Annotated in this window: 212 protein-coding genes and 1 pseudogene; 116 read left to right on the top strand and 97 right to left on the bottom strand. The window is 70.1% G+C overall.

Annotation, left to right across the window (positions count from 1 at the left end):
- The first annotated feature begins 317 nt into the window (after positions 1-317).
- The 6 genes from AB0I81_RS08315 (at position 318) to AB0I81_RS08290 (ending at position 8,194) form a co-directional block, all read left to right on the top strand.
- Positions 318-2,069 (top strand): ABC transporter substrate-binding protein, encoded by a 1,752-nt coding sequence (locus AB0I81_RS08315; RefSeq protein ID WP_360652005.1) that lies wholly within the window; start codon positions 318-320, stop codon positions 2,067-2,069.
- Positions 2,070-2,147: 78 nt separating this feature from the next.
- Positions 2,148-3,143 (top strand): ABC transporter permease, encoded by a 996-nt coding sequence (locus AB0I81_RS08310; protein ID WP_360652002.1) that lies wholly within the window; start codon positions 2,148-2,150, stop codon positions 3,141-3,143.
- A complete protein-coding gene (locus AB0I81_RS08305; RefSeq protein WP_360651999.1) occupies positions 3,140-4,024 on the top strand; it encodes an ABC transporter permease in 885 nt (294 codons plus the stop codon). The genes AB0I81_RS08310 and AB0I81_RS08305 overlap by 4 nt, the downstream gene beginning before the upstream one ends.
- Positions 4,021-4,962, top strand: coding sequence for an ABC transporter ATP-binding protein (locus tag AB0I81_RS08300; protein WP_360651996.1), 942 nt, complete (start codon positions 4,021-4,023; stop codon positions 4,960-4,962). The genes AB0I81_RS08305 and AB0I81_RS08300 overlap by 4 nt, the downstream gene beginning before the upstream one ends.
- Positions 4,962-5,852 (top strand): ABC transporter ATP-binding protein, encoded by an 891-nt coding sequence (locus AB0I81_RS08295; RefSeq protein ID WP_360651993.1) that lies wholly within the window; start codon positions 4,962-4,964, stop codon positions 5,850-5,852. The genes AB0I81_RS08300 and AB0I81_RS08295 overlap by 1 nt, the downstream gene beginning before the upstream one ends.
- Positions 5,849-8,194: a glycoside hydrolase family 2 protein gene (locus AB0I81_RS08290; RefSeq protein WP_360651990.1), complete on the top strand. Its 2,346-nt coding sequence runs from the start codon at positions 5,849-5,851 to the stop codon at positions 8,192-8,194. Before AB0I81_RS08295 ends, AB0I81_RS08290 begins: the two co-directional genes overlap by 4 nt.
- On the opposite strand, the gene AB0I81_RS08285 is transcribed toward AB0I81_RS08290, so the two are convergent.
- The 3 genes from AB0I81_RS08285 to AB0I81_RS08275 form a co-directional block, all read right to left on the bottom strand.
- Positions 8,184-8,864 carry a DUF6879 family protein gene (locus tag AB0I81_RS08285; RefSeq protein ID WP_360651988.1) on the bottom strand — a complete coding sequence of 227 codons (681 nt, stop codon included), beginning with the start codon at positions 8,862-8,864 and terminating at the stop codon, positions 8,184-8,186. The genes AB0I81_RS08290 and AB0I81_RS08285 overlap by 11 nt on opposite strands.
- A 91-nt stretch (positions 8,865-8,955) precedes the next feature.
- The gene (locus AB0I81_RS08280; RefSeq protein ID WP_360651985.1) at positions 8,956-9,444 is read right to left on the bottom strand and encodes a DUF1707 domain-containing protein; all 489 of its coding nucleotides are present in this window, start codon (positions 9,442-9,444) and stop codon (positions 8,956-8,958) included.
- Between the two features lie 25 nt (positions 9,445-9,469).
- The gene (locus AB0I81_RS08275) at positions 9,470-10,225 is read right to left on the bottom strand and encodes a PadR family transcriptional regulator (protein ID WP_360651981.1); all 756 of its coding nucleotides are present in this window, start codon (positions 10,223-10,225) and stop codon (positions 9,470-9,472) included.
- Between the two features lie 317 nt (positions 10,226-10,542).
- Between AB0I81_RS08275 and AB0I81_RS08270 the strand changes: the two genes are divergently transcribed.
- Together AB0I81_RS08270 and acnA are read left to right on the top strand one after the other, a co-directional pair.
- On the top strand, positions 10,543-11,271 hold the full coding sequence (locus tag AB0I81_RS08270; protein ID WP_360651978.1) for a metal-dependent hydrolase: 729 nt from the start codon (positions 10,543-10,545) through the stop codon (positions 11,269-11,271).
- A 145-nt stretch (positions 11,272-11,416) separates the two neighbouring features.
- Positions 11,417-14,149: an aconitate hydratase AcnA gene (gene acnA, locus AB0I81_RS08265; RefSeq protein ID WP_360651975.1), complete on the top strand. Its 2,733-nt coding sequence runs from the start codon at positions 11,417-11,419 to the stop codon at positions 14,147-14,149.
- Positions 14,150-14,319: 170 nt separating this feature from the next.
- On the opposite strand, the gene AB0I81_RS08260 is transcribed toward acnA, so the two are convergent.
- Positions 14,320-15,405, bottom strand: a complete 1,086-nt coding sequence (locus tag AB0I81_RS08260; RefSeq protein WP_360651972.1) for a helix-turn-helix transcriptional regulator — start codon at positions 15,403-15,405, stop codon at positions 14,320-14,322.
- A gap of 180 nt (positions 15,406-15,585) precedes the next feature.
- On the opposite strand from AB0I81_RS08260, the gene AB0I81_RS08255 reads away from it, so the two are divergent.
- Positions 15,586-17,181: an FAD/NAD(P)-binding protein gene (locus AB0I81_RS08255; RefSeq protein WP_360651970.1), complete on the top strand. Its 1,596-nt coding sequence runs from the start codon at positions 15,586-15,588 to the stop codon at positions 17,179-17,181.
- A gap of 85 nt (positions 17,182-17,266) precedes the next feature.
- On the opposite strand, the gene AB0I81_RS08250 is transcribed toward AB0I81_RS08255, so the two are convergent.
- Positions 17,267-17,596 (bottom strand): type II toxin-antitoxin system PemK/MazF family toxin, encoded by a 330-nt coding sequence (locus tag AB0I81_RS08250; protein WP_360651967.1) that lies wholly within the window; start codon positions 17,594-17,596, stop codon positions 17,267-17,269.
- Between the two features lie 402 nt (positions 17,597-17,998).
- Here AB0I81_RS08250 and AB0I81_RS08245 point away from each other — a divergent pair, with 402 nt between their 5' ends.
- Positions 17,999-18,739: a sulfite exporter TauE/SafE family protein gene (locus tag AB0I81_RS08245; RefSeq protein ID WP_360651964.1), complete on the top strand. Its 741-nt coding sequence runs from the start codon at positions 17,999-18,001 to the stop codon at positions 18,737-18,739.
- 189 nt (positions 18,740-18,928) lie between these two features.
- Here the strand turns inward: AB0I81_RS08245 and AB0I81_RS08240 are convergent, their stop codons facing one another.
- Positions 18,929-21,799 carry a LamG-like jellyroll fold domain-containing protein gene (locus AB0I81_RS08240; protein WP_360651962.1) on the bottom strand — a complete coding sequence of 957 codons (2,871 nt, stop codon included), beginning with the start codon at positions 21,797-21,799 and terminating at the stop codon, positions 18,929-18,931.
- A 340-nt stretch (positions 21,800-22,139) separates the two neighbouring features.
- Between AB0I81_RS08240 and AB0I81_RS08235 the strand changes: the two genes are divergently transcribed.
- Positions 22,140-22,877: an aminoglycoside 6-adenylyltransferase gene (locus AB0I81_RS08235; protein ID WP_360651959.1), complete on the top strand. Its 738-nt coding sequence runs from the start codon at positions 22,140-22,142 to the stop codon at positions 22,875-22,877.
- Between the two features lie 22 nt (positions 22,878-22,899).
- Here AB0I81_RS08235 and AB0I81_RS08230 read toward each other — a convergent pair whose 3' ends face one another.
- The 3 genes from AB0I81_RS08230 to AB0I81_RS08220 all read right to left on the bottom strand — a co-directional run bounded on the left by AB0I81_RS08230 (position 22,900) and on the right by AB0I81_RS08220 (position 25,319).
- On the bottom strand, positions 22,900-23,655 hold the full coding sequence (locus tag AB0I81_RS08230) for a class I SAM-dependent methyltransferase (RefSeq protein WP_360652066.1): 756 nt from the start codon (positions 23,653-23,655) through the stop codon (positions 22,900-22,902).
- A 126-nt stretch (positions 23,656-23,781) separates the two neighbouring features.
- Positions 23,782-25,080 (bottom strand): MFS transporter, encoded by a 1,299-nt coding sequence (locus AB0I81_RS08225; protein ID WP_360652063.1) that lies wholly within the window; start codon positions 25,078-25,080, stop codon positions 23,782-23,784.
- A gap of 50 nt (positions 25,081-25,130) precedes the next feature.
- On the bottom strand, positions 25,131-25,319 hold the full coding sequence (locus tag AB0I81_RS08220; protein ID WP_360651956.1) for a hypothetical protein: 189 nt from the start codon (positions 25,317-25,319) through the stop codon (positions 25,131-25,133).
- A gap of 584 nt (positions 25,320-25,903) precedes the next feature.
- Here AB0I81_RS08220 and AB0I81_RS08215 point away from each other — a divergent pair.
- Both AB0I81_RS08215 and AB0I81_RS08210 read left to right on the top strand, forming a co-directional pair.
- Entirely contained in the window at positions 25,904-26,242 is a 339-nt protein-coding gene (locus tag AB0I81_RS08215; RefSeq protein ID WP_360651953.1) for a hypothetical protein, read from the top strand.
- A gap of 248 nt (positions 26,243-26,490) precedes the next feature.
- Positions 26,491-26,712 carry a S1 RNA-binding domain-containing protein gene (locus AB0I81_RS08210; protein WP_360651950.1) on the top strand — a complete coding sequence of 74 codons (222 nt, stop codon included), beginning with the start codon at positions 26,491-26,493 and terminating at the stop codon, positions 26,710-26,712.
- A 164-nt stretch (positions 26,713-26,876) separates the two neighbouring features.
- On the opposite strand, the gene AB0I81_RS08205 is transcribed toward AB0I81_RS08210, so the two are convergent.
- The 4 genes from AB0I81_RS08205 to AB0I81_RS08190 all read right to left on the bottom strand — a co-directional run bounded on the left by AB0I81_RS08205 (position 26,877) and on the right by AB0I81_RS08190 (position 32,208).
- Positions 26,877-27,239: a hypothetical protein gene (locus AB0I81_RS08205; RefSeq protein WP_360651947.1), complete on the bottom strand. Its 363-nt coding sequence runs from the start codon at positions 27,237-27,239 to the stop codon at positions 26,877-26,879.
- A complete protein-coding gene (locus AB0I81_RS08200; protein WP_360651944.1) occupies positions 27,232-27,597 on the bottom strand; it encodes a hypothetical protein in 366 nt (121 codons plus the stop codon). The genes AB0I81_RS08205 and AB0I81_RS08200 overlap by 8 nt, the downstream gene beginning before the upstream one ends.
- A 227-nt stretch (positions 27,598-27,824) precedes the next feature.
- Positions 27,825-31,535: an FG-GAP-like repeat-containing protein gene (locus AB0I81_RS08195; protein ID WP_360651941.1), complete on the bottom strand. Its 3,711-nt coding sequence runs from the start codon at positions 31,533-31,535 to the stop codon at positions 27,825-27,827.
- 415 nt (positions 31,536-31,950) lie between these two features.
- Positions 31,951-32,208, bottom strand: coding sequence for a hypothetical protein (locus AB0I81_RS08190; RefSeq protein WP_360651938.1), 258 nt, complete (start codon positions 32,206-32,208; stop codon positions 31,951-31,953).
- A 387-nt stretch (positions 32,209-32,595) separates the two neighbouring features.
- Here AB0I81_RS08190 and AB0I81_RS08185 point away from each other — a divergent pair, with 387 nt between their 5' ends.
- Genes AB0I81_RS08185 through AB0I81_RS08170 form a run of 4 tightly spaced genes read left to right on the top strand, consistent with a single transcriptional unit; the run spans position 32,596 to position 37,030 of the window.
- Complete coding sequence (locus AB0I81_RS08185) at positions 32,596-33,708, top strand: substrate-binding domain-containing protein (protein WP_360651935.1); 1,113 nt, start codon at positions 32,596-32,598, stop codon at positions 33,706-33,708.
- 60 nt (positions 33,709-33,768) lie between these two features.
- Positions 33,769-34,533: an ATP-binding cassette domain-containing protein gene (locus AB0I81_RS08180; RefSeq protein ID WP_360651932.1), complete on the top strand. Its 765-nt coding sequence runs from the start codon at positions 33,769-33,771 to the stop codon at positions 34,531-34,533.
- Positions 34,530-35,792, top strand: a complete 1,263-nt coding sequence (locus AB0I81_RS08175) for an ABC transporter permease (protein ID WP_360651929.1) — start codon at positions 34,530-34,532, stop codon at positions 35,790-35,792. Before AB0I81_RS08180 ends, AB0I81_RS08175 begins: the two co-directional genes overlap by 4 nt.
- A 35-nt stretch (positions 35,793-35,827) precedes the next feature.
- Positions 35,828-37,030, top strand: coding sequence for an ROK family transcriptional regulator (locus AB0I81_RS08170; RefSeq protein ID WP_360651926.1), 1,203 nt, complete (start codon positions 35,828-35,830; stop codon positions 37,028-37,030).
- A 139-nt stretch (positions 37,031-37,169) separates the two neighbouring features.
- Here the strand turns inward: AB0I81_RS08170 and AB0I81_RS08165 are convergent, their stop codons facing one another.
- Genes AB0I81_RS08165 through AB0I81_RS08155 form a run of 3 tightly spaced genes read right to left on the bottom strand, consistent with a single transcriptional unit; the run spans position 37,170 to position 39,677 of the window.
- Positions 37,170-37,919 (bottom strand): neutral zinc metallopeptidase, encoded by a 750-nt coding sequence (locus tag AB0I81_RS08165; protein WP_360651920.1) that lies wholly within the window; start codon positions 37,917-37,919, stop codon positions 37,170-37,172.
- Positions 37,920-37,955: 36 nt separating this feature from the next.
- Positions 37,956-38,765 (bottom strand): neutral zinc metallopeptidase, encoded by an 810-nt coding sequence (locus AB0I81_RS08160; RefSeq protein ID WP_360651917.1) that lies wholly within the window; start codon positions 38,763-38,765, stop codon positions 37,956-37,958.
- A gap of 48 nt (positions 38,766-38,813) precedes the next feature.
- The gene (locus AB0I81_RS08155; RefSeq protein WP_360651914.1) at positions 38,814-39,677 is read right to left on the bottom strand and encodes a neutral zinc metallopeptidase; all 864 of its coding nucleotides are present in this window, start codon (positions 39,675-39,677) and stop codon (positions 38,814-38,816) included.
- A 157-nt stretch (positions 39,678-39,834) separates the two neighbouring features.
- Here AB0I81_RS08155 and dxs point away from each other — a divergent pair, with 157 nt between their 5' ends.
- Positions 39,835-41,712, top strand: coding sequence for a 1-deoxy-D-xylulose-5-phosphate synthase (gene dxs, locus AB0I81_RS08150; RefSeq protein ID WP_360652060.1), 1,878 nt, complete (start codon positions 39,835-39,837; stop codon positions 41,710-41,712).
- Here the strand turns inward: dxs and AB0I81_RS08145 are convergent.
- Positions 41,660-42,295, bottom strand: coding sequence for a VTT domain-containing protein (locus tag AB0I81_RS08145; RefSeq protein ID WP_360651911.1), 636 nt, complete (start codon positions 42,293-42,295; stop codon positions 41,660-41,662). The two genes, dxs and AB0I81_RS08145, sit on opposite strands and share 53 nt — an antisense overlap.
- A 129-nt stretch (positions 42,296-42,424) precedes the next feature.
- Here AB0I81_RS08145 and AB0I81_RS08140 point away from each other — a divergent pair, with 129 nt between their 5' ends.
- Entirely contained in the window at positions 42,425-43,900 is a 1,476-nt protein-coding gene (locus AB0I81_RS08140; RefSeq protein ID WP_360651908.1) for an amino acid permease, read from the top strand.
- 35 nt (positions 43,901-43,935) lie between these two features.
- Here the strand turns inward: AB0I81_RS08140 and AB0I81_RS08135 are convergent, their stop codons facing one another.
- The 4 genes from AB0I81_RS08135 to AB0I81_RS08120 form a co-directional block, all read right to left on the bottom strand.
- Complete coding sequence (locus AB0I81_RS08135) at positions 43,936-44,319, bottom strand: SSI family serine proteinase inhibitor (RefSeq protein WP_360651905.1); 384 nt, start codon at positions 44,317-44,319, stop codon at positions 43,936-43,938.
- Between the two features lie 89 nt (positions 44,320-44,408).
- Positions 44,409-46,496 carry a 3-hydroxyacyl-CoA dehydrogenase NAD-binding domain-containing protein gene (locus tag AB0I81_RS08130; protein ID WP_360651902.1) on the bottom strand — a complete coding sequence of 696 codons (2,088 nt, stop codon included), beginning with the start codon at positions 46,494-46,496 and terminating at the stop codon, positions 44,409-44,411.
- Positions 46,493-47,656: a thiolase family protein gene (locus tag AB0I81_RS08125; RefSeq protein WP_360652058.1), complete on the bottom strand. Its 1,164-nt coding sequence runs from the start codon at positions 47,654-47,656 to the stop codon at positions 46,493-46,495. The genes AB0I81_RS08130 and AB0I81_RS08125 overlap by 4 nt, the downstream gene beginning before the upstream one ends.
- A 61-nt stretch (positions 47,657-47,717) precedes the next feature.
- The gene (locus AB0I81_RS08120; protein WP_360651899.1) at positions 47,718-48,488 is read right to left on the bottom strand and encodes a hypothetical protein; all 771 of its coding nucleotides are present in this window, start codon (positions 48,486-48,488) and stop codon (positions 47,718-47,720) included.
- Between the two features lie 283 nt (positions 48,489-48,771).
- On the opposite strand from AB0I81_RS08120, the gene AB0I81_RS08115 reads away from it, so the two are divergent.
- Entirely contained in the window at positions 48,772-50,187 is a 1,416-nt protein-coding gene (locus AB0I81_RS08115; protein ID WP_360651896.1) for an LCP family protein, read from the top strand.
- Between the two features lie 79 nt (positions 50,188-50,266).
- Here AB0I81_RS08115 and AB0I81_RS08110 read toward each other — a convergent pair whose 3' ends face one another.
- Positions 50,267-50,998, bottom strand: coding sequence for an SDR family oxidoreductase (locus AB0I81_RS08110; RefSeq protein ID WP_360651893.1), 732 nt, complete (start codon positions 50,996-50,998; stop codon positions 50,267-50,269).
- An 84-nt stretch (positions 50,999-51,082) separates the two neighbouring features.
- Between AB0I81_RS08110 and AB0I81_RS08105 the strand changes: the two genes are divergently transcribed.
- From AB0I81_RS08105 to AB0I81_RS08080, 6 genes are all read left to right on the top strand, one after another.
- The gene (locus AB0I81_RS08105; RefSeq protein ID WP_360651890.1) at positions 51,083-51,652 is read left to right on the top strand and encodes a TetR family transcriptional regulator; all 570 of its coding nucleotides are present in this window, start codon (positions 51,083-51,085) and stop codon (positions 51,650-51,652) included.
- Between the two features lie 232 nt (positions 51,653-51,884).
- Positions 51,885-53,273 (top strand): hypothetical protein, encoded by a 1,389-nt coding sequence (locus AB0I81_RS08100; RefSeq protein WP_360651887.1) that lies wholly within the window; start codon positions 51,885-51,887, stop codon positions 53,271-53,273.
- 209 nt (positions 53,274-53,482) lie between these two features.
- On the top strand, positions 53,483-54,475 hold the full coding sequence (locus AB0I81_RS08095) for a LacI family DNA-binding transcriptional regulator (RefSeq protein WP_360651884.1): 993 nt from the start codon (positions 53,483-53,485) through the stop codon (positions 54,473-54,475).
- 101 nt (positions 54,476-54,576) lie between these two features.
- Positions 54,577-55,356: a sugar phosphate isomerase/epimerase gene (locus AB0I81_RS08090; RefSeq protein ID WP_360651881.1), complete on the top strand. Its 780-nt coding sequence runs from the start codon at positions 54,577-54,579 to the stop codon at positions 55,354-55,356.
- Between the two features lie 16 nt (positions 55,357-55,372).
- Positions 55,373-56,347: an alkaline phosphatase family protein gene (locus AB0I81_RS08085; RefSeq protein ID WP_360651878.1), complete on the top strand. Its 975-nt coding sequence runs from the start codon at positions 55,373-55,375 to the stop codon at positions 56,345-56,347.
- Between the two features lie 61 nt (positions 56,348-56,408).
- Positions 56,409-58,982 (top strand): PEP/pyruvate-binding domain-containing protein, encoded by a 2,574-nt coding sequence (locus tag AB0I81_RS08080; RefSeq protein WP_360651875.1) that lies wholly within the window; start codon positions 56,409-56,411, stop codon positions 58,980-58,982.
- On the opposite strand, the gene AB0I81_RS08075 is transcribed toward AB0I81_RS08080, so the two are convergent.
- Both AB0I81_RS08075 and AB0I81_RS08070 read right to left on the bottom strand, forming a co-directional pair.
- Positions 58,939-59,826 carry an EamA family transporter gene (locus AB0I81_RS08075; RefSeq protein WP_360651872.1) on the bottom strand — a complete coding sequence of 296 codons (888 nt, stop codon included), beginning with the start codon at positions 59,824-59,826 and terminating at the stop codon, positions 58,939-58,941. The two genes, AB0I81_RS08080 and AB0I81_RS08075, sit on opposite strands and share 44 nt — an antisense overlap.
- Positions 59,827-59,895: 69 nt before the next feature.
- Positions 59,896-60,285, bottom strand: coding sequence for a VOC family protein (locus tag AB0I81_RS08070; RefSeq protein WP_360651869.1), 390 nt, complete (start codon positions 60,283-60,285; stop codon positions 59,896-59,898).
- 76 nt (positions 60,286-60,361) lie between these two features.
- On the opposite strand from AB0I81_RS08070, the gene AB0I81_RS08065 reads away from it, so the two are divergent.
- From AB0I81_RS08065 to AB0I81_RS08055, 3 genes are read left to right on the top strand one after another with little or no spacing between them, the layout of a single operon-like run.
- Entirely contained in the window at positions 60,362-61,378 is a 1,017-nt protein-coding gene (locus tag AB0I81_RS08065) for a LysR family transcriptional regulator (protein WP_360651866.1), read from the top strand.
- Positions 61,379-61,427: 49 nt separating this feature from the next.
- Positions 61,428-62,039, top strand: a complete 612-nt coding sequence (locus tag AB0I81_RS08060; protein WP_360651864.1) for a class I SAM-dependent methyltransferase — start codon at positions 61,428-61,430, stop codon at positions 62,037-62,039.
- Between the two features lie 37 nt (positions 62,040-62,076).
- Positions 62,077-62,211, top strand: a complete 135-nt coding sequence (locus tag AB0I81_RS08055; RefSeq protein ID WP_360651861.1) for a hypothetical protein — start codon at positions 62,077-62,079, stop codon at positions 62,209-62,211.
- A 257-nt stretch (positions 62,212-62,468) separates the two neighbouring features.
- Here AB0I81_RS08055 and AB0I81_RS08050 read toward each other — a convergent pair whose 3' ends face one another.
- Positions 62,469-63,389, bottom strand: coding sequence for an NmrA/HSCARG family protein (locus AB0I81_RS08050; protein ID WP_360651858.1), 921 nt, complete (start codon positions 63,387-63,389; stop codon positions 62,469-62,471).
- A 190-nt stretch (positions 63,390-63,579) separates the two neighbouring features.
- Between AB0I81_RS08050 and AB0I81_RS08045 the strand changes: the two genes are divergently transcribed.
- Positions 63,580-64,011 carry a MerR family transcriptional regulator gene (locus AB0I81_RS08045; RefSeq protein WP_360651855.1) on the top strand — a complete coding sequence of 144 codons (432 nt, stop codon included), beginning with the start codon at positions 63,580-63,582 and terminating at the stop codon, positions 64,009-64,011.
- Between the two features lie 243 nt (positions 64,012-64,254).
- Here the strand turns inward: AB0I81_RS08045 and AB0I81_RS08040 are convergent, their stop codons facing one another.
- Both AB0I81_RS08040 and AB0I81_RS08035 read right to left on the bottom strand, forming a co-directional pair.
- A complete protein-coding gene (locus AB0I81_RS08040) occupies positions 64,255-64,755 on the bottom strand; it encodes a UTRA domain-containing protein (RefSeq protein ID WP_360651853.1) in 501 nt (166 codons plus the stop codon).
- On the bottom strand, positions 64,752-65,951 hold the full coding sequence (locus AB0I81_RS08035; RefSeq protein ID WP_360651850.1) for a transposase: 1,200 nt from the start codon (positions 65,949-65,951) through the stop codon (positions 64,752-64,754). The genes AB0I81_RS08040 and AB0I81_RS08035 overlap by 4 nt, the downstream gene beginning before the upstream one ends.
- Positions 65,952-65,973: 22 nt before the next feature.
- Between AB0I81_RS08035 and tnpA the strand changes: the two genes are divergently transcribed.
- The gene (gene tnpA / locus AB0I81_RS08030) at positions 65,974-66,390 is read left to right on the top strand and encodes an IS200/IS605 family transposase (RefSeq protein ID WP_360651847.1); all 417 of its coding nucleotides are present in this window, start codon (positions 65,974-65,976) and stop codon (positions 66,388-66,390) included.
- A 386-nt stretch (positions 66,391-66,776) separates the two neighbouring features.
- Here tnpA and AB0I81_RS08025 read toward each other — a convergent pair whose 3' ends face one another.
- The gene (locus AB0I81_RS08025; RefSeq protein WP_360651844.1) at positions 66,777-67,328 is read right to left on the bottom strand and encodes a UTRA domain-containing protein; all 552 of its coding nucleotides are present in this window, start codon (positions 67,326-67,328) and stop codon (positions 66,777-66,779) included.
- 36 nt (positions 67,329-67,364) lie between these two features.
- Positions 67,365-67,610, bottom strand: coding sequence for a GntR family transcriptional regulator (locus AB0I81_RS08020; RefSeq protein ID WP_360651841.1), 246 nt, complete (start codon positions 67,608-67,610; stop codon positions 67,365-67,367).
- Between the two features lie 127 nt (positions 67,611-67,737).
- Between AB0I81_RS08020 and AB0I81_RS08015 the strand changes: the two genes are divergently transcribed.
- The 5 genes from AB0I81_RS08015 to AB0I81_RS07995 all read left to right on the top strand — a co-directional run bounded on the left by AB0I81_RS08015 (position 67,738) and on the right by AB0I81_RS07995 (position 71,293).
- Entirely contained in the window at positions 67,738-68,016 is a 279-nt protein-coding gene (locus AB0I81_RS08015; RefSeq protein WP_360651839.1) for a hypothetical protein, read from the top strand.
- An 81-nt stretch (positions 68,017-68,097) separates the two neighbouring features.
- A complete protein-coding gene (locus AB0I81_RS08010) occupies positions 68,098-68,826 on the top strand; it encodes an ABC transporter ATP-binding protein (protein ID WP_360651836.1) in 729 nt (242 codons plus the stop codon).
- Positions 68,826-69,524: an ABC transporter permease gene (locus AB0I81_RS08005; protein ID WP_360651833.1), complete on the top strand. Its 699-nt coding sequence runs from the start codon at positions 68,826-68,828 to the stop codon at positions 69,522-69,524. The genes AB0I81_RS08010 and AB0I81_RS08005 overlap by 1 nt, the downstream gene beginning before the upstream one ends.
- An 8-nt stretch (positions 69,525-69,532) precedes the next feature.
- A complete protein-coding gene (locus AB0I81_RS08000; protein WP_360651830.1) occupies positions 69,533-70,621 on the top strand; it encodes a sensor histidine kinase in 1,089 nt (362 codons plus the stop codon).
- 42 nt (positions 70,622-70,663) lie between these two features.
- Positions 70,664-71,293 (top strand): response regulator transcription factor, encoded by a 630-nt coding sequence (locus AB0I81_RS07995; RefSeq protein WP_360651827.1) that lies wholly within the window; start codon positions 70,664-70,666, stop codon positions 71,291-71,293.
- 108 nt (positions 71,294-71,401) lie between these two features.
- Here AB0I81_RS07995 and AB0I81_RS07990 read toward each other — a convergent pair whose 3' ends face one another.
- The 5 genes from AB0I81_RS07990 to AB0I81_RS07970 form a co-directional block, all read right to left on the bottom strand.
- On the bottom strand, positions 71,402-72,250 hold the full coding sequence (locus tag AB0I81_RS07990) for a sugar phosphate isomerase/epimerase (protein ID WP_360651824.1): 849 nt from the start codon (positions 72,248-72,250) through the stop codon (positions 71,402-71,404).
- Positions 72,247-73,413, bottom strand: coding sequence for a dihydrodipicolinate synthase family protein (locus AB0I81_RS07985; protein WP_360651821.1), 1,167 nt, complete (start codon positions 73,411-73,413; stop codon positions 72,247-72,249). The genes AB0I81_RS07990 and AB0I81_RS07985 overlap by 4 nt, the downstream gene beginning before the upstream one ends.
- Positions 73,410-74,555: a Gfo/Idh/MocA family oxidoreductase gene (locus tag AB0I81_RS07980; RefSeq protein WP_360651818.1), complete on the bottom strand. Its 1,146-nt coding sequence runs from the start codon at positions 74,553-74,555 to the stop codon at positions 73,410-73,412. The genes AB0I81_RS07985 and AB0I81_RS07980 overlap by 4 nt, the downstream gene beginning before the upstream one ends.
- A gap of 128 nt (positions 74,556-74,683) precedes the next feature.
- On the bottom strand, positions 74,684-75,910 hold the full coding sequence (locus AB0I81_RS07975; RefSeq protein ID WP_360651816.1) for a ribonuclease D: 1,227 nt from the start codon (positions 75,908-75,910) through the stop codon (positions 74,684-74,686).
- A 45-nt stretch (positions 75,911-75,955) separates the two neighbouring features.
- A complete protein-coding gene (locus AB0I81_RS07970) occupies positions 75,956-76,552 on the bottom strand; it encodes a DUF3000 domain-containing protein (RefSeq protein ID WP_360651813.1) in 597 nt (198 codons plus the stop codon).
- Positions 76,553-77,162: 610 nt separating this feature from the next.
- On the opposite strand from AB0I81_RS07970, the gene hemE reads away from it, so the two are divergent.
- Positions 77,163-78,155 carry a uroporphyrinogen decarboxylase gene (gene hemE / locus AB0I81_RS07965; protein WP_360652056.1) on the top strand — a complete coding sequence of 331 codons (993 nt, stop codon included), beginning with the start codon at positions 77,163-77,165 and terminating at the stop codon, positions 78,153-78,155.
- Between the two features lie 116 nt (positions 78,156-78,271).
- On the opposite strand, the gene AB0I81_RS07960 is transcribed toward hemE, so the two are convergent.
- A complete protein-coding gene (locus AB0I81_RS07960; protein ID WP_360651810.1) occupies positions 78,272-79,204 on the bottom strand; it encodes a DUF4349 domain-containing protein in 933 nt (310 codons plus the stop codon).
- A 122-nt stretch (positions 79,205-79,326) separates the two neighbouring features.
- Here AB0I81_RS07960 and hemG point away from each other — a divergent pair, with 122 nt between their 5' ends.
- Both hemG and hemQ read left to right on the top strand, forming a co-directional pair.
- Positions 79,327-80,730 (top strand): protoporphyrinogen oxidase, encoded by a 1,404-nt coding sequence (hemG, locus tag AB0I81_RS07955; protein WP_360651807.1) that lies wholly within the window; start codon positions 79,327-79,329, stop codon positions 80,728-80,730.
- 5 nt (positions 80,731-80,735) lie between these two features.
- Positions 80,736-81,437, top strand: coding sequence for a hydrogen peroxide-dependent heme synthase (hemQ, locus tag AB0I81_RS07950; RefSeq protein WP_360651804.1), 702 nt, complete (start codon positions 80,736-80,738; stop codon positions 81,435-81,437).
- Here the strand turns inward: hemQ and AB0I81_RS07945 are convergent.
- The 3 genes from AB0I81_RS07945 to AB0I81_RS07935 are packed head-to-tail and all read right to left on the bottom strand — an operon-like array spanning position 81,434 to position 84,616.
- Complete coding sequence (locus AB0I81_RS07945) at positions 81,434-82,567, bottom strand: ABC transporter permease (RefSeq protein WP_360651801.1); 1,134 nt, start codon at positions 82,565-82,567, stop codon at positions 81,434-81,436. The two genes, hemQ and AB0I81_RS07945, sit on opposite strands and share 4 nt — an antisense overlap.
- Positions 82,564-83,700, bottom strand: a complete 1,137-nt coding sequence (locus AB0I81_RS07940) for an ABC transporter permease (RefSeq protein WP_360651800.1) — start codon at positions 83,698-83,700, stop codon at positions 82,564-82,566. The genes AB0I81_RS07945 and AB0I81_RS07940 overlap by 4 nt, the downstream gene beginning before the upstream one ends.
- 10 nt (positions 83,701-83,710) lie before the next feature.
- Entirely contained in the window at positions 83,711-84,616 is a 906-nt protein-coding gene (locus AB0I81_RS07935) for an ABC transporter ATP-binding protein (protein ID WP_360651797.1), read from the bottom strand.
- A gap of 297 nt (positions 84,617-84,913) precedes the next feature.
- On the opposite strand from AB0I81_RS07935, the gene AB0I81_RS07930 reads away from it, so the two are divergent.
- Positions 84,914-85,687 (top strand): hypothetical protein, encoded by a 774-nt coding sequence (locus AB0I81_RS07930; RefSeq protein ID WP_360651794.1) that lies wholly within the window; start codon positions 84,914-84,916, stop codon positions 85,685-85,687.
- A 185-nt stretch (positions 85,688-85,872) separates the two neighbouring features.
- Here AB0I81_RS07930 and msrB read toward each other — a convergent pair whose 3' ends face one another.
- On the bottom strand, positions 85,873-86,274 hold the full coding sequence (gene msrB / locus AB0I81_RS07925) for a peptide-methionine (R)-S-oxide reductase MsrB (protein ID WP_360651791.1): 402 nt from the start codon (positions 86,272-86,274) through the stop codon (positions 85,873-85,875).
- 349 nt (positions 86,275-86,623) lie between these two features.
- Between msrB and ligD the strand changes: the two genes are divergently transcribed.
- The gene (gene ligD / locus AB0I81_RS07920) at positions 86,624-87,625 is read left to right on the top strand and encodes a non-homologous end-joining DNA ligase (RefSeq protein ID WP_360651788.1); all 1,002 of its coding nucleotides are present in this window, start codon (positions 86,624-86,626) and stop codon (positions 87,623-87,625) included.
- A gap of 4 nt (positions 87,626-87,629) precedes the next feature.
- Here the strand turns inward: ligD and AB0I81_RS07915 are convergent, their stop codons facing one another.
- On the bottom strand, positions 87,630-88,439 hold the full coding sequence (locus AB0I81_RS07915; protein ID WP_360651785.1) for an MBL fold metallo-hydrolase: 810 nt from the start codon (positions 88,437-88,439) through the stop codon (positions 87,630-87,632).
- A gap of 221 nt (positions 88,440-88,660) precedes the next feature.
- On the opposite strand from AB0I81_RS07915, the gene AB0I81_RS07910 reads away from it, so the two are divergent.
- The 5 genes from AB0I81_RS07910 to AB0I81_RS07890 all read left to right on the top strand — a co-directional run bounded on the left by AB0I81_RS07910 (position 88,661) and on the right by AB0I81_RS07890 (position 92,278).
- The gene (locus AB0I81_RS07910; protein WP_360651782.1) at positions 88,661-89,185 is read left to right on the top strand and encodes a hypothetical protein; all 525 of its coding nucleotides are present in this window, start codon (positions 88,661-88,663) and stop codon (positions 89,183-89,185) included.
- A gap of 196 nt (positions 89,186-89,381) precedes the next feature.
- Complete coding sequence (locus AB0I81_RS07905; RefSeq protein ID WP_360651779.1) at positions 89,382-90,050, top strand: class F sortase; 669 nt, start codon at positions 89,382-89,384, stop codon at positions 90,048-90,050.
- A gap of 286 nt (positions 90,051-90,336) precedes the next feature.
- Positions 90,337-90,648 carry an RNHCP domain-containing protein gene (locus AB0I81_RS07900; RefSeq protein ID WP_360651776.1) on the top strand — a complete coding sequence of 104 codons (312 nt, stop codon included), beginning with the start codon at positions 90,337-90,339 and terminating at the stop codon, positions 90,646-90,648.
- Between the two features lies 1 nt (position 90,649).
- A complete protein-coding gene (locus AB0I81_RS07895; RefSeq protein ID WP_360651773.1) occupies positions 90,650-91,051 on the top strand; it encodes an RNHCP domain-containing protein in 402 nt (133 codons plus the stop codon).
- 84 nt (positions 91,052-91,135) lie between these two features.
- Positions 91,136-92,278 carry an alpha/beta fold hydrolase gene (locus AB0I81_RS07890; protein WP_360651770.1) on the top strand — a complete coding sequence of 381 codons (1,143 nt, stop codon included), beginning with the start codon at positions 91,136-91,138 and terminating at the stop codon, positions 92,276-92,278.
- A gap of 288 nt (positions 92,279-92,566) precedes the next feature.
- On the opposite strand, the gene AB0I81_RS07885 is transcribed toward AB0I81_RS07890, so the two are convergent.
- Together AB0I81_RS07885 and AB0I81_RS07880 are read right to left on the bottom strand one after the other, a co-directional pair.
- The gene (locus AB0I81_RS07885; protein WP_360651767.1) at positions 92,567-93,442 is read right to left on the bottom strand and encodes a tetratricopeptide repeat protein; all 876 of its coding nucleotides are present in this window, start codon (positions 93,440-93,442) and stop codon (positions 92,567-92,569) included.
- Between the two features lie 15 nt (positions 93,443-93,457).
- Positions 93,458-94,894 (bottom strand): aldehyde dehydrogenase family protein, encoded by a 1,437-nt coding sequence (locus tag AB0I81_RS07880; RefSeq protein WP_360651764.1) that lies wholly within the window; start codon positions 94,892-94,894, stop codon positions 93,458-93,460.
- A 132-nt stretch (positions 94,895-95,026) separates the two neighbouring features.
- On the opposite strand from AB0I81_RS07880, the gene AB0I81_RS07875 reads away from it, so the two are divergent.
- Positions 95,027-96,100 carry a class I SAM-dependent methyltransferase gene (locus AB0I81_RS07875; protein WP_360651761.1) on the top strand — a complete coding sequence of 358 codons (1,074 nt, stop codon included), beginning with the start codon at positions 95,027-95,029 and terminating at the stop codon, positions 96,098-96,100.
- On the opposite strand, the gene AB0I81_RS07870 is transcribed toward AB0I81_RS07875, so the two are convergent.
- The 4 genes from AB0I81_RS07870 to AB0I81_RS07855 are packed head-to-tail and all read right to left on the bottom strand — an operon-like array spanning position 96,097 to position 98,519.
- On the bottom strand, positions 96,097-97,020 hold the full coding sequence (locus AB0I81_RS07870) for a U32 family peptidase (protein ID WP_360651758.1): 924 nt from the start codon (positions 97,018-97,020) through the stop codon (positions 96,097-96,099). The two genes, AB0I81_RS07875 and AB0I81_RS07870, sit on opposite strands and share 4 nt — an antisense overlap.
- Complete coding sequence (locus tag AB0I81_RS07865; protein ID WP_360651755.1) at positions 97,020-97,418, bottom strand: MaoC/PaaZ C-terminal domain-containing protein; 399 nt, start codon at positions 97,416-97,418, stop codon at positions 97,020-97,022. The genes AB0I81_RS07870 and AB0I81_RS07865 overlap by 1 nt, the downstream gene beginning before the upstream one ends.
- 1 nt (position 97,419) lies before the next feature.
- Entirely contained in the window at positions 97,420-97,809 is a 390-nt protein-coding gene (locus AB0I81_RS07860) for a MaoC family dehydratase N-terminal domain-containing protein (protein ID WP_360651752.1), read from the bottom strand.
- Positions 97,809-98,519, bottom strand: coding sequence for a GntR family transcriptional regulator (locus AB0I81_RS07855; protein WP_360651749.1), 711 nt, complete (start codon positions 98,517-98,519; stop codon positions 97,809-97,811). The genes AB0I81_RS07860 and AB0I81_RS07855 overlap by 1 nt, the downstream gene beginning before the upstream one ends.
- Positions 98,520-98,661: 142 nt before the next feature.
- Between AB0I81_RS07855 and AB0I81_RS07850 the strand changes: the two genes are divergently transcribed.
- The 7 genes from AB0I81_RS07850 (at position 98,662) to pgeF (ending at position 104,864) form a co-directional block, all read left to right on the top strand.
- Complete coding sequence (locus tag AB0I81_RS07850; protein ID WP_360651746.1) at positions 98,662-99,861, top strand: CaiB/BaiF CoA-transferase family protein; 1,200 nt, start codon at positions 98,662-98,664, stop codon at positions 99,859-99,861.
- Positions 99,862-99,869: 8 nt separating this feature from the next.
- On the top strand, positions 99,870-100,256 hold the full coding sequence (locus tag AB0I81_RS07845) for a thioesterase family protein (protein WP_360651743.1): 387 nt from the start codon (positions 99,870-99,872) through the stop codon (positions 100,254-100,256).
- The gene (locus tag AB0I81_RS07840; RefSeq protein ID WP_360651740.1) at positions 100,253-101,215 is read left to right on the top strand and encodes a tripartite tricarboxylate transporter substrate binding protein; all 963 of its coding nucleotides are present in this window, start codon (positions 100,253-100,255) and stop codon (positions 101,213-101,215) included. Before AB0I81_RS07845 ends, AB0I81_RS07840 begins: the two co-directional genes overlap by 4 nt.
- Positions 101,212-101,685: a tripartite tricarboxylate transporter TctB family protein gene (locus AB0I81_RS07835; RefSeq protein WP_360651737.1), complete on the top strand. Its 474-nt coding sequence runs from the start codon at positions 101,212-101,214 to the stop codon at positions 101,683-101,685. The genes AB0I81_RS07840 and AB0I81_RS07835 overlap by 4 nt, the downstream gene beginning before the upstream one ends.
- Positions 101,685-103,184 carry a tripartite tricarboxylate transporter permease gene (locus AB0I81_RS07830; protein WP_360651734.1) on the top strand — a complete coding sequence of 500 codons (1,500 nt, stop codon included), beginning with the start codon at positions 101,685-101,687 and terminating at the stop codon, positions 103,182-103,184. Before AB0I81_RS07835 ends, AB0I81_RS07830 begins: the two co-directional genes overlap by 1 nt.
- On the top strand, positions 103,181-103,951 hold the full coding sequence (locus tag AB0I81_RS07825) for an enoyl-CoA hydratase/isomerase family protein (protein WP_360651731.1): 771 nt from the start codon (positions 103,181-103,183) through the stop codon (positions 103,949-103,951). The genes AB0I81_RS07830 and AB0I81_RS07825 overlap by 4 nt, the downstream gene beginning before the upstream one ends.
- 205 nt (positions 103,952-104,156) lie before the next feature.
- Positions 104,157-104,864 (top strand): peptidoglycan editing factor PgeF, encoded by a 708-nt coding sequence (gene pgeF / locus AB0I81_RS07820; RefSeq protein WP_360651728.1) that lies wholly within the window; start codon positions 104,157-104,159, stop codon positions 104,862-104,864.
- Here the strand turns inward: pgeF and AB0I81_RS07815 are convergent.
- From AB0I81_RS07815 to AB0I81_RS07805, 3 genes are all read right to left on the bottom strand, one after another.
- On the bottom strand, positions 104,861-105,169 hold the full coding sequence (locus tag AB0I81_RS07815; RefSeq protein WP_360651725.1) for a hypothetical protein: 309 nt from the start codon (positions 105,167-105,169) through the stop codon (positions 104,861-104,863). The genes pgeF and AB0I81_RS07815 overlap by 4 nt on opposite strands.
- Before the next feature lie 56 nt (positions 105,170-105,225).
- On the bottom strand, positions 105,226-106,329 hold the full coding sequence (locus tag AB0I81_RS07810) for an ATP-dependent DNA ligase (protein ID WP_360652053.1): 1,104 nt from the start codon (positions 106,327-106,329) through the stop codon (positions 105,226-105,228).
- Positions 106,330-106,444: 115 nt separating this feature from the next.
- Entirely contained in the window at positions 106,445-107,188 is a 744-nt protein-coding gene (locus tag AB0I81_RS07805; protein WP_360651722.1) for a pyrimidine reductase family protein, read from the bottom strand.
- 153 nt (positions 107,189-107,341) lie between these two features.
- On the opposite strand from AB0I81_RS07805, the gene AB0I81_RS07800 reads away from it, so the two are divergent.
- Positions 107,342-107,737 (top strand): hypothetical protein, encoded by a 396-nt coding sequence (locus AB0I81_RS07800; protein WP_360651719.1) that lies wholly within the window; start codon positions 107,342-107,344, stop codon positions 107,735-107,737.
- Positions 107,738-107,889: 152 nt separating this feature from the next.
- Here the strand turns inward: AB0I81_RS07800 and glgX are convergent, their stop codons facing one another.
- Both glgX and AB0I81_RS07790 read right to left on the bottom strand, forming a co-directional pair.
- Complete coding sequence (glgX, locus tag AB0I81_RS07795; RefSeq protein WP_360651716.1) at positions 107,890-110,019, bottom strand: glycogen debranching protein GlgX; 2,130 nt, start codon at positions 110,017-110,019, stop codon at positions 107,890-107,892.
- Between the two features lie 54 nt (positions 110,020-110,073).
- Positions 110,074-110,499 carry an OsmC family peroxiredoxin gene (locus AB0I81_RS07790; RefSeq protein ID WP_360651713.1) on the bottom strand — a complete coding sequence of 142 codons (426 nt, stop codon included), beginning with the start codon at positions 110,497-110,499 and terminating at the stop codon, positions 110,074-110,076.
- 157 nt (positions 110,500-110,656) lie between these two features.
- Here AB0I81_RS07790 and AB0I81_RS07785 point away from each other — a divergent pair, with 157 nt between their 5' ends.
- From AB0I81_RS07785 to AB0I81_RS07770, 4 genes are all read left to right on the top strand, one after another.
- A complete protein-coding gene (locus AB0I81_RS07785) occupies positions 110,657-111,208 on the top strand; it encodes a sigma-70 family RNA polymerase sigma factor (RefSeq protein WP_360651710.1) in 552 nt (183 codons plus the stop codon).
- 88 nt (positions 111,209-111,296) lie between these two features.
- On the top strand, positions 111,297-112,187 hold the full coding sequence (locus tag AB0I81_RS07780; protein WP_360651707.1) for a maleylpyruvate isomerase family mycothiol-dependent enzyme: 891 nt from the start codon (positions 111,297-111,299) through the stop codon (positions 112,185-112,187).
- A gap of 285 nt (positions 112,188-112,472) precedes the next feature.
- Positions 112,473-112,826 (top strand): hypothetical protein, encoded by a 354-nt coding sequence (locus AB0I81_RS07775; protein ID WP_360651704.1) that lies wholly within the window; start codon positions 112,473-112,475, stop codon positions 112,824-112,826.
- 129 nt (positions 112,827-112,955) lie between these two features.
- A complete protein-coding gene (locus tag AB0I81_RS07770; protein WP_360651701.1) occupies positions 112,956-113,531 on the top strand; it encodes an HD domain-containing protein in 576 nt (191 codons plus the stop codon).
- Between the two features lie 21 nt (positions 113,532-113,552).
- Here AB0I81_RS07770 and AB0I81_RS07765 read toward each other — a convergent pair whose 3' ends face one another.
- Positions 113,553-114,899, bottom strand: coding sequence for an ankyrin repeat domain-containing protein (locus tag AB0I81_RS07765; protein WP_360651698.1), 1,347 nt, complete (start codon positions 114,897-114,899; stop codon positions 113,553-113,555).
- A gap of 171 nt (positions 114,900-115,070) precedes the next feature.
- On the opposite strand from AB0I81_RS07765, the gene AB0I81_RS07760 reads away from it, so the two are divergent.
- On the top strand, positions 115,071-115,787 hold the full coding sequence (locus AB0I81_RS07760) for a DUF1707 domain-containing protein (protein ID WP_360651695.1): 717 nt from the start codon (positions 115,071-115,073) through the stop codon (positions 115,785-115,787).
- Between the two features lie 62 nt (positions 115,788-115,849).
- Here the strand turns inward: AB0I81_RS07760 and AB0I81_RS07755 are convergent, their stop codons facing one another.
- From AB0I81_RS07755 to AB0I81_RS07735, 5 genes are all read right to left on the bottom strand, one after another.
- Positions 115,850-116,584: a sirohydrochlorin chelatase gene (locus tag AB0I81_RS07755; RefSeq protein ID WP_360651692.1), complete on the bottom strand. Its 735-nt coding sequence runs from the start codon at positions 116,582-116,584 to the stop codon at positions 115,850-115,852.
- A 23-nt stretch (positions 116,585-116,607) separates the two neighbouring features.
- Positions 116,608-117,336, bottom strand: coding sequence for a phosphoadenylyl-sulfate reductase (locus AB0I81_RS07750; RefSeq protein ID WP_360651689.1), 729 nt, complete (start codon positions 117,334-117,336; stop codon positions 116,608-116,610).
- On the bottom strand, positions 117,333-117,503 hold the full coding sequence (locus AB0I81_RS07745; protein ID WP_360651687.1) for an Insertion element protein: 171 nt from the start codon (positions 117,501-117,503) through the stop codon (positions 117,333-117,335). Before AB0I81_RS07745 ends, AB0I81_RS07750 begins: the two co-directional genes overlap by 4 nt.
- Positions 117,500-119,188, bottom strand: coding sequence for a nitrite/sulfite reductase (locus AB0I81_RS07740; protein WP_360651684.1), 1,689 nt, complete (start codon positions 119,186-119,188; stop codon positions 117,500-117,502). The genes AB0I81_RS07745 and AB0I81_RS07740 overlap by 4 nt, the downstream gene beginning before the upstream one ends.
- Positions 119,189-119,297: 109 nt before the next feature.
- Positions 119,298-119,381, bottom strand: coding sequence for a putative leader peptide (locus AB0I81_RS07735; protein ID WP_311132608.1), 84 nt, complete (start codon positions 119,379-119,381; stop codon positions 119,298-119,300).
- A 303-nt stretch (positions 119,382-119,684) separates the two neighbouring features.
- Between AB0I81_RS07735 and AB0I81_RS07730 the strand changes: the two genes are divergently transcribed.
- Positions 119,685-120,059 carry a YccF domain-containing protein gene (locus AB0I81_RS07730; protein WP_360651681.1) on the top strand — a complete coding sequence of 125 codons (375 nt, stop codon included), beginning with the start codon at positions 119,685-119,687 and terminating at the stop codon, positions 120,057-120,059.
- A 57-nt stretch (positions 120,060-120,116) separates the two neighbouring features.
- Positions 120,117-121,049 (top strand): YihY/virulence factor BrkB family protein, encoded by a 933-nt coding sequence (locus AB0I81_RS07725; RefSeq protein WP_360651679.1) that lies wholly within the window; start codon positions 120,117-120,119, stop codon positions 121,047-121,049.
- A gap of 285 nt (positions 121,050-121,334) precedes the next feature.
- On the opposite strand, the gene AB0I81_RS07720 is transcribed toward AB0I81_RS07725, so the two are convergent.
- The 3 genes from AB0I81_RS07720 to AB0I81_RS07710 all read right to left on the bottom strand — a co-directional run bounded on the left by AB0I81_RS07720 (position 121,335) and on the right by AB0I81_RS07710 (position 124,043).
- Positions 121,335-122,621 (bottom strand): CHRD domain-containing protein, encoded by a 1,287-nt coding sequence (locus tag AB0I81_RS07720; protein WP_360651677.1) that lies wholly within the window; start codon positions 122,619-122,621, stop codon positions 121,335-121,337.
- Between the two features lie 202 nt (positions 122,622-122,823).
- A complete protein-coding gene (locus AB0I81_RS07715) occupies positions 122,824-123,558 on the bottom strand; it encodes a zf-HC2 domain-containing protein (protein WP_360651674.1) in 735 nt (244 codons plus the stop codon).
- Complete coding sequence (locus tag AB0I81_RS07710) at positions 123,555-124,043, bottom strand: sigma-70 family RNA polymerase sigma factor (protein ID WP_360652049.1); 489 nt, start codon at positions 124,041-124,043, stop codon at positions 123,555-123,557. Before AB0I81_RS07710 ends, AB0I81_RS07715 begins: the two co-directional genes overlap by 4 nt.
- A 355-nt stretch (positions 124,044-124,398) precedes the next feature.
- Here AB0I81_RS07710 and rsgA point away from each other — a divergent pair, with 355 nt between their 5' ends.
- Positions 124,399-125,496: a ribosome small subunit-dependent GTPase A gene (gene rsgA / locus AB0I81_RS07705; RefSeq protein ID WP_360651672.1), complete on the top strand. Its 1,098-nt coding sequence runs from the start codon at positions 124,399-124,401 to the stop codon at positions 125,494-125,496.
- 65 nt (positions 125,497-125,561) lie between these two features.
- Positions 125,562-126,188 (top strand): phosphoribosyltransferase family protein, encoded by a 627-nt coding sequence (locus AB0I81_RS07700; RefSeq protein WP_360651669.1) that lies wholly within the window; start codon positions 125,562-125,564, stop codon positions 126,186-126,188.
- Positions 126,189-126,278: 90 nt separating this feature from the next.
- Here AB0I81_RS07700 and AB0I81_RS07695 read toward each other — a convergent pair whose 3' ends face one another.
- Positions 126,279-126,752 (bottom strand): ATP-binding protein, encoded by a 474-nt coding sequence (locus tag AB0I81_RS07695; protein ID WP_360651666.1) that lies wholly within the window; start codon positions 126,750-126,752, stop codon positions 126,279-126,281.
- A gap of 129 nt (positions 126,753-126,881) precedes the next feature.
- Between AB0I81_RS07695 and AB0I81_RS07690 the strand changes: the two genes are divergently transcribed.
- Both AB0I81_RS07690 and AB0I81_RS07685 read left to right on the top strand, forming a co-directional pair.
- A complete protein-coding gene (locus AB0I81_RS07690; RefSeq protein WP_360651663.1) occupies positions 126,882-127,763 on the top strand; it encodes a helix-turn-helix transcriptional regulator in 882 nt (293 codons plus the stop codon).
- Positions 127,764-127,899: 136 nt separating this feature from the next.
- Positions 127,900-128,133 carry a DUF397 domain-containing protein gene (locus AB0I81_RS07685; RefSeq protein WP_360651660.1) on the top strand — a complete coding sequence of 78 codons (234 nt, stop codon included), beginning with the start codon at positions 127,900-127,902 and terminating at the stop codon, positions 128,131-128,133.
- A gap of 35 nt (positions 128,134-128,168) precedes the next feature.
- On the opposite strand, the gene AB0I81_RS07680 is transcribed toward AB0I81_RS07685, so the two are convergent.
- A complete protein-coding gene (locus AB0I81_RS07680; protein WP_360651657.1) occupies positions 128,169-128,825 on the bottom strand; it encodes a maleylpyruvate isomerase N-terminal domain-containing protein in 657 nt (218 codons plus the stop codon).
- Positions 128,826-128,997: 172 nt separating this feature from the next.
- Positions 128,998-130,194 (bottom strand): esterase-like activity of phytase family protein, encoded by a 1,197-nt coding sequence (locus tag AB0I81_RS07675; protein ID WP_360651654.1) that lies wholly within the window; start codon positions 130,192-130,194, stop codon positions 128,998-129,000.
- A gap of 94 nt (positions 130,195-130,288) precedes the next feature.
- Between AB0I81_RS07675 and AB0I81_RS07670 the strand changes: the two genes are divergently transcribed.
- The gene (locus tag AB0I81_RS07670; RefSeq protein ID WP_360651651.1) at positions 130,289-130,699 is read left to right on the top strand and encodes an NUDIX domain-containing protein; all 411 of its coding nucleotides are present in this window, start codon (positions 130,289-130,291) and stop codon (positions 130,697-130,699) included.
- A gap of 122 nt (positions 130,700-130,821) precedes the next feature.
- Here the strand turns inward: AB0I81_RS07670 and AB0I81_RS07665 are convergent, their stop codons facing one another.
- The 4 genes from AB0I81_RS07665 to AB0I81_RS07650 form a co-directional block, all read right to left on the bottom strand.
- Entirely contained in the window at positions 130,822-131,133 is a 312-nt protein-coding gene (locus tag AB0I81_RS07665; RefSeq protein WP_125634885.1) for a WhiB family transcriptional regulator, read from the bottom strand.
- A gap of 100 nt (positions 131,134-131,233) precedes the next feature.
- Positions 131,234-132,103: a sucrase ferredoxin gene (locus AB0I81_RS07660; protein ID WP_360651646.1), complete on the bottom strand. Its 870-nt coding sequence runs from the start codon at positions 132,101-132,103 to the stop codon at positions 131,234-131,236.
- A gap of 104 nt (positions 132,104-132,207) precedes the next feature.
- Positions 132,208-133,704 carry a glycerol-3-phosphate dehydrogenase/oxidase gene (locus AB0I81_RS07655; RefSeq protein WP_360651643.1) on the bottom strand — a complete coding sequence of 499 codons (1,497 nt, stop codon included), beginning with the start codon at positions 133,702-133,704 and terminating at the stop codon, positions 132,208-132,210.
- Positions 133,697-134,206 (bottom strand): helix-turn-helix domain-containing protein, encoded by a 510-nt coding sequence (locus AB0I81_RS07650; RefSeq protein WP_360651640.1) that lies wholly within the window; start codon positions 134,204-134,206, stop codon positions 133,697-133,699. The genes AB0I81_RS07655 and AB0I81_RS07650 overlap by 8 nt, the downstream gene beginning before the upstream one ends.
- A gap of 31 nt (positions 134,207-134,237) precedes the next feature.
- Between AB0I81_RS07650 and AB0I81_RS07645 the strand changes: the two genes are divergently transcribed.
- Positions 134,238-135,959: an FAD-binding oxidoreductase gene (locus AB0I81_RS07645; RefSeq protein ID WP_360652046.1), complete on the top strand. Its 1,722-nt coding sequence runs from the start codon at positions 134,238-134,240 to the stop codon at positions 135,957-135,959.
- 100 nt (positions 135,960-136,059) lie between these two features.
- On the opposite strand, the gene AB0I81_RS07640 is transcribed toward AB0I81_RS07645, so the two are convergent.
- A complete protein-coding gene (locus tag AB0I81_RS07640) occupies positions 136,060-136,473 on the bottom strand; it encodes a hypothetical protein (protein WP_360651637.1) in 414 nt (137 codons plus the stop codon).
- A 428-nt stretch (positions 136,474-136,901) separates the two neighbouring features.
- Between AB0I81_RS07640 and AB0I81_RS07635 the strand changes: the two genes are divergently transcribed.
- Positions 136,902-138,095, top strand: a complete 1,194-nt coding sequence (locus AB0I81_RS07635) for a metallophosphoesterase (protein WP_360651634.1) — start codon at positions 136,902-136,904, stop codon at positions 138,093-138,095.
- 57 nt (positions 138,096-138,152) lie between these two features.
- On the top strand, positions 138,153-139,712 hold the full coding sequence (locus tag AB0I81_RS07630; RefSeq protein WP_360652043.1) for a bifunctional 3'-5' exonuclease/DNA polymerase: 1,560 nt from the start codon (positions 138,153-138,155) through the stop codon (positions 139,710-139,712).
- On the opposite strand, the gene AB0I81_RS07625 is transcribed toward AB0I81_RS07630, so the two are convergent.
- From AB0I81_RS07625 to AB0I81_RS07590, 8 genes are all read right to left on the bottom strand, one after another.
- Positions 139,713-140,933: an MFS transporter gene (locus AB0I81_RS07625; RefSeq protein WP_360651631.1), complete on the bottom strand. Its 1,221-nt coding sequence runs from the start codon at positions 140,931-140,933 to the stop codon at positions 139,713-139,715.
- Between the two features lie 134 nt (positions 140,934-141,067).
- Positions 141,068-141,883 (bottom strand): MOSC N-terminal beta barrel domain-containing protein, encoded by an 816-nt coding sequence (locus AB0I81_RS07620; RefSeq protein ID WP_360651628.1) that lies wholly within the window; start codon positions 141,881-141,883, stop codon positions 141,068-141,070.
- A complete protein-coding gene (locus tag AB0I81_RS07615; protein WP_360651625.1) occupies positions 141,880-143,079 on the bottom strand; it encodes a Cmx/CmrA family chloramphenicol efflux MFS transporter in 1,200 nt (399 codons plus the stop codon). The genes AB0I81_RS07620 and AB0I81_RS07615 overlap by 4 nt, the downstream gene beginning before the upstream one ends.
- Before the next feature lie 50 nt (positions 143,080-143,129).
- Positions 143,130-143,702 carry a TetR/AcrR family transcriptional regulator gene (locus tag AB0I81_RS07610; protein ID WP_360651622.1) on the bottom strand — a complete coding sequence of 191 codons (573 nt, stop codon included), beginning with the start codon at positions 143,700-143,702 and terminating at the stop codon, positions 143,130-143,132.
- 41 nt (positions 143,703-143,743) lie between these two features.
- Positions 143,744-145,861: a protein kinase gene (locus tag AB0I81_RS07605; RefSeq protein WP_360651619.1), complete on the bottom strand. Its 2,118-nt coding sequence runs from the start codon at positions 145,859-145,861 to the stop codon at positions 143,744-143,746.
- Positions 145,862-146,111: 250 nt separating this feature from the next.
- Positions 146,112-147,491: a DUF1116 domain-containing protein gene (locus AB0I81_RS07600; RefSeq protein WP_360651617.1), complete on the bottom strand. Its 1,380-nt coding sequence runs from the start codon at positions 147,489-147,491 to the stop codon at positions 146,112-146,114.
- On the bottom strand, positions 147,488-148,837 hold the full coding sequence (locus AB0I81_RS07595; RefSeq protein ID WP_360651614.1) for an FdrA family protein: 1,350 nt from the start codon (positions 148,835-148,837) through the stop codon (positions 147,488-147,490). Before AB0I81_RS07595 ends, AB0I81_RS07600 begins: the two co-directional genes overlap by 4 nt.
- Entirely contained in the window at positions 148,834-149,808 is a 975-nt protein-coding gene (locus AB0I81_RS07590; protein ID WP_360651611.1) for a DUF2877 domain-containing protein, read from the bottom strand. Before AB0I81_RS07590 ends, AB0I81_RS07595 begins: the two co-directional genes overlap by 4 nt.
- Before the next feature lie 130 nt (positions 149,809-149,938).
- Between AB0I81_RS07590 and AB0I81_RS07585 the strand changes: the two genes are divergently transcribed.
- From AB0I81_RS07585 to AB0I81_RS07535, 11 genes are all read left to right on the top strand, one after another.
- Entirely contained in the window at positions 149,939-151,636 is a 1,698-nt protein-coding gene (locus AB0I81_RS07585; protein ID WP_360651608.1) for a PucR family transcriptional regulator ligand-binding domain-containing protein, read from the top strand.
- Positions 151,637-151,647: 11 nt separating this feature from the next.
- Entirely contained in the window at positions 151,648-151,860 is a 213-nt protein-coding gene (locus tag AB0I81_RS07580) for an RNA-binding S4 domain-containing protein (protein ID WP_360651605.1), read from the top strand.
- A gap of 145 nt (positions 151,861-152,005) precedes the next feature.
- Positions 152,006-152,656 (top strand): NYN domain-containing protein, encoded by a 651-nt coding sequence (locus tag AB0I81_RS07575; RefSeq protein WP_360651602.1) that lies wholly within the window; start codon positions 152,006-152,008, stop codon positions 152,654-152,656.
- Positions 152,657-152,734: 78 nt separating this feature from the next.
- Complete coding sequence (locus AB0I81_RS07570; protein WP_360651599.1) at positions 152,735-154,042, top strand: solute carrier family 23 protein; 1,308 nt, start codon at positions 152,735-152,737, stop codon at positions 154,040-154,042.
- 131 nt (positions 154,043-154,173) lie between these two features.
- Positions 154,174-155,586, top strand: a complete 1,413-nt coding sequence (locus AB0I81_RS07565; RefSeq protein ID WP_360651596.1) for a solute carrier family 23 protein — start codon at positions 154,174-154,176, stop codon at positions 155,584-155,586.
- The gene (locus AB0I81_RS07560; protein ID WP_360651594.1) at positions 155,583-156,407 is read left to right on the top strand and encodes an FAD binding domain-containing protein; all 825 of its coding nucleotides are present in this window, start codon (positions 155,583-155,585) and stop codon (positions 156,405-156,407) included. Before AB0I81_RS07565 ends, AB0I81_RS07560 begins: the two co-directional genes overlap by 4 nt.
- 9 nt (positions 156,408-156,416) lie before the next feature.
- Positions 156,417-156,896 carry a (2Fe-2S)-binding protein gene (locus AB0I81_RS07555; RefSeq protein WP_360651591.1) on the top strand — a complete coding sequence of 160 codons (480 nt, stop codon included), beginning with the start codon at positions 156,417-156,419 and terminating at the stop codon, positions 156,894-156,896.
- Entirely contained in the window at positions 156,893-159,244 is a 2,352-nt protein-coding gene (gene cutA, locus AB0I81_RS07550; RefSeq protein ID WP_360651588.1) for an aerobic carbon-monoxide dehydrogenase large subunit, read from the top strand. Before AB0I81_RS07555 ends, cutA begins: the two co-directional genes overlap by 4 nt.
- A 38-nt stretch (positions 159,245-159,282) precedes the next feature.
- Positions 159,283-160,284 (top strand): hypothetical protein, encoded by a 1,002-nt coding sequence (locus AB0I81_RS07545; RefSeq protein ID WP_360651585.1) that lies wholly within the window; start codon positions 159,283-159,285, stop codon positions 160,282-160,284.
- Positions 160,285-160,316: 32 nt separating this feature from the next.
- The gene (locus AB0I81_RS07540; RefSeq protein ID WP_360651582.1) at positions 160,317-160,742 is read left to right on the top strand and encodes a hypothetical protein; all 426 of its coding nucleotides are present in this window, start codon (positions 160,317-160,319) and stop codon (positions 160,740-160,742) included.
- Positions 160,743-160,785: 43 nt separating this feature from the next.
- Positions 160,786-161,205, top strand: coding sequence for a hypothetical protein (locus tag AB0I81_RS07535; RefSeq protein ID WP_360651579.1), 420 nt, complete (start codon positions 160,786-160,788; stop codon positions 161,203-161,205).
- On the opposite strand, the gene AB0I81_RS07530 is transcribed toward AB0I81_RS07535, so the two are convergent.
- Positions 161,206-163,461, bottom strand: a complete 2,256-nt coding sequence (locus AB0I81_RS07530; RefSeq protein ID WP_360651576.1) for a PQQ-dependent sugar dehydrogenase — start codon at positions 163,459-163,461, stop codon at positions 161,206-161,208.
- Between the two features lie 167 nt (positions 163,462-163,628).
- The gene (locus AB0I81_RS07525) at positions 163,629-164,669 is read right to left on the bottom strand and encodes a LacI family DNA-binding transcriptional regulator (RefSeq protein WP_360651573.1); all 1,041 of its coding nucleotides are present in this window, start codon (positions 164,667-164,669) and stop codon (positions 163,629-163,631) included.
- Positions 164,670-164,771: 102 nt separating this feature from the next.
- On the opposite strand from AB0I81_RS07525, the gene AB0I81_RS07520 reads away from it, so the two are divergent.
- The 5 genes from AB0I81_RS07520 to AB0I81_RS07500 are packed head-to-tail and all read left to right on the top strand — an operon-like array spanning position 164,772 to position 169,331.
- Complete coding sequence (locus tag AB0I81_RS07520) at positions 164,772-166,001, top strand: amino acid ABC transporter substrate-binding protein (RefSeq protein WP_360651571.1); 1,230 nt, start codon at positions 164,772-164,774, stop codon at positions 165,999-166,001.
- Positions 165,995-166,876, top strand: a complete 882-nt coding sequence (locus tag AB0I81_RS07515; protein WP_360651568.1) for a branched-chain amino acid ABC transporter permease — start codon at positions 165,995-165,997, stop codon at positions 166,874-166,876. Before AB0I81_RS07520 ends, AB0I81_RS07515 begins: the two co-directional genes overlap by 7 nt.
- Entirely contained in the window at positions 166,860-167,849 is a 990-nt protein-coding gene (locus AB0I81_RS07510) for a branched-chain amino acid ABC transporter permease (protein WP_360651566.1), read from the top strand. The genes AB0I81_RS07515 and AB0I81_RS07510 overlap by 17 nt, the downstream gene beginning before the upstream one ends.
- Positions 167,846-168,577, top strand: coding sequence for an ABC transporter ATP-binding protein (locus AB0I81_RS07505; protein WP_360651563.1), 732 nt, complete (start codon positions 167,846-167,848; stop codon positions 168,575-168,577). The genes AB0I81_RS07510 and AB0I81_RS07505 overlap by 4 nt, the downstream gene beginning before the upstream one ends.
- The gene (locus tag AB0I81_RS07500; protein ID WP_360651560.1) at positions 168,570-169,331 is read left to right on the top strand and encodes an ABC transporter ATP-binding protein; all 762 of its coding nucleotides are present in this window, start codon (positions 168,570-168,572) and stop codon (positions 169,329-169,331) included. Before AB0I81_RS07505 ends, AB0I81_RS07500 begins: the two co-directional genes overlap by 8 nt.
- A 2-nt stretch (positions 169,332-169,333) precedes the next feature.
- Here the strand turns inward: AB0I81_RS07500 and cydB are convergent, their stop codons facing one another.
- The 3 genes from cydB to AB0I81_RS07485 form a co-directional block, all read right to left on the bottom strand.
- Positions 169,334-170,212: a cytochrome d ubiquinol oxidase subunit II gene (gene cydB, locus AB0I81_RS07495; RefSeq protein WP_360651557.1), complete on the bottom strand. Its 879-nt coding sequence runs from the start codon at positions 170,210-170,212 to the stop codon at positions 169,334-169,336.
- Between the two features lie 10 nt (positions 170,213-170,222).
- Complete coding sequence (locus AB0I81_RS07490; protein WP_360651554.1) at positions 170,223-171,569, bottom strand: cytochrome ubiquinol oxidase subunit I; 1,347 nt, start codon at positions 171,567-171,569, stop codon at positions 170,223-170,225.
- 189 nt (positions 171,570-171,758) lie between these two features.
- Complete coding sequence (locus AB0I81_RS07485) at positions 171,759-172,613, bottom strand: polysaccharide deacetylase family protein (RefSeq protein WP_360651551.1); 855 nt, start codon at positions 172,611-172,613, stop codon at positions 171,759-171,761.
- A 73-nt stretch (positions 172,614-172,686) separates the two neighbouring features.
- On the opposite strand from AB0I81_RS07485, the gene AB0I81_RS07480 reads away from it, so the two are divergent.
- Positions 172,687-173,406 (top strand): carbon monoxide dehydrogenase subunit G, encoded by a 720-nt coding sequence (locus AB0I81_RS07480; protein ID WP_360651548.1) that lies wholly within the window; start codon positions 172,687-172,689, stop codon positions 173,404-173,406.
- Positions 173,407-173,463: 57 nt separating this feature from the next.
- Positions 173,464-174,360, top strand: a complete 897-nt coding sequence (locus AB0I81_RS07475) for a hypothetical protein (RefSeq protein ID WP_360651545.1) — start codon at positions 173,464-173,466, stop codon at positions 174,358-174,360.
- Between the two features lie 17 nt (positions 174,361-174,377).
- Here the strand turns inward: AB0I81_RS07475 and tnpB are convergent, their stop codons facing one another.
- Positions 174,378-175,754 (bottom strand): IS607 family element RNA-guided endonuclease TnpB, encoded by a 1,377-nt coding sequence (gene tnpB, locus AB0I81_RS07470; RefSeq protein ID WP_360651542.1) that lies wholly within the window; start codon positions 175,752-175,754, stop codon positions 174,378-174,380.
- A gap of 336 nt (positions 175,755-176,090) precedes the next feature.
- Here tnpB and AB0I81_RS07465 point away from each other — a divergent pair, with 336 nt between their 5' ends.
- Positions 176,091-176,762, top strand: a complete 672-nt coding sequence (locus tag AB0I81_RS07465) for a DsbA family oxidoreductase (protein WP_360651539.1) — start codon at positions 176,091-176,093, stop codon at positions 176,760-176,762.
- Positions 176,763-176,808: 46 nt separating this feature from the next.
- On the opposite strand, the gene AB0I81_RS07460 is transcribed toward AB0I81_RS07465, so the two are convergent.
- Positions 176,809-177,492 (bottom strand): thymidine kinase, encoded by a 684-nt coding sequence (locus tag AB0I81_RS07460; protein ID WP_360651536.1) that lies wholly within the window; start codon positions 177,490-177,492, stop codon positions 176,809-176,811.
- A gap of 140 nt (positions 177,493-177,632) precedes the next feature.
- Here AB0I81_RS07460 and AB0I81_RS07455 point away from each other — a divergent pair, with 140 nt between their 5' ends.
- The 5 genes from AB0I81_RS07455 (at position 177,633) to AB0I81_RS07435 (ending at position 183,414) form a co-directional block, all read left to right on the top strand.
- Entirely contained in the window at positions 177,633-178,001 is a 369-nt protein-coding gene (locus AB0I81_RS07455) for a hypothetical protein (RefSeq protein WP_360651534.1), read from the top strand.
- A gap of 6 nt (positions 178,002-178,007) precedes the next feature.
- Positions 178,008-180,008 carry a hydantoinase/oxoprolinase family protein gene (locus AB0I81_RS07450; protein WP_360651531.1) on the top strand — a complete coding sequence of 667 codons (2,001 nt, stop codon included), beginning with the start codon at positions 178,008-178,010 and terminating at the stop codon, positions 180,006-180,008.
- Positions 180,001-181,809: a hydantoinase B/oxoprolinase family protein gene (locus AB0I81_RS07445; RefSeq protein ID WP_360651528.1), complete on the top strand. Its 1,809-nt coding sequence runs from the start codon at positions 180,001-180,003 to the stop codon at positions 181,807-181,809. The genes AB0I81_RS07450 and AB0I81_RS07445 overlap by 8 nt, the downstream gene beginning before the upstream one ends.
- 81 nt (positions 181,810-181,890) lie before the next feature.
- Entirely contained in the window at positions 181,891-182,424 is a 534-nt protein-coding gene (locus tag AB0I81_RS07440; RefSeq protein WP_360651526.1) for a hypothetical protein, read from the top strand.
- A gap of 333 nt (positions 182,425-182,757) precedes the next feature.
- On the top strand, positions 182,758-183,414 hold the full coding sequence (locus AB0I81_RS07435) for a histidine phosphatase family protein (protein WP_360651523.1): 657 nt from the start codon (positions 182,758-182,760) through the stop codon (positions 183,412-183,414).
- Here the strand turns inward: AB0I81_RS07435 and AB0I81_RS07430 are convergent.
- Positions 183,404-183,934, bottom strand: a complete 531-nt coding sequence (locus tag AB0I81_RS07430; RefSeq protein WP_360651520.1) for a hypothetical protein — start codon at positions 183,932-183,934, stop codon at positions 183,404-183,406. The genes AB0I81_RS07435 and AB0I81_RS07430 overlap by 11 nt on opposite strands.
- 78 nt (positions 183,935-184,012) lie before the next feature.
- Between AB0I81_RS07430 and AB0I81_RS07425 the strand changes: the two genes are divergently transcribed.
- Both AB0I81_RS07425 and AB0I81_RS07420 read left to right on the top strand, forming a co-directional pair.
- Complete coding sequence (locus AB0I81_RS07425) at positions 184,013-185,170, top strand: CoA transferase (RefSeq protein ID WP_360651517.1); 1,158 nt, start codon at positions 184,013-184,015, stop codon at positions 185,168-185,170.
- Between the two features lie 101 nt (positions 185,171-185,271).
- On the top strand, positions 185,272-186,732 hold the full coding sequence (locus AB0I81_RS07420) for a carboxyl transferase domain-containing protein (protein WP_360652039.1): 1,461 nt from the start codon (positions 185,272-185,274) through the stop codon (positions 186,730-186,732).
- A 3-nt stretch (positions 186,733-186,735) separates the two neighbouring features.
- Here the strand turns inward: AB0I81_RS07420 and AB0I81_RS07415 are convergent, their stop codons facing one another.
- From AB0I81_RS07415 to AB0I81_RS07395, 5 genes are read right to left on the bottom strand one after another with little or no spacing between them, the layout of a single operon-like run.
- Complete coding sequence (locus AB0I81_RS07415) at positions 186,736-187,131, bottom strand: hypothetical protein (protein WP_360651514.1); 396 nt, start codon at positions 187,129-187,131, stop codon at positions 186,736-186,738.
- Positions 187,128-187,574 (bottom strand): hypothetical protein, encoded by a 447-nt coding sequence (locus AB0I81_RS07410; protein ID WP_360651512.1) that lies wholly within the window; start codon positions 187,572-187,574, stop codon positions 187,128-187,130. Before AB0I81_RS07410 ends, AB0I81_RS07415 begins: the two co-directional genes overlap by 4 nt.
- A 46-nt stretch (positions 187,575-187,620) precedes the next feature.
- Positions 187,621-188,397: a carbon-nitrogen hydrolase family protein gene (locus AB0I81_RS07405; protein WP_360651509.1), complete on the bottom strand. Its 777-nt coding sequence runs from the start codon at positions 188,395-188,397 to the stop codon at positions 187,621-187,623.
- Entirely contained in the window at positions 188,357-189,307 is a 951-nt protein-coding gene (locus tag AB0I81_RS07400) for a DUF418 domain-containing protein (protein WP_360651506.1), read from the bottom strand. Before AB0I81_RS07400 ends, AB0I81_RS07405 begins: the two co-directional genes overlap by 41 nt.
- Entirely contained in the window at positions 189,283-191,061 is a 1,779-nt protein-coding gene (locus AB0I81_RS07395; RefSeq protein ID WP_360651503.1) for an alpha/beta fold hydrolase, read from the bottom strand. The genes AB0I81_RS07400 and AB0I81_RS07395 overlap by 25 nt, the downstream gene beginning before the upstream one ends.
- A gap of 25 nt (positions 191,062-191,086) precedes the next feature.
- Here AB0I81_RS07395 and AB0I81_RS07390 point away from each other — a divergent pair, with 25 nt between their 5' ends.
- The gene (locus tag AB0I81_RS07390; RefSeq protein WP_360651500.1) at positions 191,087-192,253 is read left to right on the top strand and encodes a pyridoxal phosphate-dependent aminotransferase; all 1,167 of its coding nucleotides are present in this window, start codon (positions 191,087-191,089) and stop codon (positions 192,251-192,253) included.
- A 3-nt stretch (positions 192,254-192,256) separates the two neighbouring features.
- Here the strand turns inward: AB0I81_RS07390 and AB0I81_RS07385 are convergent, their stop codons facing one another.
- A complete protein-coding gene (locus AB0I81_RS07385) occupies positions 192,257-192,583 on the bottom strand; it encodes an Atu4866 domain-containing protein (protein WP_360651497.1) in 327 nt (108 codons plus the stop codon).
- 199 nt (positions 192,584-192,782) lie between these two features.
- On the opposite strand from AB0I81_RS07385, the gene AB0I81_RS07380 reads away from it, so the two are divergent.
- Complete coding sequence (locus AB0I81_RS07380; protein WP_360651494.1) at positions 192,783-192,968, top strand: CopG family transcriptional regulator; 186 nt, start codon at positions 192,783-192,785, stop codon at positions 192,966-192,968.
- On the top strand, positions 192,965-193,339 hold the full coding sequence (locus AB0I81_RS07375) for a type II toxin-antitoxin system death-on-curing family toxin (protein WP_360651491.1): 375 nt from the start codon (positions 192,965-192,967) through the stop codon (positions 193,337-193,339). Before AB0I81_RS07380 ends, AB0I81_RS07375 begins: the two co-directional genes overlap by 4 nt.
- 3 nt (positions 193,340-193,342) lie before the next feature.
- Here the strand turns inward: AB0I81_RS07375 and AB0I81_RS07370 are convergent, their stop codons facing one another.
- The 3 genes from AB0I81_RS07370 to AB0I81_RS07360 all read right to left on the bottom strand — a co-directional run bounded on the left by AB0I81_RS07370 (position 193,343) and on the right by AB0I81_RS07360 (position 196,332).
- Positions 193,343-194,434, bottom strand: coding sequence for an FUSC family protein (locus AB0I81_RS07370; RefSeq protein WP_360651488.1), 1,092 nt, complete (start codon positions 194,432-194,434; stop codon positions 193,343-193,345).
- A gap of 55 nt (positions 194,435-194,489) precedes the next feature.
- Positions 194,490-195,524 (bottom strand): FUSC family protein, encoded by a 1,035-nt coding sequence (locus AB0I81_RS07365; RefSeq protein WP_360651485.1) that lies wholly within the window; start codon positions 195,522-195,524, stop codon positions 194,490-194,492.
- Between the two features lie 139 nt (positions 195,525-195,663).
- Positions 195,664-196,332 (bottom strand): alpha/beta fold hydrolase, encoded by a 669-nt coding sequence (locus AB0I81_RS07360; RefSeq protein WP_360651482.1) that lies wholly within the window; start codon positions 196,330-196,332, stop codon positions 195,664-195,666.
- Between the two features lie 130 nt (positions 196,333-196,462).
- Here AB0I81_RS07360 and AB0I81_RS07355 point away from each other — a divergent pair, with 130 nt between their 5' ends.
- The 3 genes and pseudogenes from AB0I81_RS07355 to AB0I81_RS07345 all read left to right on the top strand — a co-directional run bounded on the left by AB0I81_RS07355 (position 196,463) and on the right by AB0I81_RS07345 (position 198,602).
- Positions 196,463-197,554 carry a ring-opening amidohydrolase gene (locus AB0I81_RS07355; protein ID WP_360651479.1) on the top strand — a complete coding sequence of 364 codons (1,092 nt, stop codon included), beginning with the start codon at positions 196,463-196,465 and terminating at the stop codon, positions 197,552-197,554.
- An 8-nt stretch (positions 197,555-197,562) separates the two neighbouring features.
- Positions 197,563-197,706 (top strand): annotated as a pseudogene (locus tag AB0I81_RS07350) (HD domain-containing protein); the annotation flags it as partial.
- Positions 197,707-198,062: 356 nt separating this feature from the next.
- The gene (locus AB0I81_RS07345; protein WP_360651476.1) at positions 198,063-198,602 is read left to right on the top strand and encodes an SseB family protein; all 540 of its coding nucleotides are present in this window, start codon (positions 198,063-198,065) and stop codon (positions 198,600-198,602) included.
- Here AB0I81_RS07345 and mltG read toward each other — a convergent pair.
- Positions 198,599-199,519 (bottom strand): endolytic transglycosylase MltG, encoded by a 921-nt coding sequence (gene mltG, locus AB0I81_RS07340; protein WP_360651473.1) that lies wholly within the window; start codon positions 199,517-199,519, stop codon positions 198,599-198,601. The two genes, AB0I81_RS07345 and mltG, sit on opposite strands and share 4 nt — an antisense overlap.
- Positions 199,516-200,028: a SigE family RNA polymerase sigma factor gene (locus AB0I81_RS07335; protein ID WP_360651470.1), complete on the bottom strand. Its 513-nt coding sequence runs from the start codon at positions 200,026-200,028 to the stop codon at positions 199,516-199,518. The genes mltG and AB0I81_RS07335 overlap by 4 nt, the downstream gene beginning before the upstream one ends.
- Positions 200,029-200,136: 108 nt before the next feature.
- Here AB0I81_RS07335 and AB0I81_RS07330 point away from each other — a divergent pair, with 108 nt between their 5' ends.
- The 6 genes from AB0I81_RS07330 to AB0I81_RS07305 are packed head-to-tail and all read left to right on the top strand — an operon-like array spanning position 200,137 to position 204,699.
- Complete coding sequence (locus tag AB0I81_RS07330) at positions 200,137-200,721, top strand: prepilin peptidase (protein WP_360651467.1); 585 nt, start codon at positions 200,137-200,139, stop codon at positions 200,719-200,721.
- Positions 200,722-200,764: 43 nt separating this feature from the next.
- The gene (gene aroC / locus AB0I81_RS07325) at positions 200,765-201,946 is read left to right on the top strand and encodes a chorismate synthase (RefSeq protein WP_360651464.1); all 1,182 of its coding nucleotides are present in this window, start codon (positions 200,765-200,767) and stop codon (positions 201,944-201,946) included.
- On the top strand, positions 201,943-202,446 hold the full coding sequence (locus AB0I81_RS07320; RefSeq protein ID WP_360651461.1) for a shikimate kinase: 504 nt from the start codon (positions 201,943-201,945) through the stop codon (positions 202,444-202,446). Before aroC ends, AB0I81_RS07320 begins: the two co-directional genes overlap by 4 nt.
- Positions 202,443-203,516 carry a 3-dehydroquinate synthase gene (gene aroB / locus AB0I81_RS07315; protein WP_360651458.1) on the top strand — a complete coding sequence of 358 codons (1,074 nt, stop codon included), beginning with the start codon at positions 202,443-202,445 and terminating at the stop codon, positions 203,514-203,516. The genes AB0I81_RS07320 and aroB overlap by 4 nt, the downstream gene beginning before the upstream one ends.
- The gene (gene aroQ, locus AB0I81_RS07310; RefSeq protein WP_360651454.1) at positions 203,513-203,947 is read left to right on the top strand and encodes a type II 3-dehydroquinate dehydratase; all 435 of its coding nucleotides are present in this window, start codon (positions 203,513-203,515) and stop codon (positions 203,945-203,947) included. Before aroB ends, aroQ begins: the two co-directional genes overlap by 4 nt.
- On the top strand, positions 203,944-204,699 hold the full coding sequence (locus tag AB0I81_RS07305; protein WP_360651451.1) for an SGNH/GDSL hydrolase family protein: 756 nt from the start codon (positions 203,944-203,946) through the stop codon (positions 204,697-204,699). Before aroQ ends, AB0I81_RS07305 begins: the two co-directional genes overlap by 4 nt.
- A gap of 176 nt (positions 204,700-204,875) precedes the next feature.
- Here AB0I81_RS07305 and AB0I81_RS07300 read toward each other — a convergent pair whose 3' ends face one another.
- Positions 204,876-206,876: an ATP-dependent DNA helicase gene (locus AB0I81_RS07300; protein ID WP_360652036.1), complete on the bottom strand. Its 2,001-nt coding sequence runs from the start codon at positions 206,874-206,876 to the stop codon at positions 204,876-204,878.
- A 231-nt stretch (positions 206,877-207,107) separates the two neighbouring features.
- Between AB0I81_RS07300 and AB0I81_RS07295 the strand changes: the two genes are divergently transcribed.
- Together AB0I81_RS07295 and AB0I81_RS07290 are read left to right on the top strand one after the other, a co-directional pair.
- Positions 207,108-208,343 carry a hypothetical protein gene (locus tag AB0I81_RS07295; RefSeq protein ID WP_360651448.1) on the top strand — a complete coding sequence of 412 codons (1,236 nt, stop codon included), beginning with the start codon at positions 207,108-207,110 and terminating at the stop codon, positions 208,341-208,343.
- A 121-nt stretch (positions 208,344-208,464) separates the two neighbouring features.
- Positions 208,465-210,081 carry a Na+/H+ antiporter gene (locus AB0I81_RS07290; protein ID WP_360651445.1) on the top strand — a complete coding sequence of 539 codons (1,617 nt, stop codon included), beginning with the start codon at positions 208,465-208,467 and terminating at the stop codon, positions 210,079-210,081.
- Positions 210,082-210,187: 106 nt separating this feature from the next.
- Here AB0I81_RS07290 and AB0I81_RS07285 read toward each other — a convergent pair whose 3' ends face one another.
- Entirely contained in the window at positions 210,188-210,445 is a 258-nt protein-coding gene (locus AB0I81_RS07285) for a UBP-type zinc finger domain-containing protein (protein WP_360651442.1), read from the bottom strand.
- A 127-nt stretch (positions 210,446-210,572) separates the two neighbouring features.
- On the opposite strand from AB0I81_RS07285, the gene AB0I81_RS07280 reads away from it, so the two are divergent.
- The 6 genes from AB0I81_RS07280 (at position 210,573) to AB0I81_RS07255 (ending at position 217,345) form a co-directional block, all read left to right on the top strand.
- A complete protein-coding gene (locus AB0I81_RS07280; RefSeq protein WP_360651439.1) occupies positions 210,573-211,334 on the top strand; it encodes an ABC transporter ATP-binding protein in 762 nt (253 codons plus the stop codon).
- Positions 211,322-212,110, top strand: a complete 789-nt coding sequence (locus AB0I81_RS07275; protein WP_360651436.1) for an ABC transporter ATP-binding protein — start codon at positions 211,322-211,324, stop codon at positions 212,108-212,110. Before AB0I81_RS07280 ends, AB0I81_RS07275 begins: the two co-directional genes overlap by 13 nt.
- Positions 212,107-213,981, top strand: a complete 1,875-nt coding sequence (locus AB0I81_RS07270) for an AMP-binding protein (RefSeq protein ID WP_360651433.1) — start codon at positions 212,107-212,109, stop codon at positions 213,979-213,981. The genes AB0I81_RS07275 and AB0I81_RS07270 overlap by 4 nt, the downstream gene beginning before the upstream one ends.
- Positions 213,978-214,865, top strand: coding sequence for a branched-chain amino acid ABC transporter permease (locus AB0I81_RS07265; RefSeq protein ID WP_360651430.1), 888 nt, complete (start codon positions 213,978-213,980; stop codon positions 214,863-214,865). The genes AB0I81_RS07270 and AB0I81_RS07265 overlap by 4 nt, the downstream gene beginning before the upstream one ends.
- A 74-nt stretch (positions 214,866-214,939) precedes the next feature.
- On the top strand, positions 214,940-216,040 hold the full coding sequence (locus AB0I81_RS07260; RefSeq protein WP_360651427.1) for a branched-chain amino acid ABC transporter permease: 1,101 nt from the start codon (positions 214,940-214,942) through the stop codon (positions 216,038-216,040).
- A gap of 21 nt (positions 216,041-216,061) precedes the next feature.
- Entirely contained in the window at positions 216,062-217,345 is a 1,284-nt protein-coding gene (locus AB0I81_RS07255; protein WP_360651424.1) for an ABC transporter substrate-binding protein, read from the top strand.
- Positions 217,346-217,536: the final 191 nt, after the last annotated feature.

The raw sequence follows: 217,536 nt of genomic DNA, 5'->3' as shown, positions 1-217,536 counted from the left end.
GGGCGGGGGGCCCGCCACGGGGCGGGGGGCGCCCCCGGCCGCCGGGGAGCGCCCACGGCCTTCCGATGCCATCATCTGCGCGATCACCTGTCAGGGCGTCTCGAAAGCGTCACGGCCCTTGACTCCACGGACTCGCGGAATTTACGTTCGCGGTACTTATCCGGTTCAGCAGGCCCTTCGGGGCCCGCGTCTACTACATGAGCTCACCGGTCCCTTTTTCGCTCCCGCTGGGAGCGCTCCCACAAGAGGTCCGGTCCATTCGGGGGGTCTGACAGCGTACGTACCTTCGCGCCGGGCGCGGAGGAAGGAGAGAAGCGATGCGTAACCGGGCTCGGATTATGATTCCGCTGGTGGCGGCGGGCCTGTTCGCCGCGGCCTGCAGCGGCGGCGGAGCCACGCCGACCCCACCGGCCGCAGGACAGCAGAGCAGCGCCGCGGCCGCCAATCCCGATCAGCTTCCGCGTAACGAGACGCTCTACACCACGGGCACCCAGTGGGGCCCGCCGCCCAACTTCAACCCGATCAGGGAATGGGACTCGGCGGTCGGCACCAAGGGCCTGGTGTACGAGACGCTGTTCCACTACGACCCCAACGCGGCCAAGCTCAACCCGTGGCTGGCGCAGAGCGGCTCCTGGACCGGCGACACCACGTACGAGGTCAAGCTGCGACCGGGGATCAAGTGGGCCGACGGCCAGCCCTTCACCGCCAAGGACGTCGCCTTCTCCTTCGAGCTCGGCAAGATGGAGACCATCCCCTACCACCACCTGTGGGACTGGCTGAAGAGCGTCGAGGCCACCGACGACCAGACGGTGACCTTCACCTTCTCCAAGGCGAACTACCAGCAGTGGGACTTCAACCTCTACAGCCGCTCCATCGTGCCCGAGCACATCTGGAAGGGCCGGGCGGAGAAGGAGGTGCTCGACGGCATCAACGAGGACCCGGTGGGCACGGGCGCGTACAAGTTCATGAGCAAGGACCAGGACCGCGTGGTGCTGCAGCGGCGCGACGACTGGTGGGGCAAGACGGCGCTCGGCATGGAGCCCAAGCCGCGCTACATCGTCGACATCGCCACCCCGAGCAACGAGGTCGCGATGGGCATGTTGCTGCAGAAGGGCCTCGACCTCAGCAACAACTTCCTGCCCGGCGTGGCGAACCTGGTCAAGGGCAACTTCGGGCTGACGACGTACTACAACGAGCCCCCGTACATGCTCTCGGCCAACACCGCGTGGCTGGTGCCGAACACGACCAAGAAGCCGATGGACGACCCGGCCTTCCGCAAGGCGCTGGCCGCCTCCGTGGACGTCAAGAAGATCGTCGAAAGCGTCTACGGCAACTTGGTCAAGGCCGCCAGCCCGACCGGCCTGCTGCCGCAGTGGGACAAGTTCGTGGACCAGAACGTGGTCTCCTCCGCCGGCTTCGCCTTCGACGCGGCCAAGGCCAAGAAGCTGCTGGCCGACGCCGGGTACAAGGACGGCGACGGCGACGGGTTCGTCGAGAACAAGGACGGCTCCAAGATCTCCCTGAGCCTCATCGTGCCGTCGGGCTGGACCGACTGGATGGAGTCGGCCAGGTCCATCGCCGCCAGCGCCAAGACCGCCGGCATCCAGATCACGCCCGATTTCCCCGACTTCAACGCGCTGGTCGAGCAGCGCGCCAAGGGCGACTTCGACCTGCTGATCAACAACGAGCGGCAACTGTCGAACTCGCCGTACACCTACTACGAGTACATGTTCCAGCTGCCGGTCCAGAAGCAGCAGAACACGGTCAACTTCGCCCGCTACGAGAACGAGAAGGCCTGGGGCCTCGTCCAGGAGCTCGACCAGGTCAAGACCGACGACACCGCGGGCATGCAGAAGGTGATCTCCCAGCTCCAGCAGATCCATCTCGACGACATGCCGGTCATCCCGCTCTGGTACAACGGCCTCTGGGCCCAGTCCAGCACGAGCGTGTGGAAGAACTGGCCGGCCGCGAACGGCAGCGCGCCCAAGACCGGCGCCGTGATGTGGCGCAACTGGCTCGAACTGGGCGGCTTCGAGACGCTCACCCAGCTCCAGCCGTCGGCCTCCTGACGATCTGACCGGACGAACCCCGATCCCTCCGCCCCGCGTATCCCCGGGGCGGAGGGACTCTCCCGGAGAAAAGAGCTCGTGCGTCGATATTTCGGCAGGAAACTGCTCATCTATGGATTGACCTTCTTCGTCGCCGTCACGGTCAACTGGATGATCCCGCGCTTCATGCCGGGCGATCCGGTCGCCAGCATGGTCGCGCGGGCCAACGTGGCCAAGCCCGAGGCCGTCGAGGCGATGCGGGCCTACTACACCGCCCTGTTCGGTTTCGACCAGCCGTTGTGGCAGCAGTACGTCAACTTCTGGGGGGCGCTGCTGCGCGGCGACTTCGGGATCAGCATCTGGTTGTTCCCGACGCCGGTCAGCGACGTGATCACGATGGCGGTGCCGTACACGCTGGCGCTGATCGTGCCGTCGGTGTTGCTGAGCTGGGTGGTGGGCAACCAGTTCGGCGCCTACGCCGCCCGCCGCAAGTTGCTGGACAACACCGTGCTGCCGGTGGGCTACGTGCTGACGGCGATGCCGTACATGTGGCTGGCGGTGCTGCTGGCCTGGGGGTTCGGCGTGCTGCTCGGCTGGTTCCCGGTGGCCGGCGGCTACAGCTTCTCGATGCGGCCCAACTGGTCGTGGACGTTCGTGCTGGACCTGCTGCACCACTGGACGTTGCCGTTCCTGTCGTTGTTCCTGGTGGCGCTGGGCGGCTGGGCCATCGGCATGCGCAACATGATCATCTATGAGCTGGAGTCGGACTACTCCAACTACCTGTCCGCGCTCGGCGCGCCCAGCAGGCTCATCCGCAGGTACGCCTTCCGCAACGCCGTCCTGCCGCAGATCACCGGCCTGGCCCTGCAACTGGGCGTGCTGGTGGCGGGGGCGCTGGTCACCGAGATCGTCTTCGCCTATCCGGGCCTGGGCAGCCTGATACTCAAGGCCATCCAGAACAAGGACTTCTTCCTCCTCCAGGGCACGTTCCTGTTCATCGTGCTCGGCGTGCTGATCGCCAACTTCATCATCGACATCGTCTACGTCGTGGTCGATCCGCGTACCAGGGCGGGAATGGCGGGTGCCCAGGCATGACGGCCCTACAAGATGTCGCGCCGCGCGAGCCGGCCGGGGTGCGGCGCGAGGCGCTCTACTTCGCGGTGCGCAACGGCAAGCTGATGGCCGGGTTCGGCATCGTGCTCGCGCTGCTCCTGCTCGGGCTGCTCGGGCCGGTGCTGCTGCCGGGCGCGCCCAACGAGTACGGCCCCAAACCCATGGCCCCGCCGTCCGGCGAGCACTGGTTCGGCACCACCACCTTCGGCCAGGACGTCTTCCTGCAGTTCGTCTACGGCCTGCGCGCCACGTTCGCGGTCGGGGTGGTCGGCGGCGGCATCGCGGCGGTGATCGGGATGCTGGTCGGGTTCGTGGCCGGCTACCGCGGCGGGATCGTGGACGAGATACTCAACATGCTCACGAACGTCATCCTGGTCATCCCCACGCTGGCCGTGCTGCTGATCATCAACGCCTACCTGGGCATCCGCAGCGTGGCCGTGCAGGGCCTGTTCATCGGCCTGACGCAGTGGCCGTGGGCGGCGCGGGCGATCAGGGCGCAGACGTTCTCCCTGCGTACCCGCGAGTTCGTGGACCTGGCCAGGATGAGCGGCGCGGGCACCGGCAGGATCATCGCCAGGGAGATCGCGCCGAACATGAGCTCCTACCTGTTCATGACGTTCATCCTGCTGTTCGGCGGCTCGGTGCTGATCGCCTCCTCACTCGACTTCATCGGCCTCGGCCCCACCGAGGGGGTCTCGCTCGGCCTGATGTTGCAGAACTCCAACCAGTGGAGCGCGTTGCAGCTGGGCCTGTGGTGGTGGTTCGTACCGCCGGGAGCGGCCATCACCGCCATCGTCGGCGCCCTGTACGTGGCCAACGTCGGGCTCGACGAGGTCTTCAACCCGAAACTGAGGGAGACATGAGCCTCCAGGTCAGCGAGCTGCAGGTGTACTACAGGACGCTCAAGGGCGACGTGCGCGCCCTGGACGGCATGTCCTTCGAGCTCGGCGACGGCGAGATACTCGGCCTGGTCGGCGAGTCCGGCTGCGGCAAGAGCACGCTGGGCAAGTCCCTCATCCGGATGGACAGCCGCATGCGCCGCGTGGGCGGCACGGTCGTGCTCGACGGACACGAGCTGCCCATCGACGACGACCGCGCGATGAACGAGTTCCGCTTCGCCGAGGTCTCCCTCATCCCGCAGTACGCCATGAGCGCGCTCAACCCCACCCGCAAGATCCGCAAAATGGTCACGGAACTGCTCAACTCGCGCGGCGCCACCCTCGACCTCGACGAACTGGAACTGCGCATGTCCCAGGTCGGCCTGCCCCGCGAGGTGCTCGACCGCTACCCGATCGAGCTGTCGGGCGGCATGAAGCAGCGCATGGTCATGGTCATCTCGACCCTGCTGAACCCGTCCCTGCTGATCGCCGACGAGGTCACCTCCGCGCTCGACGTCTCCACCCAGAAGTCCGTGGCCCGCGCCCTGCTCGGCTTCCGCGACAGCCTCTACGTCAAGAGCATGATCTTCGTCACCCACGACCTCGCGCTCACCCACCACATCGCCGACACGATCATGGTCATGTACGCGGGCAAACTGGCCGAGAAGGCCCCCGCCGACGTGATCGTCAAGGCGCCCCGGCACCCGTACACCAAACTGCTGCTGGACGCCCTGCCCGAGGTCGGCGTCCGCTACACCGACCGCAGGCTGGAAGGCATCGCCGGCAGCCCGCCGTCGTTGCTGAACCCGCCCACCGGCTGCCGCTTCCGCGACCGCTGCCCGATCGCGGGCGAGGAGTGCGCCGAAGATCCGCCGGTGACCGAGCTGGCCCCCGACCACCACGTAGCCTGCTGGAAGGCCTGATGCTGAGACTCCACGACGTCACCAAGGAATTCCGGATCGGCGCCTTCGGCGGCGGGCGCGTCGCGGCGGTCAAGGGCGTCAGCTTCGAGGTCGTGCCCGGCGAGGTCGTCTCGCTGATCGGGGAGAGCGGCAGCGGCAAGAGCACGATCGGCCGCATGATCCTCGGCCTGAACGCGGTCACCAGCGGCTCCATCACCTTCGACGGGCTGCCCGTGCGCGCGGGCAAGGAGTACTACCGCCGCGTCCAGGGCATCTTCCAGGACCCGTTCAGCTCCTTCAACCCGGTCTTCAAGGCCGACCGGGTGTTCGCCATGATCAAGGACGCGTACTACCCGGCCGTGCCCGCGCCGGAGTGGGACGAGCGGGTGAGCACGTCACTGAGCGACGTGCGGCTCAACCCCGGCCAGGTGCTCGGCAAGTACCCGCACCAGCTCAGCGGCGGCCAGTTGCAGCGCCTGCTCATCGCCCGCGCCCTGCTGCTGGACATCAAGCTGCTGGTCGCCGACGAGATCACCAGCATGCTGGACGCCTCCACCCGCATCGACGTGCTCAACCTGCTGGCCGAGCTGAAGGTCAGGGGCCTGAGCGTGCTCTACATCACGCACGACCTGTCCCTGGGCAACTACCTGGCCGAGCGCACGGTGGTGCTGCGCAGCGGGACCGTGGTGGAGATGGGCCCGACCGAGCGGGTCTTCGGCGACCCGCTGCACCCCTACACGCGCGAGCTGCTGTCGGCGGTGCCGCGCCTGCACGCGGCCTGGGACGACGCCGTGCCCGTGGACACCTGCGTCTACCACGGCAAGGGCGGCACGAACGGGCTGGCCGAGGCCGCGCCCGGGCACTTCGTGGCGTGCGCACAGCTGGAGACCTGCCAAGGAGTGAGCAGTTGAATCACCGTCCGCTGCACGGGGGCTGGACCCTGTCCTCCAAAGACCTGGACGGGATCCCGGCGACCGTGCCCGGCTGCGTGCACACCGACCTGCTCGCCGCCGGGGTGATCGGGGATCCGTACCTGGACGACAACGAGCAACGGCTGGGCTGGATCGGCCGTACGGAATGGACCTACCGCACCTCGTTCACCTGGTCGCCGGACGGGCACGAGCGTACCGACCTGGTGTGCGAGGGGCTGGACACGGTGGCCGAGGTCACCTTGAACGGGGTGCCGTTCGGCGAGACCGCCAACCAGCACCGCTCCTACCGCTTCCCCGTCCGCCACCTGCTGCGCGAGGGCGGCAACGAGCTGGCGGTGCGCTTCTCGTCGGCCTACGACTACGCCGGGGCGCGGCGGGCGGCGCTGGGGGAGCGGCCGGGGGCCTACGACGAGCCGTACCCGTTCATCCGCAAGATGGCCTGCAACTTCGGCTGGGACTGGGGCCCGAACGTGGTGACGGCCGGGATCTGGCGGCCGATCGGGCTGGAGAGCTGGTCGCGCGCCCGGCTGGCCGAGGTGCGCCCGCTGGCGCGCGCCGACGGCACGGTGGAGGTGCGCGTACGGGTCGAGCGGACGACCGAGGAGCCGCTCACCCTGTCCGCCGAGGTCGCCGGCGTCACCGCCGCACAGCGCGTCGAGGGCCGCTCGGCGGTGCTCTCGCTGCGGGTGCCCGGCGCCGAGCTCTGGTGGCCGCGCGGCCATGGGGAGCAGCCCCTGTACGACCTGACCGTGCGCCTGGAGGAGCAGGAGTGGACCGGGCGGATCGGGTTCAGGGACGTCGAGCTGGACCGGGAGGCGTTCCGGCTCAAGGTCAACGGCGTGCCGGTGTTCGTCAGGGGTGTCAACTGGATCCCCGACGACTGCTTCCCCGCGCGAGTGACCAGGCAGCGGCTGGCCGAGCGGTTCGGGCAGGCCACGGCCGCCGGGATCAACCTGCTGCGGGTGTGGGGCGGCGGCCTGTACGAGTCGGACGACTTCTACGACCTGGCCGACGAGCTGGGCCTGCTGGTGTGGCAGGACTTCCCGTTCGCCTGCGCCGCCTACCCGGAGGAGGAGCCGTTCCGCTCCGAGGTCGAGGCCGAGGCCAGGCAGAACGTCGCCAGGCTGGCCCGGCACCCGAGCCTGGCACTGTGGTGCGGCAACAACGAGAACCTGGAGGGCCACGCCGACTGGGGCTGGCGGGAGAAGCTGGCGGGCCGGAGCTGGGGCTCGGGTTTCTACCACCACCTGCTGCCGTCGATCGTCGCCGAGCTGGACCCGGGCCGGCCGTACTGGCCGGGCAGCCCCTACTCCGGCACGCCCCTCGCCCCGCCGAACGACCCCGCGAGCGGCACGGTGCACATCTGGGACGTCTGGAACCGCGAGGACTACCTCCGCTACGGCGCCTACCGGCCGCGGTTCGTGGCCGAGTTCGGCTTCCAGGGCCCGCCCGCCCATGCCACCCTGCGCCGAGCCTCCTCCGACGAGCCGCTGACGCCGGACTCCGCGCACCAGAAGGCCATCGACGGGCAGGCCAAGCTGCTGCGCGGCCTCGGCGAGCACCTGCCGCGGCCGGGCACGTTCGACGACTGGCACTACCTGACCCAGCTGAACCAGGCGCGGGCGATGGCGTTCGGGATCGAGCGGTTCCGCGCGCTGATGCCGTACTGCATGGGCACGATCGTCTGGCAGCTCAACGACTGCTGGCCGGTCACGTCCTGGTCGGCGATCGACGGCGACGGGCGGCGCAAACCCCTGTGGTACGCGCTGCGCCGCGCCTACGCCGACCGGCTGATCACCGTGCAGGACGGCGCGGCGGCCCTGGTCAACGACACGGCCGAGCCGTGGGCGGGCGAGCTGAGCCTGGCCCGCCGCGGCCTGGACGGCAGGCCGCTGGCCAAGGAGGTCGTCACCGTGTACGCGGCGCCGAGGTCGGTGCTCAGGGTGGCGCTGCCGGCGTCCGTGGCCGAGCCCGACGACCCCGCCCGCGAACTGCTCACCGCCCGCCTGGACGAGGCCCGCGCCGTGCGCTGCTACGCCGAGGATCTTGCCGTGGCCTTCCCGCCGGCCGCCTACGACGCGCACGTGGAGCGCCTGCCGGACGGCTACCGGGTGACCGTCACCGCCTCAAGCGTGCTGCGTGAGCTGGCGCTCTTCCCCGACCGGCTCGACCCCGACGCGAGCGTGGACGACCAGCTCGTGACGCTGCTGCCGGGCGAGAGCGCCGTCTTCGGGGTCGCCACCCGGCGCGAGCTGGACACCTCCGCCCTGACCAGGTATCCGGTGCTGCGCTGCGTCAACGAGGAGCCCTTCAGACCCTGAACTCCTCGGTACGGTGCGCGTAGGCGGGCAGCGCGGCCCGCATCTCGTCGGTGACGTGTGGCGGCGGCAGCGGCGCGATCTCGCGCTCGTGGAAGTCGCGCACGTCCTCGCCCTCGTCGAACAGCGCCTGCGTGGCCCGCAGGCAGGGGCCGACGACGCCGGGATCGGTGACCCGCCTGCCGCCCCGGCCGCCGCCGTGCTCGTCGTACAGGACCTCGTACATCAGAGTCGGGGAGAAGACCACCAGCTCGGGTACGGGCTCCAGGTCGCGCACGCGGGCGGCGGGCACCACCCGGCAAGGTGAGCCCGCCGCCGCGCGCAGTGCCAGGACGTGCATCTCCCACTGCAGGTAGGCGGTGATCGGGAACTCGACCACCCGCACCCGCCGTACGGGCTGCCGCCTGGCGAAGTATTCGGCCAGCGGTTGTGCGACGCGCTGGATCAGGGCCAGCGAGCGCTCCCAGTCGCCGTCCATCATGGCCCGCCAGCTCGCCACGTCGGGCTCGAAGAACTCCTGCGCCCGCTCCAGCTTCCACATCGGCTCCGTGCAGACCACGTGGTCACGCTCGAAACCGGCCTGGTAGGCCGGCACGTCCAGGACGGGGCCGTCTGCGTCGGCGACGGCGGCGAACGGATTCCTGAGGCGGACCCGAGTGCCCTGCTCGGTCATACGGCTTTCCCCTTTGCTGTGAACACCCGCCCAGATCATCAATGGGGCCCTTGACCGGGTCAAGGCCCAAAAACGATCTGGGCGGGGTCGCTCAGCGCCGGTAGTGGAAAGCGCGGTGGACCAGGGTGAACAGCATGGCCCCCAGCCACACCGCGAGCAGCACCTTGAAGATCCCCGAGCCGCCCACGAACAGCCCGATGATCATCAGCACGAACAACATCGGCAGGATCGGATGCGGCCCCCGCCGGTGCCGCATCTGACCGCGCCTGCCGGCCCAGGCGGCGTGGCGCATCTCGCGCTGTGACTGGCGCATGGACTGCATCTGCTGCCGGTGGGCGTGCATGGCCGCCCGCCAGTCGCCCATCTCGTGGGGGTGGGCGGGCTCTCGGTAGGCGGGCTCCTGCCCGGGAAGGTCGGCCATCAGCTCGGCCAGCTCGCCGCCCGTCTTGGCGGCCAGCGTGCGGTCGAGTCGCTCGTCGAGCTCCTCGTGGGTCAGGCGGCCCAGCGCGAAGTGCTCTCGCAGGGCGGCCATCGTCTGCTCGCGCTCGGCGTCGCCGATACGGAGATCCTTGCGGTCCATGCCAGGCTCCTCGCTCTCCTCAGCGCTATTCGTCGCCCGGCTCGCCGTCGGCCAGGATCTGGTAGAGCCTGCGCCGGGTCTCTATCAGAGTCTTACGCGCTTCGCGGATTTGTGCGTCGTTCCCGGTCTGCAGAACCTGCATCATCGCGAAGGCCGACTGCCGGGAGATGTGCCAGAGGTCGGCGGTGTTGTCGTCGATGTCCGGGCGCATCTCGTCCCACGGGGCGCGGACCTCGTCGGCGTGCGACTCGACGTAGTTGCGGCCCTCCTCGGTGAGGCGGAAGGTCTTGCGGCCCTCGTTCTCGGCCGAGATGACCAGCCCCTCGTCGCTGAGCTGCTGCAGCGCCGGGTAGACGGCGCCCGGGCTGGGCTTCCAGCCGCCCTCGCTGCGCTCGGCGATCTCCTGGATGATCTGGTAGCCGTTGCGCGGCTCCTCGGCGAGCAGGGCCAGGATCGCGGCGCGCACGTCGCCCCGCTTGGCCTTGCGGCCACGCCCGCCCCAGCCGCGGTGGCCGCCGAACGGCCCTCCGGGGCCGCCGAACGGGCCGCCGCGCCCGAAGTCGAACGGGAACGGGCCGGGCGGGCCGCCTCTCCTGCCGCGGTGCCGCCGGTCGTGCGGGCCGCCACGGTCGCCGGGGGCGCCAGGGTCGCCGCGGTCACCGTGGCGGTGGCCGCTCATCTGCTCGAACGCGTCGGTCAGGGCGTGGATCGCCTCTCGGGCCGCGCGCTTGTACTCACGTGCGCCGGGCCAGGGCCCGCTCGCTGCGGTGTGGGAAGTCATTTTTCCTCCTATATCGTGATCTATTCTCGATGCGTCAAAGATATATCGATAGTGTGTCGTTAGCAAGCCGGGGGAGGAGTGAGCCAGATCACGAAAAAGTTGCGGAATCCGGGAACAGGATTGGGAGGGACGCCGTTGTACAGATCAGACGAGGTCGTTCCGCGTCGGCAGGGCTGGGGGGTGCTGTCGCCGCGGAGACGACCTCGTCTGCGTTTGCGGCCCTTTCGCGTCGCGGTTGTCACTTCGCCGGCCACATTCCCGTGACCTCAGGCCGCGCCTTCCCGCGTAAAGAAGTTCTTTGCCGTACAGTCCCGATCATGATGGGGCATACGCACGCGTTGACCGGGGCCATCGCCTGGCTGGGGCTGGCGCCGCCACTGGCCGCACTGCCGTTGCTCAATGAGAGCTCCCGCTTTGTCGAGACCGGGATCATGGCCACCGCGCTCAGCCCCGCCGAACTGATCGCCGGAGCGATCATCTGCGCGGGCGCCGCGATGTTGCCCGACCTCGACCACCCGAGCGCGACCATCGCGCAGACGTTCGGGCCGGTCACGTGGGGGCTCAGCAAGGTCGTCTCGTGGATCGGCGGCGGGCACCGCGGCGCGACGCACTCGCTGGCGTTCGCGGTGGGCATGGGGTTCGGGGCGCACTGGCTGGCCACCACCTATCCGATCGGGCGCGACATCATGGTCGTGTTGCTGATCGGGCTCGCCCTGCGGGCGGTCGGCGTCGGGATCCCCGGCAACAAGATGGGGTCCGTCATGATCAACATCGGCATGACCGCCGGTCTGTACGCCGTGTTCCTCTCTCTCGACGTGGGTTATGCCTGGCTGGGGCTGGTGGTCGGGATCGGCTGCTTCGCCCATGTGGTCGGCGACTGCATGACGGAACGGGGATGTCCCGTGTTGTGGCCGCTGGCGGCCAAGTTCGTGCTGCCGTGGAAGATCGGCATCAAGACGGGCCGGAAGTTCGAGACGAAGATCCTGGCCCCGATCCTCTCGGTGGCCATCGTGGGGCTGCTGTTCTGGCGGCTGGGGCCGGTTTAACTTGATGTCGAGATATTCTAGAGATATCTTGACGTCGAGACATCCGCCCGCGTGCCTGGTGGTTAGGGTTACCTAACGTGTTGTTCGCTCGGGGAGTGCGGCAGGATTCTGTCTGAAAACCTGTCTATGGAGGAGGCGAATCATCGTGTCCGCGAACAGCTTCGGCAGCCGTGACACGCTACGCGTCGGCGACGCGTCGTACGAGATCTTCCGGCTGGATGCCGTCGAGGGCGCCGCACGCCTCCCGTACAGCCTGAAGATCCTGTTGGAAAACCTCCTCCGCACCGAGGACGGCGCCAACATCACCGCAGACCACATCCGGGCGCTGGGCGAGTGGGACCCGAAGGCGGCGCCGAGCGTGGAGATCCAGTTCACGCCCGGCCGCGTCATCATGCAGGACTTCACCGGCGTGCCCTGCGTGGTCGACCTGGCCACCATGCGCGAGGCGGTACGCGACCTCGGCGGCGACGCGGCCCGCATCAACCCGCTGGCCCCGGCCGAGATGGTCATCGACCACTCGGTCATCGTCGACTACTTCGGCCACCCCGACGCCTTCCAGCGCAACGTCGAGCGCGAGTATGAGCGCAACCGCGAGCGCTACCAGTTCCTGCGCTGGGGCCAGACGGCCTTCGACGAGTTCAAGGTCGTGCCGCCCGGCACCGGCATCGTGCACCAGGTCAACATCGAGCACCTGGCCCGCGTGGTCATGACCCGCGACGGCAAGGCCTACCCCGACACCTGCGTCGGCACCGACTCCCACACCACGATGGAGAACGGCATCGGCGTCCTGGGCTGGGGCGTCGGCGGCATCGAGGCCGAGGCCGCGATGCTCGGCCAGCCGATCTCCATGCTCATCCCGCGGGTGGTCGGCTTCAAGCTCAACGGCAAGCTGCCCGCCGGCGCCACCGCCACCGACCTCGTCCTGACGATCACCGAGATCCTGCGCAAGCACGGCGTGGTCGGCAAGTTCGTGGAGTTCTACGGCGAGGGTGTCTCGTCCGTGCCGCTGGCCGACCGGGCCACGATCGGCAACATGAGCCCCGAGTTCGGCTCCACCTGCGCGATCTTCCCGATCGACGGCCAGACCGTCGACTACCTGCGCCTGACCGGCCGCTCCGAGGAGCAGATCGCCCTCGTCGAGGCCTACGCCAAGGCCCAGGGCCTGTGGCTCGACCCGGCCGCCCCCGAGCCCGAGTTCTCCGAGTACATCGAGCTCGACCTGGCCACCGTCGTCCCGTCGATCGCCGGCCCCAAGCGCCCGCAGGACCGCATCGTCCTGTCGGCCGCCAAGGCCACCTGGCGCCACGACGTGCAGAACTACGTCGAGGACGGCGTGGACGAGGCCGGCCAGGAGACCTTCCCGGCATCCGACGCGCCCGCCTCCAACGCCACCGCCAACGGCGGCCGGCCGCACAAGCCGGTGCCCGTCACGCTGGCCGACGGCACCACGTTCGAGATCGACCACGGCATCGTCTCGATCGCCGCGATCACCTCGTGCACCAACACCTCCAACCCGTACGTCATGCTCGGCGCCGCCCTGCTGGCCCGCAACGCCGTGGAGAAGGGCCTGACCCGCAAGCCGTGGGTCAAGACCTCGCTGGCCCCCGGCTCGCAGGTGGTCACCGGCTACTTCGAGCGCTCCGGGCTGCAGCCGTACCTCGACAAGATCGGCTTCAACCTCGTCGGCTACGGATGCACCACCTGCATCGGCAACTCCGGCCCGCTGCTGCCGGAGATCTCCGACGCCATCCAGGCAGGCGACCTCGCGGTCACCGCCGTGCTGTCCGGCAACCGCAACTTCGAGGGCCGCATCAACCCCGACGTCAAGATGAACTACCTGGCCTCGCCGCCGCTCGTGGTGGCCTACGCGCTGGCCGGGACCATGGACCTCGACCTCGACACCGAGCCGCTGGGCCTGGGCAGCGACGGCGAGCCGGTCTACCTGCGCGACATCTGGCCCTCGCCGGAGGAGATCTCGGCGGTCGTCAACTCCTCGATCGGCCGCGACATGTTCGAGCGTGACTACGCCGACGTGTTCAAGGGCGATGACCACTGGCGCTCGCTGCCGATCCCGACGGGCAACACCTTCGAGTGGGACCCCGACTCGACCTACGTGCGCAAGGCCCCCTACTTCGACGGCATGCCGGAGAAGCCGGAGCCCGTCACCGACATCAAGGGCGCCCGCGTCCTGGTCAAGGTCGGCGACTCGGTCACCACCGACCACATCTCGCCGGCCGGCTCCATCAAGACCGGCACGCCCGCCGCCCAGTACCTGCGGGCCAACGGCGTCGAGGTCAAGGACTTCAACTCCTACGGCTCGCGGCGCGGCAACCACGAGGTGATGATCCGCGGCACGTTCGCCAACATCCGCCTGCGCAACCAGATCGCGCCGGGCACCGAGGGCGGCTACACCCGCGACTTCACCCAGGGCGACGGCCCGGTGTCGTTCATCTACGACGCCTCCGTCAACTACGCCGCGGCCGGGACGCCGCTGGTCGTGCTGGCGGGCAAGGAGTACGGCTCCGGCTCCTCGCGCGACTGGGCGGCCAAGGGCACGGCGCTGCTGGGCGTGCGCGCGGTCATCGCCGAGTCCTACGAGCGCATCCACCGCTCCAACCTGATCGGCATGGGCGTGCTGCCGCTGCAGTACCCCGAGGGCGGCTCGGCCGAGGCCCTGGGCCTGACGGGCGAGGAGACGTTCGACATCACGGGCGTCGAGGAGCTCAACAAGGGCACCGGAATCCCGCAGACGGTGCACGTCAAGGCCGGCGACGTCGAGTTCGACGCGGTGGTCCGCATCGACACGCCCGGCGAGGCCGACTACTACCGGCACGGCGGCATCATGCAGTACGTGCTGCGCTCGCTGCTGGCGAAGTGAGCTAGGTCTTTCCGTGCCTCCGCCCGGTCATGAGCCGGGCGGGGGAGCGGGAGTTGGGGCGAGATCCTCACGCGCCCCGTATCGGGGGAACCACCCGACACCTGAGAGCCGCCCCGCGGGACACCCCCCGCAGGGCGGCTCTTCGTCATCCGGCTTCCTGGGGAGTTTATTCAGGAGGCGGGTCGGTGGCCTCCGGCGAACAGCCGGGCGACGAGCTCACCACGGCTGGAGATCCCGGCCTTGCCGAAGACGGCCTTGAGATGGCCACGCACGGTGTGCGGGGAGATGAACAGCGCCGCCGCGATCTCCGAGGTGGACAGCCCCTGCGCCACGAGCCGGGCGATCTCGAACTCGCGCGGCGTCAGACCGTGCGCCTCGGCGACGATGACCGCCAGGTCGGCGGGCGTCGCGGGCTCGATGACGAGCACGACGGGCCCCGGCCGCCCACCGGCCCCGCTCAGGCACGAGGCCCGGCAGCTCAGCCACCGCCCGTCGCGGGTCCTGAGCCGGATGCGGGCATTGCCGCGATCACGGCCCTGCGCGATGGCCCGCGCCTGCAACACCGTGCCGATCACCCAGATGGGCAGGTTCATCCCGAGCGCCGACGGCACGACAGGCCCGTCCGGCAGCGCCGCGAGATGTTCCCGCGCCTCCTCGTTGATCGAGGTGGCCTCGCCGTGCTCATCGAAGAGCAGCAGGCCGGGCGCGGAAGAGCCCTTCCCGTCGTCGGGCTCGTACGGGCCCGCGAAGCGGCGCAGCCGGTCGGCGAGCGGTCCTGACAGCCCGGCGACCAGCGCGATGTCGCCTTCGCCGAACGCCGGAGCCCCCCGCATCCTGAACAGGCTCACCGACCCCCACGGCCGGCCGCCCACCCGCAACACCGCCCGCAGCTCATCGTCCACGCCCAGTTCCTCAAGCAGACTGCGGAAGCGGGCGCTGCGCCCCGGCAGATCGCCGGTCGCCGCGCGCAGGCCGGCCACGGGTACGGCGGCGCGGGCGAGATCCCGGAACGGCAGGACGTTCTCCTCCAGGAGCTCACTCTCCCAGTAGGCGCCGCATCCTTCGCCCGAGCCCAGGTTCTCCACCAGCATCGGCGCGGTGACCAGGCCCGTCTCCGGGTCGGTTGCCGACCACACGGCGGCGTCGAACGGCACCAGCCGCTTCAGCCCCGCCGAGGTGCGGCCGAAGCAGTCCAGGACGTCGGTCGCCCGATCGGCAGCCGACAGGATCTCGGCGTGACGGTACGGGCGGGTCATGGAACCTCCTGGTGCCGGGTCTCTCGTGAGCGTCAGTCTGGCGAGTCCGTCCTCCATCGCCAACCCCTCGTTTGAGGGGGTCATTCCCGGGCGATCGGCCGCGCGCGGGGGATGGGGCGCGGTCGCGACGCCCGCGAGGCTCGTACCGGTCGTTTCTGGACACGTACGAAGGAGAACACCGTGCACATCGCGATCATCGGGGGCGGTTCGGCCGCGGTCGGCCTGCTGGACGCGCTGGCCATCGGCGAGGCTCACCCGGAGGCGGGGGAGGTCACCGTCTTCGAGCCGGCGGCGAACCTGTGGCGGGGCCGCCCGTACGGGCCGGACCTGGACAGCGTGCTGGTCAACTCCCCGCCCGCCATCATGTCCATCCGCGGTTCCGACCCCGGCCACTACGCCTCCTGGCTGGGACCGGAACGCACCGCCGCCCACCTGGACGGTCTGCTGGGACAACCGCTGGTGCCGCGCTCGCTCTACGGCGAGTACCTGACCGACACCGCCGAGGCCGCCCTGTCGCGGCTACGGGAGCAAGGCTGGCGGACCCGAATCGTCACCTCCAAGGTCGTCGCGGTGACCCGGGACCCGCACTCGGCGGTACGTACCGAGGACGGCGCGGTGACCCGGGGTTCGCGGTCGGCGGCGCGGACCGGGGACGGGGCGGTGGCCCGGGGTGCTCAGTTGGTGCTGCGTACCGGGGACGGGCACGAATATGCGGCCGACCAGGTTGTCGTGTGCGTGGGGGTGGGGACGCCCCAGGACCACTACGGGCTGGCGGGTGCGCCTGGGTTCGTCGGTGATCCGTATCCGCTGGCGTACACGTTGGATCAGGTGCCGGCCGGGGCCGGGGTCGCGGTGATCGGAAGCGGGCTGACGGCCGTCGATGTGGTCGTGTCGCTCGCCGCCCGCGGCCACACCGGGCCGATCACCCTGGTCTCACGCAGCGGCATGCTGCCCGCCGTCTGGCAGCGCCCCCTCGGCCACCAGCGGCGGCACCTGACCGTCGAGCGGGTGGAGGCGCTGCGCCGCGCGTACGGCGTCGTCACCCTCGACGACCTCACCGGGCTGCTGCGCGCCGAGCTGGACGAGGTGGGCGAGGACCTCGCGCCCCTCACGGCGGAACTGCTGTCGGCGGGGTCCGAGCCGCCCGCCGAGCGGTTGCGGCGGCAACTGGCCGCCGTGGACGATCCCGCGATCGCGCGGCGGGTGCTGCAGGAGAGCGCGCACGCCGTCGGCGCGTACGCGTGGCGGCTGCTGCCCGAGCCCGACCGCGACCGGCTGCGCCGGTACTCCCGCCTGGCCGTCGGCGTGGCCTCGCCGATGGTGCCCGTGAACGCCGTCACCTTGCTGCGGCTGTTCGACTCCGGGCAGCTCAGCGTGGTCGCGGGCGTGAGCAAGGTAGAGGCGCTGGAGACAGGACTCCAGAAGGCGGGACTCCCACGAAGAGCGGCGGAGGCAGAACTCCAGGAGGCAGGACTCCTACGGGGAGTGGGCGGCTTCCGGGTGCGGGGTGACGGCGCCGATCTGTACGTGGACGTTGCCATCAACGCCGTGAACCCGCCTCCCCAGGCCGTGCCCCGCACCGCCGAGCCGCTGGTCACGTCGTTGCTCGCCGACGGGCTGGCCGCGCTGCACCCGGCCGGCGGGCTGGTCCCCGCCGACCCGCGCCTGCACGTGCTGGGAGACATGGCCGGCGGCGGGTCGTTCATCACCTCGGGCATCCCCGGAATCGCCGCCCAGGGCGTCCGGGTCGCCGGCGAACTGACCGGGCAGGCGTGAAGACGCCCTGCCGTGCGGGAGCTGTGGCAGGATGACAGATGCCACCCGGCGAAGCTCTATTTCGCCGGGCGGCAACATCACTTACTTAGAACGCGTCGCTGATCCACTCGGTGATCTCAGTGACGACCTCGTCCGGAGCGATTCCGATCCTTTTCGAGAATCGCTGCGGGGAGACGCTGCGCGTGTGCTCGATCATGGCGTAGCTGGGCTTGTCCAAGCCGGTGCCTTCGGTGGGCACGGGAACGTGGTTGTCCCACCCCCGGTGGACCGTGGTCAGCGGGACAATGATCTTCACCGGAGTGCCGGAGTTGAAGGCGTCGTTGCTGACGACGAGCACGGGGCGGGAGTAGCCCTGTTCACGGCCGATCGGGTCGCCTAGGTTGGCGAACCAGATCTCGCCCTGAATCACTCTCATCTCTCTCCTCGGGAAACGTGATGAGCCCCTCCCACTCGGGCGCGATGCGGGTGGAACTTGGTGGCGGGCCTTGGACCAGCTCGGATTCGGCGAGATAGTCCGCCCAGGCTTGCGGGTCCTCTCTCCTCGTCTGCTCCATCTGCTCCGCGACGTGCTGCCAGCGTTGTTTCCTCTCCATCTCGCGGATGGCCTGGTCGATGATCGCGGTCATGGGTTCACCTGCCTTCTTCGCCAGTGCTGCGATGCGGTCTCGGGTTTTGACGCTTACGCGTATGGTTGTCGCTTTCGGCTTCATGGCCATACTCCTGAGATTACGTACGCGTCTGCGGGAAACAATACAACGCCCCGGTCACTCTCGGGGCGCAAATGGAAACGGAGAGTAAAGATGGTTGACTCTCCTGCATGAGCAATGTGGCTTTGGTGCTGGTTGTTGGTAGTTTGGCCGTCTTTGTGGGGGCGATCGTCCAGGGCGGGGTGGGTTTTGGGCTGGGGCTGGTGGCGGCGCCCCTGCTGACCATGTTGGCCCCTGACCTCATGCCCGGCGCCATCCAGGTCGTCAACCTGACCTTGCCGTTGTTCACGCTGGCCACGGAGTGGCGGAAGGTGGACTGGCCGGGGCTCGGGTTCGCGGTGCTCGGCAGACTGCCCGGTAGCGCCATCGGTGCAGTCATTGTTGTCTACGTTTCCGTATACACCAGGGGGATTCTGGTGGCCGTCATGGTGCTGATCGCCGTGGTGCTGACGGCTCGGGCGCTGAGCATGCCGCGCAACGGTTACACGATCACCTCGGCGGGCTTCGTGTCGGGGATCACCGGCACGGCCACGGGCATCGGCGGGCCGCCCATCGCGCTCGTCTACCAGAACGCCAAGGGGCCGCAGATCAGGGCCACCCTGGCGATGTTCTTCTTCCTGAGCGCCGCCCAGTCGCTGATCATCCTCCAGTTCGTGGGGGAGTTGCCGCTCCAGGCGCTGACGGTCGGGGGCGTGCTCATCGTGCCGATGGTGCTCGGGTTCCTGGTGTCGGGGCCGCTGCGGCGCTACCTCGACGGCGGCAAGGTGCGGGTGGCGGTGCTGGTCGTGGCGGCGGCCTCGGCGGTGGCGCTGATCCTGCAGAACGCGCTCACCGCCTTGGGCCACCTCTGACCTCACCTCACCAGAAGGCGGTCAGTCCGCCGCTTCCGGCTCATCTCGCCAGGAGGCGGTCAGTCCGCCGCTTCTGGCTCGTTTCGCCAGGAGGCGGTCAGTCCGCCGCTTCTGGCTCGTTTCGCCAGGAGGCGGTCAGTCCGCCGCTTCTGGCTCGTTTCGCCAGGAGGCGGTCGGGCCGCCTCTGGCTCAGCTGACCGGTGTGTTCATGTCGGTTTGGATCTGGGCCGGGGTCAGGGCTCGGTCGTAGATGCGGACCTCGTCGATCTGGCCGCTGAAGACCTGGTTGAGCAGGCCGTTGCCGCCGATCCGCAACGAGGAGCCGTCGGTTCGCATGGCTCCCGTGACGGCCTGCTGCGCCACCTGCGTGCCGTTGACGTACAGCCGCAGGACCGAGCCGTTGTACGTGGCCGCCAGGTGGGACCAGGTGTTGACGGGCAGTGCGGCGGTGCCGGGCAGGTCGGAGGCCGCGGTGGTGTGGATGCGGGCGTGCGGGCGCTGGTCGGGGGCGCCGGCCGACAGGGCGTAGGCCAGGCCGCCGGAGTGCCGTTTCATGATCACGGTACGCCAGCCGCTGACGCTCGACGGCCGTACCCACGCCTCCACGGTCATGCCGGTCGTCAGCCGCAGTTCAGCGGCGTCGGGGACGTTGACCCAGCTCAGCAGGCCGTTGAAGGACAGGGCCCGGCCGTACCTGCCGCTCGACGTCCGGCTCGTGCCCGAGGAGGTGCCGTTGTTGCCGTTGCCGGAGGAGTCGGCGACCGTGCTGCCGGAGCTCTCGTTCATCCCGTACGCGGCCACCAGCCCGCCCGACGGCGGCACCAGCGTGTAGGCGGCCGTGTACGTGGCCGCCGTGGCGGGCGCGACCACCTGGTGCGAGGCCGCCCCGCCGTCTGACCACGACGCGAAGGCGTAGCTCTGGCCACCGGCGCTCTGCGGCGACGGCGCGGAGACCGAGTTGCTGGACCCGACGATCACCGTCCGGGTGAACGGCGTGGCGACCTGCTCGCCGTTGAAGCCGAGCCGCAGGGCCGACGGCGTGGAGGCGAAGGTCAGGTTCACGGTCCTGGGCTGCAGCAGCACGCTCTCGGTGTCGGTCAGGCCGTGCGCGTCGGTGACGGTCAGGCGCAGCTCCAGGTGTGAGGGGTACTCGTGGTCGGGAGCCTGGAAGGAGCCGCTCGCCCCGGTCATCGTGGTGATCTCGTGCTCATGGCAGGTGCTGGGGCAGTGATGCAGGATGAGCGACCACCGCATGCGCGAGCCGGGGATCGTACCGTCCTGGGCGTCGGTCCCGCTCCCGGAGAAGGCGATCGACTGACCGACCGCCCAGGTGGTGGAGGCCGTCGGGGCGGTGATGGCCGCCGTCGGCGCGGTGTTGGCCACGTTGATCGTCACGGTGGCGTCGTCCTGGCCGCCACGGTTGTCGGTCACCCGCAGCCGTACCACCGGCGAGCCGGGCTGGGCGTAGGTGTAGGACGGGGTGACGGAGGAGGAGTCGTCCAGTTCGCCGTCTCCGTCCAGGTCCCAGGCGTAGGAGAGCGGGTCGCCGTCGGCGTCGCTGGAGCCGGCGGCGGAGAAGTTCACGGTGAGCGGGGCGTTGCCCGAGGCCGGCGTGGCGTTGATGACGGCGTTGGGCGGGGTGTTGTTGAAGATGTAGCGGACGATCGTGCCGTTCGTGTAGTCGACCGCGAACAGGTCGCCGCCGGGGCCGGTCTCCAGCTCGACGGCCGGGATGCCGGAGTCGAAGTTCGCCACCGTGGCCGGGTCGGGCAGGCCGTTCGCGCCCCTGGTCATGACCCAGACGCACGAGCGGCTGTAGTCGGAGAAGAACAGCGCGCCGTCGTAGGCGTCCGGGTAGTCGCCGCCCTGGTAGAAGGCCACACCGCTGGAGGAGGAGCCACCCGTCGGGCAGGGGTCGTTGGGTGCCGGCCTGGAGTTGTGGTTCCAGGCGAAGTACGGGGCGGCGTGCGCGGCGGCGCCGGCGGTGTACAGGTTCTCGCACAGGGTCAGGTTGAGGTTGTCGTAGCCGCCCTGGCGGCCCGCGCCCTCGTAACAGGGCCAGCCGAAGTTGGGTACGGTCGTCGTCGGCGAGGTGACGCGGTTGATCTCCTCGAAGGTGCTCCAGCCGACCTCGCCCGACCAGATCTCGTTCGTGCCGGGACGGTTGGTGATCCGGAACGGGTTGCGCAGGCCGTGGGCGACGATCCTGGCGACGTTGGGGTCGGTGCTGGACGCGTTGGGGTTGCCGGCGGCAGCAGCACCCGAGTCCGGATTTATGCGGATTACGGTGCCCGCCAGACCTGCCGGGTCGGCGCCGGTGCGTACGTCCTGGGAGCGTAGCGCGCCACCCTCGGCGGCGGGCGGGGTGAGCGCGGTGCCCACCGGGGACGGCGGGTCGCCGCACGGGTTGTCGGGGGTGATGTCGGTGGCCGGCACGTTGTCCTGGCCGTAGTCGGCGAAGTTGAAGCTGGCGCCGTCGCCGCCGGAGGCGTACAGGGCGCCGTCGGGGCCGAACTGCAGGTCGCCGACGGAGTGACTGGGGTGCTGCTGGCACCAGTCCGTGATCAGCGGCGTCTCGGCGCCCGCCGGCGAGATGACCGACAGGCGGCCGGTGACCAGGCAGCCGTCACCGGTGGCGCCGGGAGGGGTGGGGCAGGGGTCGTCGGTGCCGCCCGGGGTGCCCCAGCGCGGGGCGGTGCCGCCGGGGACGGCGTCGTAGGCGTACAGGACGTACAGGCGCGGGTCCGTCGGGAAGTTCGGGTGCAGGGCCAGGCCGAGCAGGCCCCGGTCCCAGAAGTTGTGCACCTGGGTGCGCAGGTCGGCGTAGATGCTCGGGGTGGTGTCGGCGAGCGAGTCGAACACCTTGATCAGCCCGCTCTTCTCGGCCACGAACACCCTGCCGTCCGGCGAGAACTCAAGGTTGGAGGGGTGGTTCAGGCCGCTGAAGACGGTCTGTTTCTGGAATTGGGCGGGTAACGCCCCGGCGGGTGGAACGTTCCCGGTGATCAGCGCGACGGAAATGAGCAGGATTGAGCACAGGGCTCTGCAGAGCCGCTTCACGGAACCCCCAGTTGGGTGAGAGCAGCGTCCCCGCACGCCGAATGGCCTTGATCGATGTATGCCAGATGAACGGCCTGTTTGTCACGACTTGTGTCCACTACTGGACGCCCGGGGGTTTCGTACGAACCGATCACCCGCCCATGTACGGTCGTTCAGTAGCAGTCGTGCGGCATGAGCCGACACGGGAGCCCTCCCACGTCGTACGGCATCCGCCGACGCGCGGGCCCTCCCACGGCCGTCAGACGGCGTTCCGGGATTCGATGCCCCGCCCCCACCCAGATCAGCGTTGAGCGGCCCCGAGCCGCGCATTTCGCGAGCCCCCACCAGGAAGGAGGGGAGCGTGCTCCCCATCGAAGACCGGAACCGAGTCCACGAACGCCTGCTCACCTTCGCCGAGACCGACGACCGCATCGTCGGAGCGGCCCTCACCGGCTCGCGCACCGTCGGCGACGCCGACCGCTGGTCGGATCTCGACCTGGTGCTCGCGGTCCGCGACGAGCCCGCCGACGCGGCGGACTCCTGGACGAAGTGGTTGTACGACGAGTTCGGCGCGCTGCACCACTGGGACCTGTCATCGTCCCCCCGGATCATCCGCGTGTTCCTGCTGCCCGGCTGGCTCGAACTCGACATCACGTTCGGCCCGGAGAGCGAGTTCGGCCCGCGAGGACCGCAGTGGCGAACTCTGTTCGGTCAGGCGCGCTCGCTGGAGCCCTTCCCGGCGCCCGACCGCGACACCCTGATCGGCCTGGCCTGGCACCACGCCCTGCACACCCGCATCTGTATCGAACGGGACCGCCGCTGGCAGGCCGAGCACTGGATCGGCGCCCTCCGCACGCACATCGTCACGCTGGCCTGCCTCCGGCTGGGCCTGCCCACCGCGCACGCCAAGGGCGCCCACCTCCTGCCGGAGGAGCTGACGACGCCGCTGGAGCCGACGCTCGTACGCTCGCTCGACGGAACCGAGCTGCGACGGGCCCTCGGCGCCACGGTCACGGTGCTGCTGGACGAACTGGAGCGCACCGATCCCGGACTCGCGGCCCGGCTCGCCCCCATGTTCACCCAGCTGACCAGCCTCTGAGCAGGCCGCGCCCCTTACGAGCTCAGCCGGCCTCCAGGACGAAGAACAGGAAGCTCGGGCCGGTGGACAGGGCGCGGAACTCGTCGGGGAACAACTCGCGGGCGGCCGGCAGGGGCTGCGGCTCGCTGATGACGGCCAGGCGGAAGCCGGCCGCGGTGAAGGCGTCGGTCATCGCGTGCACCGGCCGGTGGTAGAAGCTCATTGGGACGGTCCGGCCGTCCATGGTCCACTCTTCCGTCCAGTTGTAGGTGGTGAGATAGCGGACATCGCGCCCGGCCTGGCGCTGCGTCACGTGGACGGCGAAGGGATGGTCGACGGACACGATCAACCGCCCGCCGGTCCGCAGCACGCGCCGCAGTTCCGCCAGAGTCGGCCCCCAGTCCTCCAGGTAGTGCAGCACCAGGGACGCCATCACGTCGTCGAACGCGTCATCGGGGAACGGCAGCGGCTCACGCAGGTCGGCCAGCCGCAGGTCCACGCCGTCACCGAGCCGCCGCCTGGCCAGCTCCAGCATTCCGGCGCTGCTGTCGACGCCGGACACGACGGCGCCCCGGTCACGCAACTCCGCGAACAGCGGTCCCGAGCCGCACCCGGCGTCGAGGATCCGCCGGCCGGTCACCTCCCCGGCGAGGGCCAGGATGGCGGGCCGCTCGTAATAGGCGTTCGCGATGCCGTCCTCGTTCAGGGCCGTGTACGCCTCGGCGAGGCGGTCGTAGTCGTTGACCCGGGCTCGACCTGATCTTCGGGGGCGGTAGGCATGGGGGCCATCCTGGCTTATCCGGAGGACGTATGCGTACAAGATCGGGCCTATGGATGGCGGCGGAGGTGTCGCCGCCGCCCGTCTTCACCCCCCGCCGCAATAGCGCGGCTCCGGAAACTCGGAGCCGCGCCGGAGCGGCGGTCGTCAGGCGATCGGCTGCTGGGTCAGCCCCAGATCGGTGCCCTTGGGCTCCTTGACCGCCGTGACGGCGACCAGGGAGATCACGCACAGCGCCATGATGTAGACGCCGACGGCGAAGGCCGAGCCGGTGCTCTGCACCAGGGCCTGGGCGATCGTGGGGGCGAAGGCGCCGCCCAGGATGGCGCCGAGCGCGTAGCCGATGGCCGCGCCGGAGTAGCGCACCGATACGGGGAACATCTCGGCGTACATGGCCGACATGGGCCCGTACGACAGGCCCAGGCCAATGGTCAGCACGATGATCGCAAGCGTGAAGAGCCAGATGTCGCGGGTCTCCATCAACAGGAAGAGCGGGATCATCCAGACGAACACGAGCCCGTAGCCGATCTGGAAGGTGCGGACCCGGCCGATCCGGTCCGACAGCGCCCCGCCGTACAGGGTGAAGACGAGCCAGCCGACCGATCCGGCGACGGTGGCGAGCAGGACGGACGGCCGGGACAGGCCCAGCGTGGTGGTGCCGTAGCTGATGAAGTAGGCGATGATGAGGTAGCCGGCGGCGTTGTTGGCCACGAAGATCAGCGCGGTGAGCACCACGTTCTTGCTGTTGCTCCGGAACAGGTCGCGCAGCGGCGCGGAGGAGGTCCTGGTGCGCTGCTGCAACTCCTTGAACACCGGGCTCTCATCGACGGCCCGCCGCACCAGGTAGCCGATGACGATCAGGGTCAGGGAGAGCAGGAACGGCACCCGCCAGCCCCACGCCTGGAACTGTTCCGGGGTGGTCACCGTGCTCATGATCCACAACACGCCGGTCGCCAGGATGAGGCCGATCGGCACGCCGATCTGCGGAAAGGCGCCCCACCAGCCGCGGCGCTCGCGGGGCGCGTGCTCCACCGACAGCAGGGCGGCGCCGCCCCATTCGCCGCCCGCGGAGAAGCCCTGGAGGATGCGCAGCAGGATAAGGGCGATGGGCGCGGCCACGCCGATCGTCTCGTAGGTGGGCAGCAGGCCGATGAGGGTGGTGGCCGAGCCCATGAGGAGCAGGGTCAGCACGAGCATGCGCTTGCGGCCGAGCCGGTCACCGTACCGGCCCGCGAGGATCGCGCCGAGCGGCCGGAACAGGAAGCTGATGCCGATCGTGGCCAGCGAGATGAGCGTGGCCAGGCCCGGGGCCTGCTCGTTGACCGGGGCCAGGAAGAGCGGGCCGAACACCAGGCCGGCGGCCTGGGCGTAGATGAAGAAGTCGTACCACTCGATGGTGGTGCCGGCCAGGGTGCCGGCGAGGACCTTGCGGTCGTCGCGCGTCATGGCGCGTGGCTCACTCGTCACGATGGGACTCCGTTCCTTACTTCGGGGGGTCAGGTGGCGCACTCCAGCGCCATCAGGGCGGATTCGCAGGGATGCCGGGCGTGCAGGAGGCGGCGTCCACCACGATGGGCAGCCTGCCGCCGTCGGACCATTCCCAGGCACGACGTCCTCGCCGCTGCCGTGGTCGTGCCCGCCGCGTCGGCCGCCCCGCCGCACAGCGTGCCCTCCATGACGGTCATACCCGTGTTCATGCCCGCCTGGCCGGGCGCGAAGTTGTTGCGCCATGTGGTGACCCGCAGCGGTTCGCGCCGTGGCCGGAGTGAGCCCGAACTGACGCCGGGCCACTCCGGCAGAGCAGGGGGTCATCTGGCGATCCTCCTGGTGGGGGCGTCACAGGGACAAAACCGAGTGGGACAACAGTGCGGGAAAGCCGCACGTGACTCAATGTCTGATCCGACCCGAATATCCACAATGTGGTGTCGGATCGCACACCTGAACAGAGGACGGCACGATGACGCTGGGGACCCTGCTCGACACGCTGCGTCCTGACCTGGCCGCCCACGGGGTGGCCGGGCAATAGGCGAGCCTCACCACCAAAGCCGCCTGAGAATGGGAGCGATAGATGGCCCATAGAGGCGATAGTTGGCCACGATGAGTGGGCGAGCCCTGCCCGGATGTGTGAGCCGGATCACGATAGGTGGAACCCGCTCACGTTAGTTGGAACCATGATCGCGATCGTTGCTCTTCGAGCTGCGATTCCCGGGTTGTTGGCAGCTGCGGTTGGGGCGGCTCAGGGTGTCATGCCTTGGTTATGGTTTCTCTCGTGGGAACCGAGCATCCTCTTGTGCGCGACGTCTTCCCGGAGCTTGTCACCGAACTGGTGGCGTTGCTCGAGGAGGAGGGCGAGCGCGAGCTTGCCATCTGCGCGTGGGACCTTCGCCTGGTGGCCGAGTGCGGCTGCGGCGACGACTTCTGTCAAAGCTTCTGCACCGAGGCTCATCCGCAGGGTCAACCCTATGGACCAGGCCATCGATGCGTCCCCCTCATTCCCGCGAAGGGAATGCTCAATCTCGACGTCGTCAACGGGCAGATCATGTATGTCGAGGTGATCGACCGGCCTCCGCTGCATGATCATCGAAGCGCAGAGCCGATGAATCCGTAACCCCGCAGTCTCTCAAGATCAACTAAGCTCTATTGCCAAGCGCATCGGGCACCGCTGCCGATCGCTGTGGCTCAGTTCTTCACTGTCCGTCGATCGCAAGAATCGATTCCAGAAAGCCTGAGAACTCCCGTCCGGTGCCAACTGCCGTGAGAAATCGGTTCCAACAGGCGTGAGCCGGTCCTCTTCAATCCCAAGGTCACGACCCCTCACCGGTTCCAACTATCGTGATCGGGCTCAATTTCGTCCGCGTGGCAGATGGCATCGAAGGTCTGGTCCACCTCGGTGAACTGGCCGCCACGACTGTTGAGGCATCAGGCGACGTGATCCAGATCGGCGACGAGGTCACCGTGATCATCACTGAGGTCGACTTGCGGCGACGTCGGCTCGCCCTGTCGCGCTACCAAGCCGCCGAGAAGACCTGGGACCTTCCGCCAACCGCACCTGGGAATCCGTGCGATCCCGCAGGCTGATCTGTCCCCAGCCGCCATCTATGGCTGGTGGTCACACGGATGAGTCGAGGCGGTAGTTGTCACATAGGCAGGCTTTATGTCACCTGTGACTGTGGGATCGGATCGGCCAGGCCCACGGGGTGGGTCGCGGGCTCGTACCTTCCAGTCAGCGGGTGCGGTTCTGCTCAGGTCCGCGGGTTCTTGCGGGCTCGTTCTTGGCCGGCCAGGAACTTGTCGAGCAGCTCGAAGAGGACGTCGGTGACTTGGGTCTCCTCTTCCGGAGTGAGGTCCGGTCTGATTCCTGCCTCGCCGAGGGCGATCTGCTGGATCTGAGCCTCCCAGACGAGGTTGGGGCTGACGTGATGGCGGGCCGTCAGCCATTCGCGCCAGCCGTCGAGCCCGGGTCCGCCATGTCGGCGAGCAGCTTGGTCGTAGCCGATCAAGAAGGCTGTCACGCGCTCCAGCGATGGGCGGCCGATGAACATACCGGTGCGCGTGGCGAACTGGTTGAAGTATTCGCGCTCGCTCATGTCGGTCAGGTCAGTCATCCTCGGATTCTCTCCGGCGAACTCCCGTGCAGGCTATGACCTCGGTGGCGTCCTGCGTGAGGAACAGGATGTAGGTCCAGGTTCGGTCGGCTGAGGTGATGGAGCCGAGCCGGATCGGGGATTGATCGAGGCTGTTGAGGGTGTTGACCGTCTGAAGAAGGGCCTGGGTTCGGGCACCTTGCTTCGTGGTGAGGCGGAGTCGTCGTCCGTAGGTCGTGGCCAGCTCGGATGCCGGCACGTCTCCGTCCCAGATGGTGAACTGGCCGTTGTCGGCGAGAGCGGCGCGGGCCGCTCTGCATGCTCCGTTTGTTGTGTCGAGGAGCATGAGGAGTTCGTCTCGATTCAGCGGTTGCTCCACTGGCAGGGCTTTATGGGTGGTGCGGATGTCAGCCGAGGCGTTGTTCGCGATCTATTGGGCCTGGCGTACGGCTGGGACCTGGCCCACCGGCACCGTGCACAGCACGCCGATCCCCGGCAGGCGTGGGCGGACCGGGCGATCCTTGCCGCGCGAGCGCGGCAAGGATCGCCCCGACGCCGCCGGTGCCACTTGTTCGTCATACCGCAGCCGGAACGTCTTCACCTCGGTCAGGGGGTTGCGTCGTTGCCGCCATTGTTGAGCCAGGCCCGGGTGGCACCGTTTGTGGGGTCGACGACGAGGTAGTCATCGCGGCCGTCGCCGGACAGGTCGGCGAGGTGGACCTCCACGGGGAAGCCCATCGCCACGCCGTAAGCAACCTTCCTCTTGGCGGACCACTTGTTGTCGAAGCCGCCGAGGTTCCTCCAGCCGTACAGGGCATTGTTCTCGCCGGGGTCGCGCAGGACGTAGTCGGCGCGCCCATCGCAGTCAAGGTTCGCGAAGAGCGTCCTCTGCCCGGCCTCGACGGGATCCTGCGGGCTGGCGAGCACCCCCTGCGCGGCCCAGCCACCACCTCCAGGCGCGTCGGTGCCGTTGTTCTTCCACGCGTGAACGGAGTGGCCGGAGGCCACGATCAGGTAGTCGTCGTCGCCGTCCCCGTCGATGTCGGCGAACTGCACCTCTCCCTCCTTCGCCAAGGCGGGACCCTGGGCGATGACGCCGAGGCCGGTCCAGGCGGTGATGCCCTTGGTGAGAACACCGTCGTTGCGCCAGCCCCGGACCCGGCCGTTGGTGCCGTCCACGACGAGATAGTCGTCGCGGCCGTCGCCGTTGAAGTCGGCGAACACCACACGTTCGTCCGTGCCCGGGGACACGCCCTCGGCGACCCTGCCCACCTTGATCCAGGCATTGGTCCCCCTGGTGGCGACATCGTCGTTGCGCCAGGCCTCGACCTCTCCCTCGGGTCCGACGAGGACGTAGTCGGCGTCACCGTCACCATCCAGGTCCGCGAAACGCACGCTGCGTGCGTTGCCGGCGGCGTCGCGCTTGTGGTTGCCGTAGACGCCCCGCTGCTTGAAGCCGTTCTCCTTGTCCTCCCGCGTGGCGACGTCGTCGTTCTCCCACAGGGTCACGGTGCCGGCGGAGCCGATCACGAAATAGTCGGCGTCGCCGTCCGTGTCGGCGTCGGCGAACTGCACCGTGCCCTCGATGCCGGTTCCCGTCGCGATCCTGCCGATCGACTTCCAGCCCTCGCCCAGCTTCTCCGCGACGCCGTCGTTGAGCCAGGCGTCGGTCGACCCGTCGCTGTGCACGATCAGATAGTCAGCGTGCGCATCGCCGTCCAGATCGGCCAGGCGGACCTTCGAGCCGGGGTTGCCGGTTCCCTCCGCGATCTGGCCCAGCTTCTTCCAGGCACTCCTGCCATTGGCGAACACATCGTTGTTGACCCATGCGTCAATGGACCCGTCGTCGTGCACGATCAGGTAGTCGGCGCGCGCATCGCCGTCGATGTCGGCGAACTGAACCTCTTCACCGCCGCCCTGGCCGGTGCCCTCGGCGATGACACCCATCGGCTGCCAGGCCGTACCGCCGTTGACCGCGACGCCGGCGTTGCGCCACGCCTCGGCCGCCCCGTCGTCGTGCACCACCAGGTAGTCGGCATCACGGTCACCGTCGATGTCGGCGAAGCGCACCTGCGCCCCCCGGCCCTCCACACCGTTGCCGTCGGCGGCCTTTCCCCGGTTCTCCCAGCCGTCTGCGGTCCTCGTCCACAGGTACACCGCACCGGTGCCGGTGACGATGGCGTAGTCGGTGCGGCCGTTGCCGTCGAAGTCCGCCAGTTGTACCCGGCCCTTCACGCCGGCACTGGAACTGTCCGGGTTGATCGGGCCCTGCGCGATCCGGCCCAGCTCCGTCCAGCCACCGCCGGCGCTCGTCGCACAGACGTCGGGCAGGTGTGGCACGCTCGCCGGCTGAATCACCCAGCGCTTGTCCACCATCGCCTTGATCGCTTCGAACCAGCGATCCGCCATGAAAGCGTAACCGGGATCGTTCGGGTGCAGGGTGTCGCGGAGCATCGACTCGGTCATCGGCCCGAAGTCCGCCAGAACAATCTTCTCCCCGCGAGCCTGCCGTGCCTCCACCAGGGAACGTACTTCCTCGTTGTAGGCGTTGCGGCGCTCCATCGCCGCGGCATCGTTCTTCACCGGTACGAGCGTCGCCACGACGATCGATATCCCCGGTGAGCCCGCCCGCACTCGGTCGATCAACTTGCCCAGCCGGAACGGAGCCTCCGCGACGGACCCGCCCTTCTGGTAGTAGACGTCGTTCGTGCCCGCCATCAACGTCATCACGTTCGGACGCATCGACACCGCGTCCGCCGCCGCCGGACCTGCGATCTGATCGATCACCCAGCCCCGGTTCCCGTCATGCTGCGGATCGGACATGTCTCCCGAGGAGCTCGAGCCCACGAAGTCGGGGTGGAACCCCTCCCGGTCCAAGGCGTCCCACAGCATCTTCCGGTAACCGTTGTCGTCCGACGACCCCACGCCGTACGTGATCGAGTCACCCACCGCCATCAGGCGCACATCTGGCTTCACCGGCCCGGGATTGTCAGGGTCCACCGGCCCGGGATCGTCCGGGTCCACCGGGCCGGCATCCCCCTTGACGTCCTCGAACCGCCAGGTGTACGACTCCTTCCGCATCTCCATATCCCAGAAACGTCCGGTGGCGCCCCTTCGCGGCCCGGCGGTCATGGGTTCGCCGGCGTCCGGGTTCAAGAGCTTCCCATCGGAGATCGACCACTCAGACTTCTGATTCTTGACATCGCACGAGGTGAAGACCACGCTGGCATACAGATCATTCGAGGTGCGCCCGATGCATTCTCCGCCTAATTTCAGCTGGTACGTGCCGGATCGCCAGCCGAAATGAATCCGGACCTCCTCATCTTCTTCCCAGCCGGCATATGAGGACAGGCGCGGAAAGTCACCGAACCCGGCGCCTCCATTGATGAGGATCCGATCCGCTTCACCGTCTGCCGCGAGCCAGAACCGGTAGGAGCGTCCGGGAACCGGGGCGTTGCACTCCCCGTCATCCGCGGCTCTCTGGGCCGCCGGCACAGGACGACAGCCCCCTTGCCGAATGAACAGGACCGGATTGTGATTTGACGGATAACCGCGGCGTTCGGCTCTCATCGTCTCCATGGTCTCGTTGCTGGCGAATGCCCAATCGGGCTCGTTTCCGCTCCGGAAAGTAGGTTGATTCGTCCGAATGATGTGCCCTTCCACGTTGTCGGGCATCAGGCTGGGATTGCGGTTGAAGTCGGCCAGCACCATGTACTCGGCGAGCGGCGAACGGTGCGCCATGAACTGGCGCGCGGTCTCAAGAATATCCTCGGCGTTGTTCCTTGTGGTGTCCGCACCCATCGAGGCGGCGTGGGCATTGAAGTACCACTCATCACCCACCTGGACGCCGAACATCACTCGGGAATCGATCCGGCCGCCCACTACCATCCACGCCGCGTCGCGGGCCTGCTCCCGGGTCACAATGGCCAGACCATTGCGCTGCTGCCCTGGGTTAACCCAATAAATGTAAACTTCGTCCCGCCTCGTGGCGGTTCCTAAGTTCCACCTGAACTCGGTGACCTCGCCACCGGCGAATTGCTGGCCTGTCTGTTCGGCCGCTGTGTGCGGATAGTTGCCTGCTTCCTGCAAAGACAGGACCTCTACGGCATCGCCGTCATTGCTGAGGCTCCCCAACATACGAGGGACGGTCGATGACCACCGCGACTCCGACGAACCGTCCGTACCGTCGGCTCGCCCATCCATGTTCCACGAGGCAGTGCGCCGATCGGCCGCTCCCGCCGCCGCCACCGGCGGCGCGGCGACCGGCCCGACGGCCAAAAGCGTCGCCACCAAACTCATCCCGACGATGTGCACCATGAATCGCCGCGCCTGGTTCGAAAAATGGAATAAGCGTGGTCGACCCAATGATATCTGAAAGGGGAATATGCCCCTCATCTTGTCTCCATTCGCTTGTTCTGGTTCCACGTCACAATTCGCGCATACCGACGAACCGTGACGACTCGCAGCTGAACTGAAGATGAACCCTTCCTGTTCCGAAACCTCCTGCGGGCGCCCGTGATCCGTCGCCTGCCATCTCGCGGCACCTCAGATGCCACGAGGTGCAGCCACACGAGCAACTGAGGGTTACCGACCTGTTCACTGCGGTCGGCAGCATCACATGCCTCGGGCTGCCACCGCATCGGTGAAACCTGCCTATTACGTTGTTCTGGCGGTCAGAGGAGCGCGAGGTGTCGCTTTGATCCGGAGCGCCGGGTTGGGGCGGCGCCTGTCGTCACCATGGTGGTGATGTGGCGTGCGGCGAGGTGGTGGATGCGGGGTTGGAGGGCGCGCATCGGGCATCGTTCCGCCAGCGAGGATGCCGGGGGCCAGCGCGGCGGTCATGGCGCCCTTCCCGCAGCAGGCCGGAGCCGGGAATGTCGACGCCGACCAGAACGAGGGTGACGTGCATGCTCAGGAACGCGCGGATCTGGTCGAGCACGTCCTGGTCGTCGGCGCGGTGCATGCGCAACCGGGTGATGTCGTCCAGCACGGAAGGTTGGCGTGCGTCGCGGCGCGGTGTGTGCCGACCGGCCGATGTTGATGATGGGCCGCGTCAACCGGCAGCCCGACGCCGCGCTGGGCGTTCATCCGACTGGCGCCCGGCGATCCAGCTCTACCTCCTCGTGCCCGTCTTGGCGTGCTGCTTTGCTCCGCAGTCGCATCACACGCTCAGGTTGGGGCCAACTGCGAGCCCAAGGGGCAACTGTCGTGCTCAGCCACACCGCCGAGGACTCGGAAAGGTTGAGGTGGTGTTTCTGGATTGTTACTGGAAACAACAAATAGGGCCCCTTCGCCCTCTTCCCATGGGCTCGATCCCGGAATACGTTGCCGCAAACAACATTCATCCGGGCCCCTCCGGAAGAAAGGACCCTGCATCATGCGCAAAGGGATCCTCAGCCTGACCGCCGCGGCAGCCGCGCTCGCGCTCGGTCTCACCGCCTGCGGGGGCGACAGCGGTCAGACCACGGCGACTTCGTCGGCCCCGGCCTCGGGAGCCGCCAAGGCGGGCAAGATCGGCGTCATCCTGCCGGACAGCAAGTCCTCCGCCCGGTGGGAGACGGCGGACCGCAAGTACCTGCAGGAGGCGTTCACGGCGGCCGGGGTCGAGTACGACATCCAGAACGCCCAGAACGACAAGACGGCGTTCCAGACCATTGCCGACCAGATGATCACTAATGGCGCCACCGTCCTGATGATCGTGAATCTGGACAGTGGCACCGGCAAGACGGTCATCGAGAAGGCCAAGTCGCAAGGCGTGGCCACCATCGACTACGACCGGTTGACGCTCGGCGGCGGCGCCGCCTACTACGTCAGCTTCGACAACACCAAGGTGGGCACGTTGCAGGGCGAGGGCCTGAGCAAGTGCCTGACCGACAAGAAGGCCGAAAAGCCGATCGTGGCCTACCTCAACGGCTCGCCGACCGACAACAACGCCACCCTGTTCAAGGACGGGTACGACGGCGTGCTCAAGCCCAAGTTCGACGCCGGCGAGTACGTCAAGGGCCCCGACCAGGCCGTGCCCGAATGGGACAACACCCAGGCCGGCACCATCTTCGAGCAGATGCTGACCGAGCAACCGAAGATCGCCGGCGTGCTGGCGGCCAACGACGGTCTCGGCAACGCCGCCATCACCGTGCTGAAGAAGAACAACCTCAACGGCAAGGTGCCCGTCACGGGCCAGGACGCCACGGTCCAGGGCCTGCAGAACATCCTGGCGGGCGACCAGTGCATGACCGTCTACAAGGCGGTCAAGAAAGAGGCCGACGCCGCCGCCAAGCTCGCGGTCGCGCTGGCCAAGGGCGAGAAGCCCACCGCGAGCGGCAGCGTCAAGGACCCCGAGACGGGTCAGGACGTGCCCGCCGAGCTGATGGACCCGCAGGCCATCTACGCCGACAACGTCAAGGACGTGGTGGCCGACGGTTACGTCACCAAGGAGGAACTGTGCACGGGTGACTTCGCCGCCAAGTGCACCGAGGCGGGAATCCAATAACACTGCAGGAGGTACGGCCCGCGCCACGAGCGGGGGCCGTACCTGTCCTTAGGGAGCCACATGACCCCCCTCCTCGAAGTGCGCGGGATCGACAAGAGCTTCGGTCCGGTGAAGGTCCTGCACGACGTCGAGCTGTCCGCCTACGCCGGCGAGGTCACGGCACTCGTCGGCGACAACGGCGCCGGCAAGTCCACGCTGGTCAAGTGCGTCGGTGGCATCTACCCGATCGACGCGGGCCACCTGCTGTTCGACGGCAAAGAGGTGCACGTGCACAGCCCCCGCGACGCGGGCGAGCTGGGCATCGAGATCGTCTACCAGGACCTCGCGCTGTGCGACAACCTCGACATCGTGCAGAACATGTTCCTCGGCAGGGAGCGCAAGAACGGCCTCCTGCTCGACGAGGACAGCATGGAGGAACTGGCCGAGAAGACGCTCAGCGGCCTGTCCGTGCGTACCGTCAAGTCCATCAGGCAGCAGGTCTCCAGCCTGTCCGGCGGGCAGCGGCAGACCGTGGCCATCGCCAAGGCCGTGCTGTGGAACAGCAAGGTCGTCATCCTCGACGAGCCGACCGCGGCGCTGGGCGTGGCCCAGACCGCGCAGGTGCTGGAGCTGGTGCGCAGGCTGGCCGACACCGGCCTGGCCGTGGTGCTCATCTCGCACAACATGAACGACGTGTTCGCCGTCTCCGACCGGATCGCGGCGCTCTACCTCGGCAGGATGGCCGCCCAGGTCAAGACCGCCGACGTGACGCACGCGCAGGTCGTCGAACTGATCACTTCCGGCCGCAGCGGCGAACTGGGCCTCAAGAACGGGGTCACCCCATGAACAAGGTCAAGGAACTCCCGGGCGAGGCCATCGTCGCCGCGGCGCAGGCCCCCTCGATCAAGAACAGCTTCCTCGCCTACGTCCAGCGGGTGCGCGGCGGGGACATGGGCGCGCTGCCCGCCGTGCTCGGGCTGGTCGTGCTCTGCGGGGTCTTCGCCGCCGCCCGGGACTCCTTCCTCACCGCGGGCAACTTCGCCAACCTCTTCACGCAGGGCGCCGCCGTCACGCTCATCGCCATGGGCCTGGTGTTCGTGCTGCTGCTCGGCGAGATCGACCTGTCCGCGGGCTTCGCCAGCGGCGTCTGCGCGGCGGTCCTCGCCGTGACGCTGACCAGCGCGGGCCTGCCCTGGTACGTGTGCATGGCCGCCGCCATCCTCACCGGCGTGGTCATCGGCACCGCGCTGGGCACGCTGGTCGCCAAGGTCGGCATACCGTCGTTCGTGGTCACACTGGCCGCCTTCCTCGCCTTCCAGGGCCTGGTCCTGGTGCTGGTGAACGAGGGCACGAACATCTCCATCCGCGACGACGTGGTCGTCGCCATCGCCAACAGGAACCTGCCGCCGTGGCTGGGCTGGGCCCTGTACGCGCTCTGCGTGGCGGTCTTCGCGGCCGTGCAGCTCAGGCGGGCCAGGACGCGGGCCAAGCGCGGGCTGGTGGCCGATCCGCTGTCGCTGATCGCCTTCCGCGTCGGCGCGCTGGCGGTGCTCGCCGGTGCCGCGGTCGCGGTGCTCAACCTGGAACGCAGCCGTAACGCGGCGATCGTCTCGCTCACCGGCGTGCCGATCGTGGTGCCGGTCATCCTGGCGCTGCTGATCGTCTGGACGCTGGTGCTGCGCCGCACCTCGTTCGGACGTCACCTGTACGCGGTCGGCGGCAACACCGAGGCGGCGCGCCGGGCCGGCATCCCGGTCGACCGGATCAAGATCAGCGCGTTCGTGATCTGCTCCTCGATGGCCGCCATCGGCGGGATCGTGGCCGCCTCCCGGGCCAGCTCCGTGGACCCGAACACGGGCGGCTCCTCCGTCCTGCTGTACGCGGTCGGCGCGGCGGTCATCGGCGGCACCAGCCTGTTCGGCGGGAAGGGCCGGGTGCTGGACGCCGTGCTCGGCGGCGCGGTGGTGGCCGTGATCGAGAACGGCATGGGTCTGATGGGGTACGGGTCCAGCGTGAAATACCTGGTCACCGGGTCCGTATTGCTGCTCGCCGCGGGTGTCGACGCCCTGGCGCGCAAGCGGGCGGCTGCCGCTGGTCTAAGGTGATCAGCGACTCCCAGCCCCTGAAGGAATCCCAGACCATGCGTGCCGGCCCCTCCCAAGAGGACATCAGGCGCCACAACCTCGGCGCGCTGCTTCGCCATGTCCACCTGGGCGGGCCGATCTCGCGTGCCGAGCTGACCTCGAAGATGGGGCTGAACCGCAGCACGATCATGGCCCTGACCAGCGACCTCACCGCCGCCGGCCTGGTGCGCGAGGAGTTGCCCCGCGAGACGGGCCGGGCCGGCCGGCCCTCGCTCGTGGTGCGGCCCGAGTCGGCGCGGGTCTACGTCTTCGCCTTCGACGTGGGCCCCGACCGGCTGGCGGTCGCCCGGGTCGGGCTGGGCGGCGTGATCCTCGACCGCAGGGAGAGCGTACGCGACCGCGGCGCGTTCGAGCTGGACGAGCTGGCCGGGCTGCTGGCCGGGTTCGCCCGGCAGATGAGGCGCAAGACCAGGGCCGACACGGTCTGCGTCGGGGCCGCGGCGGCCGTGTCCGGCGGTGTGCGCAAGGGTGACGGCGTGGTCGTGTTCGGGCCCAACCTGAAGGCCGACGAGGTGCCGTTCGGCGAGGAGCTGGGCCGCCGGCTCGGCCTGGGACTGCCGGTCAGCGTGGGCAACGACGCCAACCTGGCCGCGCTCGCCGAGCACAGTCGTGGCGTCGGTGCCGCCGTGAGGGACCTCATCTACCTGCACGGGGACGTCGGCATCGGCGGCGGCATCATCGCGGGCGGCCACCTGCTCGGCGGCCACGACGGCTACGGCGGCGAGGTCGGCCACATGGTCGTCAACCCGGGCGGCCGCGCGTGCGGGTGCGGCTCGCACGGGTGCCTTGAGGCGGAGGTGGGGGAGCGGGCCCTGCTGGAGTCCGCCGGCCGGGTCTCCTCCGGGCAGGGCAGGGACGCGGTGCGGGCCGTGGTGGAGGCCGCCGACCGCGGGGACATCGTGGCCCAGGAGGCGCTCAGCCGGGTGGGGGACTGGCTCGGGCTGGGCGTGGCGAACCTGGTGAACATCTTCAACCCGGAGATGGTGATCTTCGGGGGCATGTTGCGGGAGATCTACCTGGGCTCGGCGGCCCAGGTCCGCTCCCAGCTCACCCTGCACGCGATGGCGCCGCAACGGGAGCGGCTGCGCCTGCGCACCTCGGCCCTGGGCGACGCCGCCACCCTGGTGGGCGCCGCCGAACTCGCCTTCGCCCACGTCCTGGCCGACCCCCTGGAAGTCCTGGCCCGCGCCAACGCCTGACCCCACCGGCCCGCGCCCCGTCTCGTCCACGCGCCGGATCCGGCTTTCCCACACGCGCGTTTTTCCTCCCGCGTCAGCGGGAGTTCCCCCCAAAGGGACAGCACCCCGGCGGCGGGAGAGTCGCGGTCGGCGGCGAGTCTCAGGTGACCCTGTTCCTGCGGGCCGTCCACGTGTTGCAGAACCCCGTGGCCCCGCCCCGATACCCCCGGTCCTGCCAGGACGCCAGGTTGCGTGGCTTGCCGTGGATGTCGCTCTCGTCCGCCGACCGTACCGCCGAGATCCATTCCTTCCACGAGATCCCCGGCCTGATGGACTCCAGCGTGGCGCTGTAGAACACCCCGGCGAAGCATTCGGCCTGCATCTCCAGCCGATGGCTCAGCAGCCGCCGCGCCGTCTCCGAGGCCGGCTCGTACAGGGCGGCCTGGGCGTCCAGCACCCCGATGAGCTGCTGCACGTGATGCCCCCACTCATGAGCCACCGAGTGCGCGATGTTCATCCGGAACGGGTCGCGCAGATCGCTGTCCATGATGCGGATGACGATCGTCCGGTGTCCGGGACAGTACTGCGCCCCGCTGCCGATGATGGCCCCGCAGACGGAGTCGCTCCCCGTGGTGATCGTGACCTCGGGCGGACTGTACGGCAGCCCGGCCGCGGCGAACCTGGCGGCCCAGAAGCGGTCGGCGCACCCGGCCATCGCCCGGTGGAAGGACCTGAGCGAGCGCACACTCCCCGCCCGGATCGAGGGGATGGAGCAGCGCTGCGGGACCACCTCCCCGCCCATCGCGCCCATGAGACCGGACTGGGCGCGATGGTCGGCCGCACTCGCGGGCGACGACGGGAGGAGACCCCAGACCACGCACGCGACCAGCGCTAAGAGGGGAATGCGCACGATCGCGAAGTTTAGAGCCTTTTCAGGGGGTGCGCCTCAGCGCACCTTGGCGTCCGACGCGGCCCAGGTGTTGCAGGCGCTCGCGGACTGGGCCTTGAAGCCCTGCTGCAGCCACCGCGTGTTGGCGGCGTCGCTGCCGTGGGACTCGTCCGACCCGCTGCGCACGCCGAGAGTGTCGAGGGCGATGGCGTTGTGCGTGCCCTTGACCAGGATGTTCCAGTCGCTGTCGGGACGGCCGAGCGAATCCCACACCCGCCCGACGAAGGCCGCGCCCATGCACTGCGCCTGCAGCTCGGAGCGGCGGATGCCCTCCATCGTGTCCTTGGTCTGGCGCTTGACGTAGAAGCGCTTGTCGGTCTCCTTGAGAATGCCGGTGAGCTGCTGGACGTGGTGGCCGTACTCGTGGGCCAGCACATGCATCAGCGCCAGGTCCGTCGGCTCCTCGATGATCTGCGGGCTCAGCAGGAAGGAGATCGACTTGGACGTGGAGCAGTAGATCGCCTGGACGTTGCCGTCGGGGAAGGGCCCGCAGGGAGTCTTCTCGCCCGGCTTGGTGATCACGTCGAGCTTCGGGGTGCTGAAGCTGTAACCCGCCTTCTTCACCACGGGACGCCACGCCTTGTCCAGGCAGACCATCACGGCGGTGAAGTAGTCCTCGGCCTCCTCGACCGTCCCCTGCGTGACCTCCGGTTCCTCGCACGTCTGCGTGCCGAGCTTGCCGGTCTTGTAGAGCGGGTTCTTCGTCAGGACCGGCTTGTAGGCCGGGGCGGTGGCCGCGTGGGCGGTGCCGGCGAAGAGCACACTGGCCAGGGCGCCCGCAATGAGCGCCAATCGGGGGGTACGCATGAGAACGAACCTTAGTGAAAAAAGGAGCTCCAGGTAAAGAAAGATTAATCAGGTGACATTCCGTGGTTTGGCGGCCCAGGTGTTGCACGCGCCGGGAGTGCCGAACTTGAAGCCGCGCAACATCCACTTCGCCTGCGTCGGACCCCTGCCGTGGTCGTTCTGCGGCCACCCCTTGGCGCCGTTCTTCCTGAACCAGTCCACCGTGTACGCCCAGTCGGACGCCGTGACCAGCGACGTGCCCTTCATCGTGCTCATGAACACCGAGGAGAAGCACTCCGCCTGCAACTCGGAGTTGCGCGACAACTGCAGCCGCTTGGCCTTGCCCGCTGCCGAGCGGGCGATCCAGTAGTAGCGCCAGATGCCCGAGACCTGCTGGACGTGGTGCCCGTACTCGTGGGCGATCAGCCGGGTGATGCCCAGCGGAAAGGGGTTGCGCAGCTGCTCCTTGCTGATCATCAGGTACATGGTGCGGTCCGTGGAGCAGTAGACTCCGTCCGCCCCGGCGTTCCACGACCCGCACGGGGTGCGCACCTTGCGGGTGATGATGCGCAGCCGCGGCTTGTGGAAGGGCATCTTCGCCTTGCGGAACTGAGCCGCCCACGCCTTGTTCAGGCAGGCGGTCACGCGGGTCAGGAAGCGCCGGTAGGCCACCATGCTGCCCGCGGGAAGCGCGCCGGGCGAGCAGTTCACGTCGGTGAGCCTGCCGGTCTTGTACAGGGGGTTGATCAGCGCCAGGGTCCTGCCCGCCTCGGCCGCCTGCTCCCTGACGCCCGATCCCTTCGCGGGAGGCGAGGCGAGCTGCTGGGCCTCGTTGGACAGGCTGGTCGAAGTCGTCGTCGCCACGTCCGCCAGCACGAGCACCAGTGCGGCCGCCGCCAGGGCGAGTGCCAGTGTGGCGGCTACGAGTGTCACTAGTCTGCTTTTTGGGACGGAGTTCATAGGTACCGAAAGACTAGGTCAAGATCGGACATATGTGGGTGGATTTGAACTCATGGAGCCAGTGAGGCCTCCGCGAACTAGACTCTTGTAATCGGCGCAAAAGCAGAGGGGAGTCTGATCCGTGAGCGGGTTGCTGGGCTCGATCGATGGACCGCAGGACGTCAAACGGCTCACTATCGAGGAGTTGCCACGGCTCGCGGGGGAGATCCGTGACGTGCTGGTCGACTCATGCGCCAGGTTCGGCGGCCACCTGGGCCCCAACCTCGGCGTGGTGGAGCTGACCATCGCACTCCACCGGGTCTTCGACTCGCCGAACGACCCCATCGTCTGGGACACCGGCCACCAGTCGTACGTGCATAAACTCCTCACCGGCAGGGTCGCCGGCTTCGAGGCGCTCAAGCAGGAGGGCGGCCTGTCGGGCTACCCGAGCCAGGCCGAGTCCGAGCACGACTTCGTGGAGAACTCGCACGCCTCCACCGCCCTGTCCTACGCCGACGGGCTGGCCAAGGCGTTCAAGCTGCGCGGCGACAGCCGCACGGCCGTCGCGGTGATCGGCGACGGCGCGCTCACCGGCGGCATGGCCTGGGAGGCGCTCAACAACATCGCCGCGGTCAAGGACCTGCCGGTGGTGATCGTGGTCAACGACAACGGCCGCTCCTACTCGCCCACCATCGGCGGCCTGGCCTCCCACCTGTCCTCCCTGCGGGTCAACCGCCACTACGAGGACATGCTCGACTTCGTCAAGGGCAAGATCGGGAACGTTCCTGTCCTGTACGACGCCCTGCACGGCTTCAAGAAGGGCGTCAAGGACGTTATCGCGCCGCAGGTGATGTTCGAGGACCTCGGCCTCAAGTACGTCGGCCCGATCGACGGCCACGACGAGCAGGCCATGGAGGCGGCGCTGCGCCAGGCCCGCGACTTCCGCGGCCCGGTCATCGTGCACGCCCTCACCCAGAAGGGCCGCGGCTACACCCCGGCCGAGAACCACGACGAGGACCAGTTCCACTCGCCGGGCGCGTTCGACCGGGCCACCGGCGCGGAGAAGCCCAAGGGCCGCATCTGGACCAACGTCTTCAGCGAGGAGCTCGTCCGGCTCGGCAAGGAGCGCGAGGACCTGGTGGCGATCACCGCCGCCATGTTGCACCCCACCGGGCTGGCCCCCTTCGCCGAGGAGTTCCCCGACCGCATCTTCGACGTCGGCATCGCCGAGCAGCACGCGCTGACCAGCGCCGCCGGGCTCGCCCTCGGCGGCATGCACCCGGTGGTGGCCGTCTACGCCACCTTCCTCAACCGGGCCTTCGACCAGCTCCTCATGGACGTCGCCCTGCACCGGCTGCCGGTCACGGTGGTGCTCGACCGGGCGGGCGTCACGGGCGACGACGGCGCCAGCCACAACGGCATGTGGGACCTGTCGATCCTCCAGGTCGTCCCCGGGCTGAAGGTCGCGGTGCCGCGTGACGGCGAGCGCGTCATCGAGCTGCTGCGCGAGGCCGTGGCCGTCTCCGACGGCCCCACCGCGCTGCGCTTCCCCAAGGGCCCGGTCATCGAGGCGATCGACGCGGTGGGCAAGCTCGGCGAGATGGACCTGCTGCGCACGGCCGAGGGCGAGCCCGACGTGCTGCTGGTGGGCGTGGGCCCGATGGCGCAGACCTGTCTCGACGCCGCGGTCCTGCTCGACGCCCAGGGCATCTCGGCCACCGTGGTCGACCCGCGCTGGGTCAAGCCGCTGGACGAGGCGCTCGTGCCGGCCGCCGGCGCGCACAAGCTGGTGGCGGTCGTCGAGGACAACGGCCGCGTCGGGGCCGTCGGCGACGCCGTGGCCCGCCTGCTGCGCGACGCCGACGTGGACGTGCCCGTACGCACCTTCGGCATCCCGCAGCGCTTCCTCGACCACGCCAAGCGCGCCGCGATCCTCGGCCAGATCGGCCTGACCGGCCAGGACCTCGCCCGGCAGATCACCGAGGCGGTCGCGAAGCGGACCTCCCACGTGGAGCCCGCCCGCCGCTGATCATCCTGCGGACCGCGGCGGTGATCACGACCACCACGACCACCGCCGCGGCCGCCACCGGCAGCAGCAACTCCATGTTCCGCCGCACCACCGCGCCGGCCACCGCGCCGAGCGTGATGTAGGTGCTCACCCAGGCCGTGCCGCCCAGCATCGCCCACACCATGAACCTGCGGTACGGCATGCCCACCGTGCCCGCCACGGCCGGGGTCAGCGCGTGCAGCACCGGCAGGAAGTACACCAGGGCCAGCGCCCATCCGCCGCGCGCGAACAGCCGCTCCGCGCGTACCCACCGGCGTTCCCCGATGCGCCGCCCCAGCCTGCCGTGCCGCAGCCGGCGGCCGTAGCGCCGGCCGAGGAAGTGTCCGCCGGACGCGCCCGCGAAGCAGGCCACCACGCCGGTGACGATCAGCGCGAGGGCCTCGCCCGCGCTGTCGGCGGTGGCGCCCGCGACGAGCAGCAGGCCGTCGCCCGGGGTGATCAGGCCGACCCCCACCGAGGCGTCCAGCGTCAGGAAGAGCAGCAGCAGCGGCAACACCACCGCGAGGTCTTGCCCGGCCAGGCGGTCGAGCAGATCATCGAGCATGGGGCCGCCCGCCTCTGACAAACGTGCGGCTCCATGGAGCATCGGGCCGGCTCGTTCTCCCCGGCATGCGGCCGAAGCGAGACCGTGGGATCGGCATGATCACCAAGGGTGTGGGAAGGATCGCTGACCGTGGATATCTTTCGCACGAAGAGCGTCGAGCAATCCATTCGCGACACCGAGGCGCCCGAGCACCAGTTGCGCAAACGCCTGACGGCCACGGACCTCACGGTCTTCGGCATCGGCGTGATCGTCGGAACAGGGATCTTCGTGCTCACGGGCCAGGTCGCCAAGGAGATGGCGGGCCCGGCGGTGGCGGTCTCGTTCATCGTCGCGGGCATCGTGTGCGGGCTCGCGGCGCTGTGCTACGCCGAGTTCGCCTCCACGATCCCGGTCGCCGGGTCGGCCTACACCTTCGCCTTCGCCACCCTGGGCGAGTTCCCGGCCTGGATCATCGGCTGGGACCTGTTCCTGGAGCTGGCGCTGGCCGCGGCCGTGGTGGCGGTCGGCTGGTCGGGCTACTTCGCCTCCATGCTGGCCTCCATCGGCCTCGGACTGCCCGCCTCCATCGCGGGCGAGGATCCGGTGGTGAACGTGCCGGCCATCGTCATCGTGCTGCTGCTCACCTCGATCCTGGTGGCCGGGATCAAGGTGTCCTCGCGGGTCAACCTGATCCTGGTGATCACCAAGATCGCGGTGGTGCTGCTGGTCATCGTGGCGGGCCTGTTCTTCATCAAGACCGCCAACTACACGCCGTTCATCCCCGAGGCGGTGTCCACCGCGCGGGTGGAAGGGCTCAAGGCGCCGCTCATCCAGTTCCTGTTCGGGGTCACGCCGGTGGCGTTCGGCGTGATCGGCATCTTCTCCGCGGCGGCGATCGTGTTCTTCGCCTTCATCGGCTTCGACATCGTGGCCACCGCCTCCGAGGAGACCATCAAGCCGCAGCGCGACGTGCCGCGCGGCATCCTCGCCTCGCTGGCGGTCTGCACGATCCTGTACGTCGCCGTCTCGCTGGTCGTCGTCGGCATGCAGAACTACACCAGGCTCAGCACGTCCGCGCCCCTGTCGGACGCCTTCGTCGCGGTGGGCCAGTCCTGGCTGGCCGCGATCATCAGCGTGGGCGCGATCGCCGGCCTGACCACCGTGGTGCTGGTCCTGCTGCTGGGCCAGACCCGGGTGTTGTTCGCCATGTGCCGCGACGGGCTGCTGCCGCGCCCGCTGGCGAAGGTGGACCGGCACTACGGCACCCCGGCCCGGCTCACGGTGCTGATCGGGCTGATCACGATGGTGCTGGCCGGGTTCGTCTCGTTCGGTGAGCTGGCCGAGCTGGTGAACATCGGGACGCTGTTCGCCTTCGTGGTCGTCTCGCTCGGCGTGATCATCCTGCGGCGCACGCGGCCCGACCTCCCGCGCGCCTTCCGCGCGCCGCTGGTGCCGTGGCTGCCGATCGTGTCCGTGCTGGCCTGCCTCTACCTGATGCTCAACCTGCCGGTGTTGACGTGGCTGAGGTTCCTGATCTGGATGGTCATCGGCGTGCTGCTCTACCTGGCCTTCGGCTACTGGAACAGCAGGAACGCGTTCCCCTGGCAGAAGAAGTCCGTGAGCTGAGCATGGGGGGCGGGTGCGGCCCGCCCCCCTGGGCATCAGATCGCGAGCACGGAACCGCCCACGGCCCGCATCTGGCAGCCGTTGGCGAAGAACTTGGCCCAGTGCACCTTCCTGCCGTACCACTGGCCCGCGACCACGGCCGCGTGTGGCTGGATCTCCTGGGTGCAGGCGGCGTTCGGGTTGGCGTTCAGCTTCGACGGCTCGCCCTTCACCCGCCGCAACATGCGGCAGGCGGCCTGCGCGTTCGGATGGGTGCCGCCGACGGGTGCGCAGTGAAGCCAGGCCGACTTCGCGGACCCGCCCTTCACCCCGTAGACGACCTTGAGGCGCACCTTGGGGTGCGGCGCGGCCATTGTGGGCGCGGATCCGCCCAGCAGGAAGGCTCCGCAGAGGATGAGGGCGCCGGCTGCCTTCAGCATGGTTACTCTCCGTTCGTCGGACGGCACCAAACGCTACGACGGAGAGGGGGAGGCCCGCGGGCGAGCCTCCCCAAAGCCCGGCAAAGAAATCAGGCGGGTACGGAGGCCACGCCCGGGGCCAGGAAGCGGGGCCGCGCGACGCCCTCCCGGTCCAGATACGGCGTGATACCGCCCAGATGGAACGGCCAGCCGGCGCCCAGGACCATGCACAGGTCGATGTCCTGCGGGGCGGCCACGACGCCTTCGTCCAGCATGAGGCGGATCTCCGCGGCCAGCGCCGCCAGCACGCGCTCGCGTACCTGCTCGGCGGTGGAGGGTGCGGTGCCGCCCTCGAACAGGGCCACCGCCTCGGGGTCGAGGGTGAAGTCCGGCCGGTAGACGCCGGGCTTGCCCGACTCGACCAGCTTGGCCAGGTTCTCCGAGACGCCGTAGCGGTCGGGGAACGCCTCGTGCAGCGTCTCGGCCACGTGCAGGCCGACGGCTGGGCCGACGAGTTGCAGCAGCGCGAACGGCGTCATCGGCAGCCCGAGCCCGTCGAGCGCGTGCTCGGCCGTCTCCAGCGGCGTGCCCTCGTCCACGGCCGCCACGACCTCGCCCATGAAGCAGGTCAGCAGCCGGTTGACCACGAACGCCGGCGCGTCCTTGACCAGCACCGACGACTTCTTCAGCGTCTTGCCCACCGCGAACGCCGTGGCCAGCGTGGCGTCGTCGGTCGCCGCGCCCTTGATGATCTCCAGCAGCGGCATGATCGCGACCGGGTTGAAGAAGTGGAAGCCGACCAGCCGCTCCGGATGCGCCAGGTCCGCGCCCATCTCGGTCAGCGAGAGCGAGGAGGTGTTCGTGGCCAGCACGCACTGCTCCGGCACCACGGCCTCGACCTCGGCGAACACCTGCTTCTTGACCGCCATGTCCTCGAACACGGCCTCGATCACGAAGTCGGCGTCGGCGAAGGCGTCCTTGGTCAGCGAGCCGGTCACCAGCGCCTTGAGCCGGTTGGCCTGGTCACCGGACACGCGGCCCTTGGCGAGCAGCTTGTCCACCTCGGCGTGCACGTACCCGACGCCCTTGTCCAGCCTGGCCTGGTCGAGGTCGGTCAGCACGACCGGCACCTCCAGGCGGCGGGCGAACAGCAGCGCCATCTGCGAGGCCATCAGCCCCGCGCCCACCACGCCGACCTTGGTGACCTTGCGGGCCAGCGAGGAGTCCGGCGCGCCCGCGGGCCGCTTGGCCCGGCGCTGGACCAGGTCGAAGGAGTAGAGCCCGGCACGCAGCTCGTCGCTCATGATCAGGTCGGCCAGCGCCGCGTCCTCGGCGGCGAAGCCCTCGTCGCGGGTGGCGGTCTCGGCCAGCGCGATGAGGTCCAGCGCCCGGTACGGCGCGGGCGCGGCGCCGCGCAGCTTCATGTCCACCAGGAAACGCCCGTCGGCGACGGCCTTCTCCCAGCCGCCGTGCTCCTGCCGCGTCACGACCGCGTCGCCGTTGACCACGCGGGCGGCCCAGCGCAGCGACTCCTCCAGGAAGTCGGCGGGCTCGAACATCGCGTCGGCGACACCCAGCTCGTACGCCTGCTTGCCCCTGGTCATGCGGTTGTTGGCCAGCGGGTTCTCGATGATCAGCTTGACCGCGTTCGCCGGGCCGATGAGGCGGGGCAGCAGTTGCGTGCCGCCCCAGCCGGGCACCAGCCCGAGGAAACACTCCGGCAGCGCCACCGCGGGCACGCCCGCCGAGATCGTCCGGTACGTGCAGTGCAGCGCGATCTCCAGCCCGCCACCCATCGCGGCGCCGTTGACGAACGCGAACGACGGCACCTCCAGCTCGCCCAGGCGGCGGAAGACGTGGTGGCCGAGCTCCGCGATGGCCAGCGCCTCCTCGCGCGAGGCCAGGGAGGCCGCGCCCTTGAGGTCGGCGCCGACGGCGAAGATGAAGGGCTTGCCGGTCACGCCCACGGCGGCCAGGTCGGTGCGCTGGGCGATCTCCGACAGCGCCCCGTTGAGCGCGAACAGGCCGTGCGGGCCGAACGTGCTGGGCTTGGTGTGGTCGAAGCCGTTGTCCAGCGTGATCAGCGCCATCGTGCCGGCCCCGTAAGGCAGTTGCACGTCGCGCACGAGCGCCTTGGTGACCACTTCGTCGGTGTTGCGCTCGCTGAGCAGCGCCCGCCACGTGTCCATCTTCGTCATGCCAGGTTCTCCCAGATCACGGTGCCGCCCATGCCCATGCCGACGCACATCGTGGTGATGCCGTAACGCACGTCGGGACGCTCGCCGAACTGCCGCGCGAGCTGCGTCATCAGCCGCACGCCCGAGGACGCGAGCGGGTGCCCGTAGGCGATCGCGCCGCCGTAGGGATTGACGCGGGGATCGTCGTCGGCGATGCCGAAGTGCTCCAGGAAGGCCAGCACCTGTACGGCGAACGCCTCGTTGATCTCGAACAGCCCGATCTCGGAGATGTCCAGGCCGGCCAGGCGCAGCGCCCGTTCCGTGGAGGGGATCGGCCCCACGCCCATGACCTCGGGGTCCACGCCCGCGAACGCGTAGGACACCAGCCGCATCTTCGGCTCCAGGCCCAGCTCTGCCGCGACCTCGGAGGCGGCCACGACGCAGCCGGTGGCGCCGTCGTTGATGCCGGAGGAGTTGCCCGCCGTGACGTTGCCGTGCGGCCGGAACGGCGTCTTGAGCGTGCTCAGCCCGTCCATCGTGGTGCCGGGGCGCGGCGCCTCGTCCTCGACGGCCAGGCCCCAGCCCTTCTCGGCCGTCCTGATCGCGGCCGGCACCAGGTCGGGCTGGATCTTGCCGTCGGCGTACGCCTTGGCCGCCTTCTCCTGCGACAACACCGCGTACGCGTCCGCGCGCTCCTTGTCGATCGACGGGTAGCGGTCGTGCAGGTTCTCCGCCGTCATGCCCATGACCAGCGCGCTCGGGTCGACCAGCTTCTCCGACAGGAAACGCGGGTTGGGGTCGACGCCCTCGCCCATGGGGTGGCGGCCCATGTGCTCGACGCCGCCGGCGATCGCGACGTCGTACGCGCCGAACGCGATGCCGCCCGCGACCGTGGTGACCGCGGTCATCGCGCCGGCGCACATGCGGTCGATCGCGTAGCCGGGCACGGTCTTGGGCAGCCCGGCCAGCACGGCCGCCGAGCGCCCGATGGTCAGGCCCTGGTCGCCGATCTGCGTGGTCGCGGCGATGGCGACCTCGTCCACGCGTTCTGGGGGCAGGCCGGGGTTGCGCCTGATGAGCTCGCGGATGACGCGGACGACCAGGTCGTCCGCGCGGGTCTCCGCATACAGTCCCTTCGGCCCTGACCTGCCGAAAGGCGTGCGCACGCCGTCAACGAACACGACGTCACGAGAGGAAGGCACGGATTCGCTCCTCGTTGCGGGAAGGGGTTCCGTGCCCATGCTACTCGTCAGTAACTATCCCGAGCACGAGGGCGGCGGTGAGCAGCGCATAGATGACGCCGACCGCCGGCTCCCACAGGTGGGCGCGGGCTCCGAGCAGGGCCGCGACCGCCACGGCCGCGCCCGTCCAGAGCGCCGCGCCCTCTTTTGGACGCGTGCCGTGGCCGGGGTCCCATGGATCGCCAGGTGATCCGCCCGATCGCAGGGCACGCGCCAGCATTCCCACCGCCTCCCGTGCCCACGAAAGGAGGAACAACACCCCGGCGGCGGCACTGAGCATCGACAGACCTTCGGCGGCCCAGCTCAGGACGTCGGCGAAGGAGTGCTGGGCGGCCTGGCGGAACAGGCGCGGAACGGTCCAGCCGAGCAGCAGCGTCACCGCCCAGGCACAGGCGACGGCCGGGCGGGTCAGCAGGCGCGACCTGCCGGAGCGCGCGATGGCGTACAACTCGCGCTCGCGCCGCCGGACCAGCCGGGCGCGGGCGCCCCAGGCGTACTGGGTGATCGCCATCGCGGGCAGCGCGACGGCGAAGATCGCCAGGGAGAGCACGGCGAGCGGCAGCACTTGCTCCCTGGTCGCGGACCTGTCGGCGAGCAGCTGGGCGGTGGTGAGCAGCGCCATGGAGGCGATGAGCGTCACGAGGGCGGCGCGCCTGGAGGTCCTGGCCCTGGCGCGCAGCCCGGCCACCTCCCGGGCGCCCGGGGGAGGGGCCATCTCGGTCAACAACATGACCGTCATGATGGCGTCACCGTACGTGGTGATGCCCCGCATTCGCGGGCTTTGGATGGAGCCCTCGATCGGGGTGAGGAAGGCGTACCGGCCGGGTCACCATCCGATCGGTGAACAGAGACGAACCTCCAAGGATGCTGGTACTTATCCTCCTGATACGGATTTATGACTATGCTTCGCGATCATGGCGCAAGGGGTGAGCCGCATGAGGGAGCAGCAGAGCGAAGCGGTTCTAGGTCGGCAAGTCGCCCCATTACCGCCTTCGCACGGGCCGAAGGGACGGCGTTCCACGCCCGGCCGCAACCCGCTGACGCCTCTCGGCTGGGTGAGCGTGGCGTTGACGTTCGTGCTGGTGGCCGCGGTGCTCGGCGGCTACGGCTACTACCGTTTCCTCTGGTCCGACCTTGAGGTCGAGCCCATCGAGGTGGGCGCGAGCCGCCCGCCGGACACGGGCGCGCTCAACGTGCTGCTCGTCGGCTCCGACTCCCGTGAGGGCGCCAACCAGAAGTACGGCGCCACGACCGTCGGCGCGGGAGAGCGCACGGACACGATCATGCTCCTGCACATCGCCCCGAACCGGGACAACGCGACCATGATCAGCTTCCCGCGCGACTCCATGGTCCAGATTCCCGAGTGCGAGGGCAGGAACGGCGCCGTGCTCACGGGCGGCCTGCGCCAGATCAACTCCGCATTCAACGACGGCGGCATCAACTGCACGATCAAGACCCTGGAGTCCCTCACCAACATCAAGATCAACCACTTCGTGAAGGTCGACTTCGCCGGCTTCAAGGGCATCATCAACGCCATCGGCGGCATCGAGATCTGCCTGCCCAAGGCGGTCAACGACAAGCAGGCCAAGCTCGTGCTCGGCCCCGGCAAGCACGTGGTCAACGGCGAGCAGGCGCTCGGTTACGTGCGCACCAGGTACTCACTCGGCGACGGCAGCGACCTGAGCAGGATCGAGCGCCAGCAGATCTTCCTCACCCAGGTGCTCAAGAAGATCACCGACGGCGGCCTGCTCACCGATCCCGCCAAGCTGAACGACTTCCTGCAGGCCGGCATCAAGGCCGTCACCGTGGACAGCGGACTCGGGCTCGACCGGATGCTGGAGATCGCCAACAGCGTCCAGGGGCTGACGGCCAAGCAACTCAAGGGCATCACGGTGCCCACCGTGCCGTACCCGGAGGACAAGGCCCGGGTGCAGTTCGCCGAGCCGGCCGCGCGCGACTTCTTCGAGGCCGTGCGCAACGACGTCGAGGTCACCGCCAAGCCCACCCCGGGCAAGTCCGCCGCGCCCGAGGTCAAGCGCGAGCAGGTGCGGGTGCAGGTGCTCAACGCCACCGGCGAGCAGGGCAAGGCCCTGCAGGTGGCCGACGCGCTGGCCGCCCAGGGGTTCGTGGTCACGCACGTGGGCAACGCCGCCACGGCCCCGCTCACCAGCATCCGGTACGCCAAGAAGGACGCCACGGACGGGCCCGCCTACGGTGACGCGGTGGCCGGGCGGCTTTCGCAGGACAAGCGCAAGCCGGAGGAGGGCAAGGTCAAGGCGCTGACCTCGCAGCCGTACAAGTCGTCCTCGGCCTCACCCTCGGCCAAGCCGGGCCAGAAGCTCGACGGGCCGGTCATCCAGCTCGTCATCGGCAGGGACTGGCCCGGCGTGCGGGTCCTGACGGCGATTCCCGACTCCCTCAAGGACAAGGTCGTCGACAGCAATACGGACCCGTGCAAGGGAACCCGGTAGGGCGGGTCGCCCCCTCCATGGCGCGACCCGCCTTCCGCCTTCGCTCCCGATCGCTCCCGATTCGCGGGCGTGAGCGCGGTCAGGCCGTCACGCCCGCGTCCACCGGGATCGTCGCGCCCGTGACGGCACGGGCCCCCTCGCCGGCGAGGTAGGACACGGCGGCGGCGATGTCGCCGGGGGAGCAGTAGCGGCCCAGCGCGGTCAGGGCGCGCTCCTCCTCTGCGCCCTCGCTGTCGGCCGGGTTCATCTCGGTGTCCGTTGAGCCGGGGCTGACCAGGTTGGCGGTGATGCCTCGCGGGCCGAGATCCCTGGCCAGGCCCTTGGTCAGGCCGATCAGCGCGGACTTGCTCATCGCGTACGCCGTCCAGCCCGCGTACGGCACCCGGTCGGCCAGGCTGCTGCCGATCATGACAATGCTCGACCCCGCCCGCATGTGCCGGGCCGCCGCCTGTGCCAGCAGGAACGAGGCCCGCGCGTGCACGGCCAGCAGTTCGTCCACCTCGGCGAGCGTCACCTCTTCCAGCGGGCCGTAGGGCGCGATGCCCGCGTTGCCCACCAGCACGTCGAGCCGGCCCAGTTCGCGGACCGTCCGCTCGACCACCTCGGCCTGTGCCCGCGCCTCGGCCGCCTCGGCCCGGAAGGCGACCGCGCGGCCGCCGGCCGCCTCGATCTCCTTGACCAAGGCGGCGGCCCGGTCGCCCGCGCTCCGGTACGTGATCGCCACGTCGAACCCGTCGGCCGCCAGCCGCCGCGCGACGGCCGCGCCGATTCCCCTGCTGCCACCCGTCACCAAGGCCACTCGTCTGGTCATGGTTTCCTCCTCATGCGGAATTGGTTCCGCCTATGACTCTAAGCGGAACCAATTCCGGTTGCAAGCGATGCGAGGATGGTGATCGTGAGACGCGAGCGCACCGACGCGGCCCGCAACCGCGCCAAGATCCTCGCCGCGGCCGAGGCCATCGTCGCCGCCGAAGGGGTGCAGGGGTTGTCCATGGCCGAGGTGGCCGCGGCGGCGGGCGTCGGCGTCGGCACGCTCTACCGGCGGTTCGGAGATCGTTCGGGGCTGGCCTACGCGCTGATCGACGCGCGGGAGCGGGAGTTCCAGGCGGCGTTCGTCGAGGGGCCGCCGCCGCTCGGGCCGGGGCCGGAGCCGGGCGTGCGGGCCGAGGTGTTCCTGCGGGCGCTGACGGACCGGACGGTCGAGCAGCTCGATCTGCTGCTCATGGCGGAGACGGCGGGGCCGCTGGCCCGGTTCGGCGGGGCGTACGACGCCTATCACGCTCACCTGGCCATGCTGATCGGCCGGGCGCGCCCGGGGGCCGATGTGCACTGCCTGGCCGACGCGCTTCTGGCGCCGCTCGCGGCGCCGCTGCTCGTCCACCGGGTCCGGGAGGGCGGCGTGGCGGTCGAACGGGTGAAGGACGCGCTCGTCGAGTTGCTCGCCGGGATCCTTGGCGGCCGTTGAGCTGTCGGCGGAAAGATCGTCATACCCGCGCTCATGGTGCGGGAAACGCCTCTGGGGCGGATGTTACGGAGAGTAATTTTAGGGAAACAAGTGAAATATCCGGACAAGTAATGGTAGGAAGGGGCGCGGTCCGAATTCGTATCAGAGAGGTTCCACGGTGGCGCGCGACGAGAACGACAGGCCATACGAGGATGGGCAGGGTAGGTCGTTAAACCCGGAGCTGACGGGTGACGTGCTCTCGCCACGGTGGAGCACCGACGACACCGACGAGCAGCCTGCCATCCAGGTCGTCGGCAACGAGACCTACATCCTCCCGATGGACAAGCCATCCTTCGGTGAGCAGCCTCGGGACGTGCTCGACGACCCCGCCCCGCGCGACCCGCGCGACGTGCTCGGCGGGGCCGCTCACCACGACGTGCTGAGCGGCTCGCAGGCCGGTGGGCGCGGTGACGTGTTCGACGGCCCCGACGCCCCCTACGACCTGGGCGGGCCGTCCGACGGCGCCTACGACGCGGGCCGGGCGGGCGACTTCGGCCGTGCCACGCACGACGTACGGGATGAGCAGCACGACCTGTACGCGGCGCAGCGCGAGGACGCTGACCTGCACAAGAGCGACCCGTACGCGGCGCTGCGCGAGGACATCGAGCGGCAGGACCGCGACCCTTACGCCGCGCTGCGCGAGGACAGCGACCTGCACAAGAGCGACCCGTACGCGGCGCTGCGCGAAGAGGGCGATCGGCACGACGACGACCCCTACGCCGCACTGCGCGAGGACAGCGGGCCGCACCGGGTGGAGGACGACAATCCCTACCTGCCGCTGGACCGCGGCTACGACACGGCGCGCTCGGACGACCGCGAGGAGGAGCAGCCCAAGCGCGGTTTCCTCGGCTCGGGCTGGACCGACAACTCCGGCGACTCGGGCGACTCCGGCGGGCGTTCCGGCGGTGGGCGCTCCGATGAGGGACGTTACGAGGGCGGGCGCTCCGAGGGCGGCGGCGCGGGCGAGGTTCGCCGCCGTACCAGGGTGCTGCTGGTGGCGGCCGTCGCGGTCGTGCTGGTCGGCGTGGGCGCCGGCTGGATGCTCACCGGTACGTCCGACGACCCGTGCGCCGGCGCCCAGTGCGCCAGCGCGGGCACCGTCACCTCCCCCTCCGAGTCGGCCGCTCCCGAGGAGAGCGAGCCGGTCGAGGAGGAGACCGAGGAGCCGGCGGCAACCGAAGAGCCCACCGATTCGGACACCGGAAGGCCGACCGAGACCGAGGCCGCAACTCCTCCCCGGACGCAGCAGCGGGCGGACCAGCCCGGTACGCGTGAGGACGAGCCGCAGGCCCGTTCGACGCCCACGCGCGAGCGTCAGGAGGAGAACTCCGAGCCCACGAGGAAGCCTCGCGAGCAGCAGAGCCAGTCCTCCACGACGAACAATGACAACAACACCGGTTCTCCGGACGTGGACAGTGGCGGTAACTCCTCCCCCCGGTCCAACGACACGGGTGACTCGGGGGACACGGGCAACACGGGCGACACCGGCTCTGACGTGGGTTCGGACAACCCGGTCGAGGACGCGGAGCCCGCGCCGGTGGAGGACAAGGGCCTGCTCGACATCCTGTTCCCCTGGCTGTGACCCGACGGTTGTAGTGCCCTGTCCTTCTCGGTTCTCGGACAGGGTCCGGGCCATGTGTCCGGGTGGTTAAGCAGCGATGACCAGGTGATTGTCGCGGCGGGTCCCGTCCTCCTGGGCGGGGCTCGCTGTGCTCGTGGGCCGTGGGCGTGGCAGGATGCGGATCCAGGTGCCGGTCTGGCAGACTTGGAAACCGCTTTCCGGGAGGTCACGTGGTCACGCTTGAAGACGTCGCCAAGCAGGCGGGCGTCTCGCTCGCGACCGCCTCGCGGGTGCTCAACGGCAGCACCCGTCAGGTCGGCGCGACTCTGCGGGCGCGCGTCGAGCAGGCCGCGGACGAGCTCGGCTACCGGGCCAACATCGCCGCCCAGACGCTGGCCCGTGGGGCGAGCAACGTCATCGGCATCGTCGTGCACGACCTGACCGACCCCTACTTCGCGGCCCTGGCCGACGGGGCGATGCGGGCGGCGGCCACCGAGGGCCTGCTGGTCATGGTGGGCACCACGCATCGCGATCCGGAGCAGGAGATCGCGTACGTGGCGACGCTGCATGCCCAGCGCGTACGGGCGGTGCTGCTCGTCGGCTCGCGCGTCGCCGATCCGGGCGTCACCGGCCGCCTGCGCGAGGAGCTGGCCCGTTACCAGGAGGGCGGCGGCCGGGCGGCCTGCGTGGGGCAGGACCTGCTGGGCGTGGACACCGTCGCGCCCGCCAACCGGCAGGGCGCGGCGGCACTGGCCAGGGAGCTGGCCGGGCTCGGGCATACGAGGTTCGCGGTGCTGGCGGGGCCGCCGCACCTGGTCACGGCGGCCGACCGGTGCGCCGGGTTCACCGAGGCGCTCGACTCGCTCGGGTTGCCCGCGCCGCAGGTGATCCGCGGGCCCTTCGATCGTGACGGCGGATATGCGGCCGCCCAGCAGGTCGGGGACGCGACGTGTGTGTTCGCGGTCAACGATGTGATGGCGGTAGGGGCGCTGGCGGCCTATCGGGAGCGCGGGGTCAGGGTGCCCGAGGACGTCTCGGTGGCCGGCTTCGACGACATTGTCACTCTGCGTGATCATGTGCCCGCTCTGACGACCGTGCGGCTGCCGTTGAAGGACATGGGGGCGCGGGCGCTGGAGCTGGCGCTGAACGAGGACGAGCCGATCGTGGTCGAGCAGGTCGCCGGCGAGGTCGTGCTGAGAGCGAGCGTCCGGAGAATGGCGTGAGGTCGGTGCGCTGAGAACGCGTCCAAGAGCGGCGCGAGGCCGTGGTTGATCGGCGGGAGAGCGTCCGGTAGGTGGCGGGAGGCTCCAGGGATGATGCGGAGATGGGTGTGAAGCTGGCGGTCAGCACGCTGGGGATGCCTGGCGAAGGGCTGGACAGGGCGATCGAGATCGCGGCCGGGCAGGGGTGCCAGGGGCTGGAGCTGCGGCTGCATCCCGACACCGGGGTGCACGCGGGGCTGGGCCCCGAGGAGCGGGCTTCGGTCAGGGAGCGGATCGAGGGCGCAGGTCTGGAAATTTCCGCCCTCGCCGGATATGTCGGCATCTGCGAGCCGGGTCCCGACGAGCCGGTCATCGAGGCGCTCATCGCCGACCTGCGCCTGGCCGCCGACCTCGGCGCGCCCGGCGTGCGGGTGTTCCCGCGCGGCGACGACCCGGCCGTCGGCGCCCGCCGCCTCAAGGCGGTCTCCGGTACGGCCGGCGACCTCGGCCGCCGCGTACTGGTCGAGACCCACGACAGCATGGCGACCGGCGAGGCGATGGCCGTGCTGCTCGCCGAGGCGGCCTGCCCCGAGACGACCGGCGCGATCTGGGACCTGCTGCACCCGTGGCGCCATGGCGAGTCGCCGGTCCGCACCCTGGCCGCGCTGCGCCCCTACCTGGCGTATGTGCAGGTCAAGGATGCGGTCTCGGCGCAGGACACCACGCCGGTGCCGATGTGGACGGGCTCGGTGCCGCTGGATGAGGCGGGCGAGTTGTTGCGCGGGGCCGGGTTCGACGGGTGGGTGTCGCTGGAGTGGGAGCGCACCTGGTATCCGCAGGTGGCTCCGGTCGAGGAGATCCTGCCCGGCGCGGCCGAGTGGGTGCGGCGTTTCGCACCTTAACCGCTTAGATGGGGGGATGTCCGCATTTAGAAGTAAGGTGCTCGTCGTCGGCATGGACGGGCTGCGGTTCGACCGGCTGATCGCCTTGGACGCTCCCGTGCTGGCGGGGCTGATGTCCGCCGGCGCGTACGGCACCAGCAAACTCCCCTACGGCGAGGCCGGAACGCCACGCACGGAAGAACCCACCGAGGTAGTCCCCAAGACCCCCGAGCCAGCCGAGGCTATCGGGCGAACCCCCGGGCCCGCCCCCAGCACCCCCGAGTCCGACGGCGGCCGGGAGATCCGGTCGCGTACCGATTCCGGTCCCGGCTGGTCGTCGATTGCCACCGGCGTCTGGCCCGACAAGCATGGTGTCGTGGACAACGGCTTCGCGAACCCCCAGTTCCAGAAATTTCCGGACTTCCTGACTCGGGTGAAGCGGGCCCGCCCCGACCTGCGTACCGCCGCGCTCTTCTCCTGGGCAGCCCTTGCCGAGCACAACGCGTTCGGCCCGGAGATCGACCACCGCCTCGCCCTCGACGGGTACGCCATCGGCTGGTCCAATGCCGACAAGCAGGTAGCCGACGCCGCCGAGCGTCACCTGGCCGAGCAGGACCCGGACGCGATGTTCGTCTACCTCGGCGACACCGACGAGGTGGCCCACGACCTCGGCCCGCACTGCCCCGAGTACGCCGCCGCCCTCCACCTCCAGGACGCCTACCTGGGCCGCCTGCTCGACACGATCCGCGCGCGGCCCTCGTACCGGGACGAGCGCTGGACGGTCCTGGTCACGACCGACCACGGCCACGTGGACGAGGGCGGCCACGGCGGCACCTCCGACGAGGAACGCACGGTCTTCGTGATCTTGAACCGGCTCGGTGAGGATCTGGGCGGTCACCGGCTCGACGGGCCTCGCCTGGTGGACGTGGGACCGACGGCCCTGGCCGTGCTGGGCGTCCCCGTCGATCCGGTATGGGACCTGGACGGTACACCGCTTTTCATCAATTGTTGAATTCTTGCCCGGGAAGCGGCACACTGGAATGACAGGAGGCTGAACGGCGGGAGAGCGCGGGATGAAGACGGCCCTGGACTTCACCGAGATCGACGCGGGCATGCTCGCCGAGGTGGGCGGCAAGGGGGCCAACCTCGGCGAGCTCACCAGGGCCGGGCTGCCCGTGCCGCCGGGCTGGGTGCTCACGACGGAGGCGTACCGGCAGGTCGCGCAGGGGCTGGAGACCGAAGGGGACGGGCTGGCCGAGCGGGCCAGGCGGCACCTGCTGGAGGCTCCGGTGCCGGACGCCGTGCACGAGGTGATCGTGAAGTCCTACGCCGCGCTCGGCCACGACGTGCCGGTCGCGGTGCGTTCCTCCGCCACCGCCGAGGACCTGCCGTTCGCCAGCTTCGCCGGGCAGCAGGACACCTTCCTCAACGTGGTGGGCGCACAGGCGGTGGTGGAGGCGGTCCGGCGCTGCTGGGCCTCGCTCTGGACCGACCGCGCCGTGGCCTACCGCGAGTCCAACGGCATCGACCACGCCGCCGTCCGGCTGGCGGTGGTCGTGCAGGTGATGGTGGACGCGCGGGTGGCCGGCGTGATGTTCACCGCCAACCCCGTCACGGGCCGGCGGCGCGAGGCCGTGATCGACGCCAGCCCCGGACTCGGCGAGGCGGTGGTGTCCGGAGCGGTCAACCCCGACCGCTTCCTCGTCTTCGGCGGCGAGATCCTGGAACGCCAAGCGGGCGACAAGCTCATGTCCATCCGCTCCCTGCCCGGCGGCGGCACCGAACGCGTCGAGACGACCCACGACGGCCTCTGCCTGACCGACGCCGAGGTGCGGAAACTCGCCGCACTGGGCACCCGCGTCGAGAACCATTACGGCGCGCCCCAGGACACCGAGTGGGCCATCGACGGCGACGACACGCTCTGGCTCACCCAGGCCAGGCCGATCACCACGCTCTACCCGTTGCCGGAACCGGTTTCCGGCGACCTGCGGGTCTACTTCTCGGTCAACGTCGTGCAGGGCGTGATGGGGCCGCTCACGCCGATGGGGCTGGCGGCGTTCAAGGTGATCAGCGGGGGAGGCGCGGGTCTGGTGGGACGCGCGCCCGCCGACCTCCTCGACGGCGCGAGTTTCCTGCGGGTCTCCGGCCAGCGGCTCTGGCTCGACATCACCGCCGCCGTACGCAGCCGCCCCGGCCGCGCCATCCTGCCGCGCCTGATGGCGGTCGGCGAGGCCCGCGCCGTGAGCGTCATGGAGCGGCTGTTCGAGGACCCGCGCCTGCCCCTCGCACACACCTCCCCGCGCCCCTTCCTGCGCGGTGCGGCCCGCTTCGCCCGGAACATCCGCGTCCCCGCCCGCCTCCTGACGGCACTCACCAGGCCGGACAAGGTCCTGGCGGACACTGTCCGGCTCGGCGAAGAGCTGGACAGAAGGCTCAGGGTGCCCGGCTCCGCGACCCCCGAGCAGCGCCTGAAGCACGCCGAGCTGGTGCTCGCGCGCACCTTTCCGCTGATCATCTCGATCATGCCGTACGCGCTGTCCGGGTACGGCCTGTTCGCGCTGGCCTCGAAGCTGTCCGGCGTGCCCATCGGCGAGATGAGCGACGTCCTGCGCAGCGTGCCGCACAACCCGACCACCGAGATGGACCTGGAGCTGTGGCACCTGGCCACCCGCGTCGAGCCGGCACCGTTCAGGGAGCGAACCGTACCCGAACTGGTCGACCTCTACCGGAGCGGACAACTCCCGCCGATCGCCCAGCGCGAGATCACGACGTTCCTCGGCAAGTACGGCCACCGCGGCGTCGCCGAGATCGACCTGGGCGTGCCGCGCTGGTCGGAGGAGCCCGCGCACATCCTCGGCGTGCTGGCCAACTACCTGCGCATGAACGAGGAGGGCCTGGCGCCGTCCGAGATGTTCGCCAGGGGAGAGCGGGAGGCGCGCGCCGCCATCGACCGCGTGGCGGCACGGGCCCGGGGGAAGGCGCGCTGGCGGGCCACAGTGGTGCGCTTCGCCCTCCGGCGCACCCGCAAGTATGCCGGACTGCGCGAACTGCCCAAGTTCTACCTGGTCAAGACCCTCGCGGCGGTACGACGCAGCCTGCTGGCAGTGGGGGAGCACCTGGTGAGCCAGGGCGGGCTGGCCGCCGCCGACGACGTGTTCTTCCTGGACCTGCGGGAGACCAGGGCCGCCTTGAACGGAGGCGACCTGCGGGAGCTGGTGGCCGGGCGGCGGGCGGCGTACGAGCAGGAGCGGCGCCGCAGGCACGTGCCCCGGGTGCTGCTCTCCGACGGCACCGAGCCCGAGGCCCTGTCGCAGCCCGCCGCCTCCGAGGGCGCGCTGACCGGTACTCCCGCCTCGGCCGGCACGGTCACCGGCGTGGCCAGGGTCGTGCTCGACCCGACCGGCGCGCACCTGGAGCCGGGCGAGATCCTGGTCTGCCCCTCGACGGACCCCGGCTGGACGCCGCTGTTCCTGACGGCGGGCGGGCTGGTGATGGAGATGGGCGGCGCGATGTCACACGGCGCGGTGGTGGCCAGGGAGTACGGCATCCCGGCCGTCGTCGGCGTACCGAACGCCACCGACCGGATCGCCTCCGGCGAGGAGATCACGGTGAACGGCGCGGCGGGAACGGTGACGACCGCCCCATAGCCACCACCTCGGCCGCCACAGCCCCGACGATCACGACCGCCCCCATCAGCACCACCGGCCGAAACGGCTCACCGAGCACGAGAACAGCGACGAGAAGGGCCACCACGGGCACCGCATAGGAATATGTGCTCACCAGCGACACCGGCGCCGCCCGCAACAGCCAGTTGAACAACGCGAACCCGGCCAGCGAATCGACGACCACGAGATAACCGAAACTCAGCCACGCCACCGCCCCGACTTGGGCCTCCGTGACGCCCGCGATCTCACCGGTGAGAAACCCGGCGACCATGAGCATCAGACCCCCGGCGAGCAACTGCACGACGGTCGCCGGTCGAGTCGGCACGCGTGTGCGCGAGGCCCCCAGCGTGCCCGCCGCCCACGCGACGGAGGCCACCACGACGACCACACCCCACCCCGACCAGCCCTGATCCCCGCCAGAGCCCGCGCCCAGCACCACCGCCACCCCGGCGAACCCCGCCAGCAACCGCACCACGCCCCCACCCGACGGCCGATCACCGCACAGCGCCCGCAACACCGCCACCCACAAGGGAATGGCCGCGACCAGCAGCGCCGCCGTCCCCGCGTACACGTGCCGCATCGCGACCGCGATCGTCCCCTGCGCACCCAGCAGGCACAGCCCGACCCCTGCGGACACCCCGATCTGACGGCGGCTCAGCCCGCGCAACGCTCCCGGCCGCAGGGCGGCGAGCACGAGACCCGCCGCCAGGAAGACGGCCCCGGACGCGAGCAGCGGCGGCAGACCCGACACCATCACCCGCATGGCGGGAAACGACGACCCCCAGCACACCCAGAGCAGCACCATCGCCGCCAGCACTCTGCACATCCCGCAAAGCTAGGCTGACGTGCTCCTATGTGTCCAACAACTAGCAATCATGGAGCTAATGACCCAAACTCATGATGGCTGCAACACGCAGAATTCGTTGCCGTCGGGATCGGCGAGCACATGCCACGTCCAGCCGTCCTCCTCCACCGGATCGTCGGTGACGCGCCGCGCTCCCAAGCCCACCAGCCGGGCCACCTCCGACTCCAGATCGGGTACGCGCAGATCCAGATGCATCCGGTTCTTGGCCGACTTCGGCTCAGGCACCCGCTGCAACAGCACCTCGACGCCGTTGCCACCCGGAGGCCGCAGGCTCCGATAGCGCCCGGCCGGGTCCAGCTCGGCGGTGTAACCCAGCGCCCCGCACCAGAACGCGCCGGACCGGTCCAGGTCGGCGCAGTCCAGGACCACCACCAGCACAACATCGTCTCGCCCGCCGAAACGAGCCGGCCCGACACTCATAGCGGCACGCTACGCCAGCACCTATGCATCGACCAACTGAACACGGCAAATGACATGACTCACTATCATGATGTCCGTGGAAATAGCCGTCGGCCAGGTCGAAGCCCTGCTGGCCCTGGACGAACACAGCAGCTTCACCCGGGCCGCGCAAGCACTCGGCGTGACCCAGTCAGGGGTCAGCCGCGCCATCGCCGCCCTCGAACGCCACCTCGGCGCGCCCGTCGTACATCGCCACCCCGGCGGCGCCTCACTGACGGCCCTGGGGCGCGAGGTCGCCACGCACGGCCGCGCCGCCGTCGAGCATCTGCGCGCCATCGAGGCCCTGGCCGAACGCGTACGGCCCGACCGGCTGCGGGTGGGTGCGGTGGCCAGCGCGCTCGTCCGGCTGGTCCCGGAGGCGCTGGCGAAGCTCGGCCCCGAGCGTCCGGCCCTCGTCCTCCAGGGTGAGGACGAAGAACTGCCGGTCTGGCTGTCAGCCGGCACCATCGACCTGGCCATCACCACCACTCCTCCCGACGCTGCCACAGCACCGCAGCCCGATGCGCACCCGGCGGTCGGCAAGAACCGCGCGACACCACCCGCCGCGACACCACCCGCCGCGACGCGGTCACCCGCCGCTCGCCCGGCCGGAGAAAACGACCACCCGGCCGGCGGGGAGGACCGTGCGGCTGACGGGCAGGACCCTACGGTTGGCGGCGGGGAGACGCAGGGCGAGTTCGCCGACGAATTCCTCGCCGTCCTGCCCCGGCGGCACCCGCTGGCGCGCCACGACCGAGTCGCCCTGGCCGACCTGATGGCGGCGGGCGTCGCCGATCCCGGCGGCACCTGCGGCCCGCTGCTGGCCGCCGGTTTCGCCGCGCACGGCGTCGAGTGGCGCCCGGCCCACGTCGTACGGGACGTCGCGACCGTGCTGGCCATGGCGGAGGCCGAAATCACCGCAGGAGTCGTCCCCTCGATCGCCGCACCCCGCCCGACTCCCCCGAACGTGGTGCTGCTGCCCCTGGACCCTCCGCTGCACCGTACGATCTACGTCCGCCACCACCCCGGCAACCCTCAAGCCGCACTGCTCGCCAAGCTGCTGGTCAAACGCTAGATCATCCGAAACCGGGACCAATACGGACAGCGAGCGCTATCGTGACCGCGTGTCCGAGACCTACTGGAACCACAACGTCCATTACCAGAGCCTGGTCATGAAGCTCATGCCCGCGCACTGCGAGCGGGCGCTCGACATCGGTTGCGGCGACGGTCTGCTGGCGAGCAAACTGGCCGCCCGCGTCGGCAACGTGACCGCCGCCGACCGTTCCCCCGAGGCCATCGCCCTGGCCTGCGAGCGCTACGGCAACGTGGACAACATCGAGTTCGTCACGGCCGACTACCTCGACGACCCACGCGGCCTGCTCCCCGAGGGCAAGTACGACTTCATCACCGCCGTCGCCGTCACCCACCACGCCGACTTCCGCCAGTCCGCCGACGCCCTGACCCACCTGCTCGCCCCGGGCGGCCGCCTGGTCGTCATCGGCCTGGCCCTGAACCGCTCACCCCTCGACTGGCTCATCAGCGGCGCCGGCCAGGTCGCCTCCCGCCTCCAACGCCTCCGCCACGGCCCCAAAACCGGCCCCGGCAAGAGCGTCCCCGCCATGGACCCCGTCCTGTCCTGGGCCGAAACCGGCCGCCTGGCCCGCCAGGCGCTACCGGGCTGCCAGTTCCGCCGCCTGCTCCTGCGCCGCTACCTGCTGCTCTGGGACAAGCCGTAATAGGGCTAGCCGTCTCCTTCGGAGAGGATCTACGGCGGTGGATCAGGCGCGACAACGTCGCGAGCCAGAGCCGGTCGGCGCCACCCCGCCGAGGCCGGCTGCCGAGCTGACGGCGGAGGACCTGGTTCTGGTGATGGAGCACCAGCACCTCAACATCTTTGGACAGATCTGAGTGGATCAGCACCGTCAGCAGGTCGAACAAGCCCCTGACCAGCCGGTAGGCAAGCGACAACAACACCTGGCGATGGTCGCGGTCGCTGGCTTGATCATGCAGCAGACCCCAGTTCAGCACGAAACCGTATTTCCGAGCGGGACAGGATCGGCAGCTGACGCAGGCATGCTCAGGAACGCCTGAGGCCCCGAAGGCGCGTACGCAGGTGCCGATGGACACCTTCCGTTCCTCGAGAATTGCCGAGTCCAGGGCCTCCTTCAGCGCAGAGCGATGCCTGTGTCCGTGGGACGGAGCGCCTCCTGGAGCAGGCCCGCGCCATGGCCCGCCAGCCAGCGGTCGAAGCGCAGCAGGAAGGGGAACTCCGCGCGCAACGCGTCGAGGTCCGCGTTTCCCACCAGTCTGCCGCTGTCGACGAGTGCCACCGTTTTGCCGAGGATCTCATCCTGGGCCAGCAGTGTCGCCGGCAGGCGGCTGTAGCTGATCTGCCGGCCGCTGGCCTGGGTCAGGTGCTCGGCCAGGGCGTTGCCGGTGAGAGTGTCACCGGCGATCTCCACGGTGCGGCCGGCGTAGCGATCGGGTGAATCGAAGACCGCGGCGACGATCCGGCCGATATCGCGTACCGCGATGAATTGCATGGCCTGGTCGGGGCGCATCAGGAAAGAGAGGTGTCCCCGGTCGAGGCCCATTCCGGGGAGCAACAGGATCTCCATGAACGTGGCCGGCCGAATGATGGTTCCGGCGATGTTCAGATTCCGGACATGAGCCTCGATACCGCTCTTGGTGTCGAGATGGGCGACGCCTGTTGGCGTCGGCCCCGCGGCGACCGTCGAGCTGTAGACGAGGTGGGCGACGCCGCAGCGCCCGGCGATGTCGGCCACCGTCGTACCGAAGCGCACCTCGTCCTCGTTGGTCACGTCGGCGCCGGCCTGGCCGGAATTCGGCTGGACGCTGAAGACGCCATGGGCGTCGGAGAAGGCCGCGCGGAGTGACTCCGGATCGCCGAGGTCACCGCGCACGATCTCGACGCCAGAGGCGGAGAGGGACCTGGCCCGGTGGCCGGACGGATCGCGCACGACCGCGCGCACCGCCCAGCCACCGGCCCGCAGTGCCGCGGCGACCGATCCTCCCTGCTGTCCCGTGGCGCCCAGGACGACGACGGGTTTGTTGATGCCGGTCATGCCGATCACGCTGCGCTTTCGGTGATCACGGTCGTGGTCCTGACGAGCCGGTTGCCGGCCAGGCCGATGACTTGGTTCGTTCGCTGCGGAAACGTGCTGGTCATAGGCGTGCTCCAGAGTGCGGAAGGGATGATTCGCGCTGGCGTTCGCTACGCTAGAACCTGACGCCAGCGTCAGGTGCAAGCCGGACGTGGAATCAAGTCTGGAGGCCGGGGTGCGGATCGGAGAGGTCGCCGCCAAGGCGGGCGTCAGCGTCAGGGCGCTGCGCTACTACGAACAGCAGGACTTGCTGCACTCCACTCGGAATTCGGGTGGCCAGCGCCAGTATCCGGCCGGTGCCGTCGAACGGGTCAGGCTGATCCAGCAGCTCTACTCCGTGGGCCTGCCCAGCAGAACCATCCGCCACGTCCTGCCGTTCGCTGACTCCGATGAGGTGCCACCGGAGCTGCTGGAGCTGCTCGCGGCCGAACGCGACCGCCTCGACCGGCAGATGACGGATCTGCGGAAAGTGCGCAACCGGCTGAACGACTGCATCACCGAGGCGCGCGAGCAGGACCCGCGCCCCCTCGGCCACGCCACCTACACCTCGGTCCTGCCCGGCGGAGCGGTCAGTAGCGGCTGAACGCGCCCTACTCCTTGACCGCGTATGCCTCGGCTCGCCGCTCGATCTCCAGGGCCGATCGGCCGCTGAAGTGGGCGGGCAGGACCAAGGCTGTGGTGCCGGCCGCCCAGCCGAGCAGGCGGCGCCGGGTGGCACGAGTCTGGGCCGGGTCCTCACAGCCTCGATGGAGGGGCGTTTTCGGAGCACGGGCGTGGCGGGGGATACCACAGCCCGCCGACGACAGAGCCGACCGCATCGAAGCCGTCAAACGCCTGGCTGAGCCTGCTGCTGATACCGCACCTCGAACAGATGGCCACCCTTGATCAGAACGGATGCTTCGACGGGGCGCTCATTGTCACTGCGGATCACACGAAACTGCCTGATCACCGGTACGTCTGCCGGTAGGTCCAGCATGACGACCTCTTCCGTTCGCGGTTGACGTACCGAAACCCGGTCCTCGAACGTCGGCTGCGGAAAGCCCAACTCGGCAAGCACTTTCGGGGCCCCGCCCTTGATCTTTCCTTGCCCGGCGAGGGACGTCCCCTCGGCGATGGCCAAGGGATAATACGACCACGAGAGCTCGATGGGTTCTCCGGCGTGAAGCAAGGTACGGTGCCGCTCCACGCAGCGCTCATCTTTGTCGAGATCAAGCGCGTGCGCGACGTCGGCCGGCGGCTCGACCGCGCGTACATGCAGGAGGTCGTAGCTTTGACGCGCTCGCCGGGCTGAAGCCCGACGATTCTGGTCTGTGTCGCTTTCGTTCACGCGGCGACACTTCCTTGGCTTCCTGCTTCGACGGGCCGTGCCGGGCTCGCGCCCGGCCTTACCGGCCCTCCACAGGCGTTTTGCCTCTCCACCCGTCCGGCGGCGAGGATATTGAGTGCGGCGTTGCCGTCCCGGTCGTGGGCCGCACCACAGGAGCAGGTCCACTCCCGCACCGACAGGGGCATGTCCTGCCGTACGGCCCCACATACCGAGCACAGCTTGCTACTCGGGAACCAGCGACTGACCTTGACGAAGGTCCTGCCATACAGACGCGCCTTATACTCCAGCATGGCCATGAACGCCGACCAGCCCGCATCATGCACGCTCTTGGCCAGCCGGGTGCGCGCCAATCCCCTGACCGCCAGGTCCTCCACATACACCGCTTGATTCTCGCGGATGATCTGCGTGGAGAGCTGGTGGTGGAACTCGCGGCGCGCGTCGGCGACCTTGGCGTGCTGCCGGGCGGCCACAAGCCGGGCCTTGGCCCGGTTCTTGGAGCCTTCTTCCTTGCGAGACAGGGACTTTTGCGCCCGCTTGAGTTTCTTCTCCGCCCGCCGCAGGAATCGGGGCGCATCGATCTTCCGCCCGTCCGACAGGACAGCGAAGTGTCCAAGACCCAGGTCGATCCCGGTCTCGATCCCGGTTTCCGGCAGAGGTGAGGCGCTGACCTCCACGACGAAAGACGCGAAATACCGGCCCGCCGCATCCTTGATCACGCTCACGCTGGACGGCTCGGAGGGTATCGCCCGCGACCAGTGCACTGCCACGTCTCCGATCTTCGGCAAGCGCAGTTTTCCGCCCGGCGTGATCGAGAATCGGGCGTTGCGGGTGAACCGGATCGCCTGCCGGTTGTCCTTGCGGGACCGGAACCGAGGAGCGCCCAGCTTCGGGCCTTTTCGCTGGCCCGATGAGGAGGCGAAGAAGTTGCGGAACGCCCTCGTGCAGTCGGCCAGCGCTTGCTGGAGCACCACCGCCGACACCTCGCCCAGCCACACCCGGTCGGGGCGCTTCTTCGCCTCGGTGATGATGAGCCGGGACAGGTCGGCGTCGGTGACGAACGGCAGGCCGGCCTCATGGGCGTCGTTACGCAGCCGCAGCGCGTCGTTGAACACCACCCGCGCGCAACCGAACGCCTTGGCCAGCTCGATGTGCTGGCCCGGTGTCGGGTCGAGGCGGAAGCTGTAACGCAGCTGCACACGATCACCCTACTATTGGTTTATGGCGGAGTACAGCACTATCAGGACTGGCAGGCACTGCGTCTTTGCCCTGCACGCTCATTTGGTTTTCGTCACGAAGTTTCGCCATCGCGTGTTCAACGGCGAACACCTGACACGACTGGAAGAAATCATGAGGGATGTGTGCGCCGACTTCGAGACCGAACTGCGCGAGTTCAACGGCGAACACAACCACGTCCACCTGCTGGTGAACTTCCCACCCAAGATCGCCCTGTCCAAACTCGTCAACTCGTTGAAAGGGGTGTCCTCCCGGCGGCTGCGCCAGGAGTTCCCCGAACTGGCCGCCCACTACTACCGGGCAAACAAACTGTGGTCAGGGTCCTACTTCGCCGGGTCGGTAGACGGCGCTCCCATCAGTGTCCTGCGCCAGTACATCGAGCAACAGAACCGGCCGGTCTGAGCGGGGTAGACACCGGTCCGCCCGGCGGCGAATCGACTGCCCTTGCCCCGCTACGCGAGACGGTCGGCTTCACCCCCGGCCTGAAGGCCGGAGCACTACCGACGATTCTGGTAGCCGCCCGGGGCAGGGGTCTTGTAGGCGGTGGCGGTGACGACGAACGGCTGCCGCTGCCGTACGAAGACACCTCTGCCGGGCTGTCCCTCCAGAAGGCTCTCGTCTTTCAGGAGCTTGATCGCCCCTTGGACGGTCGCAGCCGCGCACCCGTACTGCTTCCGCCAGCTGCGGTGTCGAGGGCAGTTGCGCACCGGTGGGGAGAAGCCCGGACATGACCTGAGCTCGCAAGTCTGCGGCAACCTGCTGATGCCGCGGTCGGCTGTCGACCCGTTTCACCACGTTCGGTCTTCCTCGTGTTCATACCGCAGCTCCCGGCCGCTGGCGATCATCGTCATCACGGTGCACTCGAACGGGGTGCCGACGTTGTCAAAGGTCACGCGACGAAGCATGAGAACCCAGTCATTCGCATCGAGATGGAGCAGGTTCCGCTCGATCGCTGTATTAGGCCGGGCGCTCACCGTCTCCTGGACTTTGTGCGCGTTGTAACCCAGTTCGGCGAGCAGTCTCACCGCTCCGCCACGGATCTTGCTCGAATGCGCAAGGGGCGTGCCGCGAGCGATGAACGCGGGATAGTAGGAGTCGGCGAGTTCGATCGGTGCGCCGTCCAGCAGCACCATCCGTCGCCGAACCACCACTCGGCCATCGCTCTCGATGTTGAGATCGCGAGCGATGTCCGCGGGAGCGGGGATCTCGCTGACTTCACGCAGTTCGTTCGTGCCTACGTGGCCTCGCTGGGCGGCTTCTTCGGTCCACGCGTCGGGTTCCCCTTCGCGGCGAGGCCGAATGTAGGGAGCTGAGGTGTTGGCCCAACCTGACGGTCGCATGACCTTCTCCTCCGTGAGGCTACGGGAGCGGTGTCGTCATTGCTGAGGAGGAGCGGCGACCACGAATGTACCGCGACCGGGTACGGTCCGGACCGCTCCTCGTTCGTTGAGTGAGCGGATCGCCGCCCGCACGGTGTTGCGGCTGACGTTGAACTCCGCACACATCTCGGCCTCCGAAGGGATGGCACGGTTCGGTTGATAGCTGCCATCCTCGATCCGCTCCAGCACGACGGCCGCAATCTGCTGGTAGATCGGGTCCGGTCCGAGCAGGTCAATTGTCATGTAACCGAACCTAAGCGGCCAAGCCGGGAGATGAACGTCTAGGTACAGGTGGTGACAGGACAGTACGTCCTGGCTTACTATCGTCTCGTGACTGCCTGTCGCGACCAACTTGGAGGTCGGCATGTGCATGGAGGACTTTCACGGCCCGCACCTGGAGTTTCCGAAGGAGGGGCACGCCAAGATCGAGTGGTCCAAGCCGGTGGGCAGGTCCGTCGCTTTCCGGGTCAGGGCCCACACCTGCAGCCTGGAGCCGACCACGTACGAGCTGTGCGTGACGGGCGGCCTGAGCCACATCCGCCGGACCGTCAGGACCGCCGACGGTGACCGGGTCAGGGAGAGTCGGTGGATGCGGGTCGCAGAGGCGAAGCTGCTCTGGGACGCTCTGCTTGAAGGGCGTGCGCGGTAAGAGGGCCATCCCTCGAATGGAGGATGCCGGGCGCACGATCGGGCGATGCCGCCGACCGGGCCGTACCGGCAGGCTCGGAGCATGACGGTGATCGAGGTCGAGGACCTCCACAAGAGCTACGGGCACACCCGGGCGGTGGGCGGAGTGTCGTTCGAGGTGGCGCGTGGGGAGACGTTCGGCGTCCTGGGGCACAACGGGGCGGGCAAGACCACCACGGTGGAGTGCCTGATCGGGCTGCGTAAGCCGGACTCGGGGCGGATCCGGGTCTTCGGTGAGGACCCTGGACGGCGTCGCAGGGCGCTGGCCCGGCGTACGGGTGTGCAGTTGCAGGAGAGTGAGTTGCCCGACCGCATCAGGGTGGTCGAGGCGATGCGGCTGTTCGCCTCCTTCTACGACCGGCCCGACGACTGGCGGGCGGTGCTGGAACGGTGGGACCTCGGGCCGATCGGGGGCAAGGCGTACGCGGATCTGTCGGGTGGGCAGAAGCAGCGGCTCAAGCTCGCGCTGGCCCTGGTCGGTGCGCCCGAGCTGGTGGTGCTCGACGAGCTGACCACCGGGCTGGATCCCGTGGCCCGGCGCGAGACATGGACGCTCATCGGCGACCTCAAGGCGTCGGGGACGACGGTGGTGCTCGTCAGCCACTTCATGGACGAGGCCGAGGAGTTGTGCGATCGGGTGGCGGTGTTCCGGCGGGGGCGGATCGTGGCGCTCGGCAGTCCGCGCGGGCTGGTCGCGGAGACCGGGACCGGGTCGCTGGAGGAGGCGTACCTGGAGCTGACGGGGGAGCGCCGGGATGGGGTGGAGGCGTGATGAGGGCGTTCGCGCATCTGTCGGCGACGGAGTTGCGGCTGTTGTCCAGGGATCCGTCGAGTCTGTTCTTCATGGTCGCCTTTCCGGCCATGTTGCTGATCCTGAACGGCGGCTCCGAGACCCTGGAAATCTTCGTGCCGGGTTATCTGGCGATGATCCTGGCCATCGGCGGGATCGCCACGCTGCCCGCCGTCATGGCCACCTATCGGGAACGCAAGGTGCTGCGCCGGATCGCCACCACCCCGGTCTCGCCGCTGGTGGTGCTCACCGCGCAGATCGCGGCGCAGCTCGCGATGGCCCTGGCGGGTGCGGTCATCGTGGCCGGGGTGGCGGTGTTCTGGTTCGGGGTGGCGCTGCCCAGGAATCCCGCCCTGCTGGTGCTGGCCTTCCTGGCGTGCGCCTTGCTGTGTTACGCCATCGGCTTCGTGATCGCCGCCGTCGCGCCTCGTGCTCGGGCGGCCGAGTTGATGGGGATGCTGATCATGTTCCCGATGATTTTTCTTGGGGGTGCGGCCATTCCGCGCGAGGGCCTGTCGGGTGAGCTGAGCGAGATCGGCCAGCATCTCCCGCTCACCTATGCCGTGACCGCGTTGCGGGAGAGCTGGCTTGGCAACCCGACGATAACTCCCTATATCGTCCTTACTGGGATAATCGTCCTCGGCACTGCCGCAGCGGTGGCGCTGTTCCGCTGGGAGTGAGCTGACCGATGGACGAGGCGGGCTGGCCGCGGGTCTTCCACCTGCTGTTCTACACCTGCCTGGGGATGGCGGCGACGATCGCGGCCATGGAGGGCGATCTCGACCCCGTCGCGCTCGCGCTGACGGTGGTCATGGCCTGCTGGTACGCGTTCTTCGTCGCGCGCAGGCCGGCTCTTCTCGAACGGCTCAACCCCATGGCCTGGCACTTCCTGGTGCTGCTCGGCCTGAACTTCGCGCTGGTCAGCAGGAACGACGGCTACGACATGATGCTGTACGGCATGGTCGCGCTGCCCTACCTGCTGCTTCCCGGCCGGTGGGGCTACGTCGGAGCCGTGGTGCTCGTGCTGACGTCCGCCGTCGCGGGCGGGGCGCTCACGGCCGTACCCGAGGATCCGGCGGTGCTGGCCTTCGTGGTGGGCAGTGGCGCGCTGTCGATCATCATGGGGTTGTTCACGCAGGACCTCATGAGGCACAGCGAGCAGAACCGGGTGGTGGGCGCCCTGGAGGAGCGGGCCAGGCTGGCCAGGGAGATTCACGACACGCTCGCCCAGGGGTTCAGCGGCATCATCGCCCAGTTGGAGGCCGCTGAACAGGGCATCGGCGACCCCGAGGCCGTACGCAAGCGCATCCTGCTGGCCAAAGGGCTGGCCCGCGACAGCCTCAAGGAGGCCAGGCGTTCGGTGGACGCGCTGCGGCCAGAGCCTTTGGAGCGGGCCACGCTCGATCAGGCGCTGGCCGGTGTGGCCGAGCGCTGGTCGGCCGCGACAGGGGTGCCCGCGTCGGTGAGCGTGGACGGTGAGTCGCGGCGGCTGCCGGAGGAGGCGGAGGCCACGCTGTTGCGGGCGGCCCAGGAAGGGCTGGCGAACGTGGCCAGGCACGCGCGGGCCGGGCGGGTCGTGCTGACGTTGTCGTACATGGATGAGGAGGTCACCCTGGACGTGCTGGACGACGGCTCGGGGTTCGACCCGGACGCCCCGGCGCGCGGATATGGGCTGGTCGCGATGCGTGAGCGGGCCGCGCGGTCGGGCGGTACGGTGACGGTGGAGTCGGCGCCGGGGGAAGGGACCGCGTTGTGCGTGAGCATCCCGAGCGCCTGAAGCACGCCGTGGGTGAAGCATCCCGAGCGCCTGGAGCACGCCATGGGTGAGCGTCCTGTGCGGCTGATGATCGTTGATGACCATCCGGTGGTACGGGACGGGCTGCGCGGCATCTTCGAGGGTGTGCCGGACATCGAGGTGGTCGCCGAGGCGGGCGACGGGCACGAGGCGCTGGCCCAGGCCAGGGCCGCCGCGCCCGATGTGGTGCTGATGGACCTGCGCATGCCGGGGCTCGACGGCGTCGGCGCGATCGAGCGGCTGTCGGCCGATCATCCTCGGGTCCGGGTGGTCGTGCTGACCACGTACGACACCGATGGGGACGTCTCGCGGGCGCTGGCCGCCGGAGTGGCTGGCTACCTGCTCAAGGACGCGCCGCGCGAAGAGCTTCAGGCGGCCGTGCGTACGGCGGCGGCCGGTGGGCGGGTCCTGGCCCAGCGGATCACCTCCCAGCTCATCGATGGTCTGGGACGCAAGCCCGCGACCGCGCCGTCGCCGCGCGAGCTGGAGGTGCTGCGGCTCATCGCGCGCGGGGCCGCCAACAAGGAGGTCGCGAAGGCACTGCTGATCAGCGAGACCACCGTGAAGACGCATCTCAAGCACGTCTTCGCCAAGCTCGGCGTGGACAACCGGGCGGCGGCCGTGGTGGCCGCGATGGAACGCAACCTCATCTGACCCGCCGGGATGGGACGGTGTCCCATCGGGGCGCGGGTGTGGGATGGCATCCCATGTGGGGCGGGGGTGTGGGGCAGCGTCCCATATGACGCAGCCCCACCCGGAAACCTACGGAAGGACGACTTCCTCGTAGCGCGTCTTCATCGTGGCCACGACCTCGTCGGCGTCGGCGGCCCAGATGTCGGCGTTGAAGATCTCCACCTCGACGTCACCGGCGTACCCGGCGGCCTGGACCGCCCGCGTGATCGGCCGGAAGTCGATCACGCCGTCGCCCATCATGCCCCGCCCGAGCAGGATGTCCTCGGGCAGCGGGTGCAGGTAGTCGCACACCTGGTAGGAGGCGATCCTGTTGCCGGCCCGCGCGACGTCCTCGAACAACCTCGGGTCCCACCAGACGTGGAAGGTGTCCACCACCACGCCGACCTGCTCTTCCGGATAGGGCAGGCTCAGCTCCAGCGCCTGCCCCAGCGTGGACAGCACCGCGCGGTCCGGGCAGTAGATCGGGTGCAGCGGCTCCAGCGCCAGCTTCACGCCACGCTCACCGGCGTAAGGGGCCAGCTCCGACAGCGCCTCGGCCACCCGCTCACGGGCCCCCGCCAGGTCACGCGTGAAACCGGACGCGGGCAGCGCCTCGCCGGGCTTGACCCCCGGCAGACCGCCCACGACCAGCACCAGGCAGCCCGCCTCCAGCTCGGCCGCCTCGTCGATGGCCCGCCGGTTGTCCTCCAGCGCCTGCGCGTAGGCCGTGGGGTCGCCCGTGGTCAGGAAGCCGCCACGGCACAACGACGACACCCGCAGCCCGGCGGCCCGCACCAGCTTGACGCTCTCGGCGAGCCCGGTCTCGGCGACCTTCTCGCGCCACAGCCCGATCGCCTCCAGGCCGTGCCGCACGCATCCGTCCACGGCCTCGGGCAGCGACCACTGCCTGGTCGTCCACTGGTTGAGAGACAGGCTCACAGCCCGTTCACCTCCAGCAGCGCCTTCATGCGGCGCACCGCCAGCTCCTGGTCGGCCAGCAGCCCCGCCTGGTCGGCCAGGCGGAAGACCTCCGACAGGTGCACCAGCGAGCGCGCCGACTGGGCGCCGTTGACCATGGCGAACGCGTCCTGGTGGCCGTTCAGCCAGGCCAGGAAGACGATGCCGGTCTTGTAGTTGTACGTCGGCGTTTCGAAGATCTTGCGCGACAGCGGGACGGTCGGGGCGAAGATCTCGTCGTAGGAGGCCAGCAGCCGCTCCTTGCCCTCCTCAGTGCAGGAGGCTTCGGCCGCGTCCAGCACCTGGAGCGCCGCCGCCGCGGCCGGGGCGATGGCGTCGAAGATGCCGAGCAGCGCGTGCGAGCCCGACTTGATCAGCGACGGGTAGTTGAAGTCGTCGCCCGTGTACAGCTTGACGCCCTCGGGCAGCGCCGCCCGCAGGCCGACCTCGTGCTCCTCGTCCAGCAGCGACACCTTCACGCCGTCCACCATCGAGGCGTGCGCGTGGATCAGCTCAAGGAACGACTCCGTGGCCGCCGCCACGTCCCGCGAACCCCAGTAACCGGCGAGCTGAGGGTCGAACATCTCGCCCAGCCAGTGCAGGATCACCGGGCGGTCGGCCAGCGCGAACAACTTGCCGTACACCCTGTGGTAGTCCTGCGGGCCCGCGGCCACCCTGGCGAGCTGGCGGGAGGCCATGACGATCACGCCCGCGCCGGCGGACTGCACGGTCTCGATCTGCTCGGCGTACGCGGCGGTGATCGTGTCCAGGTCACCGGCATCGGGCGCGTGGTCGGTGCCCGCGCCGCAGGCGACGAGCGTGGCCGGGTCGCCGTGGGAGCGGGCCTCGGCGGCGCTGCGCCGGATGAGCTCCTTGGTCGCCGCCCAGTCCAGGCCCATGTTGCGCTGGGCCGTGTCCATGGCGTCGGCCACCCGCAGGCCGTGCGACCACAGGTGACGGCGGAAGCGCAGGGTCGACTCCCAGTCCACCGCGGCGGGGGAGCCGGGCGTGTTGTCGCCGAGCGGGTCGGCGACGACGTGGGCGGCGGCGTACACGATGCGGCTGGTCGCGGGCGTCTCGACGACCGGCCAGGTCGTCGGCTCCCTGAGCGGGTAGGACCCGAAGCCGGGCAGTTCGATCCTCACAGGCCCGGCACCTCGATCCTGCGGCCCTCGGCGTTGGAGCGCAGGCCCAGCTCGGCGAGCTGCACGCCGCGCGCGCCCGAGGCGAAGTCGTTCGGGAACGGCGCGTCATCCAGCACGTGGCGGACGAACCCCTCCCACTGGATCTTGAACCCGTTGTCGAACTCGGCGTTGTCCGGTACCTCCTGCCAGCCGTCGCGGAAGCGCGCCGTGGCGGGCAGGTCGGGGTTCCAGACGGGCTTGGGGGTGGCCGAGCGGTGCTGGACGCGGCAGTTGCGCAGGCCCGCGACGGCGCTGCCGTGCGTGCCGTCCACCTGGAACTCCACCAGCTCGTCGCGGTTCACGCGAACGGTCCAGGAGGAGTTGATCTGGGCGATGACGCCGCCCTCCAGCTCGAAGATCCCGTACGCGGCGTCGTCGGCGGTGGCCTGGTACTCCTTGCCGTTCTCGTCCACCCGCGCCGGCACGTGCGTCACGGCCCGGGCGTAGACGGACTGGACGCGGCCGAACAGGTTCTCCATCACGTAGTGCCAGTGCGGGAACATGTCGAGCACGATGCCGCCGCCGTCCTCGGACCGGTAGTTCCAGGACGGGCGCTGCGCCTCCTGCCAGTCGCCCTCGAACACCCAGTAGCCGAACTCGCCGCGCACCGACAGGATGCGGCCGAAGAAGCCGCCGTCGATCAGCCGCTTCAGCTTGAGCAGCCCCGGCAGGAAGAGCTTGTCCTGCACGACGCCGTTCTTGACGCCCTTGGCCGTCGCGGCCTCGGCCAGCGCGATGGCCTCCTGGGTGGACTCGGCCGTGGGCTTCTCGGCGTAGATGTGCTTGCCGGCCTCGATGGCCTTCAGCACGGCCTTCACGCGGGCGCTGGTGACCTGGGCGTCGAAGTAGATCAGGTTGTCGTCGTCCGCGAGTGCCGCGTCGAGATCCGTGGTGAAATCCGAAATTTCATGCTTTGCTGCGATATCTGCAAGTTTGTCGGCATTGCGGCCGACCAGTACGGGCTTGAGCTTGACCCTGGAACCGTCCGAGAGCGTGACACCGCCCTGCTCGTTGATGGCCAGGACGGAACGGACCAGATGCTGGCGGTAACCCATCCGCCCGGTGACGCCGTTCATCACGACACCGATGGTGCGCACGCTCATGAGGATCCCTTCAGGCACAACATGCGGAAAGCGCTTTCCCGAACCGTACGGCCGGGCCACCGAGGGCGTCAAGTAGCGCGAACCTCAGGTGGGCCTCAACCGCGGGTGAGTGTCACCCGGTGCCGAGCTTAGAGCTCGCCGCGCGGTTCCAGCCTGGACAGGGCCTTGGCGATGGGCTGAGCGGTCAGCGAGAGCTGCCATTCACGGGCTCCGAGCTCCCGCAGCCGGTCGGTCACGCTCTCGTCGGTGATCTCGGCGGGCGGCTCCCACGTCAGCCTGCGCACCGCGTCCGGCTGCAACAGGTTCTCCGTGGGCATGTGGTGCTCGTCGGCCAGCGCGGAGACCACGGCTCGGGCCGCGGCCAGGCGTTTGGCGGCGGCCGGGTCGCGGTCGGCCCAGCGGTTGGGCGGCGGCGGGCCGTCGCCGGGCGTGCTGGGCTGGGGAAGCTGGTTGTCGGGCAGGTTCCTGGCCCTGGCCACGGCCGCGAGCCAGTCGCTCATGTGCCTTCGAGCGCTTCGCCCGGTGAATGCCGAAATTTCGGTCAATGCCTTCTTCGTGCGCGGGCCGTCCAGCGCGGCGGTCACGATCGCCGCGTCCGGCAGCACCCGCCCGGGAGCCAGGTCGGCCTCGCGGGCGATGCGATCTCGCATGGTCCACAACTCGCGCACGATGGCCAGGGCGCGCACGTTGCGCACCTTGTGGATGCCCGACGTACGCCGCCACGGGTCGGAGCGCGGAGCCGGCGGCGGGGTGCCCAGCACGGCGGCGAACTCCTCGCGCGCCCACTCCAGCTTCCCGCTCTCCGTCAGCTCCTGGTGCAGCACGTCGCGCAGCTCGACCAGGACCTCCACGTCGAGCGCGGCGTAGCGCAGCCAGTCCTCCGGCAGCGGCCTGGTGGACCAGTCGGCCGCGGAGTGGCCCTTCTCCAGGCGCAGCCCGAGCACGGTCTCGACCATCGTGCCGAGCCCGACCCGCTCGTACCCGAGCAGCCGCCCGGCCAGCTCGGTGTCGAACATCTCGCGCGGCTTGAACCCCACCTCCATCAGGCACGGCAGGTCCTGCGACGCGGCGTGCAGCACGATCTCCGCCCCGGCCAGGGCCTGGTCGAGCGCGGACAGGTCGGGGCAGCCGATCGGATCGATCAGCGCGCTGCCCGCGCCCGCCCGACGCAACTGCACGAGGTAGGCGCGGTTGCCGTAGCGGTAACCGGAGGCGCGTTCGGCGTCCACCGCCACAGGGCCGCTGCCGGCGGCGAACCTGTCCACCGCCTCGGCCAGCCCGCGCGCGTCGGCGATGACCGCGGGTATGCCGTCGCGCGGTTCCAGCAGCGGCTCCACGGTGCGTTCTTCTGTCATGAGCTCACCGGCCTCATGACGCATGTGCTGTCTTGACTGGGGCCCTCACTTCGTACGGTCACTCTCCGGATCATCACGGCGCCGGGGCAGGGCGGCCACGTCGGGCGGGAGCGGCGGAATCCCCGCAGCCAGGCACATGAGGTCGCACCAGGCGGCGACATGGCCGGACAGATCCTCCTGCGCGGGTGACCACGAGGCCCGCAGCTCGAGCTCGGTCGTGACCGGATCGTCGGCCTTGTTGCCGAAACCCTCGGACACGGCTCTTGTCACGGTACCGCCAGCGGCGGAGTAGTCGGCTTGATGTGTCTCCAGAGCCTCGGTCAGCCAGCTCCAGGCGACGGGCCCGAGCAGCGGGTCGGAGGTGATCTCCGGCTCCATGTCGGCCCTGACGTAGGCCACCAGCCGGAAGGGGCCCTCCCACCCGCGCTGGCCGTCGGGGTCGTAGAGCAGGATCAGCCGGCCCACCGCCAGCTCGTCGTCGTCGCGGTAGACCGACGCGCCGATGGCGGCCGAGTAGGGGGCCAGGCGCTGGGGCGCGGGCAGGTCCTCAAGCTCGATCTCGGGCCTGACCTCGGACAGCCGCAGGCTCTCCGCGGCCCGCGCGAACGCGGCGGGCGGCGGAGGCTGGTCACCGACTGTCATAGCCGAAGCGTAGGTCGAAGACGGGCGGAAGGGGACCACGGGGGTGCTCATCCTTCGTGATCAAGCCGATGCCGTAACAAGCTGGCGAACCGGGCGGATGGACTCGGCGGTTCCCAGCATGATCGCGTAGCCGCAGTCGACGCAGGCCCACTCGGGGCACTGGCCCGGCTCGTGCGCGTCGGGGCACGGCGGCTGCTCGAACGGCCGCTCACCGGCGCAGGATGGGCAGCGCTCATCGCGGCGCTCTGGGGAACTCCACAACGCGGTCATCGCACGAGTCATCGAACCGGGGCCTTTCTTCGGGTCGTGGCTCCGACGTTGGCACGACCCGCTGACAATTCCCCGCAACGCGCTCGGCGTGTCCCGAAAGTGGTCGCTGAATCGGTGCCGCGCGGTGGCTTGGCCAACATTTGGCCCAGTCGAGACCGGCTCTCTGGCCGGACATGGGGTGTGTTCGACCCGTGTGCGGTGCCGATGCCGAGCAGACCGGTAAACCTTCATCTGGCTATCTGATCATGATTTGGGGTGTCCAATGCATCTTTTTCCGACACCGCGGGCCCTCGGCCGCAGCCACTACCCTGGTGAGGTGAACCTCGCCGACTCAGCGTTCCTGCGTGCCTGCCGCCGCCAGCCCGTCCCGCACACTCCCGTCTGGTACATGCGCCAGGCCGGGCGGTCACTGCCGGAATACCTGAAGGTCCGCGAGGGCGTGCCCATGCTGACGGCGTGCGCGACGCCCGACCTGATCGTCGAGATCACCATGCAGCCGGTCCGCCGCTACGGCGTGGACGCGGCCATCTTCTTCAGCGACATCGTGGTGCCGCTCAAGGCCATCGGCGTCGACCTCGACATCAAGCCGGGCGTCGGGCCCGTCGTGGCCGACCCGATCCGCGACGCCAAGGGGCTCGACGTGCTGCGTCCGCTGGAGCCGGGCGACGTGCACTACGTCACCGAGGCCATCCGGGCGCTGACCGGGGAGCTCGGCGGCACGCCGCTGATCGGGTTCGCCGGCGCGCCGTTCACGCTGGGCTCCTATCTCATCGAGGGCGGGCCGTCCAAGAACCACGACCGCACCAAGGCCATGATGTACGGGGAGCCGGAGTCGTGGCACGCGCTCATGGAGCGGCTGACCGACATCGTGCTGACCCATCTGCGCGTCCAGATCGACGCGGGGGCTTCGGCGGTGCAGCTGTTCGACTCGTGGGTGGGGGCCGTGGCGCCGCAGGACTACCGCGAGTTCATCCTGCCGCACACGCGGCGCATCTTCGAGGCCGTGGCCGATGTGCCGCGCATCCACTTCGGGGTGGGGACCGGGGAACTGCTCGGGGTGCTCGGTGAGGCGGGGGCCGACGTGGTGGGGGTGGACTGGCGGGTGCCGCTCGATGAGGCGGCCCGCCGGGTGGGGCCCGGGAAGGCGCTGCAGGGGAACCTGGACCCGGCGATCCTGCTCGCCCCGTGGGAGGTCGTGGAGCGCAAGGCCCGTGAAGTGCTGAGCAAGGGCTCGGCGGCTGAGGGTCATGTGTTCAACCTGGGGCACGGTGTGCTGCCCTCGACCGACCCGGACCAGCTCAAGCGCCTCACAGACCTGGTTCACGCCTTTTAAGGGCTTTTCGGGATCAAAGGCTTTTGGGAACCCCCACGGGCGGGTCGCCGTCATGCGTGTCGGAGACCCGCTGCGCTCGCCGTAGTGCACGCATCCCCCGCCGCCGTGCGCGCCTGTCAGGTGATCTTGGGCGGGACTGCCGGGCCGGTGGGGCGATTGCGGCGGACCAGCCAGACCAGCAGGGCGATCAGCGGCAGGGAGGCGGCCAGCCAGGGCAGGAGTGCGCCGATCACGGTCAGCGCCACCTTCGTGAAGGAGACCAGGGCCTCCCAGCCTGATTCCAGGCCGCCGAAGAAGCCGGCGGGCTCCTCGGCCGGATCCGTCACCGTGGCCACGGGGCCCACCAGGCGCAGCGTCAGCGTGGCCATGGAGGTCTGGTTGGCCAGCTCCTTCTGCTGGGCCTGCAACGACTCCAGGTCCGACTCCCTTGAGGAGATCTCCCGCTCGACCTCCAGCACCTGGCCGATCGTCTTCGCCTGCTTCAGCAGCTCACGCAGCGACTCCAGGGACTCCTGCGCCGACTTCAGCCGGCTGTTCACATCCGCCACCTGGAGCGTGACGTCCTGGGTGTTCTGGTTCATGGACAACTGCCGGCCCATGTCCTTGCCCAGCCGTCCCAGCACCTCGCCGTACCTGGGCGGCGGGATCTTGAACTCCAGCAGGGCCGAGTCCTCGGTCTCGCTGGCGGAGTTGGTCTCCTCCTTGGACAGGTGGCCGCCCGCCTCGGTGACGATCTGCTTGGCCTGCTGGACGGCCGTGCTCACCTGCTTGGCCCGCACGGTCATGCTTCCGGTGTAGATGACCTGCCGCGGCGCCTGGGTGACCTTGACGCCGGAGACACCACTGCCGCTCGTCGGTTCGGCGGCGGGGGCCTGGTCAGCCGCGCCGGCGTCGCGGTCGGCGGTCTCGGGCGCGGGCCGGGCGTAGCCCTGCCCGGCGGACTCGACGCCGGATGCCGGGGCGACCGAACTGCCGCCCGCGCCACAACCTGTCAGGAGCAGGGCCGCGATGGCGGCCGATAGCGCGACGCCGTACCGGATTCTCGTCATGCCCTTAAGACGGCTCGCGGCACACGCCGGTTTGACAGGGGGGAATTACGGTACGGTCACACGCCGCTCCGCCCGGCACCTGAGCGGATGACCGGGCCGTAGAGACGGTAGCGTCGGGAGACGTGGAAGGGAATCGGGCGCACGTGGTCGTCGTCGGCGCGGGGATCTCCGGACTCGCCGCCGCGTGGTACCTCCGCCAGGGCGCGGGCGAGCAGATCAAGGTGACGGTCCTGGAGGGCTCGCCGCGCATCGGCGGCAAGTTGTACGCCTCCGAGGTCGCCGGGGTGAGCGTGGACGCGGGCGCGGAGGCCATGCTGGCCAGGCGGCCCGAGGGCAAGGACCTGGCCAAGGCGGTCGGCCTCGCCGACGACCTGGTCTTCCCCGGCACCACCCGCTCGGCCGTCTACAGCAGGGGATCGTTGCACCACCTGCCGAAGGGCCAGGTCATGGGCGTGCCCGCCGACCTGACCGAGCTGGCCAAGTCCGGCATCGTCTCGCCCGGCGGCCTGCTGCGGGTGCCGCTCGACCAGGTCCTGCCGCCGACCCTGGTCCGCACCGACGTGTCCGTGGCCGCCTACATCCGCGCCAGAATGGGCGGCGAGATCGTGGACCGGCTGGTCGAGCCGCTGCTCGGCGGCGTCTACGCGGGCCGGGCCGACATGCTCTCGCTGGAGGCCACGATGCCGCGGGTGGCGGCCGTGGCACGCTCCGAACGTTCGCTGCTGAGCGCGGCCAGGCACCTGGTGGCGGAGACACCGAAGGAGGCGGGCCCGGTCTTCACGACCCTGCGCAACGGCGTCGGCGGCCTGCCGGAGGCGGTCGCGAAGGCGTCGGAGTCCGACATCAGGACCGGCGTCACCGTGCGCGAACTGCACCGCACGGAGACCGGCTGGCGGCTGGTCACAGGACCGGTGCCGCGCCCCGAGGTCATCGAGGCGGACGCGGTGATCGTGGCCGTCCCGGGGGCCCCCGCGAGCAGGCTGCTCAAGGCCGAGGCGCCCAAGGCCGCCGACGAACTGGCCAAGATCCAGTACGCGAGCATGGCCGTCGTCACGCTGGCCTACCCGCTGGACGCCTTCCCCGAGCCGCCGGCCACCAGCGGCTACCTGGTGCCGCCCGTCGAGCGGCGGCCGGTCAAGGCCGTCACGTTCAGCTCGGTGAAGTGGCCGCACCTGAGCAGGGACCTGGTGATCCTGCGCTGTTCGATCGGCCGGGTAGGCGAGGAGCACCTGCTCCAGCGCGACGACGCCGAGCTGGTGTCGCTGGCCATGGCCGAGATGGGCGAGGTCATGGGCACGCGCGGCCTGCCGGTCGACACGAGGGTGACGCGGTGGGGCGGCGGGCTGCCGCAGTACAACGTGGGCCACCTCGACCGGGTGGCCAGGGTGCGCGCCGCCGTGGCCGTGCAGCCGGGGCTGGCGGTGTGCGGGGCGGCCTACGACGGCATCGGGATCCCCGCGTGTATCAGCACCGCCCGCACCGCCGCCGCCCGGATTCTGGACCACCTGGCCCTGCGAGGAGAATAGGCACCATGACAGAGGGCGCTGCGCGGCTCAAGGCCCGCGATCTCAACCAGGTGATCCGTTACACGATGTGGTCGGTCTTCCAGGTGACCGAGCCGGTTCCGAGCGACCGCGACGAGCTCGCGGCGGAGGTTCGGGAGCTGCTCGACCAGGCCGCCGGCAAGGACGTCGTGACCCGGGGCGTCTATGACGTCGCCGGGCTGCGGGCCGACGCCGACTTCATGTTCTGGTGGCACGCGCCCACGTCGGAGGACCTGCAGGACGTCTACTCCAGGTTCCGGCGCACCCGGCTGGGCCGGCACACCAAGCCGGTGTGGTCGGCGATGGCGCTGCACCGGCCCGCCGAGTTCAACAAGTCGCACATCCCGGCCTTCCTCGCCGAGGAGGAGCCGCGGGCGTACGTGAGCGTCTACCCGTTCGTGCGCTCCCTGGAGTGGTACCTGCTGGAGGACTCCGAGCGCCGGGCCATGCTGGCCGAGCACGGCAAGATGGCGCGCGACTACCCCGACGTGCGGGCCAACACGGTGTCGTGCTTCTCGCTGAACGACTATGAGTGGATGCTCGCGTTCGAGGCCGACGAGCTGCACCGGATCGTGGACCTCATGCGTACGCTGCGGGGCGCGCAGGCCCGCCGCCACACCCGCATCGAGATCCCGTTCTACACCGGCGCCCGCAAGCCGCTGCCCGAGCTCGTCGCCGCCCTGCCCTAGCGCGTCAGTACGGCACGCAGCCGCCACGAGCCGAGCCCGAACAGGACGACGGCGTAGATCGCGAGCACGCCGAGCTGCGGCAGGACGGTGACGACCGTCCCGTCCTCGCGCAGCAGCTCGGCGAAGCCGTCCAGGGCCCAGGCGTGCGGGGTGAGGTGCGCGATCTGCCGCATCGTGCCGGAGAACAGGTCCAGCGGCACCATGGCGCCGCCGATCGCGGCCAGGCCCAGCCCGGTCAGCAGGCCGAGGGCGGCCGCCTGCTGCTCCGTACGGAACGACGCGCCGAACACCATCGCGGCCCCGGCGCCGACCAGCGAGAACACCAGCAGCAACGCGGCGGCGCCGAGCGGGTCGCCCCACCGCACGCCGAACAGCAGCGCCGAGCCGAACATGATGATCAGGCCCTGCGCCAGCGCCACCGCCACCCGGCCGGCCGCCTCGCCGAGCAGGATCCGGCCGGTGGAGATCGGCGTGGCATACATGCGGCGCGACACCCCGAGCTGCCTGGTCTCGATCAGCGCCACCGCGCCGGTCAGCGAGGTCAGGAAGGTGAACAGCAGGAGCTGCGAGGTCGCGGCGATGTCGAAGCCGGACACGCTCTCCGGGATGACCCTGCTGCCGATCGTTTCGGCCGACACGGTGATGCCCGGCACGCGGGTGCCCTCGGCCCTGGCGACGAGTTGCTCGAAGGAGCCGTCGCGCACGTAGGCGGCGGCCCTGGCGGGCATCGTGACCTGGCCTACCACTGAGCTCACGGCGGCGCCCATTTGCAGCGCGGACGGCTCGTTCCTGCTCACGAAGGGCAGCACGATCCGCGTGTAGCGGGACAGGGCGCGGTCGTAGTCCGGCGGGATGATCAGCGCCGCGGCCAGGCGTCCGCTTTCGACCAGTTCGCGGGCCTCGGCGTCGTCGCCGACCCGTACCAACGTCTGGCCGGATCTCTCCAGGGCCGTCACCAGCCTGGCGGCCTGCGGGCCCGCGCCGCCGACGACGCCGAGGCGCGGCGCGAAGCCCGCGCCGTAGGACAGGCCGAGCACCATGATCAGGATGATCGGGAAGATGATGACGAAGAAGATGTTGGTGCGGTCCCTGAAGAGCCTGACCAGGTTGACCCAGGCGATGGCGGTCATGTCCTGAGCATCCTTCCCAGCCTGGTCAGCGCGATCCCGGTGGTCACCGTGGCGAACCCCAGCAGCGCCAGCGTGGGCCCGGTGGCCAGCATCGGCGCGTTCTCGCCGTGCAGGTCGGCCAGCCCCTCCAGGAACCAGCGGTGCGGGGTGAGCAGGCTCAGGACCTCCAGCGCCCCGCTCATCTGCTGGATCGGGATGAAGACGCCGCCCAGCACGCCCAGCAGCACCGCCACCACCCCATGGACGTTGCCCGCCTGCTCGGCCGTGGTCGCCACGGTCGCGACCATGGCCATCACGCCGGTGGCCGCCAGCACGCCGGCCACCACCAGCAGCCCCACCCCGACCGGGTGCCCCCACCGCGCGTCCAGCAGCAGCCAGGCGGCCACGACCAGCACGGTCATGCTGACGACGCCGACCACGATGCCGCCGAGCAGCTTGCCGAAGGCGATCGTGACGCGGGGGATCGGCGCGGCCAGCAGGCGGGCGAGCGTGCCGTCGCGGCGTTCGTCCAGGATCGAGCTGAACCCGAAGCGCACCGTGAAGAACAGGAAGAACACCGCCATCCCGGCCGACAGGTACTCTCCGATCGAGAGCTGACGCCGATCGGCCGCCAGGTTCTCCAGGGTGACGGGCGCGGCCACGGCGACGGCCTCCTGCGGGGAGCCGCCGCCCTTGACGGCCAGCGCCACCTGCACGTACCGCACCTCGGCCGCGAACGCGTCCGCCACCGAGCGGGCCACGAACGTGCCGATCCGCGCGTTCACGTTGCCGATCACGCGGAGGGTGGCGGGCCGGCCGCTCAGCACGTCCCGGGTGAATCCGGCGGGGATGACGTACGCGGCCGCGGCCTCGCCCCGCTCGACCAGCGTTCGGGCGTCCTGTTCCGTGCCCGCCTTCTTGAGCCTCAGCACCCCGCGGCGCTCCAGCGGCGCCAGCGCCTGCCCGGTGAACGTGGTGGCGATCTGGCCGCGGTCCTGGTCGGCCACTACGAACGTGGGCGCCTGCTGGTCCTCCACGTCGCCGAAGACCAGGCTGAAGATGGCGGCCAGCCCGAACGGCACCAGGATCGCCATCAGCAACAACGACCGGTCCCTGACCCGCTGGCGCAGGTCCTTGGCGGTGATGAGCAACATCGCGCGCATGTCAGTCCCGCAGCGCCTTGCCGGTCAGGTGCAGGAAGACCGATTCGAGGTTCGGCTCGTGCACCTCGACCGCGCGCACGGTCACGCCCGCGTCCGTGGCCGCCGCCAGGATCCGGGGCAGCGCCTTGCGCGCGTCCTGCACCATCACCTCCAGGTGCCCCTCCTGCACGCTGGTCTTGCGCACCTCGGGGAGTGCTTCCAGTTCCGGTACGTCCCGCGTCCCGTCGGTCGTCAGCGAGACCCGGTCCAGCTCGCCCACCAGGCCGACCAGCTCCCTGCGGGTGCCCTCGGCCCTGATGCGGCCCAGGTCGATGATGCCGATGCGGTCGCAGAGCCGTTCGGCCTCCTCCATGTAGTGCGTGGTGTAGAGGACGGCCACGCCCTCGCCGGTCAGCGCGGAGACGCTCTCCAGGATCGCGTTGCGGCTCTGCGGGTCGACACCGGCGGTGGGCTCGTCCAGGATCAGCAGGGGAGGGCCGTGCAGGAGGCCGACGCCTATGTTGAGCCTGCGTTTCATGCCGCCCGAATACGCCTTGACCGGGTCCTTCGCCCGCTCGGCCAGGCCCACGACCTGCAGGACCTCCTCGATTCTCGGGCGGATGCCGGCGCGGGGGAGGCCGTAAAGTCGGGCGAAGAAGCGCAGGTTCTCGCGGGCGCTGAGGTCGGGGTAGAGGGCCAGGTCCTGGGGGACGTAGCCGATCTGCTTCTTGCCCCAGGTGCTGGTGGTGTTGTGCGGGCGGCCGGAGATGAGCACGTCGCCGCCGTCGCGTTCGAGAATGCCGGTGATCATCGAGATCGTGGTGGTCTTGCCTGCGCCGTTGGGGCCGAGGAGGCCGTAGGTCTGGCCCGGTTCGATGGCGAAACTGACGTCGTCAACGGCTGTGAGGTCGCCGAACGTCTTTCGCAAATGCTGACATTTCAGGATCTCGGTCCCGGTCACATGCGAAGTTTGCTGGGCGGCGGGAAAGAAGAGCAAGACCCAAGTTGGCGATCCAACTGAATTGATCTATCCCCTTTGTCACAATCGGGGAAATCTCTTGTTTTCGTGGGCGGCGCGGGGGTGGCACGTTCCACGGTCTGGGCGGGAGAGGGGGAGGTCGGGGTGGGAGGGTCAGGGAGACGAGGCCGCAGCCGGCACGCGGCCGGGCGGCATGGCGCGGGCCGTCGTAGGCACGCGCGACGCCGTGCGGGCAGGGGCAGGTTGGTGGCGGTGGTGCTGGCCGGTGGAGGTGTCGTGTTGCTCGGAGCGTTCGGTGGGTTCGGGGCGCTGGCCGGCTTCATGGACTTCGGCGGGCCGGGGGCGGCGGGGCAGGGTTCCGGGGGTGTGCAGGAACGCGGCTCGTTCGGCCGGGCCGGGCAGGACGGTGGCACTGGCGGGGTCGGGCCGGGTGGCTCAACGGCGATGCGTGGTGGTTCGGGCGGGCCTGGTGGTGCGACGGCGATGCCTGGGGATGCGGGGGCTCCGACCCGTGGCGGGGTGGGCGCGGAGGCCGAGAGCCGGCGGTTGCCGCGGTCCGGGGCGCCGAAGGCCGCCGCCACGCCGGGCGGGACCGGTGGGGCGGAGCCGGGGATGGTGGCCGGTACGACGGCCGCCGAGGATGTGCTGGCGGGCGGCCCTGATCCGAGGGATGGAGAGGACTTCAAGGCAGACGGTCCTTCGCGGCATACGGATCAGCAGGCCGTCCGGTATTTCCGCGCGCATTGGGGCCCGGATGACAAGGCGCTGAAACGCCTCCGGGACGTTCGCACCGTAGGCGGATATTTGCGCATTTATACGGATTTGCCGGAAAGCGCGGACAATTCACTGACCGCGATTACGCTCTGCGAGCGCGGGCTGGACTATCTCCACAGCCGCGGCATCGCCGAACCGGTGGTTTTCGTACAGGCCGAGTTCGGCGGGAACGGCAACCCGGTGCTCGCCAACATCCTCGGCTCCTTCGATCGAAGCTGTAAGGTCACCCATCCGGCCCCGGGCTGACCCGCGCCGGAGCAGGCGGAATCCGGGTCACCTGACCCGGACCCGCGTCTTCGAGCACACTTCACACCGTTGTGTAACGACGCGGCCGATGGTCTCGATCGTCACCCAGCGATGGCGAAGATGGACAAAGCGCACGCGCCACTCGTACCCGTAGATGGCGATCAGTACGCCGTGTCGCTGTGTGATCACCCCTTGGGTTCGAGCCGGAGTGAGATTGAGTTGATGCAGTAGCGGTCGTCCGTCGGCGTCGCGTAGCCCTCGCCGTGGAAGACATGTCCCAGGTGCGAGTCACATCGGGCGCAGCGCACCTCCGTACGCACCATGCCGAGACTGTTGTCCTCGATCAGGCGCACCGCCTCGGACTCCGACGGCTCGAAGAAGCTCGGCCAGCCGCAGTGCGACTCGAACTTCGTGTCCGACCGGAACAACTCGGCCCCGCACGCGCGGCACGAGTAGACCCCCTCGGCCTTGGTGTCGACGTACTCCCCCGAGAACGGGCGCTCGGTCCCGGCTTCCCGGAGGACGTGGAACTCCTCGGGCGAAAGCTGGACTCGCCATTCGGCCTCGCTCTTGACCACCTTTTCCATACGACCAGGGTACGAGATCCGGCAAAAAGAGATCTCCAGAGGGTGAAGCATCCCTTCTAGGGAGAATTTGCGTCTTTGTAAGCAAGGGGGTGTCATCGCCTCCTGCCAAGGGGTGAGATCGTCCGCAGATCCCGCCGAGCGGCACAGCCCACGCCCGTGCTGGCGCCGCTTCGAGGATCGCCACGGTCGTCCGGGTGGCGCGCCAGCGCCCGGTACGGCGGCGAACGGTCTTCAGCGGCCCGTCCCGTCGAGCCCTCGGTCCCGCCACCGAGGTGGCTCCGGGGCGGGCCCACCCCGCTCGGGGGTGTCGGCCGCCGGATGCTTGACAGCGGGGGATAGGTTCAGGGGCATGGCATCGCCGTACATAGAGCTCGAAGTGGGGGAGCGGACCGTCAAGGTCACCAATCCCGACAAGGTCTACTTTCCTGAGATCGGCGCCACCAAGCGGGAACTGGTCGAGTACTACGTGAGCGTCGGCGAGGGCGCGATGCGTGCGCTCAGGGACCGCCCCACGAACATCAAGCGCCACCCCGACGGCGTGCAGACCGAGGCGATCTACCAGAAGCGGATGCCGCCCAAGCACCCCGACTGGCTCGAGTCCGTGACGGTGACCTTCCCCAGCGGCCGGACGGCGCAGTCCCTGCGCGTCACCGAGGTCGCGGCCCTGGCCTACTGTGCCAACCTCGGCACCATCGACTTCCACCCGTGGCAGGTGCGGGCCGGCGACGTCGAGCATCCCGACGAGCTGCGCATCGACCTGGATCCGCAGCCGGGCCTGGAGTTCGACGCCGCGCGCAGGGCCGCGTTCCTGACCAGGGACGTGCTCGCCGACCTGGGCCTGACCGGGTTCGTGAAGACCTCGGGCAACCGGGGCGCGCACATCGCCGTGCGCATCGAGCCGCGCTGGGACTTCATCCAGGTACGCCACGCCGGCATCGCCCTGGCCAGGGCCGTCGAGGCGCGCGACCCCGACCTGGTGACCACGGCCTGGTGGAAGGAGGAGCGCGGTGACCGGGTGTTCATCGACTTCAACCAGAACGCCAGGGACCGTACGGTCGTCAGCGCGTACTCGATCAGGGCCAAGCCGCACGCGCCCGTCTCGACCCCGCTGACCTGGGAGGAACTGACGGACGCCGACCCGCGCGACTTCGACATGCGCACGGTGCCCGCCCGCTTCGCCAAGGTGGGCGACGTGCACGCGGCCATCGACGACCGGGCGTACTCGATCGAGCCCCTCCTGGAGTTGTACGCCGAGGACGGCAGGGGCGACATGCCGTACCCGCCCAACTACCCGAAGATGCCCGGCGAGCCCAAGCGCGTCCAGCCGAGCAAGGCCAGGTCCGACACCTGACGGGCTACCGTACGAGGTGGTGCGGCGCCAGTTCGCGCGTCTCGCCCCGGTCCAGGTAGACGACCCGGTCGGCGAGCCCGGCCTGCTCGATGTGATGGCGGAAGTCGTCCAGCGGCGAGCTGAAAGCGGCGTAGTCGTCGTAGTGGACCGGCACGACCGCGTGCGGGTTGATCAGGTCCACCCAGGAGGCGCCCTGCTCGCCGTCCATGGTCACGAGCATGGAACCGAGCAGCTTGGTCCCGCCCAGGTGCACGATGGCCAGGTCGATGTCGGGGAAGCGGCGCGGGATGGAGTCCAGGCGGCGGTCGAGCAGCGTGTCGCCGCTGATGTGCAGGCGTAGTTCGACCCGTTCGTCGGTGTTGCAGAACTCCACCATCGTGCCGATCACCGGCGGCAGCAGCGCCTCGGCGGGGCCGGGCGCGTGTTTGGCGGGCACGGCGGTGATCTTGACGGTTCCGCCGGGGCCGCGCAGTTCGTGCTGCTGCCAGTTCCGCAGGCCCACGCTCCGCCGGAAGCCCCGGCGGCGCAGCCGGCCGGCCGCCGCCGTGGTCGTGATGACCGGTGTGTCCTTGTCCAGGTTCCTGCGCGTCACCCGGTCCCAGTGGTCGCCGTGCAGGTGGGACAGCAGCACCGCGTCCAGCGGCGGCAGGTCCCCGATCTCCATGGCGGGGTCGGTGAGGCGGGGCGAGGACAGGCCGTAGCCCAGGTACGCCCGTTGCCCCCGGCGCAGGAAGTTGGGATCGGTCAGCAGCGTGAAGCCGTTGTAGCGGATCAGCGTGGTGGCGTTCCCGATGAACTGCAGGCTTCCTTTCACGTGATCACCTCGGATGCTTATGGCTTTTGTCCCCTTTCGTGGGGTATTTCCTGCCACGTTGATCCGCGCCCAAACCCTCCGTATCTGGACGGTTTCACTTCGGTCACATTACTTGACTCGCGGTCCAATAATTCGCAAGGCTCTCTTGTGCATCGGGGGGCGACAACCGAGTCTGGAGCCTTCTCATGGCAAGAGCGCGACGTCTCGCAGCGGCTGGAGCGGTGACCGCCTTCGTGGTGGCGGGCGTGAGCCTGGGCGCGGGCCTTCTCGGCGGCCCGGCCTCGGCCGACTCCGGCCCCCAGATCCCCGGCACGGCCGCCACCTGCCTGCTCCCGCTGCCGATCCTCTGCGACTCCTCTTCCGATGATTCCTGGTCAGGCGGCCAGAAACCGGACGATTCCTGGTCAGGCGGCCACGCACCGGATGATTCCTGGTCAGGTGGCCTCGCGCCTGACGAGTCCTGGTCGAAAGCCCCCGTTCCCGACGATTCCTGGTCGAGTGCGCCCAGTGACAACGAGTCCTGGTCGAGCGCGCCCGTACCGCAGGATTCCTGGCCGCAGAAGGACGTACCTCCGTGGCGGCCGGCCGGGGAGGATGAGCACCGGGTGCCTGAGGGGCATCCGGAGACGGGCGGCGGCGGGCTCGCGCAGGAGCCGGTGTGGCCGTTCGCGGTGGGCGGCGCGGCGCTGCTGACCGGCGCGGGTCTGGCCGGGTTCGCGGTACGCCGCCGCAACGATGTGGTCTAACCGCGGACCAGGACAGACGCCCGGCGACGGGTCGGCGGCGGCGAGCGGACGTGTGCAGGGGAACACGTCTGCGGCGGCGAGCGGGCAGGCGCAGGGGAACATGTCTGCGGCGGCGAGGGGACGTGTGCAGGGGAACACGGCTGCGGCGGCGAGCGGACGTGTGCAGGGGAACACGGCTGCGGCGGCGAGCGGACGTGTGCCGGGTCACCGGCTGGTTCTGGGCGGGGCGGCGGTCGTGTCGCTGGGCGGGGTGTTGCTGATCGGGCTCGGGATCGGCGGTGTGCTCGGCGGTGGAGAGCCGGAGCCCGTACCGGCGGCCCGGCAGGCCGCTCCCACGGTGCCGCTCAAGGACCTGCCGCTGTCCGGAACCGGCAAAAGGGCCAAGCCCATGAAGGCCGCCCGCCCCACCGCCGTCTACATCCCCTCCATCGGCGTGGCCGCGCCGCTGATGGAGCTGGGGCTGGACGCGAAGGGCGCGATCCAGAACCCGCCGTTCGACCCGCCGAACCAGGCCGGCTGGTACCGCTACGGCCCCGTACCCGGGCAGCGCGGCGCCGCCGTGATCACCGGCCACCTGGACACCAGGACCGGCCCGGCCGTGTTCGCCAGGCTCAAGGACGTCAGGCGCGGCGCCCAGGTCCAGGTGCTGCGCGCCGACCGGTCGGTGGCCGTCTTCGTCGTGGACCGGGTCGAGCACATCTCGAAACGGGCCTTCCCCGCCAAAAAGGTCTACGCCAAGCTCAGCTACCCGGGGTTGCGGCTGGTGACCTGCGGTGGCGCGTTCGATCGGCGGGCGCACAGCTACGAGGACAACACGATCGTGTACGCCCATCTCGCGGCCCCGTACCGGCTCGCCGGATCATGAGGGCGAAAACCATTGGCGGGCGGTCATCCCGTCCGGTTACGCTCGGTTCTGTCCGTTGGCTCAAGCATCCGGGCTGTCATGCCCGTCGAAGGAGGGGGATTTATGCCTGGCACCACGCCCAGCGCGTCTCGCTGCTGTGCGACAGGCGGATCCTGCCCTTGAGACACGTCTAGAACCACCGGCATGCCCGCGAGGCACGCTAGGGCTCCCTTGCTGTCCTGAATGACCATTCCGGCAAGGAGTACCCAGGTTGTCCACCAACGGCAAACCCAGCTCCATCGCGAGCATGGAAACATTCCAGTGCGTACGCTGCGGCCTGACCGTGGCCGCGCACGCGCCCGACGGCGCACGCCGCAACCACTGCCCGAGCTGCCTGCACTCGCTGCACGTACGCGACGAGTGCAGTTCACGGATGATCCCCATCTCGATCGCCGTACTGCGCACGGGGGAGTGGATGCTCATTCACCGCTGCACCCGCTGCGGCGAGCTGACGTCGAACCCCATCTGCGGGGACGACAACCAGCTCATCCTCATGCGCATGGCCGTACGGCCGCTGGCGCAACCGCCGTTCCCGCTAGAGGCGTTCGGGGATCTCTGACATGCCCAGGAGAAAACCGGGCCGGGAACGGCCGCAACAACGCAAGAAGACACATCACACGGAGTCCGGCGACGCGTTCCGCTGCGTCGGTTGCCGGATGGACGTGCCGATGATCGCGCCGGGCACCGCGCATCGCAACCACTGCCCGCACTGCCTGACGAGCCTGCACGTCGACCACCGGATCCCGGGGGATCGGCGGGCGGGCTGCCGGGGCCGGATGGCGGCGCTGAGCGTCACCGTCCGGCGGGACGGGGAGTGGCTGATCATCCACGACTGCCAGTCGTGCGGCGGGCTCAGTGCCAACCGCATCGCGGGCGACGACAACGCGCTGGCGCTGCTGCGCATCGCCATCCGCCCGCTGTCGGACACCCGCCTGCCGGTCAGCGCCCTGCTGGCCCTGTGATCGCCGGCTTCGCCCGGGGCCGTCCCACACGGTCCCGGGTCGAGGCCGGCGATTCTGTCGGACACGAAAGCTAGGCTCCTCGCCATGGCGAAGGAGTTCGAGCTTGCTCTCGGTGGCGGCCGGAGGCTACGCGTGTACGACACGGCTCCCGGTGACACCGGTCGCCTCCCGGTCCTGTGGCATCACGGCACGCCCAACATCGGCTCGCCCCCCGAGCCCCTCTTCGACACCGCCGACCGTCTCGGCCTGCGCTGGGTGTCCTACGACCGCCCCGGCTACGGCGGCTCCACCGCCGCCCCCGGCCGCAACCTGGCCTTGTCGGCGGCCTGGGCCAGGCACGTCGCCGACGCGCTCGGCCTGGAGAGGTTCGCCGTCATGGGCCATTCGGGCGGCGGCTCCCACGCCCTGGCCTCCGCCGCCCTCCTGGGCACCCGCGTCCTGGCCGCGATAAGCATCGCCGGCCTGGCCCCCCGCGACCCATCCGCCCCGACCGGGCCCCCGACACCGTCAGCAGCCACCGACCGGCCCCAGACTCCATCACCGTCAGCTACCGCCGACCGGCTCCAGGCTCCGTTAGCGTCAGCAGCCACCGATCGGACCGAGGCTTCGGCACGGTCAGCCACCGGCGACCGGCTCCAGGCTCCTGCACCGTCAGCTACCGCCGACCGGCTCCAGACTTCGGCATCGTCAGCAGCCACAGCCGGCCGGAGCGGGGCTCCGGCGCAGCGCGACACCGACCGCCTGACGGGCCGTTCGGGGGTGGCCGGTGGCGGCGGGTTCGACTGGTTTGCGGGCATGACGCCCACGGGCGAGGCCGCCCTGCGTGCCGCCTGCGAAGGGCGCGCGGCGAGGGAGCGTCACGAGGCCACAGCCGAATACGACCCGGAGATGTTCACCCCGGAAGACCATGCGGCGCTGCGGGGTGAGTGGTCCTGGTTCGACAGCGTGGTCGGCCCCGCGGTGTCGGGAGGCCCTGGCGGGGCGATCGACGACGACGTCGCCTACGCCACCCCGTGGGGTTGCGACCCAGCCGTGGTCACCGCCCCGATCCTGCTCGTGCACGGCGACAGGGACCGGGTCGTACCGCATGCGCACGGCAGATGGCTGGCCGACCGCTGCCCCACGGCTGAGCTGCGCCTGCTGCCCGGCGAGGGCCACATCTCCGTCCTCGGAGCCGGGGGACCCTCGGCCCTGGAGTGGCTGGCCGAGGCAGCCGGACGCCCCTAGCCCGGGACGGGATCGTTGGGTCGCGGGACCGCAGGACCGCGGAGTCGCGGGGTCCTCCGGAGCCGCAGGGCCGCGGAACCCCGGGTTCCAGGGGTGCGGAGTTGCAGGGCCGTGGGGTCGCGGGCCTCCCGCGTTGCAGGGCCGTGGGGTCCCCTGGGGTCCCCAGGGCCGCCGGGGCCCTGGGGTCGCAGGGCCGCGAGACCCCGGGTCGCGAGACCCCGGGGTCAGGGGCGCGGGGTTGGGGGTTGCGGGGGCGGTTGGCCGTTGGTTCTGGGATGGGTTGTGGAGTCAGTCGCCGTAGTCCAGGTGTAGGGCGCGGGTGAAGTCGGCGATGGCCTCCTCGTGCCGTTCCAGCTCCTGAAGAATCTCACCACGCACCCGGAACGCCCAGACATACTCGGGATCCAGCTCAATGGCCGCATCCAGATCCTTCAGCGCCGCCTCGTTGTCACCCAGTTCGCTCAGTACCGCACCCCGGCTGCCCAGCGCGCGGTCATTGCCGGGATCCAGCTCCAGCGCCCGGCTCAGGTCGGCGAGCGCCTCCTCGTAACGGTCGGACATGCGCAGCGCCTCACCCCTCCTGCTCAGCGCCCGTACGTGGTCCGGCTCAGCCTCCAGGGCCTTGGCGTAGTCGTCGATCGCCTCCGTGTACAGGTTCATGCGCTGGTACAGGTCCCCACGGGCCACCCACGAGTACGCCAGCTCCTCGTCCAGCGCGATGATCTTGGAGTGCTCGGCCAGCGCCTCGTCCAGCCGGTCGAGGTCCACCAGCGCGTCCGCCTTGGCCTCCAGGATCCACAACGAGTCGGGAGCCAGGGTGAGCGCGTGCTCGAAGTCGTCCATGGCCTCTTCCAGCCGGTCCATGGCGGCGTAGGTCTGGCCGCGCGAGCCCAGTGCGTACGCGCTGTCCGGCTCCAGCCGCAACGCCTCGCCGAAATCCTCCAGCGCCACCTCGTACCGCTCGATCATCCGGTGGCTCTCCCCGCGCAACCGCCAGGCACGGGCGTTGTCCGGCGCCAGCGTGATCGACTCCGTCAGGTCCGCGATCGCGGCGTCGTGCCGCGCAAGGGCGATGTACGACTCGGCCCGGCTGCGCAGCACCGAGGCCCGGGACTGCGCGGCCGGTTCGGACAGCCCGGAATGATCCTTGATCACCTCGTCCATGAGGGGTAAATCTATCTACAAGATCTGGATAACGGCTGCCTTTTCGCGGGTGTATTCCAGGACCGAATCGTGGCCGTACCCGCTGTCCCCGACCCCGCCGAACGGCAGCCCGGGCGGCATCTGGCGGAAGGTGTTCACCCAGACCGTGCCGCTGCGCAGATCGCGCAGCAGACGGTGCGCGCGGCCCAGGTCACGCGTCCACACGCCGGCCGCCAGCCCGTAGCGCGAGTCGTTCGCGATCTCCACCGCCTCCTGCTCGGTCGAGAACGGGATGGCCACCGCCACCGGCCCGAAGATCTCCTCCTGGCACACCCGCAGCGAGTTGTCCTCGCTGGTGTAGAGCGTGGGCGCCACCCAGTAGCCGCCGGGCAGCGCGGGCACCACGTCCGCCCCGCTGCCGCCGCCGAAGACCAGCTTCGCGCCCTCCTTCTCGGCCAGGTCCAGGTAGGAGGTGACGTGCTCGTACTGGCCCTCGGACACGATCGGCCCCATCGTGGTCGCCAGGTCCAGTGGATCGCCCAGGACCAGGCCCGCGCAGGCGCGCTCGATGCGCGCGAGCATCTCCGCCCAGATCGAGCGGTGGATGAGGATGCGCGAGCCCGCCACGCACACCTGCCCGGCGTTGCCCGTGTAGACGGAGTTCACCGTGACGCCCTGGGTGGAGGCGTCCAGGTCGGCGTCGGGGAAGACGATGTTGGGCGACTTGCCGCCCAGCTCGAACGTCATCGGCTTGAGCGCGTCGGCCGAGGCCCGCGTGATGGCCTGGCCGGTGGCGGTGGAGCCGGTGAGGCTGATCTTGCCGACGCCGCGGTGCCGTACGAGGGCGTCGCCGACCTCCTCGCCCAGGCCGCTGACGATGTTCAGCACGCCGGGCGGAAACACCTCGGCCAGCAGTTCGCCCAGCCGCAGCACGGACGCGCTGGCCTGCTCGGCCGGTTTGACGATCACCGTGTTGCCGGCGGCCAGCGCGTACGCGGCCTTGGCGGAGAAGGTCGAGATGGGGGAGTTCCACGGGATGATGCAGACCGCCACCCCGTACGGCTCCCGCCGCGTCAGCCCCATCGTGTCGGGCCCCAGGATCACTGTGTCACCCTTGACCGCGTCGAGGCACTGTCCGGCGGCGAGCTGCCAGAGATAGGCCATTCCGGGCAGGTCCCGCTTCAGCGTGTCGCGCAGGATCCGGCCGTTGTCGCGGGTCTCCAGCCTGGCCAGCTCCTCGGCGTGCCGGCCGAACAACTCCGACACCTTGCGCAGGAAGTGCGCCCTGGCCATGGCCGGCAGCGCCGCCCAGGCGGGAAAGGCGCGCCCGGCCGCCTCGACGGCCGCCTCGGCCTCGGCCGCGCCGCTCGCCGGGATCTGCGCCCATACCTCGCCGGTGGCCGGATTGACCGTGTTCATCGTGCGCGCGGCGGAGACCAGCTCGCCGCCGATGAGGTTGCGGTACTCAGGCATGTTCCCAAGCATATGCTTGCTCAAATAGCCCGGCCAGCCTCCTTCCCCAAGATCACGCAAAGCGCACGGACGCACACGCTTAGCCGGGACCGATCGGGGCACTAACGCGAAAAAGGGTGATGGGGAATGGCGATGGCGCGCAGATTGCTCGGCCGGCTGGCGTACGGCTCCCGTTATGACCGCGTCCCCTGGGGGCAGCGCGTCTACGTCCGTCCGGGGGAGCGCCTCATGCGCGAGGCGCAGTGGCGCTACCTGATCAGCCGGGCGCCGGTCCTGCCTCTCGCCGCCTACCAGCAGGCACGCCCGCTGGGCGAGATCGAGGAGTTCCTGAGCTGCATGATGTGCGGGGAGTCCCGCCAGCAGCCCCTGTACGAGCCCACCGGCGGCAACGGCTGGCGCTACCACGTCGTACGCTGCCCCTCCTGCGGCTTCCTCTACCGCAACCCGAACGTGCGCCCGGAACGCCTCGGCGACCTGTACTCCACCGGCTACAGCAACTTCCTGACCGGCAAGTACGCCGCCAACCGGCAACGCCGCTACGACCTGACCATGCGGGCCTTCTCGCCGGTGTTCGACGAGGGCAAGGAGCGCCGGCTGCTCGACTTCGGCTCCGGCGTCGGGCTGTTCCTGGAGCTGGCCGAGCAGCGCGGCTTCGACGCCTACGGGGTGGACCTGTCGCCGGAGTCGGTGGAGCAGGCCAACGAGCGGCTCAGCAGGGCCCGTACCTACTTCGGCGCGCCCCAGGACGTGCCGGAGATCGCCGCGGGCGGCTTCGACGTGATCACGCTCTGGTCGGTGCTCGCGCACCTGCCCAGGCCGCTGGAGGACTTCGAGCGCTTCCGCGGCCTGCTGGCGCCCGGCGGGGTGCTGCTCATCCTGACCGTGAACGCCCGCTCGTTGTTGCTGAAGGCGTACGGCGCGGGGTGGTCCGGCTTCACCAAGAACCACCTGATGTTCTACTCCTCCCGGACCGTGCGCACGCTGCTGGCCCGTACCGGCTTCGCGGGGGTCGCCTTCGCCCCGCACTACGGGGACACGATCGAGGCCGGCACCACCAACCTGCCCGCCGGCCTGGCCGCGCGGTTGCGCCGCAACGTGGACCGCAGCGACGGCGGCAACATGATGCGGGTGCTGGCCTTCGCCGACGAGGAGGCGATCGGCCGGTACGGCGGCGGACCGCTGAGGGTCCACCGCCTGCGCGCCTAGAGCTCGGGCACGCCGAGGTCGGAGGTCTCGGACGGCTTGCCCAGGTCGGGGTCGAGTTGCTCGATCAGGTGCCGTACGAGCGCGGCCCGCCGCACCCGCTCCCGGCCCAGCTCCTTCGGCACCACCCCGAGGTGGGAGCCGGAGGGGTAGATGTTGGGCGCGTTGCGCAGCCCCATCTTCAGGTAGACCGGCGCGGCGGCCCGGACGATCTCGACCGCCTCGTAGAAGCGTACGAACCCGCCCTGATCATCCGGCACCTCCAGATAGAGGTCGATCGGCAGGGAGGTCGCGGCCCTGATCTCGGCGAGCTGCGGCACGGTGAGATCCGTGCCGACGTTCACGGTCGTGGCCCCGAGCCGCTCGTAGACCGCCGCGGTGGGGCCGTTGGTGAGCGGCATCAGCACCGACGTCTTGAGCACCAGGTTCGCCGGCAGCGTACCGTCCGCCTTCAGCTCGCGCAGCGCCTCCAGCGTGCCCAGGTCGCCCACGAGCAGGCTGCGGATGCCCAGCGAACAGGCCCGCAGCGCGTCCGCCAGGCAGGCGGCCACCATCGCGTTGCCGCGCGCCGCCGCGCCCACGGCCTGCGTGAGCTTGGCCTGGCCGCCGGTGTCCCAGGCGGCCCGCGGCCCGAGGAACAGGTTGACCTCGATGCCGCGCTCGGCCCCGATCCGCGCCATGCGGGTGATCTCGTCGTCGCTCAGCATCATCACGCCGCTGCCCTGCGAGGTCCGCGTGACCGGCACGCCGAGCCGGTCGGCCTCCGCGACCACGGCCTCCAGCACCGTGGGCCCCTCGACGCTGGGGATCTCGAACCGGTACGGCGCCCCGTCGGCGAACCGGGACGCGGTCGTCACGGGCGCCCGCACAACCGGGTGCCCGAGCCGGGCCATCAGGGCGTCGAGGTCGGCAAGGCTGGTCATCAGGGGGTCTCCTCGTCATAGATCACTTCGGCGCGCCCGAGCGTGGTGCGCCGGCCCGTGAAGTCCTCGCCCCACAGCTCCAGCTCCGCCCGGTTCCCGTCCGTGGACACCACCTGACCGTGGCACGTGTGCGGCCGGTCGCGGAAGTCCATGCCGCGGTAGCTGACCTCCAGCGCGGCCAGCCGGCCCCGCCCGTCCAGCCACTCGGTGACGAGCCGGCCCAGGTAGGCGGCCTTGAGCAGGCCGTGCACGGCCAGTTCAGGATGACCCAGCGAGCGGGCGAAGTCGAGATCGTAGTGCATGTCGTAGAAGTCGCCCGAGGCGCCGGCGTACTCGACCAGCCGCCGCAGGGTCGTGGTCTCGGTGAGCGTCGCGGTCTCGGGGAGGGGAGGAATCATGTTATTTCCTGATCCGGGTGCCGATGTGCTTGACCACCAGCTCGCCATCCGGCCGGCGGAACTCCGTCTCGAACGTCAGCAACGCCATCGTCCCCGACTTCCCGCTCTTCTCCACGACCCCGGTGAAGCGGGACCGCGACAGGAGCACGTCGCCCACGCGCAGCGGCGCGTGGTACTCGAACCGGTCACCGCCGTTCAGCCAGCCGGACCCGTACGATCCGGCGGCCGGCAACGAAGGCGGCTCGTCGAGGAAGCACGCCGTGAACGTGGGCGGCACCTCGTCCGAGGTGTCCCCGATCGCGTGCCGGTAGAAGTCCAGATGGCGCCGCTCGACGACGTCCTCGCGCGCGGGACCCGTCCAGCCGACCGCCTCCTGCAGCACCTCGATCATCAGTCTCCTTCTCTGACCCGTTTCAGCCAGGCCAGCGACTCGGGGGAGTGGCCGCCGACCCTGTCCTCGATGCCGTCGAGGAACGTCATGTCCCCGTGCCCCGCCAGCTCCGCGTGCACGGCCTCCGGCGAGCCGGACTCGATCACCTCCAGCAGGCGGCGGTGCCGGTTCCAGTCGTCCACCAGGGACTCGTCGGAGGACCTGGCCTGCCGGTTCATGCCCATGCAGAGCAACATCTGGAGCTGGATCGAGCGGTAGGCCTCCTCCAGTCGCCGGTGCCCGGACAGCCCGATCACCGAGCTGTGGAACTCGACGGCCTGCTCCAGCACGCCCAGCCAGTCGCCGGAGCGCGCGCAGGCGCCGTGCCGGTCGAGCGCGGCGTGGCAGCGCTGGAGGCGGGACTGCTCGCGTACCGGTACGCCCAGGTCCACGGCCATCCGCTCCAGCTCCCGCCGCAGCGTCACGATCTCGTAGATGTCGTGCAGCGTGAGCTGCGTGACGAACGCGCCGCGGCGCGGCAGCTGGGTGATCAGCCCCTGCTGCTCCAGCACCCGCATCGCCTCGCGCAGCGGGGGCCTGCTGACGCCCAGCTCCTGGGTGAGCTGGTTCTCCACCACCCGGTCGCCGGGCTGCAGCTTGCCACTGAGCAGCATGCGCATCAGTGCCTCCGTGGCGAGCTGGACCATGCTTGGGGGTGCCTCGATGCGCATCGCGGTCTCTCTTGTCGTAGGCGGTCAGGCAACGTCTCTGCCGCCATAGTGCCGAAGAATCTTCCGGCGGAACTCTTGTCTAGCTCAGTTGTCTTCTGTAGACAATAGACCAACCCCGGCTGAAGTGAGGTTTTCGTAACATATGAATCCTTTGTCCGGAATTCGAGTCGTCGAGGTCGGCGCCTTCATGGCCGCCCCCTTCGCGACGATGCAACTCGCCGACCTGGGCGCGACCGTCATCAAGGTGGAGAATCCCAAGGGCGGCGACCAGGTGCGCGCGATCGGCCCCTTCACCTCCGGGCACAGCTCGCCGTTCGCCAGGCTCAACAGGAACAAACGCTCGGTCGCGCTGGACCTCAAGTCCGAGTCCGGCGCCGCCGCCTTCCGGCGCCTGATCAGGGACGCCGACGTGCTGGTGGAGAACCTGCGCCCCGGCGCCATGCGCAAGCTCGGCTTCGGCTACGACGACCTCAAGCAGGTCAACCCGGGCCTGGTCTACGTCTCCGCCTCCGGCTGGGGCCAGGACGGCCCCCTCGCCGGCCATCCGGGACTGGACATCATGGCCCAGGCCCGCGGCGGCCTGATGAGCGTGACCGGCATGCCCGACGGCGACCCGGTCAAGGTCGGCGTGCCGATCGCGGACCTGGTCTGCGGTCTGTACGGAGCCCTCGGCGCCATCTCCGCCCTGCACGCCCGCACGCAGACCGGCCAGGGCCAGCACGTGGACGTGTCGCTGCTGGAGTCGGCCGTCTCCTTCGCCATCTGGGAGGCGGGCAAGTACTTCGCCACCGGCGAGGTCGGCGGGCCGCTCGGCTCTGCGCACCAGAGCACGGCGCCGTACCAGGCCATCCGCACCGCCGACGGCTGGTGCACGGTCGGCGCCGTCACCCCCAAGACGTGGCAGGGCCTGTGCACCGCGCTCGACCTGCCCGAACTGCTCGAAGACGAGCGCTACACCGACGCCCACGACCGGCACGGCCTGCGCCACGAGCTGATCCCCGCCATCGAGCGGGTCACCATGCGGCGCGACACGGCCGACGTCGTGGCCGCGCTGGAGGCGCAGGGCGTACCGTGCGCCCCCATTTCCGACTACGCCCAGGTGTTCAACGACGAGCACCTGAACGTGCGGGGCTTCTTCTGGGATGCCGAGCATCCCGAGATGGGCCTTGTACGCCAGCTCGGCTCGGCCATGCGCTTCTCGGCCACTCCCACCAGGCGCGGCCCCGCGGGACCGCCGCTCGGCGCGGACACCGTCGAGGTGCTGCGCGAATGCGGCCTGACCGAGCAGGAGATCGACCGGCTGCTCGCCGACGGCGCGGCGGCCCAATCCCCCACCCCCTAGGAGAGCTCATGAGCGACCGACTGACCCCCGGTGTGAGCGCCAGCCTCACCTGGGTCGTGACGGAGCGACACTGCACCCGCCGCGGCGACTACGACATCTTCTCCACCCCCAACCTGGTCCACCTGATGGAGGACGCCGCGATCGAGGCGCTGGCCCCGTACCTGGCCGAGGGCCAGGGCAGCGTCGGCAGCAAGGTGGACATCGCGCACGTGGCGCCCACGCTCAAAGGCGGCAAGGTGACCGCGACCGCCACGGTGACCGAGGTGGACCGGCGTCGCGTCGCCTTCACGGTGGTCGCCGAGGACGGCAACGGCAAGATCGGCGAGGGCACGCACGAGCGGTTCGTGATCGACCTCGACAAGTTCGCCGCCAAGCTCCAGGGGCTGACATCATGAGGGCGCTCCTGGCCGTCGCCGCCCTGCTCGTCGGGGTGACGGCCTGCGGCGCCAACGCCGACTCGGGCGGCGGCGGCACCTGGAAGCCGCGCGGCGACGTGCGCATGATCGTGCCGTTCGCCGCCGGCGGCGGCAGCGACCTGGCGGGCCGCGCCATCGCCACCGCGCTGGAGAAGGCCCAGCCCGACCTGACCGTCACCGTGGAGAACCGCGACGGCGGCTCGGGCGCGGTCGGCTACTCGGCCCTGCTCGGCAAGAAGGGCAACGGCAACTACCTGATCGCCACCGAGAACGCCATCCTGTCCCTGCCGATGGCCGGCCAGGTGTCCTTCACCCGCAAGGACTTCACGCCGGTCGCGAAACTGGCCGAGGACGGCGGCATCGTCGTGGTCAAGAAGGACTCCCCGTTCAAGACCTGCACCGACGTGGTGAACGCGGCCAAGGGCGGCAAGGTCAGCGTGGGCATGTCCGGCGCGTACGGCGTGGACAACGTGATCTTCACGCTGATCGAGCAGAAGACCGGGGCCAAGTTCCAGCGGGTGCCGTTCGAGTCGGGCGGCGAGCTGGTGCCGGCGGTGCTCGGCGGCCAGATCCAGGCCGCGCTGCTGAACCCCGGCGAGGTGATCGGCCAGCTCAAGTCCGGCGACCTCAAGGGCCTGTGCGTCACCACCGAGAAGCGCTACACCTACCCCGAGTTCTCCGCGCTGCCCACGGCCAAGGAACAGGGCATCGACGTCTCGTACGTGCAGTTCAGAGGCTTCCTGGCACCCGGCGGGCTGGACGAGCGCGAGCGGGCGTACTGGGACAAGACGGCCAGGGGCGTCGCCAAGACGCCCGAGTTCCAGAAGTGGCTGAAGGACAACTACCTGCAGCAGGCCGAGCTGTACGGCGACGAGTTCGGCAAGTACCTCGAACAACTCGACACCGCGCTCGCGCCGGTGCTGAAGAAGCCCTCATGAAAGCGCTGATGCGCGGCGAGGGCGCCGTGTGGGTGCTGCTGGTCTGCCTGTCCGTCGCCATGGCGGGAGTCTCGTTCGGTTACGGCATCACGAAGGAAGGAGGGGAGGTCGGCCCGGGCTTCCTGCCGCTGGTCGCCGGTGTGGCGCTGGCGCTGCTCTCGGCCGCCTGCCTCCTTCAGTGGGTACGCGCTCCGCAGGCCGGCGAAGAGGACGTTGACCCCCGGCGCATCAGGACGCTCTGGACCGTGTTCGGCATGCTGCTGATCGCGCTGCTGCTGGTGCCGCTGACCGGGTTCCTGGTGGCGTTCGCGCTGCTGGTGTTCGCCGTCTCCGCGTTCGTGGAGAAGCAGCGCGTCGTCTCGGCCGCCGTGATCGCGATCGTCGCCGCGCTGGTGATCTACGCGGTGTTCGTGTTGTTCCTGGCCGTGCCGCTGCCGGGCGGGCTGCTCGGCATCGGAGGTGACGGCTGATGCTGGACAACCTGATCATGGGCTTCGGCGCCGCGCTGACTCCCGAAAACCTGCTGTGGTGCTTCGTCGGCGTGCTCGCCGGCACCGTCATCGGCCTGCTGCCCGGACTGGGCAGCACGACCGGCGTGGCCGTGCTGCTGCCGCTGACGCTCTCCTTCGAGCCGCTGACCGCGCTGATCATGCTCGCCGGCATCTACTACGGAGCCCAGTACGGCGGCACGATCACCTCCGTGCTGATCTCCACGCCCGGCGAGGCGGCCAGCGTCGTCACCGCGATCGACGGCTACCAGATGGCCCGCAAGGGCCGGGCCGGCGCGGCACTGTCGATCGCCGCCATCGGCTCGTTCTTCGCGGCCATCGTCTCGCTGATCCTGCTGGTCGCGATGGCCCCGCCGTTCGCCAAGCTGGCGCTCGACTTCGGCCCGCCGGAGAACCTGGCCGTCATGGTGCTCGGCCTGACCACCATCGTCAGCTTCTCCAGCGGGTCGAAGCTGCGCGGCCTGGCCATGGCGGTGCTGGGTATCCTGCTGGCCACCGTCGGCGTGGACCAGGCCACCGGCCTGCCCCGCTACACCTTCGGCGACGTGGACCTGCTGTCCGGGCTGCCGTTCGTCCAGGTGATGATCGGGCTGTTCGCGGTGGGGGAGGTGCTCTACCAGATCAGGCAGGGCGCGGTCGCGCCCATCAGGGCCCGCTTCCGCGACCTGATGATCACCAAGGCCGAGCTGTCCCGCTCCAAGGGCGCCATCGCCCGGGGCAGCGTGATCGGTTACCTGCTCGGCTGCCTGCCCGGCGCCGGATCCACGCTGGCCTCGTTCCTGGCGTACGGGGTGGAGAAGCGGGTCTCGCGCAACAAGTCCGAGTTCGGCCATGGCGCGATCGAGGGCGTGGCCTCGCCGGAGAGCGCCAACAACGCCGCCGCCAACGCCAACTTCGTGCCCACCCTGGCGCTGGGCATCCCGGGCGGCGCGACCACGGCCGTGTTGCTGGGCGCGTTCATGATGTACGGGATCCAGCCGGGGCCGCTGCTGTTCGAGGAGCAGCCCGAGCTGGTGTGGGGCCTGCTGGCCTCGTTCTTCATCGGCAACGTGCTGCTGCTGGTGCTGAACCTGCCGCTGGCGCCGCTGTTCGCGCAGATGTTGCGGATCCCGTACGGGTACATGTACCCGCTGATCCTGGTGACCAGCTTCGTCGGGGCGTACTCGATCGACAACAACATGTTCAGCGTCTGGGTGGTGTTCATCTTCGGCCTGGTCGGATATTTCATGAAGAAGTTCGACCTGCCGATGGCGCCGCTCGTGCTCGGTCTCGTGATCGGGCCGCTGTTCGAGAAGGCGCTCGTGCAGACCTCCGCCATGGGCAGTGGCGACCTGACGCTCATTCTCACCCGCCCGATCGCCCTGGTCGTGTTCGCGCTGGCCGCCCTGCTGCTGGCCGGCCCCTCGCTGCTCAAGCTGGTCCCCCGCAAAGAGTCCCGTAGAGAGAAGGAGAGCGTGTGAGTGAGCTACTCGTCACCGCCGACGGACCCGTGCTGCGGGTGGTCTTCAACCGGCCCGCCCAGCACAACGCGCTGACGTGGGCGATGTGGGACGGCCTGTACGCCGCCTGCGAACGGGCCGACGACGACCCGGACATCAAGCTGCTCGTCCTGTCGGGCGCCGGCGGCCGGGCGTTCGTGGCCGGCACGGACATCGGGCAGTTCACCTCGTTCACCGACGGCTCGGACGGCATCGCCTACGAGCGCAAGATGCAGCGCATCATCGACCGGCTCGAACAGGTCCGCGTGCCCACCATGGCCGTCGTCGAGGGCTACTGCGTCGGCGGGGGCCTGGTCGTGGCCGCCGCCTGCGACCTGCGCCTGGCCGTGCCGGGCGCGAAGTTCGGCGCGCCGATCGCCAAGACCCTCGGCAACTGTCTGTCCATGAACACCTACTCACTCCTCGTTCACCACCTGGGCCCGGCCAGGACCCTGGACATGTTGTTGCGGGCCCGCATGTACACCGGCACGGAGGCCCAGGCCGCCGGCTTCGTGGCCGAACTCTGCGAACCCGACGACCTGCCCGCCCGCCAGGCCGAGGTGGAGGAACGACTGCTGTCCCACGCTCCGCTGTCCATGTGGGCCGCGAAGGAGGCGGTCAGGCGGTTGCGCGTGGCGAACCTTCCGGACGCCGACGACATCGTGTCCACGGTCTTCGGCAGCGACGACTTCCACACCGCCGTCCCCGCCTTCCTCGCCAAGGAAAAGGTCACCTGGAAGGGCCGCTGACACAACCCGGCCCGCCGGTCCTGAGAGGCCGGGCACCCCAACCTCGGGACGCCGACCTCAAGGGCGGCCACTCACCCTCGGGACGCCGATCCTCATGGACGGAACGACGACCCGACGCCCCACAAGCTCCCGGGCCGGGGACCCTCCACCCGGCCCGGGGCGGGCTGCGAGACCGTCGGTCCGGGGCCGCTCTAAGATCGAGGGCATGCAGCTCGCCCCCGGTGTCCACGTAGCCATCACCGACCGTCACGGAGGGGTCAGCGCCCCTCCGTACGACTCGCGCAACCTCGGCGGCCTGGTCGGCGACGACCCGGCGGCCGTGCGGGCCAACCGCGAAGGCGTGGCGGCCGAGCTGGGCGTGCGGGCCGTGGTGTTCATGCGCCAGGTCCACAGCGCCGACGTCGCCTACGTGAGCGAGCCGTTCGGCGACGACCCGCCCATGCTGGACGGCGTCTTCACCACCGAGCCCCGCCTGGCGCTGGCCTCGCTGGGGGCGGACTGTCCGGCGGTGCTGGTGGCCGACCCGGTGGCCCGCATGGCCGGCGCCGCCCACTCCGGCCGCCCCGGCACCGAGGCGGGCATCGCGACCACTCTCGTACAGGCCATGGCGGCCAAGGGCGCGGATCCCGGCAGGATGGTCGCGCTGATCGGGCCCGGCGCCTGCGGCCGCTGCTACGAGGTGCCCGCCGACCTGCGCGAACGGGTGGCCTCGAAGGTGCCCGCCACGTGGTCCACGACGTCGTGGGAGACACCCGCGCTCGACCTGCGCGCCGGCATCGAGGCCCAGCTCAGGGCGGCAGGCGTGAGCGGCGTACGGCACGACGCCCGCTGCACGATCGAGTCGCAGGAGTTGTACTCCCACCGCAGGGAGCAGCCCGGCGGCCGGTTCGCCGGGCTCATCTGGCTGGACTAACCCTTGCGGGTGCCGTTGTACACCGCGTTCACTATGACGATGCCCATCCAGATCGGGACCAGGTAGCCTGGCTCACTTCCCGTCAGGACGAGGACGAGGGTGGCGACCGTGCCGAGGGCCATCGAAACGATCGCCAGAGCGAGTCGCTGCCCCTCAAGCACGGTGTTGGCCGGCCGGGCCGCCTTGGGCCCAGCCTGGGCCAGCCGTTCGTCCACCCGCCGGTCGATCTCCTGCCCCATCTTGTCGAGGAACGACTCCACGACGGCGCCTTCGTACTCGGGCCCCAGATCCCGCCGCGCGGACACGGCGGCCCTTAATTCATCCCCTGTATTCATGTATCGAGATATAACGGGATAAAAAGCTAGCGGGCAAGGATGTCGTCAAGGTTGTAACTAACGGGACGCTCCAACTGCTCATAAGTGCACGATTCGGGCGTACGGTCGGGCCGCCACCGCCGGAACTGCGCGGTGTGCCGGAATCGGTCGCCCTCCATTTGGTCATAGGCCACCTCGATTACCAGCTCGGGGCGCAGCGGAATGAACGACAGATCCTTTTTGGCGTTCCACCGCGAGATCGCGCCCGGCACCCGCTGCCCGCCCGTCGCGGGCCCGGCGGCCGGCTGACCGATGTTGGCCTGCGCCTGCTCGGCCCAGTGCCCCCAGGGATGCTCGCTCAGCTCCGCGAGGTACGGCCTGATCTCCTCCACCAACTCGGCCCTGCGCTTCATCGGGAACGAGGCCGCCACGCCCACGTGGTGCAGCCGCCCGTCATCACCCCACAGGCCCAGCAGCAGCGAGCCCACGATCGGGCCCGACTTGTGCTCCCGGTAGCCGCACACGACCACGTCGGCGGTGCGCTCGTGCTTGACCTTGAACATCGTGCGCTTGTCGGGCACGTACGGCTGGTCGCCCGGCTTGACGATGATCCCGTCGAGCCCGGCCCCCTCGAACATCTCGAACCACTCGCCCGCCTGCTCGAAGCTGGTCGTCACCGGAGTCAGCCGGATCGAGCCGCCCTTCTCGCCGAAGAGCTTCTCCAGCCGCGCCCGCCGCTCCGAGAACGGTGCCTCCATCAGCGACTCGTCCCCCAGCGCCAGCAGGTCGAAGGCGACGAACTGGGCAGGAGTGCGCTCCGACAACATCGTCACCCGCGACTTGGCCGGATGGATGCGCTGCTGCAACGCCTCGAAGTCGAGCTGCGACCCCATCGGCAGCACGATCTCGCCGTCCACCACGCACTTCTCCGGCAGCTCCGCCTTGGCCGCCTCGACCAGCTCCGGGAAGTAGCGGGTGAACGGCCGCTCGTTGCGGCTGCCCAGGTAGACCTCGTCACCGTCACGGAAGATGATGCACCGGAACCCGTCCCACTTCGGCTCGTAGGACAGCGTGCCGTCCTGCTTCGGCATGGCCTTGACCGGCTTGGCCAGCATCGGCGGCACCGGCGGCCGAACCGGCAAGTTGGGCACCGGCTCCGGCTCCTCGGCGACTTGTTGCGCCGCCGAGCCCGACTCCTCGACCGCCTGCGGTGCTTCCGCTGTTCCTGCGGTGGGCTCCGGTGTCGGGCCTGTTGCTTTGGCCGGGTCAGGTGTTGTCGTCGGCTCGCTCAAGGCTCTGCTCCCTCGTGTACTTGCAGAAGAGGACCCCCTCCTCTTCCAGCACCTGGCTGAGACTCAGTGTGACCTGCGCGGGCTCGCCGTTCTGGATGCGCGCCGCGCCGCCCCCGACCAGCACCGGGCTGATCGACAGGCACAGTTCGTCGACCAGGTCGCAGGCCGATAGCTGGGCGTTGATCCGGGGACCGCCCTCGCACAGCACCCTGGTCAGGCCCCGCTTGTGCAGCTCGGCCATGGCCAGCCGCATGTCCACGCCCTCCTCGCCGGCCACGATCAGGTCGGACCGCCTGGCCGCCTCCCTGCGCCGCTCGTGCGGCGAGGACTCGCAGGTGATCACGATCGTCCGGCTGGGGGCGTCGGTGAACAGTTCGCCGTCGAGGTCGAGGGCGAGGCTGCGGCTGATCACCGCGATGGGTGGCACCTCGGGCCGGCCCTCCCGCCACCGCGCCCAGGCGTCGTGCGGTGGGACCGGGCCATAACCCTCTTTCCGTACGGTCGCCGCACCCGCGACGATCACGTCGGCCAGGCCGCGCAACGTCTGGAAGATGCGCTTGTCGCCCTTGCTCGACAGAGGTCCCGAGCGTCCCTTCAGCCAGGCCGCGCCGTCGGCGCTGGAGACCATGTTGAGCCGCAGCCATGGCCGGCCCTCGGGGTAGGCGTACGCCTGCACGATGTCCGGGTTGTCCTGTATGTCGGGATAGATGCGCCGCACTCCTCTACCTTGGCACACCGGACCGACATTCCATCCCCAGGGGTTTCGCTCCCGGGCGTTGGACCGGGCCAACACATTTTCCGTATCGGCGGACGTACCGACATTTCTCTGTTTAACGTGACGATAGGGATGGGGATTGACGGGAGGCGTGACGTGGGCCTGGTCACTGCCGCAGCATGGACGATCGCCGCACTCGCCGGGGTGTACCTGCTCTCCTTGTGGCTGGCGGGCGGCGGCCTCCGCCGGGCCAAGGTCACCCGCTTCCCGGCCGCACTGGTCTTCGCCCATCCCGCGCTCGCGGTGTCATCGCTGGTGTGCTGGGCGGCCGGCCTGGCCACGGGCAGTCGCGCGCTGGCATGGGCGGCGTTCGCCGGGCTCGCGGCGGCGGCGCTGCTGGGCTTCGCGATGTCCACCCGGTGGCTCGGCACGGGCCGTCACGGTACGGCGGGACACGCCTTCCCGGCATTGGCGGTGACGCTGCACGGGCTGGCCGGGGTGACGGCGTTCACGCTGGTCTTCCTCACGGCCAGCGCACTCCGCGTCTTCTGATGCCAAGTCGCAAGGCGCCAAGGTGCAAGGCGCCAAGGTGCAAGGCGCCAAGGTGCAAGGCGCCAAGGTGCAAGGCGCCCAGGTGTCATGACGGCAAGTCGGTAAGCCACCATGACGCCAGGTCAGCAGGCGGCGTAGCGGTTATGCGGGGGTTAGGCGGTCTTGCGCTTCTTGGGCTGGCGGAGCACCTGGAGTGAGCGTGAGGTGACGGCCACCAGGTCGCCCGCCTTCCACCCGTCCTCGGCGAACCCCTCCTCCACCGAGTCATGGTTGGTGTCCAGCACCGGCAGCCACCGCGCCCCGAACTCCGTCCCGGGCAGCGTGAACGGCAGGCTCTCGTGGTGGGCGTTGATCAGCAGCAGGAAGGAGTCGTCCACGATGCGCTCGCCACGCGGCCCCGGCTCGGTGATCGCCTCGCCGTTGAGATAGACCATCATCGACTTGGCATAGCTGATGTGCCAGTCGCCCGCCGTCATCTCCTCGCCGCCGGGGGTCAGCCACACCAGGTCCCGCTTGCCGTTGTCGGGGTGGCGGCCGTGGAAGAAGCGGCGGCGCTGGAAGACGGGGTGCTCGCGGCGCAGCTTGGCCACCTCGCGTACGAACTGCAGCAGGTCGGACTCGGCGTGCAACATCGACCAGTCCACCCAAGCCAGTTCGTTGTCCTGGCAGTAGGCGTTGTTGTTGCCGCGCTGGGTGCGGCCGATCTCGTCGCCGTGGGAGAGCATGGGCACGCCCTGCGACAGGAACAGGGTGGCCAGGAAGTTGCGGCGCTGACGGCGGCGCAGCGTGACGATCTGGGGGTCCTCGACGGGGCCCTCGGCGCCGCAGTTCCAGGAGCGGTTGTCGTTGGTGCCGTCGCGGTTGTCCTCGGCGTTGTCCTCGTTGTGCTTGTGGTCGTAGGAGACCAGGTCGCTCAGCGTGAACCCGTCGTGGCAGGTGACGAAGTTGATCGAGGCGACGGGGCGGCGGCCCGAGGACTCGTACAGGTCGGCGGAGCCGGTCAGGCGGGAGGCGAACTCGGGCAGCGCGGAGTGCGTGCCCCGCCAGAAATCTCGGACGATGTCCCGATATTTGCCGTTCCACTCCGTCCACAAAGGCGGGAAATTTCCGACCTGGTATCCGCCGGGGCCCACGTCCCACGGTTCGGCGATCAGCTTGACCTGCGAGATCACCGGATCCTGCTGGATCAGGTCGAAGAACGCGCTCAGCCGATCGACGTCGTGCAACTCCCTGGCCAGCGCCGAGGCCAGGTCGAACCGGAACCCGTCGACGTGCATCTCCAGCACCCAGTAGCGCAGCGAGTCCATGATGAGCTGCAGCGCGTGCGGCGATCGCACGTTGAGCGAGTTGCCGCACCCGGTGTAGTCGAGGTAGTAGCGCCGGTCGCCGTCGTGCAGCCGGTAGTAGGCGACGTTGTCGATCCCCCTGAACCCCAGCGTCGGCCCCATGTGGTCGCCCTCGGCCGTGTGGTTGTAGACCACGTCGAGTATGACCTCGATGCCCGCCTCGTGCAGCGCCCGCACCATGGCCTTGAACTCCAGCACCTGCTGCCCGCGCGTGCCCGCGCTGGAGTAGCCGCCATGGGGTGCCAGGTAGGCCATGGTGTTGTAACCCCAGTAGTTCGTCAGCCCGCGCGCCACCAGGAAGTGCTCGGGCATGTAGTGGTGCACCGGCATCAGCTCCACCGCCGTCACCCCGAGCGACAGCAGGTGCTCGATGATCGCCGGGTGGCCCACGCCGGCGTAGGTGCCCCGCAGGTCGGGCGGCACGTCGGGGTGGCGCATGGTCAGCCCGCGCACGTGCGCCTCGTAGATCACGGTCTGGTGGTACGGGATGCGCGGCAACCGGTCGTTGCCCCACTCGAAGAACGGATTGACCACCACGTTCTTCGGCATGTAGGGCGCGCTGTCCTCGGTGTTGCGCCGCGTGGGATCGGTGAAGTAGTAGGGGAACAGCGCCTGGTTCCAGGTCAGGTCACCGTCGATGGCCTTGGCGTACGGGTCGAGCAGCAGCTTGGCCGGATTGCACCGGTGCCCCTGCGATGGCTCGTAGGGGCCGTGCACGCGGTAACCGTAACGCTGCCCGGGCTGGATCCCCGGCAGGTAGCCATGCCAGACGAACCCGTCCACCTCGGGCAGATCGACGCGTTCCTCGGAACCGTCATCGTGGAATAGGCACAGCTCGACCCGCTCGGCGACCTCGGAGAACACCGCAAAGCTGGTGCCAACGCCGTCCCAGGTGCCGCCGAGTGGATAGGGCTCGCCCGGCCAGACCTCACGCATGTGACCCGATTGTCGCACGCGGAAGTGCTCTTGGTCATTCGGATAGCGTGAACGCTAGAGCAACTCCGCCTCGAGCGTGATCGTCGTGCCGGTCAGGGCCTTGCTCACCGGGCAGTTGGCCTTGGCCGTCTCGGCCGCCTCCTGGAACTGCTCGGCCGTGATGTCGGGAACCTGTCCCTTGACCGACAGGACGATCCCGGTGATGCCCTCCCCGGGCTGGAACGTCACGTCGGCGCTGGTCTCCAGCGAGTACGGCGGCGTGCCCGCGCCGGCCAGGCCGTGCGCCAGCGCCATCGAGAAACAGGAGGAGTGGGCGGCGGCGATGAGCTCCTCGGGGGAGGTCCTGCCGCCGGCGTCCTGGGACCTGGAGGCCCAGGTGACCTCGAACGTGCCGACGCCCGAGGTGTTGAGCGAGACGTTCCCGGAACCGTCGATCAGGGCGCCCTTCCACTCGGTCGTGGCGGTGCGGGTGGTGGCCATGGTGCGTGCTCCCTCCATCGTGGACTTCCGACCTTATCGCGCGCCGAAAGAGTCTTGTGGCTCGGTCATCCGGCTCTACTTTTGGGGCGAATAGTGACATGCTCGGGTCGCGGCGCACCTGCCGCCTGGGTCCGGATTACACGGGAGTGTGGTGCCAGTGGAGGCACCGTACGACGACCGCCTGTTGCACCAGCGGGTGGTCGGCGGCGATGAGTCCGCTCTGGGGGAGGTCTACGATCGGCTTTCCTCGCTGATCTTCGGTCTCTCCCTGCGGGTCACCAGGGACCGGGTGATCGCCGAGGATATAACACAGGAGGTGTTCCTGGTCTTCTGGGAGCGGCCGCTGGCCTATGACCCGGAGCGCGGCACGTTGCGCGCCTGGCTGGCCACGATCGCGCACCGCCGGGCGGTCGACCACGTACGGGCCGAGGAGCGCAGGCGGGTCTCCGCGCTCGGGCCCAGGCTGTTCGAACGCGAACCCGTGAGGCTTGAGGACACCGTGCTCGCCGCCGACGAGGCCCAGCGGGTCCGCCAGGCGGTGATCGCGCTGCCCGACGGCTTACGCGAGGCGGTGGAACTGGCCTATTTCGGCGGAAGAACGTACCGGCAGGTCGGCGAGGAGCTCGGCGTGCCGGAAGGAACGGCCAAGTCACGCATCCGGCTGGCGCTGCGGCGCCTGGCGGACGCGCTGGCGGAGGAAGAAGTTTGAGTTGACGCCCGGCTGCCGCACACGGCGGGGGCGGATGTACATGCGCACGGAACAGTCCAGGTGGACGTACTTGCGCGAAGGAGGTGTGATGGACCCCGTCGAGCGTCTTTACCTGGATGCGTTGATGGAGGACCAGGAGGTGCCGGCCCACTCGCTGAGGCCCCAGCTCCTGGCCGGAGCCCGGGCACGGCGCCGACCGGCGGCCCCCACCGCGGGCTGGGCGGAGCCGTACGCCGGCCGCGTGGCCGCCATGGACGCGCTGCTGGCCTCCGCCGTGGATGACGACTGGTCGCGGACCATCGTCGAGGGCTGGACACTACAGGAGCTCGTCGCCCACCTGGCGGCCTCGGACGGCCTGCTGGCCGCGTCCGTCGGCGCTCCCGTGCTGGGCCCGCCGATCGCGGCGCCCGACACGCTGAGCCGTACGAGCGACGTCCAGGCTTATGAGCGGGCCCGTAACCCCGAGCAGACGAGAAGGGACTGGCGGGCCCAGGCCGACGCCCTCTGCCGTCACCTGGCGGAATTGCCGCCCTCCACCCCGGCCACGTTGCACGGCATGGAACTGGTGATCACCGACCACATCCTGGCCAGGGGCCTGGAGACCTGGGTGCACACCGTGGACGCCGCCCAGACGGCCGGCCTGCGACTGCCCCGCCCGATCGTGGAACACCTGCATCCCATGGCGGATTTCTGCGCCCGCCTGCTGCCCTGGACGATGCTCTTCGGCGGCCTCGACGGCTCCGGCCGCACGGTCGCCCTGACCCTGACGGGTGAGGGCGGCGGTGACTGGCGGGTCGCGCTGGGCGTGGCGGATGCCGAACCCGGCGAGCCGGACGTGCACATCACAGCCGACGTGATGACGTTCTGTTTCCTGCTGGGCGGCAGGGGGGACCCCGACAATTTCCCCGGCGAGCTGGAAGGCGACCTGGCGCTCGCGCGGGATGTCCTGACCACGGCTCCCGCTCTTTCAGGCCCTTAATCCCCGCAAAAGGGGTTAATTCCGCACGACCATTCACCACGTATAACGCAAATGGCGCCCAGTGGTAATCACTGATTTGACGGGTTGTTTGGGTTCGTGGAGGTAAATGGGATTCCGTGCTTGGGTACGTCTGCCTCTGTCCGGATGCCTTAAGCAAAAGGGCAGCGGATTCCGGGTCGAACTACCCAGGACGGAAGAGTGCACGTGAATACCGAAAATCGCAAACCTAGGCGTATCGCGGCAGCGGCCCTGGCCGGCGCCGCGGCAGCCCTCGTACTTCTCCCCGTGGGCCAGGGAGTCGCCGGCGCGAGCGCAGGCGCGGCCGTCGTCCCGACCGGCGTCGGGTACGTGGCGAACGAGAAGCCGGTGGTCGGCTGCGGGGACCGCTGGTGCGGGCGCGGCTGGTGGGGGCGTCGCTGGTACGGCGGCCACCACGGCCACAACCGGCACCACTACGAGCACAACAAGTACTACTCGGGCCCGAGGAACCACAAGCCGCGCACGGAGCCCGCCCCCGAGAGGGAGGAACCGGTCAAGGAGGAGCCGGTCAAGGAGGAGCCCGTCAAGGAGGATCCGCACGGCGATGACGGCGGCTGGGGCGACTGGTCGCCGTTCAGGGACGGCGACGACGAGGGATAGCAGACGGACGGATGCCGTGGCCGCGCGATCGGCCGCGGCGTTCGCCCTCCCGTGTGGCCGGCCGAGGCCCGCCGAGGCGGTCCTGGCCGTGCGTCGTCTAGGCTCTGCGCATGACGAGAGGGGGTCCTCGTGGCGGGTGAGGTGACGGGGCTTGCCGGGTTCCTGTACGAGTTCGGGCTGCTCAAGCGCTACAAAAGGACCGGCTGGCTGGTCGCGGGCGTACGGGATCCCGAGAGCATAGCCGAGCACTCCTTCCGAGCGGCCGTCATCGCCGCCGTGATCGCCGGCATGGAGGGCGGCAACCCCGAGCGGGCCGCGTTCATGAGCCTGTTCCACGACACGCAGGAAACCCGCATCACCGACATCCCCTACATCGGCAAGCGCTACCTCAAGGCCACCGCCAACGAGGACGTCACCGCCGACCAGGTGCGCGGCCTGCCGTCCGAGGTGGCCGACATGGTGAGCGGGGCGGTGGGGGAGTACGAGGACAAGAGCACCCTCGAAGCCGTCTGCGCCCGCGACGCCGACAAGCTGGAGTGCCTTCTCCAGGCCGTGGAGTACCGCGAGCAGGGCCACCAGAACGTCCAGGGCTGGATCGACAGCTCGCTGGCCGCGATCACGACCGAGACCGGCAAACGCCTGGCCGAGGAGGCGCTGAGCACGGGGACCCTGGACTGGGTGACCCGCGTGCTCAACGGCGACTGACGACCTTGCCGCTCGCTCGTCTCACTCGTCTACGGGGCCGCTGACCAGCTCCCTGGCGTACTCGTCGTCGCTCTCCGCCAGCACCCGGGCGGCGCCCTGCTCGGCCCGCTCGTCCCCGCGCCGCGCCAGCCCGCGCGTGGCCTCGGCCACCGTGCGCAGGTCGGAGTCCGACAGCCGGGCCGCCAGCGCCTCCCTGATCCGCGGCGTGTCGCCGGACAGCCCCGCCAGCCCCGAGGTCGCCCAGTCGCGGATCTCCGAGTCCTCGTCCCCGGTCATGGAGATCAGCAGCTCCAGCCCCTCCTCGTGGTCCGCCGGCAACACGTCGGCCAGCGCGATCGGGTCGGTGACCGTGCGCTTGTGCCCGGGACGCCCGATGATCTCCAGCACGTGCGGCAGCGCCCGCGGATCGCCCTGGTGGCCGAGCGCCGACAACACCGAACGCAGCACCTGCGGGTTGCCCTCCGTGGTGACCATCTTCTGCACCAGCGGCAACGTCCTTTCCAGGTACGGCTTCTCCCCGTCGGCGAACCCGAACTGGGCGATCGCGTCCACCCCGAACTCGCGCTCCCTGGCGTCCTCGCTCACGCACAACCGCGCCAGCGCCTCGTACGTCTCCTCGTCCGCCCGCCTGCCCAGCGAGTCGGCCACGATCCACCAGGTCTCGGCGTCCTCGTCCACGTCGCGGTGCGCCAGGGCCCGCGCCACGAGCTGCTCCACCGGCGTGTAGATGCCCGCCGCGTCCTCCAGCAGGGTCGCGATGGCGGCGTGGCCGCGCTGGGCCTGCACCTGCTCGCTCTGCCCGCCGTCGGCCGAACGCCCGGCCACGGTGACCAGTTCGGTGCCGTCCTTGGCGTACTGGCGGGCCACGACGTACTCCCAGCCGTCCTGCTGGACCTGGTCGAGCAGCGCGGTCTCCAGGTGCACGCCGACCCAGTCGATCGCGATCTCCAGCGGGGTGTCGCCGTCACCGTCGTACTTCTCGTGCTCGGCGCCCGCCTCCAGCAGCGCCTGCACCACGCCCAGCGCGCCGCGCCTGGCGGCCAGGGTGAGCGGGGTGTCGCCGTCGTCGTTGGTGGCGTTCACGTCCGCCCCGGCCGCGATCAGCACCTTGCCGACGGCGGCGTGGCCGTTGGCGGCGGCCCAGAGCAGCGCCGTCCAGCCGCCGCTCTCCCGTCCGTCGACCTCGGCGCCGGCCGCCAGCAGTACGCCGGCCACCTCCGTACGGTCCCAGGCGGCGGCCGCGCACAGCGCCAGCCCCTCTTCTTCGCCTTCGCTCGGCCTGTTGGGATCGGCGCCACTGGTGAGCAGCTTGGCCACGGTCTCGGTCTCGCCGTTCAACGCCGCGCGGTAGAGCTGTTCCTCATGCATGACAGGGACCCTAGCCTGGTCCGGCCGCGCCCCGGGCCAAGGCTGGGGTCCCGTGTCATGACGTGGTACGCGCCCAACCCCTGGACCGGTTCAATGTGCACGTTTCGATGGACGAGAAAATCATGCGAAAGGAGGAGCAACTTCGCGGCGCAAACGCGATATGTTGCGAGTATGACTGATCCCGGTGAGCTCCGCGCGTCGGACGCCGAGCGTGAGGCCGTCGTCGAACAACTCCGTATCGCCTCCGTCGAGGGCAGGCTGACGCTCGTCGAGCTCACCGACCGCACGGAGGCCGCCTACACCGCGACCACGCACGCCGAACTGGCCCTGCTCACCCAGGACCTGCCCGCGGCCGGCGTCGCCGCCCCCGCTCCCGCCCCGGCGACGGAGGGCAGGAAGCGGCGGTGGTTCGTCGGCGTCATGGGCGACTCCAAGCGCCGCGGCAAGTGGCGGATCGACCAGGAGCTGGGCGCGGTCGCCGTGATGGGCGACGTCGTGCTCGACCTGCGCGAGGCCGAGGTGCGTACGAACAGCGTGGACATCCTGGCCGTCTCCGTGATGGGCGACGTCAAGATCATCGTTCCCGACGGGGTCTACGTGGACCTCGACGGCGTGGCGGTCATGGGCGACAAGAAGGTCAAGGTCGACCAGGCCGCCCCCGGCAAGAACGTGCCCGTGGTCCGGGTGAAGGCGTACGCCGTGATGGGCGACGTCAAGGTGGTCGGCGACTCGCACGCGCAGCCGCTGCAGCGCGGGTTCGCGGCCTGGCGCGAGCACTGGCGCCAGCTCCACGGCGACGACTGGCGCGAGATCGGCCGCCAGTTGCGCGAGGAGGGCCGCGAGCTGCGCAGGCAGCTCCGCGACGACCGCATGTACCGCGGCTACTGACCCACGGCTGACAACTGACGCAGGGCACCGCTCAGGGACGCCGAGAGCGTCCCTGAGCGCGTTCAGCCGGCCAGGGTCGCCGGTTCCCGCCTGGCCGCCTCGTAGCGTTCCAGCAGCACGTCCACCAGCTCGGGAGCGGGTCCCAGCACGTCCGCCACCACCTCGGCGCCCGCCGCGAGCGTGTCGCGGCGCACCTTGTCGGCGAAGTAGCCGGGAGCCAGCAGATACGGCGCCACGACCACCCTGGGCGCCCCCGCCCGCACGAGCGCGGCGACCGCCCCGGCCGGGGTGGGATCGGCGGCGGAGGCGTACGCGGGCGAGACGGTCCACCAGCCGGACCGCCGCCACACCCGCGCCATCTCCGCGATCACCGCGTTGGCCCTGGCGTCGCTCGAACCCGCCGACACCAGCACCACCGCCGTGTCCGGGTCTCCCGCCGGCACGCCCGCCTCGCCCAGCCGTCGCTCCAGCGCGGACAGCAGCAGCGGATGCGGGCCCAGCGTGTGCCCGTAGCTCACGCGCAGGCGCGGCTCGCGCGCCCGCGCCTCGTTCAGCGCCGCGGGCAGGTCCACCCTGCTGTGGTAGGCCTCGGTGAGCAGCAACGGCAGCACCACGGCCTCCTGCAGGCCGCTGAGCGCCCGGCCAAGGGTCGGGGCGCAGTGGTCCAGGTACGCCACGCGCACGTCCAGCGGCACCTGTTCGAGCAACGCGGCCACGGTGACGGCGGCGCGCGGGTCGCGTGACCCGTGCGCCACCGCCACCAGTGGCACGCGGCCGGGGGCCGCCCCGCCTGCCAACGGGACGGATCCCCCGCTGGGGATCACAGGTGAATGCCGCATTCGACCTTCCCCAGGCCCGCCCAGCGTCCGCTGCGCGGATCCTCACCCTCGGCGACCTGCCGCGTGCAGGGCGCGCAGCCGATCGAGGGGTAGTTGTCGTAGTGCAACGGGTTGATCAGCACCCCGTTGTCGGCGATGTAGTTGTCCACGTCCTCCTGCGTCCAGGCGGCGATCGGGTTGACCTTCACCATCTGCCGCTTGGCGTCCCACTCCACGACCTTGGCGTCCGTCCTGCTGCGCGACTCGTCGCGGCGGATGCCGGAGATCCACGCCAGGTACGGCTCCAGCGCCCGGTTCAGCGGCTCCACCTTGCGCAGGTAGCAGCACAGGTCCGGGTTACGGCCGAACAGCCGCGGCCCGAGGTCGCGATCCTGCTCCGCGACCGTCCGCGACGGCTTGATGTCGATCACGTTGACGTCATAGACCTGCTGGACGGCGTCCCGCGTGCCGATGGTCTCGGCGAAGTGGTAGCCGGTGTCGATGAACAACACGTCCACGCCCGGTTTGACCCTGCTCACCAGGTCGATGAGCAGGGCGTCACTCATCGAGGAGGTCAGGCACAGCCGGTCGCCGAACGTCGCCGCCGCCCAGCGGATGATCTCGCGGGCGGGGGCGCCCTCCAGGAACTTCGCGGCGGACTCGACGATGTCCTGCAGGTCGAGCGTGCCGCGCTGTTCCGTCAAACCGACTTCGATGTCGACCAGCGTCATATCTTCACTCCGATTCCAAGGAATTTCAGCTTGAAGGCACGAGCGCAGGCGCGGCAGTACCAGCCGCCACCCGTCGCGGGCTCGGCGACATTCAGATCGCCCTCGTAGGGTTCCAAATCCTCATCACCGCAGTATGGGCAGTGGAAGGGGACCGCTCGTGTGGTCATTTCAGGTCGGCCTCATCTGCTCGCTGGACCCAGTCGGCGAAGGACTCGCCTTCCTTCTTCTGGCTGTCGTAGTTGGACACGACGCGCGAGACGTAGTCCGGCAGCGCCTTGGCGGTGGTCTTGAGGCCGCGTACCTTCCTGCCGAACCCGGCGTTGACGCCGAGCGAGCCGCCCAGGTGGATCTGGTAGCCCTCGACCTGGTCGCCGTTCTCGTCCACGACGAGCTGGCCCTTCAGGCCGATGTCGGCGACCTGGATGCGGGCGCAGGAGTTGGGGCAGCCGTTGAGGTTGATGGTCAGCGGCTCGCTGAAGTCCGGCAGCCGCCGCTCCAGCTCGTCGATCAGGTCCATCGCGGCGCCCTTGGTCTCGACGATGGCCAGTTTGCAGTACTCGATGCCGGTGCAGGCCATCGTCTGGCGGCGGAACGTGGAGGGGTTGACCTGGAGGTCGTTCGCCTCCAGCTCGGCCACGATGGAGTCGACCCGGTCGGGCGCGATGTCGAGGACGACCATCTTCTGCTCGACCGTGGTGCGCACCCGGGAGGAGCCGTGCCGCTCGGCGATGTCGGCGATCAGATGCAGCTTGTCGCCGTCCACCCGGCCCACCTTGGGCGCGAAGCCGACGTAGAAGTTGCCGTCCTTCTGCGGGAAGACACCCACGTGGTCACGCCGGTTGCCGCGCGGCAGCTCGGGCGCCGGCCCGTCGGGCAGCCGCTCCTTGAGGTACTCGGTCTCCAGGATGTCCCTGAACTTCTCCGGTCCCCAGTCGTTGACCAGGAACTTGATCCGGGCCCGGTGCCGCAGCCGCCGGTAGCCGTAGTCGCGGAAGATCCCGACGACGCCCTCGTGGACGTCCGCGGCCTGCTCGGGGCGTACGAACACGCCCAGCCGCTTGGCCAGCATCGGGTTGGTCGACAGGCCGCCGCCCACCCACAGGTCGTAGCCGGCCTCGCCGTGCTCGTTGACCACGCCGACGAACGCCACGTCGTTGATCTCGTGCACCGTGCAGTGCGCGGGGCAGCCGCTGAGCGCCGTCTTGAACTTGCGCGGCAGGTTGGAGTACGCGGGGTTGCCGACGACCCGGTCGTACATCTCCGTGATCTGGTCGGAGGCGTCGAGCACCTCGTCGGTGTCGATCCCGGCCAGCGGGCAGCCCATGATCACGCGCGGGGTGTCGCCGCACGCCTCGGTGGTGGACAGGCCCACGGCCTCCAGGCGCTCCCAGATGTCCGGCACCGACTCGATCTCGATCCAGTGCAGCTGGATGTTCTGGCGGTCGGTGATGTCGGCGGTGCCGCGGGCGTAGTCGTTGGAGATGTCCGCGATCGCCCGGAGCTGGGCCAGGTCGAGCTGGCCGCCGTCGATGCGCACCCGCAGCATGAAGTAGCGGTCGTCGAGCTCCTCCGGCTCCAGGATCGCCGTCTTGCCGCCGTCGATCCCGGGCTTGCGCTGGGTGTAGAGACCCATCCAGCGCATGCGGCCACGCAGGTCCGCCGGGTCGATCGAGTCGAAGCCCCGCTTGGAGTAGATGTCGATGATGCGCTGGCGAACGTTGAGGCCGTCGTCGTTCTTCTTGTTCTCTTCGTTCTTGTTGAGCGGCTCACGGTAACCGAGAGCCCACTGGCCTTCGCCGCGCGGGCGCTTGTGGTGCCGGCTGGCAGGAGTCCGGCTGGCAGGGGTGCTCATTGCGCGTCCTTAAGATCATGGGCGCGCGCAGTGTTCCTCCTGCCTCATCGTCGAGGGCAGGGCTGGAGAGGAGGCGTGCGACGCGCTCAGCGGTGGAAAACGATGTGGGCTAACGGGCGTCGCAACAGATGGCACTGCGGACACGCTGAAGATCGACGTGGCGTCGACCGACAAGCATGGGGTCCGCTGGCATACTCCTGAGATTACTCTGACCGTCCGAGATGTCCAAGACCGGGTCCAGAGTGTGGGATAGTGGTCACCCTTGGCGTGGCCAGTCCAGCCCTGACTCCTTGGGCTGCGCCTGCTCTTTCTTGTGCTGGCAATCACACCACGAGCCGCCCCGGCAGTCCTCGTGGCGCCTGTCCTTGCAGCTGTCGCAGATCACACCCGCATTATCCCTCCCTGAGCGCGGGAAGACCGCCGAACCCCCAAGTCAGGGGTTGATCAGGGTCATACCGGATGACCTGGGCGGCATGATGGGTGCCATCCTGACACCATGCGTACAATCCTGAACGTCATCTGGCTGGTCTTCGCGGGCATCTGGCTGGCCATGGGCTATGCGCTGGCCGGAATCATCTGCTGCATCCTGATCGTCACCATCCCGTTCGGCATCGCCTCGTTCAGAATCGCCGCGTACGCGTTGTGGCCGTTCGGCCGGACCGTGGTACGCGACCCCGACTCGGGCGTCTTCTCCCTGCTGGGCAACATCATCTGGTGCGTGGTGGCCGGCATCTGGCTCGCCATCGGCCACGTCGTGACCTCCATCCCGCTGTTCATCTCGATCATCGGCATCCCGATGGGCGTGGCGAACATCAAACTGATCCCTGTTTCTCTGCTTCCTCTGGGCGCGCGCATCGTGGACAACGACTAAGGGACGTCTGCGGACGTAAGCTGTTCCGAAGAGTCACTGCTAATACCGTTGGGTGCCATGACGTCCACCGAAGCCCCTCCCCGGTCCAAAAGAGGGCTGCGCTCCCACGCCCGGGCCAGGCTGAACTGGGTGCTCGACACCAAGTCGTGGGCGACCGTGCGCGCCTCGACGAACGCCGGCGTCACCTACCGGGTCACCGGTCTGGCGGGTGAGGCGGCGTTCTTCGCGCTGCTGTCACTGCCGCCCTTCGTGCTGGGCCTGATCGGCGTGCTGGGCAAGCTCGGCACCTGGCTGGGGCCGGACGTGGTCACCCAGGTGAAGACCTGGGTGATCGACCAGGCGGGCCTGATGTTCACCGACGACGCGCTCAACAAGGTGATCAACCCGCTCATCACCGACGTGCTCAGCGACGACGCCGGCAAGGTGTCGATCATCTCGCTGGGCTTCCTGCTGTCGCTCTGGTCGGGCTCCAGAGCCCTGTACGTCTACGTGGACCTCATCTCCGTCGCCTACGGCCTGGGGGAGGAGCGCGGCATCATCCGTACCCGGCTGATGTCGTTCGGCCTCTACGTCATCGGCCTGATCATCGGCATCATCGTCATGCCGATCCTGGTCGTCGGCCCGACCCTGATCAAGGACGCGCTGCCCAGCGAGTACGGCATCGCGATCGACCTGCTCTACTGGCCGGTCGTGATCATCGGCTCGGTGTTGTTCCTGACCGTGCTCTACCACGTCAGCGTGCCGGTGCGGACGAAGTGGTACCGCGAGCTGCCGGGGGCCATCCTGGCGCTGTTCCTGTGGATCGTCTGCGCGGCCGTGCTCCGCGCGGTGCTGGCGGCCTGGTTCTCGCCCGTCTCGGTCTACGGCTCGCTGGCCGCCCCCATCGCGCTGCTGCTCTGGCTCTACATCACCGCGCTGGCCGTGCTCATCGGGGCGATTCTGAACGCGGAGGTGGACCGGCTCTGGCCGGGCGAGGGCAGGAACAAATAACCATTCCGCCACGGGGGTAGTGGTTCAACTCGGTCCGCCACGGCGTACGCAAGGACACCGGCCGCATCGACCTCTTGGCCATGACGGTGGTCACTCCTGACCTCGCGCAAGCGAGCGCCCCACCGCACGGGCTCCCATGTGCGGCGGGGCGCTCGGTGCGAAGCGGGGTGGGCCGGAGTACCCCGTTCGCGGTGACCGGTCGGTGGCCCGGAGGACTGGGCCCGTTCCGACCGGGGAGGGCCTCGCGGGAGACGGGACCGAATCGTCGCCCGCTCGGCCTCAGCTTCAGCCGAGGAACACGTAGTCGGCCCCGTAGGGGACCTCGGCCTGGGCGCCCGGCCGGCAGGAGCCGGTCGGGGCGAGGCCGCCCGTGGTGTTCAGGCGCAGGATCTGGGTGGTGTGCGCGAGCAGGCCGGTCTTCGCGCCCGCCTGGGTGGCGTCCAGGACCAGTTCGGGGATGTTGTCGCCGTTCGGCGTCTTGGTGACGGCGGTGCCGCGCACGGCGCCGCCGTCGGGGGCGATCCACTGCGGCGGGCCCGAGGCGGGCGTTACGAACGAGTGGTCGATGTCGCGCCGCAGCTTGGCCGTCACGCCGTACTGGGTGAAGCCGTGGCCGCCCGCGGGAAGCCGCGTGCAGGCGTAGATCTGCCGCCCGCGCAGCACCTCGGCGGTCAGCGCGCGCGGGTGGGTGAACGGCTCGGCGGACGACTGCCCGCGTACCGCGCCGCCGTCGAAGTCCGTGGTGTGCAGGTTGGAGTAGTACGCGCCCGGGTTCGCGGCGATGCGCTTGACGACCTTGGCCGGGACCGGGGTCTCGCCGGAGACGCCGGTCACGTTCTCGGGCAGGCCCTTCGCCGCCGCGAACAGGTCGGCCACGACCGCGCCGTTCCTGCCCGCCGAACCCTTGTGCAGGTGCCCGGCGGTGACCCGGCCCAGGCCCGTCCAGGAGGCGGTGTAGGCGATCGAGGAGCCGTTCGGGCGCAGCCACCACACGGCCCTGCCGTCGGTGTCGCCGCGCTTCTTGCCGTCGTCCTGCGCGACCTCCCGGCCCCCGTCGGCCTGCGAGGAGAGCGTGGCCTGGTCGCTGCCGTGCAGCACGCCGCCCAGGTCGATCGGTTTGCCGATCCGGTGGAACTGGCCGCGTAACGCGCCCTTGGGATGGGCGGAATCGTGGAGGTTGGCGTAGAAGGCGCCCGGGTTCGCGACGAGTTTCTCGATCAGGTCGTTGCTCGCGATGACGGTGCCGGTGACGCCGCGTACGGAGGAGGGCAGGGACTCGGGCAGGAACGGCAGCGCGACGTCGCCGTTGACGCCCCTGGCGCCGGCGTGCACATGGCCCGCGGTGGGAGTGCCGATCTTGTTCCACCGGGCCGCGAACGTCACCTCGTTCCCGCTGATCTTGAGCACGACCGTCGAACGGCCGTCCTTGTCGCCGGGGGCGCCCACCTCGTTCGCGCCGCGCAGCCCCGCCGCGAGATAGACCTCGTCACCGGAGGCGTGCGCCGGCGCCGCCGATACTGCCGAGACTGCTGGGACGATCAGCGCACTGGCCGCCAGAGCGCCAGAAATCATGAACTTTCGGTAAGACATGATGAAACCTCGTATAAGGCTCGATATTCCGGTCGGTACGGCAAGCAGTACGCGCCGGGAGCCGCCCGGGTTCAACGCTCGAATGCGTAAATTTCCACAGAACCTCTGACCTGCCCGAGTGCACGCGAAAGCACGCGAAAAGCCCTCCCGCGATGGGGAGGGCTCATTCGTCCAACGTCGCCGGTCAGGTCTTGATGGTCAGCAGCTTCCTGCCCGCCGAGGTCACCACCTCGAAGTGGTCCACGTCCCCCAACTGGGTGGCGCTGCCGCCGTGCATGTAGAGCGGGTCTGGGGAACCCGGCACTCCGTACCCGGCTGGAGGCACGGACCATCCGGTCATCACCCGTCGATCGCCCGACTTGGCGACCGAGACCAATTCGCACTCCAGCGGCCCCTTCACCCCGGACAACTTCAGCGCCGCGTGCGTGCCCCAGCCCTTCGACTCCACCACGAGCCCGCCGGTCACCCCGTCCACGCCCTTGCCCTCGATGGGGCGTCCCGCGGCGTAGAACTGCTCGGCCGGGCCCATGTTCGCGCCCATGGCATGGTCGCCGTGTCCCTGGGCCAGTGGCGCCGTCTCCCCGGCGTCGAGTTGCGTGCCGATCGTCAGCCCGCCCGCCACCAGCGTGACCGCCGCCGCCATCCCGATCACGAACGTGCCCCTGCGCGTCTTCCTGTCGGCCGCCTTCTTGCGCCGCAACATGCCGACCACGTCGTCCTGGCGGTCATGGGAAGGGGGGCCGTCATCCTCGATGGGCCCGATCCCGTTCAGCACGCTGGCCACGCCTGCCAGGTCGGACAGTTCGTACCGGCAGGTGGGGCAGCCGAGGAGGTGGGTCTCGAAGGCCATCCTGTCGTCTTCGTCCAGCAGTCCGAGCGCGTAGGCGCCCACGTCTGTGTGCTCGACTCTTGCAGTCACGCCTTCACCCCCCTCTCCTCAAGTGCGATCCGCAGCGCGCGTACTGCGTAGTAGACACGGGACTTCACGGTGCCGACGGGAATGCCGAGCGCGACCGCGGCGTCGTTGACCGACCGGTCCCGCAGGATCGTCTCGTTGAGGATCTCGCGATGTGCCGGCGACAACGCCTTCAGCGCCTCGGATACGACCACCTGGTGCAGCAGTCCCTCCATCTCGTCGGGCACGGGCATGCTCTCCAGCGGTCCATCACCCGATTCCTGGGGGCGGGCGTCCCTGCGCCGCCGGTCATCGATCACGATACGTCTGGCGACCGTGGCGAGCCAGGGCATCAGCGAGACCGAGTCGGGGTCCAGCCGCTCCGCACTCCGCCACGCCCGGATCATGGTCTCCTGCACCACGTCTTCCGCCCACTGCCGATCGCCCGCGGTCAGCCGGATCACGAAGGCCAGCAGCGGCCTGTGGTATTCCCGGTAGAGCGCGGACACGACCACCTCGTCGTCCGGGCGTACGCGCCGGATCCAGTGTCGTAAGCGCGGCTTGCCCATCGGGGCGGCTCCCTCGGCCGAGGGCGGGGGATACGTGCTGATTCGCATCATTCCCCTTTCTCAGTCCGTCGGGAGGTGGTACGGCCAGTCGACCGGGCCCGGTTCAACGAATCGGGGAAGATAATCCGATTGCATCGCGGGGGACACCCTGCGTAGAGTCACTCAGGTAACTGATCGAGGAGGTGAGGACTATGCGGGTCTCCGTGTTCGGCATGTCCTCAGTCCAGGTCCGGGCGCTCGTCTGACCAGCCCGTTCTCTTTTCTTCACTCCTTCTCGATCAAAGGTCTCACTCCGTTGTCTCAGGATCTTTCGCTGCTCGGCTGGACCGATTTCCGCGTCGCCGAGCTGCCCGCTGACACCGTTCCCGCCCGGGTCTCCCGCGTGGACCGCGGCGCCGCCGAGGTGATCGCGGCCGACGGCCAGCACCAGGCCAGATACAGCGCCCACGTACGCCGCGCCGCCGCCGCCGACCCGGTGGCGCTGCCGTGCGTCGGCGACTGGGTCGCGCTCAGGTGGCTGGCAGAGGGCCGCTACGAACTCGACGAGGTACTGCCCCGTACGTCCGCCTTCGTCCGGGGCGGCGTCAGCCGCGACTCGGTCGGCGGGCTGTCGGGCGACGGCCAGGGCCAGGTGCTCGCGGCCAACGTGGACCTCGTCTTCGTGGCCGAGCCGTCGATGCACTCGAACGACTTCGCCGACCTCGGCCGCATCGAGCGCCTCGTCGCCCTCGCCTGGGAGTCCGGCGGCACGCCCGTCGTGCTCATCACCAAGTCCGACCTCTTCGAGGACGGCCTCGACGACCTGCTCGCCGACGTCCGCCTCGCCGCGCCCGGCGTGGCCGTGCACGCCGTCTCCTCCCTGCACGGGGAGGGGGTGAAGCTGGTGGCCGGCTACCTCGAAGGCTCCCGCACGGCCGTCATACTCGGCCCGTCGGGGGCCGGCAAGTCCACCCTGGTCAACGCGCTGGCCGGGGGAGAGGTCATGGAGACCCAGCAGGTACGCGCGGCGGACGGCCGTGGCCGGCACACCACGGTGCACAGGGAGCTGATCCCGCTGCCGGGTGGCGGCCTGATCATCGACACGCCCGGCATCCGCCGGGTGGGCCTCTACGACATCGGCCAGGGCGTCGACCTGGTCTTCTCCGACATCGAGTCGCTGGCCGAGCAGTGCCGCTTCGGCGACTGCGGGCACACCGGCGAGCCGGGGTGCGCCGTGCTGGCGGCCCTGGAGCGGGGCGAACTGCCTGAGCGGCGCCTGGAGAGCTGGCGCAAGCTGCAGCGGGAGGCCCTGTGGATGGCGTCCAGGACGGATGCCCGGCTGCGCAAGGAGCAGCAGAACAAGTGGAAGATGATCACTAAGGAGATGCGCCGCTCCGGCCGCAACCGCCCCTGACCCCCGCCCGGCGGGGCCGGGCGGGGTGTGGGTCAGCTTTCGTGTGAAGCGGGTAGGCACAGGTCATGCAGCTTTTCGCAGACCGGGCCGACGCGGGGGCGCAGCTCGCCGAGCGGCTGCGGGACGCGCGCGACCCGGTGATCCTCGCCCTGCCACGTGGCGGCGTGGCCGTGGCCGTGCCCATCGCGCGCAGGCTCGACGCCGAGCTCGAAGTGCTCGTGACCAGGAAGATCGGCTATCCCCCGACGCCCGAGCTGGGCGTCGGGGCGATCGCCGAGGGTGGTGAACCGGTGTTCGACCTGCCGCTGCTGAGCCGGCTGGGCCTGACGCCGGAGTCCGTCGCCGACGTGGTGGAGCACGAACGGCGCGAACTGGTCCGCCGGGTACGCGCCTACCGCGGCGACCGCCCCCTGCCGCTGATCGAGGGCCGGGAGGTGATCGTGGCCGACGACGGACTGGCCACGGGCGGCACCGCGCGCGCCGCGCTCAGGGCGGTCGCCACGGCCAAGCCCGCCAGGGTGACGCTGGCCGTTCCGGTCGGCGCCGTCGCCACCGTCCGGTCCATGCGGGAGGAGGCCGATGAGGTGGTGGTGTTGCGGACGCCCACCGACTTCAGGGCGGTCGGCCAGTGGTATGAACGTTTCAACCAGCTCAGCGACGCCGACGTCCTGCACCTCCTGGGCCGGGACTGATCGGCTGTGCGGGCCTGAACGGCCGGATGGGATTGAACGGTCGGGCCCGGCTTGGATGGTTGTGCCGGGTTCGGGCGGTTGGGCCGGGGGTCAGGCGGCGATGATGGCCCAGACGAGTTTGCGGGTGCCGCCGGGTGAGAGCCAGCCCCACGCCGTGCAGAGGGCGTCCACCAGGCGCAGGCCGCGCCCGTACTCCGAGAACACGTCCGGGGCGGCCGCGACCGGGATGGTCCTGCTGTAGTCGGTCACGACGCAGGCGAGCTCGGCCTGATGTGACAGCAGCCGCAACTGCGCGGCCCCGCCCCCGTGCCGCATCGCGTTGGTCACCAGTTCAGAGACCACGAGCTGGGCGTCGAAGGCCAGGTCCACCGTGCCCCAGGCGGTGAGAGTCTGGTCGACGAACCGCCGGGCCGTGGCCACGCACGCGGGCTCCAGCGCGGTGCCTTGATGGAACGGGAACACCGCGTCACACTCACCGGTACGGCCCTCCACCAGGATGGAGGAAAGCCATCGTGGTGGCCGGGCCCCGATGGCGGCTTGCGGCCGAGCGTCGAAAGTCGTCATTCTGGCCCCCGAAGCGCGGTCTGGTGATCTAATGCCCATCTTTACGGGGAGTGCTTACCGATGCAAGACTTTTCGTAGTTTACGGATGCGAAACGCATCTGCACGTGCAGATGACCTAGGAGCAGCGGAGTGAGCGCACAGAGCGCGGAGGGAAAGCTTCTCAGCTATTCGCCGGGAAGCCCGACGGTGCTGCGGATTCTGCTGGGGACCCAACTACGCAGGCTCCGTACCGAAAAGGGTATCTCGCGCGAGGACGCCGGGTACTCGATTCGCGCATCTCATGCGAAGATCAGCCGGTTGGAGCTCGGCCAGGTCAGCTTCAAGCAGCGCGACGTGGCCGACCTGCTGACCCTGTACGGCGTCACCGACCCGGCCGAGCGGGACCCCCTGCTGGCCCTGGCCAAGCAGGCCAACGCCCCCGGCTGGTGGCACAACTACGGCGACCTGCTGCCCGCCTGGTTCGAGGTCTACATCGGCCTGGAGGGCGCGGCGTCCAGCATCCGTACCTATGAGAACCAGTTCGTCCCCGGGCTGCTCCAGACCTCCGCCTACGCCAGGGCGGTGATCGAACTGGCCCACGAGAAGGCGCCCAGAGCCGACATGGACCGCCGGGTGGCGCTGCGGATGACCCGGCAGGAGCGGCTGCAGAGCGGCCTGACCCTCTGGGCCGTGATCGACGAGGCCGTCGTGCGCCGCACGCTGGGCGGCCCCGAGGTGATGCGCGAGCAGATCACGCACCTCCTCGACGTCACCGCGGAGCGCAACATCACCGTGCAGGTCATGCCGTTCGACCGGGGCGGTCACGCGGCGGCCGGCGGGCCCTTCAGCATCCTGCGCTTTCCCGAGCGTGAGCTGCCCGACGTCGTGTACATGGAGCAGCTCACCAGCGCCCTCTACCTGGACAAGACCGCCGATTCCGACCACTACATGGAGGTCATGGACCGGCTGAGCATCCAGGCGGAGGAGCCGAAGGCGACCAGGCGCTTCCTGGAACGGCTCATCTCCGGATAAGTCGCCGATCTCCCCTGTGATCCACTCCATACCGGGATTTTTGGTCGTCCGGTATATGGAGCACTTCTTGCTGCCGTATTGTCAGCTCGCAAACGCGGATGCACGTGCATCCGTAAGATCGCGAGGAGCTGCCCCCATGCACGAGTTCCTGAACGGAACCCCCGCCGGCCGCCTTCCCGTCGTCTGGCGCAAGAGCAAGCGGAGCAACCCCAACGGCAACTGCGTCGAAGTCGCGAACCTGCCCACGGGGGAGATCGCCATGCGTAACTCACGTTTTCCCGAAGGTCCGGCGCTGGTCTACACGCCGGCCGAGATCACCGCGTTCGTCCTAGGGGCCAAGGACGGCGAATTCGACGACCTCATCAACTGACCCGTCTTTACGGTCGGCCTGGCGAAGGGTTTCGGTCACGACTGCTGTGACGGGAGCTCGTTGTGCCAGCGCCACCGCGTAAGGCGCGGACGGCCGGGAAGTTCGGCGCGCCCGGTGGCCCACAGCAGGGTCGGCCAGGGGTCGTTGCCGGACGGGGCGTCGGGGAAGATCCGTGACAACACCCGCGCGCATACGTCGGCGGGCGGGTCCCAGGTCAGGCCGAGCCCTTCGGTCAGGTCGTGCACGTGGACGAGGGTCTCGACGAGGCCCATGGCCGCCGAGGCCGACGCGTCGGCGGGCCCGAAGCCGTGGTGGGCGCGGGCGTGCGGTGGCGCCGTGCGTACCACCGCGGCCAGCAGCGCGCCGCTCGACTGCAGCACCTGTATCAAGCCGGTGACGCCCGCCGCGCGGTCGGCGTGCACCGAGTTCTCCGGGCCGCCCGGCCTGCGGCTTTCCATCGCGAAGGGCACGTAGACGTCGAGCGGCGGCGTGGTGAGGCCGAGTCCCACCGCGTAGGCGAACAGGTCGTCGGCCAGGTGCTCGGCGGTCTCCCAGCAGGTCCATTCGAGGGAGCCCGCCGGAGCGTCCCAGGCCGCGGGATCGGCGGCCTGCCGGAGAGTCTCGACGGCGAGCCGTACGACCTCATCGAGATCGTCGGCGGTCACGGGTGCGGGCTGCTGAGGTGCTGACATGGCAGGAACCCTACCGACGGGCCCCGACAAATCCGACAAATCCGCGCCAGGGCCGGGCCGGTCGCACCCAGCCGCGACAGGCGGCCCGCGATCGCACCGGGCGGTCCGTGCCCGTAGCGGGTGGTCCGTGCGTACGGCCGCCGGTCGCAGGGGCCGGCGGCCGTCCAGGGGGTCAGCGGTAGACGCGGGGGTCGGCCTTGAGGCCGCGCGTCAGGCGTACGGTGATGAACTCGTTGTTGTCCGGCTTGCCCGGCGTGCGCCCGTTCGAGAAGGGGAAGTTGTTGTCGTCCAGCACGCCCAGCGTGCGGTCGTCGAGGATGACCACGTCCTCGATCGTCTGGAACGGGAACCTGAACGTGCCGGGCTCGCCCCCGAGCCCGCGCGGGTCGGCGAGGTCGAGCAGGTCGGCGACCAGGGTCTTGTCGAGCGCGCCGTCGCGGTCCTTGTCGCGCGTGTCGGCCAGGTAGATCCGCTTGACCTTGGCGGCGTCACCTTCGAGGTTGTCCCGCTCGATGATCAGGAACCGGTTCCTGTCGACGGCGATGGCGTCGCCGATGGCGTGCGCGGGGTCGTCCAGCTTGTACGTCCACCGGCGCTCGGTGTAGGCCCGCTTGCGCAGGTCGTACTCGTACATGCGCAGCGTGCCCGCGGGGTCGCCGCTGACCGTGCCCTCCAGCAGCGGGTACAGGCGGCGGCCGTCCACGGCCCTGGCCATGCCCTCGAAGCCCTTGCTGGAGCCCAGGTTCGGCTGTTCGCCGTTCAGGTCGGGGTTCTCGGGCGCCTTGACGCCGGGCAGCGCGACGGGGGCCCGCATCAGGCGGCCCCTGCTGTCGAAGTGCAGCAGGAAGGGGCCGAACTCGTCGCCGACCCAGTACGTGCCGTCCGCCGTGCGCACGATCGACTCGACGTCGAAGTCGGAGCCGGTCAGCGTGCGGTCCTCCCGGGTGAGCGGGAAGGGCACCAGGCCGCGCGGGTCGGTCAGGTTGAAGCCGCCGAGCAGCTTGACGGACTTGTCCTTGAAGTCCGGCTTGATGCGGTGGATCCGCAGCAGGAAGTCCGAGCTGTTCCTCTTGTTGCCGAACCCGTTGTCCGACAGCACGTCGAAGGTGCCGTCGTGGCGGCGCACGATGCCGCTGAAGCCCTGCACGGGCTGGCCGCTGAAGGGCGGGGTGACGCCGTTGACGGGCGCCGTGCCGAGCAGCGACCCGGACGCCTCGCTGCCGGGGACGAAGGTCAGGGCGGGCAGGGAGGCGAACCCGGTCAGCGTGGCCCGGCCGAAGGCGTCCCGGCCGGGGTCGGCGGTCGCGGGGACGGCCGTCAGACCGGCGGTCAGCGCGCCCGCGCACATCAGGATGGCGATGCGTTTCATGACGGGCACGTTAGGGCGGGCAAATGACGCGATTCCGAACGGACGGCAACATGTGATGACAGCCGGGTGTCGGCCTGGCCCTACGCTGACCGGTATGACTGTGATGCAGGTGGTCGCCATGGCCGTGGTCGATCGAGGGCGGTTGCTCGTCGTGAGCAAGAACGCCGCTCCCGACGTTTTCTACCTGCCGGGGGGCAAGCCGGAGCCGGGGGAGTCGGCCGAGGAGACGCTCGCGCGCGAGTTGCGGGAGGAGCTGGGGGTGCGCCCGCTGGACCTGGCCCTGCTGGGCGAGGTGGAGGACGTGGCGGCGCTGGAGGGGGTGCCCATGCGCATGACGGTCTTCACCGGCAGGCTGGACGGACGCCCCGAGCCGGCCGCCGAGCTGGCTGCGCTCGGCTGGACGGACGGGCGTGACGAGTTCGGGCCGCGGCTGGCTCCCGCGGTGCGAAATCACGTGGTCCCCCTGCTCGCCGGTGGTTCGGGCGGGCCGGGGGACCACGTTTGACGTTGTGTGCCTGATCAGGCAGTTGTCCCGACCGGGTTCGCCGGAGACTGGGCATGGATGGCCAGGCTCCGGTTCATCGGGACAACTGCATGATCACGCGATGATGCTCGCTGCCGGGTGAGTCAGGCTGCGGAGATGCCGGCGCTGGCCGCGCGGCGCATGCGACGGCGACGCTCGCTGGCGCGCTCGTCCTCGTTCAGACCGCCCCACGTGCCGTACTTCTCGGGCCGGGACAGCGCGTAGTCAAGGCACTCGTTGCGGACGGGGCATCCGGCGCAGATCGCCTTGGCCTTCCGCTCTCGTACGTCACGCTCGGGCTGCCGCTCCCCATCGGGGCCGAAGAAGAGCACGAGGTCCTCACCCCGGCACGCGGCATCATCCTGCCAACCCCAGCTGGGGCGCGGGCGGGCGAGCTGCCGACGTACCTGAGACATGAGAAAACCACCTTCGTGAGAGGTATTTCGGTGTATGAGCCGCATTGGACGCTTATGGCGTCACTGTTCCAACGCAAGTTCGGGCCGTGATGTTCCCTGTTCAGGCGAGAGCGGGCGTGGCGTACCGCACAGGCGTGAGCCTGTCCAGCGAAACCAGCCGGTAGGTAGTGATCTTCTCGGCGCAAGCCGTACCACACGGTGCTGTGAACACCGATGGCTCGATCACAACCTGGAGCCGGACGTCCCCGCAGCGCACAATCGCTTCGGTGACGTCGCCGTCCGTCCTGGAGGATTCCACGGCCACCGCGCCGACAGAACACTCTCCCGTATGGGCTCGGGCGAAGTGCTCAGCGGCCTGCAATGGCTCAGGGATGCCTGCGCGTCCCCGGTAACGGTCGAGAATGATCTCGCCCGACCGGTACGCGTTAGCCGCTGCCGATGCAGCAGCCTGAGACATGCTGCCGTAGAAAATTCCGTGTGGCAAGCACACGAGGTTGGCGGCGTAGCGATCGCCGCCAACATGTGACGTTTCCCACACTCTGTCCGGCAAGATTTCGGCCAGGGACCGAGCGAGGGGTAGTCCAATGCGGGCGCAACACGCATTGCGCTTGGCGTGCGTGCAGACCAGAAATACCGGCTCGTCCTCAAGTATGCAGGACTCCGGGACCACTCCGGCCACGAGCGCGTCCAGGTCAAGATCGTCAGGACCTGCGATGACGCCGCCGGCCACCCACGGGCGATCACCTGCGGCGTAGGCCACTAGCACACGGATTCCCTGCTCCCGTGGGCGGGTGCGCTTTCCGGGGCGGCGGATGAGCTGGGGCCTGATACCGCGTTCCAGCGCCCGGCGGACGAGTTCTGAGATTTTTGCGGGAAGTTCGAAGTTTTCCAGGCGCGAGGGCCATGCTCCGGTGTATTCGATGAGCAGCCACACGCGGGCCCCCACCGTGGCGCTGGCCAATGTGGGCACCTCTCCGGTGTGACACCCGGCCGGATGCTCGCAGCCCCTTGCCAACGCACGTACCCCTTCCCGATCCGCTTGTTAGGTAAGCCTAATCTAACGGATCGGCAGGTTTAGGCGTGCGGGATTTGGTCCAGTACGTCGCGTGTCGCGGGCAGCGCCCGCTCCCTGTCCCGCTTGACCAGGCCGATCCTGGTCCGCCTGTCCAGCAGGTCGCCCTCGTCGAGGGCCCCCTCGTGCAGGACGGACCAGAGCAGATCCCCCTCGGTGAGCCCGAGCCCGACCTCCGCCGGGTGCGACTCGACGAGCTCCAGCGCCGCCGCGGCCTCGGAGCCGTACCGCTCGGCCAGGCGCTGCGGCACCCCGGACGGCCGCGGGCCCGCCCCCACGAGCGGGATCTTCCGCGTACGGCACCGCCCGGCCCGGAGTTTCCCCTCCGAGACCGCTCGATCCACCGCGTCCTGGGCCATGCGCCGATATGTCGTCAGTTTGCCGCCCACCACGGTCACGATCCCGCCCTCGGTGAGCACCGCGTGCTCACGGGACAGGTCGGCCGTCCTGCCGTCGGCCGCCAGAAGCGGCCTGAGGCCCGCGTACGCGCCCGCAACCGCCTCTTTGGTCACTGGGGACTCAAGAACCCCGTTCAGCACCTCCAGGAGCGTTCTGACGTCCTCGTCGGTCGCCTCCGGCACATCCGGCACCGGCCCGTCCACCGGTTCGTCCGTGAGGCCGACGTAGATGCGGCCGTCCTGCTGGGGCAGTATGAGCGCGAACCGGTTGCTCTCGCCGGGAATGGGCACGTGCATGCCCGCGATCAGCCCCGGCAGCGTCCCGGGCTCCAGCACGAGGTGGGCGCCGCGCGAGGGGCGCAGCTTCACCTGCGGATACAGCGTGCCGGCCCACACCCCGGTCGCGTTGATCACCACCTTGGCGCGGATCGTGAACTCCTCGCCCGTCAGCTCGTCGCGTACCTCGGCCCCGTGTCCCGTCAGCCGCAGCGCCCGGCACCGGGTCAGCACCCGGGCCCCGTGCCCGGCGGCCGTCCTGGCGATGGCCACCACCAGGCGGGCGTCGTCGAGCAGCCGCCCGTCCCACGACAGCAGCGCGCCGCGCAGCCCCTCCTCGCGCAGCACGGGTGCGAGGGTGTGCGCGCGGGCCGCGTTCAGCCGCGCGGGGCCCGGCAGCAGGCGGCGCGGCGTGCGGGCGGCGGCCCGCAGCCCGTCGCCGAGCCGGTAGCCGCTCATGATCAGCGCCGCCTGCCGCCGCGAGACGGCCGGGGTCAGCGGCAGCACGTACGGATGCGCCCTGACCAGGTGCGGAGCCGTCCTGCGCAGCAGGATGCCGCGCTCGACCGCGCTCTCGTAGGCCACGCCCACCTGCCCCTTGGCCAGGTAGCGCAGGCCGCCGTGCACCATCTTGGAACTCCATCTGGAGGTGCCGAAAGCCAGGTCGTGCGCGTCGATCGCCGCTACGCTCAATCCCCGGGAAGCGGCGTCGAGCGCGGCGCCAGCCCCGGTCGCGCCGATCCCCACCACCAGCACGTCCACCCGCTCCTCGGCGACCGCGCGCAACTCGCGGGAGCGTCTGGCGGCGTTCAGCGAGTCATCCAAGGTAGCCCTCCAGCAGGGTCGCGAGTTCGGCGTCGAGTTCGTCGAGCGTGACGGGGTCGAGCATGGTCGGGGCGGACACCAGGAACGACTGGGCGACCAGCAGCACCGCCCTTGCCTTGCGCCGGTCGCCGACCGTACGTTCCAGCACCTCCAGGATCGCGTCGTGGCCGGCGCCGCGCCGGTCGATCAGGTACGGCATGAGCAGGTCCGGATCCGCCTGCACGATCTTGTGCCACAGCGGGTGAGCGCGCAGGCCGCGCACGCCCGCCACGACCGCGCGCACCGGGTCCGACAGGTCCAGCCCCTCGATCACCCGTACCCATTCCCTGGTCATCAGATCGGCCACCAGCGTGCGCACGTCGGGCCAGCGGCGGTAGAGGGTCATCCGCGACACCCCCGCCCTGCGCGCCACCTCCGTGAGCGTCGTCCTGCGCACCCCGTAGGCCAGCACGCAGTCGAGTGCCGCGTCCAGCACGCTCTCATTGTGACGAATCGACGTCATGTGTCACAGTGTAAACGTGACTGGAGAACCGATGTCGTGGTCGGGGTGGGGCGACCCCGCCAAGGCCCGTGAGCTGCCCGAGAGCATCCGGGTGCTGCTGCGCGACCTGCTCGGCGTGCGCGCGCCCGCCACCCCCGCGGTCTCCCTTGAGTCGGTACGGCTCCCGCCGGTCGCCCTGGGTGAGCCGCTGCTCGGCGCGCTGGCCGAGGTCGTCGGCGCCGGGCACGTGCTGACCGGGCACGAGGCCCGCGTGCGGCACACGCGCGGCAAGTCCACCCCCGACCTGCTGCGCATGCGCGGGGGCGACGGCTCGGCCGCGCCCGACGCCGTGGTGCTGCCCGGCTCGCACGAGGAGGTGGCCGAGCTGCTGCGGCTGTGCTCGCGCGAGCGGATCGTGGTCGTGCCCTTCGGCGGCGGCACCTCGGTGGTGGGCGGCCTGGCCCCGGAACGCGCGGGAGCCGTGGTTGGGAGTGGGGCGGATGCCGGGAGTGTGAGGTTCGCCGGGGTGATCGCGCTGGACCTGGGGCGGCTCGATCGGCTGCGGTCGGTGGACGTGGAGTCGATGACGGCCGAGTTCGAGCCGGGCATGCGGGCTCCCGAAGCCGAGCGGCTGCTGGCCGGGCACGGGCTGACCCTCGGGCACTTCCCCCAGTCCTTCGAGTACGCCACGCTCGGCGGTTTCGCCGCCGCTCGCTCCAGCGGCCAGGCCTCGGCGGGATACGGCCGTTTCGACGACATGGTCGTCGGCCTGACCCTGGCCACCCCGTCGGGCACCCTGGAACTCGGCCGCGCCCCCAAGTCGGCGGCCGGGCCCGACCTGCGCCAGCTCGTCCTCGGCTCGGAGGGCGCGTTCGGCGTCATCACGTCGTTGCGGCTGCGGGTGCGCAGGGCTCCCGTCGAGCGCCGGTACGAAGGGTGGCGGTTCGCGTCGTTCGCGGCCGGTTCCGCGGCCATGCGGGCGCTCGCCCAGGACGGTCCGCTGCCGGCGGTGCTGCGGCTGTCGGACGAGACCGAGACGATGATCGGCCTGGCCAAGCCGGACACGATCGGCTCCGGCGGCTCCGGCGGCTCCGGGGGGGCCGGGGGGTCCGGGGGGTCCGGGGGCGAGGGCGAAGGCCGGTCCGGTGGCGGGGACGGCTCCGGTGGCTCGGGTGGGTCCGGCGGTGCGGGTGACAGCGGGTCCGGTTGTCTGCTGATCGCCGGTTATGAGGGTGCGATGGTGGGGGCCCGGCACGCGTCCGCCTCCGCCGTGCTGGCGCGGATGGGTGGTGAGCCGCTCGGTCCCGAGCCGGGCGCGGCGTGGGAGCACGGCCGTTTCTCCGCGCCGTACCTGCGCGACTCGTTGCTCGCCGCGGGGGCCACGGTCGAGACGCTGGAAACGGCCGGATTCTGGTCGAACCTGCCCAGGGTCTACGGCGCGGTGCGGCTGGCCCTGCTCGGCGCGCTCGGCTCGCCGCTGGTCATGTGCCACATCTCCCACGTGTACGAGACCGGCGCCTCGCTCTACTTCACCGTCGTCACCCCGCAGGACGCCGACCCGGTGGCCCAGTGGGAGCGGGCCAAGTCGGCGGTGAACGCGGCCATCGTCGAGGCGGGCGGCACGATCACGCACCACCACGGCGTGGGCCGCGACCACCGCGACGCCTACGGCGCCGAGATCGGGCCGGTGGGAGCGGGAATTCTCCGCGCGGTCAAAGCCGAACTCGACCCCGCCGGAATACTCAACCCCGGCGTGCTCATCCCCGGGCGGTGACCTGAGCGAGCCTGTCCGCGAGTGAGGCCCTCGGGCGGGCACGGCTCAACCGAAGCGAGCTTCCCGGCCTCGGCTAAGTCCCCGAAGCGAGTTTCTCGGCTCAGTCGGCCGAAGCCAGCTTCTCCGCCTCGGCGTAGGTGCTCGCGGCCTCGCCGTAGCGGTGCAGGGCCTCCTGTACCTGTGCCAGGCGGCCCAGCGAGACCACCAGCTCGCCGCCGCCGACCGAGCGGGTGAGCGCCACCGCCTCCTGTGCCAGGGGCAGCGCCGCCATGGCCCTGCCCCGCTCCATCTGCAGTTTCGCGGTCGTGCGCAGGCACCTGGCGAGCAGTGCGGCGTGCTCGCCCGGCGACGCCGCCACAAGCTCCCGGCTCCTCGCGATCGCGTCGCCCGCGTTGCCGAGCGCGGCGCTCACAGCCCAGCGCGGGCGGGACTGCGCGAGGGCGAGCAGGCCCTCGACGGCCTTCACGGCGGAGGCTCCGTCGCGAGTCGCGTCGTCGGGGCTGTTACGGATCATGGGAGCCTCCCCTTCGGTGGCGGTCCCAACCGCTTGCTTGGGGGGTGAGATTACACCATTGCGAACCTTCCGTGTTCCCGGCGGTACGGAGCGTTCGGGATGCACAAAAGGGAGATGTTGGTAAAGATGTGGTCATGGTGGAAGTCGCGGCTGAACGGGGAAAGCAACTTTCCTCCCGGGTCTCAGAGGAGGGCGCGGGCTGGGCCTGCTCGCAAATCGGCACGTTCGCGCAGCTCAGGCCCAATAAACAGGGTTTCAGCTGGCTGAATTTAAGAACACTCTGGCTCTCGCGCAACGAGATCCTGGCGGGACTGTTCGGTGACCCGTCGGGAGAGGTCCGGGCGCGATGGGTGGAAGCTCAGCAGGCGCGCGGGATTGACCAGGAAAATCGCATCAAGCCAACTGTCGAGGGAAATTTCAGTTTCCTGTTGCTCGGTGACACGGGGGAGGGGGACGCCTCCCAGTACGCCGTCGTCCCGGGGATGTTGAAGCTGGGCGAGGACACGTCGTTCGCCATCGTCGCCAGCGACGTGATCTATCCGACGGGGTCCGGCAACGAGTACGGGGACAAGTTCTTCCGCCCGTACAAGGACTACGACGCCCCGATCTACGCCATCCCCGGCAACCACGACTGGTACGACGGGCTCGGCGGCTTCATGCGGGTCTTCTGCGACGCGCCGCCGCTCAAGCCGAAGCCGGACCGGGGACTGCGCGGGCTGCTGTGGCGCAAGCCGGAGACCATCGACGAGGCGCGGCTGGCCGAGGCGCGTCAGATGCGGGGCAGGCCGTCGCAGCAGGCGACGCAGCCGGGGCCGTACTGGGTGATCGAGAGCGACAGCCTGCTCCTCGTGGGCGTGGACACCGGCATCAGGAACACCATCGACAGGGCCCAGACCGAATGGTTGCGCCGGGTGTCGCTCGACCCCCGGCCCAAGATCCTCGTGACGGGCAAGCCGATCTACACCGCGAACGCGTACAAGCCGTCGCCGCTGGAGGGCGGCGGGACGATCGACGACATCGTGCGGGACCCGGCGCACCGGTACGTCGCGGCCATCGGCGGCGATGTGCACAACTACCAGCGCTATCCGGTCAAGGTGGGCGACCGGGTGATCCAGTACGTCGTGTCGGGCGGCGGCGGGGCCTTCATGCACGCCACCCACACCATCCAGCGGGTGAACGTGGCGGAGGTGCACGAGGACGACTTCAGGTGCTATCCGCTGCGCGGTGACTCGTTGTCCTTCTACAGCCAGCTCTACGCCAAGCGGCTGCGGATGAAGTGGCTCTACCTGACGCCGTCCGAGGCTTCCTGCATCACCTCCATGCACATCAAGAACGAGCCGGTCAGGACCCCGGCTGGCCCCGTCGAGATCACCCGGCGGATGAGGTGGGCGGCGCGGCTGCTGGGGGCCTGGCCGTGGCCGTTCCGGCTGCCGGTGGACCGGGTGTTCCACCGCTTCCTGTCCGAGTTGTCCGACTGGGACACGCCGCCGTTCTTCAAGCAGTTCCTGCACGTCACGGTGACGCCGGGGGAGGTGGCCCTGCGGTGCTTCGCGGCCACCGGGTGCCTGGGGCAGGAACTGGAGCCGCCGCTGGAGGACGAGGTGCGCATCAAGCTGACCTGATCCACCCGGTGCCGGGTTTTGTCGGCGGCGTTTGGCACTCTTGACCCCGTGTATGTCGTGGTGGCTGGGGAGACGGTGCTGCCGGCCGGGGGCACGGCGAGCCGTCCCGCCGACCTGGCCGGGGCGGTGCGTGAGCTGGAGGGCTCGCAGGGGCCGCGGTGGGTGTGGGCCGACGCGCGGGAGGCGTACCCGCCCCTGCTGGAGCGGGGTGTGCGGGTCGCGCGCTGCCACGACCTCGCGCTGACCGAGGGGCTGCTGCTGGCCTACGAGGGCCGCTACGGCGAGCCCCGCTCGGCCAGGGCCGCGCACGCCAGGCTGCACGGCCTGCCGGTGCCGGAGGAGCAGCCGAGCGCGCCCGGCACGTTGTTCGCGCCCGAGCCGCTCGGCGCGGAGGCGGTCGCCGAGGTGCTGGCCGACCAGCTCCGGCGGATCGCCGGGCTGCCCGAGCCGGGCCGCTTCCGGCTGCTGGTGGCGGCGGAGTCGGCGGGCGCGCTGGTGGCGGCCGAGATGGCCTACGACGGCATGCCGTGGCGCAGGGACGTGCACGACGCGCTGCTCACCGAGATGCTCGGGCCGCGCCCCGTGCACGGCATGCGCCCGGCCAAGCTGCAGGTGCTGGCCGACGAGGTGGCCGCCGCGTTCGGGCATCCGGTCAACCCCGATTCGGTGCAGCAGCTCGTCAAGGCGTTCAAGGGCGCGGGGGTGGCGCTGAAGACGACCAGGTCGTGGGAGCTGAAGCGGATCGACCATCCGGCGGTGCCGCCGCTGCTCGCCTACAAGGAGCTGGCCAGGCTGTTCAGCTTCCACGGGTGGGTGTGGGCCGACCAGTGGGTGCGCGGTGGGCGGTTCCGTCCCGAATACGTGGTGGGCGGGGTGGTGTCCGGGCGGTGGGCCACCAACGGCGGCGGGGCGCTGCAGATCCCCAAGGTGATGCGGCGGGTGGTCGTGGCCGACGACGGATGGGTGCTGATCGTGGCCGACGCGGCGCAGCTGGAGCCGCGGGTGCTGGCCGCGATGGCCGGCGACGGAGGGCTGGCCAGGGCCGCGGGGGAGATCGACCTGTACTCCGCGCTGGCGCAGTCGTTCGGCGGCGAGCGCGACAACGCCAAGATCGCCATGTTGTCCGCCATGTACGGCGGCACCAGCGGCGACGCCTCCAAACTGCTGGCCGTGATGCGGCAGCGCTTCCCCAAGGCCTACCAGTTCGTGGAGGACGCGGCCAAGGCGGGGGAGGAGGGGCGGCTCGTGCGCTCCTGGCTCGGGCGCACCAGCCCGCCCCCGTCGGCGCGGTGGAAGGAGCTGGCGTCGGGTCCCGAAGGCGTGCGGGCGGTCAGGGACCGTGGGCGCTTCACCCGCAACTTCGTGGTGCAGGGGACGGCGGCGGAGTGGGCGCTGGCGCTGCTCGCGGTGTTGCGGGGACGGTTGCCCGAGCCGGCGCGGCTGGTGTTCTTCCAGCACGACGAGGTGATGGTGCACTGCCCGCAGGAGCAGGCCGACGAGGTGATCGCGGCCGTCACGGAGTCGGCGGCCGAGGCCAGCAGGCTGCTGTTCGGGCAGACGCCGGTGCGCTTCCCGATGGAGGCGGTGGCGGTCAAGTCCTACTCCGACGCCAAATGATCAGAGGGTACGGCGCCAGATCGCGGTCAGCCAGAGGCCGCACAGCGCGACCATGACGCCGACCACCAGGCCGAGGACGCCGTAGCCCAGCAGGCCCACGATCGCGCCGGCGATGATCGTGCCGGTCGCGCCGCAGACGTTCATCAGCAGGTCCGACAGACCCTGTACGGCGGGCCGCCGCTCGATCGGCACCGACTCCGTGACCAGCGCCGAGCCGGCCACCAGCCCGCAGGACCAGCCGAGGCCGAGCAGGATCAGCGCCGCCGTCACCTGTCCCACCCGGTGCCCGGCCGTGCCCGCCAGGGCGGAGGCGCTGAGCAGCAGCGCGGAGCCGAGCACCAGCACCGGCAGCTTGCCCGCCTTGTCGGCCAGCCAGCCCACGACCGGCGACATGACGTACATGCCGGCGATGTGCAGGCTGATCACGATGCCGATGACGTCCAGGTTCGAGCCGTCGTGGTGCAGTTTGACGGGGGTCATGGACATGATGGACACCATCGCCGTGTGGCTGACGGCGATCATGACCAGGGCGCGGCGGGCCATCGGGGTCGTGCGCAGGGTCTGCCAGGCGCTGCGGATCGTACGGGTGCGGCCCTGCTCCGGCGCCCGCGCGCCGTCGGCCTCACGGGCCAGCTTGAGCGGGTCGGGCCGCAGGAAGCCGACGACGACGACCAGGGCCAGGGCGAAGGCCAGCGCCGCGAACGCGAACGGCCCCGCCTTCTCCGCCATCCCGAGCTCCATGCCGATCCGGTCGGTGGGCTCGGCCAGGTTGGGCCCGGCCACCGAGCCGATGGTGGTGGCCCAGACGACCAGCGACAGATGCCGGGCCGAGCGCTCCTTCGGGGCCAGGTCGGTCGCCGAGTAGCGGGCCGCCAGGCCGCCCGCGCTGCCGCCGCCGACCAGCACCAGGCCGCCCAGCAGCAGCGGCCACGAACCCAGGCTGATGGCCAGCACCGAGATCGCGCAGCCCGTCAGCGCCGCCACGTACGCCAGTGACAGCCCGGCGCGGCGGCCGCCCGAGGCCGACGCCCTGGCGGTCGGCAGCGCCAGGAGCGCCGCGCCCAGGACGGTGGCCGTGCCGGCGAAGCCGCTGATCACCGTCGAGCCCGACAGCTCGTCCACGACGACGGAGCTGAGCGCCAGCCCGACGGCCACCCCCACACCGCCCACGATCTGCGCCGCCGACAGGACCATCAGGGTGCGGCGCTGGACCTTTCTCAATCGGTCAGAGGACGAGACAGCGGGCTTTGTGGGGGCACTGGTCACGCGTGAAGTCTCGCATAACCACTAACATCGCCCCAAAGGGGACTGTGCGCTATTTAGATCGGGAAAGACGGATTTTCCCGGTCAATTCTTCAGAGCACGACGACGGGATCGCCCACCGCGATTCGCCCGGGGGCGTCCGGGATGAGATTGATGCCGAACCAGACCTTGCCATCGCGCCTGCGATGGCGCGAAAGCGTCCTGATCGGCTCCTTGCCCTTGGTGTAGGTGGCCGTGTCAATGGTGGTGAGCACGCAACGATCGCAACCTTTGCTGACCCGGAGCTCCACCTCGCCGACGCGCAGCCGTTTCCACTCGTCCTCGGCGAACGGCTCCGCCACCCCATCGATCACCACGTTCGGCCTGAACCGGCTCATGGGCAGCGGCCCGGCCGGCTCCTCACCGCGTTCCAGAGCCGTCTCCACGATCCAGTCGTTGAGCCGGGCGAGCGAGGCGGTCGTGGTGAGCAGCAGGGGGTAGCCGTCGGCCAGGCTCACCCGGTCCTCCGGCCGGCCGTAGTCGGGGTTGACCGGGCGCCGGGTGGGGTCGTCGAGCCACTTGAGCCTGACCGGCCGCCCCGCCAGCCCGCTCAGCCATTCGGCCGCGGCGTCGCCGCAGTCGGTGAGCTCCACGGGGGTGCGTCCCACCTGCACCGTGGACGTGCCGGTCGTGGGGACGACCGTGAGCGGCGCGGCGTGCGGGCCCGTCAGCGTGAGCGTGTTCCGGTCGAGCAGAGCCACGCAGGCCAGCAGGCGGGGCTCCTCGCGGGCGGTGAGCACGCCGCCGCCCGCGTTCACGATCATGTAACGCCGGTCGCCCGCCAGCCCCCACGGCTGTACCTCGGCCTCGGTGACGTCGTGCCCGGCGGTGGATTTGACCGGGTAGTAGGAGATGCTCGCCAGCTTCATACGGGAGACGGTATCTCACCGATATCAGCCGTTTCCCGCGCAGCCGGGGCCCTGCGCTGCAGTGCGGCGGAGAGCGCGACGGCTCCCAGGCCCAGCACACCGATCGCGGCTCCCACCCAGGCGACGGAGGTGTAGCCCAGGCCCGCGCCGATGGTCAGGCCGCCCAGCCAGGGCCCCACGGTGATGCCGACGTTGAAGGAGGCGGTGCTCATGGCGGCGGCCATCGTGGGGGCGTTCCTGGCCAGGGAGAAGGGGCGGGCGTTCAGTGCGGGGTTGGTGCTGAAGCCGAACGCGCCGAGCAGGAAGATCAGCGGGATGGCCAGGACGGCGACGGACGCGGACACGGCCAGGGCCACGGAGGTCAGGATGAGTCCGGCGACCCCGGTGAACAGGAGCGGGAACGGCCGGGCGTCGGCGATCCTGCCGCCGATGGTGATGCCGAGCAGCGAGCCGACCCCGTACAGGCCGAGCACGGCCGGCACCCAGACCTCGTCCAGGCCGGTGACGTCGGTGAGCAGCGGGCTCAGGTAGCTGAAGGTGGCCAGCAGCGCGCCCGTGGTCAGCGCGGTGGTGCCGTAGGCGAGCCAGAGGGCGGGGCGGGTCATGGCGCGCAGTTCGGTGGACAGGCTCGGCGCGGCGTCGGGGCCGGGGCGCCCGGCGGGGATGGTGGTGTACACGGCGATCCCGACCAGCGCCGACAACACGGCGACCGCCCAGAACGCGGCCCGCCAGCCGAAGTGCTGGCCGATCAGCGTGCCCGCGGCCAGGCCGACGATGGTGGCGATGGTCAGGCCGCCCACCAGCACGCTCATCGCCCTGGCGCGGGCGGTGACGGGCACCAGGCCGATCGCGGTGGCGGCGGCCACGGCCCAGAAGCCCGCGTACACGAAGGCTCCGACCACGCGGGTGGCGAACAACAGGCCGTAGCTGTCGGTCAGCGCCCCCGCGACGTGCGACAGGACGAAGACGGCGAGAAAGGCCAGCAGCACCGTACGGCGGGGCAGCCGCGAGGTGAAGGCGGCCAGCACCGGCGCGCCCACCAGCATCCCGATCGCGAACGCCGAGATCAGCAGGCCCACGTCCGGCACGGACACCCCGAGGTCCTTGGCCATCTCGGGGAGCAGGCCCGCCAGCATCAGCTCGGAGGTGCCCTGAGCGAAGATCGCAAGTCCCAGTATGTAAATCGCCAAAGGCATGGCGACACTCCTTTTTGGATTGATCGGTTCAAAATGAGGGCGCGAAAAAATCAGAAGACGCCCAGCGCGGTGGTCGCGATCGATTCGAGGGCGGCCCGGCCGGACCCGCCGCGGGCGGCCACCCGCAGGCCGCTGATCGTGGCGGCCACGAAGTGGGCCAGGGCCAGCGGGTCCTTGTCCGCGCCGAGCTCGCCGCGGCAGCGCGCCGCCTCGATCGCGGTCCTCAGGATCTCGATCCGCCTGTCCTGGTCGCGGCGCAGCACCTCGGCGATCTCGGCGTCGCGCGGGCCCAGCTCGACCAGCGCGTTCACCACCAGGCAGCCGACGGGGTCGTCGGGGTCGGGCTCGACCGCCCACCACAGCACGGTCCTGATCTTCTCCCTGATCGGCAGCTCGCGCTCCATGAGGTCGGCGGTCCGCGCGGTGCGCTCGTCCATGTAGTGCCGCAGCGATCGCTCGAACAGGTCGTGCTTGCTGGTGAAGGTGTTGTAGATGCTGCTGCGGCCCAGGCCCGTCGCGGTGCACAGGTCCTGCGTCGAGGTGGCCTCGTAGCCCGCGTCCCAGAACGCGCGCATGGCCGCCTCGACCGCCCGGTCCTCCTCGAACTTCCTCGGTCGCGCCATGACGGCCACGCTACACGTTTTGGAACGGATGGTGCAATATGTCAGGTGGACTGCCGGAACGTGTCCAGGAACACCCGGCGGGTGTCGGCCTGGTCGTCCCACTTGAGCTCGGGCAGGTCGATCGTGATCTTGAACGCGGTCGTCTCGTCCATGGAGACGTACCTGGTCAGGGCGTGCATGGGGACGCCGTTGGGGGTCGTGTAGGTGTACTCCCAGTCGGCCGCCTGCCAGTCGCGGAAGTCCACGCCCTGCAACTGCACCTGGATGTAGCTCTCCAGCCCGCCGTCGGCCTCCAGCTTGGCCAGCTCCGACAGGCCGCCGTCCGACTGCGGGGCGGCCTTCTCCACCAAGATCCGCATGCCGGAGTCCTTCGGCCCGCTGAACGTGGACACGCCGTCGGACGTCTCCAGCTGCCACTCCGCGGGCACGGCGGCCGAGAAGCCGGGACCCGTGTGCTCCTTGGAGCCTTCGGGGACGATCACGGAGACGTCCGACCCGCCGGTCGTGGCGCTGTCGGAGAGCGCCGTCGTGGCGCCGGGAGGCACCTCGGGGGAGCCGCCCGGGTTCAGCACGAACACGATCGCGCCGGCCACGACGGCGAGCGTCAGCAGGGCGCTGATGATCGTGAGCGGCGTGGGCCGCCCTCCGCGCACCCAGGTGCCGTCGTCGTCCTCCTCCACCCGGCGGCGGCTCTTGCCCGGGCGGGGCGGCGCGGCGCCGGGCGGCGGGGCCAGGGTGCTGCGGCGGACGTGGTGCGTCATGTCGCGCGCCTGCTGGTCCAGGTCGTCCTGCGAGGCCAGCGGCCACGGGGTCGAGGCCGAGGACGTGCGGCTGTCCGTGGTCAGGGGGAGGATGGGTTGGGGGCGCGGGCCCGTCGAGTTGTCGAGGTCGTCGTCGAGGCCGCGGGGGCCGCGCGGGGACGGGGGCGTGCCGAAGGGCGGCCGCTGCGGGCCCGACTCGCCGGAGAAGGAGTCGTAGGGGCCCGATGTGCTCTTGAGCGCGTCGTAGGGCCCGGAAGGGCCGCCGAGCGAGTCGTAGGGGCCCGAGGAAGCGCCGAGCGAGTCGTACGGGCCGGAGGGGCCGCCGAGCGAGTCGTACGGGCCCGAAGTGCTCGCCAGGGAGTCGTACGGGCCCGAGGCGTTCCGGAGCGAGTCGTAGGAGACGGGCCCCGAGGGGTCGCGGGGGAGCGGCGGCAACTGGTCTGCGCCCTGACCGCCGGTCGGGGCGGCCATCGGGTCGTGCGGCACGCGTACCGGACCCGACGGCGTCTCCACGATCCGCGAGGGCATCGGCCCCGACGGGGTGTCCAGCGGCGGCAGCAGGCCGGCCGGGGTCGGGTCGGACGGGCTGGGCAGCGTCTCGGGCGTGCGCGGCCTGGGCGCGCCGTGCGCGCGCAGCACCGCCTCCAGCATCTCGACGGCCTGCGCCGAGGTGAGGCGGTCGGCGGGGTTCTTGCGCAGCAGGCCCTCGATCACCGGCAGCAGCGAGCCGGCCCGCTGCGGCGTGATCGGGTCCTGGGTCAGCACCGAGCCGAGCACCGCGACCGGGTCCGGTCCCTCGTAGGGCGGGCGGCCCTCGACGGCGGCGTACAGGGTGGCGCCGAACGACCACAGGTCCGCCGCCTGCGTGATCGGCTGCCCGGACAGGCGCTCCGGCGGGATGTACGCGGGCGACCCCATGAGCAGCCCGGTCTGCGTGATCGTGACGTCGCCCTCGATGGCCGCGATGCCGAAGTCGGTCAGCACCACCCTGGCGGAGGTCAGCAGCACGTTGCCCGGCTTGATGTCGCGGTGCAGGATGCCCGCAGCGTGGGCGTGCCTGACCGCGTCGAGCACCCGGATGCCGATCTCGGCGGCCTGGATCACCGGTAACGGCCCGCTCTGGCGTACGGCCTGCTCCAGCGACCACGCCCGGACCAGCTCCATCACGATCCAGGGCCGGCCGTCCTCCTCGACCACGTCGTGGACGGTCACGATGCCCGGATGCGTCAGCCGCGCGGCCGACCTGGCCTCGCGCAACATGCGCCGGTGCGCGACCTGCATGCCCGCCTGGTCCAGGCCGTAGGGCAGGATCAGCTCCTTGACCGCCACGTCCCGGTCGAGCAGCACGTCGTGGGCGTGCCACACCATGCCCATGCCGCCCCTGCCGACGGGCGACATCAGTCGGTAGCGCCTGCCGATCAGGCGCCCCTGGCTCTGCGAAGCGCCTCCCGCGGCACCTCCCTCTGAGCCGGGTCCGCTGAGCAAGCGGTCGGCTGCCATGTTCCCGCCCCCATCTCGCCTCATCCGTCACGTGCGTGCTTCACGCTACTTGCAGATTGTGAGGATCGTTACGATATAGGCGGGATATGCGCAAGGGAATGTCTTACATCTGGTTCTGACGTGCGGAAATCCCGCGATTAAAAATGGCTCACTTACTGGCCTCCGCCAGGGCGAGCAATGCGCGGGTGAACGCCTCGGCAGGCGGCTCGACCAGGCCCGCGCCGACCTGGCCCGTGCCCGCGACCCGGCCCGCGATGCCGGTGTTGACCACCGGCAGCAGGCCCGTCCTCGCCACCAGTGTGACGTCGATGCCGACCGGTGTGCCGCGGAAGCCCAGCCCCGGGATCTGGTAGACGGGGTGCTCGGCGAGCGTGATCTCGTACATGGAACGGGTGGCCCGCACCGCGTCGGACACCTCGCCGCCCACGAAGCGCACGATCGCCGGAGCCGCCGCCATCGCGAACCCGCCCAGGCCCGAGGTCTCGGTGATCGTGGAGTCGCCGATGTCGGGGTTGGCGTCATCGGGGCCGTACGAGCCCAGGTAGAGCCCGTCGGGCACACCCGCGGGACCGGTGAACCAGCGCCCGCCCAGCCCCGAAACCTGGACGCCGAAGTCGGTGCCGTTCCTGGCCATGGCGACGACCAGGGACGAACCCGGCACGTCGCGGGCCGCGTCCGTGGCGGCCTTGGCCGCGGCCATCCCGATGTTGAGGAAGAAGTGGTCGTTGCCGTTGATGAAGCGCAGCACCTGCGCGGCCTCGCCCGGGGCGGCCTCGACCACGGCGGGGGCCAGCTCGCGCAGCAGCAGCGAGGTGGCGGCCCGGTTGCGGTTGTGCAGCTCGTCGCCCATCTGCAGGGCCTGCGCGATCAGCGAGCGCAGGTCGATCGGGCCGGTACGCGCCAGCGTCGCCGCCAAGGCCGGGCCGAGCACGCGGTCCATCCACCGCAGCCGGTCCAGCACCTCGGGGCCGTACGCGCCGTACCGCAGGACCTTGCCCAGGCCCTCGTTCAGCGAGCAGTAGGCGGTGCCGCCGTGCTCGTCGTCGCGCACCTCGAACAGCCACATGGACGGGCTGACCACGCCCGCCATCGGGCCCACGGTGGCCCGCTCGTGGCAGGGGCGCAGCTCGACCGCGCCCGCCGCGAGCCGGTCCGCGGCCTCGCGCTCGTCGCCCGCCAGGCCCTCCAGCAACATCGCGCCGATCAGCGCGCCGCGCATCGGGCCCGAGGCGCGCTCCCACGTGATGGGCGGGCCCGCGTGCAGGAACGTGCCCTCCGCCAGCAGCTCCGAGGCCCGCCGCAGGCCCACCAGGTGCGGGCGGGCGGCGGTCAGCCGGCGCACGGCCAGCTCGTTGGCCTCCCGGCGGCGCGGATCCGCCAGCACCTTCGCCAGGGCGTCGCCGGTGCCCGGGAGGGGCGGGCGCCAGGAGACCGGCGAGGTCGGCACGGCCTGCGCCCGCAGCGCCTCGTCGAGCAGCCCCGCGCCGACGGTGATCACGCGCGGCGGCGAGTTGAACAACGTACTCACAGCAGGCTCCTGGCGTGGCGGGCGGCCTGGGCGTTGGAGGTGAAGACCGCCGCGCCCGCCTCGCGGAAGGCGGCGGCCTGGCGGTGCAGGTCCTGCGGGTCGCCCTCGGTGCCGATCAGGGAGATCACGACGCAGGCCGCGGTACGGGCGACGGCGTGCGCGAGCGAGGCGGCCGGGTCGGGGTCGGCGCCGTGGCCCAGGACGACGTCCATGAGCACCACGTCCGTCTCAGCGGCGCGGGCCAGCGCCTCCACCCGCAGCGTCGGGTCGATCATCGGATGGGCCCTGCCCCTGGTGAAGGCGTCGTCGCCGTAGTCGACGAACTCGCCCTGGCCGGCCACGGCGGCGGCCTCCATGCTGAGCGTGCCGCCGGCGTACAGGCCCCTGATCCGCTTCGGCGCGGGACGCGGACCCCGCCAGGCAGGCCAGGACGGCCACTCGGGCACGGGCCTGCCGAGCGTGCGCAGCACCTCTTCGGTGGCGTGGGTGAGGTCGGGCGCGCCCGCGCCCAGCAGGGCGGGCACCACGGGCGTGCTCAGCCGCAGCTCCGAGACGGCGCGCGCCACCCCGGGGTCGGGCGGCTTGGAGACCAGCACGATCAGCTCGGTGGCCGGGTCCTCGTCCAGCAGGCGCAGGGCGCGCCGCGTGGACAGGCCGCCCACCTCGGCGGACAGGTCCCTGCCGCCCACGCCGAGCACGTGGCTCACGCCGGCGCCGGCCCGGTCGAGGAGGCAGGTCACCTGCTGCGCGCCGGTGCCGGACGCGGCCACCACGCCGACGGGGCCGGGGGTGAGGACGTTCGCGAAGCCCAGGCCGGCGCCGCCGATCACCGCGGTGCCGCAGTCGGGGCCCATGACCAGGACGCCTCTGGCCTCGGCCAGCTCCTTGAGCGCCCGCTCCTGCGCCGTGGTGACGCCGTCGCTGAAGATCATGACGGGCAGACCCGCCTCGATGGCGTCCAGGGCCTCGAAGAAGGCGTACTCGCCGGGGGTCGAGACCAGGACCAGGTCGGCGGGGGCGCGGGCGGCGGCCGAGCGGGTGGTCAGCGGCGGCTGCTCCTCGGGGCCCGGCTGTTCCCGGTGGGCGGCGGTGAGCTGCCTGCCGGCCTCCTCGACGGCCGCGTCCGGGTCGCGTGCGCGTACGGCGATCACCAGGTCGCCCGGTCCCGCGTCCCGGACGTCGAAGCCCATCTCGCGCAGGATCGAGACGTTGAGCTCGGTCGCCATGGCTACCATGGCCGCCCGCACGCCGGGCAGCTCCGACAACGCCCTGCTGACCCGCATGAGGGTGACCGAGTCGTGGTAGCTTCCGCGCCGTACCAGCACAGCCTGGGGCAGGCCGTTCATCGCGCCCCGCTGAGGGCGAGGACCGCGGTGACGCCGATGGCGATGCCCTGGGCGAGGTCGGCGCCCGAGGTGTGGCCGAGGCGGTGCAGGTGGCGCAGCGCGGGTTCGAGCGGCTGATGGCCGGCCAGGCCGCGCAGCACGGCGATCACCTCGGGGCTGGCCTCGCCTCTGGCCGCGCAGTGCAGGAGCGTGGCCGAGAGGGGCGTGGTACGGGTGCGCGCGTCGTACGTCACGGTCGCCGCCAGCCAATCAGCCAGCCAAACCGCCCGCTCCGCCCCTGCCTGATCCGCCCCAGCCCGCTCCGCCCCTGCCTGATCCGCCCCGGCCCGCTCCGCCCCTGCCCGCTCCGACCCGGCTCGCTCTGAGCCCGCCCGCTCCGGCTGCGCCCGCTCCGAACCGGTCGCGAGCCCCAGGTGTCGCAGCGCCACCAGCAGCCCCGCCAGCACGTCGTCGCCGCTCGGTGTCAGTCCGGGACCCAGCCCCACGAGCCGCTCGGCCGCCGTCACCACCCCCAGCAGCCAGCCCTTCGCGCAACTGTGGGCCAGCAGGTCCACCGCGGCGTTGCCGGCCAGCCCCGTGCCCGGGGGATCGCGCAGCAACTCCGCCGCGCCCGCCAGCCGGGCCGGATCCAGCCGTCCCAGCGGCGGCGAGGGATCCCACCAGCGGCGCACGCTCAGGCTCATCGGGCCCAGCTCGATCGTCCTGTCGCCCACCGACGCTTCGTCACCCACCGTGACGCGCGGCAGCGGGGTGGCCAGCAGCACGGCGTTGGGCAGCCGCACGGCCCCACCCGTGATGACCGCGATCACCGCAGGCTCAAGCTCGGTCCGAACCTCCAGGTAGACGCCGGTGGGGAAGACCGCGAGCACGCGGGCGGGACGCCGCTGGGATTCGAGCACCGGGCGGACCGCGGTGCTGGCCGCGCCCGTGACGTGGACGCGGGTACGCCGCGCGTGAGTACTGACCGTCACCGGACCTCCCAACCGACCCTGGACCTGACCGTAGAACGCCCGGTGAACCCTCCGTACGGGTAAATTTGCCAACAGTCAGCGAGAAGGTTGGCTCTTCCTGACAGACCGCTTCGGGGGTCACAATCTCCCCATGGAGCCCCCCGTCCGTCTCGCCAGCACCGGCACGATCATCCACGGCGTGTCCGTGGAAGAGGTGCTCGGCGTCTCGACGCTCGCGGACGCCAGGCTGATCGCGGGGGAGAGCGGGCTGGCCCGCATCGTGCAGCGGCTCAACGTCATGGAAGTGCCCGACATCCTGGCCTGGGTCAAGCCGCACGAACTGCTGCTCACCACCGGCTACCCGCTGCGCAACACGCCGCAGTCGCTCGGCCGGCTGGTGGCCGACCTGGACGAGCGCGGGCTGGCCGCGCTGGCCATCAAACTCGGCAGGTACGTGGACGAACTGCCCGACGAGATGGTCGAGCAGGCCGACCGGCTCGGCTTCCCGCTCATCCTGCTGCCGAACGACGTCGGCTTCGACGACATCCTCAACCAGGTGCTGACCGACATACTCAACCGCCAGGCCGCCGTGCTGGCCCGCGCCGAGGAGGCCCACCGGGCGCTGGTGCAGGTGGTACTGGCCGGCGGCGGACTGAACGAGGTCACCGCCGAGGTGGCGCAGCTCCTCGACGTGTCGGTGGCCGCCGTGGACGGCTCGGGCCGCGTACTGGCCGCCGCCGGGCCCGCCGAACACGTGACGGCGCTACGCGAGTCGATCACCCACTCCCGCTCCTCCGGGAGTCCCGCGAGCCGGACCGCCCGCTCCTCCGGGAGCCCCGCGGCCCCGGCCGCCCGCCCCTCTGAGAACCCCGCGACCCCGGCCGCCGCCCGCCCGCCGGCCGCCGGCGCCCGCCCGCGATCGTTCGCCTCGGTGCCCGTGCTGGCGGGCGGGCACCACCACGGCAGGATCGTCGCCTACAGCCCGCTCGGCTCGATCAGGGACAGCGACGTCGGCATCCTGGAGCGCGCGGCCACCGTCGCCGCGCTCGTCGTCACCCGGCAGGAGGCGGTCAACGCCGTCGAGAGCAAGTACCGCGCCGACTTTCTGCGCGACGTGCTCACCGGCCGGGCCGGCGCGGCGGAGCGGGTCACGGCCAGGGCCAGGGCGTTCGGCTGGGACCTGGCGCGACCGGTGACCGTGCTGGTGGCCGAGCTCGACCCGGACGGCGACGAGCGCAGCGCCCAGGACCGGCTGGTCTCGTGCTGGACCGCCGCGATCAGGCGGCACGACCCGCGCGGGGCGGTGGCCGGGTTCTCGCACGAGGTGGTGGCCGTGGTGGACGCCGCGCTCGACGCCGCCCGGGTGGCCAAGGACGCCGCCTCCGCCTTCGCCGACACGCCGCCCGCCACGTTCTCGACCGGCACCTCGCGGCCCAGCCCGGGGGCGGAGACGCTGCCCGAGGCGTACTCGCAGGCGCTCAAGGCGGCGCGGGTGGGGCGGCAACTGCACGGTCCCGGGGCGGTGGCGCACTTCGACCAGCTCGGGGTGTACCGGCTGCTGTCGCTGGTCAACGACACCGAGGAACTGCACGCGTTCGTACGGGAGACGCTCGGCCCACTGGCCGCCGACGACGACGCCGAGAACGCCGACCTGCGCCGCACCCTGCAGGCGCTCCTGGAGACCAACCTGAACGTGGCGGAGACGGCGCGGCGGCTGCACTTCCACTACAACACGCTGCGCTACCGGATCGGGAAGCTGGAGCGCCTGCTCGGCAACTTCACCGACGACCCGCACCTGCGCCTGAACCTGACGCTGGCGCTGCACGTGCTGCGGATGCGGGGCATCTAGGCTGCTGCGTTGTGGACGATCTGGAATTCGAGCTGACCACCGAGTACATCCCGCTGTGCGACCTGCTGAAGTACTGCGGGATCACTGAGACAGGGGGGATGGCCAAGCATCTGGTGGCCGAGGGGATGGTCATGGTGGATGGGGAGGTGGAGCTCCGCAGGCGGGCGAAGATCCGGGCGGGGCAGGTTGTGAGCGGGGAGGGGTACTCGATTCACGTCCGCTGAGCGCTGGGACATCTACGAAAAGTCACCATGCAATTACCCGTTGTTTACTATCATCGGGCGCACCGGGAAAAGAAACGGCCCCCTTGCGGGGGCCGTAGTACCCGGGAACGTAGCCCCTGGGCGGGTAACTCCATGTTAGGACGTGATGGCGGTGCGCGACAAGTCGAATCCCGAAGTCGAGCGTGTGGGTGTCTACATCGACGGGTTCAACTTGTACTACGGTCTGCGCGAGCTCGGCGGACGGCGCTTCCTGTGGCTGGATCTTCGGACGATGGCCACGCGCGTACTGCGGTCACATCAGCGGCTTGAGGCTCTCAACTACTTCACTGCCCCCATGCGGAACGATCCACCGGCCATAGCGCGGCAGGAAGCGTACTTGGCGGCACTGGAGAGCAGTGGCGTGCGGGTTGTCCTGGGCAGGTTCCAGGAGCAGTCGGTGAGGTGCCATGCGTGCGGCTACATGAGACGGACATATGCGGAAAAGCAATCCGATGTTGCGCTCGGCGCCGCCATGGTCGCGGATGTGGCGACCGGCAAGGTCGATACGGTCCTGCTCGTCTCGGCCGACTCCGACCTGTGTGCCGCGATCCATGCCATCAGGGAGATCGACCTGGAGCGGAAGACGAAGACCCGGGTGGTCACTGCGTTTCCGCCGCGCAGGCGCTCCGAGAACCTCCGGCTGGTCAGCGACGCGTGGTTCCCGCTGGGCGACGCCGTGATCCGCCGATCCCAGCTGCCCGACGTCATTCACGCCCCTGACGGGGCCGTTTACCGGCGCCCGCCGCACTGGAACTGACGCGCACCCTCTATTGTGCTCTCCGACATCAGATCATGAGACATACCCGCTGTTCAGGCGGGGGATCGGGGAGCGGGCGTGGCGCTGCGGTGGAAGGTGCACGGCGATGGGAAGCGCCTGACGCCGGGTGAGGTGGTCAAGCCGGACGAACGACTGAGCTGGCCCAGGATGGTGGGGATCGGGGCGCAGCACGTCATCGCGATGTTCGGTGCGACGTTCGTGTTTCCGCTGGTCATGGGGCTGGATGCGAACCTGGCCGTGATGATGTCCGGGGTCGCGACGATCCTGTTCCTGCTGATCGTCAAGGGGAAGGTGCCGAGCTACGTCGGGTCCAGCGCGTCCTTCGTGGGTGCGGTGGTGGCGATCAGGGCGGCCGGGGGCGGGGACGCGACGGTCACCGGGGCGCTGCTGGTCGTCGGGATCGTGCTGGCCGTGTGCGGGTACGCGATCCACAAGCTGGGCGTCGGCGTCATCCACCGGGTCTTCCCGCCCATCGTCACCGGCGGGGTGGTGATGCTGATCGGGTTCGGCATGGCGTACGTGGCGGCCGACGTCTACTGGCCGAAGGACCCGTGGGTGGCGTTGCTGACGATGGCGGCGACGTTCGTGTTCATCGGGGTGTTCAAGGGCTTCCTCGGCCGGATCGGGGTGCTGCTCGGGCTCGTGTTCGGGTTCGTGTTGTCGTGGGTGTGGGACCTCGTCGGCGGGAAGATCCTCGCGCCCGACGACAGCGGAAAGGTGACCGAGCACTTCAGGGTCAACCTGGACGCGGTGGCCCAGGCCGACTGGATCGGGCTGCCGTCGTTGCACGGGCCGGTGTTCGAGGTGTCGGCCATCGTGCTGGTGTTGCCCGTGGTGATCGCGCTGATCGCCGAGAACGTGGGGCACGTCAAGGCCGTGGGCGAGATGACCGGGGCGGACGTCGACTCCTACATGGGGCGGGCGGTGCTGGCCGACGGGGTCGGGACAGTCGTGGCCACGTCGGTGGGCGGGCCGGCCACGACGACGTACGCGGAGAACATCGGGGTCATGGCGGCCACCAAGGTCTATTCCACGGCCGCCTACTACATCGCTGCGGTCATCGCGATCCTGTTCGGGCTCTGTCCCAAGTTCGGCGCGCTCATCGCGGCCACGCCCGGCGGTGTGCTGGGCGGGGTGACGACCATCCTGTACGGAATGATCGGCCTGCTCGGCGCCAAGATCTGGATCGAGAACCGGGTGAACCTGTCGGATCCGGGCAACCTGGTGCCGACCGGCGCGGGGATCATCTGCGCCATCGGGCCGGTCGCGTTCCCGATCACCGGCACGTTCGCGCTCAGCGGCATCGCGCTCGGGACGATCGTGCTGCTGGTCGGCTACCACCTGCTGAGGGTCGTACGCCGGTAGCCCGCAAAAGTCCTCTCTGGTGGGCGGGGCAGATTTGGCAGATCATGCCCGTGTGGGAGCGTGCCATCGGGCCTAATGTGCCCGCATCGGAACGTGTCGCCGGCACAGCGCCCAGTACAAGAGGGGCTCGCATGGTTGTGGGATGGACCAAACACGGTGACGGCAAACACCTGGCGCCCGGTGAGGTGGTCAGGCCCGACGAGAGGCTGAGCTGGCCCCGGATGGTGGGGTTCGGGGCGCAGCACGTGATCGCGATGTTCGGCGCGACGTTCGTGTTCCCGCTCGTCATGGGGCTGGATCCGAACGTGGCCGTGATGATGTCGGGCGTCGCGACGATCCTGTTCCTGCTCATCGTCAAGGGGAAGGTGCCCAGCTATCTGGGCACCAGCGCGTCGTTCGTGGGCGGCGTGTTCGCCATCAGGGCGGCGGCGGGCGGCGACACCGCCGGCGCGGACGCCCTGGTGACCGGCGCCATCCTGGTCGCCGGGTTCGTGCTGGCGCTGGCCGGGCTGGCCATCCACTTCCTCGGAGTGGACATCATCCACCGCGTCTTCCCGCCCGTCGTGACCGGCGCGGTGGTGATGCTGATCGGGTTCGGGCTGGCGTTCGTGGTGGCCGACGTCTACTGGCCGCAGGACCACTGGGTCGCGCTCGTCACGATGCTGATCACGTTCGTGGTGATCGTGGCGTTCAAGGGGTTCATCGGGCGGATCGGGGTGCTGGTCGGGCTGGTGTCCGGGTTCGTGTTGTCGTGGGTGCTGGACCGGGTGGCCGGGCCTGTCACGTCCGTGCTGCCGGGCGCCAATCTGCGGGACGCGGCCGGGAACGCCTGCCCGGCCGAGGGCACGTACTGCGTGGCGACGGCCTTCCCGCACGACCGGGTGAGCTTCCAGACGGTGGCCGACGCGCCCTGGTTCGGGTTGCCGAGCTTCCACGCGCCCGACTTCAGGACCTCGGCGGTGCTGCTGGTGCTGCCCGCGGTGATCGCGCTGATCGCCGAGAACATCGGGCACGTCAAGGCCGTGGGGGAGATGACCGGGACGGACGTGGACCCGTACGTCGGGCGCGCCGTGGTGGCCGACGGCGTCGGCACCATGGTCACCAGCGCCGTCGGCGGGTCGCCCACGACCACGTACGCCGAGAACATCGGGGTCATGGCGGCCACCAAGGTCTATTCCACGGCCGCCTACTACATCGCCGGGGTCATCGCGATCCTGTTCGGGCTCTGCCCGAAGTTCGGCGCGCTGGTCGCGGCCACGCCGGGCGGGGTGCTCGGCGGCGTCACCGTGATCCTGTACGGGATGATCGGCCTGCTCGGCGCCAAGATCTGGATCGAGAACCGGGTCAACTTCGCCGATCCCGTGAACATGGTTCCGATCGGGGCGGGCATGATCCTGGCCATCGGACCTGTGCGGCACGCCATCGGCGGCGATTTCACCCTGGAGGGGATAGCCCTCGGCACGGTCGTGGTGCTGGGCGGCTACCACCTGCTGCGCGCCATCGCGGGGCGGGAACAGCGGCCCGCCGGAAAAGAGGCCGGGTGAAGCCGCCGCCCTTCACCTATCACGCGCCGCGCGACGTCGGCGCGGCGGTGCGCACGCTCGCGGAGGTGAAGGGGAAGGTGCTGGCCGGTGGGCAGAGCCTCATCCCCATGCTCAACATGCGGCTGGCCGCGCCGGAACACGTCGTGGACATCAACCGGGTCGCCGGGCTGGACGGGATCGAGGCGGGCCCGGCGGGGGTGCGGGTGGCGGCGCTGGCCAGGCACGCCGAGGTGGAGCGGGCCGGGGTCCATCCGCTGCTGACGCGGGCGCTCAAGCTGGTGGCCCATCCCGTGATCCGCAACCGGGGGACCGTGGTGGGCAGCCTCGTGCACGCCGATCCCGCCGCCGAGTTGCCCGCCGTGCTGGCGGTGCTGGGCGGCAGCATGCGGGTGGCCCGCTGGGACGGCGGCGTCCGCGTCAGGGACGTGCCCGCCGGGGAGTTCTTCACCGGGCCCATGGAGTCGGCGGTCGGGCCGGACGAACTGGCCGTGTCGGCGTTCTTCCCGGCGCTGGAGGCGGGCGGCGGGGCCGCGTTCGAGGAGGTGGCGCGCAGGCACGGCGACTACGCGCTGGCCGGGGTGTGTGCGGTGGTCACCCCTCGTACGGCAAGGGTGGCGTGCATCGGGGTCGGGCCCGTGCCCGTGGTGGTGGAGTCGCAGGACAGGGACTGGCGAAGAGTGGCGGTGCTCGTACGCGAGTCGACCGAGCCCGAGGCCGACATCCACGCCTCCGCCGCCTACCGCGCGCACCTGGTGGGCGTGCTGGCCGAACGGGCGCTGCGCAACGCGGCGCGGGAAGGGGCGGCGGCCCGTGACACATAAGGAGGGCCCGTGGAGCATGAGATCACGCTCGTCGTGAACGGCACGGCCAGGCGGACCAGCGTGCCGGCCAGGCGGCTGCTGTCGGACTGCCTGCGCCACGACCTCGGGCTGACCGGCACCCACGTGGGCTGCGAGCACGGCGTCTGCGGCTGCTGCACGGTGCTGCTCGACGGGCGGCCGGTGCGCTCCTGCCTGACGTTCGCCGTCATTGTGGACGGCGCCGAGATCACCACCGTGGAAGGGCTGGCCGGCGAGGACGGCAGCCTTTCGGCGGTGCAGCGGGCCTTCGCCGAGTGCCACGGGCTGCAGTGCGGGTTCTGCACGCCGGGGTTCCTGTGCACGGTGACCGCGCTGCTGGCGGAGAACCCGGCGCCCACGGACGACGAGGTGGTCGAGGGCATCTCGGGGAACCTGTGCCGCTGCACCGGTTACCAGAACATCGTCAAGGCCGTGCACCGGGCCGCCGAGCTGCGCGCGGAGGAAGCATGACGACGAGGCTGTTCGGGGAGCCCGTACCACGCAGGGAGGACCCCAGGCTGCTCACAGGGCAGGGGCGCTACCTCGACGACCTGGGCCGCGAGGCGGTGGCGGCGGCGTTCGTGCGCTCGCCGCACGCGCACGCCCGCATCAGGGACATCGACGTCGCGGGCGCGCTGGACGTGGACGGGCTCATCGCCATCTACACCTGGGAGGACCTGCCCGAGCGGGTCGGCAGGGCGCTGCCGCTGCTGATCCCGCACCCCGCGCTCACCCACGGGCGCACCGCCTACCCGCTGGCCAGGGACGTTGTCAGGCACGTCGGCGAGCCGGTGGTGATGGTCGTGGCCGCCGACCGGTACGCCGCCGAGGACGCCTGCGCGCTCATCGAGGTCGACTACGAGCCGCTCAAGCCGGTCGTGGGCCTGGCCGAGGCCGTGCAGGGCGCCCAGCTCGTGCACGAGGACGTGCCGGGCAACGTGGGCGCGCACCTCGTGCAGGAGGTCGCGGCGGCCGACGGGCGCGGCGCCAGGGAGGCCATCGAGACCGCGCCGCACACGCTGGCCTTCCGGCTCGACATCGAGCGCAGCGCGAGCATGCCGCTGGAGGGGCGCGGCGTGTACGCCCGCTGGGACGGCCGCGACCTGCGCGTCTACTCCAGCACCCAGACCTCGACCAGCGTGCGCATGGCCGTGGCCGCCGCGCTGGAGCTGCCGCTGCCGCAGGTCGAGGTGATCGCGCCCGACGTGGGCGGCGGCTTCGGAGTGAAGATCGTGCACCCGTGGCCGGAGGAGGTGCTGGTCCCGTGGGCCGCCATGACGCTCGGGCGGGAGATCAAGTGGACCGAGGACCGCAGGGAGCACTTCGTGTCCTCGGCGCACGAGCGGGCGCAGGTGCAGTACGTGCGGGTCGGGTTCGACGACGACGGGCGCGTGCTGGGGCTGGACGTGACGATCCTGCACGATCACGGGGCCTACACGCCTTACGGGATCATCGTGCCGATCGTGACCTCCACGCAGTTGCTCGGGCCGTACAAGCCGGGCTCCTACCGGGTCGAGTTCACCGCCGTCTACACCAACACCGTGCAGGTCACCCCGTATCGGGGGGCGGGCAGGCCGCAGGGCGTGTTCTGCATGGAACGCACGATGGACAAGATCGCCAGGTACCTGGGCAAGGACCGCACGCAGGTGCGGGAGGCCAACTTCATCAGGCCCGAGGAGTTCCCGTACGACCACGGGATGACCTTCCAGGACGGGCGGCCGCTCATCTACGACAGCGGGAACTACCCCGAGATGCTTCGGATGATCAAGGAGCTGATCGGCTGGGACTCCTTTGAAAGGCGTCCCGGGCTGGGCATCGGGATCGGCTGTTACGTCGAGGGGACCGGCGTGGGGCCGTACGAGGGCGGGCACGTGCAGATCACCTCCGACGGCCGCGTGCACGTCTCCACCGGCCTGACCTCGCAGGGGCAGGGCCACGAGACGGTCTTCGCGCAGATCGCCGCGACCGAGCTGGGCGTGCCCATCGAACGCGTCAGCGTGGTCACCGGCGACACCCGCAGGTTCGGCTACGCCGTGGGCACCTTCGCCTCCAGGGCGGCCGTCGTCAGCGGCAACGCCATCGCCCTGGCCTGCAGAAAGGTACGCGAGAAGGCGCTGCGCATCGCCGCCGACGCGCTGGAGGCCAACCCGGACGACCTGGACATCGCCGACGGGATGGTGCACGTGGCCGGCGCGCCGACCGCCGCCGTCCCGCTGTCCACGGTGGCGGTGCTGGCCAACCCGCTGCGTTACTCCTTCGACGAGGAGACGGCCAAGGCCACCCAGTTCGCCGGCGCGGCCGCCCCCGACCGGCCGCCGGTCGCGGAAGGGGAGGAGCCGGGGCTGGAGGGGCGCGACTACTACTCGCCGATCAGGTCCACGTTCGCGGCCGGCATGCACGCCGCCGTCGTCGAGACCGACCCGGACACCGCCGAGATCAGGATCCTGCGGTACGCCGTCGTGCACGACTGCGGGCGGCTGATCAACCCCATGATCGTGGAGGGCCAGATCCACGGCGGAGTCGCCCAGGGCATCGGCGGCGCCCTCTACGAGCGCATGGTGTACGACCCGCACGGCCAGCTCGTCAACGCCTCCTTCATGGACTTCCTCATGCCGTACGCCACCGAGATCCCGCACATCGAGACCGGCCACCTGGAGACGCCCTCACCGCTCAACCCGCTCGGCATCAAGGGCGCGGGCGAGGCCGGCGTGATCCCCGTCTCCGCCGTCATCGCCTCGGCCATAGAGGACGCCGAAGGCATCGAGATCGACCGCATGCCCATCTCACCCTCGGAGCTGTTCGACCTGCGTATGCGATGATCGACGGCATAAGCGCTGCTTGTGCGATGATCGGCGCCATGCGTGCCCCCGACTCCGGTCTGACGGCCTTCCCCGACGTGCCCGCCGACGTCCGCGTGATCGACCTCGCCTGGAACAAGATCACCGAGGTCCCGGGATGGGTGGCCGGGCTCGCCGCACTGGAGGAGTTGCGGCTCGACGGCAACGGCCTGCGCGTGCTGCCCGATCTGTCCGGCCTGACCGTGCTACGCGAACTGCACCTGGACGGCAATGAGCTGTCGTCCATCCCGGCCCTCCCGCCGCACCTGGAGGCCCTGTTCCTGTACGGCAACCACGTCGGCGCCCTGCCCGACCACCTGCCCGCGACACTGCGTCACCTGGCCGCCGGCGCGAACGGCCTGACCGAAGTGCCAGGCTCGTTGTGGAAGCTGACCGGCCTCGAATCCCTCAACCTGGCCCAGAACGCGCTCACCGAGATCCCCGCCGCCATCGGCGGGCTGACCCGGCTGCGCATGCTCGACCTGGGCCACAACCGCCTCACCGAGATCCCGCCCGAGCTCGGCGACCTGCCGCTCACCGACTACCTCTACCTCAGCGACAACCTGTTCACCGAGGTGCCCGAGTCGATCGGCCGCCTGGACCGGCTGGCCTACCTCAACCTCACCGACAACCGCCTCACCCGCCTGCCGGACTCCATCGGCTCCATGACCTCGCTGGTGGAGCTGCGCCTCTACGGCAACCGCCTCGATGCGCTGCCCGAGTCGATCGCCGGCCTGTCCCGGCTGCGCGAGCTGCATCTCCAGGGCAACCGGCTGCGCGAGTTGCCTGCCCGGTTGCCCGGCGGGCTGCGGCAGCTCGACCTGCGCGACAACCGGCTCCGCGAGCTGCCTTACGGGTTGCCCGATGGCCTCAAGCACCTCGACCTGCGCAACAACCGGCTGCGGGAGTTGCCCGCCGACCTGCCCGACCTGGACAAGCTCGACCTGCGGTGGAACAAGCTCGACGGCGAGCCGGAGGTGCTGCGCAGGCTGGCGGCGAAAGGCCGCGTCGTCCTCAGGTGAACCGGGCGCGGTGGCCCTGCGTACCCTCGCACATGACGACATTTCCACGTCTGGCCGCTTTCGCGCTGCTGGCCGGACTGGTCGCCGGCTGCTCCGCAGGGGGCGGCTGGAGCGACTACGTCGCAGCAGGCAAGTCCCAGCCGCCCAGCCCGCAGCCCATGACCGTCGAGCAGATCTCGGAGAAGGTCGGGTGCAAGCCGAAGATGCAGGTCGACGGCGACGAGATCCGTACGGCGCACTGCAAGACGCAGGACGGTGAGTTCTTCGTCAACACCTTCAAGACCGAGAAGCTCAAGGACGAGTGGATGGACCAGGCGCCGGAGTACAACCCCCACCTGGTGGGGCCGCGCTGGACCGTGCTGGGGCCGCTCAAGGTGCTGGAGACCATCCGGGGACCGCTCAACGGGGACCTGCACCTCACCGATCACCGGACCTCCATGGCGCCCCAACCGAAGTGATGGGTGTCTGAACTCGGGCCGGGGAGCCTGCGTACCTCCGCACATGACGACAATTCCACGTCTGGCCGCTCTCGTGCTGCTGGCCGGACTGGTCGCCGGCTGCTCCTCCGGGAGCGGCGGCGGCTATGTCGCAGCGGGCGCACAGCAGGCCGTCGCCGCACCCCAAACCGTCGAGCAGCTCTCCGCCAAGGTCGGCTGTGAGCCACGCATGCAGGTCGACGCCGCCGAGCTCCGTACGGGGTACTGCAAGACCCCGGACGGAGAGTTCTTCGTCACGACGTTCAGGTCCCAGACGGGCAAGGACGCCTGGATGGACGCCGCTCCCGAGTACAACCCGCACCTGGTCGGTCCCCTGTGGACCGTGCTGTCCAGCCGCAAGGTGCTCGATCTGCTCAAGGAGCGGCTCGGCGGCGACCTGCATCTGACCGACCACCGGACCAAGCAGATGCGGGTCGTCGAATAGCTAACGCCGGCGCATCAGCTCGTACTGGGCCCTGACCTCGCCCGCGCTCGCCACCCGGTCGAGGAACATCAGCCCGTCCATGCGGCAGTCGCACGGGTTCTGCTCCCTGGTGTTCTGCGGGAAGCTGCCGCCGATCTTGATTCCTCTCGGGTCGGTCGCCGACGTGAGATCGGGTTCGGGGGCTCCCTCCAGGCCCCACGGGTCGCCGGTGACGGTGTAGAAGCCGTCGAGCTTGCGGCCGTCGCGGTAGAGGCGCATCTTGCCGCTGTCGAAGTCGAACGTGGCGGTCAGGAACACCCACCGGTCGCGCGGCAGGATCTTCTGCCACGGCATCTCGGCGGCGAAGGTCTGGGAGGCGGCGCCGTCCACCCTCCTGGCCAGTGCCACGACCCGCAGCTCGCCGTTCACCGTGATCAGCTCCAGCAGGGCCCGCACGTCGTGCCCTTGCGAGTTGCCGCTGAGTACCCCGGCCAGGCCGATCGCGTTGAAGCGGTCGGCGGGGTCGGGCGTGTTGGAGTTGAGCGCGGGCCCGTCGCCGCGCATCTTGAACCAGCCCATGACGGTGGCGCCCCTGGCGGCGTTGAAGGCCCGCAGGGTCGGAACGCCGGGCTCGGCGTAGACGCCGGCCTTCCAGTCGTCGTTGCCCGCCGTCGCCGGCTCGACCTGCCCGGTCTCCAGGGAGTTCACGCTGCCCCGGTACGCGCCGTCCCGCACGCGCATCGCGGCCCCGCCGTTCACCAGGGCGAGGTCGGTGCCGGACTGGCCCTGGTCCTGCTCGCGGGCCGGGTCGGCGGGTTGCGGGTGCTCGAAGTCGTACGCCGAGACCAGGTTCTTCCTGAACGAGGGCAACACGCCAGGCGGCGCGTACGTGGCCTTGGTGACCTTCCAGATCTTGCCGTTGGCCTTGGCCATGGCGTACAACTCGCCGGCGGCGTCCTGGCCGAAGCGCAGGTCCACCCGGGCGTGGCCGGCCAGGTCGGCCATGGTCACGGCGTTCCCGGCGGCGTCCACCAGGCGGGGGCGGTAGATGGTGGCCCGGCCGAGCTCCTCGCGCATGTCGGCGGCGACGGTGTAGAAGACCTGGCCGTCCACGATGTCGCCGAACAGGTACTTCCCGGACAACATCGGCAGCCGGTCACCCCGGTAGACGAAGCCGCCCACGATGGCGTGACCGCTGTCGGCGGTGCAGGGGTGGCCGGGCGGCGGGTCGTGGTCGTAGGCGGCCACCGGGTAGGTGTAACCCGTGTCGCCGTCCGGCAGCGTGTACAGGTGGCAGCGGTCGGACTTGTTGAAGACGAAGCGGCCCTCGCGATCGCTCCAGCCCAGGTTGTCGCCGGGGCCGACGTCGTAGACGGCCTCGATGGCGTGCTCGCCGATGTGGCCGAGGAGCAACCGGTCGCCGTCGAAGCTGAAGCGGTGGGGGTCGCGCATGCCGTAGGCGTAGATCTCGCCGAGCTTGCCCTCCTGGCCGACGAAGGGGTTGGAGGCGGGGATCTCGTACCGGCCGTCAGTGCTGTACGGGTCGATCCTGAGGATCTTGCCCTGCGGGATGGCCAGGTTCTGCGGGTCGGTGGCGGAGACGCCCCTGGCGCCGTCGCCCGCCGCGACGTAGAGCAGGCCGTAGTCGGCGTCGCCCGTGCGGGCGGACGGTCTGAAGTCGATCTGCTGGATGCCGTGGATCTGGCCGGCGAAGCCGAGCCTGAGCACCTCCCTGCGGGTGCCGGCGAAGACGGCGGCGTCCGGGTCGGTGGCGGTCCACTCGGTGATCACGCCGTGGAACCTGGTGTTCGGCTGGGCGGGCAGGTCGGGGGTCTTCGTGGTGAGCGCGGCGCCCCACTCGGTGTGCACGGTGTAGAAGCGGCCGTTCTCGCCGAATTCCGGGTGGAAGGCGGCGAAGCCGAACCCGCTGCCCAGGCCGCGGCCCGAGACGAAGTCGGGCGCGAACGTGGCGGCCACGTCCAGGTACTCCTTGGGCTGCCGGTCGCCGCCGAGCAGGTAGAGCTTGCCGTTGAGGTCGTTGACGTAGCGGCGGCCCGAGCCGTCGGGCAACTCGCCCAGGTAGTTGACCCTGGCGTGGCGCACCAGCCGCGGGTCGGTCGGCGCGGGGGTCGGCTCGCTCTTGGGGAAGGCGGCGAACTCCTCCAGCGTCAGCGTGAGCTGGGACGGCACGGGCTTCTCGGGGATGGGGTCGTCCACGGGGACGGATTCCGCCATGGCGGGAGGCGCGCACAGGGCGGTCAGCAAAAGGATGATCAAGACAGTGAGCGTACGAAAGCCTGACATACGGGTCCTCTCGGGGAGCCCTGGGGGGAAAGCGCTTTCGGGACTTTCGAGATCGTAACCCGGCGTGGGGGAGTGTCAAGGGGCAGGTGAGAGGCTTTGACAGCGGTGTCGGCCGGGAGTTGCAGGCCGGACGGGCTATCTCAGGCGGGCGGCGGGGCGGTGGAGGCGCGGACGATCAGTTCGTGGCGGGTACGGCGGCGCCTCGGGCGGGCGGCGGGCGGCTTGAGCACCAGCTCCAGGGCCTGCTTGCCCATGCCGACCATGGGCAGCGCGACCGTGGTGAGCGCCGGATAGACGTCCCGCGCCACCGGCACGTCGTCGAACCCGGCCACCGAGATCTCCCCCGGCACCCGCCGCCCGTGGTTGAGCAGCCACGACAGCGCCCCCACCGCCATCGGGTCGTTCAGCGCGACCACCGCGGTCAGTTCGGGATGCGCCCGCATCAGCCGCGCGGTCGCCGCCGCGCCGCCCTCCCTGGTGAAGTCCCCGTGCTCCAGCGGAACCGTCGCCCAGTCGAGCCCGGCCGCGCCGAACGCCTCCCGCAGCCCGGTCAGCCGGTCCTCCACCGTGGTCAGGTTGGCGGGGCCGCCGAGCACCCCGAGGCGGCGGTGACCCAGGCCCAGCAGGTGGCCCATGAGCGTCGCGCCGCCGGCCGCGTTGTCCGGCAGCACCGCGTCCACCTGCAGATGGTGCCGGCCGATCACCGCGACCCTGCCGCCCGAAGCGGTGAACGAGCGCAGCTCTGCCGCCAGGTCGGTCTCGGTGCTCGCCTCGACGTAGCCGGAGCCGGCCAGCACGATCGAGTTCACCCGGTGGGCCCGCAGCGCGCGCACCCGGGCCAGCTCGGCGCGCGGGTCGCGCTCGGTCTGGCTGATCAGCGCCAGGTAGCCGCGGCTCTCGGTCTCGCGCAGCACGCCCCTGGCGATCTCGCCGAAGTACGGGTCACCCACGTCGTGCACGATCAGCCCGACCATGGACGCCTGCCCGCCGGCCAGCGCCCGCGCGTGGCTGTTGGGCACGTACCCCACCTGGGAGGCGATGGCCTGGACGTGCGCCGCGAGCTCGGCGCTCACGCCCGTGCTGCCGGTCATCGCCCGCGAGGCCGTCGCCAGTGACACGCCCGCGGCCTTGGCCACGTCGACCAGCCGGGGCGGGGAAGGTGGGGAAGGTCGTTTCGCCATATCGTGCGTACCCCCTTGTATGGGGCCAAATCCCGTGTAATCGTAACCGAAAGCGCTTCCGAAAGCGCTTTCGCTCAGCCTCTTCTGACGGGGGTCTCCTCGATGGCGAGAGTTCGCAAGGCCCTGACCATCTTCTCCATCTGCGCATTAGGGCTCACCGCGTGCGCGAAGACCGACGAACCGGGTGCGGCGCAGTCGCCCGGACAGCAGCAGGGGCCGGTCAAGATCGGCATCTCGCTCCCGCTCACCGGCGACTTCTCCGAGCCCGGCAAGGGCATCCAGGAGGGGTACAAAGTCTGGGCCGACCAGGTCAACGCCAAGGGCGGCCTGCTCGGCAGGAAGGTCGAGCTGATCTTCCGTGACGACGCCTCCGACCCCAACCGGGTCAGCTCCGACTACGAATCCCTCATCACCCAGGACAAGGTGAACCTGGTCTTCGGGCCGTTCTCCTCGCGCCTGGTGATTCCCGCGGCCAAGGTCGCCGAGTCCTACAACATGGTGTTCATCGAGCCCGCAGGAGCCGCCGCCGAGGTGTTCGAGCAGGGCTTCAAGCGCCTGTTCTACGCGGCTCCCGCGATCGCCGACGACCACTACAACTACCTGGCCGACTACATCACCAAGCTGCCGGCCGACCAGCGGCCCAAGACGGCCGCGTACGCGAGCCTGGACGACCCGTTCGCCCAGGGCACCGCGTACGGGCTGCGCGACAAGCTGGCCGCGGCCGGCATCAAGACGGTCGTGGACGAGGTCTACCCGCCTGAGACCACCGACTTCGCCCCCATCGCCGCCAAGATCGCCGCGGCCAAGCCCGACCTGGTCGTGGGCGGCACCCAGTTCGAGGACTCCGTCGGCCTGGTGCGCGCGCTGCAGGAGCTGAAGGTGCAGCCCAAGCTGGCGGCCTTCTCGACCGGGCCGACGCTCGCGGAGTTCCCCGCCGCGGTGAAGGGCGCGGCCGAGCACATCCTGTCGCCGGTCGGCTGGTCGGCGGTCTCGACGTTCACCGGCAACCAGGAGATGGTCAAGCGCTACAAGGAGTTGTTCGGCGGCGAGGCCAACGAGGACGCCGCCAACGGCTACACGGTCGGGCAGATCGCCGAGGCCGCGGTGAACGCGGTCAAGTGCGTCGATCCCACCAAGGAGTGCCAGGACAAGCTGACCGAGCACATCAGGCAGGCCACGTTCGAGACCGTCGTGGGGCCGCTGTCCTTCGACGACAAGGGCCGCCCGGAACAGGCGCACATGATCCAGCAGTACGTCAAGGGCAAGATCGAGATCGTCCTGCCCGAGCAGGCCAAGACCACCGGCATCGTCTACCCGAAGCAGGAATGGTGAACCTGCTGCTGCAGGGGCTGGCCCTGGGAGTGCTGACCGGCGGCCTGTACGCGCTGCTGGCCTCTGGCCTGTCGCTGTACTTCGGCGTGATGCGGGTGGTGATGGTGGCGCATCCCGCGTTCCTGTTCCTGGCCGCGTACCTGACCTACACCGTGCACACCACGCTCGGCGTGGACCCGTTCCTGGCGCTGCCGCTGACCGTGCCGCTGTTCTTCGCGCTGGGCGTGGCGGTGCAGCGGCTGCTCATCGCCAGGCTCGCGCCGGAGAACCTGGCGATGATGTCGGTGCTGCTGACCTTCGGGATCGCGCTGACCATCGAGGGGCTGCTCGGCACGTTCTACACCGGCTCCTACAAGTCGGTCAGCATGGAGTACGCCACCAGGTCGCTCACCATCGGCGGCGTGCACCTGCCCTACGACAAGATCATCGCCTTCGGGGTGGCCGCGCTCACCCTCGCCGTGTTGTTCGCGGTGCTGGTCAAGAGCAGGTTCGGGCAGGCGCTGCGGGCCACGATCCAGCACCGCGAGGCGGCCAGGCTGGTCGGCATCCAGACCGAGCGCGTGGCCGGGTACGGCTTCGGCGTGGGCCTGGCCACCGCCGCCGTGGGCGGCACCGTGCTGGCGCTGATCACGCCGTTCTTCCCCGCCTCGCACTGGGTGTGGATCGGCAAGCTCATGGCCATCATCGTGGTCGGCGGGCTGGGCAGCGTGGTGGGCGCCGCGCTGGCGGCCATCCTGCTCGGCACCGTCGAGGGCCTCGTGCTGGTGGCCGTGGACGCCACCTGGGCCACGATGATGTTCTACGTCTTCCTCTTCCTGACCCTGCTCGCGCGCCCCCAGGGGTTCTTCGGAGGCCGGCTTGCGCACCGTTTCTAGGGGGCTCCCGCTGCTGGTCGCCGCGCTGGCGATCGCCTATCCGTGGCTGGCGCCCAACTACTACCTGGTGTACGCGGGGGCGCTGACCGTCATGTACGCCGCCATGTCCACCTCCTGGAACCTCCTGGGTGGTTTCACCGGCTACGTCTCACTCGGCCACTCGGCGTTCTTCGGCCTGGGCGCGTACGGCACCGGGCTGCTCGTCGCCCGCCTGGACCTGCCGTGGGTCCTCGCCCTGGCGGTCTCGGCGCTGCTGGTCACCCTGTTCGCGGTGGGCGTCGGCATCGCGGCCGTACGGGTGCGCGGCGCGTCGTTCGTGATCGTCTCCCTCGCGCTGGTGTCCATGATGAACCTCATCGTGCAGGGCTGGCGCTCGCTGACCGGCGGCTCCACCGGCCTGCAGGTCCCCTCGCCCTTCCCCGACCTGCACAGGGGCCAGACGCACATGGTGTTCTTCTACCTGTTCCTGGCGCTGCTCGGGGTGGCGCTGCTGGCCTGGTGGTACATCTCGCGCTCGCGTTTCGGCGCGGGACTTCGGGCCATCAGGGAGGACGAGGACAAGGCCGAGTCGCTGGGCGTGCCGACCGGGGCGTACAAGGTGGCCGCCTTCGCCCTGTCCGCGCTGTTCGTGGCGCTGGCCGGCGGCCTGTACGCGCTCTGGTTCGGCAGCCTCGACCCGATCTTCGTCTTCTCGATCCTGATCGCCTCCTACATGGTGCTGATGAGCCTGCTCGGCGGCGTCAGGCACCTGTTCGGCCCGCTGCTCGGCGCGCTCATCGTGGCCCCGGCGGGGGAGTACTTCCTGATCGCGCTGGGCGAGACCCAGATCCACCTGACCGCGACGGGCCTGGTGCTGGTGCTGGTGGTGTTGTTCATGCCGGACGGGATCCTGGCCAAATTCACCAGGAAACGGGCAGGACCCTCCATCCCCGACGAGAGCGCCGACCAGAGACTGCAGGGGGTGGCCCCATGAGCTCACTGCGGACCGAGGGGCTGACGAAGTCGTTCGGCGGCGTGCTGGCCGTCAACGGGGCCGCCGTCGAACTGCTCGACGGGAAGATCAACGGCCTGATCGGGCCGAACGGCTCGGGCAAGACCACGTTCTTCAACATCGTCACGGGCATGATCAGGCCGGACTCCGGGCGGGTGCTCTACCGCGACCGCGAGATCACCCGGCACTCGCCGCACCGGATCGCGCACGCGGGCATCGGCCGCACCTTCCAGCTCTGCCGGGTCTTCCCGCGCCTGACGGTGCTGGAGAACATGCTGGTCGCGGTCCGCCGTACGCGGCTGCGCGAGTTGCTGGCCGGGCTGCGCGACACCGGCGAGGTCGAGCGGGCCCGGCACTGGTTGCGCCGGATGGGCATCGAGCACCTGGAGGAGGCCGAGGCCCGCGACCTGTCCTACGGCCAGCAGAAGCTGCTCGAACTGGCCGCGGTCCTGATGGCCGAGCCGGACCTGGTGCTGCTCGACGAGCCGGCCGGCGGGGTCAACCCGGCGCTGATCGACCGGATCGTGAGCCTCGTACGCGACCTCAACGCCGAAGGCCGCACGTTCCTCGTCGTGGAGCACAACATGGACATGGTGATGGGCATGTGCGACCACGTGATCGTCTTCGACCGCGGCGCGCCCATCGCCCAGGGCCCGCCCGCCGTGATCAGGGAGGACCCGCGCGTGCTGGAGGCGTATCTCGGTGTCTGAGACCGTATCTGGGGCGGCGTCCGAGTCCGCGGCCGTCCTGACCCTGGAAAATGTCGTGGCGGGATACGGCAGGGCGGCGCCGGTGCTGCGCGGCCTGGCCGTCACCGTCCGCGCCGGCGAGGTCGTCTGCCTCGTCGGCCCGAACGGCGCGGGCAAGTCCACCGTGCTCAAGGTCGCCAGCGGCCTGCTCGCGCCCAGGTCGGGCCGGGTGCTGCTGGCCGGCCAGGACGTGACCGGCCTGCCGCCGCAGCGCCTGCTCGGCCTGGGCCTGGCCCACGTTCTCCAGGGGCACAGCGTCTTCCGCGAGATGACGGTGGCCGAGAACGTGCGACTGGGCGGCTTCACCGTCCGCGACCAGGCCAAGCTGAACGCCCGCATCGAGAAGGTCAAGGAACTGTTCCCGGTCGTGGCCGAGCGGTGGGGCAGCATGGCCGGGCTGCTGTCGGGCGGGCAGCAGAAGCAGGTGGAGTTCGCCCGCGCCCTCATGCTGGAACCGTCCGTGGTGCTGCTGGACGAGCCGTCGATGGGCCTCGACCCGCGCAACACCCAGGTCGTCTTCGAACAGATCGACCTCATGCGCAGGACCGGGGTGGCGGTGCTGCTGGTGGAGCAGAACGCGCGCAGGGCGCTGGAGATGGCCGACCTCGGCTGCGTGCTCGACCTCGGCCGCGTGCACATCTCGGGCCCCGCCCGCGACCTGGCCGCCGACCCCCGCCTGGGCCGCCTCTACCTGGGCGGCGCGCCCGCCGGCTAGCCTCAGCCGGGCACCAGGACGCGCTTTCTGAACACCCAGTACGTCCATCCCTGGTACACCAGCACGAACGGTAGCGCGATCAGCCCGATCCAGCTCAGCATGGTGAGCGTGTAGTCCCCGGAGGCGGCCTCGGCCAGGGTCAGCCCAGGCAGCGGGGCCACCCGCAACTCCATGAAGACCGACAGCGTGGTCAGCACGATCGCGCCCGCCGTGGCCGTGAACGCCCAGCCCTCCCTGCGCCGCCAGATCAGCGCGACGGCCGCGGCCAGTGCCGCCATCGCGGCCAGGGCTGGCGCGGTGCCCAGGCTCGACAGGGCGAACACGGCCACCGGCACGGTCACGCCGCCCGCGATCATGGCGGCGGTCCTGGCGCGGCGGCGTACCGGGCCGGTGGTCTTCAGCGCCAGGAAGACCGCGCCGTGCAGGGCGCACACCGCCAGCGTGAACGCGCCGCCCGCCAGGGCCGCAAGAGCGCTGTCGAACAGCAGGTCGGCGAAGACCGAGCCCCACAGGAACGCCGGCAGCGCGCTGCCGACCACGATGCCCAGGTCGCACCAGGCCGGGTTGGCGACCTTGCCGCGCCACTCCAGGCCGACGCCGCGTACGATCAGGCCGACCAGGACCAGCGTCACGGGCAGGTAGAAGGCGCTGAACACGCCCGCGTACCAGGCGGGGAAGGCGGCGAACATGGCCCCGACCGCGGTGATCAGCCACACCTCGTTGCCGTCCCACACCGGGCCGATGGTCTGCAGGGCGGCGCGTTGCTCGGTGGCGTTCCTGCTCACCAGCGGCGACAACATGCCGACGCCGAAGTCGAAGCCCTCAAGGACGAAGTAGCCGGTCCAGAGGAAGGCGATGATGGTGAACCACAATTCGATCATTGTTCGCTCCTCAGTACATCAGGGACGGCTCGCGCCGCTCCTCGGCCGTGGGGGCCGGCGCCCGCTCCTCGGGGCCCTGGCGGACGTGCCTGGCCAGCAGGACGATCTCGGCCACGGTGAAGGCGCCGTACAGGAGCGTGAAGATCGTCAGTGAGATGGCGACCTCGGTCAGGCTCACGGACGGCGAGACGCTGGCGGCGGTGAGCAGTTCGCCCGCGACCGTCCACGGCTGGCGGCCGATCTCGCTGAGCAACCAGCCGGCGGTCGCCGCGAGCAGCGGCAGCGGCAGGGCCAGCAACATCGCGCGCGACAACCAGGCGGGGAACTCCCGTCTGCGGCGGGTCAGCCAGAGGCCGAGCACCGACAGGCCCACCGTGGCCATCCCGAACCCGATCATCACGCGGAAGGACCAGAAGACGACGGGCTGGTTGGGCCGGTAGTCGCCGGGGCCGAACTCCTGCTCGAAGCGGCGTTGCAGGTCATGGCTGCCCTGGACGGTGGCCTCGGGGTCGTTGGTGGACAGGAAGCTCAGGACCTTCGGGATCTCGATGCCGGGGACGAGACTGAACCCGGCGCCCGCCGTGTCGTGCTCCAGGCCCTCGGCGGCGGCCAGCTTCATGGGCTGCTGCTCGTACATGAGCTTGGCGGACATGTCGCCGGTGCCCGCGACGACCGCGCCCGCGATGGCCGTCATCACCAGCGCGGCGCGGGCGGCGCCGCGCCACATCTCGGCGCGCGTCTTCAGCAGCCAGTAGCCGCACACCGCCAGCACGAAGCCGCCGGCGACGACGAACGAGGCCGCGATCACGTGCGGGACCTGGGCGAGCGCCGTGGAGTTGGTCAGCACCGCCCACAGGTCGGTCATCCTGGCCTTGCCGTCCACGACCTCGTAGCCGACCGGGTGTTTCATCCAGGCGTTGGCCGCGAGGATGAAATAGGCCGACAGGTTGGAGCCGATGGCCGCCGCCCAGATGGTCGCCAGATGCACCCTCTTCGGCAGGCGGTCCCAGCCGAAGATCCACAGGCCCAGGAACGTGGACTCCATGAAGAAGGCCAGCAGTGCCTCCATGGCCAGCGGGGCGCCGAAGACGTCGCCGACGAAGGTGGAGTACTCGCTCCAGTTCATCCCGAACTGGAACTCCTGCACGATGCCGGTGACGACGCCCATGGCGAAGTTGATCAGGAACAGCTTCCCGAAGAACTTCGTGAGCTTCAGGTAGTGCTCCTTGCCCGTGCGGTGCCAGGCCGTCTGCAGGCCCGCCACGAAGATGCCCAGACCGATGGTCAGGGGCACGAACAGAAAGTGGTAAACGGTGGTCACCCCGAACTGCCACCGCGCAAGATCAAGTGCGTCCATCTTCCCCGCCGACTCCGTGAGCTCTACACGCTGTAGTACATCTACTGATAGTAGTACTACAGCTCGTAGAGCAACGCGATGCGTTCTTGGTCACATCGCCTTCTGTGGTTACTCGTCGAGGATCCCGCGCACGCCCGTTCCGGCGCGTCACCCGGGAAGATGAACGCCCCGTACGCCGCCGGGCCTACCTCAGCGGGGGTCGGCCGCGTCCAGGTACGCCTGGAGGTTGCCCAGCTCGTAACCCCGGCGCTTGATCTTCTTCACCAGGATGCGGAAGTCCCTGGCCAGGTTGGGCCGGAAGTGCAGGAGCAGGATGTCGCCCGGCCGCAGCCTCTTGTCCGGCACCTGGTAGGCGATCTTGCCGCCCGGCTGGACGGAGGCCGTCCACAACAACACGGATGACATGCCGCAGCTTTTGGCGGCTCGCAGGGTGTCGGTGTCGTAGTTGCCGAACGGCGGCCTGAACAGGGCCGGGCGCGTGCCGAGCTCCTTCTTGATGAGCTGGGACGAGCCGCAGATCTCGCGGCGCTGGGCGGCGTAGCCGAGCAGGCGGAGGTTCGGGTGGGTGAGGGTGTGGTTCTCGACGGGCACGCCCGCGTCACGCAGTTGCCGGAAATATCCCCATTTACCGGCTCCCACGTAACGGGCCTCGCCGCCCGACTCGTCGGGGGTGCCCTCGGCCTCGACGGCGTCGCGCATGGCGAAGGCCGTGATGGGGATGCGCTGCTCGCGTACCTGCCGGAGGAAACCGGGGTCCTGCTCCCAGCCGTCGTCGATGGTCAGGAAGACGACCTTGCGCTTGGTGGGGATGGAGCTGATCACCGGTGGCAGGCCGCCGGTGCGGGGGATCGGGCGCACCTCACCCTTGCGCGGCGTGACCCCGGGCGGTCCCTGCGGCTCGGGAGTCTCCGGGGCCGCCGTCTTGGGGGCCGTCTTGGTGGGTTCGGCGGCCGTCCCCGTGGCGGTCTGGGTCGGCGCGCAGGCGGTCAGTACCAGGGCGCATGCCACGCCGATCATCCCGTACGGCCCGCGTCCCCTGATCATGGGGCACCATCTTGCCGCATGCCTGTCGGGCGTTGCCCTTATCCACGCGGGCGAGGCTGCCTAGAGTGGCGGCATGAGAATGGCTGGCAGTGCTGCGATCGGTGCGGACAGAGATCAGGTGTGGGCGGCGCTCCGGGACCCGGCGGTGCTGGTGCGCACCATTCCGGGGTGCGAGCGGCTGGAGGAGACGGGGCCGGACGCGTACCGGATGACGATCAACGCGGGGGTGGCCTCCATCAAGGGCGTCTACCAGGGGGAGGTCTCGCTGACCGACCCGCTCGCGCCGGAGAGCTTCACGCTCAAGGCGCGCGGGCAGGGCGCGCCGGGGACGGTGGACGCCACCGTGCTCGTACGGCTCAGCGAGGCCGACGGCGGCACGCGGGTGGACTACGACGCCGAGGCGGTGGTCGGCGGGATGATCGGCGGGGTCGGGCAGCGCATGCTCCGCTCGGCCGCCAAGCGTACGGCTGAGGAGTTCTTCTCGGCCGTCGAAGAGCACCTGTGCACGCCCGAAGCGGGCGTCGCGTCTGCGGCGACGGCCGCGCCGGACGAGGATGCTGCTGTCCTGAATGTCGTATCTGCCCCGAACGGCGCGCTCGCCACCTCTGGCGTGCCCGCCGCGTCCAGGGCGGTCGAGGGGAGGGGGGCCGTGTTCGAGCGGCCATCCAAACAACACACCGAGACACGCCCGTGGGTGATGCTGGCCGCTTTCGGTATGGGCGCCGGCGTCGCGCTGACCGGGGCCGCCGTGGGCTGGCTGCTGGGGCACGGGTGGCGCCGCCGGAGCGGTTGAGGTTGGTGGCGTCCGGGACTCTCGCGGAAAAGGATCTCCGGGCGTAGCGTGGCGGGTATGCGGCAGGCACATGCTGAAGACGCACGAACCGAGGCCAGGCGAGTTGTACGCAACCTGCTGGGCGAGGAGCATCCGACAGCCGAGATGCTGATCGGTGACGTGCGCCCCGTGCTCGGGGACGACCGCACGGACCGCACGCTCGAACTCGCCCTCGGCGCCCAGCTCACCAGGCGCTCGGCCGAGTTCGCCGCCATCGCCGCGCTGCTGGTCGGCACCCGCGAGCTCGGCGACGACTGGTGGACCAAGCCGAGGGGCGGCAAGCTGCCCCCGCCAGACGAGGTCGTGCGCACGGCGGTCGCCATCGAGCCGTGGACCGACCTGACCGCGCTGGAGATGCTGGCCGCCTGGGTCTCCGACGACGCCGCCGACCAGATGTGGGGCGCGCCCGTCGCGCAGGTGGACCTCAACTCCTGGCAGGCCGAGGACCGCTTCGGCCTGCCCCCGGGCGTCAAGCCCGGCCAGCGGCTCGTCGTGCACTTCGACGCGGGGGGCCGGCTCGACGCGGTCGTCACCCGGCGGGCCGACGAGGACCTCGGCTCCAACCTCGACTTCCACTCCCTGCGTTACGCCCGGCCCGCCGAGGCGCAGTGGAGCTGGGGCGTGGCGGCCGGGCTCGGACCGCACCGGTTCCCGGGCGAGGACCCCGACCCCTACGCCCGCGAGGTGCCCGCCTCCGCCGCCGACATCCTGCGTGCGTGGGCGATGCGCCACGGAGCCACCGCCGAGCAGCTCGGCGAGCAGTGGGAGACGGTGGGGGACGTGGTGGCCGCCATCGAGCGGGTGGACTGGATGTGGCGCAGCGGCGAGTGGTTCGGCTGGTGGCGGGGGGCCTCCGCGCTGGTGGACGACTCGGCGTACCTGCCGTACCGGTTGGAGGAGTTGTCCGCCGGTTAGGTCAGTGCGGAATCCGTTCACTGGATATCAGTTAATCTCAGTGATTCGCCCATTGCTGGGTGAAGGTCCCCGTCTTGCCCGGTCGCCCGGTGCGGGGTAGACGTTTCATGGCCACCGGCCCCGCTGGGCGGGGTCTTCTGGTCGGCTCCGCGTCCGTTTACCGTCTCCGGACCACTCCCGGCGACGTGCTGTACGAGGGATGCGAGATTGCGTGCGGCATTGCGGTCACGATCCAGCACCAGCCCGCAGGCCGGGCAGGTGAAGGTGCGCGCGGACAGGGGCAGTTTGGCTTTCACTGCCCCGCACGACGAGCACGTTTTGGAGGAGGGGTACCAGCGGTCGGCCACGATCAGCCGGCCGCCGTTCCAGACGGTCTTGTAGCCGAGTTGGCGGCGGATCTCACCGAAGCCGGCGTCGGAGATGGCCTTGGCCAGGCGGTGGTTGCGGATCATGCCGGCCACGTGGAGGTCTTCGATGACGATGGTGCCGTATTCGCGGGCCAGGCCGGTGGTGAGCTGGTGCAGGGCGTCGCGGCGCAGTGCCGCCACCCGGTGCTGGGCCCGGTTGCGGACGGCGTTGGCCCGCAGCCAGCGGCCGGAGGGCTGCTGGCCGGTGCGCCGGTCCGGGCCGATCTTCCGTGACACCGCGCGGGCCGCCCGGCGCAGCCTCTTGGACGCGCCGGCCAGGTGCTTGGGGTTGACTGCGGGTGGCCGGTCGTCGGAGAACACCGCGAGCGTCCGCACGCCCAGATCCACGCCGACGACCGCGTCCGCGCGGCGCGGCACCCGGACGGGGCGTTCAACGTGCACGCTGAACGCCACCTGCCAGCGGCCCGCCTCCCAGCGCACGGTCGCCGATGCGATGCGCGCCGTCCCGGCCTCGATCCGGCGGGCGAGCTTGCGGGTGGATTCGTGCGTCTTGATCCGGCCCAGCCTCGGCAGTACCACATGGGTGCGGCCGTCCAGGCGGATCGTCCCGGTGGTGAATCGCACCGACGGGGTTGTCTTGCGTCTGGATCGGAACGACGGGAAGCCCATCACCCGGCCTTTACGCTTTCCCATGCGGGCGGCGGCCCAGTTGTTCAGGGCGGCGGCCAGGCGTTCCAGACCGCAGGCGTATGCCTCCTTGGAACACTCCGGCCACCACGGCGCGACGTCATCCTTGGCCTGGTTCCACGCCTTGCGCAGCGCGTACATCGACCACGACAACGACGGCGTCAGCACCTCGTCGGCGAGGCCGTAGGAGCGTTCGGCGGCGCGCCGGCCGAGATTGGCCTTGATCAGCGCCAGACCCCAATTGAACGCGAACCGCGCCGCTCCGCAGTGCGCGGCCAGGGCGCGGGCCTGGGCGGGGGTGGGGTCGAGGGCGTAGCGGTAGGCCTGGATGGCCTGCATCACCCACCCCCTCATTTCACGCTGAGTGGTGGTGATGTTACCAAATGTTTGCACTGTTCGCGGTGTGCCAGGACGGGTTCGCAGGCGCTGACACCGCCGCCCGCCTGTTCGGTATGCAACGTCCGATTCCCGTACCGCCATGTCCGCCACCTGAACGGCTTCCTCATCTCCACTCAGATGGGATGGGATGGGCTTCCCCACGCAGCCGGAAGGAGATCGCCGCCTGGCGCGAGACCCAGCCCACCAAACCGAGGGAAGCTGACAAGCACTGACGAACGCTGAGTAAAACCCGTGCAGTGCGGAATCCCTGGTGACGCCATCGGGTTGTCTCCCGGTATGAAGGTCGAGATTTTTTCCGATGTTGTGTGCCCCTGGTGCTATATCGGGCATGTCCGTTTCACCAGGGCCGCCGAGCGGTTCCGGGCCAAGGGCGGCACGCTTGAGGTGACGATGCGCCCCTTCCAGCTCAACCCGGACGCCACGTCCGACGGCGAGCCGCTGATCCCGGCGCTGGAGCGCAAGTTCGGGCCGCAGGCCACGCAGATGGTCGAGCGGGTCATCGACGCGGCCAGGGCCGAGGGCCTGGAGCTGAACTACGACCGGGCCGTCAACGCCGGCACTTTCGAGGCGCACCGGCTCATCGAGGTCGCCACCGGGCAGGGGCGGGGCAGGGAGATGGCCGAGCGGCTCTTCCGCGCCTACTTCACCGAGGGGCACAACGTGGCCGATCACGCCGTACTGGACAAGCTGGCCACGGAGGCGGGAGTGAAGGACTCGGGGGAGGGCGCCGAGGAGGTGCGCGAGCAGCTCGCCAGGGCGCGCTCGCTCGGGATCAGCGGGGTCCCGTTGTTCCTGTTCGAGGGCAAGTACGCCGTGTCGGGCGCGCAGCCTGAGGACGCCTTCGCCGACGCCATCGACGAGGTGGCCGAACGCACCGGCCAGACGCCGATCACCCAGCTCGCCGCCCCGGCCGACGGTTGCGACGACGACGGGTACTGCGCGGTCTGACCAAGCCCGCGCGGCGCAAGTCCACAGCCGCCTGGTCCCGCCGCGATCAGGCGGCCGGGCCCGCGTCGGAGGCACGGGCGGGTGAGGGCAAGGGCGAGGGGGTGCCCTCGCCGAGCCGGCCCGCGCGATGATGGCGGCGGCACAACACCTGATAGCGCACCAGCGCGTCATCGGTGTCGCCGATCACCACCTGCTCGCCGGAACGCGCCATCGCCCCGTTCACGATCCTGGCGTTGAGCTGCCCGGGCCGCCCGCACCAGCACAACACCTCGACCTGCAGCCGGCACACCTCATCGGCCAGCTCGAACAGCCGCTGCGCCGCCGGGAACATCACCGACCTGAAGTCCGAGGCCAGCCCGAACGCGTAGACGTCCACGCCGTGCTCGTCCACCAGGTCGGCGAGCTGCTCGATCTGCTCGACGGTGTAGAAACACGCCTCGTCGCAGATCAGGTAGTCGACGCGGTCCTGCGCGGTCACCAGCCGCAGGAGATCGAGGGAGTCCTCCACCTCGATCGCCTCCAGCCCGAGCCCGATCCGGCTGGTCACCCTCGGCCCGCCGGAGCGGTCGTGCTTGGTCAGCACCAGTCCCCGCCTGCCCTGCCGCCCGTGGTTGTAGTTCATCTGCAGCGCCAGAGTGGACTTCCCGCAGTCCATCGGCCCGAAGTAGAACTTGAGCACGGCATCCCTGGCCCCAGAGGGCACGGCTGACAACGCAGACACTTCAGTCACGGGCCGCCAGCTTAGTGGCTTGGCTTGTTCCATGACCTCGTGGGACATTTCTCCCCTGTAGTAGTCAGGAGGAATCTGTGGTCACCGACAAACCGCCGTCCCAGGCAGCGTCTCAGGCAGCGCCCCAGACGGCGCCCCAGATGGCGCCCCAGGCGTCGGCGCTCGACTCGATGATGAAGCAGGACGACCTCACGGCCGCCCAGGCGGACGCCACCCGCTGGCGTTACGGCTTCCTCGTCGTCGTGGCCGGCATCGTCGCGGTCCTGGTCGCGTTCGGCGCCGCCGTCTTCGCCACCCGCGAGTTCGCCCCATTGTTCGCCGGTGTGGCGGGGGTGATCGGTACCATTATCGGGGCCTATTTCGGGGTGCAGGCGGGACAGTCGGGTAAGGCCAGAGTCGAGGCGGAACTGGCCAGGTCACAGGAGTTGGTCGTGCGCCTGGCGGCGTACGTAGGCACAGAGAACGCGCCCAGAGTCATCGACGAAGTGCTCGGCCGACGCCGAAGCTGAGGAGCCATGCGTAGCGTGCGTATCGGAGTGGACACCGGAGGAACGTTCACCGACGTCGTGGCGGTGGACGAGGAGTCCGGTGAGATCCTCACCACGAAGACCCCCTCGACCCCCGCGAACCCGGCAGACGGGTTCCTCAGGGGCATCGAGAAGCTCGGCCCGCTGGATGCCGCCGCCATCGTGCACGGCACCACCGTGGCCACGAACCGGCTGCTGGAGGACCGGATCGAGAACCTCGGGTTCATCACGACCGAGGGGTTCGAGTACATCCTGGACATTGCCCGGCAGAGCGTGCCCGACGGCTACGGCAACTCCTACTTCTGGGTCAAACCGCCCAGAATCGTGCCCGTGCACCTGGTCAAGACCGTCGGCGGGCGGCTGGACCACCTGGGCAACGAGGTGCGGCCGTTCTCCGAGGAGCAGGCCGTCGAGGTGGCCCGCTGGTTCCGGGCCAAGGGCATCACGGCGATCGGGGTCTGCTTCCTGCACTCCTACGCCAGCCCCGAGCACGAGCGCCGCATGCGCGAGGTGTTGTGGCGCGAGCACCCGGAGGCGGTGATCTCGTTGTCCAGCGACGTGCTGCGCGAGTACCGCGAGTACGAGCGCTCGGTCACCACCCTGGTCGACGCCGCCGTCAAGCCGGCCATGCGCAGCTACCTGGCCAACCTGTCCAACCGGCTCGGCAGGCCGTTCTCCGTCATGAAGTCCAACGGCGGCGTGTTGTCGGCCCGCGAGGTCGTCAACCAGCCCATCACCACCGTCCTGTCCGGCCCGGCGGCCGGCGCGCTCGGCGCGGCGCTCATCGCCGCCACGGCCGGCCACGAGTCGGTGATCACGCTGGACGGCGGCGGCACCTCCACCGACGTGGCCGTGGTGATCGACGGCGAGCCGTCCATCACCACCGAGGGCAGCGTCGGCCGCTACCCGTGCAAGATCCCGATGATCGACATCATCACGGTCGGGGCCGGCGGCGGCTCGATCGCGTGGATCTCGCCCGAGGGCACGCTCAAGGTCGGCCCCAAGTCCGCCGGCGCCGACCCGGGACCCCTCTGCTACGGCAAGGGCGGGACCGAGGTGACGGTGACGGACGCGCACGTGTTCCTCGGCCGGATCCCGCCGCACCTGCTCGGCGGGGAGATCCCGCTCGACGTGGACGCCGCACGTACCGGCATCAAGGCGCTGGCCGACAAGCTCGGCCTCACGCCCGAGCGCACGGCGACCGGCATCCTGGAGATCAGCGCGTTCAACCAGAGCAACGCGATCAGGCAGCTCACCGTCAAGCGCGGGCTGGACGTGCGGGACTTCCCGCTGGTGACGTTCGGCGGGTCCGGGCCGCTGCTGGCGTGCCGGCTGATCGACATCCTCGGCCTGCCGTCCGTGATCGTCCCGCGCGATCCGGGCAACGTCTCGGCGTTCGGGCTGCTCACGGTGGACGTCAAGAACGACTACGTGCGTACGTACGTCACCCGCGACCTCTCCCTGGGCAAGGCCGTCGAGATCTTCCACGACCTGGAGCATCAGGCGGGCGAGGCCCTCGACCGCGAGGGCTTCGACGACCCGGTCTACCAGCGCAGCGCCGACCTGCGGTACTACGGCCAGGCGTACGAGGTCCGGGTGCCCGCCCCCGCCGGCGAGATCGACGAGGACTGGCAGGCCGAGGTGGTCACCCGCTTCCACGACGCCCACGAGAAGTTGTACGGCTACGCCTACCGCGACGACCCCCGCCACGGCGTCGAATGGGTGAACCTGCGCGTCTCCGGCATCGGCCCCATCACCCGCCCGCAACTGCGCCGCCTGGACAAGGCCGGCGAGGGCGCCACGTCGGTCCGTCCCGTGCACTTCGACGAGACCCGCGACACCCCGATCCACCAGCGTTCCGCGCTCGGCCCCGGCGCCACGGTGCGGGGACCTGCGGTGATCGAGGAGTACGGCTCGACGATCCCCATCCACCCGGGCTTCACCGCCCACGTGGATGACTACGGCAATGTGGAGGTTGGCCGTGACTGACCCGATCCTGGTCGAGATCGTCGAGGGGACGCTCGCCTCCGTCGAGAAGGAGGTCGAGACGGCCATCGCGCGTACGGCGCGCTCGCCGATGATCCGCGACGCGCACGACTTCCGCGCGGGCATCCACGACGCGCGCCTGCGCAAGCTGACCGGCCGCTCCTACAGCGCGCTCGTCCAGCCCGTCGTGCGCGACTTCCCGATCGAGACGATGAAGCCCGGCGACGTGTACTTCCACAACGACGTCTACCTGTCGGAAGGCGGCATCGGCCACCTGCCCGACCTGTGCGTCACCGTGCCCGTCTTCCACGAGGGCTCCGTGGTCGCCTTCGTGCAGGCGTTCGGCCACCACGACGACATCGGCGGCGCGGTGCCCGGCTCCATGCCCTCGCACGCCCGGTCGGTCTTCGAAGAGGGCCTGATGGTGCCGCCGATCAAGTTGTGGGACGAGGGCGTGCCCAACGAGGCGGCGCTGCGGATCATGACCCGCAACTCGCGCATGCCCGACTCCCTCGCCGGCGACCTGGACGCCGAGTGCTCGGCCTGCCTGATGGGGGCGCGGCGGCTGGCCGAGCTGTTCGAGCGTTACGGGCGGGAGGCCGTCGAGGAGTGCTTCGACGCGATCATCGACAAGACGACCGAGACGTTCCGCAGGGAACTGCTGGCGAAGATCCCCGAGGGCACGTACGTGTGGGAGGACTACGCCGAGCACGACGGCGTGGACGAGCCCCGCCTGCACGCCCAGCGCATGACCCTGACCGTCGACCACGCCGCCGACGCGCCACTCACCATCGACTTCACCGGCACCTCACCCCAGGCCAAGGGGCCCATCAACCACGCGGGCGACTACGCCGACGGGGTGTTCCTGAAGAAGTGGCTGGCCCCGGTGCTGCGCAACCTGGCCGACACGCCGGAGCGCATGGCCGAACTGGACGTCAACGAGGGCGTCGTGCCGCTGATCAAGATGATCTTCCCCGAGAAGGGCACCCTGCTCACCCCCATCTTCCCCGCGCCCACGAACGCCCGCACGTTCGTCATCCTGCGCCTGCTGGGCGTGCTGGCGGGCGTCCTGGCCAAGGCCACGGGCGGCCGCATGCCCGCCGACCAGGAGACCATCCGCTACACGGGCGTGTACGGGACGGACGCCGACGGGCAGCCGTACCTGATGCGCGAGGTCCTGGGCGGCGGCTCCGGCGGACGCTGGTACGCCGACGGCGAGGACACCATCCACGTGGTGCCCGACTCGCGCAACATCCCGGTCGAGTTCGCCGAGGCGCGCTGGCCGTTCCGGGTGGAGCGGCTGGCGCTGGCGACCGACTCGGGCGGGCCGGGCATGTACCGGGGCGGGCTCGGCTACGACAAGCACATCCGCATGTTGAGGGACGCCTCGTACATGTCCATCGCCGACCGCTCGATCCTGTCCTGCTGGGGCGTCAACGGCGGCCTGGCGGGGCGGCCGTTCCGGGTGGAGATCGCGGGCAAGGAGATGGAGGGCCTGGTCGACGACCACCATGTGCAGGCCGGCGACCTCATCAGGATCCGCACGACGGGGGGCGGCGGCTGGGGCTCCCCGTACGACCGGGACCCACGGGCGGTGGCGGCCGACGTACGGGACGGGAAGGTGTCGATCGCGGGCGCGCTGGGGGACTACGGCGTGGTCCTGGACGGGGACCGCATCGACGAACAGGGCACCGCCGAACTCCGCACCCGCCTGCGCCCACCGACCGATCGCTTCTTCGACCGGGGGCCCGGGTACGCGAAACTGGCCGATGGGCGAGCTTACGCCGAGGTGGACGAATTGTGAGGACTTAGTCACGCTTCGTGAGGATGGGGGCTGGCATGATCTCTCGTGAACCCCCCGTCTTCGGCGTATGTCGATGAGTCCATGGTGCTCGCGCGTGGCGTGTATCTGCTGGCAGCGGTATTGGTGACGCCCCGCCAAGCCGAGCACTACCGCGCCGAGTTGCGCGCGCTGCTGCTGGGACGGCAGCCCCGTCTGCACTGGCGGGATGAGAACGCCAAGCGCAGAGCCCAGCTCGTGGAGGCGGTGGCACTGCTGCAACCTGCGGGCATCATCGTCAGCGGCAGCGGCCTCGACCCGAAGCGTCAGGAGCGGGCGCGCCGGAAGTGCCTGGAGTGCATGCTCTGGGAGTTGGGCGACCATCACGTCGTGGACGTGGTCTTCGAGCGCCGCGACAGTGAGCTCGACCGGCGGGATCACAAGCTGGTAGAAGTTCTCCAAGGCCGCCACGCCATGCCGCCGAGGTTGCGTCTGTCGTGGCGCAGCCCGATGTCAGAGCCCTTGCTGTGGCTGCCGGACATCATTGCAGGCGCGAAGTCTCTTGCCAATCGCGGCGATGACAGGTTGTGGAGCCAGGTGGAAGCCAACGTGCTGGTGCGGAATATGGAGATCCGCTGACAGCGCGAAGCCCGGGCTCCTGTCAATTCCGGCAGTACACCCGGGCCCACTTCCATCCCCCCCGTAGGAGGGCGGCCTGCTCTCACTGTACCCGGTCGCATACGAATAGTCACCTAGAAAGCGCAAGCCCCGGCTCCCGTCGTCCGGCGGGCGGTCCCGGGCTCACTTCCATTTCCCCCCGTGGGAGGCGGCGTGGCGCAGGTCCGGGCTCCTGTCAATTCCGGCAGTACACCCGGGCCCACTTCCATCCCCCCGCAGGAAGGCGGCATGGCGAAACCATAGCGCTTATGCCTCGTTGTAGCAGGCGAAATACCTGGCTGCGATGATGTGGGCATGGGTCCTGCGATGATCATGGCGGTACGACACGGCGAGAGCGAGTCCAACCTCGCCTACCGCCAGGCCGGCACGACACCCCTGGTCTACGAGCGCGGCGACGACGAGGTGACGCTGACCGACCTGGGCAGGACGCAGGCGGCGGCGCTCGGCAGGCTGCTGGCGGAACTGTCCGGGGACGAGGCGCCCGAACGGGTGTGCTGCTCGCCCTACCTGCGCGCACTCGACACGTGGAAGATCGCGCAGGAAGCATGGGGCGTCACCCCGCTCCCGGTCACCGTGGACGAGCGGCTCAGGGACCAGGGGGCGGGGGAGTTCGCGCACTTCAACCTGGCCGCGATCGGCGAGCGGCACCCCGAGGAGCTGGCCAGGCGCGAGGCCGAGGGCGAGTACGCCTACCGCCCGCCCGGCGGCGAGTCGCTCGGCGACGTCGTGGTCAGGTTGCGCCCGTTCCTGCGGGAGCTGGACGGGCGGCGGGTGCTGATCGTCGCCCACGACTCCGTGGTGCTGGCACTGCACCACATCCTCGGCGGGCGGCCGGACGCGGAGCTGGCGGCCGTGCTGGAGTACGCGCCGGTGCCGAACGCCTCGGTGTCGGTCTGGCGGGCCGGAGGAGAGCTCGTACGCTTCAACGACGTCGCCCATCTCACGTCGTGACCACCAGATCGGCCCGCTCCCTGGTACGGTCCGCGGCGAACCACTCCTCCTCGGCCGCGAACCACTCCCGCCACCGCGGCTCCAGCGCGGCCCCGTCCCGCTCCAGCACGCGCCGCAGCCGCACGGCCTCCCCGGCCTCCACCCAGACGCTGTAGGCCAGCCAGCGGGCCACCGAGGCCCGTGCCGTGCCGACGCCCTCGATGATCAAAACCGGCGCCGGGGGAACGGCAACTTGTTCGGCGTACGTGTCGCGTACCCAGTCATACCTGCGGAAACCGCCCGGCAGCCCGTCCCGGAGAGGCCGCAGCACCTGTGACTCCAGCGCGTGGAACCAGCCGCCCGGGCCCTCCTCCCACGGCACGGGGAAGTCGTCGCTGTGGATAACCTGGCAGTCCAGCTCCTCCGCCAGCCGCAACGCGAACGTCGTCTTGCCCGAGCCCGCGGGCCCGTCCACGGCCACCAGGCGCACCGGGCCGCACGAAGGCCGCAGGTTTGAGATGCGGGCAGCCAGGTCATTCACCGGACCCAGGGTAGATGACGAGAAGCGGGCGCCTGAGAGAATGTTCTTTCGCCCCGAACGCAAGTAGGAGGTTGGATCTTGCTCGGACCCCTCGGTGACATCGTCGTGCTCGATCTGTCCAGGGCCCTGGCCGGGCCGCACGCCGCGCAGATGCTCGGCGACCTGGGCGCTCGAGTGATCAAGGTCGAACATCCGGACGGGGGCGACGAGTCGCGCGGCTGGGGGCCGCCGTTCGTCGGACCGGATCACGATATTTCGACTTACTTCCTGGCCGCCAATCGCAACAAGCAGTCCATCGCCATCGATCTGAAGTCCGACGAGGGCAAGCGGCTCATCGAGCGTCTCGTACGCCAGAGCGACGTCCTCATCGAGAATTTCCGCACCGGCGTACTCGACCGCCTCGGCTTCTCCGTCGAGCGCCTGCACGAGCTCAACCCCCGTCTGGTCATCCTGTCGATCACCGGCTTCGGCCACGACGGCCCCGAAGGGGGCCGCCCGGGCTACGACCAGATCGCCCAGGGCGAGGGCGGCCTGATGTCGCTCACCGGCCCCTCGGCCGACGAGCCGTACCGTGTCGGCGCCTCCATCGCCGACCTGCTGGCCGGCATCCACGGCGCGTACGGCGTCGCGGGCGCCCTCTACGAGCGCGAGAGCACCGGCAAGGGCCGCGTCGTGCGCACCTCGCTGCTGGCCGCGATCACCGGCGTGCACTCCTACCACGGCACCGCCTGGACGGTCGGCGGCAAGGTGCCCACGGCGGGCGGCAATCACCACGCCTCCATCGCCCCCTACGGCGCCTTCCGCTGCGCCGACGGCATGTTGCAGATCGCCGCCGCCAACGACGGCCAGTGGCGCAAGGTCGCCGCGCTGCTGGGCATCGACGCCGGTGCGGCGAAGTACGCCAGCAACAAGGACAGGTTCGCCCACCGGGAGGAGCTGATCGCCGACATGGAGAAGGCACTGGCCGAGCACGACCGCGCCCACTGGCTGGCCAGCCTGGCCGAGGCGGGTGTGCCCGCGGGCGCGATCAGGACGCTCGACGAGGTCTACACCTGGGACCAGACCCGCTCGCAGGGCCTGGTCGTCGAGGTGGAGCACCCGGTGCTGGGCAAGATCGAGCTGCCGGGGCCGCCGCTGCGCTTCGACGGTCTGGAGGGAGTCGAGCACACCGCGCCGCCCGCGCTCGGCCAGGACGGCGACGCCGTGCGCGCCTGGCTGGAGGAGCGCGAACGATGATCGGGGACCCACGGCACCGGCCGGGGTCCCCGTGCGTCAACATTGCATCGTTGACTGACATCTAGGGAGCGATAGTGAGCCGTCCGGACGCGCGCACACTGATGGACGCGATCCTCGACCAGGGGTCGTGGAAGTCGTGGGACGTGCCGCCCGCCGATCCGGCCGAGCCCGGCTCCTCCTACGCCGACGAACTGGCCGCGGCCCGGGTCAAGTCCGGCTACGACGAGGCCGTGATCACCGGTGAGGGCCTGCTCGGCGGGCGCAGGGTGGCCATCGCGGCGTGCGAGTTCTCGTTCATGGCGGGCTCGATCGGGGTGGCGGCGGCCGAGCGGCTGGTCGTCGCGGTCGAGCGGGCCACCCGCGAGGGGCTGCCGCTGCTGGCCGCGCCGGCCTCGGGCGGCACGCGCATGCAGGAGGGCGCGCTCGCGTTCGTCCAGATGGTGAAGATCACCGCGGCGATCCAGGCGCACCGGGCGGTCGGCCTGCCCTACCTGGTCTACCTGCGGCATCCGACGACCGGCGGCGTGTTCGCGTCGTGGGGGTCGCTCGGGCAGGTCACGGTGGCCGAGCCGGAGGCGCTGATCGGGTTCCTGGGGCCGCGCGTGTTCGAGTCGCTGCACGGTTACCCGTTCCCCGAAGGCGTACAGGTGTCGGAGAACCTGCACGCCAAGGGCCTGGTCGACGCGGTGGTCTCGGCCGGGGAGGCGCGCGAGGCGGCGATCAGGGCGCTGGCCGTGCTCGCCGCCGACCGGTCGGCCATCACGGCCGGCGAGCCTCCCGTGGAGGACCTGCGGCCGGTGGAGGCGTGGGAGGCGATCACGCGTTCCCGCCGTGACGACCGGCCGGGCGTGCGCACGCTGCTCAAGCTGGCCGCCACCGACGTGACCAAGCTCAGCGGTACGGGCGGCGGCAAGAACGAGCCCGGGCTGGTGCTCGCGCTGGCCAAGTTCGGCACCGCGCCCGCCGTGGTGCTCGGCCAGGACCGGCGGACCCAGCGCGCCAACTCGCCGCTCGGCCCGGCCGGGCTGCGGGTGGCCAGACGCGGCATGCGACTGGCGGCCGAGCTCGGCCTGCCCCTCATCACCGTGATCGACACGGCGGGGGCGGACCTGTCGAAGGCGGCCGAGGAGGGCGGGCTGGCCGCCGAGATCGCCCGCTGCCTGGCCGAACTCCTCACGCTGGACGCGCCGACCGTCTGCCTGCTGCTCGGCGAGGGCGCGGGCGGGGCGGCGCTGGCGCTGCTGCCCGCCGACCGGGTGCTGTGCGCGCAACACGCGTGGTTGTCGCCGCTGCCGCCAGAGGGCGCCTCCGCCATCCTCTACCGCTCGGTCGACTTCGCCCCCGAGATCGCCCAGGCGCAGCACATCCGCGCCACCGACCTGCGCCGCGAGGGCATCGTGGACCGGGTCATCCCCGAGCAGCCGGACGCCGCCTACGAGCCGCGGCAGTTCTGCGAGCGGGTGGGGCGGACGCTGGAGCACGAGATCGCGGGACTGCTGGAGGCGGGCCCGGCCGACCGGCTCGCGACCCGCCAGGCCCGCTACCGCAACCTGGGCCGGTAGGGCTCAGGGGACGGGGATGCGTTCGACGCGGATGGAGAAGACCTCCTCGCGGGGCACCACGACCTCGTAGGCGCCGTGGTCGACCATCCAGTAGCCCAGCGCCTCGGCCTTCATCCCGCTGTGCCCGGTGTAGGCGATGTGCAGGCCGTCGTCGTCCTCGTCGAGCACGATGCAGGGCTCGCCGCCGAACGCGCCCACCGTGCGGATCAGCACCAGCCACTCCACCTGCGGCCTGGGCACCACCCGCCGCCAGTAGCCGGAGGCCGGATCGAAGCCCTCCAGCTCCACTTCGCTGAACAGCACCACCTGGTCGTTGTCCGGGCCGAGGGCGGCGGGCAGCGTGCGCTCGCCGAAGCGGGCCACGAAGCCGGAGGCGACCGGCGCGATCTCGTCGCTCATGCGGCGGGCCGCCAGGTCAGTCCGTCGTAACCGGCGAAGGGCCGCTCGCCCTCGTCGGTGACGTGGATGATCTCCGCCCCGGCCGGGATCGGCATCGGGATGGTGTGGAACTGCGGCACCACGTGCTCCGACGAGGTCGTGAACCCGTTGCCGGCGAACGGCGGCGCGTCGCTCCAGTCGCCGCCCATGTGCGGCCCGTACGGCACCGCGTAGGTGTCCACGTCGCGGGCGTGCCACCGCATCACATACAACTCAGGCACCTCGGCGAACAGCTCGGAACCGTCGAAGGAGAGGTCGAGCCCGAGGTAGAGGGCCTCGGGCGTGGTCAGTCTGACACAGTCCTGAACCCGGTAGACGTAACCCGAGATGACCGTGCGCTTGCCCGACAGATATGGCACGAGCAGACGCGGCGGGACCACCTTCTGCATCTGCGTTCCGCTCACAGTCCTACTTTACGATCGCTTGACCCCAGGATGGACCGCGGCAGGTCTACAGCACCCGATGTTCGAGGCACGGCAGCGTGGCCCTGGCGGTGGCGGTCCACTCCCGGTCCACCTCCACGACCCGTACGCCGGGGCCCGTCCCCAGGTCGGCGCGGACCACGCCCAGCGGATCGACCAGCATGCTGCGCCCCACCCCGAAGCCGTCGGACGACTCGGCGGGGTTGGGCGCCTGGCCGACGGCCGCGGTCCACATGGTGTTCTCCAGCGCGCGCGCCCTGACGAGGGTCACCCAGTGATCCTCCTTGAGCGGCCCGGAACCCCAGGCGGCGATCACCGCGAACAGTTCGGCCCCCTGGTCCACCAGCGCCCTGGCCAGCTCGGGGAAGCGGATGTCGTAGCAGGTGATCAGCCCCACCCTGACCCCGGCCAGCTCCACCACCGCCGGCTCGGCGCCGGGCGCGACCAGGTCGGACTCCTTCGCGCCGAAGGAGTCGAACAGGTGGATCTTCCGGTACGCCGCCCGCAGCTCCCCCTGGGCGTCGATGGCGACCGCCGTGTTGTGCACCCGGTCGTCGCCCGGCTCGAACACGCCCGCGATCACCGCCAGCCCGTGCTCCCTGGCCGAGTCGGCCAGCCCGGACACGAACGGCCCGTCCAGCGGCTCGGCCAGGCCCGTGATGCGCCGCCCGTACCGGGTGAGGGTGGCCTCGGGGAAGATCGCCAGATCGGCCCCTTCGGCCGCGGCGAGCGCCTCCCTGGCCCTCTTGAGATTGGTGGAGGGGTCAGGGGACACCGGGATCTGGCAGAGGGCGATTCTGGTCACGGCCCGACTCTAACCGGTTGGGCACCAGTCGAAACCAGGTCAGGCACCGCCAGATCCATTCGAGCGGGCCGTACCTGAACCGCGCCAGCCACCACCGGCTCACCAGCACCTGCACGACCAGCGTGACCACGGTCAGCGCCACCACCGACCAGCGGGTGGGGTCGGCGTCCACCAGCGGCCCGGTCGCCGCGATCACGGCGGTGCCGGTGACGTAGTTGGTCAGCGCCATTTTGCCCAGCGGCTCCAGCACCGCCGCCGTCCACGACCCGCAGGCCAGCAGCAGGCCCAGCGAGTACGCCGCCGCGCCCGCCAGCGCGGCCACGCTGTAGACGGTCCAGTGGTTGGTCTGGCCCCAGGCCACGGACAGCAGCACGGTGGCCAGCGCGGCGACCGCGAAACAGGGCAGCAGCAGCGTCCTGGGCGGGCGCAGCTGCCACAACCCCATCCCGACCAGGAACAGCCCGGGTATCAGCAGCACCCCGCCGCCCACCTGCGGCAACACCGCCCACGCCACCGCCGCCACGCCCAGCAGCAACACAGGCAGGCCGGGGGCCATGAACGTGGCGGGCAGCAGCACCGCGGCCCCGTAGAAGGCGTAGTCGGTCAGCACCTCGCCCTCGTAGAACTGGTGCTGCAACATCCCGATGACGAACAACCAGAACAACCTGCTCAGCAGCGCCCAGCGGCTGTTGCCGCGCAGGAACAGCAGGAAGCTGATGCCGAACAGCGTGGAGAAGATCGGATAGAAGTGGCTCTGGAACAGGGTCTCGATCGTCCAGTCGATCGCGGTGACGGGCTCCTTGTCATCGACGTGCTGCCAGGTGTTGACCAGCATGATGCCGCCCACCGCGAAGCCGCGTAGGGCGTCCAGCTCACGGATGCGACTCAGAGGAACCAGGTGAACCACCATACGAGGAATCCGCCGCTGATGGCGGTCGCCGCGATCTGCGGCCATTTGCGGTCGTACAGAAGCGCCGCGGCGGTCAGCACGGCCGAGGCCACCGCGATCCACGTGTACGGCTCCGCCAGGGCGGGGACGCCGACGGCCAGCGCGGTCTCGTTCGTGCTCACCAGGGTGTAGACGGACTCGGTGATCAGCCCGCAGAAGGCCACGCCGGCCAGGCCGCCGAAGGCCGCCAGGGACCGCCCCTTGAGCGCGCCCCGGACGAGCTGGAACAGGCAGACGAGGGCGAACAGGGCGAACGGCGCGGCCAGCCAGGGCGACAGGGAGATCTGGTACGGCCTCCCCGTCACGTGCAGGGCGCCCACGCCGCGCGCGGGCGGGTGGGAACAGGGCTTGGCGAACGTCGCCGCGGGGTCGCCGACGAACTCCGCGATCCGCTCCCGGGCGCACGCGTCGAACAGGAAGACGGCGTGGGCGGCGCGGGGGAAACGTTCGAAGCGGGCGCCCGGGATGACCCGGGCGGCGGGCTCGGCCGTTCGGGGCGGGGTGGTGGGATCCTTCTCACCGCCGATGACGTAGACGGGGGCCTTGGTGGCGGCGCGCACGGGTGCGGACTCGGCACTGGTGGGCACGGGTGCGGACTCGGCACCGGTGGGCACGGGTGCGGACTCGGCGGGCACAGGTGTGGCCTGGGGAAGCCGCCAAGCATCACACACCGCCTTGTCCCCATTTACCGTGAAAAAGCGGGACTTTGGGGTGAAGGTGTTGAACGGGACCTCGTCCTGGCACTGCACCGCGTGATACAGCCCGAACTCGTGCGACACCAGCCCCTGCCCCACGGCGTCGGCCAGCGGCCTCAGCAACTCGTCGTGGCCCGTCGCCAGCGCCCGCACCAGCGTCGGCGTCACCTCCGAGAGCTGCGCGTCCTGCAACCCCTCCATCAGAACCGCCGCCACGTCGTCGCCGCTCATCAGCGCCGTGAACTCCCTGCCGAGCAGCGGATCCGTCGTCGGAACCCGCGCCGGCGTCCTGTTCAGCCGGGCGACCATGGCCTCGAACGGCTCCTTCACCCCCATGCCCGCCATCGTGTCGGACAGGTTGCGGTCCGCGTCGTCGTACCAGGTGACGCTCTGCGGCAGGTACGAGTCCAGCACCACCGACCGCACCCCGCCCGGGTCGGCCGCGGCCACGTCCATCATGACGCGGGTGGAGTAGCTGACGCCGAACAGGTTCCACGACGCGTACCCCAGCTTCTCGCGTAACGCGATCACGTCGGCCGTGATCTCCTTCGTGTTGTACCCCCGCAGGTCCACGCCCTGTTCCCGGAGCCGCTCGCGGCACCGGTTCGCGGCGTCCGCGATGTCGGCGGGCGGCTGCCGCAGTTGCCCGAGCATGGCCTGCGCGGTCTCGGGGCACGACAACACGGGCCGGGAGTACCTGCTGCCGCGCTGCTCGATCGCCACCACGTCACGATCGGGGAACATCTGGCTCAGGAAGCCCGTGAGCTGCATCGACGCCGAACCCGGGCCGCCGCTCATGTACACGATGGGGTCCGGTTTGCGGTTCGCGGAGGTGGACACGTGCACGGCGTAGCCGACCTCGATCTTCCGCTCTGGGGCGTCCCTGCGTTCGGGAACCTCGAGGAAACCACAGTTCGTCCGCTCGGGCATGGGGACCGGGCAGGCGCCGGGACCGGTGTTTGCCGGGGTCATGACGGGGGGCACGGACAGGGCGAGGGCGAGCACGACCCGAATGATCACGGCACGAGACTAATAGTGTGGAGCTGTGACCGAACCACTTGTTACCAGGATGCGCACCTTCGGCACGACGATTTTCGCTGAGATGAGCGCGCTCGCCGTACAGACCGGATCGATCAACCTCGGCCAGGGCTTCCCCGACACCGACGGACCCGCCGCGATGCTGGACCGCGCGGTCCAGGCCATCGGCGCGGGCGCGAACCAGTATCCGCCGGGCCCCGGCGTGCTGGAGCTGCGGCAGGCCGTGTCGGAGCACCGGGCGGCGCGCTACGGGCTCTCCTACGATCCGGTGGGCGAGATCATGGTCACGGTCGGCGCCACCGAGGCCGTCGCGGCCACCGTGCTGGCGCTCTGCGAGCCGGGCGACGAGGTGATCGCCTTCGAGCCCTACTACGACTCCTACGCCGCCTCGATCGCGCTGGCCCAGGCCCGCCTGGTGGCGGTGACGATGCGGCCGGTCGAGGGCCGCTTCACCTTCGACCCCGACGAGCTGCGCGCGGCCGTCACCCCACGCACCCGGGCCATCCTGGTCAACTCCCCGCACAACCCGACCGGGACGGTGTTCACCCGCGAGGAGCTGACCGTCATCGCCGAGCTCTGCCGGGAGCGCGGGCTGACCGCCATCACCGACGAGGTGTACGAGCACCTGACCTTCGACGGCGTCGAGCACATCCCGCTGGCCACGCTGCCCGGGATGCGCGAGCGCACGGTGATGATCTCCTCGGCGGGCAAGACGTTCTCCGTCACCGGCTGGAAGACCGGCTGGATCTGCGCGCCTCCCGCGCTGGTCGCGGCGGTGCAGACGGTCAAGCAGTTCCTCACCTTCACCGCGAGCGCGCCGTGGCAGCTCGCGGTGGCCTACGGGCTGCGGCACGAGCTGGAGTGGGTGGCGGCACTCGGCGCCGGGCTCCAGGACAAGCGGGACCGGCTGATGGAGGGGCTGTCGGCGGCCGGTTTCGAGGTGCTGCGACCGTCCGGGACGTACTTCGTGCAGACCGACATCCGGCCGCTGGGCTTCTCCGACGGGCTTGAGCTGACACGGCGGCTGCCCGAGCTGGCCGGGGTGGTCGCCATCCCGACGCAGGTGTTCTACGACCACGCCGAACGGGGACGGCACTTCGTGCGCTTCGCCTTCTGCAAGAAGGACGAGGTCATCGAGGAGGCCGTCACCCGGCTGAAGCGCCTGTCCACCTAGCCTTCACCGTTCCCGGTAAAGCACGAGGTGCTCGTGGTAGAGGACGCCGTCGCGCACGTCGCCGGTGGCGGTGAAACCCGCGTCGTCGAAGTAGTCGAGGTGGGCGCCGGTGACGGTGTAGCGGCCGGTGTAGGCCCGCTTGCGGCCGTCGCGCTCCTCCTCGTAACGGCCGTTGGGGAGCAACTCCTGGCGGATCCGGCCGTCCTCGGTGACCCACATGCCGACGTACGGGTGCGGCCTGGCACTGCCGGGCCGCTCCGACGCCTGCCCTTTCGCACACATGGCCGACGTGGTGAGGAGGACGAGCGTGAGCAGCGTTTTCCCGAGCATGTTGAAACCTCCATAGTGCGTGTCGGTGACAACTCTGCCGAGGTCAGGAGGGGCTTAGGCAGTGGTGAGGTCTTCCTGGGAGCAGCACACCCAGGCAAACACGTCGTCAACCGAGGGTAGCGGAGGGTAAACTCTGCGTCGTGGTATCGCGGTGATACCGCCTCGTGTCTACGATGGGTGTATGGCTATGACCCTTCGCTTGAGTGACGAGCAGACCGAAGCCCTCCGCAAGCGCGCCGAGGCTGAAGGGCGGAGCATGCAGCAGATAGCTCTCCGGGCGATCGACGACTATCTCCAGCGGGTCTCGGACGACGAGCTCACCGACGCCCTCGCCGAGAAGGGTGCCCAGCGGTTCGCGGACCTGTTGCGGAGGCTAGGGGAGTGACCGCCTACCTCACCCTGGAGCAGGGGCTGCGCGTCGCCAGAGCCGCAGTCGGAGGGCCGATCGAGGTGCGCGACCTCGGGCTTCTCGAAGCCGCGCTGCAGCGTCCGCAGACCTCGCTGTTCGGCCAGGACGCCTATCCCGACCTGCTCGGGAAAGGCGCGGCCCTGCTCCACTCGGTCGTCGCCAACCACCCGTTCGTCGATGGCAACAAGCGGGCGGGCTGGCTCCTGACCTACGTCTTCCTGGCCAGGAACGGAGTGGAGCTCGATCCCGTCGATGACGATGTCGCCTATGACTTCGTCATCGCGGTCGCCTCGGGCAAGCTCACCGAAGTGGGCGAGATCGCCGACGTCCTGCGTACCTTCACCTGACGGTCACCGGGACTGGCGTGTGCTCTGGTCCACCGGGGTCAGTGCCGCCGTGGCGTCCTTGTGTTCCATTCCCGTCGCCTGCAGCAGGTCCACGACCACCGACCGCAGCTGCGCGATGATCACGTGTGCCGAGAACCCCAGCCCCTCGGGCCGCTCCCGGCCCGCCACCGCCAGCAGCGCTTGCCGCGCCAGGATCGGCTCCCGGCCCGCCCCCAGTTCCAGTTGCAGCAGCAGCGCCGCCTCCGAGACCTCGCGCATCGCCTCGGCCAGCGCGGCCGGCGGCGGACTGGACTCGCCGAGCGCGGCCAGGGTGCGTCTGCTCAGCACCCGGACGTTGCGCAGCGCCAGGTCCACGGGCTCGGCGGCGGTCTCGTAGCGGGCCAGGCGGGCCCGCCGGTGCCAGTGCAGCGGGGAGATCAGGGTGATCTCCTTGCTGGTCTCCAGCGCCGCCTCGTACTCCGCGACCGCCGCCTGGGTCGTACGCGCCTCCTCCAGCGCCTCGGCGGCCAGGTCGGCGTCCCGTTTCTCGATCGCCTCCGCCGCCCGCTCCAGGACCGTGGACATCGCGTCGAGCACCCCCGACAGGTGCTTGGCCGCGAGCATGAACGGGCTCGCGGGCAGCAACGCCACCGCGGCGAGCCCGATGACGCCTCCCACGAGCGCGTCGGCCATGCGGTCCAGGCCGCCCTCGCCCTCCGCGGGCACCAGCGCGGCGACCAGCACGGCGGACGAGCCCACCTGCGCCACGAACAGCGGCCCGCTGTTCAGCAGCACGGCGACCGTCATGGCCAGCGCCACCACCAGCGCGATCTGCCAGGCGCCCGAGCCGATCCAGGCCACCAGCAGGTCGCCCACCCCGACGCCGACGCTGACCCCGACGACCAGTTCGACGACCCGCCGTAGCCGTTGACCCAGCCCGACGCCCGCACAGATCAGTACGGAGATGGGCGCGAAGAGCGGGGCGGGGTGGCCGAGCAGTTCGATGGCGGTGACCCAGGCCAGGGCAGCGCCGACCGAGCACTGCGCGATGGCCGGCACCTGCAAGCCGAACGTGCCCAGCTGTTCCTTTGCGAGAGCGCTGAGCCTGGTTAGCACCTATCCACCTTGACGGATCTTTGTGACGCTAAGGTCACATTTACTGGCCTAAGTCCTATTCTCCAGGTCCTTCGGCGTCGAGCGGCGGCAGGGCGGCTACCGCCTCCTCGCGTTCCGTACCCGTCGCCTGGAGCAGGTCCACGATGATCGACCGGAGCTGCGCGATCATCACGTCCGCCGAGAAGCCCCACCGCGTGGTCTCCTGGCGAGAGGCCACCGACAGGATCGCCCTGGCCGCCCGTTCCGGCGGCTCGCCTGCGGCCAGCTCGTCGCGCAGCAGCAGGGTCGCCTCCGCCAGCTCGTGCAGCGCCCGCGGCAACCAGGGCGGCAGCTCGCTGGAGCCGTCGAGCGCCACGATGGCGCGCCTGGCCAGCACCCTGGCGTTGCGCAGCGCGTGGTCGAGCGGCACGGCCGCCTGCTCGTACCCCTCCAGTCTGGGACGGCGGTAGCGGTGCAGCGGCGAGATGGTGGCGATCTCGCGGCTGGTCTCCAGCGCCTGCTTGAACTCCTCCACGCTCGTCTGCGTGCTGCGCGCCTCCTCCAGCGCCCGGACCGCCAGCGCCGAGTCGGACCTCTCGATCGCCTCCCCGATCTGCCGCAGCGCGTCGGCCAGCGCCCCGAACATGCCCATCGCGTGCCTGGTGGCCAGCGCCGACGGGCTCGCGGGCAGCAGGGAGATGGCGGCCAGTCCCATCAGGCCGCCGACCAGCGCGTCGAGCATGCGGTTGAGCCCGCCGAGACCCGTCGGGGGCAGCAGCGTGGCGACCAGCACGGCCGACGAGCCGGCCTGGAGCACGATCAGCGAGCCGCTGTCGAGCAGCACCGCCACCGCCATGGCCAGCGCCACCACCAGCGCGATCTGCCAGGCGCCCGAGCCGATCCAGGACACCAGCAGGTCGCCCACCCCGACGCCGAGACTGACCCCGACGACCAGCTCGACCGCCCGCCGCAGCCGCTGCCCGAGCCCCACGCCGATGCACACCACCACGGCGATCGGCGCGAAGAACGGGCGGGGGTGGCCGAGCACCTCCTTGGCCACCAGCCAGGCGAGCGCGGCGCCGACGGCACACTGGCCGATCGAGGGCGCCATCAGCCTCAGCCTGCTCAGGCGTTGCTTTACGTGCATATCACCCCGCACCTACCCGAGGGTGTACATGTGACACCGCAGGTCGGAGCGTGGCACCTTCAGCCGGGGCGTGGCGGCGTCCGGTCAGGGTGGCCGCGTCCGGTCAAGGCGTGCCGAGGAAGGCGTCCACGGTGCGCAGGAACTCCTTGCGGGCGTCCATGTGGATCAGGTGCCCGGCCTCGATCCTGACCAGCTCCGCCCCCGGGATCCGCGCCGCCACGTCCGGGGCGTCCAGATGGCTGGTCGTCCCCGCCAGCACCAGCGTCGGCGCCGTGATCCTGCCGAGCCCCGCCGCCCACGCCGGGTCGGGATCGAGCATCTGCCGCTCGGTGTCGTGCACCATCCGCCAGTCGAACCCGGTGGAGTCGTCCTCCACGACCGGCGGACGGCCTTTCAGCGGGTACGCCGGTGGCGGGTCCTCCAGCACGAGCCGCTCGATCCGGCCGGGATGGTTCATGGCCAGGTGATAGGAGACGACGCCGCCGAGCGAGTGCCCGATCACCGTGGCCCGTTCGATGCCCAGATGATCGAGCAGCGCGAGGACATCCTCGGCCATCCCGGGCAGCGGGTACTCCCCGGGACGGTCACTGGCCCCGTGCCCCCGCAGGTCGAGGGCGAGGACGTGATAGCGGGCGGCGAAGTGCTGGGTGATGCCGTTCCAGTCGTTGTGGTCGGCCGTGCGGCCGTGGATCAGCAGGAGCGGGGGAGCGGAGGGGTCGCCTTCCTCCCGGTAGACAAGCTTGATCCCGTTGACGTGCGCTTCGCGAATCACGTCCGCGACCCTACGCCGCCGGGCGCACCTTGACATCACCGGCGGGGTACGTGGGCACACATTGACCATGAACCCCGCCGACCGGCTCGGTTAGCGTGGTTGACCCGCCGCGAGGAGAAGGGCTTGACGCATGCCGGACCCGATCGAAGTGCGCAAGGTGCCGATCGAGAGTGTCACCGACGCCTCCGGGCTGTCGAGACTCATCGCCGAGGGCGTGATCGAGGCGGACCGGGTGCTGGCCGTGATCGGCAAGACCGAGGGCAACGGCGGCGTCAACGACTACACCCGCATACTCGCCGACCGCGCCTTCCGTCAGGTGCTGGCCGAGCACGGGCATCCGGCGCCGGACACCGTGCCGCTGGTGTGGTCGGGCGGCACCGACGGGATCCTCAGCCCGCACGCCACCATCTTCGCCACCACCGCCGACGCCCCCGCCTCGGAGGAGCCGCGGCTGTCGGTCGGCGTCGCGATGAGCGAGGTCATCCTGCCCGAGGACATCGGCCGCCCGGTCATGGTGGAGAAGGTGGCCGCCGGGGTGCGGGAGGCCATGAAGATCGCCGGTATCGACGACCCGCGCGACGTGCACTACGTACAGACCAAGACGCCGCTGCTGACCCTGGCCACCATCACCGACGCCAAGAGCCGCGGCCGGGACACCGCCATCGAGGAGACCGGCCCTTCCATGGACCTGTCCAACTCCACCACCGCCCTGGGCATCGCCGTCGCCCTCGGCGAGATCGAGATGCCGACCGCCGACCAGATCCACAAGGACCTGTCGCTGTACTCGTCGGTCGCCTCCTGCTCGTCCGGGGTGGAGCTGGACCGGGCGCAGATCGTGCTGGTGGGCAACGTACGCGGGATCGGCGGACGCTACCGCATCGGCCACAGCGTCATGAAGGACGCCCTGGACGCGGACGGCATCTGGGAGGCCATTAGGGACGCGGGCATCACGCTGCCCGGCCGGCCGCACCCGTCTGACCTCGGGGAGCGGCTGGTCAACGTGTTCATGAAGTGCGAGGCGGACCCGTCGGGGCGGGTACGGGGCCGGCGCAACATCATGCTGGACGACTCCGACGTGCACTGGCACCGCCAGATCAAGGCGGCGGTGGGCGGGGTCGCGGCCTCGGTCACGGGCGACCCGGCGGTCTTCGTGTCGGTGGCGGCCGTCCACCAGGGCCCGTCCGGCGGCGGACCGGTGGCGGCCATCGCGGACCTTGGCTGAAGTGTCACGCCTACTGGCATAGAGGACAGCTCCGCAAGAGCGGGGATCCCTACATCACGCACTGCGTCGCCGTCGCCACGATCCTGGCCGAACTGGGTATGGATCACGAGTTGCTCTGCGCTGGACTGCTCCACGACGTGCTGGAGGTTACGGACACGCTGCCTCGCGGGCAAGCGCGATGGTGGTTCGCCCTGCGACTGGTCGTGGCCATGCCGCGAATGGCGATGATCCTGCGATGGCGGGACGTCCGCACCTGGCCGCCACCCCGCCGGACATCGCGGGCGAAACGTGCGCCGCTGCGGTTACTGGGCTGGATCCTGGCCTCCGATCTGCGGACGTGGGCCGTGCTCGTGCCGCCGCTGGCCTGGCTGGTGCTGGACACGGCGGCCGAGCGGCTCGCGGACGCCGTGGTGATCGCCATCACGGTGCCGCCGGTGCCGGGCGCGGGGGTGCACGCGATCCGGGTCAGGCTTCGGGGTGGGGGTGGGCGCGGGTAGTCTCGGGCGTTGTGCCGAGCATTCCGCAACCTCTCGACCCCCATGACGACGGCGGCGCCGCGCCCGCCGTGGCCGCCGCGCTCGCCGCCTACCAGGCGGGCACGGCCGGCCCCGCCGAGGTGCTGAACGTGCTGAGCGGCGCCAGACTCCTCGTCCCCGTCGTCGCGCTGCTGACCGAGTCCGAGGTGGGCGCGCACGGGCTGCGGCAGGAGAAGGAGAGTGAGATGGCGCTGCCCAAGCTCGTCGGGCAGGACGGCCGGGAAGCGGTGCTCGCCTTCACCGGGGCCGAGGCGATGGTCAGGTGGCGGGCCGATGCGCGGCCGATCCAGGCCAGCACGCTGCAGGTGTGCCGGGCCGCGGTGCAGGAGCGGGCGGCGGCGGTCGTGGTGGACGTGGCGGGGCCGGTGACGTTCGTGATCGAGGACGAGGTGCTGGAGGCGCTGGCCGCCGTCGAGTCGGGCACGGTGGGTGAGCTGGCCGGGGTGACCGTGGCCCGGATGGAGGACGCGCCGCCGCCCCGCAGGCGACGGCGCTGGTTCTCCAGGGGTTAGCCGTTGCGCTCCTTCACCAGGTCGGCGTATTCCGACGCGGAGGTGGCGAACTTCAGGGTGCCCTTCTCAGGGTCGGTCGCCACGAAGTAGAGCCAGGAGCCGGGGGCCGGGTGCAGCGCGGCCCTGATGGCGTCGCTCCCCGGGTTGCCGATGGGGCCCGGCGGCAGGCCGGCATGCCGGTAGGTGTTGTACGGCGTGCGGCTCCTGGTGTCCTTCAGCGTCGCGACGGCGCCGTACTTGTTCAGGCCGTACAGGAGCGGGCTGTCCATCCGCAGGGACATCTTCCGGTCCAGCCGGTTGTGAATGACCCGGGCGATCTTCGCCATGTCCTTCTCCTGATGCGCCTCGGCCTGGACGATGCTGGCGATGGTCAGCATCTCCAGCGGCGTCCTGCCCGCGCGCCTGGCGATCTCGACGAGGTCGTACTTCTCGGCTGCCCTCCCGAACCGGATCACCAGCGTCCTGAGGATCTCCTCCGGGCTCATGGAAGGGGAGAGTTCGTGGACTCCGGGGGGAATGAACCCTTCGAGCGCGCCCTTGGCATAGGACGGCAGACCGAGCGCCGCGCCGTCGGCCGCGGCCCGCTCGAACTCCGCCACCGGCCTGCCGGTGAACGACGACAACGTCTTGAAGAGCTGCGCGAGCCTGACTCCCTCCGGCACGGTCACGAAGGTCATCGGCTGCTGCGCGGGGGTCGGCGGCGCGGCGGCGTCGCCGCGGTCGCGGGACGACACGCCATGGACCACGAGCGTGGAGGCGACCGCCAGCGCGGCGACGGCCGAGGCCGCCAGCACGGCGACGCCACGGCGACGACGGGGCCGGGGCTCGGCGGCCCGCAGGAAGCGGCCCGGCGCGGGTGGCGGCTCCTCGTGGGCCAGGTCGGAGAGGGTCTCGCGCAGCAGGTTCTCCAGGTTCATCGAAGCTCCCTCACGATGGTCAGCTCGGGCGCCGTCTTCTTCAGGCGTTCCAGCGAGCGGTAGATCTGGCTGCGTACCGACCCCACGCTGATCCCGAGCACCCGCGCGATCTCGGTCTCCGACAGGTCCTCGAAGTAGCGCAGCACGAGCACGGTCCGCTGTCGGCGGGTGAGCCTGGCCAGGGCCGCGCGCATCACCAGGCGGAGGTCCGCGACGTCGGCGTGCCCCTCGCCGGCCCGGTCGGGCAGGTGCCCGGTGGTCACCTCCGCGACCCGCGACCGCCGCCGCCACCAGCTCACCTGCTCGTGATACATGACACGGCGCACATAACCCTCGATGGCGGCGGGATCGCGCAGGCCGCGCCACTTCGCGGCCGTCCTGGCCAGGGCCGACTGGACCAGGTCCTCGGCGGAGTGCCGTTCGCCGGTCAGCAGGTACGCGGTACGGAACAACGCCGCCGAACGTTCGACGACGAAGTCACGGAAGGCCGCCTCGAATCCTGGATCCACCCATCCTCCTTGCGATGTTCACAGCCAAGGACGCGGGCGGCACGCCGATCTATGCCGAGTGCGTACAACGGAATCCCATCGCCGGGGGGCAACGCTAGCGTCGGCGGCGTGATCGCATTCGCCGCGCTCATCGGCCTGATCTGCGGGGACCGCATCAGGGCGCTGGCCGGCTCCTACGACGAGGCCCCCGCCCAGGCCCGGACGTGGCCGCCGGGGCTCGAACTGGTGAGCGCCGTCGTGGCCGGGCTGGTCGCGTGGCGGGCGGGGCCGCCGTACGTGTGCTTCGCCGTGATCGCCGTCGCCCTGGCCGTCGTGGACTGGCGTACCAGCACGTTGCCCGACGCGATCACGCTGCCGGCGTACCCGATCGTCGCGCTGGCGCTGCTGCCGACGGGAGAGCTGCCCAGGGCGCTGGCCGGCGGGGCGGCGATGCTGGCCGTGTACGGCCTGCTGTGGTTGCTCAGGCCCGACCAGATGGGGTTCGGCGACGTCAAGCTGGCGGGGCTCATCGGCATGGCGAGCGCGGCGATGAGCTGGCAGGCCCTGGTGACGGCGGCCTTCTGCGGGCAGGCGCTCGGCGCGCTCTACGGCCTGGCCCTGCTGCTGACCGGCCGCGGAGACCGGCACACCCAGTTCCCCTTCGGCACCTTCATGCTGCTCGGCACGCTGCCGGCACTCTGTCTCGCATCCTGAGCCAGGGTCAGCTCACTGGGTCGTGCATGGAAGACTTGTACGCATGTTGCGCTGGTTGACCGCCGGAGAATCCCACGGCCCCGAACTCGTCGCCATCCTCGAAGGCCTGCCGGCCGGAGTAGGGGTGAGCACCGACGCCATCGACGAGGCCCTGCGCCGCCGCAGGCTCGGATACGGCAGGGGCGCGCGGATGAAGTTCGAGCAGGACCAGGTGACCATCGTCGGAGGCGTACGCCACGGCAGCACGATGGGCAGCCCGGTCGCCATCCGCATCGGCAACACCGAGTGGCCGAAGTGGGAGAAGGTCATGGCGGCCGACCCGGTGGACCCGGCCGAGCTGGAGGGTCTCGGCCGCAACGCGCCCAGATCCCGTCCGCGCCCCGGGCACGCCGACCTGGCGGGCATGCAGAAATACGGCTTCGACGACGCCCGTAACGTGCTCGACCGGGCCAGCGCCCGTGAGACGGCCGCGCGGGTGGCGCTCGGTGAGGTCGCCAGGCGTTTCCTCAAGCAGGCGCTCGGCGTCGACATCGTCAGCCACGTGACCGAGATCGGCGGCGCCCGCACTCCGACGGACGTGCTGCCCGGCCCGAACGACCTGGCCAGGATCGACGAGGACCCGGTGCGCTGCTCCGACCTCGAAGGCAGCGCCGCCATGGTCGCGGTGATCGACAAGGCGCACAAGGACGGCGACACGCTCGGCGGCGTCGTCGAGGTGCTGGCCTACGGCCTGCCGCCCGGCCTGGGCAGCTACACGCACTGGGACCGCAGGCTCGACTCCAGGCTCGCCGGGGCGCTCATGGGCATCCAGGCGATCAAGGGCGTCGCGGTCGGCGACGGCTTCGAGACCGCGCGCAGGCCCGGCTCCCGCGCCCACGACGAGATCGAGTACACCTCCGAAGACGGCGTACGCCGCATCACCAACCGCGCGGGCGGCGTCGAGGGCGGCATGACCAACGGCGAGATCCTGCGGGTCAGCGCCGCCATGAAGCCGATCTCCACCGTCCCCAGGGCGCTGGCCACGATCGACGTCAAGACGGGCGAGGCCGCCAAGGCCCACCACGAGCGCTCCGACGTGTGCGCCGTCCCGGCGGCCGGCATCGTGGCCGAGGCGATGGTCGCGCTGGTCCTGGCCGACGCGGCGATCGAGAAGTTCGGCGGCGACTCCGTGGAGGAAGTCGCCCGCAACCTGTCCGGCTACCTCTCTTCCATGGTGATCAAATGACAGCGAAAGCGGTGCTGATCGGTCCTCCCGGATCGGGCAAGAGCACGCTCGGGCAACTGCTGGCCGAACGGCTCGGCGTCGAGTTCCGCGACACCGACCTCGACGTGGAGGCGGTGGCGGGCAAGCCCGTGGCCGACATCTTCATCGAGGACGGCGAGGAGCGCTTCCGCGAGATGGAGCACGAGGCCGTGCGGCGCGCGCTGGCCGAGCACGACGGGATCGTGTCCCTCGGCGGCGGCGCCGTGCTGCACGAGGAGACGCAGGCCCTGCTCCGGGGCCACCACGTCGTCTACCTCCAGGTCGGGCTGTCGGACGCGGTCCAGCGGGTCGGCCTCGCCTCGGCCAGGCCGCTGCTGGTGCTCAACCCGCGCAGCCAGCTGAAGAAGCTCATGGAGGAGCGCCGCCCGGTCTATGAGCGCCTGGCCGTGGTCACGGTGGTGACGGACAAGCGCGAGCCGGACGAGCTCGCCGAGGAGATCGTGAAGGGGCTGCCCGCATGACGGCCGCGACCAGGATCCGGGTACGCGGCGACAGCCCGTACGACGTGGTGATCGGCACCGGCGTGCGGGCCGAGCTGACCACGCTGCTCAAGCCCGGCGTGCGCACGGTCGCGGTCATCTGCCCCGAGACCCTGCCGGAGATCTCCCGGCCGGTGTGCGCGGCGCTGTCCGAGGCCGGCTACGAGGTGGCCGAGCTGACCGTGCCCGACGGCGAGCAGGCCAAGAGCGTCGAGGTGGCCGCGCGGCTGTGGTCCGAGCTCGGCCGGCACGGCGTGACCCGCTCCGACGCCGTCGTCGGCGTGGGCGGCGGCGCGACGACCGACCTGGCCGGGTTCGTGGCGGGCACCTGGCTGCGCGGCGTGCAGGTGGTGCTCGTGCCCACGACGCTGCTGGCCATGGTGGACGCGGCGGTCGGCGGCAAGAACGGCATCGACACGCCCGAGGGCAAGAACCTCGTGGGCACCTTCCTGCCGCCCGCGGGCGTGTTGTGCGAGCTGTCCACGCTGGACAGCATGCCCAGGGCCGACTACGTGGCCGGCCTGGCCGAGATCATCAAGGGCGGCTTCATCGCCGACCCGGAGATCCTGCGGCTCGTCGAGTCCGACCCCGAGGCCGCCACCCGCCCCGGCGGGCCCCACACCCGCGAGCTGATCGAGCGCAAGATCCAGGTCAAGGCCGACGTCGTGGGCGCCGACCTGCGCGAGGCCGGGCTGCGCGAGATCCTCAATTACGGCCACACGCTGGCCCACGCCATCGAACGCGAGGAGCACTACGGCATCCGCCACGGTGAGGCCGTCGCGATCGGCATGGTCTACGCGGCGGAGCTGTCGCGGCTGTCCGGCCGCGCCGACGTCGTCGCACGTACCCGCGCGATCCTCACCAGCGTCGGGCTGCCCATCACCTACCGCGCCGACGCGTGGCCGCGGCTGCGCGACCACATGCGCCTGGACAAGAAGAACCGCGGCGCCAAGCAGCGCTTCGTGGTGCTGGAGGACCTGGCCAAGCCCGGCCGCCTCGAAGACCCGTCGGAAGAGCTGCTCGCGGCCGCCTACAAGGAGATCTCCGCATGATCCTCGTGCTCAACGGCCCCAACCTGGGCAGGCTCGGCAAGCGGGAGCCGGACGTCTACGGGGCGGAGACGCTCGAAGACCTTGCCGACATGTGCAGGGAGACGGGTAAGAGGCTCGGGCACGAGGTCGAGGTGCGCCAGACCGACTCCGAGGCCGAGCTGATCGGCTGGATCCACGAGGCGTGCGACGGCCGCATCCCGGTCGTGCTCAACCCGGCCGCCTTCACTCACTACTCCTACGCGCTGCGCGACGCGATCGCCCAGCGCACCGCCCCGCTCGTGGAGGTGCACATCTCCAACCCCGCGGCCAGGGAAGAGTTTCGCCACAACTCCGTCGTGGCCGGGGTGGCGAGCGGCACCATCGCGGGCTTCGGACTACAGTCGTACATCCTTGCGCTGCACGCTATCGCGGAGATGAACGCCACCTCATGAGGCACTACAAGTCCTTCGTCGCCATCGGCGACAGTTTCACCGAAGGGCTGAACGACCCCGGGCCGGCCGGGCACTACCGTGGCTGGGCCGACCGGGTGGCCGAGCGGCTGGCCGCCGACGAATCCGGCTTCCGTTACGCCAACCTCGCCGTACGCGGCAAACTGCTCGACCAGGTCGTGGCCGAGCAGGTGCCGCCGGCCGTCCGGATGGCGCCCGACCTGGTCAGCTTCTGCGCCGGCGGCAACGACCTGCTGCGGCCCGGCAGCGATCCGGACGTGATGGCCAAGAAACTCGCGCGGGCCGTACGGGACCTGCGGGCCGGCGGGGCGGACGTGGTGCTGTTCACGGGGGTGGACCCGCGGGACACGCCGCTGATGCGGCGCCTGCGGGGGCGGTTCGCCATCTACTACCTGCACCTGCGCTCCATCGCCGACCTGTACGGGTGCCGGCTCGTCGACCAGTGGTCCATGCAGGGGCTGCGGGACTGGCGGGCCTGGAGCCCCGACCGGCTGCACATGAACGAGGACGGTCACCGGCTGGTGGCGGCCCGGGTGCTGGACGTGCTGGGAGTGCCGTTCGAGGACTGGCGCAAGGACTGGCCGGAGCGCGAGGTGGATCCGCGGGTGCGGCGGCGCGAGGACAACCAGTGGCTGCGCGAGCACCTGGTTCCCTGGGTGGCTCGGCGAGTCCGCGGCGTGTCCTCGGGCGACGGCCTTTCCCCCAAGCGCCCCGACCTCACCCCCTGGTCCTAGTTTCATATTTTACGGCGAAGCCACATGGGCACCACCCGCCGCACGTGGCTCATGGCCTCCAGGGGGACGCTTCTAGACCCGCACACGGCCGGCCACCGTCACGGCGCACCCTTGACCGGCTTCCGTGGCCCGCTCTCCCGCCGCACCGGGCTGTTGCGCAGTGCGGTCCTCGCCTGTCAGGCGGGCTCGGCGGACAGGCGTTTGAGGGCGGCGCGGGGCACGGCCGGGTCCGTGGTGCGCCAGAACGGGGGTAGGGAGCCCAGGAGGAAGCTGCTGTAGCGGGCCGTGGCCAGGCGGGGGTCGAGGACGGCGATGACGCCCTTGTCGTCCTGGGAGCGCAGCAGGCGGCCGACGCCCTGGGCCAGGAGGAGGGCGGCGTGGTTGGCGGCGACCGACATGAAGCCGTTGCCGCCCTTCGCCGCCACGTGACGCTGCCTGGCCGAGGTCAGCGGGTCGTCGGGGCGGGGGAACGGGACGCGGTCGATGATCACCAGGCGCAGCGAGGGCCCGGGGACGTCCACCCCCTGCCACAGCGACAGCGTGCCGAACAGGCAGGTGGGCTCGTCCTCGGCGAACTGCTTGACCAGCAGCATCGTCGAGTCGTCGCCCTGGCACAGCAGCGGCACGTCCAGCCGGTCGCGCAGCGCCTCGGTGGCCGCCTTGGCGGCGCGCATCGAGGAGAACAGGCCCAGCGTGCGCCCGCCGGCCGCCTCGATCAGTTCGGTGATCTCGTCGAGGTACTGCTGCGGCAGGCCGTCACGGCCGGGCTGGGGCAGGTGCTTGGCGACGTACAGGATGCCCGCGCGGGGGTGGTCGAACGGTGAGCCGACGTCGATGCCCTGCCAGTCCTTGCCGCCGTTGCCGAGCCCCCACTGCGCGGCCAGGCCGTCGAACGTGCCGCCGAGCGCCAGCGTGGCGGAGGTAAGGACCACCGTGCGCTCGCCGAACAGCTTGTCGCGCAACATGCCGCTCACGCTCAGCGGCGCCACGCGCAGCGACGGCGGGCGCCGGTCGCTGCCGGCGTCGAGCCAGACCACCTCGGCCCTGTCGGCCTCGGAGGCGTGACCGTAGGCCTCCAGCATGCGCACCGCCGTGTCGTGCACCTCGTCCAGCGCCGTGAAGGCCGCCTTGCGCTGCCCGGCCTTGTCCGGATCGTCCTTGTCGGCGTTGCGCGAGCCCATGGCCGAGATGCACCGCCAGGCCGTGTCGCGGATGAGCTGCAAAGTCAGCCCGAGCACCTGCGGCATGTCGTCGATGCGGCCGGGCGGCGCGGCGGTCAGCAGCGCCTTGAGGTCCTCGCCGGCCTCCAGGAGCTGGTCGGCGATGGGCTGGTCGATCAGCCGGCCGACCCGGCGCACCGCCAGCGTCACCGACTGTTCGGAAAGCTCGCTGGTCACCACGGACGTCACGCGGTCAACCAGCTCGTGGGCCTCGTCCACCACCACGACCTCGTGCTCGGGCAGCACCGGCAGCTCGCCCATGGCGTCGATGGCCAGCAGCGCGTGGTTGGTGACCACCACGTCGACCTCGCCGGCCCGCGCCCTGGCCAGCTCGGCGAAGCACTCGGGCCCGCTGGGGCAGCGGGTGGCGCCCAGGCACTCCTGGGCGCTCACCGAGAACTGCCGCCACGCCTGCTCGCTCACCCCCGGCACCAGCTCGTCGCGGTCGCCGGTCTCGGTCTCCTCGGCCCACTCCTGGATGCGCTGCACCATGCGGCCGGTCGCGCTGACCTCGCGCGGGTCGAAGAGCTGGTCCTGCTCGTCCTCCTCGGGCCAGCCCGCCGTGGCCTTGTAGCGGCACAGGTAGTTGCGGCGGCCCTTGAGAATCGCGTACGTCGGCTCGTGCGGCAGCTCCTTGGCCAGCGCCTCCGACAGCCGGGGCAGGTCGCGGTCGACGAGCTGGCGCTGCAGCGCGATGGTGGCCGTGGAGATCACGACGGGGGTGTCGCTGTCCATCGCGTGCCGGATCGAGGGCACGAGGTAGGCCAGGGATTTTCCGGTGCCCGTGCCCGCCTGGACGGCCAGGTGCTCCTCGCCGTCTATGGCCTTCTGCACCGCCTCGACCATGGTGATCTGGCCTTGCCGTTCGCTCCCGCCGAGAGCGCCGACCGCGATGCTGAGCAGTTCGTCCACTGGTGGGAGATGGGAGTCCGGCACGGCAGTAAACGCTACCCGCATTCGGAGGTGCGCCGCGCCGAACGCGGTGTGATCGGGCAGACGCATCCCGGCGTTCCCGGATACTCCCGCCGGGTTGCGTGGCACACTGGGCGATCGGAACTCCAACCGGTCATACGGAATCTTCACCGGCTGTGACTGGAGGGGTTCCGGGTGTGAATGGGAAGGCCGGTTCCCTTGGGTTTTCCGGGGTTGAGTGGACGAATAAAGGCTGGTTAAAGCAGTATGTCTGCCATGTCGGAAGTTGTCCCGTTGCCGTCGTTCGGCGAAGTCTTCTTCGATGCACGAGGTCAGGAGCGGTGTCTCCGCGTCACGTGGCATGAGGGCACGCTGGTCCTCAGCCTCTGGCGGGGCGAGATGTGCACAGCGAGCTTCCGCATGCCGATGGAGGACGTCGGCCGGCTGCTCGACACCATGGACGAGGGGTTCGCGGAGGCCACGGGCGAACAGCCCGCCGTCGCCGAGCACGAACCCCAGCAGGATGTGGGCATCGAGATCATGCCGGGCACCGGTACGTACCACCGCCCCCAGCAGATCCAGCCCCCGCACGCCCAGCAGCCGCAGCACGCCCAGGCCCCGCCAGTCCAGCAGCCGCAGCACGTCCAGGCGCACGCCCAGCCCGACGAGCGGCCCACGGCGGCGCTGTCGCCCAACGACGTCCTCGTGGCCAGGAGCAGCCCGCCGCCCCCTCAGGACAAGCTGGTGGCCTCCTACGGCGAGACCACGGCCCCCAGGGGCGCCCCCGCACCCGCCGCCTACGGCAACGATCAGGGCGGCCCCTTCACGGGCCCTCAGTACGTCGAGACGACCGCCCCGCAGCAGAAGTACACCGGCGACCCCTTCAGCGGTCCCCAGTACACCGGCGACCCGCTCAGCGGCCCCCAGTACATTCAGCCCGGCCAGCCGGAGCCGTTCACCGGTCCCCAGTACGTGGACGGCAACGAGCCCGTCTACCAGATGCCCGGCGGTGACCCGCGCCGCCAGTCGCCGCTGAGCACCGATCCGCTCGGCTTCCCCTCCCAGGCGGCCGAGCCGTACCAGGGGGCCCAGCAGCAGCAGTACCAGGCCGACCCGTACCCCTCAGACCCGTACGGCGGCCGGCGCCCCGAGCCCTACCAGCAGCCCCCGGCCCAGCCACAGCCCCAGGCGAGCACGCCGGGTCTTGGCACGCCCATGCACGGCATCCCGGGCGCGGGCCGCCGCCGTAGCGCCCCGCAGCAGCCCCCGCAGCAGGACTACGCTGCCTACCAGCAGCAACAGGCCAGCCCGGTGGACCCGCTGCTGGCACTCGGCCGCCAGGAGCAGCAGCACCAGCCCCAGGAGCAGTACCCTTACCAGGAGCAGTACCAGCAGCAGCCCGACGCCGACATGACCCGCCCGTACGTCGGGGACCCCATGTTCTCCACGGGCGAGCGCCTACGCCCTGAGCAGCCCGATTACCACGAAAGAAGCGACCGCAGGGAGTGGTGAGCCCGCGCACCGGCCCGAGGAGTACGCTCGCGGCGGGACGATCGAGCTGAGGCGGTCGTTGCACCCGTCACCCTGACGGCGTCCCACCTCGACGGTATGGGCTGTGGCGGGAGGAACGCCGGTGAATCCGAGCATGGGTCCGCAACTGCTGCTCGTCGCCGCCGGCGCCGTCGGCGTGGCGGCGCTCGCGCGGCGCAGGGGCTGGCCGGTCCCGCTGGTGCTGGTGGCGGTGGGGCTGCTCGTGGGCGCGGCGCTGCTGGCGGCCGAGAGCCTGCTGGGCGAGCCGCTGGTCCCCGCGGTGCCGCTGGAGCCCGAGCTCGTCCTGTACGTGTTCCTGCCGCCCCTGCTCTACTCCGCCGCCCTCGACAGCTCCTACCTGCGCCTGCGTGACGTCAAGAGCTCGGTGGGCCTGCTGTCGATCGGGCTGGTGCTGTTCACCACGGCCGTCGTCGGGCTGGTCGTCCACCTGCTGCTGCCCGACCTGCCGCTGGCGCTGGCGTTCGCGCTCGGCGCCATCATCGCCCCGCCCGACGCGGTGGCCGCCGTCGCGGTCGGGCGGCGGCTGGGGCTGCCGCGCGTGTCGCTGACCATCCTCATCGGCGAGAGCCTGTTCAACGACGCCACCGCCCTCACCCTCTACCGGGTGGCCATCGGAGCGGCCGTGGGCGGGACCATCAGCCTGTGGGAGGGGATCTACGAGTTCCTGTTCGCCGCGGTGGGCGGGGTGGTGATCGGGCTGGCGCTGGCGTTCGCCTTCGCGTGGATCTTCCAGCGCACCCGCGACTCGCTGGTCGAGAACACGCTGATGTTGCTGATCCCGTTCGCCGCCTACCTGGCCGCGGAGAGCGTGCACGCCTCCGGCGTCATCGCGGTCGTGATCGTCGGCCTCTACCTCGGCAACCGCATGCATCTGCAGGGGTTCGGCACCCGGCTGGTGTCCGACTCGGTGTGGAAGGTCACCGACTTCTTCCTTGAGGCGGTCGTGTTCGCGCTGATCGGGCTGCAGCTCGTGACCGTGATCGAGGGGATCACCGGTTACAGCCCGTGGGCGGTCGCGGGTTACGCCGCGGCGGTGCTGGCGGTGACGATCGTCAGCAGGTTCGTGTGGATGTTCGGGGCCATGTCGCTGATCAAGGTGGCGGGCAGGGGGCGCACGGGCCCGACGGTGCCGCAGACGGTGATACTCGGCTGGGCGGGCATGCGCGGCGTGGTGTCGCTGGCCGCGGCGTTCGCGATCCCGCCGACGGTGCCCGAGCGGGACCGGGCGATGTTGTTGTTCCTGACGTTCACGACCGTGATCGGCACGCTGCTCATCCAGGGCACCACGTTCCCCGCGCTGATCAGGCGGCTGCGCGTGTCGAGCGAGCAGGAGCAGTACGAGGACCGCCTGTCGGAGGCGGCGGCCCAGCAGGCGGCTCTGGAGGCGGGGCTGGCCGAGCTGGAGCGGCTGGCCGGCGAGCTGGGCGGCGAGCCCGACGAGATCCAGAAACAGGTCATCGACCAGCTCAGGGAGAAGTCGTGGCGCCGCTCCCTGACCGCGTGGGAGCGGCTGGGCGGCGGCACCGGGCAGGGCGGCTCGGAGACCCCCAGCGCTCTCTACCGCCGCCTGCGCCGGGACATGCTGCAGGCCGAGCGCCAGGTCTTCGTGCGGCTGCGCGACGAGCGCCGCCTCGACGACGAGGTGCTGCGCGAGGTCATGGCCCAGCTCGACTTCGAGGAGGCCATCCTTGAACGGTGAGGGCGTGTTCGGCCCACCCGGTGGGGCCCGCCCGGTGGGGCCCGCCCGGTTCGGCCCGCCCGGTTCGGCCCGCCCGGTTCGGCCCGCCCGGTTCGGCCCGTGCGGTTCAGCCCATGCGGCTGTCCACGAAGCACCAGCGCCAGTTCTCGCCGGGCTCGTAGGACTGCATGACCGGGTGGCTGGTGTCGTGGAAGTGGCCGGTGGCGTGCTTGGCCGGAGAGGAGTCGCAACACCCGATGTGGCCGCACTGAAGGCAGCGCCGCAGGTGCACCCACCTGCCGCCGTCCGCCAGGCACTCCTCGCAGCCCTCGGGCGTCTTCGCCGCGGGGTCGCCGGCCTGGGAAAGATGCTCGCAATTTGCCATACGAGAAATCCTAAGACCAGAGTGTCGTTCGAATTTGGGCCGGGGCTCTTGTCGCCCGCCGGGGATCCGTGGACATTGGCCTCATCGGGGGGAGTGACATAGGCCACACAAGCCCGAGGAGCCGCGCGTGCTTGAGGTACGCAACCTCGAGGTCGTCTACGACGACGTCATGCTGGTGTTGCGCGGCGTGAGCCTGCGCGTCCCCCCTGGCTCGATCGTGGCGCTGCTCGGCGCGAACGGCGCGGGCAAGTCCACCCTGCTGCGGGCCCTGTCGGGGCTGCTGGACGTGCACGACGGCGAGATCACCAAGGGCGAGGTGCTGCTGGAGGGGGAGCCGATCCACCACCTGCGGCCCGCCCAGATCGTCCGGCGCGGGATCAGCCAGGTGATGGAGGGCCGCCGCATCCTGTCCGAACTGACCGTCGAGGACAACCTCAAGGTCGGCGGCCACACCGCGGCCGAGTCCCACCTGGAGCGCGTGTATGGCCTGTTCCCGGTGTTGCGCGAGCGGCACAGGAGCGTGTCGGGCTACCTGTCGGGCGGCGAGCAGCAGATGCTGGCGGTCGGCCGCGCGCTCATGGCGGGCCCCGCGTACCTGCTGCTGGACGAGCCCAGCCTGGGCCTGGCGCCGTCGCTGGTCGGCCAGGTGCGCGACCTCATCGTGGAGATCAACCGGCAGGGCACCACGGTCCTGCTGGTCGAGCAGAACGCCACGATGGCCCTGTCGATCGCCTCGCACGGCTACGTCATGGAGACCGGCAAGATCGTGATGGACAAGCCGTCCCGCGAACTGCTCGCCGACGAGGACATCAAGGAGTTCTACCTGGGGGCCGTACGGTCCTTCCGCGAGGTCAAGCACTACAAGCGGAGGAAGAGATGGCTCTCCTGAGCTTCGAGGACGTGCATCTGAGCTTCGCCGGGGTCAAGGCCATCGACGGCGTCTCCTTCGAGGTGCGCCAGGCCGAACTGCTGGCGATCATCGGGCCGAACGGCGCGGGCAAGACCTCGATCTTCAACGTCCTGTCCGGCGTCTACCGGCCGCAGCGCGGGCGGGTCACCTTCCTCGGCGAGGACCTGCTGGCCAGGCGCCCGTACGAGATCGCCGCGATGGGCCTGGCCAGGACGTTCCAGAACGTGGAGCTGTTTCACAACCTGACCGTCCTGGACAACCTCATGCTCGGCCGGCACCACCACTTCCGCTACGGCGCGCTGTCGGCCCTGCTCTGGTACGGCCGCGCCCGGCGGGCCGAGTTGGAGGCGCGCGCCAGGGTCGAGGACATCATCGACTTCCTCGAACTCGAAGCCTGGCGCCGCCATCCCGTGCGGCTGCTGCCGTACGGGATCCAGAAGCGGGTGGAGCTGGGCCGGGCGCTGGCCATGGAGCCGCGGCTGCTCCTGCTGGACGAGCCCGTGGCCGGCATGAACCTGGAGGAGACCGAGGACATGGCCAGGTTCGTCATGGACATCCGCGACGAGCTGGGCATTCCCGTCGTGCTCGTGGACCACGACATGGCGCTGGTCATGGACCTGGCCGACCGGGTGCTGGTGCTCGACTTCGGCCGCCCGGTCGCCCTCGGCGGGCCGGCCGAGGTGCAGCAGGATCCCGCGGTCATCGAGGCGTACCTGGGCGGGAGCGAACCCGACGCGGCGAGTGAGGAGCGGTGAGCGACCAGATGAGCCAGAACGGCATGAGTACCGGCATCGCGTCGCGGACGGGCACGATCGTCACGAGGGTGCGCGAGCGGGCCAGGGCAGCCCCCGAGGCCGTCGCCATGCGGCACAAGGACCTGGGCATCTGGCAGGAGGTCACCTGGGGCGCGTACTGGACCCAGGTCGAGTTGTTCGCGCACGCCCTGCTCGCGCTCGGCGTCGAGCCGGGCGACCGGGTGGCCGTGCACTCCGAGAACCGCCCCGAATGGCTCTACGCCGACCTGGGCACGGTCGCCGTGCGCGGGATAACGGTCGGCCTGTACCCGACGAACCCGACCGCCGAGGTGGCCTACCTGCTGGCCGACTCCGGTGCGGCGATCCTCCTCGCCGAGGACCAGGAGCAGGTGGATAAGGCCCTGGCCGTCCTCGACGAGTGCCCTGACCTGCGGCGCATCATCTATCTGGAGCCGCGCGGCATCCGCGGGCGCTACGACGACGACGTGCTGATGTCCTGGCCGGAACTGCTCGCCCTCGGCGCCGAGCACCGCGCCGCGCACCCGGGCGCCGTCGAGCGCCGGATGGCCGAGACCGAGCCGTCCGACGTGATGACGCTCATCTACACCTCCGGCACCACCGGCCCGCCCAAGGGCGTGATGCTCACCGTCGGGAACGTCGAGTTCGCCGTGCGCACGCTCATCGAGGGCGGCGGCTTCACCGATCCGCCGCCATCGGAACGCGACCTGGCGTTGTCGTACCTGCCGCTGTGTCACGTGGCCGAGCGCGCGTTCACCGTGTGGTTCAACTCGGCGGCCGGGGTGCAGGTGAACTTCGCCGAGTCCATCGACACCGTGCAGGCCAACCTGCGCGAGGTGCAGCCGACGATCCTGTTCGGGGTGCCGCGGATCTGGGAGAAGGTGCTCGCGCAGGTCAACATCAGGCTGGAGTCGGCCTCGCCGGTGAAACGGGCCGTCACCAGGTTCTGGTTGCGGGTCGCGGACCGGGCCGGCGACGCGCTGGTGCGCACGGGCGGGCGGCACACGCCGGCGACGCGGGCGGCGTACGCGATGGGCTGGGTGTTCTGTTATCGCTCGCTGCGCGAGCGGCTCGGCATGCGGCGGGTGCGTTACGCCGCGTCCGGCGCCGCGCCGATCGCGCCCGACGTGCTGAAGTTCTACATGGGGATCGGCGTGCCCATGCACGAGGTGTACGGCATGAGCGAGAACACCGCCGTCGCCACCGCCAACCGGCGCGGCCGGGTACGCCTGGGCACGGTCGGCGAGCCGCAGCCCGGCATCGAGCTGAAGATCGACGAGGCCACCGGCGAGATCATGACCAGGCATCCGGGGAATTTCGCCGGTTACTGGCGCAACCCGCGCGCCACGGCCGACGTGCTGGACGAGGACGGCTGGCTGCACACCGGCGATGTGGGGGAGTGGGTCGAGGGCACGTACGTGCGGATCACCGACCGGATGAAGGACATCATCATCACGGCCGGGGGCAAGAACGTGGCGCCCAGCGAGTTCGAGAACGCGCTGAAGGCGTCCCCGTACGTCAAGGAGGCCGTGGTCATCGGCGACCAGCGGCCGTACCTGGTGGCGCTGGTCGGGATCGAGCCGGACACCGTGGGGGAGTGGGCGCGGCGGCGCGGCCTGCCCTACACGACTTATCGCGATTTGTCGGGTAAGCCGGAAGTGCGGGAGCTTGTCCAGGGGATCGTGAACGGCGTGAACGAGCGGTTCGCGTACGCGGAGCAGGTCAAGCGGTTCGCGTTCCTGCCCAAGGAGCTCGACCACGAGGACGGCGAGCTGACCGCCACCCAGAAGGTCAAGCGCTCGGCCATCATCAAGCTCTTCGAGGACCTGGTCGAAGGGATGTACGCCCGGTGAAGGCGCTGCTGGAGTCGGTGATCAGGGGCCTGGGCAACGGGTCGGTGTACGCGCTGCTCGCGCTCGGATTCGTGATCATCTACAAGTCCACCCGGGTGATCAGCTTCGCGCAGCCCGCCCTCATGCTGGCCGGGGCCGTCGCCGTGAGCTACCTGGCCGGAGTGACCGGCTTCTACCCCGCTGTGCTGCTTTCTGCGCTGCTGATCGCCGGGGTGGCGCTGGTCATCGAGCGGGTGGCGATCAGGCCCATGGTGGGCCGCCCGGTCTTCGTCGTGGCGATCATCACGCTCGGCATCGACGTGGTCCTGCGGGTGATCGTGAACGCGTTCATCGGCAGGGACGTGCGGCAGGTCGGCGACCCGTGGGGGTTCACGCAGGTGTCGCTCGGGCCGCTGGTCGTGCAGTCGCGCTGGCTGGCCATGCTGCTGGTCACCGCCGTGCTGGTGGCGCTGCTGTTTGCGTTCTTCCGCTACACGCGCTACGGGCTGGCCATGCGGGCGGCGGCCTTCGACCAGGAGATCGCGCTGGCGCAGGGGGTGTCGGTGGGGGCGGTGTTCGCGCTGTCGTGGGGGCTGGCCGGGTTCCTGGCGGCCGTCGCCGGGATGTTCGTCGGCACCGGGCAGGGGATCGAGCAGATGACGTGGGTGATCGCGCTGAAGGCGCTGCCGGCGATCATCGTGGGCGGGCTCGACTCGCTGGGCGGGGCGGTCGCGGGCGGGCTGGTGGTGGGGGTGGTGGAGTCGCTGTTCCAGTCCTATCAGGGGGAGTTCGCGCCGTGGCTGGGGCAGAACTTCGCGGTCGTGTCGCCGTACGTGGTGATGCTGATCGTCCTGCTGGTGCGGCCTTACGGGCTGTTCGGCACGCGGGAGGTCGAGCGCGTATGACCTCGGACGGGACTGAGACGCGCCCTGCGGTTTCCACCGCGCCGCCGGACATACCGACCGGACGGTCCCGGAAGGTGCGTGGCCGGCCGCTGCTCTACACCTCCTACGCCCAGGACATGGCGCTGCTCGACACCCGGGCCAAGCGGGTGTGGACGGGGCTGCTGGTGCTGCTGGCGTTCGCGCTGTCGGTGCTGCTGCAGGACCGGTCGCTGGAGGTGCTGGCCGGGGCGTACGTGCTGGCCATCGGGGCGATCGGGCTCAACATCGTCACCGGGTACGCGGGGCAGGTCTCGCTCGGGCACGCGTTCTTCGTGGCGATCGGCGCGTACACGGCCGCCGCGCTGTCCGGCCCCCCGGGCGGGGAGAACCTCGGCTACGGCCTGGCCGAGTTGTGGATCTGGCTGCCCGCCGCCGGGCTGGTCGCGGCGGCGGCCGGGGTGCTGGTCGCGCCGCTGGCGACCCGCCTGCGCGGCCTGTACCTGGCGGTCGTCACGCTCGGCCTGGTCTTCCTCGGCGAGCACATCTTCAAGGAGTGGCAGGAGCTGACGGGCGGGCCCGGGGTCGGCAGGGAGGCGGCGATCCCGCAGCTCTTCGGCGTACGGCTGGACCAGGACGGGCCGTTCGGCACCAAGGAGCAGGTGCTCTACACGCTCATGCTCACCCTGCTGATCGTCTTCGCCCTGGCCGCGCGCAACCTGGCCCGCTCGCGGATCGGCCGCGCCTTCGCCGCCATCCGCGACCGGGACATCGCCGCCGCGGTCATCGGCGTGCCGCTGACCCGCTACAAGGTGCTGGCCTTCGGCATCTCCTCGTTCTACGCGGGGTGCGCGGGCGGGCTGCTGTACACGATCTCCGGGTACGTCGAGCCCACGTCGTTCAACCTGCTGCTGTCGGTGCAGTTCATCGCGATGGTGCTGATCGGCGGGGTGGCCACGGTGTCCGGGGCGATCGCGGGGGCGCTGTTCATCTCGTTGCTGCAGCCGGTGACCAGGTCGTTGCCGGCGCTGGTGCCCTTCATCAGCGGGGACACGACGCTGACGCCGAACGTGTTCCAGGTGGAGACCGTGCTGTACGGGCTGCTGATCGTGTTGTTCCTCATCTTCGAGCCACGGGGCCTGTTCGGCCTGTGGATCCGGGTTCGCAACTACTGGAAGTCCTGGCCTTTCTCGTACTAGCTCGCCATAGGAGGGTTTTTCATGAAGAGTCGCTATGTCATTGGACTTATCGCCATAGCGGCCCTTCTGTCCGCATGCGGCGTCTTCCGGGGGGACGACCAGGGCAGTGAGGGCGGCGCCCAGGCTCAAGGAGTCACCTCCGAGCCCTGCCCGTCGGCGGTGGACAGCAACAAGGGCTGCATCTACCTCGGTACGATCTCCGACCTCACCTCCGGCCCCTTCGCCGCGCTGGCCGTACCGATCACCAACGCCCAGAAGGCGTTCTGGGCCCGCGTCAACAAGGCGGGCGGCATCGGCGGCAAGTACGAGGTGGACGTCACCAGGTACGTCAAGGACAACAAGTACAACCCCGAGGTGCACCGGCAGGTCTACAACGAGATCAAGGACCAGGTGCTCGGCCTGGCTCAGACGCTCGGCTCGCCCACGACCGCCGCCATCATCGCCGACCTCAAGGCCAACAACATCGTCTCGGCCCCCGCCTCCTGGACCTCGGCCTGGGAGTTCGAGGACGTCATCATCGAGACCGGCTCGAACTACTGCGTGGAGGCCATGAACTCGGTGGACTACGCGATGGAGGCGTACAAGCCGAAGTCCGTCATGGCCGTCCACCTGGCAGGCGACTACGGCGCGGACGCCGCGGCCGGCGCCAAGGTGGCCGCCGAGCGCAACGGCCTGACCTTCACCCACATGGAGACCCCCTCGGGCGCGACCGAACAGGGCAGAGCCATCACGGAGATCACCAAGACCAAGCCCGACCTGGTCATCCTGACAACGGGCCCCGCCGACGCCGCCACGATCATCGGCCAGACGGCCGCGGCCGGCTACAAGGGCCGCTTCATCGGCACCGGCCCCACGTGGAACCCCGCCCTCCTGCAGTCCCCCGCCGCCCCCGCCCTGAAGGCCCTGTACGAGCAGTCGGCCCCCGGCAAGCCCTGGGACGCCGACACCCCCGGCCACAAGGCGATGCGCGACGCCCTGCCCGGCGTCACCCCGAACGACGGCTACACCTCGGGCTGGGCATGGGCGTACCCGATGAAGGCGGCCCTGGACGCGATGGTGGCCGGCGGCGACGTAAGCAGAAAGGGCCTGCTGGCAGCGGTGAAAACCCTGAAAACCGTCGACTACGAGGGCATGCTCCCCCCGGAGGCCGGCAACTACGCCGACACAACAGCCGTCTTCCGCCAAACCCTGATCAACAAGGTGGACGACAAGTCCGAGACCGGCGTAACCATCGTCAAGGACTTCTACACAGGCCCCACAGCCCAGTCCTACACCTTCGACGGCCCCTGCTTCTCCAAGCTGTAACGGCACGGCACCCACCCGTGAGACGGTTACCGGCTTGACCCTCTACGCCCGCCCCGAATGAAAGGACTTCGCCGGGGGCGCTTCGCGCACTGATCTCAGACGCTCTTATCCAGGCGCCTACGGCGCACCCCCGGCGCCTGGCGGCGCCCAGTCGGCCCACCCGTGAGATGGTTACCGACTGGGCCTCATAT

Origin of the sequence: Nonomuraea sp. NPDC050404 (assembly GCF_040655495.1) — a bacterium.
Classification (GTDB): domain Bacteria; phylum Actinomycetota; class Actinomycetes; order Streptosporangiales; family Streptosporangiaceae; genus Nonomuraea.
Note: the sequence above shows the minus strand (reverse complement) of the source record. Positions and strands in the feature narration are given on the sequence as shown.

Bases quoted from the DNA above. Each gene is read 5' to 3' on its own strand.
- msrB (WP_360651791.1), bottom strand. From the start codon at position 86,274: ATGGAAAAGGTGGTCAAGAGCGAGGCCGAATGGCGAGTCCAGCTTTCG.
- AB0I81_RS07845 (WP_360651743.1), top strand. From the start codon at position 99,870: ATGAGCGACCGACTGACCCCCGGTGTGAGCGCCAGCCTCACCTGGGTC.
- AB0I81_RS07980 (WP_360651818.1), bottom strand. From the start codon at position 74,555: ATGAGCGTGCGCACCATCGGTGTCGTGATGAACGGCGTCACCGGGCGG.
- AB0I81_RS07535 (WP_360651579.1), top strand. From the start codon at position 160,786: ATGACGACAATTCCACGTCTGGCCGCTCTCGTGCTGCTGGCCGGACTG.
- AB0I81_RS07970 (WP_360651813.1), bottom strand. From the start codon at position 76,552: ATGACAGTCGGTGACCAGCCTCCGCCGCCCGCCGCGTTCGCGCGGGCC.
- AB0I81_RS07735 (WP_311132608.1), bottom strand. From the start codon at position 119,381: ATGCCAGCGGACCCCATGCTTGTCGGTCGACGCCACGTCGATCTTCAG.
- AB0I81_RS07890 (WP_360651770.1), top strand. From the start codon at position 91,136: ATGGCGAAGGAGTTCGAGCTTGCTCTCGGTGGCGGCCGGAGGCTACGC.
- AB0I81_RS07605 (WP_360651619.1), bottom strand. From the start codon at position 145,861: ATGTCGCCCGTCGGCAGGGGCGGCATGGGCATGGTGTGGCACGCCCAC.
- AB0I81_RS07540 (WP_360651582.1), top strand. From the start codon at position 160,317: ATGACGACATTTCCACGTCTGGCCGCTTTCGCGCTGCTGGCCGGACTG.
- AB0I81_RS07945 (WP_360651801.1), bottom strand. From the start codon at position 82,567: ATGACCGCCATCGCCTGGGTCAACCTGGTCAGGCTCTTCAGGGACCGC.
- AB0I81_RS07885 (WP_360651767.1), bottom strand. From the start codon at position 93,442: ATGGACGAGGTGATCAAGGATCATTCCGGGCTGTCCGAACCGGCCGCG.
- tnpB (WP_360651542.1), bottom strand. From the start codon at position 175,754: ATGCAGGCCATCCAGGCCTACCGCTACGCCCTCGACCCCACCCCCGCC.
- AB0I81_RS08015 (WP_360651839.1), top strand. From the start codon at position 67,738: ATGGAGGACTTTCACGGCCCGCACCTGGAGTTTCCGAAGGAGGGGCAC.
- AB0I81_RS07615 (WP_360651625.1), bottom strand. From the start codon at position 143,079: ATGCCTTTGGCGATTTACATACTGGGACTTGCGATCTTCGCTCAGGGC.
- AB0I81_RS07505 (WP_360651563.1), top strand. From the start codon at position 167,846: ATGAGCTCACTGCGGACCGAGGGGCTGACGAAGTCGTTCGGCGGCGTG.
- AB0I81_RS08175 (WP_360651929.1), top strand. From the start codon at position 34,530: ATGAACAAGGTCAAGGAACTCCCGGGCGAGGCCATCGTCGCCGCGGCG.
- AB0I81_RS07665 (WP_125634885.1), bottom strand. From the start codon at position 131,133: ATGTCTCAGGTACGTCGGCAGCTCGCCCGCCCGCGCCCCAGCTGGGGT.
- AB0I81_RS07640 (WP_360651637.1), bottom strand. From the start codon at position 136,473: ATGATCCGTAACAGCCCCGACGACGCGACTCGCGACGGAGCCTCCGCC.
- AB0I81_RS08205 (WP_360651947.1), bottom strand. From the start codon at position 27,239: ATGACTGACCTGACCGACATGAGCGAGCGCGAATACTTCAACCAGTTC.
- AB0I81_RS08300 (WP_360651996.1), top strand. From the start codon at position 4,021: ATGAGCCTCCAGGTCAGCGAGCTGCAGGTGTACTACAGGACGCTCAAG.
- AB0I81_RS07645 (WP_360652046.1), top strand. From the start codon at position 134,238: ATGTCGTGGTCGGGGTGGGGCGACCCCGCCAAGGCCCGTGAGCTGCCC.
- AB0I81_RS07595 (WP_360651614.1), bottom strand. From the start codon at position 148,837: ATGAACGGCCTGCCCCAGGCTGTGCTGGTACGGCGCGGAAGCTACCAC.
- AB0I81_RS07865 (WP_360651755.1), bottom strand. From the start codon at position 97,418: ATGATTCCTCCCCTCCCCGAGACCGCGACGCTCACCGAGACCACGACC.
- AB0I81_RS07295 (WP_360651448.1), top strand. From the start codon at position 207,108: ATGTCGGAAGTTGTCCCGTTGCCGTCGTTCGGCGAAGTCTTCTTCGAT.
- AB0I81_RS07850 (WP_360651746.1), top strand. From the start codon at position 98,662: ATGAATCCTTTGTCCGGAATTCGAGTCGTCGAGGTCGGCGCCTTCATG.
- AB0I81_RS08145 (WP_360651911.1), bottom strand. From the start codon at position 42,295: ATGCTCGATGATCTGCTCGACCGCCTGGCCGGGCAAGACCTCGCGGTG.
- AB0I81_RS07940 (WP_360651800.1), bottom strand. From the start codon at position 83,700: ATGTTGCTCATCACCGCCAAGGACCTGCGCCAGCGGGTCAGGGACCGG.
- AB0I81_RS07725 (WP_360651679.1), top strand. From the start codon at position 120,117: ATGACGTCCACCGAAGCCCCTCCCCGGTCCAAAAGAGGGCTGCGCTCC.
- AB0I81_RS07790 (WP_360651713.1), bottom strand. From the start codon at position 110,499: ATGGCCACCACCCGCACCGCCACGACCGAGTGGAAGGGCGCCCTGATC.
- AB0I81_RS07450 (WP_360651531.1), top strand. From the start codon at position 178,008: ATGCGTAGCGTGCGTATCGGAGTGGACACCGGAGGAACGTTCACCGAC.
- AB0I81_RS07455 (WP_360651534.1), top strand. From the start codon at position 177,633: ATGGCGCCCCAGGCGTCGGCGCTCGACTCGATGATGAAGCAGGACGAC.
- AB0I81_RS08195 (WP_360651941.1), bottom strand. From the start codon at position 31,535: ATGGTGCACATCGTCGGGATGAGTTTGGTGGCGACGCTTTTGGCCGTC.
- AB0I81_RS07305 (WP_360651451.1), top strand. From the start codon at position 203,944: ATGAGGCACTACAAGTCCTTCGTCGCCATCGGCGACAGTTTCACCGAA.
- AB0I81_RS08170 (WP_360651926.1), top strand. From the start codon at position 35,828: ATGCGTGCCGGCCCCTCCCAAGAGGACATCAGGCGCCACAACCTCGGC.
- AB0I81_RS07895 (WP_360651773.1), top strand. From the start codon at position 90,650: ATGCCCAGGAGAAAACCGGGCCGGGAACGGCCGCAACAACGCAAGAAG.
- AB0I81_RS07695 (WP_360651666.1), bottom strand. From the start codon at position 126,752: ATGACGACTTTCGACGCTCGGCCGCAAGCCGCCATCGGGGCCCGGCCA.
- AB0I81_RS07585 (WP_360651608.1), top strand. From the start codon at position 149,939: ATGGAGCCCCCCGTCCGTCTCGCCAGCACCGGCACGATCATCCACGGC.
- AB0I81_RS08025 (WP_360651844.1), bottom strand. From the start codon at position 67,328: ATGCGACCGTCAGGTTGGGCCAACACCTCAGCTCCCTACATTCGGCCT.
- mltG (WP_360651473.1), bottom strand. From the start codon at position 199,519: ATGAACCTGGAGAACCTGCTGCGCGAGACCCTCTCCGACCTGGCCCAC.
- AB0I81_RS07675 (WP_360651654.1), bottom strand. From the start codon at position 130,194: ATGAAACGCATCGCCATCCTGATGTGCGCGGGCGCGCTGACCGCCGGT.
- aroB (WP_360651458.1), top strand. From the start codon at position 202,443: ATGACGGCCGCGACCAGGATCCGGGTACGCGGCGACAGCCCGTACGAC.
- AB0I81_RS08295 (WP_360651993.1), top strand. From the start codon at position 4,962: ATGCTGAGACTCCACGACGTCACCAAGGAATTCCGGATCGGCGCCTTC.
- AB0I81_RS07680 (WP_360651657.1), bottom strand. From the start codon at position 128,825: ATGTCAGCACCTCAGCAGCCCGCACCCGTGACCGCCGACGATCTCGAT.
- AB0I81_RS07875 (WP_360651761.1), top strand. From the start codon at position 95,027: ATGGCGCGCAGATTGCTCGGCCGGCTGGCGTACGGCTCCCGTTATGAC.
- AB0I81_RS07475 (WP_360651545.1), top strand. From the start codon at position 173,464: ATGCGGCAGGCACATGCTGAAGACGCACGAACCGAGGCCAGGCGAGTT.
- AB0I81_RS07870 (WP_360651758.1), bottom strand. From the start codon at position 97,020: ATGACCAGCCTTGCCGACCTCGACGCCCTGATGGCCCGGCTCGGGCAC.
- AB0I81_RS08280 (WP_360651985.1), bottom strand. From the start codon at position 9,444: ATGGACCGCAAGGATCTCCGTATCGGCGACGCCGAGCGCGAGCAGACG.
- AB0I81_RS07610 (WP_360651622.1), bottom strand. From the start codon at position 143,702: ATGGCGCGACCGAGGAAGTTCGAGGAGGACCGGGCGGTCGAGGCGGCC.
- AB0I81_RS08090 (WP_360651881.1), top strand. From the start codon at position 54,577: ATGGGTGTGAAGCTGGCGGTCAGCACGCTGGGGATGCCTGGCGAAGGG.
- AB0I81_RS07900 (WP_360651776.1), top strand. From the start codon at position 90,337: ATGGAAACATTCCAGTGCGTACGCTGCGGCCTGACCGTGGCCGCGCAC.
- AB0I81_RS07840 (WP_360651740.1), top strand. From the start codon at position 100,253: ATGAGGGCGCTCCTGGCCGTCGCCGCCCTGCTCGTCGGGGTGACGGCC.
- AB0I81_RS07365 (WP_360651485.1), bottom strand. From the start codon at position 195,524: ATGGCGCCCTCGATCGGCCAGTGTGCCGTCGGCGCCGCGCTCGCCTGG.
- AB0I81_RS07780 (WP_360651707.1), top strand. From the start codon at position 111,297: ATGGACCCCGTCGAGCGTCTTTACCTGGATGCGTTGATGGAGGACCAG.
- AB0I81_RS08245 (WP_360651964.1), top strand. From the start codon at position 17,999: ATGAGCAATGTGGCTTTGGTGCTGGTTGTTGGTAGTTTGGCCGTCTTT.
- AB0I81_RS07320 (WP_360651461.1), top strand. From the start codon at position 201,943: ATGACAGCGAAAGCGGTGCTGATCGGTCCTCCCGGATCGGGCAAGAGC.
- AB0I81_RS08080 (WP_360651875.1), top strand. From the start codon at position 56,409: ATGAAGACGGCCCTGGACTTCACCGAGATCGACGCGGGCATGCTCGCC.
- AB0I81_RS07545 (WP_360651585.1), top strand. From the start codon at position 159,283: ATGCGTGCCCCCGACTCCGGTCTGACGGCCTTCCCCGACGTGCCCGCC.
- AB0I81_RS07355 (WP_360651479.1), top strand. From the start codon at position 196,463: ATGCCGGACCCGATCGAAGTGCGCAAGGTGCCGATCGAGAGTGTCACC.
- AB0I81_RS07565 (WP_360651596.1), top strand. From the start codon at position 154,174: ATGGTTGTGGGATGGACCAAACACGGTGACGGCAAACACCTGGCGCCC.
- AB0I81_RS07480 (WP_360651548.1), top strand. From the start codon at position 172,687: ATGAGAATGGCTGGCAGTGCTGCGATCGGTGCGGACAGAGATCAGGTG.
- AB0I81_RS07650 (WP_360651640.1), bottom strand. From the start codon at position 134,206: ATGACGTCGATTCGTCACAATGAGAGCGTGCTGGACGCGGCACTCGAC.
- AB0I81_RS08275 (WP_360651981.1), bottom strand. From the start codon at position 10,225: ATGACTTCCCACACCGCAGCGAGCGGGCCCTGGCCCGGCGCACGTGAG.
- AB0I81_RS08160 (WP_360651917.1), bottom strand. From the start codon at position 38,765: ATGCGTACCCCCCGATTGGCGCTCATTGCGGGCGCCCTGGCCAGTGTG.
- AB0I81_RS07740 (WP_360651684.1), bottom strand. From the start codon at position 119,188: ATGAGCACCCCTGCCAGCCGGACTCCTGCCAGCCGGCACCACAAGCGC.
- AB0I81_RS08130 (WP_360651902.1), bottom strand. From the start codon at position 46,496: ATGACGAAGATGGACACGTGGCGGGCGCTGCTCAGCGAGCGCAACACC.
- AB0I81_RS07415 (WP_360651514.1), bottom strand. From the start codon at position 187,131: ATGAGCGACGAGATCGCGCCGGTCGCCTCCGGCTTCGTGGCCCGCTTC.
- AB0I81_RS08225 (WP_360652063.1), bottom strand. From the start codon at position 25,080: ATGACGCGCGACGACCGCAAGGTCCTCGCCGGCACCCTGGCCGGCACC.
- AB0I81_RS08260 (WP_360651972.1), bottom strand. From the start codon at position 15,405: ATGACCCGCCCGTACCGTCACGCCGAGATCCTGTCGGCTGCCGATCGG.
- AB0I81_RS07400 (WP_360651506.1), bottom strand. From the start codon at position 189,307: ATGGTGGTTCACCTGGTTCCTCTGAGTCGCATCCGTGAGCTGGACGCC.
- AB0I81_RS07525 (WP_360651573.1), bottom strand. From the start codon at position 164,669: ATGGCGAAACGACCTTCCCCACCTTCCCCGCCCCGGCTGGTCGACGTG.
- AB0I81_RS08005 (WP_360651833.1), top strand. From the start codon at position 68,826: ATGAGGGCGTTCGCGCATCTGTCGGCGACGGAGTTGCGGCTGTTGTCC.
- cutA (WP_360651588.1), top strand. From the start codon at position 156,893: ATGACGACGAGGCTGTTCGGGGAGCCCGTACCACGCAGGGAGGACCCC.
- AB0I81_RS08010 (WP_360651836.1), top strand. From the start codon at position 68,098: ATGACGGTGATCGAGGTCGAGGACCTCCACAAGAGCTACGGGCACACC.
- AB0I81_RS07860 (WP_360651752.1), bottom strand. From the start codon at position 97,809: ATGATCGAGGTGCTGCAGGAGGCGGTCGGCTGGACGGGTCCCGCGCGC.
- ligD (WP_360651788.1), top strand. From the start codon at position 86,624: ATGGCATCGCCGTACATAGAGCTCGAAGTGGGGGAGCGGACCGTCAAG.
- AB0I81_RS07760 (WP_360651695.1), top strand. From the start codon at position 115,071: ATGACTGATCCCGGTGAGCTCCGCGCGTCGGACGCCGAGCGTGAGGCC.
- AB0I81_RS07765 (WP_360651698.1), bottom strand. From the start codon at position 114,899: ATGCATGAGGAACAGCTCTACCGCGCGGCGTTGAACGGCGAGACCGAG.
- AB0I81_RS07420 (WP_360652039.1), top strand. From the start codon at position 185,272: ATGGACGCGATCCTCGACCAGGGGTCGTGGAAGTCGTGGGACGTGCCG.
- AB0I81_RS07435 (WP_360651523.1), top strand. From the start codon at position 182,758: ATGGGTCCTGCGATGATCATGGCGGTACGACACGGCGAGAGCGAGTCC.
- AB0I81_RS07855 (WP_360651749.1), bottom strand. From the start codon at position 98,519: ATGCGCATCGAGGCACCCCCAAGCATGGTCCAGCTCGCCACGGAGGCA.
- aroC (WP_360651464.1), top strand. From the start codon at position 200,765: ATGTTGCGCTGGTTGACCGCCGGAGAATCCCACGGCCCCGAACTCGTC.
- AB0I81_RS07730 (WP_360651681.1), top strand. From the start codon at position 119,685: ATGCGTACAATCCTGAACGTCATCTGGCTGGTCTTCGCGGGCATCTGG.
- AB0I81_RS07670 (WP_360651651.1), top strand. From the start codon at position 130,289: ATGACTGTGATGCAGGTGGTCGCCATGGCCGTGGTCGATCGAGGGCGG.
- AB0I81_RS08120 (WP_360651899.1), bottom strand. From the start codon at position 48,488: ATGCGGGGCATCACCACGTACGGTGACGCCATCATGACGGTCATGTTG.
- AB0I81_RS07750 (WP_360651689.1), bottom strand. From the start codon at position 117,336: ATGACGCTGGTCGACATCGAAGTCGGTTTGACGGAACAGCGCGGCACG.
- tnpA (WP_360651847.1), top strand. From the start codon at position 65,974: ATGGCGGAGTACAGCACTATCAGGACTGGCAGGCACTGCGTCTTTGCC.
- hemQ (WP_360651804.1), top strand. From the start codon at position 80,736: ATGACAGAGGGCGCTGCGCGGCTCAAGGCCCGCGATCTCAACCAGGTG.
- AB0I81_RS07255 (WP_360651424.1), top strand. From the start codon at position 216,062: ATGAAGAGTCGCTATGTCATTGGACTTATCGCCATAGCGGCCCTTCTG.
- AB0I81_RS08020 (WP_360651841.1), bottom strand. From the start codon at position 67,610: ATGACAATTGACCTGCTCGGACCGGACCCGATCTACCAGCAGATTGCG.
- AB0I81_RS08285 (WP_360651988.1), bottom strand. From the start codon at position 8,864: ATGACCGAGCAGGGCACTCGGGTCCGCCTCAGGAATCCGTTCGCCGCC.
- AB0I81_RS07520 (WP_360651571.1), top strand. From the start codon at position 164,772: ATGGCGAGAGTTCGCAAGGCCCTGACCATCTTCTCCATCTGCGCATTA.
- AB0I81_RS08180 (WP_360651932.1), top strand. From the start codon at position 33,769: ATGACCCCCCTCCTCGAAGTGCGCGGGATCGACAAGAGCTTCGGTCCG.
- aroQ (WP_360651454.1), top strand. From the start codon at position 203,513: ATGATCCTCGTGCTCAACGGCCCCAACCTGGGCAGGCTCGGCAAGCGG.
- AB0I81_RS08085 (WP_360651878.1), top strand. From the start codon at position 55,373: ATGTCCGCATTTAGAAGTAAGGTGCTCGTCGTCGGCATGGACGGGCTG.
- AB0I81_RS08270 (WP_360651978.1), top strand. From the start codon at position 10,543: ATGATGGGGCATACGCACGCGTTGACCGGGGCCATCGCCTGGCTGGGG.
- AB0I81_RS07275 (WP_360651436.1), top strand. From the start codon at position 211,322: ATGGCTCTCCTGAGCTTCGAGGACGTGCATCTGAGCTTCGCCGGGGTC.
- AB0I81_RS08315 (WP_360652005.1), top strand. From the start codon at position 318: ATGCGTAACCGGGCTCGGATTATGATTCCGCTGGTGGCGGCGGGCCTG.
- AB0I81_RS08305 (WP_360651999.1), top strand. From the start codon at position 3,140: ATGACGGCCCTACAAGATGTCGCGCCGCGCGAGCCGGCCGGGGTGCGG.
- AB0I81_RS08000 (WP_360651830.1), top strand. From the start codon at position 69,533: ATGGACGAGGCGGGCTGGCCGCGGGTCTTCCACCTGCTGTTCTACACC.
- AB0I81_RS07745 (WP_360651687.1), bottom strand. From the start codon at position 117,503: ATGACCACACGAGCGGTCCCCTTCCACTGCCCATACTGCGGTGATGAG.
- AB0I81_RS08185 (WP_360651935.1), top strand. From the start codon at position 32,596: ATGCGCAAAGGGATCCTCAGCCTGACCGCCGCGGCAGCCGCGCTCGCG.
- AB0I81_RS07960 (WP_360651810.1), bottom strand. From the start codon at position 79,204: ATGACGAGAATCCGGTACGGCGTCGCGCTATCGGCCGCCATCGCGGCC.
- AB0I81_RS08050 (WP_360651858.1), bottom strand. From the start codon at position 63,389: ATGACCGGCATCAACAAACCCGTCGTCGTCCTGGGCGCCACGGGACAG.
- AB0I81_RS08110 (WP_360651893.1), bottom strand. From the start codon at position 50,998: ATGACCAGACGAGTGGCCTTGGTGACGGGTGGCAGCAGGGGAATCGGC.
- AB0I81_RS07575 (WP_360651602.1), top strand. From the start codon at position 152,006: ATGGCGGTGCGCGACAAGTCGAATCCCGAAGTCGAGCGTGTGGGTGTC.
- AB0I81_RS07440 (WP_360651526.1), top strand. From the start codon at position 181,891: ATGGTGCTCGCGCGTGGCGTGTATCTGCTGGCAGCGGTATTGGTGACG.
- AB0I81_RS07485 (WP_360651551.1), bottom strand. From the start codon at position 172,613: ATGATCAGGGGACGCGGGCCGTACGGGATGATCGGCGTGGCATGCGCC.
- AB0I81_RS07465 (WP_360651539.1), top strand. From the start codon at position 176,091: ATGAAGGTCGAGATTTTTTCCGATGTTGTGTGCCCCTGGTGCTATATC.
- AB0I81_RS08075 (WP_360651872.1), bottom strand. From the start codon at position 59,826: ATGTGCAGAGTGCTGGCGGCGATGGTGCTGCTCTGGGTGTGCTGGGGG.
- AB0I81_RS07995 (WP_360651827.1), top strand. From the start codon at position 70,664: ATGGGTGAGCGTCCTGTGCGGCTGATGATCGTTGATGACCATCCGGTG.
- AB0I81_RS08220 (WP_360651956.1), bottom strand. From the start codon at position 25,319: ATGACCGTCATGGAGGGCACGCTGTGCGGCGGGGCGGCCGACGCGGCG.
- AB0I81_RS07975 (WP_360651816.1), bottom strand. From the start codon at position 75,910: ATGACAGAAGAACGCACCGTGGAGCCGCTGCTGGAACCGCGCGACGGC.
- AB0I81_RS07685 (WP_360651660.1), top strand. From the start codon at position 127,900: ATGCACGAGTTCCTGAACGGAACCCCCGCCGGCCGCCTTCCCGTCGTC.
- AB0I81_RS08250 (WP_360651967.1), bottom strand. From the start codon at position 17,596: ATGAGAGTGATTCAGGGCGAGATCTGGTTCGCCAACCTAGGCGACCCG.
- AB0I81_RS07700 (WP_360651669.1), top strand. From the start codon at position 125,562: ATGCAGCTTTTCGCAGACCGGGCCGACGCGGGGGCGCAGCTCGCCGAG.
- AB0I81_RS08070 (WP_360651869.1), bottom strand. From the start codon at position 60,285: ATGAGTGTCGGGCCGGCTCGTTTCGGCGGGCGAGACGATGTTGTGCTG.
- cydB (WP_360651557.1), bottom strand. From the start codon at position 170,212: ATGATCGAATTGTGGTTCACCATCATCGCCTTCCTCTGGACCGGCTAC.
- AB0I81_RS07830 (WP_360651734.1), top strand. From the start codon at position 101,685: ATGCTGGACAACCTGATCATGGGCTTCGGCGCCGCGCTGACTCCCGAA.
- pgeF (WP_360651728.1), top strand. From the start codon at position 104,157: ATGCAGCTCGCCCCCGGTGTCCACGTAGCCATCACCGACCGTCACGGA.
- AB0I81_RS07285 (WP_360651442.1), bottom strand. From the start codon at position 210,445: ATGGCAAATTGCGAGCATCTTTCCCAGGCCGGCGACCCCGCGGCGAAG.
- AB0I81_RS07720 (WP_360651677.1), bottom strand. From the start codon at position 122,621: ATGATTTCTGGCGCTCTGGCGGCCAGTGCGCTGATCGTCCCAGCAGTC.
- AB0I81_RS08135 (WP_360651905.1), bottom strand. From the start codon at position 44,319: ATGCTGAAGGCAGCCGGCGCCCTCATCCTCTGCGGAGCCTTCCTGCTG.
- glgX (WP_360651716.1), bottom strand. From the start codon at position 110,019: ATGCGTGAGGTCTGGCCGGGCGAGCCCTATCCACTCGGCGGCACCTGG.
- AB0I81_RS07835 (WP_360651737.1), top strand. From the start codon at position 101,212: ATGAAAGCGCTGATGCGCGGCGAGGGCGCCGTGTGGGTGCTGCTGGTC.
- AB0I81_RS07490 (WP_360651554.1), bottom strand. From the start codon at position 171,569: ATGGACGCACTTGATCTTGCGCGGTGGCAGTTCGGGGTGACCACCGTT.
- AB0I81_RS07300 (WP_360652036.1), bottom strand. From the start codon at position 206,876: ATGCGGGTAGCGTTTACTGCCGTGCCGGACTCCCATCTCCCACCAGTG.
- AB0I81_RS07515 (WP_360651568.1), top strand. From the start codon at position 165,995: ATGGTGAACCTGCTGCTGCAGGGGCTGGCCCTGGGAGTGCTGACCGGC.
- AB0I81_RS07385 (WP_360651497.1), bottom strand. From the start codon at position 192,583: ATGCTCGGGAAAACGCTGCTCACGCTCGTCCTCCTCACCACGTCGGCC.
- AB0I81_RS07620 (WP_360651628.1), bottom strand. From the start codon at position 141,883: ATGAAGCTGGCGAGCATCTCCTACTACCCGGTCAAATCCACCGCCGGG.
- AB0I81_RS07880 (WP_360651764.1), bottom strand. From the start codon at position 94,894: ATGCCTGAGTACCGCAACCTCATCGGCGGCGAGCTGGTCTCCGCCGCG.